We start from the raw sequence: 230,686 nt of genomic DNA, 5'->3' as shown, positions 1-230,686 counted from the left end.
TATATTTTAATAGATCCTGTTTATTTTCACATTCTGTAATTGAAATATATTCTCCTGAATTGTAAAAAATTGAATGCTGGTCAAATTCTTTTGCAATATTAATCGCATCTTTTTTCTCTATATCATAAACAATAAAAGAATATTCACTATGATGAAATAATTCTCCTATACTGGAATAATATTCATATCCGAAACTTTTTATAATAACTTCCAATTCTGTGTTTTTCAAAAAATTTAAAAAATCATTTAAAATCAAATCCTTCGGATTATGTGCTGTAATGATTGCAAATTTTCTTTTTAATAAATCATAATCATCCGGGATAAACTGAAAAGATATCCATTTCCTGCCTTCTATTGAATTAATTAAAAACTTAGTGTATTTAAGGTAATCTTTATATTTTCTTTTAAAATCAAGTACAATTTCATCATCTACCATTAATGCGTCCTCGGCTTCATCATAAATACATTTCCCTTTATAATCTCCTATCCCTATTACATTAAAACGCATTTTAACCTTTCATAGTTTTTTTTCATTTTACTCAATTTTTTTTATTTTATCAATATGATATAATTCATAACAATAATTCATAAACGGAGTTAATAATGAAAAAGATATTGTTTGTATTAATGATAATTTTATTCAGCGGTTGTTCAATAAAGTCGGCTTTTAAACATGATCCTTTTTATGAAAAAACATTAAAATATACGCAAAAAGGACAAATAATTAATTCACTCGAAACAAAAGCATTAATTGATTCAGTTTATTTAAACAATCTGTATAAAAACAAATTTTCAAATCCAACATTTTTAATAGGTGTATATAATGACTTTGACAATCAATTAACAAACAATGAATTTTCAATAACTTTAAACCAGCAAAAACCTATTAAGATTTCTAAAAAAATACCTGATTTTATCTTATATAAAAATTTTCCGTTTTATAACTCCTGGATGACATATTATATTGTTGAATTTCCAAAAACAAACAAACCTTATACTTTGGAATATAAAAGTAAGCACTGGGGAGAAACAAAACTTATCTTTTAAAAAGTTTATGTAAAGATATGTTTTTATCTCCAAAAATATGGGAATAAATTATATAATTGGTAATAACTTTTTTTCCGTATTCCCTTGACTCATCATAAGGCACAAGCTCCATACTTAAAAACGGTTCATACTCTCCCTCATATGTAAAATTTGGCATTACTTTTCTTTTTACAAAGCCTATTCCCCCGTTATAAGCATAAGCGACCATTAATGGATTGTTTAATTTTGAAAAAAGCCATTTTAAATGTTTAACCCCAAGTCTTATATTTTCATTATAATCAAACTGGTTAAAAACATTCCCTTCCATTGACCTGATTAAAAACGGCATTATTTGCATAGTCCCCAGTGCATAGCTTCTGCTGACAACTGCCGGAATAAATCTGCTCTCCTGCCTTGCGATTGAATAAACAAAAGATTTAAAACTGGTATTTTTATCATTATAAATATCAGGGGTTATAAAAATGTTGACTTTATAATGAAAAGCTTTATCCAAAACAAGTGCTTTCAGGGCAACTTCATTTTTATTGTCGAGTTTTTTTGCAAATTTAAACAAATCCTTTTGTTTTTTCAAATCATCAAAAAACCTTAATACATCCCATGGATTGGATTCATTATATTCAATTATTTTTGCTGAATTATAAATTATTTTATTTTTTATAAAAAATTTTTTATTTACCATCTCATATACCCAAAGAGTGTAAAAATCAATTCTATTCCTTTTAAGCAAGGCATTTAAATATTTTTTCTCTTTTGTTAAAAGCCAAAGCCAAAAATCTGTTTTAGAAGTTTTTTTCATATTTTCTAAAATATTAACTGCAAGTTTTACTCGGTTTTGTTTTATAGCATTTAAAAACAGCCACCATTTGGTTTTGTCATCAAATTTTTTATAATCGATATTTAAAAGAGACTTTGAAATTTTTCGTAAATTGTTTAATACAGCCTGTTTTACAAACAGGTAAAAATATCTGTCTTCAAAAATAGAAAAATCTTTAATTTTTTGATCAATTCTTTTATCGGGAAATTGCAAAATAAAATAATATCCCAAATCCCTGTTTTTAAAAACAGTTGAAAAATCATTGTCAATAAAACATTTTATCGCTTCTTTTATTTTTCCGTTAGGTAATTTTGTATATAAATTTATTAATCTCTTTTTATCAAGTTTTGAAATAGTTTTAAGCGACAGACCACCGTCTTGAATACAGGAAATATCAACCTCGTTTAAATATTCTTTTTTTACATTTATGCATTTATAAATGTTTTCAAACATTGAATTTTTTTTGGCTAATATTTTTAAATGCAAAAAAGGTTTTGGTTTATACAAAGAATTATATGCTTTATAGGCTAAAACAGTGGAATTTGTTTCTTTCATAAATTCTGTCAGATAAAAATCTCTTACATAACTTTTGGGATGGGTTAAAATAGTTGAAAGATTTAAGGAAAAAAGAAAAAGGGGAACAATTAAAAAAATCATAAGCTTATAATTATATTATTTATGAGAATTTGCAAAAATTCCAAAGCTAATATTAAAATAATAGGGGCAATATCAAACCCTCCGAAGCGGGTTGGTATATAGCGTCTTATCCATCTGTATACAGGTTCTGTCACATTCCATAAAAACTGAACTATGGGATTATACGGATTTGGCTGAACCCATGTAATAAGTGCAGCTATAATAACAACCCAAATATAAATACTGATTATTAGATTAATGAATTGTAAAATAGATATCAAAATTGCATTCAAATTATCTCCTTTTTATTATCTCTTTAAGATACGGCTTCATTGTGTCATATAAATCTTTAATTTCAGGGCCATGCTTTTCATTTATTAATAATTCCCTAAGTGGCATAAACAATTTTTTACCTTTTAGAGAAGTGTTTTTCATAAGGCGTTTTTTAAAATCATCATAATTTTCTTCCAATTCAGAATTTAAAATTTCTTCTTTTAAAATATCTCTTTCATTTTTAAATTCTTCATCTCCGCTTCTTTGAAAGATTTTATCAAATTTTTCTTTTATCTCTTTTAAAGTGGAACTTTCATCTCTTAAAATTTTAAGCAAATCTTCATAAATCTCATTTACTCCTAAAATTTTTGATAAATTATTTATTTTTTTCAAATGCTCTTTGTTTATAAATTTAAGCTTTTCTATATCAAATTTGGCAGGGGCCTTTGAAATTTTAGTCAAATCAAAAAAATCAATTGCTTCTTCTAAAGTAAAAATTTCTTTTTCAAAACTGTTTCCAAGAAGTATTAAGTAATTTGCAATTGCCTCAGGTAAAAAACCCTCATTAAGCAACCATTTGACACTGCTTGCATTATCCCTTTTACTCATTTTTTTACCCTCTTCATTTAAAATAATAGGCAAATGGGCATACTCTATTTCTTTATCATAACCAAGTAATTTTCTGATATGAATTTGTTTTGGGGTATTACTTAAATGGTCTTCACCTCTTATAACCAAAGAAATATCATAAATCATATCATCAATTGCACAAGCAAAATTATATGTCGGAGTTTTATCAGCTCTTAAAATTATAAAACTGTCAACTTCAAACGGAGAAAATTCCATTTCACCTTTTATTAAATCATTAAATTTTATATTATTTTCCGGTTTTTTTATTCTAACTACATATTCTTTATTTTCAGCAATATATTTTCTTAAGGTTTTTTCATCCAAATATTCACATTTTCCGGAATATCTATATGGTCTTTTTTCTATTTTCGCTTTTTCTCTTTCAAATTTTATATCTTCTTCACTGCAAAAACATGCAAAAGCTTTTTTTTCTTTTAAAAGCTTATTTGCCATTTCCCTATGCAAATGAAAATTATTTGACTGATAAACCACCTCATCATATTCGATTCCAAAAAGATTCAAAATTTCAAGTATTTCTTTATCTTTGCCTTCAATATTCCTCTGCTTATCGGTATCTTCTATTCTGATTAAATATTTTTCGCCTTTTTGTTTTGCAACTATATAATTAAATATTGCAACTCTTAAATTTCCTATATGCATATCTCCTGTCGGACTTGGCGCAAATCTTAACATAAATCTCCTTAATCTAAAATTTCTTCGCTAAAAATCAATATTTCTTTTACTTCTTTGTTTTCTATGATACATTCAGCCAATTTATTAAATTCTTCAAACAGTTTTCTGGCATTTTGCTCAACATTTAATAATTTATTATAATACCAATCGCTATTTTCTTTTGTAACGCCTTCTTTTTCAATTTTTTCAACCACTTTTTCACCCAATTCATGCATTTTTTGGTGATATTCAATAATTGCTTTGTAATTTTTGCATTTTTCAATTACTGATTTAATTTTAGAATTATCAAGCCATTTACCTAAAATACAATTATGTGCATTTATATTTTTTAAACCGTCTAAGATTTTTTCTCTTGTAACAGACGCATACAAATTTGATTTATATACAATATGGTGAATTACAAAAGAAATAAACAAAATTTTAAGAGCGTTTTCTTCTGAAATCAGATCGACTTCATTTAAATCTTTTTGCAATATATTAATTAATTCTTCAAATTTTACTAAAGTTTCGTGAGATTTAGATGAAATATTAACAACCTGCTCAGTATTTTCTGAAATATTCATAAACTGCTGTTGAAGTGTCTGGATTGTAATGGCAATCTCATTTGTGGCTTTTTGAGTTTTTTCCGCAAGTTCTCTAACATTATCGGCAACAACGGCAAAACCTCTGCCGTGCTCCCCTGCCCTTGCAGCTTCTATTGCTGCATTCAGAGCTAATAAATTAGTCTGATCCGCAATATCTTTAATAAGTTCTACAATATTTGAAATCGAGCTTATATGTTCAGACATCTCCCTAATTTCCCTGCTTGTTTCTTCAACTTTTACAGAAAGCTCATCAAAATCACCCCTTGTTTTCTGCATAATTTGATAAGTTTCATTGGCATTATTTGTAGATTGCTGGACTTTATCTGCTATTTCTTTAAATGCCTTATCAATTGTTAACACATTATTTGCAACTCTTTGCAAATTGGCAGGAACACCGCCGTCGATTTTCGTAAATTTTTCCCCCAGACTCGCCACCATTTCCACTTTTTTGGATATTTTAAGAGATTCTATAGCTTTTTCAAATTCAAGTGCAACTTTTTTAAATTCTCCATGAAGGCCGTTTGGCATTACATATCTATAATCATCCCCGTTTATAATTGCTTTTATTGTATTTTCTGATTCTCTGAGCAAATCTTCAATCTGGTCCAACATTTCGTTTATATTCCAACCGATTTTTTCTTCCAAAGTTTTATCATCTTCCAAAATTATCCTGTGATAAAGCTCTCCATTATATGCTTTTTCGACAATATTATTTATTTTCTCAAGTTCTTCATTAGAATGGCTTTTTTCCTGTTTTGGCAGCCAAAAAAACATACTTACAATAACAGCTACAACAGATGCGATATATTCCCCTCTATATGCTAAATAAACGGCTAATAAAACTGATACAATTGTCGCGGTTATTTCTTTTATTTTATTCATTATTTAATCCTTTTGCAATTCAAAAACTAATTTATGATATTTTTCTATTACATTCTCATCATCAGCATTTAATATTTCTTTTAACAACTCATAACTTGCAGCCATACCTCCGCTTTTCTCGGCTTCTACCAGTTGCAGATAGATTGGTTCTAAAAATTCAATTCCCCTTCTGCTAGGCTTTTTTCTAAAAGATGTATATCCCACAATTCTTCCATTTAAATCAAAATCAGGGGTAATATATGCAAGCACCCAGTAAAATCCACCGTCTTTTCTCAAATTTTTTACAAATCCGAAAAATTCTTTTCCACTTTGAATTAAATCCCAGAGTATTTTAAAAGCAATTTTTGGCATATGGGGATGTCTGATAATATTATGATTGGCTCCAATCAGTTCAAATCTGTTCCAGCCTGCCGCTTCCACGAAAATTCTGTTACAGTAGGTAATATAACCTTTTGTATCGGTTTTACTTACAATAAAATCATCATCTTTTAACACATATTCTTTATTGATCAGATTTTTGGGCGCATCTAATTTGCTGAGCCTTTTACCGGCATTTAGCTTCTCTTTTATTCTCTCTTCACTCATTTTTTATTCCTTCTTAAAACGGTTTAAATACTGCTAGTACAATCATAATTATAAACAAAATATAATTTAAAAAATACAAAATTTCATAAAATTTTAATGAAAATCTTTTTTTTGTAAAAATTAAATAAACATTTTCAAGCATTACAAATATAAAAACAGAAAGTTTTACATGAAGCCAAACACCGCTTTTTGCGACAACAGGATTTAATAATATAAGTTTGGTACCGTCAATTAAAAGGAGCAGCATAAAAACAATACTCAAAATTGCAAATAATTTTGTTTGAAAATTCGACTGTAAAGATTTAATAAATTGCAGAAAAAATACTCCGTAACTGAAGAATAATACAATGTGTAGCCCGTATAAAAAATAGTACATTTTCCAAGCCTTTTTTAAGGTTATATTAACAAAAATAACACCAAAAGTAAACATTTATTCATTTCAAGAAAAAGAATGAAAAAACAGAGGAAAATTTACAAAAAATTAACTATTTCATATACCCCGCAGAGGGGTTAAAATTATTTGTGGTATCTTCCTACTTCCTGACCATTTGATTTAACTACTACGAAATCTCCGTCTATATCAAATTCTATTTTATCTCCGTCTTTAACTTTTCCTTCAAGAATAAGTTCTGCCAATGTATCTTCAATAACTTCAGCCATTGCTCTTTTTAATGGTCTTGCACCAAATACCGGGTCAAATCCGACTTCTGCGATAAAATCTTTTGCATTTTCGCTTAATTCTAAATCAATATCTCTTTCAGCAAGTCTTGCTTTAATTTTTCTAAGTAATATTTCAACAATTTCTTTAACCTGTTCTTTTCCTAGTGGATTAAATACAACTACATCATCAAGTCTGTTTAAGAATTCTGGTTTCATTCTTCTTTTAAGTTCTGCCCAAACAGCTTCTTTTCTTGCTTCTGGATCTTTGATTTCCATAATAATATCGCTTGCAATGTTACTTGTTAAGATAATAATAGTATTTTTAAAATCGACTGTTACACCTTTATTATCTGTAAGTCTTCCGTCATCAAGCACCTGTAATAATATGTTAAATACATCAGGGTGTGCTTTTTCAATTTCGTCAAATAAAATAACGCTGTAAGGTCTTCTTCTCACAGCTTCTGTTAACTGTCCGCCTTCTTCATATCCTACATATCCAGGAGCAGCACCGATTAATTTTGATACACTTATTTTATCCATATATTCACTCATATCAAATCTTATCATTGCTTTTTCATCATCAAATAAAAATCTTGCTAATGTTTTTGCTGTCTCAGTCTTACCAACCCCAGTTGGTCCTAAGAACATAAAGCTACCAATTGGTCTGTTTGGATCTCCAAGACCTGCTTTGTTTCTCTTAATTGCTCTAGCAACAGCTTTAATAGCCTCATCCTGACCAACAACCCATTTTTTAAGCTCATCTTCAATATGAAGTATTTTTTCAAGTTCGCTTTGTAACATCTTACTAACAGGAATTCCTGTCCATTTACTAACAACATCGGCAACCGCTTCTTCATCAACCGCATTTTTAAGAAGTGTTCCCTCTTTTTGCATTTCTTCCCATTTTTTCTCAAGCTCTTCCACTTTTTTTCTGAGTTCTACGATTTTTCCGTATTCAATTTCGGCAGCTTTTGTAAAGTCGCCTTCTCTTTTTGCAATTTCAGCCTGAGTTTTAAGCTTTTCAATTTCTTCTTTGGTTTCTGCTATTGATTTTAATACTCTTTTTTCCTCTTCAAATTTGCTTTCAAGTTTTCTTTTTTCTTCTTCAAGATTTGCAAGTTCTTTCTCTATCTCTTGTAATCTCTTTTGAATTTTTTCTTTATTGCTACTGCTTTCAATTTCAAGTTGAAGCGCTTCTTTTTCAACCATTAACTGTTCTATTTCTCTTTTAATTTTTGCAAGTTCAAATGGCTCAGATTCAATCTGCATTCTAATTTCTGCCGCAGCTTCATCAATTGCATCAATTGCTTTGTCCGGTAAAAATCTATCAGAAATATATCTGTCTGTTAATTTCGCAGCAGCAACCAGTGCTTCATCTTTAATCAACACCTGATGGTGTGCTTCTAGCCTTTCTTTAAGACCTCTTAAGATTCTGATTGCTTCATTTACACTTGGTTCATTTACCATTACTGGCTGGAATCTTCTTTGAAGAGCTGCATCTTTTTCAAAATATTTTCTATATTCTTTAAGTGTTGTAGCACCGATAGTTCTAAGCTCTCCTCTTGCAAGTGCTGGTTTTAAAATATTTGCCGCATCCATGCTACCTTCACTAGCCCCTGCCCCTACAATGGTATGAATTTCATCTATGAATAAAATTACATCCGGATTTGCTTTTACCTCATCCACAACAGCTTTAAGTCTATCTTCAAATTCACCTCTGTATTTTGCCCCGGCAATTAATGCAGTCATGTCAAGTGCAATAATCCTTCTGTTTTGTAAACTTGTCGGCACTTCTTTTTTTACAATTCTTTGAGCCAAACCTTCTACAAGAGCTGTTTTACCAACACCAGGTTCTCCGAGCAAAATCGGATTGTTTTTGGTTTTTCTAATTAAAATTTGAGTCATTCTGTTTATTTCTTCATCTCTACCGATTACTGGGTCAAGTTCACCTGCTCTTGCTTTTGCAGTCAAATCAATTCCGTATTTGTTAAGTGCATCAAGATTTTCATCCGCACTTTTACTTTCAATTTTTTTATCCCCTCTTATAGCTTCAAGTGTTTTTTTAAGCTCAAATATGTCTACGTATTTTCCAATTGTGTCTTTGAAACTGTCTAGGTTTGCAATTAACCAAGTATCAACAGCTATATATTTATCTCCAAATCTTGTAGCAAGTGCTTCTGCATTTTGTAAACTTTGAATAAGTTCTCTTCCGATTCTTATCGATTCTTTTGTAATATTGTCTACTTTTGGCAAATTATCAACAGCACTTTTTATTTCAAGTTCTATTGCGGTTTTATCTACACCCATCTTATTAAACGCTTGGTTTAAAACTGTATTTGTATTTGTAATAAGTCCCCAAACCACATGTAATGGGTGTACCTCCGGGTTTTTATTATGAAGTGCTAGACTTAGCCCGCTCTCAATTGCCTCCATCATTTGATTTGTTAATTTTTCGAATAGTTTTTCCATATTCTCCTCCTTAAAAGTTTTAGTTACTGTTATTATATCAAATTGAGTGTCTTTGTGTCAAGTTTTTTAATTAAAAAATTTTTATTTTTTTAACTTTTTTTTTATTAATAAAATCATGATTGAGTGCTTTTTATTTTTAAATTTTATTTTTAATTGAAATTTATTAACAAATATAATAGAATTCCAATAAAAAGGAATTTAATGAAAAAATTTTTACTATCTGTTTTTATGATAGTTTCCTTATTTGCTGAAACTAAAGAAACCCGTCTTGCAGCTTATGAAAAATTTGTAAAAGTAGTAAATATTATTGAAGCTTATTATGTAGATGAATTAAATACTACTACTATTATAAATAAAGCTCTAAAAGGTCTTCTGCCAAATCTTGACCCTCATTCAAGCTATTTGGACAAAAAAGCTTATGAAGATTTAAAAGTTCAAACAACAGGTGAATTTGGAGGACTGGGAGTTGTAATAGGGATAAGAAATGGTGTTTTAACCGTTATTTCACCTATTGATGACACTCCTGCATACAAAGCTGGTTTAAAAGCCGGAGATATTATTTTAAAAATAAATGGAAAAGCCACACTTGATTTAACATTGGATGAAGATGTTAACTTAATGAGGGGAAAACCTGGAACAAAAGTAACACTTACAATCGTAAGGGGCGGTAAAACATTTGATGTAACCATTACAAGGGCTATCATAAAAATAAAATCAGTAAAAACCTATGCTTTACAAAATTATCCAGAAATTGAATATATCAGAATAAGCAGTTTTGATAAAAATGTAGTAAGTTCATTAAAAAAAGCACTTAAAAATCTTAAAAAATATCATAAAAAAGGTATTATAATTGACCTTAGAAACAATCCGGGAGGTCTTTTAAACCAGGCAGTTGGAACTCTTGATCTATTTATCGATAAAGGTGTTTTAGTTTCTCAAAAAGGAAGAGTTTCAAGCGAAAATCAGGTGTTTTATGCACATTCAAGCGGAACTTATAAGAATATACCTATTGTAGTATTAGTAAATGGCGGAAGTGCGAGTGCTAGTGAAATAGTAAGCGGAGCACTGCAGGATCATAAAAGGGCTGTAATCGTAGGTGAAACAACCTTTGGAAAAGGAAGTGTTCAGGCGATTTTACCTATAAATAAAAATGAAGCGGTTAGGCTCACTGTCGCAAGATATTATCTTCCTAGCGGCAGAACAATTCAGGCAAAAGGTGTTGTTCCCGATATAATAGTTCATCCTGCAAAAATTGAAAAAGAAAAAAATGAAAATGCTTTAATTAAAGAATCTGAACTTAAAAATCATTTAAGAGCTGAACTTAACAAAAATAAAAAAACTAAAAAAACAAAATATAATCAAAAAATTAAAAAATTGGACAATGATTTACAACTTTTAACCGGTGCTAATATTTTAAAAGCATTAATAATAGCCAAACAAGGAGAATAAATGAAACTTTTATATGAAGGAAAAGCAAAAAAAATTTATGAAGCTGATAATCCAAATGAAGTAATATGCGAATTTAAAGATTCACTTACGGCTTTTAACGGAGAAAAAGCGGCAAGTGAAAGCGGAAAAGGCGAATTAAACTGTGCAATTACCACTCTTATTTTCAAAGCTCTTGAAAAAGAAGGAATCCCGACACATTTAATTAAACAGATAGATAGTACTAAATTGCTTGTTAAAAAAGTCGATATAATTCCTATAGAAGTGGTCGTAAGAAATATTGCGGCGGGAAGTTTATCAAAAAGATTGGGACTTAAAGAAGGGGAGAAATTACCATTTACAATTGTTGAATTTTATTATAAAAATGATGATTTAAACGATCCTTTAATTAATGATGACCATGCAATGATACTTAATTTAGTAAATGACAGAAAAGAACTTGATATTCTAAGAGAATATGGAAGAAAAATAAATGAATTTTTAACTAAATTTTTTGATAAAATTGGACTTACATTAGTAGATTTCAAAGTGGAATTTGGAAAAGATAAAGACGGGCATATAATTTTAGCTGATGAAATTACACCTGATAGTTGCAGATTATGGGACAAAAAAACAGGAAAAAAAATGGATAAAGACCTTTTTAGATTTGATTTAGGTGATATAAAAGAAGCGTATACCGAAATATTAAAAAGATTAAAGGAAGTAAAATGAAAATAGCTGTAAATGTTCATTTAAAAAAGGGAGTTTTGGATCCTCAGGGAAAAGCGGTATTACATGCACTTGAAACTCTCGGATTTACAGATGTAAAAGATGTAAGGGTTGGAAAACAGATTATAATAGATATTGATACCGCAGACAAAAAAAAAGCAATTGAAGAAGCAAAAAAAATGGCAGACGAATTACTTGCAAACCCAGTAATTGAAAATTATGAAATTGAGGTAAAATAATGTTAGTAGGAGTTGTTGTTTTTCCAGGAACAAACTGCGACAGAGACACAAAATGGGCATTTGAAAGAATCGGGGCCAAAGCAGAATTTATATGGCATACAGATAAATTAAAAGATTATGATTTAGTGGTGCTCCCTGGCGGTTTCAGTTATGGGGATTATTTAAGAAGTGGAGCGATTGCGAGATTTTCTCCCATTATGCAGGATGTTACAGAATATGCAAAAAAAGGTGGATACGTTTTAGGAATTTGTAACGGGTTTCAAATTTTACTTGAGTCACACTTACTTCCAGGCGCAATGACAAGAAATGAAAATTTGCATTTTATATCAAAATTTCATCATTTAAAAGTAATTGATAATAACAATAAATTTTTACAAAATTTTGAAGTGGGGGATATTATAAATATTCCTATAGCCCATGCCGAGGGAAATTATAAAGTAGATGAAGAGACTCTTAAAAAAATGTATGACAATGGACAGGTTTTACTTAAATACTGTGATAAAAACGGAAACGAACTAAATCCAAACGGAAGTATTGACTCAATTGCCGGAATCTGTAATGAAAATAAAAATGTATTCGGTCTGATGCCCCATCCAGAAAGAGCAATGGAAAGTATATTGGGCGGAGTTGACGGAATAAAAATGCTTGAAGGATTTTTAAAGTGAAAAAATTTTTTATTCTTTTATTCATTCCTTTTATACTTTTTGCTTATAAAGTGGATATACAAAAATGGAAAAGTTATAAAACCTTTTATAATTTCTTAAAACAAAACAATCTTCCGCTGTCAATATATTATAATCTACCTATAAATCTGAAAAGATACGTAAGATTTATTCCACAAAATGAAACAATTTTCTTATTAAAAGAAAACAACGATTTTAAAGAAGCCCTTATTCCTATAAACAGTGAAAAACAGCTTCAGATAATAAAAACAGACAATAAATATAATACAAAAATTATTCCTATAATTTATAATGAAGAAAGAAAAGAAGTTCAGGTTACAATAGATAACTATTTAAGTTATGATTTATACAAAGCAACTCATCTTAGTATTTTAACCAATAAAATAATTGATATTTTTAATGACAGAGTTAATTTCAGAACTCTTCCTAAAGGTACAACCATTACAGTTGTATATAATGCCAAAAAAAGATTTTCAGAAATTAAAGATGTAAAAATATTATATGCCCAGATAAAAAATAATTTTTATACAATTAATGCTTTTTTAAATCCTTATGACGGAAGATATTATGATGAAAAAGGAAAAAGTCTAAAAGGAATGTTTTTAAAAGCACCTCTGAGATATAAAAGGATTTCATCAAAATTTGGAATGAGGTTTCATCCTATTTTACACAAATGGAGAATGCATGACGGAGTAGATTTTGTAAACAAAATAGGAACCCCGATTCATGCAGTGGCTGATGGAAAAATAATATATAAAGGCTGGATCAGAGGATATGGAAGAAGTGTTAAAATAAGACACAAAAACGGTTATATTACATTATATGCACATCTTCACGGATGGCCAAGAGGAATTTATGTGGGTAAATGGGTAAAACAAGGAACAGTTATAGGATATCTTGGCAATAGTGGACTTTCAACCGGACCGCATCTTCATTTTGGAGTTATGCATAACGGAAAATGGATAAACCCTTTAAAATTAAAACATAACGTTAAAATCACTCTTTATGGTAAGCAAAGAAAAAAATTTTTAGCATATATCAATAAATTTTCCAAAGAAAACAACATCGCTTTAAAATGAGATTTCTTCTTTTTTTAATTTTTTTTATAAACCTTTGGGCTAACAATTTAATAATTACATATCCAAATTTAAAAAAATATTATTATAAAAATCAGATCGTAAACTTACAAATAAAAATACTTACACCTAAAAATGATGAAATAAATTTTTCTTTAAATAAAGGGGAATTAAATATAACCAAACAGCCTTATATTTATTTATTAAACATAAAATTTAAAAATGATTTAAATAATTCATTAACTCTGTTATCCAGAGATTTCAATAAAACAATAAAATTAAATAATCTGTTTCAAACAAAAACAATCGATAAAATTCCAAATTTTTGTAATGTAATTGCAGACAAATTAAAAATTTATAATCCAATTTCGACTTTAACCGATAACAGAATTTTATTATCTTTTACAATCAAAACTGTAAATGGCAATTTAAAAGATTTTAAAATAAATAATGATGAAAATTTAACCGTTATAAATAATGATGAAGCAACTTATTATACATATTTGCCAATAAACACTAAAAAATTTACTTTTTATTATTTTAATACACTAGATGAAAATTACAAAAAAATAACTGTTCCGATCGTTTTAAAAGAAGAAACAATAAGCACTCAAACAGATATAAATCCTGAAGAAAAAACTTTTTTTACACCGTTTAATATATTAATATTAGTTATAATTGCTTTTTTTATAATAATATTTTTAATTTATCAAAATATTTTAATATTAATAATACCTATTATTCTATCGGCTTATTTAATATTAACTGTTTTACCAAAAGGTGAAAAAATTTTAAAAAAAGATTCGCCAGTTAAAATTTTACCTACACAAAATTCGACAATATTCTATAGACCGATAGTAGATACCAAAGTTAAAATTTTAAATAAAACCAAAAATTACACGAAAATAAAAATCGATGGGAAAATAGGATGGGTAAAAAATGAAAATCTTGAATAGTTTAGTTTCTTATTTTAAATTATTAAAGGGGGCTATTTGCATTTTTATAACAGGTGCATTATGCGGAATAGACCCGAAAAATGAATTAAAATACAGAAAAAAATGCTCGCATATTCTAACAGATATGATCGCAAAAGAAATAATCATAGAAGGTGAAATAGATAAAAATGCAAATATATTTTTAGGCAATCATACAAATAACCTTGATATTGCATTACTTGAATCTGTTATAGATGAAAAAATTATTTGGATTGCAAAAGCAGAACTTGGTAAAATTCCGGTTGTAAAATATATGGTTACAAAAACAGATATGATTTTAGTAGACAGGACAAATAAAGCTTCTACTATCAAAATGATAAGGGAAATAAAAGAGAGGATAAAAAGAAATTTAAAAATTGCCGCTTTTCCTGAAGGTACAAGAAATAAAAAAGACCCGACAAAACTGTTACCTTTTAAAAAAGGATTAAAAGGCGTAGTTGAAAAATTAAATTTAAAAGTTCAGCCGTTTGTTATAATAAATTTACCTTTTGCATTTAAAAACAAACCTTTTAGAATAGAAAAACAAACCATAAAAGTAATATTTTTACCGTCTTTTTATCCAAAAGACAATCCAAACTGGTATGAAGATATGAGAAAAAAAATGCAGGAAATTTTAGATAAAGAATATAATAATACAAAAGGATAAAAATGAAATTTGACACAATGCTTGCTATTGGTATCGGTGGTTTTATAGGTGCAATACTCAGAGCTTACACAGCTGGTCTTGTAAATAATGCTTTTAAACATGACATCCCTTTTGGAACACTGAGCGTCAATCTTATAGGAAGTTTTTTGCTTGGAATTTTTATTGGTCTTATCCAATACGGTATAATTCAAAACGCTCATATAAAATCACTTCTTACAACTGGAATGATGGGAGCTTTTACGACCTTTTCAACATTTGCGGTTGAGAGTTTTTTCCTTATAAAAAATGGACTCATTTTTGAATCACTTTCATATATATTACTTAATGTCATAGGAAGTATTTTACTTGCGGCTGCAGGTTTCAAAGGAATAGAGGCTATCTTTAAATAATGGATAAATTTGCTTTATTTTTAGCCTTTTTATGGTTCTTATTTTTTATTTTTTTATTCATTCAACTAGTAGAATATATTAAATATAAAAATTGGTTAAAAGAAATAGAAAAAAAGCCTCCCCCAAAAAAAATTCTAGATATTTTAAACAATATTAAATATTACACCCTTTTACCTAAAAATCTTAAAAAAGTTATGAATTTTAAAATTCAAATATTTTTAAATGAAAAAAAATTTATTGGGATAAAAATAAACATTACTGATGAAATAAAAATAAATATTGCATTTTATGCATGCCTTTTAACACTGTATGCTAAATATTTCTGTTATCCAAATGTAGAATATATTTTTGTATATCCGAGTACAATTGTAAAAAAAGAAATAGAAAAATATTTTGCCAACCAGGAAATATTAATTGAAGGAGAAGCAACTTATGACACTGTCTTAATTGCCTGGAATGATGCAAAAAAAGAAATAAAGTCTTGTAGAGGAAATGTGATAGTTCATGAATTTGCACATGAAATTGATTATTCAGATGGTAATATAGATGGTTTACCTCCTCTTGATAGTGAAAAATCAAAAGAATTTGCAAAAATAATGTTCAGAGAATACGAAAAATTTAAAGAAAAGACAATTAAAGGCAGATTTTTAGGAAAATATCACCTGATAAACAAATATGCAACAACAAACAAAGCAGAATTTTTTGCCGTTATGAGTGAATATTTTTTTATAAGACCTGCACTTCTAAAAAAACATTTTCCTGATATTTATAAAGAATTAAAAACTTTTTATAAAATAGATACTTATAAAATTTTAGGGGAAAATAATGTATGTTAATATTAAACATTTAAAAAATTTAAAATTTAACAACTGCCAAAACTGCACCAAATGCTGTGAAAACAAAATGTTTGCCCCTTTAATTTTAGAAGATATTAAAAAAGTATATAAATTTTTTCCAATTTTTATAATATTTATACCAAACCCAAAACTGGTAATTCCGCTTTCACTAAATAAAAACTGCCCTTATCTTAAAGACAATAAATGCTCACTTTATGAACATAGACCTCCGGCATGCAAAATATATCCTTTCAGTCCATGGTACGGAGAAGTTATTTTAGATTTATCCTGTGACGGAATTGGAATTAAAGGGGAAAATCTGCCTCTTAGCATTAAAGAATTTAAAAATTCAAAATTTTATGATAAAAGAATAGTAAACATAGAAGAAAAATTAGAAAAAACAAATAATTGGATTAAAAATCAAAAATTAACATATTTGACAAAAATAAACAATATTAAAATATATAAAATTAAATATCAAAATGAATTTTATAATAACTTAATTCAATCTTCTTATAAAAATTTAAAAATTTTTAATTTGTAAAATATAAAAAAGCAAAAACTTAATAGCAGAGGTTTGTATTTAAGTGTCAGTCGCTTATTTTTTAAAATTTATATTTTATATTAATAAATGGCGGAGCCGACGGGACTCGAACCCGCGACCTCCGGCGTGACAGGCCGGCATTCTAACCAGCTAAACTACGGCTCCATTTTTAAATGGTGGTCGCTGCAGGGCTCGAACCTGCGACCCCCAGCTTGTAAGGCTGGTGCTCTCCCAACTGAGCTAAGCGACCATATTAATGGCATCCCCAACGGGAGTCGAACCCGTGTCGCCGCCGTGAAAGGGCGGTGTCCTAGACCTCTAGACGATGGGGACTTGATGGTGACCCGTGCTGGATTCGAACCAGCGGCCCTCTGCTTAAAAGGCAGATGCTCTACCGACTGAGCTAACGGGTCATCACAACTTGTTGTTGTGGACTGAAATTATAAGAAAAAAAGTAAGTAATGTCAATAGAAATTAAAGAAATTGAAGAGTTTTTTTAAATTTATTTTTTAAAAATAAAATTATTATCTTCATTTAAAATATCATTTACACTCTCTTTATGACATTTAGTACAGGTCTTTAATTTTTGATGCTCAGGTATTGGGGTATTGGTTAATTTTTCCCTACTGTGACAGTCAAAACAGTCAGCCCCGCATTTGTCCATGCCTTTTTCAGGATGATTAGGATGACATTTAGTACATGTTTTTAAAAAATGATGTTCTTTATAATATCTGTTTTTTGGATTATTTTCCATATTTTTAAGTTTCGGGTGACACTGCAGACAATCACTGCTGCATGCAAATAAAATAGCCCCTATAAAAAGGATTGTCTTTTTCATTTGCACTCCTTATAATCCTTTTTACATTCTTCTTTTAAACAAAATCTCGGTGTTTTACCATTTAAAAAGTCAATTAAATTATCAAGACTTATTTGCATTATTCTAAAAAGAGCCTCTTTTGTATAATAAGCCATATGAGGAGTTGCAATAATATTTTCTTTTTTTGCCAAATTCCAATCAGGCAATACATCGGCAGCAATTATTCCTTTAAAATTTTCATAAACTTCTTTTTGAATAATCTCAGCCCTTGCGGGATTTATTATTACATTTCCTCTAAATTGCTTTATATTATTTTTATTAATCAAATTTTTAGTCTGGGGAGTTAGAGGCAGGGCAATAAAAAGATAATCACTCTTTTTTAAAACATATTCCAATGAGCAAAAATTAATACCAAGCTCACCATAAATATCTTTTTTTGTCCTTGAAAATCCGTAAATTTTGGCACCAAAACCTTTTGCTATTTTAGCAATCTGAAGCCCTATTGTCCCAAGTCCCAAAATCCCTATATTTTTACCCTCAATCTCCATACCTTTTAAATCTTTATAATATGTATTTCCCTTTTTTAATCTTTCAATTGCTGCATAAATTTTTCTAATTGCTTCAAGCAAAAGCCCATAAGCAAACTCCCCAACGGCAGGCCCTGCATACCCCCTTACATTGCTGACTTTAATCCCCCTTTTATAACATTCCACCAAATCAATATGGTCATATCCGGTTGAGCGTGTCTGAATATATTTTAAATTCTGAAATTTATCCAAAACATTTTTATCTATTTTTGAATTAATAAAAATACTTATAACATCAAAATCATTTTCATTAATTTCATTTACTGTTTCTGTATAAAAATGCAGTTCAACATTGTAATTTTTTAGATTTTTCTCAAAAAACTCTTTTTCCTCCTCTTTTATTTCAAAAAACCCGATTTTCATATCCCCTCCTTATGAATAGGTATTCATATTATAACTCTAAAAATAATCTGTGTCAATAAAAAAAATTGACACTGATTAAATAACTGAAAAGTAAAAATATTGACACTCTGGAATTTAATAAAATTTTTTATTAAAAAAAATGCACCAAATTCTAAGAACTATGGGCAGTTTGCAATTTTTAGCAAAATTAGAAGAATATGTTAGTAAAATGACTCTTGTATGTAATTTTTTTATCTTTGAAATATTTTTTTATTTTATCAATGTTAATTAATATTAAAAAAAAAAGAAATTAAGAAGAAGGTTCCTGTTTTTTTGCAGCCTGTTTTTTTAATCTCTGCTGTTTTTTATATTCAGCTAATTTTTCTCTTGACTCTTTTGCCCTGATTTCAAGTTCCCCCCATTTTTTTTCAAGTTCTTTTGGATTGTTTATTTCGTTAATAAAATATCCAAGTCCTTTTTCTTTATAAATACTTCTTCCAAGCGGCGGCATTCTTTTTTCAGACTGAGCCAAAGCCTCCTCGGCCTTTGGACAGACACTCACACAAGCCCCACAGTAAATACACAAATAAGGATTATAGTTATACTGTTTTTTTCCGCTTTCAACATCAACCACCTCAAATTTAATTGCACCGGGAGGACAGATATTTTCGCATTTGTCGCAAAAAATACAAAATTCCTCATTATAAATAATTAATCCCCTGTATCCTTTCGGTTCAGGCGAAGGCTCAAAAGGATATTTTATAGTTTCAGGCTCTGAAACAAGATTTTTCACAGATTCAATAAACATTTTAACCATTACAGCTCCTTTATCTTGCGGTGCAGCTCATACAAGGGTCAAAACTTAAAACTATTGCCTGAGCATCTGAATATTTAGCCCCTAAAAACAATTCTTTTAAAATAGGAATATTGGCGTATGTAGGTACCCTTATTCTTACCCTATCCATTAATTTTTTATTGCTGCCTTTTAGATAATAAAAACATTCACCCCTTGGAGCTTCAACCCTTACAACAGTTTCACCGTTTGGTCTGCCTTTTACTTTTACCTTATGTTCACCCTCAGGCAGATTATCCAAAATATTTTCACACATTTCAATTGAATTTAAAACCTCATCAAACCTTACCATATTTCTGGCCCATACATCACCTTCAGTTCTTAATTGCATTTTATACCCTATTTCTTCAAAAGGCAGATAATCAAATTCAGCCCTTGCGTCAGTTTCAAGACCGCTTGCCCTGGCAATTGGTCCAGCCACATTATATTTAGCAGCCATCTCTTTTGAAATAGTCCCTACCCCTTTTGTTTTAAGACCGAAAGTATAGTCACTGTCGTGAAATTCCATCACTTTTAATACATTATCTTTTAATTTTTTCAATTTTTTCTTGGCAAATTCAACTGTTTCAGTGTCAATATCCCTGCTGACTCCCCCTATTACCTGATAATCATACTGAACCCTGTTTCCTGTAATTCTCTCAAGAATATCCATTACATCTTCTCTTGCCCTGAATGTCTGCATAAAAAGATTTTCATATCCGACAACTTCAGCCACGTGTCCGTTTGCTAACATATGTGAATGAATCCTGTCAAGTTCAACTACCAGCATTCTTAAATAATCAATTCTTTTGTTAACCTCAATTCCCATTAGTTTTTCAAGCCCGTGTACCACAGCCCCGGCATGGGTTATAGAACAAAGTCCGCAAACCCTCGCGGTAAGATATGGTAATTGATTATATTCAAATTTTGTAACGGCAGCTTTCTCTATACCTCTGTGAACATATCCTATATGGGTTTCCACTTTTGTAATTATTTCATTTTGAGTTTCAAATAAAAAACTCACAGGCTCCGGCAAAGCCACATGTTGCGAACCAAACGGCACTACTATTTTTCCCATGAACCATCCTTTCTAAGAGGAGCTTTAGGTGCATCAGGCGCAATAAACACTCCTGTTGCAGCATTTTCAACATCAAGTCCGAATAAATCTGCAAGTTCCCATTCACTAAGCCACGCTGATGGTATCATACCTACAATACTAGGAATTTTTGCATCGTAGTTGACTTCCGGAATTCTGAAGATCTGGATGATATTTTTATCTTTATATTTTGAAAAAAGCCAGTCTATCTGAAGTTTTCCACCTAAATCCGTAGCATTTACCGTTATATAATGCCAGCTATTTTCATCATAAAAATTTTTAATTTCCTCTACAACATTATCAAGCGTTACTTCTTTTATGTTAATTTGTGGATTAATTGTCATCTTTTACTCCTAATCTCTCATAATTTTCCTCATGATTTCTCATATATTCTTTTTCTTTTGATTTTTGCTGCCAAATTTCAATAGCCTCCACTATCCCGTCAATCAATGCTTCAACCCTCGGGGCACATCCAGGAATCCAGACATCTACTGGAATTACATTATCCACGCCGTTTTCCACATGGTAAAAATTTCTGAAAATTCCGCCTCCATGTGCACAAGCACCCATTGCAACCACAACTTTTGGTTCTGGCATTTCAAGATAAAGTCTTCTTAAGACATCTTTACAATTTTTGGTAACAGGACCGGTAACAAGCAAAATATCAGCCTGCTTTGGATTTCCTTTATTAAGCGCACCAAATCTTTCAATATCATATTTCGGAGCGAGTGCAGCCAAAATTTCTATATCACACCCGTTACACCCTCCGGTATTGTAATGCAATATCCAAGGGGATTTTTTTCTGAATTTACTAAATATACCCATAATTACCTCCATAAAGCTAGTAATATAATATTCAATGCCGCAAGCGGAATTAAAAATATCCATGAAAATTTAACCATTTTCCTAAAATCAAGTCTTGCTGTGGCATTATCAAGCAGATTTACAAAGAAAAATGCAAAAATTACTAAAATAACTCCTAAAATGTAATTTCTTCCACCAAATAAAAACATAAAGAAAAACACATAAATATATTCAATCCATTTACCTGTATAAACGGCCTCATAAAAAGGTCCGCTGTATTCAATTTCAGGTCCCCCAATTATTTCCTGATGGGCTTCTGCAACGTCAAAAGGAGATTTTTGAAGCATCATAGGGATGATAAATAAAAACGCCATAAACACCAAAGGCAGTTTATAAATTAAAGGCTCGCTTTGTAAAATATCATTAATACTAAAACTGCCGCTAACCAAATAAAAACCTACAACCATTAAAACCATAAAAGGCTCATAACTTATCATATGCATAAGTTCTCTCAATGCCCCAAGCACCGAATAAGGGCTTCTCACACTGCTAGCCCCTATTACCAAGGCTAAAACTGCTAATACATGAAAAAATACCGCTATTAAAACATCATGACCTAAAAATAATACAAACAGTGAAAACCATTCAGCCACAAAATACATAATACCCATTAAAGCATGCAAAGAATGAATCATTAAAGGTCGTTTATCCATAAGTTTTGCAAAATCATAAAATGGCTGCATAACAGGCGGCCCCATTCTTCCCTGCATTCTGGCTTTAACCACCCTTTCTATTCCGTAAATTAATCCACCTAAAATCGGAGCCAAAAAAGCAAAAATTATCCAATTTATCATAATAAACCTCCTCCAAGAACTACAACTAAAATAAATAAAGCTATAGAAAATGCAATAAGTATATTTTCATATCTTTTTACACATTCAAAATTAAAAGTACCCATATATTTTGGAAACACTTCACCGCAGTTATACGGATGAACTGTATCAACTTTAAATTTAACAAAATACGGAAGTGCGTGAATTAAACTTAAAATTATTAAAGCACCTAATATTTCCCAAAAATAAAGAGGAGAATTACCAACATATAAACTTAAATGATTTGAAACAATATTTGCACTCTCACCAGTGATTCCATTTGCGATAGGCACTACAAAATCAGCAATAAAAGGAGCTATAAATAGTGTTAAAGCCAAAAGCCACACATAATACCAGATGGATACAAAATTAAATCTTTTAGGTAAAGGAAAAAATTTAATATTTGAAATTCCGTGTGCTTTTCTTACACTAACACCCAAAACTTTCATATATAAAACACTTAAAAATGCACTGCCGGCACCTACATATAAAATCAGAATTATATAACTGCCGTGACTCAAAAATTTGCTTGCCTCTTCAATCATCATCCATTTACCAATAAATGTTCCAAACGGCACAAAAGTCATATTTAAAAATCCAAAGAAAATAAACATAAGTGTAAGAGGTGCCTTTTCAATTAATCTTCTCATCTGTTCGATGTATTTAACATGAAAAACTTTTTCAAGCACACCCGCTTCAACAAATAAAAATCCTTTTGCAAATGCATGGAAAATTATAAGCACAATACTAGCAACAACCGCCACAGGAGTTCCTACTGCGGCTGAAAGCATCATAAGACCAAGAAGTGAAATAGTGGAATATGCAAGTATCCTTTTAAAATTACTTTGAGTCAGTGCAATAATAGCCGCAACCACAAAAACATAACCTGTGGTAATTATTAAAAGTTTTGCAAGAAGTGTTCCCTTAATTACAGGAGAAATTCTAAGAATTAAAAACGGGGCTATTTTTACCATTGTTGCTGAGTGAAGTATTGCACTTACGGGAGTTGGAGCAACCATTGCACCAAGAAGCCATTTATGAAACGGCATCTGGGCACCTTTTACAAGCGCACTTAAAGACAAAAATCCAAGCCCTGCCAAAGAAACTTCCAAAGGATGGTTTAGAAGTTCTGTAAAATGATAAAATCCGTTTATATGGATAAACACCATTAAAGCTATTAAAATAGCAACTCCTCCGATTTGATTCATCCATAAAGCCAAAACCGCATTATTTGTAGCCTCTTCATCTTTTCTAAAACCGATTAATACAAAAGATGCAAGCGTAGTTGTTTCAAATAAAGCAAAAAACCATTCTATATTATTAACACTTACGGCAAAATTCATAACACCTAAAAACCAGATAACAATCGCCACAAATTTATGTTTGCCTCTTTCATCAAATTCCATATATTTTGTTGCAAAAATAGCAATAGGCACACCTACAAGCGCCACAATAAAATAAAAAAGAATTGTTAAATTATCTACATAAATATTCGGTATATCTGAATGAATCTTCATTAATAAAACAATTATTAAAAAAAGAATTTGTATTATTGCTAAAGAAGTAACCAATGTGGATTTTTTAACAATCCCCTGATATAAAAAATAGCCTAAAAGTCCGAAATCATAGATGGTAATCAAATAATCAACAATTTCCGGTGTTTGAATCAAAGAGGTTGTATGGTTAATATAAATCAAATAAGAAAAAACCAATAATATCGGCAAAGCTGAAAATGCAGTTATATTTGTAACTCTGTCATTTTTGGCATAATAGATTAAAGCTGCCAAAACCCAGGGAGTTACAATATTTAAAAAGACTAATAACCCCATAAAAGCTCCTTAAAAATTAAATTTACCTTAATTATACATAAATGAATATTTATTTACAATAATTATAAAAAAAATTTATAACCCATATTTCCTTTTGTAACGTTTAATCATTGTAACATTGCCTTTTAAGCCTCCCTGATGAATATATAAAATATTTTTTAATCCATAATAAAACACCGTATCCCATCCAATAGGATCATATAACAAATCAAATTCGATTCCCGCATTTTTAAGTTCACTCCATAATTCAAACAGATTTTTATAAAGTTTTCCAAAATGATATTTTTTTCTAGGTTTTAGTATTGTTGGAATTTTTCCACCTCCTAAAAGCTCAAACTGCTTTTTTAAATATTTTTCATCTCCCACACAGGGAACAGTCAAGACCTCCGTATTCAAATGTTTGGCCAAAAAATAAGCGGTTGTACCTGTACCGCTTGGCAAAAAAATTTTTAAATTATTTTTTTTAACATAATCTTTTATTTCATCTGCCAACATTTTAATTCCGTATTCCGATTCTTTAATTCTCCCACCCTCTTCTATTATTAAAGTTTTTTCATTTTGCAAACTTAAAACATATTCTCTTAATTCGTCTCCGTTTAAATTAATTTCAACTATTTCAGCACCGTTTTTTAAAGCATCTAAATAATTACCCTGCGGATTTTTTTTCAATAATTCAGGAACATGGTTTGTATAATATACAAATTCCCAGCCTTTTAATTTGCATAATTCACTCAAAGCATACATTGCATTTGACTGATTACTTCCAAAAGAAACAACTGTTTGTACACTTGGAAAATCATTTTTGTAAAAATAATAAAATTTTCTTGCCTTATTACCCTCAAAAGGCCTAAGTAAATCATCTCTTTTAATATGAAAAAATTCGCTTTTAAATTCAAAAGGAGTAATTGGAGAATTTTGCATAAATAACCCTTTTTGATACAATTTTACAAAAAGAAAACAATGAAACCAAGAATAGCAATATTTGGAAGCAACGGATATATTGGAAGAAAATTAACCCGTACCTTATATAATTTAGATTATCAGTTAGTTTTATTTGCAAGAAACAAAAGAAGACTTGAATATATAAAAAACTCCCCTCTTTTTAACGGTTACAAACCAAATATTTGCATTGTCGAACAGGAAATCGCAGCTGCTTATTACAAAGAACTTGTAGAAAATTTAAAAGGTGTGGATGTTGCATATTATCTAATCCACTCGCTCAGTGAAACTAAACAGGATTACAGAAAAAAAGACAACGACCTGGCTTCAATCGTGGCATGCGCATGCAAAGACGCGGGTGTTAAACAGATAATTTATCTTGGAGGTTTTGGAGACAGAACCGACCCCACCATTTCAAAACACCTTATTTCAAGACAGGATACAGGGGATTTTTTAAGAAAATACCATCCAAATGTTACGGAAATAAGAGCGGGCATAATTATAGGAGCCGGGTCAATGAGTTTTGAGCTTATAAGAACGGCTGCTGAAATTTTACCTGTAATTCCCCATTTTAGAAATGAGGGAAAATGTCAGATAACTTTTGCTGATGATGTAATTAAAGCTTTAATTAAAGTTTTAGATAATCCAAAATATTACAATAAAATAATCGAAATTGCTTCAGACGAAGTCCTCAGTTATTCTGAAATGGTAAAAAGATATGCAAAAGAAATTTTAAATAAAAACATAAAAACAATAAGACTTCCAAAATTTTTAGAAGATAAATTACTGAAAAACTATAATCTAATATCTTTTATCCTATCAAGAATCAGTGGAATTGAAAAACATTTTATAAAACCTTTGGTTGAAAGCCTGTATTCAAACGCTTTGGTAAGAAACAAATCGGATATTATTGAAAAACCGACCGATTTTTCAACCGCAATTAAAATTGCCAGCGAAAGAAGAAACAAAGGCGAGCTTGAATGTATGTGGAACACACCTTATGAATATTCAGTATTTAATCTATTCAAAATGAAACAATTCTCCACCGCACTTAGAAATGATAAATTATTAAAAGAAATAGTTAGCAACATTATTTCAAAAGAAGAAGTCGATAAAGTGTTTTATAACCTAAAAAGCCTAAATTATAAAAACTGTGGCTATTTTTCTCCTAACTGGATGTGGAAAATAAGGGCTTTCATAGACAGACTGCTTGGCGGCAGGGGACTTGGAGCCAGAATAATAAAACCTGAAAGGTTAAAAGTGGGTGATAAATTTGATTTTTGGGTTGTAACGGCTCTTAAAGACACACCAAACCATAAATTAATAAGATTCAAATCAACCATGAAAATGCCGGGAGTAGGTTGGTTACAGGGAGAAATTAAAAAAATCGATGAAACCCATTTTCAATTTTCCCTTACTGCATATTTCCTGCCAATTAATGTTTTTTCATATATTTACTGGTACTTTTTCTTTTTTACACATAAATATATATTCGATGAAATGTATAAAAACATAATTCAAAAAGATTGTAGAAAAGAAAATAATTAATCCGCAGAAACAGCGGATTTTTATTGAAGATTTCTATTTAATAGCTTTTAAATCTTTGTAAGCTTTAATGACTCTTTCTTTCATAGATTTTTCACCCTCTCTTAGCCATTTTCTAGGATCATAATATTTTTTATTTGGTTTGTCTTCACCTTCAGGGTTACCTATTTGAGACTGCAGATAATCATGATATTTTTCAATATAAGATTTCACACCTGACCAGAATGCCCATTGAGTATCTGTATCAATATTCATTTTAACAACACCGTAATCAATTGCTTCGTGAATTTTAGACAGTTCGCTTCCACTTCCTCCGTGGAATACAAATCTGATAGGTTTATCCACATTAAGATTAAATTTTTCTTTTACATATTCTTGAGAGTTTTTAAGAATAATCGGTTCAAGTTTTACTTTACCCGGTTTATAAACACCGTGAACATTACCAAAACTTGCTGCAATTGTAAACAAATCGCTCACTTCGCTGAGTTCCTTATATGCATAAGCAACATCTTCTGGCTGGGTATAAAGTCTTGCATTGTCAATTCCGGTATTGTCAACCCCGTCTTCTTCCCCGCCTGTCACACCAAGTTCGATTTCAAGCATAATATCAAGAGCACTTAATTTTTTAAGATATTCTTTACAAGTTGCTACATTTTCTTCAAGCGGCTCTTCGCTTAAATCCAACATATGAGATGAAAACAACGGTCTGCCGTATTTCTCTTTATGTTTTGCATTAGCTTCAATTAACCCGTCAATCCAAGGTAAAAGTTTTCTTGCGGCGTGGTCTGTATGAAGAATTACACTGATACCATAAGCTTCTGCAAGAGTATGGATATGTTTAGCTCCCGCTATTGCACCTAAAATTGCAGCTTTTTGCCCTTCATTATCAAGTCCTTTTCCAGCCCAGAAATGTGCTCCCCCATTGCTGAATTGAATAATTATCGGCATATTTACATCTCGTGCAGCTTCCATTACTGCATTTACAGAGTTTGTCCCTACAACATTTATAGCAGGAAGAGCAAATCCCTTTTCTTTACATATATCAAGAAGTTTTGCAGCTTCTCTACCGGTTAATACACCTTTTGGAAATTCACTAAACATAACCCCTCCTTTTATTTTTGTGGGATTGAATATTTAACTTTATATTGTGATTTTAATTTTTGAAGTTCTTTTTGTAATTTAACTCTTTTTAAATATCCAATAATTTGAGGTTTAACTTTATCAAATGGAATATAAGCGTTTTCATTTTTATCTTCAACTAAAATTACATGCCAACCGAATCTTGTTTTAACAGGTTTAGTTGTAATTTGCCCTGGTTTCATATTCTTTACAGCTTCAGCAAAAGGTGCCACCATCTGTTTTGGATCAAACCAGCCAAGCTCTCCGCCATTTACTTTTGTAGGACCAGTTGAGTATTTTTTAGCAAGTTCGGCAAATTTTTCCTCGAGTGCTTTACCTTTTAGGCCTTTTAATTCATTTATTAATTTTTCAGCAGTTTTTTCATCTTTTACCAAAATATGTCTTGCTTTAACTTTTGGTGTAGTTTTAAAATAAATATCTTTGTTTTTTTCATAAAATTTTTTTGCTTCTGCCTCTGTTACTTTTATTGAATCAAGTTTATTTTTAAGCCAAGCTTCAACAGCCATTTTTTTCTCAAGCGCTTTAAACTGAGGAGTTTTTTCAATTTCTTTTGCTTTTGGATAAAGTTCAATTGTTTCAATATATTGATCAACAAACTGTTTAACATGCTGTGCGGGTAGATCCTGAAGTCTTATTCTTTTATCTCCTGTAATTCCCTGAAGATAAATATTTACATCTTTTACTGTTATTTTCTTATTGTTAACTGTTGCCAAAACTGTTGAATCTTTAAGCCCCTTAATAGGAGCACCCGCAAGGCCAGCTCCCATCATACCTTTTCCACCCATTCCCGGGAATGCCATTAATGCACCTGCAACTAAACCTAAACTAATTAATTTTTTCATAATTTCTCCTTAATTTTATATTTTATGCCATATTATGAATAACGTTTTGAACATCATCAAGTTCTTCTAAAGCTTCTATAAGTCTTTCTACTTTTTCCGCTGTTTCATCATCAACATCACTTTCATTTGTAGCAACCAACTGAACGTTACTTTCAAGTATTTCAATTCCATCAATTCCATTTACCGCTTCTAAAACTGCATTGAAATCCTCCGGTGCTGTTTCAATTACCAAAACTTCATCTAATTCTTTTATATCTTCAGCCCCGGCTTCAATTGCTTTTTCCATTACCTCATCATCCTTGTCGCTTCTGTTTACAACAATTACACCTTTTTTCTCAAACATCCAGGCAACGCTTCCACTTGTTCCAAGATTTCCACCAGCTTTTGTGAATGCATGTCTTACCGCTGCTACAGTTCTGTTTTTATTATCTGTCAAACATTCAACCATAATAGCCACACCGCCCGGTCCGTAACCTTCATAAGTAACTTCACTTAAAGTCACTCCATCAAGATTACCTGTGGCTTTATCAATAGCCCTTTGAATATTGCTCATAGGCATTGCATCTGCCCTAGCTCTATCAATTGCTAAACGCAATGCAGGATTGTTATCAGGATTACCGCCACCCTGTCTTGCCGCTGTCATAATAGCCCTGACGTGTTTTGTAAAAATTTTACTTTTTTTAGCATCTTCTTTTGCTTTTATATGTTTTACTTTTGACCATTTATTATGTCCAGCCATTCTACTCCTTTACTAAAATATTTGTTATTATACTATAAAAAAAGGACTTATAAAATGGTATTAAGGACACCTGAAGAACTGGAGGAAATTAAAAAAAGATTTCTGGCAAGATACAAAGGTAGCAAAACAGAACTTGTTTATCATAATGATTATGAACTTCTGGTAGATATCATACTTTCAGCACAGTGTACCGATAAAAGGGTAAATATGATAACCCCTGCCCTTTTTAAAAAATACCCTGACGTTCAAAGTCTTGCCAAAGCGGATATTAATGATGTAAAAGAGCTTATCAAATCCTGTTCTTTTTATAATAATAAAGCAAAAAACATAATTGAAATGGCAAAAAAAGTAGTAAACGAATATGGAGGGAAAATTCCAAGAGACCATAAAGAACTTATCAAACTTCCGGGAGTCGGAAACAAAACCGCAAATGTATTTTTAATAGAACTGGAAAATGAAAACAGAATGGCTGTTGATACGCATGTTTTTAGAGTAGTCCACCGCCTTGGAATTACAGATGCTAAAACGGTAAAAGAAACTGAAAAAGATTTAATCAAAGCATTTAAAACAGACTTAAACGAACTGCATCAGGCATTTGTTTTATTTGGAAGATATATATGCACTGCAAAAAATCCAAAATGTGAAAAATGCTTTGTTACCGATTTTTGCATTACAAAAGAAAATTTTAAAGCAAGATAAAACTATTTTTCAAAGACCAAAATCAGTTTTTCCGCTTCTTCACTTCCATAAAGAGAAATCGGAATAATCTCTTTTAATTTCAAAGATGTGTTTTTTTCCAAATCCTCCACACTGTAATAATATTGAACAATTTTTTTCTGATATTTTTTATAACAATCATCTTTTTCTTTTTCAAACAATGTTATTTCTGTTATAAGTGTATGATTCTCAAATTCAGAATATAAAACAGAAAATTTATCATTTGATTCCGCTTTCAGGGTTCCAATTGCCAAATCCTCCATGGCATAATAGGTATTTATATCGAAAATAAAATATTTTTCAATTCTTTTCTCAACACATCCAAAAAATCTTTTTAACTCTTTTTCATTTAAATAATTAATAACATCAAAAACGGCTGATGCTGAATGATAAATTTTATCCAATTTACATACATCCACAGCCTCGCAGTCACAACCTTTTTTTATTGCCTTTTTAACCTGGGCTTTACTTAAATCAATACCTTTAATATCAATTCCGTTTTTTTTAGAGAGCAGACAGAAATCTCCGTTTCCGCATCCAATATCTAAAACTTCTTTTATTCCCAAATCTTTAAAAATTTCAACAAATTTATTCCATAAAATTTCCGCCGCTTCCCTGTCTAAAAACAGTTCTTCCACTTTTGAATAAAGTTCTAATGCCATTTTAAATCCTTTTATTCTTCCAATTTATCAATATCAATAACACATACATTTGGGTCATCTATATTAGATTCGAAAACATGACCGCTGCATTCTTCATTATATTTAAAATACTGCTTAAGTCTTTTATTGGTATTAAAAATAATATCTCTAAATTTTGAAGTAATAACATCATGTTTTAAAGCAAATTTAATAAATTGATATCCATTAAGCCTCAATTTTTTTGCTTTTTTAGATTCAAAGTATGTTTGACAATCTATTGCATTATCCAAATATTTACTATTCTCATATGTAGGATTTTTAATAATTATCTGGGCTGCTTTAGCATACTGCAGAGCAATTGCAATTTTGACTTTAGAATATTTCGCTTTTGAATAATTTTTAACTACCCACCTTTCAATATCATCCCTAATACCGTTATTATTTACATCAATTCCAAGCAGTGTCTGATTATTTATTTTTTCATTCACTCTAGGAGGTAAGGTATTGCATACAACAAGTTTATACATATCTTTTGGTTTTATATATTTTATTTTTACTTTATCATTAATAAATTTTCCATCAATATGAATTGCTCCTTTTACTAAACTATTCGGATTTGCTTTTAAATAAAAATCCTTATACCCGTAAAAATAAAAATTTCCTAACAACTGTCCTTTTATATCTATTTTAAAATTGTTTAAACTGTAAAGCAATAAAGCATTTGGATAATTATTTTTATTTAAAGCAACATTAAAAGAAGTATTTTTATAATTTTTTATTTCACAATTTTTTACAAATATTCTGCTGTTATTTGGAGTTTTTATTTTAAAAGTTGTTTTTAAAGAATTTTGTTTATCATAGTCATTTACAATTAAATTTTCAATATAATAATCCCCACCTTTAAATATTAAAGTAACGCTTCCCGTTTTATCCTCAATTTTTTTTATTTTTTGAATGTTTGTCAGAGAATTTTTTGTAAAAGGAAATTTAAAAGTAATTTTAACATTTGATTTAGTTACTATAATCTCACCTATATTTGATGAATTAATTTGTGTATTTTTATCTATATATAAAATTTTTTTATTATCTGATGTTTTTAAATTAATTAAAAATAACTTTTTTGAATCAACACTTACAGCAGAAGGAAAATAGATATTACAGCTTATACTTATAATTGTTGATATTAAAATTAATGCTATTTTTTTCATTTCTTTCTAGTTTTATAAACTTCCTTTATCCTATCAAGCAAATCCAAAATTTCTTTTTTCTTTTCAATAAAAGAATTTTTATTAGCAATAAGTCTTGCGGATGAATACATAATAACTTCTTTTTCCTCCATTCCGTTTTCCCTTAAAGTTCCGCCAGTTTGGACAATATCTACAATCACATCGCTGAGTCCCACAAGAGGGGCTAATTCAATAGAACCGTTAAGCTTAATAATTTTAGCAGGAATTCCTTTTTGATTAAAATAATTTTTAGCAATATTAACAAGCTTTGTGGCTACAACTATCTGGGTTTTGTTTTTATAAGAATCATCACCTTTTATCCCGGCAACTGAAACCCTGCATTTTCCAAGCCCCAGATCAAAAAGTTCAAGCACATCAGAATTAAGCTCAGTTATTACATCAAAACCTACAACTCCAATATCAGCAGCCTGTTTTTCAACATATGTAGCAACATCCCAGTTTCTGACATTCATAAATTTAAATCCGCTTTTTTCAAATACCAGTTTTCTGCTTTCAAATTCAAACTTTTCATTAAATATCTGTTCAAATATTTCCAAAACCTCTTCGGCAATCCTGCCTTTTGGCAATGCTATTTTCATATGATTCCTTTATTTTTCATTATACATTCTCCATTTTCCATTTTCAATTAAAGTCTGTTTCATTCCTTTAAAAACCAAATCCTCAATATAAATTCCGTCGATAAACTGATTTAAATATTTACCGTCTCCGCCTGTGAGATAAACAGGTTTAATGCCGTATTTTTCAATCATACAAATTATACTACCAATACTCCCGCTCCACAGGGCTTCCTCAGTTGAAATTGGAAAATCATCAGGTTTTCTGAAATCTTTATTTAATTTATCTGAAATTGTAGCAAAAGCCTTTTTATATGCAAAAATTCCCGGAAATATAATTCCTCCTAGGTGCTTACCTTTTTTCATAAAATCTACTGTTACTGCACTTCCTGCATCAATTACTGTTCCGATTTCAACTGTTTTACAGGCCATTATTCTGTCAATTCCCAGTTTTTTATAATCTGTATCAAACTTTACATATTCTTTTAAATTAACCGCATCAGGATTTAAACTTAAAAATTCTTTTTCTTTTTTTTCATTTACGCTTATATAAAATACCCTGCCTTCTAATTTGTCAGCCTGTTTTAAGTCATAAATATATCCATTTTCCCATATATGAAAATTGGTATTGCCTATATCCACAAGTATTAATTTTTCATTATTCATTATATATTATCCGTTAAAATGATTTTCCACTCTTTCATTTTTTCTTTAACCCTGCTGCAAATCGGGGAATGTAAAATTAAAATCTTTTTTTTATATCTGAAATTAACATCTGGTAAAAATTTTAAAAGTTCCTCATAATCTTTATTTAAAAATCTGCTTTTTTTTAATATTTCAAAAACGATACAATATTCATTTTTTATATTAACCCCCATATATGCATTTATTTTTTTCCTGGTGTTTAATTCAATTTTTTGTAACTTTTTACAGACTATATTATTTTTTCTTAAAATATCCACACACTTTTTCATTTTACATTATCCATCATCAATTTTCCGTTAATTCAAAGTTCTTCAAGAGGATGATATTTAAGTACCGTTTCTTTAAGATTTTCTTTTTGTATATGTGTATATATTTGAGTAGTATTCAGCGAAGCATGACCTAAAAGTTCCTGAACCACCCTTAAATCAGCACCGCCCAGAACAAGTGCAGTTGCAAAAGAATGTCTGAGTACATGCGGAGATACATTAAGATATTTTTTGGTTATATTAAAAGCGGAAATACGACTAAGTTTATCGCAGTTTTTATTTACAAAAATTATTTCAGTGCTGCATGGTCTTTTATGCAGATATTCTTTCAAGGCATTTAATGCTATATCGGCAATTGGCACGATTCTCTGCTTTTCGCCTTTTGCCATTTCAACTTTCACCCATCCGTTTTCTATATCACCTGTTTTTGTATTCAACGCTTCACTTATTCTAAGACCTGTGGCATATAAAAACAAAATCAATGCCCTGTCTCTTAATTCAAACCATGAGGCATTTGAATCTATATGCGATATTGCATTTAAAATTTCTTCTTTTGTTAAATATTTTGGAAGTGTCTTTGGTATTTTTGCCTGTTTAATTTTAAATTTTTCACCGACAAAATTCCTTTTATATGCAAAATCAAAAAATGAATTAATTGCGCTTAATTTTCTGTTTAGACTTCTTTTATTCTCAATACTTGAAAGAAATTTAATTACATCCTGAGAATCTGCTTCAATAATCGGCTTTTCAATAAATTTTTCAAACTGGACCAGATCCCTTTTATATGCCTCATATGTATTTTGGCTTACGCCTTTGTTTATCAGCAGATATTCTAAAAAAGCCTCTAAATACCTACTCAATAACAAACACCTTGTTATCATTATAAATTTTACAATTTTGAATTTTTAAAGGTTCGTCCGTATCAAAATCACCCTCATACACTTTGTAATTTAAATTTTTATCAATTTCTATTAAATAGTCTTCATATTCAACAGTATATATTTTGCCATTGCACACGCTCGGAAGTGAAAAAGATGCATAGGGCAATTTTATTTCTTTTATTTTTTTCAAATCAGTATCAAGTTTTACAACTCTTCCGTCAATTGTAAAAATATACAGATAACTGCCGTTATTTATTACATATTTTATATCATCATCATAATGTATTAAAAAATTAGGGTTAAATAAAACCAAAGCATGTGGCGTAGCCATAAACAATCTGTCATTTACTATTTTTAGAAAAATAACATTATCGTTTATATTTTTTTCAGAAATAATTAAATTTCTGATAAATTGTTTTTTATTCAAATCAACAACGGCAACATTTCCCGTTAATAATGGAAATAAAACCAAATCATTATAAAAGATAGGACTTGCATGAATATATCTTCCTTCAATCATTCCGTCATCTGAATTTTTGAATACAAGAGTCTTTTTTTCTAAATCGTAAATACCGTATTCGTTATCTTCAAACACCACCGCTATATAATTGCCCTTTTTTGTTGCAGAATAAACAAGATTAGGAAGTTTAACTACTTTTTTTTGTGAAATTATTAAAAGTTTATCACCGTTTGCAGCCAAATCATCATTAATCTTTATAAATTCGCCCAAACTTTTACCGTTTTCATCAAAATATTCTTTTTTCTCTTTAAAAAAACCTTTTGTTTTTACAAAAGTTAAATGCTTATATGTATAATCACTTAGTTTTTTATTTTGAGTCGTTTCATTTAAATTTTTCTCATATACCTTTTCAGGTTCGAAATGTTTAGTTGAACAACCTGCAAAAATCAACGCTAAAATTAATAAATATTTTTTCATTTTGCTATCCCGTAATGAAGTAAATATTTTGCAATATCTGCAAATTTTGAATTAGGTTCCATATCTTTGAATATTTCAAGGGCCTTTTTCCTGTTTCCTTTTCTTAAATAAGCTCTTATTAAAGCAACTCTTACAGGGTCTTTTAAAACTTTATATTCAGGATTTAATAAATAATTATCAAGTGATTTTATATCCCCTTTTTGCATAGCCAGTTTATATGCGGCAAATTCTTTAAGCTCGGGTGAAGTTATTGCATTTAAATTTTTACCTTCTCTTAACAGATAAAGTTCATACAGTTTTTTATTTTCTTTTACGATATCAAGTGCTTTTTTATCATTCGGATTAGCCAGTAGTTCATCAAAAGCGTTATTGGTCTTAATAAGTTCCTGGGTTTTTATATAATCATATGTTGTTTTACCTATCATGTAAACAATCAGAATTATAGCTGCCACTATTAATTGAATTCTGTATTTTTTTATAAACTTTTCCAATTTAAAAACTTGGACTAATAACTGCTCGTCTTGCTTAAGTTGTTCTTTGATCTCCATTATTTACCTTTTTTATGAAATTTTAACATATTCATCAATTTTATCTAAAATTTCTTTGTTTATTTCCAAATCCATTTCAATAACTTTTAAATTAAGACCGAATTGTTTTAATTTTACATAATCTTTTTCGGTTGTCACTATAGTTTTATTTCTGTAAGCTTTTATATCTTTTTTCTTAAAAAAATAATGATCCGGAAAAAATTTATATTCTTTCACATCAGCATATTTTAAAAGCCTTTTTGGATTTGATATGGCACTTATTAAAACATCGCCCTTTGTTTTTTTGACATTCCTTTTAAAATCCACATTTTCCCTTAAAATAATATCCGCAAATCTAAGTGCAAGTCTTGGGTATCTGTAACCGCCTGCAGGCAAAACAAAAGGGTTTTTAAGTTTTTTATCAATAACTATATTTAATTTTTTAAACGGTTTATCGAACCCGTCATCTAAAATAACAACCTCACAACCCAGTTCTTTTGCTTTTTCAATTCCTTTTTTTCTGTCTTCGCTGACTATTACAGCGGCGTTTGAAGAGAGAGCAATTTCCATCGCCTCATCACCGCTTATTTCAACAGGAACCAATATTTCATTAAAATCTTTAACTACAACAAGTCCCTGACTTAATCTTTTATACCCTCTTAAAACAACCGCAATTTTTTTATCTTTTAAATGTTTTGCAATAGCAATTGCCAAAGGAGTCTTCCCGCTTCCGCCAGTTATTATATTCCCAATGGAAATAATAGGAATTTTCATATCTTCATAATTTCTTGGAAATTTAAAATGAGCAATAATGAGATAAATAAAAGAAAAAGGAAGTAATGCTAAAATAACTGGATAATGGTACCATTTTGGGGAATAATACATTTCTTCGAAAAATCTGAAAATTTTTTCTTTTATTTCCCCATTTTTCATTATCTATTTTCCATTTTAAAGTTTAATATCTCTTTCGTATAAGAAATCATGGCCGACTGTTCTTGATTTTAATTTGGCAATTATAGGCATTTTTCTTTTAAACTGATTTTGATAAATTTTCTTTAAAACAAATTCTACTAAATTTTTATCAAACTTTTCTAATAACTCTTCTTTTGTTGCTCTGTTATCGACAAATTCAATTAAAACTGGGTCAATCTGGGAATAAGAGTAGCCGAGTTCTTTTTCATCACTTTGGCCTTTCCACAAATCAGCACTTGGCGGTTTATTAATAATAGATTCAGGCACTCCCAGATATTTTGCAAATTCAAATATTTCTGTTTTATATAAATCTCCTATCGGATTCAGGGCACTTGCCAAATCTCCCCACAATGTTCCGTATCCAAGCATTAATTCGCTTTTGTTACTTGTCCCGATTACTAAAGCGTTAAGTTCAGCACTTTTGTCATAAAGAACAGCCATACGTAATCTTGCAGAAAAATTACCAAGTCTTACTTTATCATTAATAGGATAAGCTTCAAGAAGCGGGGCAATCGAGATAATATCATAATCGATGTCAAATTTTTTACACAATTCTTTTGCATCTTCTATACTCGAAGGAGAAGAAAACTGGCTAGGGAGCATAAAAGCTTTAAAATTATCACCTAAGGCTTTTTTGGCCAAAACTGCAACCACAGCTGAATCAATTCCGCCGCTAAGTCCGCAAATACCTTTTTTTATGCCAGTTTTTGTAATTTCCTCATAAATAAATTTAATTAAAAACTTCTCAATCAATTCCCATTGTTTATTTTCCACTTTTAACTTTTCACTTTTCACTAAAAATTACCCTTCAATATAATTTTTAAGAAGTTTACCGATATTTGGATGTCTAAGTTTTTTAATAGCACTGCTTTCAATCTGTCTGACTCTCTCCCTTGTTACATTGAGAGCTTTTCCTATCTCTTCAAGGGTTCTCTCACTTTTATCGGGCATTAAACCAAATCTCATTTTAATAACTTCTCTTTCCCTTTCGTTAAGCTGGGAGAGTATTTCTTCAATATGTTTTCTCAAATCTTCCTGAACCACCTCTTCATATGGGTTTGTAAAACTTTTATCTTCAATAAAATCTCCAAATTTTCCATCTTCCTCTTCTCCGACAGGCGCTTCTAGGGAAATAGGCTCTTTTGAAATTTTAAGAATCTGTTTTACCTTTTCAATAGGCATTTTCATCTCTTTTGCAATTATTTCAAGTGTCGGTTCTTTTCCGTTTTCCTGAACATATTTTCTGATAATTTTATTGATTTGGTTTATATTTTCAATCATATGGATAGGAATTCTAACTGTTCTGGCCTGATCCGCAATTGCACGTGATATTGCCTGCCTAATCCACCACGTAGCATAAGTTGAAAATTTATAACCTTTTTCAAATTCAAATTTATCAATTGCTTTCATAAGTCCTATATTTCCCTCTTGAATCAAATCAAGAAAAGGTAAGCCTCTGTTTGTATATTTTTTGGCAATACTTACAACAAGTCTTAAATTCGCCCTTGCCATTTTTTCTTTTGCTTCAGTTACTATTTTTTTACCTCTTTTTAATTGTTCTAAAATAACTTCAAGTTTTTCAGGTTCCATGCCGAAAGTATTGTCACTTGCTTTTTTGGCTTCAACCAATTTTTTAATGTCCATATAGATATTTACCATTGTATGTTCTGGCACCATTGCGGCAATATCCTCTTTTGAGAGTTCTGTAATTTTGCTTAAAATTTCCTGATGTAATTTTCTTAATTGTTCATTAAACAATGGAAGTCTATATTCTTTTTTCTTAAGTTCTTTTTCAAAATCTTTATCACCTTTTAGAGCAGTTTCAACGGTTTTTACTATTTCATTTATAAGTTTTGAAGTATATCCGAGTTCATTAAGCGCTTCTTTTACTTTTTTCTTTTTAAATGTTAAAGTTAAAATTTTATGAAGTCTCTCAAGTTCATCCATATTTTTGGCATTTAAAACTTCATCATATTCATCAAGGACTTTTTCCCATTCTTTTTTTGCTTTTTCCAAATTTTTAAAAAGCTCATTAATTCTTTTTTCTCTTAAAGATATTTTTTTATTTCTCTTACCCTCTTTTGTATCTTCATCCTCAACCTCTTCCTCATCAACAAAATTTTTGAAAAGTTCTTTTACCCTTCTTTCTCTGTTAAGTAAAGGTTCTTTATATTTTAAAACCAAATCAATTAAAAATGGAATTGAACAAATTGCATCAAGGATAATTTCTTCCCCAAGCTGTATTCTTCTAAATATTTCAACTTCTTCATCTTTATCCAAAAGAGGGATATGTCCCATTTCCCTCAAATACATCCTAACCGGGGAATCAGACCTTGACCATTCAAGAAGTTCCTTATCTTTTAAAATATCTTCCGCCAGTTCCTCTCTTTTTCTTTCTCTTTCTTCCTCACTTTTAACAACATCTTCAAGATTTTTAAGTTTGGCAACTTCTGCTGCTGTCATTAATTTAATATTATTTTCTTTAACTTTTTGTAAAATTTCTTTAGTTTGCGATTTTGTAGGAACTTTTGGTAAAATATTTACGATTTTTTCATATGTAATAATTCCGTTTTTATTTTCTTTAAATAACTTTTCAAGTTCTTTTGGTAATGCCATAAATTTTCTCCTTATAAATTATCTGCAATTATATAATATGTGAATGGAATACTATTTGCTTTTATTGTAACAAAAAAAGGTTAATAAATGATTAATGGCTACTACTCAGCAACTGGTGGTATGGTTACCCAGTTTAACCGTTTAAATGTAATTTCAAACAACCTTGCAAATGTTAATACAGCAGGCTATAAACAGGACGATATAATAATCGGCGATTATGAAAGAATATTTAGTGAAAAAAGAGACAATTTGCCGCTTGAAAACAATACAAAAGAAGCGGCAAAATTTGTAAACAGGGCACTTAATAAAGTTCCAATAATAGTGGAAGAATATACAAAATTTGATATAGGCAATCTTCAAAAAACAGGAAATCCACTTGATTTGGCCCTGAAACAAAAAAACGCCTTTTTTTCTATTAAAACTCCTGATGGTGAAAAATTGACACGTGCAGGTAATTTTTCGCTTGATTCAAATGGTTTTCTCGTCACAAAAGACGGATTTCAGGTATTGGATGACAAAAATAAACCGATTGTACTTAATCCATCATACCCAGTAACAATTAATCAAAATGGAAATATTTATCAAAACAACACTTTAATTGCTACATTAAAAATTATAAAAATTGACAATTTAAACACTCTCAAAAAAATAGGGAACAGCTTATTTGATTTTGTTCCGGGAAGTGAAATTATTGATTCTAAAAACTCTGTTTTACAGGGATTTTTAGAAAAATCAAATGTAAATCCAATAGAAGAAATGACAAATTTAATCGAAACAAACAGACTGGTAGAAGCATACCAAAAAGTAATGACTACATTTATGGATGATTTAAACCGTAATGCTATTGAAAAACTTGCAAATATAAGGGGTTAAAATTTGGAACACTTTTTGCTTTTAAATAAAAAACGTTAAGGATTTTAAATGTTAAGAAGTCTTTATTCAGCTGCAACAGGGATGATTGCTCAGCAAACCCAAATTGACGTGGTTTCAAATAACATTTCAAATGTAAATACTATAGGATACAAAAAACAGCGTGCTGAATTTGCGGATTTGTTTTATCAAACTATGGAATATGCAGGAACAGCCACTTCTGCAGACACCCAGTCTCCGACTGGAATAAATGTAGGACTTGGTGTCAGACCTACAGCCGTTAGCAAAATTTTCACTCAGGGAAATTTTAAAGAAACAGGAAATAATTTAGATTTGGCAATCCAAGGAGATGGTTTCTTCCAGATTCAACTGCCTGATGGAAGAATTGCATATACAAGAGACGGTGCTTTCAAACTGGATAAAGACGGAAATATTGTTACAAGTGACGGGTATAAATTAATCCCCGGTATTACCCTTCCGGCAGATACCGTTCAGGTTTCAGTCGGGACTGACGGGACTGTAAGCATTCTTGAAGCCGGACAAACAGAGATGCAGCAAATTGGACAGATTCAGCTTGCAAAATTTATTAATCCTGCAGGACTTCATTCTCTTGGGAGCAATTTATATATCAACACTTCTGCTTCAGGAGACCCAATCGTTACAACCCCGGGAGAAGACGGAACGGGTGAAATCAGACAGGGATTTTTAGAAATGAGCAATGTTCAACTGGTAGATGAAATGACAGATTTGATTACGGGACAAAGAGCATATGATGCTGCAAGTAAAGCAATAATTACAAGTGATGAAATGCTACAAACAGTAAATAATCTAAAAAGATAATAACTAAATTTTCTCCCCTCCCGTAACAATAGCCGAGAGACCAAATTTACTCCTTAATTTATAAATAGCTTTATTTAAACTTTCAAGTTTTTTATCCACTTTATAATCAAACAAATTGCTTACTTTTTTAAATCTAGCTACACTGAGTGACAAAGATATAATATAATCATCTTCACTGTCAGCCCTATAAAAAAGCATAACCATAATCTCTTTTAATAAAAATTCGTTAAAAATCCTCTCAACCCTTACATGGGCTTTTTGGGATTTTGAATATTTGTATTTTATTTTTAAATAATACAAAGTCGGATTTAATCTGTTTTTTGTAATTAAAAAAGCTAAATATCTGCACAAAATCTCCACCCTTCTTACAGCTTCGCTCCTGTCATAAATCGGATCAAACCTTCTTGAAATACCTATACTTTTTCTTGTTTCTTTTTCTTTTACCTCCTCATTGTCCCTACCGCAAACCCTGTTATATAAAACAACTCCGTTTTTTCCCCATGAATAAAAATATTCTTTACTCTTCTTAACATCACCCAAAGTAATAATTCCTTTTTCTTTAAGCCTTTTTTCTATCTTTTTACCAATCCCGGGAAATTTTTCTATAGGAATATTTTCAATAAATTCATCAATATTTCTTACTATCTTTATTCCGTAAGGTTTAGCGTAATTTGTGGCAAGTTTTGCTATCCATTTACTTTTTGCAGCCCCTATTGAAATAGGAAGCCTAAATTTTTCATAAATATCTTTTTGTAAATTTTTTAAAAACTTTTCCATATCATTTTTTTCCACCCAGCCTTCCAAATCCCCAAAAAATTCATCAATACTGTATTGTTCAACCACAGGGATTTTTCTTTTTAAAAACAGTTTTAATTTATATGAAAGCAGATGATACAGTTTATAATCAGGCAAAATTACTTCAAGATCCGGATAAATACTGAGTGCTTCTTTTAAAGTCATCCCCGTTTTTATTCCAAACTTTCTGGCTTCATAACTTGCCGTTACTATAATTCCCCTTATTCTCCCATTCTCTAAAAAGTAACTTTTATCAGGCTTTTTTTCACTCACTATTATTTCCGAAGTAAAAGCACCTTTATTTAAATTGTAAATTTTGGCTTTTTCACTAAAAATTTCTTTATCATTTCTTTTTACCACAACACACGGTTTATTTAATAAAGATGAATCAACACTTCTGTGAGCCGCTACAAAAAATGCATCTAAATCAAGATGTATTTTCACCCTTAATCCTTTAATTTATTTACAAAATATTAACATTTTGATAAAATGTTATTTGATAAATTAACAAATTGTTAAGGAAAGTATTAATGGATTTTGAAAAAATAATAGAAAAAATTAAAGATATCATCTCTAATGAAATAGGCGACAGAAAAGTATTAAACAAAGATGTTGCAAATGCCCTGAATCTTACACCTGAGAATTTATCTATACTAAAAAAAAGAAATAAAATTCCTTTCAAAGAAATAGCATTCTTTTGCGCAAAAAGAAAAATATCAATAAATTGGCTTCTATTTGACCAGACTATCGATTCGATAGCAGATGAAACCGAAAAATTTTCTCAAATCAGATATTTTAAAGACATAAATGCAAGCGCCGGAGGTGGAGCTATTAATTTTGATGAAAATTATGAAATTTTATATATTGATAAAAAAATAATAGACAAAAATCTAGATGCCATTAATGTAATAGGCGATTCAATGGAACCAACATTAAAAGACGGAAATATAATTTTCATAGACAGAAATGACAAAAACATAATAAACGGAGGAATTTTTGTAATTTCCACAAATGCGGGTGTGTTCGTAAAAAGATTAAATCTAAAAAGCAATGGGGAAATTGAAATAATTTCAGATAATTCAATATACCCAAAAGAGAGGGTAAAACCGGAAGAAATAAATGTTATAGGAAAAGTAGTGGGAAAACTGGAGATTTAAAAATTAACAATTTTTTTAGTCTTTAAAAACTACTCTGTTACGTCCGCTTTTTTTTGCTGCATAAAGTGCCTCGTCAGCTTTTTTAAGCAAATTATCAATATTAAAATTTTCTTTATCTGCAGTTGCAATGCCTATACTGACAGTAAAATGAGGTAAATTTTTTTGATGATATTGTTCAATTGCTAAACGTAATTTTTCTGCTATTTTTTCAGCGGTTTCTTTATCTGTGTTTGCAAGAATAACAATAAATTCTTCCCCGCCCCATCTTGCAATCAAATCTGATTTACGCAAATTTGATTTTAAAATATTTGCCAGTTCGGATAATACTTTGTCTCCTATGTCATGTCCATATTTATCGTTAATTTTTTTAAAATGGTCAATATCTATAAAAAGAATACTAAAAGGTAATTTATTACGTTTATGAATTTCTTCCAAAGCAGCAACAGATGTATCAAATCCTCTTCTGTTAAGAAGCTTTGTAAGTGAATCATGATTAGAATAAAAAGACAAATTTTCTTTTATTATTCTTTCCTGTTTTAAAAAAAGAAAAAATAAAATTGATATAAAAAATGTAATAATTATAAAAATACTGATAGTCAAAATATAATCTTTTTTCAATTGTGCATAAAAATCATTTTTTTGAATAGATACAATATAACCAACAAATTTCCCCTCTATATTTTGTAACGGATGAAAAATTGCAATAAAATATTTATGTTTTAAATAAAAAGGAATTATAAACGCATGGTGGTTAAATAATTTATTACCAAGATTTCTTCTTATAATTTTTTCAATTTGTTCAAATTCTTTCAGATATTCTGAATTTTTAGCATATATGGAATTTAATGCCTTTTGATCCCAGAAATAGTCAGGATTTATAATTGATCTCCTGTAATTTTTCAAATGTTCTTTCCAGACTTTTTTATCAATAATTTTTTTATTCAACAATATCCCGTAAAAATTGCTCTTATTTCTTTGTAAAATTTCCGCGATAGCCTTTATAGAATATGATATTTCTACAGTACCCACAAATTTTTTATGATAAAAAAGAGGGTAAATATTACGAAATCCGTTAAAAACTCTTCCTTCTTCAAATCCTCTTAAAATCTTTTTTGTTTTATTTACCAAATCAACAGAATAACGAATACCATGTAACAAATCTCCAAATTTATCAGGTTTGTGAAAACGCAAAAAACTTATATTCCCAACGAGATGAAAATGAAGCTGTCTGATTCCATATTTTTTAAGCAATTTATATGCGGGCGCCAGTTTTTTAAAAAGATTTTTTCTAAGAGCGTCTCGCTTTTTGGAATTTTCATTAGCCTCTGCCATAATGGATAAAATTTCAGGATTATTGATTTTTAAAAGAAAAATAATATCTGCAGTTTGATTTAACATTTTAATAGCTGTATGTAATAAATTGGAATTATAGGTAAAAACATTTTTTTCAAAAGTTTGAATTTTTTTATGGTTTTGATAAGAAAAATACATAATACCCGTTATCATTAAAATAACGTAAAGCAAAACCGCATTTATTAATTCTTTTTTATATTTTTTTATCTGCATTTCTTTCTTTTAATAAAAATTTAATTATTGTATTATATCACAAAATTTAGAACATGTTAACCAAAAATTAAATTTATTAAACTTTCGACATAATTTTGTTTAAAATATCTTTAATTTTTTAATCTTTCAAAACACCGCTCGCTTTTTGAATCATTGGAATAAAATCTTTTTTTTCATATATTTTTGCACCCATTCTTTGAAGATGTGCGCTTGGAACCTGACAGTCAATAAACTCAATTCCGTTTTCTTTTAAAACATTGCAAAAATAAATTAAAGCGAGTTTACTTGCATCCGGTTTTATATGAAACATACTCTCACCGCTGAAATATTTATTAATCGCCACTCCGTAAAATCCGCCGACTAATTCCCCTTCATAATAACTCTCAACGGACATGGCAAATCCAAGCTCATAGAGTTTTGTATAAGCCTCTTTAAAAGCGTCATTTATCCAGGTACCGCTGTCTTTTCTTTTTATATTTGAGCAGTAGTTTATTACATCGTTAAAACGGGTGTTTATTTTAAATTCCCATTTGGAGCTTCTTAGTTTTTGGGCAAGTTTTTTTGTAACCTTTACCTCATCAACTTTTAAAATAAGTCTTCTATCAAGTACAAACCAGTGAAAAAGCCCGTCATCATCCTGATACCACGGAAAAAATCCCCTTGAATATCCTTCAAGCAGTCTTTTTGGATGCAAATCATAACTGGCACCTACAAATCCGTCATCGAATTCTTCATATGGACTTGGAAATTCAAAATCATCAAGAAGATAAAGCGGAGGGGTTTCTCTGACCTTTATCATTTTTTAACTTTAAAATTAAATTTATCTTTAGTGTAATCAAACCTTACTTCTCCTCCGTTTTTAAGTTCTCCGAATAAAATTTCATCACTGAGTGGCTCTACGATATTTTCTTCAATCACCCTGGCAAGTGGTCTTGCTCCCATTTTAGGAGAATATCCTTTTTTAGCAAGGGCAACTTTAGCTCTTTTAGTAAGGCTTAATTTTACTCTCTTAGCATTTAATTTATCCTGAAGTTCATTTATAAATTTATCCACAACCATTACCACATTTTCTTTGCTTAATGGTTTAAATCTAACCACTGCATCAAGTCTGTTTAAAAATTCAGGTGCAAAAAATCTGCTGATTGCCTCTTCTTTAAATTCGCTGAATTCCTGCATAAATCCAAGATTGTTTCCTTCACCAACCCCGAGGTTACTTGTCATAATCAAAATCACATTTCTAAAATCGGCTTTTCTTCCGTCATTGTCTGTTAAAGTTGCACTGTCCATTACTTGCAAAAGTATTTGCACAATGTCAGGATGCGCTTTTTCTATTTCATCAAGTAACAACACACTGTGAGGATGTTTTCTGATTGTCTCAGTCAACATCCCTCCTTTTTCATATCCCACATATCCGGGAGGCGAACCGATAAGTTTTGCAACTGAGTGTTTTTCCTGATATTCACTCATATCAAATCTTATGAAATTTACTCCCAAAACATTTGCCAGCTGTTTTGCAACTTCTGTTTTACCCACACCTGTAGGTCCCACAAATAAAAAGCTTCCTATCGGTTTATCTTCACGGGTTAATCCCGCTTTTTTTCTTTTTATAACTTTTACAAGCTCTTTTATAGCCTTATCCTGACCAAAAACTTTTGATTTTAGATTATCTTCAAGGTTTTTTAATTTTTCTATTTCGTTATTGCTTGCACTCTCTTTTGGAATGTTTGCAATAGATGCCACAATTGTTTCTATATCACTTTTTGTGATAAGTTTTTTACCTTTTAGTTTATATTTAGCCCCTGCTTCATCTATTAAGTCAATTGCACTGTCAGGCAAAAATTTTTCCCTTAAATATTTTTTAGCTAAATTTGCCGCTGATTTTAGAGCCTCTTTTGAATATCTTACTTTATGAAACTCTTCATATTTAGGTTTTAACCCTTCAAGGATTTTAATAGTATCTTCAATGCTTGGTTCTTTTATATCAATTTTTTGAAATCTTCTATTTAGGGCTCTGTCTTTTTCAAAATAGTTTTTATATTCTTCATAAGTTGTGGCACCTATACATCTGATTTCACCCCTAGCAAGGGCCGGTTTTAATAGGTTTGCCACATCCATATTACTGCCGCCCGCGGCACCGGCTCCCACAATCATATGAATTTCATCTATAAATAAAATAGGCTCATCTTCTTTTTTAAGCTCTTTAAGTATTGCTTTCATTCTTTTTTCAAATTCACCCCTGTATTTGGTACCTGCAATCAGACTTCCCATATCAAGAGAATAAATTTTTTTGCCTTTCAGTTCTTTTGGCACCTCATTTAGGGCAATTTTTTTGGCTAGCCCTTCAACTATCGCACTTTTTCCAACTCCAGGTTCTCCTACTAAAACAGGATTATTTTTTTTGCGTCTGACAAGAATTTGCATAATTCTGTTAATTTCTTTTTCACGTCCTATAACATCGTCAAATTCTTTTGCAATGGAAGTAAGTTCCGTTGTAAATTCTTCTAAAACTTTTGATTTTTCTTCTTTAGCTTCTTCTTTATTTTCTGTCACATATTCGACAATTTCCACTTTTTCAATTCCGAATTCTTTAAGAAGCTGAGCTGCATAGCTTGTCTCATCTTCCAAAAGAGCTATAAAAAAGTCAATTTCATCAGCTACATTTTTTCTGATTCCCTGAATATGTTTTATCATTCTTTCAGTTGCTTTGTGAAAAGACAGTGTTTCTGTAGGAGTTACGCTTACAGGGACTTTTTCTATATATCTGTCAAGATAATAATCAAGCCCCCTTCTTATATAATCTACATCAACCCCCACATCTTCAAGTAAATTGCGTATGTTTTGGTCTTTCAATAAAATATAAAAAGCATGGTCTACTGTAATATATTCATTATGTCTTCTTTTAGCTTCATTAATTATTTCATTTAATATATTTCTTAAATTTTCAGTTATCTGCATTTATACCTCCTCTATTCTAGCCCTCAGCGGATAGCCGGCAGTACGTGCAAGGGAGTGTGTTTTATCTACTTTCATCTGTGCTATTTCATATGGATACACACCCACAACGGCACTGCCTTCTCTATCCACTTTGAGCGTAATATTTATAGCTTCTTCTTCGCTTTTGTGAAACACAGAGCGAAGAATTTCAATAACAAAATCAAAAGTTGTATAGTCATCATTTAAAAGGATGACTTTAAAAAGTTTCGGTGTGATAATTTCTAAATCATTTTCAGTAATTACCTTAGTTGGCATTTGCCTCTCCTATCATTTTCCACATTTCATCTTCTGGAAGAAGCAGCACACCAAGTTTTTTTGCTTTTTCATATTTGCTTCCAGGCTCTTCACCGTAAAATACATAATCGGTTTTTTTACTTACACTGTTTGTTACATGTGCCCCGAGAGATTCAAGAAGTTCTTTTATTTCTTCCCTTGGTCTTTTCATAGCACCGGTTAAAACCACTGTTTTGCCGGCCAGTGGTGAATTTTGAACCTCTTTTTTCTCAGGGTTTTTAGGATGAATTAAATGTATGAGTTCTTCGATTTTGTCTTTATTAACTTTTATGTATTCTTCCAGTGATTTTACTATCTCTGGTCCGAAACCTTCAATGGATAAAAATTCTTTTGGATCATGTTTATAAAAATCAACTCCGAATTTCTCACATATTTTTTTACTTGCAACTTCCCCTACATGCTCAATTCCTAGGGAGTTTACAAATCTCCAGCATTCAGTCCCTTTTGATTTTTCTATGGCTTTTATTAAATTTTCCGCTTTTTTTCTTGCAAATCCAGGTAACCTCTCAAGGTCTTCTACTGTTAATTTATATAAATCCCTTACATCTTTTACCAAACCTTTTTCATATAAAAGTTTTGCAACGCTTTCCCCTAGCCCCTCAATATCCATACAATTCTTACTTGCAAAATAAATTATTGTGTTTACAACCCTTGCAGGACATGAAAGGTTTTGGCATTTAATAATAGCCCCTTCATCCAACACCTCAGCCCCGCATACGGGACAATGGGTCGGACGAGGGATTTTTTTCTCAGTGCCTGTTCTTTTCCATTTAAGTACTTTTGTAATTTTAGGGATTACATCCCCGCTTCTTATTACTATTACATGGTCTCCTATTCTTATATCCATTCTCTCAATTTCATCAAAATTATGTAAAGTCGCCCTCTCTACTATAACCCCGCCTATTTCTACAGGCTCTAAAATTGCCACAGGTGTTAAAACTCCAGTTCTACCAACCTGCACTACCACATCTTTTAAAATGGTCTCCTTTTCAACAGCCGGAAATTTAAATGCAACCATCCATCTCGGATATTTTTGAGTATAGCCCAGTTTATCAAGCAAATGTAATTCATTTACTTTTACAACCATTCCATCCAGCATTACAGGCAGATTATCTCTTATTTCAACAAAATTATTGTATTTTTTCAATATACACTCAACATCGTCTTTTTTACATTCCCCTCTTTTCGGAGGTTCCCTAAATCCAAGTGAATATACAAAATCCATCAAATTTTTATACGTTTTGAATTTTTCTATAAATTCCTGTTTATCTTTTTCATACTGATTTACTGAAATTTCGTCACTGTTTAAAACCTCCATCGGATAACCTATACCCCAAGGCTGAAAAAGCAGATGCCTGCTTGCGGTAATTTTAGGGTCAAGCTGTCTTAAACTTCCAGCCGCCGCATTTCTCGGATTCGCGAAAGTCGGCTCACCTTTTTGCACCCTTTCCTCATTTAGCTTATCAAAATCATCTTTTCTTATTAAAACTTCACCTCTTATTTCAATAAGCCCCTTATAATCAATGCTAAGAGGAATTGATTTTATTGTTTTTGCATTAAGAGTTACATCTTCTCCTATTATTCCGTCTCCCCTTGTTTCTGCCCTGACTAATTCCCCGTTATTATAAACAAGATTTAAACTCGCCCCGTCAAATTTTGGTTCTATATATAACGTATAGTTTTCATTTATTAATCTGTCAACCCTGTTTAACCACTCCTTAAATTCATTTTCGTTAAAAACATCTTCCATAGACCACATTCTCGTAAGATGTCTTGCTTTCTCAAATCCTTCAAGTACCACATCCCCAACCCTTTGGGTTGGAGAAGTCGGGTCTATTTCATTCGGATGTGCTTTTTCATATTCTTCAACTTCTCTGTATAATTTATCATATTCTTCATCTGTAACCAAAGGATTATCCAATACATAATAATAATATGCCCATTTTTTTAAAGTCTCAACAGCTTTTTTATATTCGGCATTATTTCTTATCATTTCACCTCTTTTTTGATTTATTATAACATATATTTTAATGTGTATTCATTATAGCAAAATTTATTTTATTTTTCAAGTTTCTTTAGTCTATTTAACTAAACTTGAAATATGATATAATTTTTAAAAAGGATTTATATGAAAAAAATAACTGCTTTTATTATAGCACTGTTTATCATTACAGGCTGCACTCAGGAACAGCAAAACAAAATAGGACATTCACTTCAAAACATCACAGGGGTAAACGGGGTTGTGGATATATATTCCGGCGGAAAACTTGTGATGAGATTTTTAAAAGTTGATAAACTGACAACTGCACACGGGACTGATGATAACAAACCAAGACCTTACAGATACGGATACGGGTATATAGATAAAAACTTTAATTATAAAGTGGATAAAGACGAAAAAAAAGTATATTTTGAAGTTACAAATTATGAAACATATATTTTTTATGAAAATCCTTTAAAATGAGACTTATCTATATTCACGGGTTTGGAAGCTGTGGAAAAGGTAACAAATATAATATATTAAAAAATCTCTATATTCCCATTTTAGCTCCAGACCTTCCCCCATCCCCAAAAGATGCTATAAACACACTTGATGCAGTAATAAAACCAGATGATATTGTAATAGGCAGTTCCCTTGGAGGATATTATGCCATTTATTTAGCTGAGAGATATTTTTTAAAAGCCATCTTAATCAACCCTTCGCTAAAACCATATAAAACATTAAAACAATACACTGGACTTCAATTCAGATTTTGTGATAAAAAACCTTTTTACTGGCAAAAAGAGTATTTAAAAGAACTGAAAAATTTCAAAACAAAACCAAAAAGAGCAAAATATTTGGTCTTGCTTCAAAGCAAGGATGAAATATTGAATTATAAAAAAACCCTTAAAAAATTTAAAAATAAACCAAATGCAAAAGTAATAGTTGAATACGGCGGCAATCACCGGTTTGAAAATTTATATGATTATCTCAGTCTAATTAATAATTTTATAAAATAATTGTATGTCGAAAATTTTTTGAATCTTACAAATTTCAAATTTTTATAATAATTTAGGTTTTAAGAGGATTTTTTACATTTAGCTTCTTTTTTTTCAACTGTATCGCAGCTTCGGCTTTGGCAATACTTTTATCTAAATTTCAGTCATAATTTTTTCTTAATACCCTTTTTTTGTCTTTTAGGATAATTTTTGTAAGTTTTTTGCAGTAATCGCTAAAACAGACATTTAATCTCTCTTCTATTTTATGCCTGTTTTCAAACTGAAGCCTCAGATAATCCATTCCGTCATATCTGTATAATAAAAGTCCGCTGTAAAAAAATCCTTTTTTATTTGCAAATTCTACCAATTCCGGTGCATAATGGGATTCAAGATTAATATCAAGATATATCATATCTGCTTTGATTTTTGCTTTTGAAAAAAGCATATTAAACCTGTTTTTAAAATTTTTTATTTTACTGTCGCTTCTTATTATTGCAATTTTTAAAGTATTTTTTAATACCAATTCCAGCTTTGGTTTTATTCTTTTTATCTTGGTATTTGTTAAAGGAATTTTTAATTTTTTAACCCTGTCTAAAATTATTTTTTTATAAATTTCTGGTATATGATAATTTTTCTTTTCCTTCTTAAAAACAAGATAAGAAATCAAAACACCGCTTCTTTTTTCAAACTTTATATCTTTCTGATTTATCCAGTGGGCTACTTCCCCCAATTGCAGTGCAGTTTCCACCATTCCGTGAGTTAGATTCGCTTTTTGCGAAAACGGATGAAACATTATGGCTTCACCATATATAGCATATAATCCTAAATTCTTGGCTTTTTCTATAAGATAATCAAACATTTGATTCATTATCCCTCTTCCTTTGAAATCCGGGTGAACCACCGCTATACCAATTTCCGCATTATATTTATCATTGATAATCAAAGAAAACTGACCTACAATTTTTCCTTCATATTCAGCAATTATTGGCACTATCTTTTTTTCCCTGTTTGCTTTTATCCACATGTTTGGATTATAAAAATCCTTTCTGTAATATGTATCCCCGTAATTTGCTTCTATCAAATTTATAATACCTGTAGCATCACTCTCTTTAAAATCCCTTACATTTACTTTAAATTTCTCCTTTTTAACTATTAAAGGAGAAAAAATATTACTAACCCTCATTTTTAAACTCTTTAACTAAATTTGCCATAACTTTTGCTCCTATTACCAATGAATTTTCATCTATATCAAATTTTGGATTATGTTGGGCAATGCAGCCTATTTCTTTTTTTCTGTTACAGCTGCCAAGTCTGAAAAATGCCCCCTTTACCAGTTTTAAATAATTTGCAAAATCTTCTCCGCCCATTACGGGAAGTTTTAAATCAACGGGTTTTGCTCCCACTTCTTTTGCAGATTTTATAACAAGCTTTAACATTTCATCGTCATTTACAAGCTCTGGATTCCCAAAAAAATAATGAAATTTATATTCAGCCCCCATTGTATGACAAATCCCTTTCATTGCATCTTCCATCATTTCTTTAATTCTTTTTCTGACTTTATCATTAAGTGTTCTTACAGTTCCTGTCATTTTCACATGATCACATATTACATTAGGGGCTTTACCTCCCTCAACCGTTCCCATTGTAATAACAGCAGGGTGAAGCGGATCTATTCTTCTTGAGATGATATGATTTATTGAATTAATTACAAGAGCACCCGTTAAAAGAGCATCAACCCCTTCATGAGGTCTTGCACCGTGAGAACTTTTCCCAAAAATTTCTATCTCAAACGTATCCGCACTTGCCATCATTTCTCCGAATTTATATCCAATCTCACCTATATTTAAATACGGATACATATGAAGTCCAAAAATAGCCACTACATTTTCCAGTGCTCCGTCTTTTATTAAATCTTCACTTCCACCTTCTGTATCTTCTTCGCTGTGTTGGAAAATCCCTCTAATATTTACCGCAAGTTTATCTTTGTGTCTATTTAAAGCAATTAAAAGCCCTGTTAAAATCGCAGTATGCGCATCATGTCCGCAGGCATGCATAATCCCTTTTTTTCTTGATTTATACTCTACATCATTTTCTTCTTGTATAGGAAGTGCGTCCATATCTGCCCTAAATGCCAAAAAAGGTTTGTTTTCATCTACTACAATATCACATACCATTCCATAATGATTTTTAAAAGTTTTGCATTTAATACCCTCTTTTTCTAAAATATTTTTCACATAATCTCTGGTCGGTTTTTCTTCATGTGAAAGATCCGGATACATATGAATATGACGTCTTATTTCAATAATCTTGTCTTTTAAGGAATCAATTTCATTTAAAACAGACTGCATGAGGAGCTCCTTTTTTAATATTCTATTAATATATTATAACATTTTTTTAAACTTTTATAAATTATTTTACTAAAAATCCTTTATTAAAATAATTTAGTTTTATTTTTATCTAAAATTTGCTATTATTAAAACAAAAAGGAAAAATGTGGATTTAATAAATCTTTTTAAAAAACTGCTCAGTTTTAAATCCATAACACCTAATGATGATGGGGCTATGGAATTTATAAAAAATTATTTAAATGATTTTAAAGTAATAGAAATTGAAAAAGAAGGGGTTAAAAATCTTTTTTTATATAAAAAGTTCGCAGATGGAGATCATTTATGTTTTGCTGGTCATATAGATGTTGTCCCACCAGGGGACGGCTGGAAAACAGACCCGTTTACCCCCACTGAAAAAGACGGGTTTATTTATGCAAGAGGCGCTCAGGATATGAAAAGCGGTGTTGCTGCATTTTTATATGCCCTTAAAAATGCCAAAAATTTCAACGGAACCCTTAGTACGCTTATCACAAGCGATGAAGAAGGTGATGCAATATATGGAACCAAATATATGCTTGAAATTTTAAAAGAAAAAAATATGCTGCCAGATTTTGCAATAGTGGCAGAACCAACATGTGAAAAAGAATTCGGTGATACCATAAAAATAGGAAGGCGTGGAAGTATAAACGGAGTACTTAAAAAAATTGGACTTCAAGGACATGCCGCATATCCAGAAAAATCCATCAATCCGATTCATAAAGTTGCCCAGGTTCTTCATAAAATTGCAGGGGTTGATTTAGACAGCGGCGATGAATATTTTGCGCCGAGCAAATTTGTGGTGACTGATATCCGCGCCGGTATGGAGGTTACGAATGTAACGCCGGGTGAGCTTAAAATGATGTTTAATGTAAGAAACAACACCCACACAACAAAAGAAGACATAGAAAAATTTATTCATAAATATTTTAAAGATATGAATTATACACTCGAACTCAAACAGAGTGCAAAACCTTTTATCACATCCCCAAATACAAAAGTAGTTAAAAATTTAGATAAATCCATTCAAAAAATAACCGGCCTAATTCCAAAACATTCCACAGCAGGAGGCACAAGCGATGCCAGATTTTTTGCGGAATACGGGGTGAAGGTGGTAGAATTTGGAGTTAAAAACGATACAATTCACGCTCCAAATGAAAGAACAAGCAAAGATGAGGTTATTAAACTTTCTCAAGTTTTTGAAAATGTAATCAAGGAATGGAATTGAGAAAAGTTTATGAACTTAAAAAAGGCTCACTTATAAAACTTGAAAACGGGGATATTATTGAATTTGAGGAAATCAGGGGAGATAAAGCTATTTTTTATAACGAATGGGGAATAGAAATTGAATACCCCGATTTTATCGACATTGATGAAATTGGAGAATTAATCAATCAAAAAAACTCTGATTCTTATAATTATTCTTCCCCTACTCTTTTTTAAATTCTACATCTACAATATCTCCAAATTTCAAACCGTTTCCAGTCAATTCCACTTTGTAACTTGTAATATATTGTTCATCGGAAATTTTCCAAATTTTTGATATTTTAAAATTACTTAGTTTATTGTTAATATATATTTTTTTATTCTTGATAGTTTCAATTTTATCAATCGGTACATAAACATAAAGTTTCTGTTTTGAAACATCATAAACTTTGGCAATCAGTCTTCCGGGAGTTGCATAATCACCTTTGTTAATATAAATCTTATAAAGATATCCGCTTATTTTTATATTTTTTTTATTTACAATATCTTTTAATTTTTTTAAACTGCTTATTGAATTAGATAACTGCTGTTTTAAATTCAAAAGCTGATTGTAAGAATTCATATAATCATAAAATTTCAAATCTTTTTCAATTTGTGATTTTGTTTTTAAATTTTTATATTTTAAATATGTCTCTTTTTTTCTTTTAACTGTTTTTTCCTGATTTAAAATTTCCTGTTTTAAAAAATCAATTTGAGTTATAGTATTATTAATATCCGCTTTTTCCTGATAATCATCTAATTTTACAATGGTTCTATTTTTTAAAGTTTTAGCTTCTAAATTTTTATTTGCATATATTACTTTACCGCTTACCGCTGCTTTTACATCATATTCATCAAACGGAACAACTTTCGCATCATATGCAAAAAGTAAAGCGGATATAAAAATTATTATCTTTTTCATTTTTCTCCTTATATACCATCAGCTAATTTTTCATATTTTTCTGCGTTTCCTTCAATAAATGCCCTGACTATGGGATTTTGGGAATTTTTAAAGCTTTCAACATCTCCATACTCAATGATTTTCCCGTTAAAAAGTAATGCAACGAAATCAGCACTTTTAAATGTTTCTTTCAAATCATGGGAAATTACAACGCTTGTCATATTGTAATTTTTATTTAATTGCATTATCATTCTTGTAATTTTATCACTGATAATCGGGTCAAGCCCGCTTGTAGGTTCATCATAAAGAATGTATTTGGGTGTCATTATAATAGACCTGGCGGTTGCAGCCCTTTTTCTCATACCTCCGCTTAATTCATGCGGATAAAGATATGCCACCCTTTTTGCCTCGAGCCCCACCATTTCAAGTGTTTCAAAAACTTTTTTCTCTATCTCTTTTTTTGATAAGTTTGTATGCTCTACGAGTGGAAATGCAACGTTGTCAAATATGGTCATACTGTCAAAAAGGGCACCTTCCTGAAAGGTAAAACCCACTTTTTTTCTAATTTCATAAAGAGTTTTTATATCTGCTTTTGCAACATCAACACCGTCAACTAAAACATTCCCGCTTGTAGGTTTGAGAAGTCCGACTATATGTTTTATAATAGTTGATTTACCCTGCCCCGACATTCCTAAAATATATGTTATTTTTTTATCAACAATATCCAAATTTATATCTTTTAAAACCTCTTTTTTTCCAAAAACTTTTCTTAAATGCCTGATCTGGATCATTTCCATCCTTTAAAATTATTCAACATTTTATCAAAATTATGATATAATTTATCAAATAAAGGAGGGGAAAATGAAAGTTCAAAACCTCACACAAAACCACATAAACAACCATTTACAAAAAATCCAAAAAGACATAGACAAAATCGCAAATCCAAAAACTGAGGAATTAGTTAATCAGTTTGTAAATGATGTACTGCAAAATGATATTGACACAAATTTACAGGAAATCAATAATTATAATGATGCAATAGGTTTTACCCAAATTGCAAATAGCGCCTTAAATTCAATAAGGGATAATTTACATAATATAAAAACACTTCAGGTAGCGTCAAATAACGCCGCATTAAGCAATGATAATTTAAATGCAATTAACTCCCAAATTCAAAAATACGCCGAGAATATAAATAAAACACTTGAAAATACAACATATAACAATAAAAACGTATTTGGAAATTTTCAGTTTAATGATATTAATATAAATACCTCTATGCCGGATTTTAATATTGATAACATGGATAATTTTGAAAAATCTTTAAATGAAGCGTTCTCAAATATTGGGGCGGCACAAAACACATTGACAAACAAAGTTGACACATTATCTCAAAATATAGTTGCCAAATCAGCGGCAAAGTCCCAAAACGAACCTGATATGGCAAAAAAAATTATTGATATGCAAAATGAAAAAATAAAACTCAATTCTTCACTTCTAGCCCATGCCCATCAAACCAGCTTAAATATAGAATATATCACTTCCCTTCTTAGGGACTGATTTTACTTTTTTCTTTCTATTAAAATATCTTTAAAAAATCTATTTGATTTTATTATTTTTTTGTTATAATCGAAATTGAAAAAAAATAAAGGAGTAAAAAATGAAAAAACTGTTTGCACTGTTTATCCTTTTAGGAGTTCTTTTCAGCGGTTTAAATGCAGATCTTCTTCAGGATGTGCAAAAAAGAGGTGTATTAAAGGCAGGGGTAAAATATGATTTTCCTCCGTTTGGATTTGTAAACGAAAAAGGTCAGGTTGTAGGTTTTGATATTGATTTAGTTAAATATATTGCCAAAAAACTTGGTGTAAAACCTGTATTTACTCAGGTTACTTCAAAAACAAGAATCCCTATGGTTCAAAGCGGTACTGTTGATATTGCGGCAGCAAGTATGACTCATAAAGTTCAAAGAGATTTACCAATTGACTTTACAATCAGTTATTATTTTGACGGTCAGTCAATTTTAGTTAGAAAAGATTCTACCGTTAAAAATTATCATGATTTAAGCGGTAAAAAAGTTGGTGTAATCCAAGGTGCCACAAGCGGACAAAACTTATTAAAAGTAAATCCAAAAGTTAAATTAGTATATTTCCAAGAATATCCACAGGCAATAATGGCTCTTAAAAGAGGGAAAATTGATGCTGTTTCAACTGATTATACTTGGTGTGTAACTCAGGCAAAAAATTCTCATGGAGCATTTAAAGTTGTAGGCGGTACATTTACTTTTGAACCTTACGGTATGGGCGTTAGAGAAAACGAATCCAATTTTAGGGATGCGGTTAACTTTGCAATTCAAGATGCTGTAAGAGACGGTACTTATGAAAAATTGTATATAAAATGGTTCGGTACTAAACCAAACAGACTTCCTGAAGTTTGGCCTAAATAATTTCTCCCCTTTTGGGGACAAAGGTAAATAATGGGTTATGAATTTGACTGGCATGTGCTGATAGAGTATAAACAACTGCTAATAGATGGTTTCATTACTACAATAAAGCTTTCGGTTTTGGGAATATTTTTCAGTTTTATAATTGGCTCAATTGTAGGAATAGGAAGGGCTTCAAAAAATTTTTGGATAAGCCTTTTTGCAAGTTATTATGTTGAAAGTTTTAGAAACATTCCACTAATTGTTCAGATGTTTTTTATTTATTTTACTTTTACATTATCCCAAATATTTCCGTTTTTAAATTCATGGGGAGAATTTTTACATATAAATGATGTTGATGCATTTTTTTCGGCTCTTTTAGCACTTATACTCTATACTGGTGCATATATTGGAGAAGTTGTAAAAGCAGGAATTCGCTCAATTCCAAAAGGACAGTTTGAAGCGGCAATGTCACTTGGAATGAATAAATTTCAAGTAATGTGGTATATAATTTATCCCCAGGCAGTAAGAATTATCATTCCTCCGCTTACAAGCCAGTTTTTAAATCTTATTAAAAACTCTTCACTGGCAATGACAATAGGTGTGGCAGAACTGACTTTTGCAACTCAGCAAATTGATGCACTTACATTTAGAGGTTTTGAGGCGGCAACAGCAGTTACAATACTTTATATAATTTTAACACTTACAACATCTTTTATTATGAATTTAATTGAAATTAAGTTTTCAAAAGGCGTAAAAAATGCTTAAAAAAATTGAAAATTATTTTAAAACACACAAATTAATATTTTGGATTTTTAATATTGTTGTAATTGCTGTTTTATTAAAAATATTTCAGATGATTGCATATCCCGAAACCCATTATGAAGAACTGTTTACTAAAGACAATTTAAGGTTTTTATTCTTTGGAAGACCGGGGGAAATCGGAGGGCTCGCTTTAACTTTTATTTTGGCCATTGTTTCAATAATCTTAAGTTTTGTACTTGGATCAATTTTAGGAATTGCAAGATGGTCGAGTGTAAAAATAATTAAAATACCTGCAATTTTATATATAGAAATTGTAAGGGCAACCCCGTTACTAATGGTGATATTCTGGGTATTTTTTGCAATACCGGTTTTTTCAATGAGTTTTTTTCACACCCAGGCGCATGTATCCCCTACCGTTGCGGCAATAATAGCTTTTACCATTTTTACAAGCGCTTATGTTGCCGAAATTGTAAGAGCCGGAATAAATTCCATTCCAAAAGGACAGTTTGAAGCGGCAAAATCACTGGGAATGAATAATTTTAAAACATTTTTTTATATAATTCTGCCTCAGGCATATAGAAAAATGATTCCGGCTTTTGTTTCACAGTTTGTTGCTTTGTTTAAAGACACATCTCTTGCTTATACAATAGGTGTAATTGAATTTTTCAGGGCAGCAACAATTATCAATAACAGGCTTTATATCAGTTTTGAAGTATTTTCTTTTGTAGCTTTGGTATATTTCAGTATAGCATTTAGTATGAGTAAATTTTCTCATACATTGGAAAAAAAAGTAGAAAAACAGCTTAACGCATAGGAGCTTAGATGGCAAACGACAAAATTATTCAAATGAAAGATATTCAAAAATATTACGGCAACTTTCATGCCTTAAAAGGTGTGAATTTTGATGTAAATAAAGGGGAAGTTGTAGTGGTCTGCGGACCAAGCGGAAGTGGGAAATCTACTCTTATCAGATGTATAAACAGACTTGAAGATATAGACAGCGGAAAATTGATTGTTGACGGGAAAGATTTATATGATAAAAAAACAAACATAAACAAACTACGCCAAGAAGTTGGGATGGTGTTTCAGCATTTTAACCTTTTCCCGCATCTGACAATCTTGGAAAATATTACATTAGCTCCAATTAAAGTAAAAAAAATGCCCAAAAAAGAGGCTGAGGAGCTTGCAATGAACCTGCTTGAGAGGGTTAAAATCCCGCATCAGGCAAATAAATATCCAAGCGAACTGAGTGGGGGACAAAAACAGAGAGTTGCAATTGCCAGAACACTTGCAATGAAACCGAAAATCATTCTTTTTGACGAACCTACAAGTGCATTGGATCCTGAAATGATAGGTGAAGTACTTGATGTTATGAAAGAATTGGCAAGGGAAAATTACACAATCGTATGTGTTACCCACGAAATGGGATTTGCAAGAGAAGTTAGTGACAGAATTGTATTTATGGATGCTGGTCAGATAGTTGAAGAAAACACACCTGAAGAATTTTTTAATAATCCTAAAACAGACAGGGCTAAAAAATTCTTAAGCGAAATCTTACATCATTAAAAGGAGAAGAAAATGAAAAAATTACTATTTACCGTTTTAGCTTTAGTTTCAATGCTTTTTGCTGCAGATTTTAATCTTTGGCAAAAATCAACATTAAATCAGGTTCTTAAAAAAGGTGAACTAAGAGTTTGTTTAGAACCGGGTTACGTGCCGTTTGAAATGAGGGACAAACATGGAAGAATAATCGGATTTGATGTTGACATAGCCAAAAAAATGTCAAAAGATATGGGAGTTAAATTAAAACTGGTCCCTACTGCATGGGACGGAATCATCTCGGCACTCATTACAAACAAATGTGATATTATCATTTCAGGTATGACAATAACTCAAAAAAGAAACCTAAAAGTTGCATTTACAAATCCTTATTTCTTGGTTGGTCAAACACTTCTAGTAAACAAAAAGCACAAAGGTGTAAAAAGTTATAAAGATTTAGATAAAAAAGGAATGGTAATTACCACTAAACTTGGAGTAACAGGAGAAATAGCTGCAAGAAGAATGTTTAAACATGCTACTATAAAAACATTTGATTCAGAAAGTGCGGCAGTTCAGGAAGTATTAAACAACAGAGCTGATGCGTTTATATACGATAAACCATACAACGAACTATTTATGGCTGGAAAAGGTAAAGGTAAATTGATTTTTCTAAACCAAGATTTAACTTATGAACCTCTCGGATTTGCTATAAATCACGGCGATCCTGATTTTCTAAACTGGCTTAACAATTTCCTAAGACAAATTAAACACGACGGGACTTATGAAAAATTGTATAATAAATGGTTTAGAAATACTGACTGGTTGAAAAGAGTTCAATGAAAAAGTCATTATTAAAAAAAAAGGAAATAGGCTTACTTTTAGCCTCCCTTTTTTATATTTTTTTAGGGTATTTTCTATATAACGCTGCAAGCAAAATAAATTATGCCTGGAAATGGGACATGATCCCGAAATATTTTGTTTATAAAGCAAAAATTCCTCTTACCTCACCTTGTGACGGAAAATTAGAAATAAAAAACAACAAAGCCGTAATAATCTGTGAAAATAAAAAAACATATCAATTTGATATAAACGGATACAAACTTGAATTTAAAAACGGGGAATACTTATATCAGGATGATGAATTTGCATATAAAGAACAATTAAAACCGGGGCCTTTCATTATGGGGCTTTGGGTAACAATTAAAATTTCGGTTATTTCCATGTTTTTTGCATTTTTAATTGGACTTATTATTGCAATTATCAGGCTTAGCGGCATACCGGCCCTCGATTATATCGGAAGTTTTTATGTAACTGTAATCCGCGGTACGCCTCTGCTTGTACAGTTATTTATTTTTTATTTTATTGTTGCAACAATTTTTGCACTCCCTAGATTTTGGGCCGGAGTTATGAGTTTGTCAATATTTTACGGCGCTTATATTGCTGAAATTTTAAGAGGCGCCATTCAGGCAGTTGATAAAGGTCAACATGAAGCGGCAATGTCTCTTGGATTCACACCAATACAAAAAATGTATCTAATTATTTTGCCTCAGGCTCTTAGAAAAGCTCTTCCAGCCTTAGTGGGCGAGCTTATTTCATTAATAAAAGACAGTTCACTTGTATCTATTATTTCTATAACAGACCTTACAAAAGTTGGTAGAGAAATTGTTGCGAATACATTTTCGCCGTTTGAAACATGGCTTACAGTCGCAGCCCTATATTTAATGCTTACATCTATATTAAGTTTTATAGGTCATAAACTTGAAAAAAGAATGAAAGCTCAAGGCGGAATTTAGTGGATAGGATATTTAAAAAATATTCTGATGTTTTATTAATTTTAACAGCCATTTTTTGGGGCTCCACTTTTATTTTAATGAAAAAGGCAATAGAAGATCTGCCAACTTTTTCTTTTCTTTTTGCAAGATTTTTTTTGGCTTTTTTATTAATGCTTTTGATTTTTTACAAAAAAATTTCTTTTCAAAAAGAAGATATTATAGCTGCTACAATTTTAGGAAGTATAAATTTTGTAGCATACGCAACACAAACATATTCTTTAAATTATGTCCCATCAAACATAGTAGCTTTTATAACGGCACTTTTTGTTGTATTTACTCCTATGTTTTCTTATATTCTTTTTAAAAGAAAAATTAAAACAAATTCAATAATAGGTGTGTTTATTGCTGTAATTGGATTATATTTATTAACACTAAGCGGAAAACTGGTTTTTAATGTGTATGAAATTTATCCGCTTTTGTGTGCAATATTTTGTGGTCTGCATGTAAGTGTTACAGATGCTTTCTCTAAAAAATATAATATTTATACACTTGTTACTTTTCAATTTTTAATGGTTGCACTGTTAAGTATTTTATTTGTACCGTTTGAATCACATAATATAAGAATTACCCCTGTTGTGATTTTTGCACTTTTTATTACCTCATTTTTTGCCACAGTGTTTGCTTTTTTTGTTCAGACTTATGCACAAAAATACACATCCCCTACCAAAACAGCGATTATTTTCGCACTTGAACCGGTTACAGCAGCGCTTTTTGGAATAATATACGGAGAAAGATTAACATTTCTCCAAATTATTGGCGGTCTTTTAGTTATAACGGCAACAATAATAAGTGAGATAGGAGATAAAATTATTAAATTTTTCAGCCCAAAAAATTAATAAATTTTCGGTGCTATTTTAATTTCAAATAAATTTCTTTTAATATATAAATTACCGCTAAATGGGTCAAATTCAATTTCTTCAGGTAAAAATTCATTTATTTCTTCTTCCAAATCAAAATGAATTTTTCTGTCAAAAAATCTATCTATAAAAACTTTTGAATCAAAAAATTTTCTTTCATTTCCGAAAACATATTCAATCATTGCATCGAATTCATCATATTCGTCAAATTCTCTAAGTTTAGCCTGCCAGCTTTCAAGAAAATATTCTAATGCTTCAATTCCCCTCATCTTTAGCTCCTTAACAAAAATCAGCCAACAACCCTGCTTTTAACTGTTTATAAATTTCCTCTCCCGCAAATTTTCTGACAATTTCAAGTCCAAAACAGATTGCAGTTCCAGGACCTTTACTTGTTAAAACATTTTTATCTTCAACCACTTTCGCATCACTTACATACCCTTCTTTTCTAATATTACCTTCCCATCCAGGATATGCAGTGTATTTATCTTTTAATACCCCTGCGGTTTGTAATGCGTAAGGAGCTGCACAGATTGCCCCTACATATTTACCTTTTTCATCCATTTCTTTAAGCAGTTTTTGAACATGCTCGTCATTTGCCAAGTTTATAGCCCCAGGAAGTCCTCCTGGAAGAACAATCAAATCCAGTTCATCTGCATTAACTAGTTCAATTTTTGTATCTGGAATTACCCTGATATTGTGAGCTCCATATATTACATCTCCCCCTACACCGGCAACGATTACATCAAGACCCCCTCTTCTCATAACATCTATTAAAGAAGTCGCTTCAATTTCTTCAAAACCATTTGCCAAAGGAACACATACTTTTGCCATTTCGCCCTCCTTTAAATTTAATGTATAATGAATAATGGAAAATTAATAACATCTTATAAAATTTAAATACCTATATTCTCCATTTTACATTTTTCATTATCAATTTAATATATTATACCAAATTTTTAATATTGACCCTCAAAAACGGATAAACATCCACTTTTTTATAAATTATTCCAAAAGTTCCTTTAAGTTCGGGAAGTTTTTTAATTTCTTTAATTTCTCCTTCCACCTCAACTTTTAAAGATTTGATTTTATTAGCAATTATAAATTGTTGTGAGCACAATAACTCATTTGCCCTAACAACCCAGTTATCATCACATGCATATACGACACTCCCGTCAAAACTAGGCAGTTCATCAATTTCTTCTAAATTACATTCAAACGTTTTTTCCGTCTCTACAATTTCTTCTAAAATAGGATCACTTGGTTCAAAATAATTAGGAAGATTTATTCCGTTTATTTTAAATCCTCCAAAATCCCTTAAAATTACCAAAAATTTTTTAATATTTTCCAGTTTCGGATGAAGCAAAATATCCTTTCCTATAATTATTTCGCCAATTTCAAGTTTTTCTAAATCAAATTCATCAAAATTACTTTCACTAAATAAATATCCGTCATCCATATCATCAAAATAATCTTTAACCTCTTCGGGCACCTTATCATAAGTAAAATGTTTAGCAATTAAGGCAATTACTGCTTCTTCTGCCATTGGCTCGTAAGTAATTGAATCTTTGTATTTAATTGGATGCAAAAAAACATCGGCTTTAATATTTTTTAAAGGCAGGTTTCCTATTGAAATTTTCATATTTTTTCCTTATACAGATTTTGAAAAAACTTTTTGATTTTTCATTTTCTTAAAATATTCATCAAAAGGAAGCACTATATTTCTAATTAATAAACTTCCCGTTCTGTTCACTTTTATTTTCTCAGGTGTGATTTCAACAAGTCCCGCATCCACAAATTCCTGAAGTTCTTTCATTTCATTTTCAAATTTTTCAAAAAAGTTAATATCAAATTTTTCTTCAAATCTTTTAATATCAAAACTGAAATTTGCCATCATTTCCATTATTACATATTTTCTGATTTTATCTTCTTCATTTAATATCACACCCCTGAATACCGGAAGTTTTCCTTCATCTATGGCTTTTTCATAATTTTTTAAATCTTTATAATTTTGAAAATATGCGTTTTCAGTCTCACTGATAGAAGTAAGCCCTATACCTATTAAATCAGCTCCGCCTTTTGTGGTATATCCCTGAAAGTTTCTGTGAAGTTCGCCTTTTTCTATAGCTTTAAAAAGTTCATCTTCAGGTTTTGCAAAATGGTCCATTCCAACCATTATATACCCGTTGTTTTCAAAAAAATCTATTGTATATTTAAAAATTTTAAGATTCTCCTCCGGGCTTGGAAGAGTGGTCTCATCAATTTTTCTCATACCTTTTTTAAGCCAAGGCACATGTGCGTAATTGAACACCGCAAGTCTGTCAGGATTTAATTTTATTACTTTTTCAAGCGTTTTTTTAAATGTATCCAAACTTTGATAAGGTAGGCCGTAAATCAAATCTATGTTTATAGATTTAATTCCAGCATCTCTTGCAATATCTACGGCTTCTTTTGTTATTTCAAAAGGCTGGATTCTGTTTACCGCTTTTTGTGTTTCTTCATTAAAATCCTGAACTCCGAAACTGATCCTGTTTATACCGTATTTTTTCATAACATCCATATGAGCTTTACTAAAAAATCTAGGATCAATCTCTACACTTATTTCTGCATCATTTTCAAAATTTTTAAAATAGGTATAAATTAGCTCATAAACTTCTTCAAGTTCTTCCGGGGTAAAAAATGTTGGAGTCCCTCCACCGAAATGAAGCTGTCTTACCATTCTATTTGTATCAAGATATTTGCTTAAAATTTTAAGTTCTTTTGCTAAATATTCTATATAACGCTTTCTTTTATCAGCTTTGCTTGTATAAACCACATTACAGCCGCAAAAATAACAAGCACTCCTGCAAAAAGGCAAATGAAAATATAGACTGAGCGGTTTATCGCTTTTAAATTCATCTATTATATCCTCAGGTGCCAAATCTTTAAACTCAACTGCAGTAGGATAAGAAGTATATCTTGGAGCGTGTCTTGAATATTTGGCAAGTTTTTCAAAATCTATTTTTTCATTAATCATTTTCTACCTTTTAATTATCCATTTTTCCACTTTACATTATCCGTTTTTATAAAAATTCTCTGGCAAATTCCTTACCTGCTTCTTTCCATTCATCAAAAGCAATAACAACTTCTTTTTTAATAAGTTCATCATCTCTTTGAAGCACAGCTTTAATTTTAATAGAATCATCAGGCATTATTTTTGCATTTACACCAACCGGTGCATGACATCCAAGATTTAAGGTGTCTACAAAATCCCTTTCAATACTGACTTCTACAAAAGTTCTTAAATCATTAAGAGGTTTTACGGCCTCAATAATTTTTTCATCATTAATAGTTTCAATCCCTAAAGCCCCTTGACCCATAGCAGGAATTATCACATCTGTATCAATTATTTCAAGATATTTTACCGCTTTTTTAAGTCCCAGTCTTTTAACTCCTGCATGAGCTAAAATAATTGCGTCATATTCACCGTTTTTTAATTTATTAATTCTTGTATCAACATTTCCTCTTAAATCCGCAATTATCAAATCATTCCTAAACGCTTTAATCTGCATTGCACGTCTTATAGAACTTGTTCCGACAACTGCATTAAAAGGAAGATCCGCCAGTGTTTCAAATGTTTCAGATAGAAACACATCTTCTACCGATTCCCTTTTTGGAACTGCTGCAAGAGTAAAATGTTCTGTGTCATACTGAGTTGGAAAATCTTTAAGTGAATGCACTGCAATTTGGGCTTCGCCGTTTAAAAGAGCCTCTTCAACCTCTTTAATAAAAAGCCCTTTTCCACCAATTTCAATTAAAGGTTTATCTAAAATTTTATCTCCTGTTGTAGTTACAATTTTAAGTTCTACTTCATGCCCTAAACTTTCAAGTCTTGCTTTTACCCATTCCGCTTGCCAAAGAGCAAGTTTACTACCACGAGTTGCTATTGTTAACTTCATTCTTATCCTTTAAATTTTTTGCAAATTATACATTAATTTTTCATTTTACACTTTTAATTTTTAACCTAATATTTTTGCCGCGTCTTTGCTGTGGTAACTGATTATCATATCAGCTCCCGCTCTTTTAAAACTTGTTAAGATTTCCATCATCAAAGAATCATAATCCATCCAACCATTCATACTTGCCGCTTTTACCATAGAATACTCTCCGCTTACATTATATACACAAAGAGGTTTTAAAGTGTTTTCTTTTACTTCTTTTATTATATCCATAAAAGCAAGTGCCGGTTTTACCATTAATATATCAGCACCCTGTGCTTCATCTATAAGACTCTCTAAGAGAGCCTCTCTTGAATTTGCTATGTCCATCTGATATGTTTTTCTGTCTTTTGGCAGATATTCATTTGCCACAGGCGCACTCTCTGCCGCATCCCTGAAAGGTCCGTAAAAAGCACTTGCAAATTTTGTAGAATAACTCATAATAGGAATATGAGAAAATCCGTTATTATCAAGGGCTTCTCTGAGAGTCTCAATAATATTATCCATCATTCCGCTTGGTGCTATCATATCAGCCCCGGCCTCGGCATGAATTAAAGCCTGCTTTGCACTGATTTCAAGGGTTGCGTCATTATCAACAGTTTTTAGTTTAGGATTTATTATTCCGCAGTGACCGTGTTCTGTAAATTCACAAAAGCATAAATCTGTAATAATTGCTATTTTATCTCCAAAAGTCTCTTTAGCTTTTCTTACACTTCTGGCAATCAAACCTTCTTCATCCAATGCATCACTTCCAACTGAATCTTTTAATTTTGGAATTCCAAAAAGTATAACCGCTTTTATTCCTAGATCTATACATTCAGCAATTTCATCTAAAAAAGCATTCTCTCCGTTTTGATAAATTCCCGGCATTGAAGGAATTTCATTTTTACCATCAAGTCCCTCTTTTATAAAAACAGGCATAATTAAATCATTTTTTGTTACAAAATTTTCCCTGACCAAATCCCTTATATTAGAATTAAGTCTAAGTCTTCTTAAATTCATAAACACTCCTTACATTTTCCATTATCCATTTTCAATTATACATTATTTAGCAGTTATTTCTTTACACAAATCAACAAAATATTTTGCATTTTCAACCGGTACATCAGGCAGAATTCCATGTCCTAAATTAAAAATATGCCTGTGTCCTTTCATAACAGAAGCTATTTTTTCAACAGCTTCTTTTGTTGCACTTTTTGAATATAGTCTTGTGGGTTCCATATTCCCCTGAAGAGTATAATTGTCTTTAAATATTCCCAAAGCATAATCTATTGGTGTATTCCAGTCAACCCCTAATACATCAAATTCCCCGTCCATATCGCTCATATAAAGTCCAACGCCTTTACTGAATAAAATTACAGGTACATCAGGATATTTTTCTTTTATCTCTTTTGCTATTGTTTTCATATAATTCCAGGAAAATTCAAAAAATTTATCTCTCTCAAGTGCACCACCCCAGCTGTCAAACACCATTACGGCATTTGCACCGGCTTCTATTTGACTAGACAAATACTCAATTGTCTCTTTTGTATTAAATGCTAATAGTCTGTGGAGCATCATAGGATTTGTATAAACAATTTTTTTTATTTTTGCATATTGTTTACTTCCTCTTCCTTCAACCATATAAGTGGCAATAGTCCAAGGACTTCCGGCAAAGCCTATTAACGCTTTTTCCCTGTCTAGTTCTGCTCTTATTAATTTTACAGCTTCATAAACATATGAAATCTTTTTATCTGCATTGCTGTCTAGTTTTTCAATATCCTCTTCATTATCTATTGTTTTTTCAAAAACAGGGCCTACACCTTTTTCAAATCTTAAAGGAAGACCCATTTCCATTGGAAGATTGAGAATATCACTGAATAAAATGGCGGCATCCACGTTAAGGCGTCTTACCGGCTGAATTGTGACTTCCGCTGCAATCTCAGGATTTTTTGTCATATCCAAAAAATTTCCAACTTTTTTTCTTATTTCCATATATTCAGGCAGATACCTTCCAGCTTGTCTCATCATCCAAACAGGAGTATAAGGAGTTTTTTTCCCAAAACATGCATCAATAAAAATCATATTTTTCCTTTCATTTTTCATTTATAACTTTTTCTATTAATTGTCAATTTTACGTTTTTCAATATTAACTATTTGAGTATTCCCTTATCCATATGATATTCACATTTATTAATATCTAAGATATCACCTTTTATTCCAAAAAGTCTTTTTAAAGATGATACTAAAATATCGACTTCTGGTGAATCGGCCATTTTTCTAAGAGTCAAATTCGGATTGTGTAAAAATCTTTTAAATGCATTATGAAGTATTTTTTCAACATCTTCTTCATATTCAGCTGGAATATATTTTTTCTTCACCGCATTTTTTAAAGACATAGTAGCACATTCTTTCGCTTTGTCTTGCAAAAATTTTATTACCGGCTCTATTGATACAGACTGAAGATATTTGTAAAATTCTACAACACATTTTTCTATTAAATCATTAGCAAAAACAAGCTCTTTTTTTCTTTTTCTGAGGTTTTCCTCAGAAATATTTTTTAAATCATCAACTTTGATTATTTCTACATTCGTACATTCGACATTTTCTATATCACAAGGGATTGCCAAATCAAACCATATTCTTTTATAAGAGGTGTCTTTAATAAATTCATTTTTAATAATCGGTTCTTTTGAAGCTGTTGCTGAAAAAAGAAGTCTGTAATTATTTATAAGTTTTGGAAGCTTTTCCAAAGGATGAACATCAATATTAACTTCATCCCCTAATTCTTCTTTCAGGGCAAATGCATTTTCAACCGTTCTGTTTACCAATATTATATTAACACCCTCTTTTATTAAATTTTTGCAAACAATTTTTGCCGTATCACCGACACCTACAACAACCGCTGAATATCCGCTTAGATCATTCAATTTTTCTTTTGCTTTTTTTACAGCGATGGAAGCTACTGAGACAGGTTCGCTTGAAATCTGTGTTTGGTTTCTTACTTTCTTAGCACATTTAAAAGAAAAATGAATAAGTCTTGTCAAATCCTGAGCCATATAATGTTTTTCATAACTTTCCATAAAAGCCTCTTTTAGCTGCCCTGTAATCTGAGCCTCACCCACCACCATTGAATCAAGACTTGCAGCAACCCTGAAAGTATGCCTTATCGCATCTTTTCCTTCATAAATTTCTGCTTTTTTAAATTCTTCTTCATCTATAACTTTAGAAAAAATATTTTTATACAGTTCGTTTAAATCATATTTTTTATCAAAATAAACTTCAAATCTGTTACATGTACTTAAAACCATAACCTCTTTATAATTTTTAAAATCTTCTAATTTAAGTTTTGCTAACTTTCCCCTAAGAGTTATATCTGAATTTCTATAGTTAAAACTAATTATAAAATACATTTTAAGCCTTTGGTGAATATTCGTTTTGTTTAATTTCTATAGGCTTATTAATTTTTTGATAAAAATATGAAACAAGACCCGCAATAACAACAGCAAACCAGGCACCCATTCCGGCAAAAATAATATTAATCCAGCCGTATCCCTCAGTTACACCCTGACCATAACTGTGAAGACCCTGGGCAATATAGAAATTTACTCCAAAATATGTCATTAATATAAAAAAGAAACTTAAAAATGCCAACAGTGAAAAGATAAATTCACTTCTTAATTTTGGCATCATTTTAGCATGAATCACTACTGCATAAACTACCATTGAAATTAAACTCCAAGTCTCTTTCGGGTCCCAAGACCAATATCTACCCCAGCTTTCATTTGCCCAAACTCCACCTAAAAATGTACCAATACTAAGAAGTGCGAGTCCTATATATAAGGCAATATAAATAATATTGTTAAATTCAATAATTTGTTTGTGTAATTTTTCTTTATTTACAGCAAATAAAATTAAATTAAGAAAACCTAACATCGCACCGACAGCCAAAAATCCGTAACTTGATGTAATTACTGCAACATGAACCAAAAGCCAGTAAGATTTAAGCACCGGTACCAAATTGGTAATCTGAGGATCAATGTTGTTTAAGTGCGCAACCATCATAAACATACCGGCCACAAATAACCCGGCACCAAGGGCAAGCATTGATTTTCTGAAAAATACAAGCGATGCAAAAGCGGCACCCCACGCTATAAATATAATGGATTCATAAGCATCAGACCAAGGGGCATGACCAGCAACATACCATCTAAGACCCATGTTAAATGTATGAAGTAATAAAGCCAGAGCTCCTAAAATAACAAAAACTGTTTCAATTTTTGGATATTTTTTCAGTCTTAAAACTTCAATAAATCCTAAAATAATAACTAAAAGTCCAAGAGTAGAATATATCCCTATCAGTTTAGGGAAAATTTGCCAGTGATTATATTTTATTTCCCATTCAATTTTATTTTTGCTAGGCAGTATTTCCGGAGTATAAGTTTTCTGAAAATCATATATTTCATTTGCAGCTTTTTTTAATTTTTCAAGATTATATGTTTTAATTGAATCAACCAATAAATTAAAACTGTTTAAATATGCCCTAGCACTGAATGGGTCTATCATTCCTTTTGTTACACTCTCCTGAATCTGATAAGGGGAAAACCACATATAATTCATTTTTTTAGAACTTGGTGTCGGATAAATTTTAAAAATCTGGGCGGTATAAATCATAAATGAAACATAAACCCTTTCATTAAGTTTTATCCATTCCCTATCTATCTGAGACTTCTCGGCATCAGGTTTATTAAATGCTGCATCTACTTCTTTTGAAAATTTAAAATCACCGTTTTCATTAAAAAATGCAGTGTACGGAGCATATTTTCCTCTTAAATTTAATTTTTTTCTGATTAACGGGTGTCCCACATAAATTAAAGGAAGTTTTTGAAATTCCGCCGGAAATGCTAGCATACCCATAACAATTTGATTATAATCCATTCCAAGTAGTTTATATTTCTTGGTTATTTTATGTATTAAATCCAAATCAAGTGTGTCAACAGGCTCCACTCTTCCGCTTTTTTGCACTAAAATTCTTTCAAATGCATTTTCAAGAGGTTTTGATTTTTGAGCAAAAGTATTAATATCAAAAGCCTTTAAATTATAAGGCAACATTATAAATAAAAACAAAGCAAAAAGCCCGCTTGTTTTTAGTTTTTTAACCGTAATCATAAATCTGCTTTTTTTATAAAACATACTTGCAAAAAATCCTATTGCCATTAACAAATATCCGAGATACGTAACATACATTCCGGGATCGTGGTTTACAGCCAGAATACTTCCCTGACCATCCGGATCGTAACTTGCCTGATAAAACCTATAGCCTTTATAAACCAAAATATGATTCATATAAATATGATATTTGAATTTTTTATCTCCGTCTATAATTGTTACGTAACTGTCATAACTGCTTGGCTGCATACTGCCTGGATAATGTTTAAGTACAAATTTATCAAGTCTTACCGTAAAACCTAAATTTTTCACTTCTATATCCGTAGGTCTGGCTCTGTTTTTAATTACAGTAATCTTATTTGCACTCTCTCCGTTTCTTAAATGTAAATTTCCCTCATACCCGAAATATCTTGTAATTGCAGCACCAAGCAAAATAATAATTACTGAGAGATGAAGAAGAAAAACAGGTGCTTTTTTATATGTTTTATATCTAAACATAACACCAACTAAATTAATACCCAAAAGCCACATAATAAATTCAAACCATTTTGTTCCATAAACATATTGCCAAGCCTGTAAATCAGTTTTTAATAAAGTTGCAGTTCCCATTGCAATTATAAAAAATAAAGAAAGAATTAAAGCAAGTTCCAAAGAGAAGAAAAAATTATATATTTTCTTTATCATTTACCAGCCTTATAATTTTGGTTTACTTCTTGCAGAATTTTTAAAAATGTTTGGGGAGGTCTGGCTCCGATCATTCTAAAATAAAGTTCACCATTAGGTTTTACAAATAAAATTGTGGGAGTAAATCCTGTAAAATAATTTTGAATTATTAAAGGCAAATTATCTTGATCCGCTAAATAAAATACCGATATGAAATTTTTATTAATATATCCTGCTATTTTATCATCTGTGTAAACTTTTGTTGCCAAATATTGACACGGGGGACAATGTGAGAGAGAAATATCCACCATTATCAGTTTGTTTTCTTTTGCAGCCAGATTCTGTGCCGTGTTAAAACCCATCGCCCAATTGATTTTACCACTCCAATCAATTGCAAATGCAAATACAGCTATCATTATAAAAAGCAATTTTTTCATACTTGACCTTTTTTTGGTATTGTAACAAAAAAAAATGAAAGAAAAAAGAAAAATCTATTATATTATTTTTCTTCGGAAGAAAGTGTTTCTAAAAGATTTGGATGCGCAAAACTCGGCATTGTATAATCATTATGACATTTTGTACAGCTTACTTTTTCACCTTTTTCTTTAGGTTCCCAATAATACTGTTTATGTAATTTTTGGATATTTTCATCAAGTCCTAAAACATGATCTTTGTCTTTAAGCTCTTCAATTCCTTTATGACAATGTAAACACGCATTATCATATACATAATGTTTCATTTCCCAGAAATTTTCTTTAAAATCCACTCTTTTAATAAGACCGATATGAGCCATTGCATCTCTTGTACCACTTATTCCTTTGGTTATCAAATATGAAATCAAGCTTGAATGGTCTAAATGACAATCAGTACAATGATGCGCTGCAAATCCGTGAGGATTGTTTCCACCATGTACACTGAATTCAAAACTCTCAACCATCGGTTTCATTTCATGACAGCTTCCACAAAACTGAGGTTTACCTGTAACATCTACCATTACCGCTGCAAAATAAGAAATTCCAAGACCTATAATCGCACCTATAATTAATGCACCAAGTGTTGTTTTTTTCATAAAAATCCTTTTTTATTTGAATTATATTTTTTTTATGTGCTAAAAAAGTGCTTTTTAAACTTTTATTACAAAAACAGCTCCATTTTTTGAATTATAGGCATACAAATTACCGTTAAAATGTTTTGTAATAATAATTTTGCTCATATAAAGACCGATTCCCGTTCCTTGAGATTGAAATTTAGTTGTAAAATACGGTTCAAATATTTTATCAATAATTTCTTTTCTAATACCTCCGGCATTATCTTCTATTTCAATAACATTACCGATTTTAATCCAGATTTTTTTATTTTTTATATTTCTTTCATTCAAAACATCAATTGCATTGTTTATTATATTCATAATTACTTGCAAAAATTCGTTCTTAAAACCATAAATGGTCTTCTCCCCCTCTTCAATTATTTCAACATCAATATTATAATTTTTAAGTCGTCCGTCAAGTAAAAATAATACCTCTTTTACAGATTCATTTACGATGAAATCCGTTTTTTCTTTGTCCTCTTTAAAAAAATTCCTAAAATCATCTATTGTTTTAGACATATACTCTATCTGTTTCATTGCTTTATGTTTAAAATTTTCAATATATTTTTCATCAATTCTGTTTTTTTTATATGCAATTTCAAGATTTTGTATAAGCAAGGATAAATGTGTTAAAGGATGTCTCCATTGATGAGCGATGTTTCCAAGCATTTCTCCAAGTGCAGCCAGTTTTGATTGTTGCATTAAAAGTTGTTCGTTTTCTTTTACTTTTTGAACTTCTTCATTAATTTTTTTATCAAGTTCACTGTAATAATTATACAATGGCTTTGAGAAAAAAACACCAAGAGGGACTGCAACAAAAACCGATAGAATTATCATTATAATTGCCAATTTTTTAGAAATGTTACTTGTTTCTTTAATCAATTTTTTATTTTGTAAAAATACAATTTTATAATTATTGTTAATATTCATAACATAAATGTCATCACTGATAAATCCGTGGTCTTTTTTTATTAAATCAACAACAGGATAGCCGTAAATGTCATAAATTGTTTTTGCCTGACTGAAATCACTGTATAATATTTTGCCGTTTGTATCGATTACCAAAATATTAAACATATCACTGTATTTTTCAAAAAAATTAGGATATTTATATATAATATGTAGTATTTTATTACTTTTAATAGGTAAAAAAACATTAAAAATTAAACTGTTTTTTTCAATTTTTTCTTTAATTAAGATATTTTTAATTTTCTTCAATTTAGATGTATTTATGTTACAGGTTATTTCATTGTTTGTTTTTTTACAATAAATATTTCGTCTATTTTTGGTCAAAGAAATTTTTTTAATACTGTCTTCACTTGAAAGTATTAATTTAAACACAGAAAAAATTAAATTTTCATTTACATTAAATTCACTTGAGATTAAAGGACTTTTGGAAATTGAAACAGTTTTTTGTAAAACCTGGTTTTTCTTCTTATTGTAATCTTTAATTAAATTTTTAGAATATAAAATAATATTTTGTTGGAAATTCTGAGTTGCAATATTATTAAAGAAAAAAATACTAACATATATTACAATTACAATAATTAAGAAAGCAAATAAAAAAAATGCTATGATTAAATCAAATTTAAATTCACTGTTTCTTTTCAATTTTATATCCACACCCTCTTACATTTTTTATAAAGTTTTCTTTTAATTTATTCCTAAGTTTCTTTACCTGAGTCCTTAATGTATTATCACAGATTGATTTTTCCTCCCATACATAATTTTTAATCGTTTCACTGTCTACTACATTGTTTATGTTTTTAACTAAAATTTCCAAAAAATATTTCTCATTAGGAGTCAATTCCACTTCTTCATTTTTATAAAAAAGTTTTAATTTTTTAATATCAAAAGAATAATCATCTGTTATTTTTATTCTGTCAGTTTTTTTAAAAACTAGTCTTTTAACCCTGAGTTCAAGTTCTTTAAGTTCAAATGGTTTTTTTATGTAATCGGCAGCTCCTATATTAAAAGCCTTTTCAACATGGTCTACATCCGAATAAGCCGTAATAAATATTACAGGTGAAGAAGAGTAATTTTTTAATTCATTATAAAACTCATACCCGTTCATTTCAGGCATATTGATATCTATTAAAAAAATATCGTAATGATCCGGATAAATTTCTTCAAGTGCCTTTTTCGGTGAAGAATAATAATCAACTTTACTTCCGTTCATTTCAAAATATTCTTTGATACTCTCACCTATAAATTCATCATCTTCCACAAGCAATATTTTCATAAATAACCTTTTTTTAAAAAAAATTGTACCATAAAAGTGCCTTTAAAGTGCTTAAAATATTAATTTTTGTTTAAAAATTGCCACATTTTTATTTTAAAGTAGTATCATAATAGTGTTAAAAAGCAAAAAAGGAGTGCTTATGTCAATGACAAGAAGAGATTTTTTAAAAACAACTGCAGCCGTAGCAGCAGCAAGCGCAGCTGGAATAACTGTTCCAGAAGAAGCTAAAGCGGCAGCAGAAGCTGGTGAAGCTGGATGGCAATGGGATAAAGCTGTTTGCCGTTTCTGTGGTACTGGATGCGGTATTATGGTTGCTACAAAAAACGGAAAAATCGTAGCGGTAAAAGGGGATCCTGAAGCTCCTGTAAACAGAGGAATTAACTGTATTAAAGGTTATTTTAATGCAAAAATTATGTACGGAGCTGACAGATTAACACAACCTCTTTTAAGACTTAATGAAAATGGTGAATTTGATAAAAATGCACCATTTAGACCGGTAAGCTGGAAAAGAGCTTTTGATGAAATGGAGAAACAATTTAAAAAATATTATAATGAATTAGGACCAACTGGTGTAGCAATATTCGGTTCAGGTCAATATACAATTCAAGAAGGTTATGCAGCAGTAAAACTTATTAAAGCTGGTTGGAGAAGTAATAATATCGACCCAAATGCAAGACACTGTATGGCAAGTGCCGTTGTTGGATTTTATCAAACATTCGGTATTGACGAGCCGGCAGGTTGTTATGACGATATAGAACTTACTGACACTGTTATAACATGGGGTGCCAATATGGCGGAAATGCACCCAATTCTTTGGTCAAGGGTATCTGATGCAAAACTAAACAATCCTGATAAATATGTAGTTGTTAACCTTTCAACTTACAGAAATAGATGTTCAAACTTAGCTGATATGGAAATAATCTTTAGACCAAATACAGACCTTGCTATTATGAACTATATTGGTAGAGAAATTTTAAAAAGAAATGCGGTAAACTGGGATTTTGTTAAAAAACATACAATTTTTGCAACAGGTACAGTAGATACCGGTTACGGTATGAGGGAACCAAGTGTTGCTAAAAAACTTGGATATTCTGAAAAAGAAATGCAAACAATTAAAAAACAGGCCGCAAAAGTAGTAACTGATGAAGAAGCAAAAGCATTAAGTGCAATCGGTAAATGGAAAGCCGGTGACACAATGGAAATGACCCATAGAAAAGGTCATGCACCGTTCTTCCACTGGGAAATCAGTTTTGAAGATTTCAAAAAAGCGGTTGAGCCTTATACACTTGATTATGTGGCAAGTGTTGCAAAAGGTGACCCAGATGAAAGTATTGAAAGCTTTAAAGCAAAACTTAAAAAATTAGCTGATTTATACTGCGATCCAAACAGAAAAGTAGTATCTTTCTGGACAATGGGATTCAACCAACATGTAAGAGGTAGCTGGATTAACGAAATAGTTTATATGGTACATTTACTTCTTGGAAAACAATCAGTACCAGGAAGCGGAGCATTTTCACTAACAGGACAACCAAGTGCTTGTGGTACAGCAAGGGAAGTTGGTACATTTGCACACAGACTTCCAGCAGATATGCTTGTAGCCAATCCAAAACATAGAAAAATTACTGAAAAACTTTGGAAAATTCCACATGGAACTCTTAATCCAAAAGTTGGAAGCCATTTTGTAAAAATTATGAGAGATTTGGAACAAGGTAAAATTAAATGGGCTTGGGTTCATGTAAATAACCCTTGGCAAAATACAGCTAACGCTAACCACTGGCTAAAAGCTGCAAGAAAAATGGATAACTTTATCGTTGTAAATGAATGTTATCCAGGAATTAGTGCAAGAGTAGCAGACTTAATTTTACCAGTAGCTATGATTTATGAAAAATGGGGTGCTTATGGTAATGCGGAAAGAAGAACCCAACATTGGAGACAACAAGTTGTAGCCCCAGGTGAAGCAATGACTGATATCTGGACAATAGTAGAATTTTCAAAAAGATTTAAACTAAAAGAAGTATGGAAAGAATGGCCAAAACAAAAACTTCCAAATGTATTAGAAGAAGCAAAAAAAATGGGATATTCACCTGATGACACATTATTTGATGTATTATTCAACAGACCAGAATATCGCAAAAATTTCCCATGGCCAGATCCAATTGCTAAAAATCCTCAAACAGGAAAACTTCATCCAAACACTGAAGCAGCTGGAGACGGCAGAGAAATTATAGGAAGTGACGGTAAACCATTTAAAGGTTACGGATTCTTTATCCAAAAAGCATTATGGGAAGAATATAGAAAATTCGGTGTTGGTCACGGTCACGACTTAGCAGACTTTGATACTTATCATAAAGTAAGAGGACTTAGATGGCCAGTAGTTAACGGAAAAGAAACTAAATGGAGATTTAACACTGAATATGATCCATATGCAAGAAAATTTGCAAAACCTGGTGAAAAATTTGCATTCTACGGACCGCTTTTAAAAACAATTAAAAGAGGTAACTTAGCTCATCCTATTAAATCAATGGGTAAAGTTCATTTGGCAAATAAAGCAAAAATATTCTTCAGACCATTTATGGTTCACCCAGAAGATCCTAAATATGATAAAGACGGATACAACTTCTGGCTATGTACTGGTAGGGTTCTTGAACATTGGCACAGTGGTACAATGACTATGAGAGTACCTGAACTTTACAGAGCAATGCCAGAAGCTCTATGTTATATGAATCCAAAAGACGCTAAAGCTCTTGGACTTAACAGATTTGATTTAGTAGTAATTGAAAGCAGACGTGGTAAAGTTAAAGCAAGAGTTGAAACAAGAGGTAGAAACAAACCACCAAGAGGATTAGTATTCGTACCATGGTTTGATGAAAAAGTATTAATTAATAAAGTGACTCTTGATGCAACATGTCCAATGAGTAAAGAGACTGACTATAAAAAAGCGGCAGTCAAAATTTATAAAGCGTAAAGGTAATATATATTGGATAGAAGACATTTTTTAACTCAAATGGCCCAGGCAGCAGCTGCGTCTGCTGTCGCCGGTACTGTTGTCGGAGCATTTGTGGAAGAAAACAAAGCAAAACAATTAACTCTAAGGCCTCCTGGGGCATTAGATGAAAAAGAGTTTATAAAAACATGCATAAGATGCGGTCAATGCGTTGAAGCATGTAAAAACAGAGAAAATAAAGTGATTGTTGATGGAAAAGAAATTGATACATTAAAACTGGCGGCACCTGGAGATAATGCTCCAATCGGAACACCTTTTTTCATAGCAAGAACGGGGCCTTGTTTTATGTGTGATGACATTCCTTGTATGTATGCATGTCCAACCGGTGCATTAACACCAGAAAAATGCAAAAATGACAAAGGTGAAGTAACAATAGACTCGGCCAAAATGGGTGTTGCGGTAATAGACCCTAGTAGCTGTATAGCTTTTTGGGGTCTTCAATGTACCGCGTGTTACAGAGCATGTCCGGAAATTGATAAAGCTATAACAATTGAATGGAAGCAAAATAAAAGAACAGGAAAACATGCTTATAGAATTCCTGTGGTTCATGAAGAATACTGCACAGGTTGCGGAATGTGTGAAATGGCATGTGTAACTGAAAAAGCAGCCATTAAAATCTTCCCAAGGGAAGTATTCCTTGGAAAAGCTGGTGATAGATATGTTAAAGGCTGGGATATTAAAGATCAACAAAGAGTTAAAAACGCTTCTACTAAAACAACAACTAAAACAGGTAGAAGCAAATTAAATCCTGTTCAAAATCTTAATCAAGGCGTACAATGGGATCAATAATTAAAAATAAATATTTAATTTTAAGACGTATATCCCAGCTTACCATTTTATTTTTGTATTTTGGTGCAAATGCTTACGGTTGGAAAATACTCGTTGGAAATTTAAGCTTATCTAAAATTTTTGATAAGATTCCTTTGACTGACCCATTTGCATTTTTACAGATGCTGTTTGCAGGTGCAGTTATCAGTACAGATATGTTAGTAGGATTTATAATTATTGTTTTATTTTATGGACTAATTGGAGGAAGAGCATTTTGTAGCTGGGTTTGCCCTGTAAATATGATTACTGATTTGGCTGCATGGCTTAGAAGAAAAACTCATCATGAAAAAGACAATTTAATCAGTGCTATGAAAATTAAGCAATTTAGATATTGGTTTGCAGGAATTTTACTTATTATTTCTGCTTTAACAGGTGCAGCTGCATTTGAATTTATAAGCCCTATCGGGATTTTTACAAGAGGTATTGCATTTGGACTCGGATTTGGATGGGTATGGCTGCTTGCAATATTTTTATTTGATACGTTTGTTTTAAAAAACGGATGGTGCGGGCATGTTTGTCCATTAGGAGCAACCTATTCTATAATCGGGGCTAAAAACTTAATCAGAGTAAAACACAATAAAGATAATTGTACAAATTGTGGTAATTGTTTAATGATTTGTCCGGAACCGCAAGTTTTAACTCAAATTATAAATAAAAAAAGTGATTTCATTTCAGGAATCGAATGCACAAATTGCGGAAGATGTATTGAAGTATGTAATGACAATGCTTTAAATTTTTCTATCAGAAATTATATAAAAGGAGAAAAAAATGAAAAAGCTAATAATTAGTACATTAGCGGTAGCTGCAATTTTTACAGGTTGTAATCAAGCTACTACAACAAATAATTCTGTTTCTAAAACAGTAGAAGTAACCGGAGTTAGAAAAAGCAATGTAAATGCTGGAAGCGAAAATTTACCGGTTGTGAAATATACTAACCAAGCACCGGTACCGGGGCAAGTTAAACCTTTTAAAAAATCATTTGTAACAGCACCTCCTATGATCCCTCATAGTGTTGAAGGAATGGTACCTATTACAATAAAAAGCAATATGTGTCTAAACTGCCATATGCCGGCAAGTGCAAAAGCAATGGGCGTGACACCTATGCCAAAAGATCACTTTGTTGATAATTTTGAAGGCGGAAAACATATACAAAGAGTAGCGGGAAGCAGATTCAACTGTACATTATGCCATGCTCCTCAAGCAAAAGTAAATCCGGTTATTGAAAACAAATTCGAAAGTTTAAGAGGAAAATGACAGATAAATCAAAAAGAAATTTTTTTAGGAGAATTTCTTCTCCTAAATCGTTTATTTATCCTCCCTATTATAAAAAAAAAGAAGATTTTATAAACTGCCTGGAATGCAATGACAAAGCATGTATCACAGCATGTCCTGAAAAAATAATTCAAATAATAGACAATATACCTACACTTAATTTTGAAATTAGTGGATGTACTTTTTGCGACGAATGTGCAAAAGTGTGTGACAAAGTTTTAAAATTAGAAAATAAAAAAGATAAATTAAATGCAGAATTTTTAATAAATTATAAAAAATGTCTTGCCTGGAATAATACAATATGTTATTCTTGTCAAGATATTTGTGAGGAAAATGCTGTTAATTTTAAAGGAATGTTTAATCCAATAATAGACCTGGAAAAATGTACAGCATGCGGATTTTGCATAAGTGTTTGCCCAAATGATTCAATAGAAATTATAATTAAGTAAAATATTTTCCAAAAAATTTATTTAAAGGAAAAAAATGAAAAAATTAATAATATTGTTTGTATTAATAATAAATTTACTTGCTTATCAAAAAATTATCTATCCAAGTTATATTTCAAAACTTACTTTTAATCAAAATTTTTTAATTGCCGGACTTGAAAATGGAGATATTATTATCAAAAATTTTCACACATTAAAAGATATTGATAAAATTACTCTTCCTAAAATACATGATTTTATGGACGAACTAACCCCAATGCCAATTTTTTCTCTGGATATTTCACCTGATAATAAAAATTTATTAATTTTGGGACAGGGGGAAAATAATGTAAAAATCATTTATTTGTATAATTTAACATCAAAAAAATTAAAAATAATTTATAAAACAAATGAGAATTTAATAAAAGCCAATTATATCACTAATGATAAAATATTAATTGCAACTCTTGCAGATGAAGCAGTTTTATTCGATTTAAAATCAAAAAAAGAAATTTATCATAAACAAATAGGAAATTATGTTTTTTCAACTTTTGAATTAAATAACAATAAAACCCTGGCAGCTTTCGGAGATGAAAGCGGTAAAATAAATATTATCGAAATTAAATCAGGAAACAAAATAAAAACTATTCAAGGATTTAATAAAGGAAAAACTTTAAGTCTGGATTTTAAAAAATATTTAATTTTAAATGCAAGTGAAGACAGGAAAGTAAGTATTTATAATTTAAAATTTGATTCATTTTCCATTAAAAATGAAGTTAAATTTTTACCTTATGCAGCAGGAATATCTCCTGATTTGAAACTTTTTGCAATTCAATACGACGAAAAAAATGATATAGCAGTATTTGATATGAATAATAAATTAATAAAATTACTAAAAGGTCATACAATGGCTTTAAATGGGTTAAAATTTATAAGTAATCAAGAAATTATAAGTTTTTCACCGGCAGAAGTAATAATTTGGAATTTAAAGGAGAATAAATGAATATTTCAAGCGTAATAGTAAAAACTAAACCTGAACATTATGATGCAGTATACATGAATTTATTGGAAAGTGATTTGTGCGATGTTCATTTTGGTGAGAAAGAAAAAGGAATTATCATAGTCACAATTGAAGGAGAGAGTGTAGAAGAAGAAATTAAAAAAGTTACAGCAATTGAAGATATGCCGTATATTATAAGCGCTAATATGCATATGAGCTACAACGAAGAGGAACTTGATAAATTAAGAGAAGGAATTGATTTAAATAAAACAGTAGAGGAACTAAATACTGAAAAAAAAGCAGAAGAAATAGACTATAAAGGCTCACTTAAAAAGAAATATTAATAAAGTATTAATATTGGCACTTTTTAGACACTTTAATTTCTTACAATTATAAAGAGTAAAAAACTCAAAGGAGATAACATGAAAAAAATACTAAGTGCGGGAGTTAGCATTGCAGCATTAACTAGTGCGGCATTTGCGGCTAATAGTTTGGATTCAAATCCAAATTATGTAAAACTTAAAAATTTCAAACCTAATCCAGCGGTAACAAATGAACAGTGTTTAATGTGTCACAAAGCTCAAGATCCTGGAATTGTAGCTGATTGGCAACATTCAAAACACGCAAAAGCCGGAGTTGGATGTGTGCAATGTCACGTGGTTCCAAAAAATTATCCAACAGCATTCAAAGCTCACCCAATGCAAGGGAACAATTGGACTGTTCAAATTGCAGTATCATCTGTAACTTGTGCAAAATGTCACGCAAAAGAAGTTACTGAATATCTAAATTCTGGACACGCAAGAGGTGCAGCTCAATGGTTAGCATCTAACATGAGCAAACATGGTTTCTTAATGAGTAAATTGGCATACAATTATGAAAACATGAAAGGAAAACATCCTTCATTAAACGGATACAGTGCTAAAAAAATGGCAGCAGGTATCAGAACAGACGGTGCTGTATTTACTTCTAATGAAAAAAATCCAAGACAAGCAGACTTAGGTGTTGCAAATATTTGTATCCAATGTCACGGTACTACAGTAAAACTTGACGCTCAAGGTAGACCTGATGCTGCAACTTGGCCAAGTGACGGTATAGCTGCGCTTTATCCAGACGGTGGTGTTGGAAACTGTTTAGCATGTCACAGCAGACATAAATTCTCAGCAGCAGAAGCAAGACACCCTGCAGCATGTACAAACTGTCACTTGGGACCAGACCATCCTGATAAAGAAGTATTTGAATCAAGTGTTCACGGACATATTTTCGATACAAATGAAGAAGATTACAATTTCGAAACAGGCAAAGTTAGAGCAGGTACATGTTTTACTTGTCATATGGGTGCAATTAACGGTGTTAAAGCAACTCACAACGTATCATTAAGACTTAAATGGAATCTATGGGCACCAAAAAGTATGCTAAGAACAGGTGGGGCTGAAACAGCCGGTTGGGCATTCTGGAAAGGTGCAGGAAAAGTTGAAGCTGGTAAAACTATTTTAAGAGGAAACGCAAAAGCTGGTAACCCAGCAGGAGCCGAAGCAGGTAGAGCTCAAATGAAACAAGTTTGTGCAGCATGTCACGAAGCAACATTTGTAAACAACTACTTCCAAAGAGTAGATGCACAAGTTAAAAATTACAATAATTATTTCAATGCAGCAAACAAAATGTTAAAAGACCTTAAAGCAAAAGGACTTATCAAATCTGATGTATGGAGTGATCCATTCTTCAAATTATATTACTACCTATGGCATCATGAAGGTAGAAGAATGAGACAAGGTGCTGCAATGGGTAGCCCAGATTACGCTCACTGGCATGGTGTTTTCCAAGTAATGCAAGATATCAGAGAAATGAAAGATATTTATAATTACAGAATGAAAATGTACAATAAATATCATAATGCTAAAAAAGTTCTTGAAAACGAACCTCCAATGCCAGTTGTTACTCACGAATAATATTCTTGCCCTTTTTGGGCTTTTATTCAAAAGATAGTAATAGGTGTCTGTCACTAATTGGTAAATTAAAATTTTTATTTACTTATCCCAAAACAAAAAAATAATTTGTTTTGGGATTTTATAATGTTTTATTTTTTACCAAATTCTTTTGCAACTCTTTTAATGTCTGCGTCACTTAAGCCTTTTGCAACATTAACCATCATAGAATTACCTTTTCCTGCTTTAAATTCTTTCATAGCAGCTTCAATTTGAGCAGGAGTGAAATTATCAAGTTTTTTAGCCATACCTCCGTTATGACACATTGCACAGTTATCACCTGCAAATAAAAATCCTGCAATTCCAGCAATTATTAATAATTTTTTCATATTTTCTCCTTTTTTATAATATTATATCATTTTCCATAATATTTTAAAATACTTTTTATATCTTTTTTTGTCAATTTTTTTGCAATTGAAGACATTAACCCTTTATTTTGATGTTTAAAATAAAATAATTTTTCTTTTATTTCCTTTTTTGTCAAACTGTTTAAATTTATTTCTTTTTTTCCGTTATGACACATCATACAGTATGAAAAAGAATTTGCGTTTAAAAACAAAACAACAAAAAAATTAATGAGAAGTCGCACTTTTTTTATCTATTTTATAAATTACATACATCATTAATAAAATTCCGATTACCTCAATTAATACGGCAGGCGTCACAACACCGATTGCGCCTAAAATTGTTCCTATTACACAAAAAAACATTCCAAGCAAAAATGTTTTATCACTCCAATATTCTTTTACTGCATCCATAAATGCTCCTTATATACCTTTAAATATAAAATAAACTCCTACTAATATTAACAAAATTCCGCTAAATTTTTCAATTATATACATGTATTTTTTAGCTTTTTGTATAAATTTGATACTCCACACTGTAAAAATCGCCATTAATAAAAAAGGAAATGCCAGCCCCAGTGAATAAATTATCATCATAATAACTGATTTTGCAGGTTCAGTCGCCGCCATCCCTACAATTGTGCCAAATATCGGTCCTATACAAGGTGTCCATCCAAATGCAAAAGAAACTCCCAGCAAAAAACTTCCGGCATTTTGTAAATTAAGTCTTTTTTCATATTGAAAAATTTTAAATTTGATAAACCCTCCTATATTTAAACCAAAAATAACAATTATTATGCCGGCAATTATATTTAACCATTTGTTTGCAAAGATATTTCCTATTAAATTAGCAGCGGCAGCACCGATGAGTACAAAAACAATCCCAAAACCTAAAATAAAAAGTAAAGAATTTATTAATATTTTAATTCTCTCTTTTTTATCTAAATTTCTTTCTTCAAGTTCTTTTGCACTAATTCCTGTTATATAAAAAAAATAAATAGGCACAAGTGGCAATACACATGGAGATAAAAAAGAAAGAATACCTGCAATAAAACTTACAATAAAAGGCATTTTGTCAAAATAATCAAACAAAGAATAAACTAAGTTTTCCATTATATCCCTTTTTGATATTTTTCATTATACTGTTTTAAAATCTGAAGAAACACTTTCGCAGGTCTAGAACCAAAAATTCTATAATAAAGCTTATCATCAGGAGTAATCAACAATACATTAGGAGCTTCACCTGTAAAATAAATAGAAAATTCAATAGGAACTTTATCTGTATCTGCATATATAAAAATAGGAACAAAATTTCTATTTACATAATCAATTACAGGTTTATATTTATATACAATATTTGCCATATACCAGCATGGAGGACAATGGTGAACAGAAATGTCAACCATCAGAAGTTTATGTTCTTTTTTAGCTATTTCAAAAGCTTTTTTATAATCTTTAATCCAGTGAATACCATCTGAAAAAAGTGAAGTCAAAAATAAAAAAATTAAAAAAAATCTTTTCATTTTTTCAACCTTTGAGCAAGTTCATAAGAATTTTTAATACAGTCATTGAAACTAACCCCATTATATGCATTACCTACTAAATAAATATCATTTTTTTCAGCTTCATTGAAAATATCTTCAACTAATTTTTGGTGACCTAATGAATAATTCGGAATAGCGTTTTTATGAAGTTTTATCCAGGTTATTTTAGGATTTGTATTTTTAATTATTTCGTATACATCTTTAAGGGCAATATCAATAATATCTTTTTCATCCATATCTTTAATTTCAGGATATCTGGCTCCTCCCACCATTACTCTTATTCCGTTTCTGTTTGGGAAGATATATTTATCCATTAAAATACCAAGTGTTTTATTTCTTATTGTTAAAATACCGAAAGATTTAGGGGTAATACTGTCAAAATCCAACCCTACAATCGCCACAGGATTATATTTGATTTGTTTAAGGAGATTAGAGAGTTTTTCATATTTTTTTAATATTTCAGCAGCAACAAAAGCCTCAGTGGCAATTACTACTTTATCAAAATCTTTAAGTTCGTCTATATCTTTAATTTCTCTATTTATAAATTTAGCTTTTGTTTTTTCTTTTAGTTTATTTATAAATTCGCTCATTCCATATTCAAATGAATGAAGCTCTCCTGTAGGTTCTCCCCCTCTTTTTAATTTAATCATTCCTTTAAAAAGGCTTCCATATTCACATTCTACTTTTTTAAGTTTAGGAAAAGCAGCATTCATTGAAGTAATTTCAGGAGTTGAAGCGTATATGCCAGCCAGCATCGGTATCATCATTTTTTCATAAAACTCATATCCTAATCTTCTAATTGCAAATTCTTTTACACTCTCCTCCTTCTCACAGACAGGTTTTACAAAAAATTCCTTTAAAATTCTTATTTTACCTTTCAAACTCATTATATCGCTTGTTAAAAATTCAATAGGGGATGATGGAAGTTTAATTAACTTATCATCATAAATATACCTTATTTTTGCATTTTCGTTTGCTTTTAAAGGCTTTATCCCTATCTCATCACATAATTCCAATGTTTTAGGGGAATTGCTTAAAAATCCATTTACCCCCTCTTCAAAAAGATAGTTATCCACCTTTTGAGTATAAGCTTTTCCACCCCATTTATCTTTTTCAAAGACAGTAATTTCATAATCATTTTGCAAATAATAAGCTAAACTTAATCCACTTATTCCTCCACCTACTATTGCTAATTTCTGCATTTTTTCCTCCTATAATAAAATAATCCAATACCCCCTATTATTAAAAATAGACTGAGTATTTGTCCCATTGTAAAATTACTTATAATAAATCCAAGCTGAGGATCAGGCTCGCGCCAAAGTTCACATATACTTCTAAAAATACCATAAGTTATAAGATATAATGAAATCAACTCACCCCTGCACTTGTAAAATTTTTTATAATAAAAATAAATAATTAAAAAACTAACAAACCCTTCAAAAAAAGCTTCATAAAGTCCTATAGGATGCCTTAAAGCCCCGTCAATGTACACTCCCCAAGGAATATCGGTAATTCTACCCACAATTCTCTCATTTAAAAAATTACCGATTCTTCCAAAAACATACGCAAGAGGAACTGCCAATGCCACCACATCAACCAGTTTCCACAAATCAACTTTTTTAATTTTATAAAAAAGAAGGGTAGCTATAATAAATCCTATTACAGCTCCATGATAACTCATACCTGCAATACCTACAAATTTACCGTTTACAAAAGGATTGAAAGCTTCCCATGGATGGGATAAATAATAACTGTTATTTGGCATATAAAAAAGGATATATCCAAACCTGGCCCCAAGAATTATTCCAATCTCAGTCCATATAAAATATTCATCTATAATTTTTTTGCTAAATCCGAATTTTTCTCCAAATTTAACCCCCAAATAATACCCCAATACCAATGCAGTGATATACATAATGGCATACCAGTGTATATGAAAAGGGCCTAAATTTATGGCTACAGGATTTATATGAGAATAAACATGCTGCCAAAAATTAATTAAATTATCCATTTTCCCTATTTTCAATTGAATCAATCGCTTTTGCAATCAGTTCAAGCGGGTGCATAAATTTTTTATTATCCCCTACTTTATCAAGATGTTCGGTTATCTGCATTCTGCAGGCGCTGCATTCCGCACTTACAATTTCAGCATCCACTTTTTTAATCATTTCAGCTTTTATTAACCCTTCTTTTCTTGCCAAATGAAATTTTTCGCTTTGAATTGTAATTCCGCCAAACCCACAGCACATATCAGGGTCTTCCATTTCATTTATTTGGTAATTTTGGGTTATCAGACTTCTTGGCTCTTTTCTAATATTAAACACTTTTCCAAAATGGCAGGCATCGTGATATGTTATTCTTTCTTTTTGTCTTGGCAAGTTTGCAAGTCTTTCTTTTAGATCTGTATATTTATAAAGCCATTCGGTTGTTCCAAATATTTTTGATTTAATTTTTTTATGTCTTTCAAGCCACTCGGGCATATGATATGTTATAAATTCTTCATAATCTTTTTTAAGCATTGCAGTACAAGTCGCCTCAGGTACTATAATTGCATCAACCTCATCAATAAAACTTTCAAAATATGTGATATTATATTCCACAAGCTCTCTTACTGTTTTAAAATCTCCCGTAAAATAAGCCGGTGCTCCGCAGCATAGCTGTTTTTTCGGAATAAAAATATCAATATCTAAAAATTTAAGGACTTTAATTAATGCATCCCCAACCTCGGTATAGTTATAATTAGCCATACAGCCGATAAATATCGCAACTCTTTTTTGTGGATTTTTAGCTTCAATCCTTTGGGGATATTTTTTTAAAAATGTTTTTTGTCTAAAATAAGGAAGTAGTCTTCCTTTATGAAGCATTGGAAGTGAAAAACGACTGCGCATAGCTTTTTTTTCTTCTTCTATTTTAAATCCGCATGTTTGAAAATAAAATCCTAGTTTACTTACCAAATCATATGCCCATCTGTGTTTAAGCAGATAAAAAAATGCTCTTTTCCACCATGCAATACCATATTTTTTAGCAATTTCCGCTCTTATATTTTCTATCATAAAATCTGTAGGCAGGGAATTAGGACAAATTTCAACACACTGATTGCATAAAAAACAGCTTTCAAATATATCTTTTGCATTTTTATCAAGAGGAATATCGCCCTCTTCAACACCTTTTAATAAATCCAAAAATCCCCTTGGAGATGTAGCTTCATCAGGATTTACCCTGTGAATTGTACATCCCGGAATACACTTACCGCATTTAATACACATATCAGAAAATTCATTAAATTTAAACACTGTATTCCTTTTTTTATTCGCAAAATATCAAAACAAAATGATTTTGTCAATTTAAAAATATACAAATATTTATTTTTTAAGGGTATTCAGCCTCTCTTCTTTGGTTCCGATTGAGGTAATTTGAATTCCAAAGTTTCCATCTACAATAACAACTTCACCTTCACCTATTTTTTTATCGTCAATTAAAATTTCAAGAGGCTCATTGGCAAGTTGGTTAAGTTCTATAATAGAACCTATATCCATAGAAACAACATCTTTTAAAAGCATAACTTTGGTACCGATTCTAACTCTTAACTGAAGTTTTATGTCAAGCAGCATTTCCAAATTTTTAACTTCAGGCAGCTCCTTACTCTCTTTATGCATTGTTTCATTTGAAGCTGGTAATAATCCGCCGCTGATTAAAGAATATAAATTATTATCCAAAAGTATATGACAATCTTTTTTTTGTTCTTTAATTGAACATTCCAAAACAATATCATCAGCATAATTTAACTGTTCTTTTTCCTGAATAAAAATAACATTTTTTATCTGAAATTTAAGTTTTGGCAAATCTTCCTGAGCTTCAAGAGTCGTTGAAAGCGAACCGAAAACATTGGACACTATTTCTTTTATGGCATCTAAGTCGTCTTCATTCATTTCACTTTTGGCCTCACCCTCACCAGCCAGCATCAAATCACCAAGCGCTGTGGCAAGTTCCGGAGGAATTATAACCGCTGCTTCGCCTTGATCTGCAGTTAATTCTATTTTAGCATAAGGAGGTTCTATATCAATAATTTGCTTTTCCTCTTTAAAACTCACTTCCGGTGCTAAACCAATTAAACCTTCTATTACAGATTTTATTTCATTTATTAAAATATTTACAAAATTATTCACTTTTACTCTCCTCAGATCCTTCAGAAGTTATTTTTTCTATTCTTTCTTTCCTTGCCTGTTCTAGTTTTTCCAAAATTTCTTTAACTTCATCATGTTCAGTTCTTAATATTTCTTTAATTTTTATACTTCTTCTGTATCTTTTAACACCAAAATCCGCTATAAATTTTTCACGTCCGTCAACTTTTACAAGCACAGTATCATCTGCGGGTCTGTCTAATTTTATTATATCTCCCACTTCTAAATCTATAATTTCTTTCATACTCATTTGTGCATATCCAAGAACCGCTTCAAGCTCTATTTTAGCTCCTCTGATAAGGGCCCTTAATTCTTTATTTCTACTTTTTCTGCCGCTTGTACCGCTTAACATTAAATCCCGGTTTGCAAGTTTAGGCAGAAGTGATTCAATGGAAATTACAGGATAACAGATATTCATCATTCCACTTGTGTGTCCTATTACAATCTCCATAACAACCATTACTACTATCTCATTCTGTGCAACAATCTGAACAACATTAGGACTTGATTCTTTTGCTTCAATAACGGGAAAAAGCTCCATTATAGGAGACCATGCTTCTTTCATATTTTGAGTAATAACTTTTAAAATTTGATCTAAAAGATTTAATTCAATATCTGTAAACTCCCTGTTTGTTTCATATGGTGCGCCTTCCCCTCCTAACAGTCTGTCTATCATTGGAAATACTATTGAAGGGTTAATTTCTATTACACCTTTTCCATCAAGAGGTTTTAGTGAAAATACATTAAATGAAGTAGGGCTTGGCAGTGACATTAAAAATTCACCGTATGTCATCTGGTCAACTGAATGCAGCTGGATTTCTACAATACTTCTCATAAGGGCCGAAATATCACTAGCAAGACCCCTTGCCATTTTATCGTGAATTGCCCTGAGTGAACGCAACTGCTCTTTACTTACCCTGTTTGGTCTTTTAAAATCATAAAGAGTAATTTGGCGTTGTTCTAATATATCGGGAGCTTTTTCAAGCTCCTCAGGTGCTACATTTTCTTCCTGAACAACCTCAAGCAGTGCGTCTATTTCTTCTTGAGACAGTAATTCAGCCATTTAACATTTTCCTTATTTTTCTTATTGCATTCGAATGAATTTGAGATATTCTACTTTCACTCACATTTAAAATTTCACTAATTTCCTTTAAAGAAAGTTCTTCAAAATAATATAGTTGAATAACTAACTGCTCTTTTTCGTTCATTTGTTTTAAAACTTTTTTAATTATATCAATTAATTCTTCCATTTCCACTTTTTTAGAAATATTTTCAAAATAATTCATTTGATCTTCAATTGGCATAACATTATATATTTCTCCCGCAGTTTTTGCTTTTTTTATTTTTTCAATATCTTCATCCAGCATTTTAGCTAAATATTCATCACTAGGAGCAACCCCGTTTGTTACCATATATTCTTCTGTTATTTTATCTATTTCTTTTACAAGTTTTCTATCTGCCCTGCTTATTGTATCAAGGCTCCTTAAGAAATCTAACATTGCCCCGTATACTCTTTTTTGGGCATATCCCCAAAAATTATCATTTTGTTTTGGATCGTATCTTTTGGAAAGTTTTACAAGTTCTTCTAATCCAATTGAGACTAAGTCATTAAAATCTATACTGCTAGGAAGTCTTTCTTTGAGCCTTGCAGCCATTGCTTTGACTGCCGGCATATAATCAACAGCTAAAGAATTTCTATATTCTTTTAAAGTTTGCTCATATGGATTACACATTTTTATTCTTTATTATTTTTAATTCTTCTTCTTCAAATTGTTTGATAAATTCATAATTTTCATAAATAACATTTTCTTTTTTTTCAAGCTCTTTTATCTGAGAATCAGCTATTTCTTCAATTTCATGTTTATTTAATAATATAAATTTAGAAATAGAAGAATATTTTATAAAAAAAGCGACACTGCCAAGAGATATAATATAAAAGATAGAAGTGATTATAAAAACGAACCACAGAAAATTAAAAGCATCAAATCCTTTTAAAATTCCAAAAATTATTGAAATAAAAAAACCGCTAACAGTGGAAAAATAAATAAAATTTTCTGCCCTCATTCAATTCCCTTTAAAAACCTGAAAATATTTTTTTGAAAAATCTGCTAATTCCTCTATTTTCAGGTTCAAGCACTTTTCGTTCCGAAATTTTTGCCAGTTTTTTTGCAATATTGAAAATTTGCTCCGCAGAAGCTGAATAAGGGTCTTTTTTTACAAACAATTCCCTATTTATCGAAGAATTTGTAATTAATCTGTCTTTTTTCAAAAATCCTATCATTTGAAGTCTGAATTCATTCTTTAAGTTTTGTCTTGCTACATTGTTAATTTTGGAAAATATATTTAAAGCCTCTTTTTCAGAATTTACTTCATTTAAAACCATAAAAGCTTTATCTTTTTTTTCACTTATTAATTTAACCATTGCATATGCATCAGTTATTGCTGCAGGTTCCGGGACCGTTACCACTACAATATCATCACTTGCTTCAAGAAACAGTTGAACCCTTTTATCTATTCCGGCACCTGTATCTATAATAAAAAAATCATAATCTTCCAAAATATCGAATTCTGAAAAAAATTTACTAAGAGCCACTTCATCGGCAAAATCAATTATTTCATCACCGCTTTTACCGGGTATTAAAACAAAATCTTTTTCTATCTCCACTAAAATATCTTTCAAACTACATTCGTTTTTTAATACATTATAAATATTTTTATCTGTTTTTACTTTTAATATTACATCAAGATTGGCAAGACCGATATCAGCATCAAAAAGCGCTACCTTAAAACCGAGTTTATGGAGGGCATACCCTAAATTGGCCGTTATTGTCGTTTTACCAACTCCACCTTTACCGCTGGTAATAGCAATAAAATGGATGTTTTTTGATTTAGTTGTTTCAGTTTTAACGAGTTCCTTTAATTTATCTGCCTGGGTTTTCAATGAATCTCCTTGTGTAGGATACCTTTTAATAAATAATCCGCCCCCGCCTCTATTAAATCATCCGGAACTTCCTGGCCTATTGAAAAATAACTGACAGGCTTTTTAGTCTCAAGCAGTAAAGAAAATATATTACCGTAATTTTTAGTTTCATCAAGTTTAGTAAACACAAACGTATCAATAGGTAAAATGGAAAAATTTTTATAAATATCCATTAAATCTTCATATTTTGTTACAGCTGAGAGAACCAGATTTATATTAATTTCTGCAAATGTGTCAACTTTTAAAAACTGTGAAAGTTTTTCAATTTTTTCCTTATCATGCTGAGAGCTTCCTACAGTATCAATCAATATGTATTCATTATGCCTTAGGCTGTTAAGAGCAACAGAAAAATCACTGGGATCCACCACTGTTTCTATTGGAAGTCTCATCATTTTAGCATACGTCATCAACTGTTCAACAGCTCCAATCCTATAAGTATCGAGAGTAATAATGCCTACTTTATGTCTGCGAGAAAGTTTATAGGCATAACGGGCGGCAAGTTTTGCAATCGTTGTAGTTTTTCCTACCCCCGTAGGCCCTACAAACATCATTATTTTTTTATGCGGTGAGGTAATTTCACGCTCAATCCTAATAGGTATCATTTTTTTAAGAAGGGTATAAAAATATCTTTTTATCGTCTGTGAATTTTTTCTCATTTTAAGAGGCATATATTTAATGGTCAGTTTCATAATTTCATCCAAATGTTTCTCATCCATTCCACTCGCACGTGAAAGAGCATATATTTCACTAAATTCAGGAGGCAGTTCCAATTCATTTTTATTGGCTATCTCCCACATGCTAGCCTGCAAAAATTTTAAGGTGTCACTTATTTTTGCTATTTCTTTTTTTAATTCAACAATTTCATCATTTTTTGCAGGATTTAAATTATTTTTATTAATTATCTCCTTTTTGGGTTCTATTGTGGAAGAAATCTCTTTTGCCGCATTTGAAAGTTTAAGCATTACCTCTTCAACATGTTTTTTATCACTCATAGGTTTTCTGGGTTTTATATTTTCTTCCTCCACAGCAACTACAATTTCATACAATCCCGGAGAAGTGAGTGTTTTTTTCTTTATTTCTTTACTTGATACAATTACAGCATCATCTCCGACTTCTTCTTTTACTTTATTCAGCGCTTCTGTATAACTTTCAGCCGTATATGTTTTTAATTTCAATTTAATAATCCTTTAATATTAATGGAATCAAAACTGAATCTCTTTCTTTAAAAAATGGATGCGGCAAAATTAACCTTTTTAAATTCATTTTTACTTCATTAAATATAATTATATCTAAATCTAAGGTTCTTGGTGCATTTTTAAAACTTCTCTTTCTGCCAAATTGTTTTTCTGTAAAAAGTAAAAAATTAAGAAGTTCCATTGGTGAAAAATCTGTTTTTATAATCATTATGGTATTATAAAAATCATTTTGATTTAAATAACCAAAAGGGGGATTTTTATAAATTATTGAAGTTTTAACAATATCTATTTTGGGATGAGATGATAAAAAAAGATAAAGTTTTTTAAATCTTCTTATACAGTTACCTATATTACAGCCTATACCTATTAAAGCAATATTTTTCTTATCACTATTTTTATAAGTATCCGGGTAAAATGTAGTTTTTATTATTTTTCTGGTATCTTTAAATTTAAATCTTACTTTTGCGGTTATCACTTTTAATTTTCCATTTTATATTTTCCATTATTCATTATTTAGGCATTCCCCTGCCTGTGATATATCCGTATATTCTTCTGATTATCCTTTTTAAAATAGGAGTAAAATCTCCTTTCTTTATTGCCCTTTTAACTGCATTAATATCACCCAAATATTTGGCAATTTTATAAAGAATGGTCCTTATTTTACCTATACTCATTAAATCTCCTCGCTTAATACATGTACTTGTCCATCATAATCAATCAACACCATATCCTCAATCCTGACACCAAAAACTCCTGGTAGATAAATTCCGGGCTCAACAGTAAAGACCATACCTTCTTGAATTAATATATCATTTTTTGAATTTACATACGGCCATTCATGAATATCAAGCCCTACCCCATGACCCAATGAATGGACAAAATATTTACCGTATCCGGCTTTTTCTATTATTTCCCTTGCTGTTTTATCTAAAGTGGAAATTTTTTCTCCTATTTTTATTTTTTTAATGGCTTCAAGCTGGGCTTTTAATACAATATCATAAATTTTTTGCATTTCTTTATTTTTAAATTTTTGAAATTTACTCATAGAAATATTCTCATTTATAGCAACGGTCCTTGTTCTGTCAGAGCAATATCTTTTATATTTAATTCCTGCATCAAGTAATAGCAAATCATTTTTATGAAGAATTTTATCAGTAAGTTTTGCATGAGGTTTTGCAGCATTTTCATTAATTGCCACAATCGGTTCGAAACTGAGCTCTCTTCTACACCTCATTGTAAGTTTCTCTTTAAATCTGTAGGATAACTCGTATTCGTCAATACCTGTTTCAATATTTTTTGCAAATTTATTAAATGCCTCGGCCCCAAGCTTTGCAGCCTCTTTTATAATTTCCAGCTCATTTTCTTTTTTAATCATTCTTTTTTTATGGGAATAATTTTTAACATCTTTAAGTGTTACTGCTTTTTTTAAAAAATCATATTCTTCTTTTGACCAGTTAAGAGGATCAATAATTAATTTTTTAACCCTTTTTTTTAAAATAATTTCCCTTGCTTTTTTCAATATGTTTTTTTCTTCAACAACCTCGGCATTAGCCTCTTCTTTAGCCTCAAGAGTATAGCGGCCATCTGTTATTAAATATTTTTCACCATCAATTGAAAGGAAAATGCAGTTATCATTTGAATAACCGCATTCATAATAAACTTCGTTTTCTCTATTTAAAATAAAACAATTCATTGTTTTTGTTGATTATTCTGAGCTTCTTTTGCCATTTTAAATTCATTTAAAATTTGCATCATAGATAAAAGTCCCAAATGGTAACTAAAAGGTCCAAAACCGCTGATTGTACCGGCCACAACGGGTGAAATTAAAGATTTTTGTCTAAATTCCTCTCTTGCCGCAATATTGCTCATATGAACTTCAACGACAGGAATAGGAATATTTCTCAGAGCCGCTATAGCATCTCTTATGGCAATTGAATAATGTGTTAAGGCCGCCGGATTTATGATTATTCCGTCAGTTTTATCAGTGATTGATTCCTGAATTGCATCAACAATATCACCTTCATGATTTGACTGATAAAATTCAATTTCAAATCCATTTTGTTTAGCTACCACTTCCATATTTTTATTAACATCTTCAAGTTTCATAGGTCCGTAAATATTTACTTCCCTAATTCCTAACATATTCATGTTTGGTCCGTGTATTACTTTAATTTTCACAATTTCTCCTTTTTTATTGTAATTATAGTAAATTTTGGCATATTATTTGCTTTCTTTTTAGAAAAAGGAATAATTTTGAAACTAAAAGCCGATTATATCGTAACTATGAATGAAAAAAACGAAATTCTTTTAAATGCTGAAGTGATTTTTGATAAAAAAATATTAAAAGTGGGTTATAATTTAGATGATTCCCCTGCTGTTTATTTAGGCAAAAATTCTGTCTTAATGCCGGCCCTTATTAATAATCACACTCATTTAGAATTTTCGGCAAACACAACGACTTTAAATTACGGTGATTTTATATCTTGGCTAAATAGTGTACTGGAAAACAGGGAAGATCTGTTTTTAGAATGCAGTGGAAAATGTTTTAAAAATGCCGTTGATGAAATGAAAAAAAGCGGCATTTGTGCTTTTGGAGAAATAAGTTCAAGCGGAAATGACTTAAAATATTTAACAAAACAACCTTTAAAAGTAATATATTTTAATGAAATAATCGGCTCAAACCCTGCAGTTGTTGATATGTTATATCAGGATTTTCTTGCAAGAATTGAAGAAAGTAAAAAATATGAAAATGAAAAATTCAAAGTAGCTATTTCTATACATTCTCCATATTCAGTCCATCCTATATTAATGGATAAAGTAATTGAAATTGCAAAAAAAGAAAATTATATAATTCAGACTCATTTTATGGAAAGCAAAGCCGAGAGGAAATGGTTGGATGAAGGCAAAGGTGAGTTTAAACTGTTTTTTGAACAAAACTTTAAATTATCCAAACCTTTGATAAAACCTGTTGAATTCATCCGAAAATTTAAAGACACAAAAACTACATTTGTCCACTGCGTACATGCCAATGAAAAAGAATTGGAAGAAATAAGTAAAATAAACGGATATATATCTCATTGCCCTGTTTCAAACAGACTTCTAAATACCGGGCTTCTCAATCTTGAAAAAGTAAAAAATAAATATATAGACTATACTGTTGCAACAGATGGAAAAAGTTCAAATTATTCCCTCAATTTATTTAAAGAAATAAGAGCGGCTTTGCTTATGCAAACTGAACTCCATCCAAAATATCTGGCAAAAGATTTGTTAAAATCCGTAACAATAAATGCAGCAAAATCATTAGGACTTAATAACGGCAGTATCGAAACCGGAAAAGATGCAGACTTAATAAGTTTTAAATTGCCTGATAAAATTAAAGATATAGAAAATCTACCTCTTCAAATAATTTTACATACAAATGAAGTAAATTATTTATATATAAACGGAGAAGAGATTAATTTGTAATATTAATAATTTCAACTCTTCTGTTTAATGCTCTGTTTGTTAATGTGGTATTTGGTACTAACGGATAATCCTCTCCATAACCTTTTATTACAATCATTTTAGGATTAACCCCAAATTTAATTAATAAATCTGCTACTGCTTTTGCTCTTTTTAAAGACAATTTTTTATTATATTCTTTGCTACCTATGTTGTCAGTATGTCCTGCAACTTCAATTTTTTTAATATTTGGATTGGATTTTATTGCGAGAGCCACTTTTTGTATATCATTGTAATATATTTTTTTAACATCTGCCTTATTAAAATCAAAATTTATTCTTAATGTGGCTATTATCGGACATCCGTTATGATCTACCGGCATTCCCTTAGGAGTATTCGGACACTTGTCTAATTTATCTATAACTCCGTCTCCGTCAGTGTCTTTTACTTTTTCTTCTACTTTTTTATAAATAACTTTTTCTTTACAGACTGTTTTTACTTTTTCAGTGCTGTTTTTATCTTTCCATCCGGCTATTTGTTGATTACCAGCTAAATCTACCACACTTGTTGCTATCGGTTTTTCTGCACATCCGATACATAAAAATACCAAACTTCCTAATACCAATAATTTCTTCATATTAAACCCCTTACATTAATATTTCTCTTTGACCTTTTGAGTTAGGTTTTGAAAGAATCCCCATTCTTTCCATCTGTTCAATAATATTGGCTGCTCTATTATATCCAATATTTAACCTTCTTTGAAGATAACTGATACTTGTTCTTTTTTCAGTCAAAATAATTTTTTTAGCTTCTTCAAACAATTCATCCAAATCTTCATCAATTTTTTCTAAATTTTGAGTTTCCTCATCAAGAGTATTTAAAAAAATTAAATCATAAGAAGGGGATCTTTCTTTTTTTAAAAATTCAACCACTTTTTCTATTTCCTCTTCAGAGGTATATGGTGCATGAAGTCTTATAAGTCCGGTAATTCCGGGAGGTGTAAAAAGCATATCCCCCCGTCCCAAAAGACTTTCTGCACCGAATTGATCTAAAATAACTTTGCTGTCAATTTTTTGACCCACTTTAAAACTAATCCTACTTGGAAGATTAGCTTTAATAAGACCTGTAACCACATCCACACTCGGCCTTTGTGTTGCCACTATTAAATGAATACCGCTTGCCCTTGCCATTTGTGCAAGTCTTGCAATTGAATATTCAACATCTTTACCGCTTGTCATCATTAAATCGGCCAATTCATCAATTATTATAACAATATAAGGTAATTTTTCATCAACTTTTTGATTATACCCTTCTATATTCTTAACCCTCATTTTTGCCATTAGTTTGTAGCGTCTCTCCATCTCTTTTACCATTGCATTAAGAGCGACAATAGCTTTTTTGGGTTCAGTAATTACAGGAGTGAGTAAATGTGGAATATCATTGTAAATAGAAAATTCAAGCATTTTTGGATCTATCATTACAAATTTAAGCTGATCCGGAGAATTTCTATACAATAATGAAAGAATCATTGCATTTATACCGACACTTTTACCACTTCCGGTGGTCCCGGCAATTAATAAATGAGGAAGTTTTTTTAAATCAGTGACAAAGGGGGCTCCGACGATATCTTTACCAATAGCAATGGTTAAAGGGGATTTGGCCTTTTTAAAAATATCACTTTCTAAAATTTCTCTTAAATATATTGTCTGCATTTTTTCATTCGGTATTTCAATTCCAACGACATCTTTTCCGGGAATTGGAGCCTGAATCCTGATCGACTGGGCTTTCAGCGCCATTGCCAAATCATCTTGAAGCGATAAAATTTTACTTACCTTTATATGCGGAAGAGGTTTAAATTCAAAAGTGGTGACAACGGGACCCACATAATATCTTACAACATCTCCCTCAATTTTAAACTGTTTTAATTTTTCAAGCAATATTTTAATTTTTTTATCAATTTCAGCCTCATTCACTATTTTTTTCTCATTTTTAGGTTTAGTTAAAAATTCAATAGGAGGAAATTTCCAGTTTTTTGGTAAATCTCTTTTTCCGGTTTCAATCTGTGAGAGAAGTTTTTTTGTATCTTCTAAAACTTCAACTTTTTCTATATTATGTTCATTTGAATTATCAATATTTTTATCTTTTTTTGTAAATATTTTTAAGTTTTCATTTTTTTTATTACCGTTTTTTTCACTGTTTTCATTTTCATTATTATAATTTTCTTCATTAAAATCTCGGTGATTATAACTTTCTTTATTTTTATCTGTTTCAATTATATTTTCTTTATTTTCATTTATCTCTCCATCCAGTAAACCGTTTTCTGTTTTTATTTCATCATTTTTTTTATTTGAATTTTCAGTGTTATCAATTTCATTATAATTTTTAGTCTTACCAAACAAATTGAACAATTTTTCTTCAAAAATTAAAAAACATGACCATGTTAACAAAAGCAATATAAAAATCCAAACACCTAAAACACCTATATATTTTTTTAAAAACTCCGCAAAAAGTTTTGCAATAACACCTTCGTGAAAGATTTCATATTGTATCAGAAGAAATGCAAAAAAAGCAAAAACACCGCCCAATATTTTAACAGAAAAATCAAAATCAAATTTTTCTTTGTAAAAAAAATAAATCAAACACATTAATAAAAACGGAAAAACATAACCTAAATATCCAAATAATAATAAATTTGTTTTTCCCAAAAACGTCCCGAATCTACCTACATAGGAAAATGAAGGCAATATAGTGGAAATAAAAAAATAAATTGACAAAGCAAAAAGAAAAATATAAAAGCTTTTACGCAAAACAGACCTTTTTTTAATGCAATTTTACCTTAAATAGTTAAGAAGCGTCAAATCGTTAACTTTTGCAATAGATGCTAAAAGAGCCTGATATGAAGTTTTTAAAGAATTAAGCCTCATAGTAGCTTCTCCGATATCTGTGTCAATATTTTCTGATTGAAGGGTTTTTGTATGAATTGTAAGTGTTTCAACCCTTTCAATACTCATTTCAAATTCATTACTAACAGCTCCGATTTTTGCGTGCATTTTTCTTACATGGTCATTCAAATGATCAATGGATTCAATCGCCCCTTGAATGCCAAAATTTCTTGGATTATCAGAATTTCCATTTGGAAAGTTATTTCCACTTTTTACAGCCTCAATCGATTTTTCCAAAATTCTAAAAAAATCTACTTTAGCGCTATCTATTGTAACAGCATTATTTTCTTCAAATGAAATGTGATTATTATTTTTATTATAAATAGCAATGTCTATTTTGGACGGATTATTATTTAAATCTTTTAAATAAAAATGTCCATTGTCCATTCCGGTTTTCACTTCTTTTTTGGCATTTTCCAATGCATTTTTATAATCTTTTTCAGAATTAGTCGCAGGTATGTTATTACTAACAATCATTGCAATAACATCTCCAAGCTGTCTGAATGTAAGACCTTTTGTTTTTTCTTCTTTCTGACATATTTTGCATGTTGTTTCATCTATTTGAGAAATTGTTTTAATAACATCGTGAGCAGGCGTTTTATTACCTTTACTATCATAAATATCATATTTATTTCCATTTATTTTAAAATAACATAAATGTCCGTCACTGTCTTCTTCATCCTGTAATACAATTTTGGCTACATTAAAATTTCCATCTTTGTCTTTAAACCTTATCTTTAAAGTTTGTGGCATAGAATCAGTACCCATAACATCAGTTAAATTAATATTATCCGTTGCAATTTTTTGAGAGTCAGGGTTTTTAATTGTGTATGTTTTTCCGTCTTTTATATATGTTTTATAATCTTTTATAATTTGAGTAACATTGCTTTGAATTAAGTTTCCTTTTTTGTCCATAAAAAGTCTATCAAAATTAATTGAATCTTTACTTTTAAATGCTAATAATTTATTTCCGTTTATATCTTCGGCATCTATTGAAATTGAAAGTTTTGAAGTATCAGTTTTATCTGACAAAGAATTATCTATGATTTTTAATTCACCGTTTTCTAATTTTACATTCACATCCCCGAAGTCGCTTTTTATTTTATCAATCAGATCTTGCATTGTCGTGTTTGGACCAACAGATAATGTAACATTTACATTATTGCCGTCAGTATCAGTCCCCGATAATGTTAAATGGTCTATTAATATGAAATTTCCATAGCCATTAAGAGCTTTTTTACCTATTACATCTTGGATTTTATCGCTTGGCAAAGCATCTCTGCTGTTATCCATTAATCTGAAAATACTGCCAAATGTATAAATCCTGTTATCAAAATATCCGTTATTTGCTTTGATAGTATCAAGATTTCTGACTGAATTAAAATTACTTTTTTGAAATTCAACTATATAATCCCCGTTTTTAATTACATCTTCTAAAGAATTTTCATTCTTATCGCTTGCAACTATATAAAAATCCGTAATTAATTTTCCACTCTCCACATCTTTTATCTGAATTTCACCCATATCATTGATACTTACATTTACCTTTTTAGCCGTTAGAGTATTTCCATAAAGTTCTCCGATTTTATCTAAAAGAGCAGAAACCTTTTCACTGTTTTTTAAAGATATTTTAGTATTAATTGTAATACCATTTGAAGTTTTACCTTTTATATAAAAATAACTTGTACCATCTGAATATGTATCCGTATTAGAATCATAAATATCTTCAACACCTGTTAACATTCTGATTTCACTATCAGGGGTAACAGGTTCATTTTTTGGTACATCATTGGAATCCGGTATTTTATTATGATCTTTTAAATGCTTATCGATATAAAGTTTCCCATCACTTCCTCTAACTACATATTCTGGATTTGCTTTCATTTTATCAAACTGCGGAATATTTAAACTCAAATGTTTTTTATAATCATTATCCCTGCCTAAAAAAAGACTCTTTCCGTCGATATTATATTCCCTCTCAACACCTGCACCCAAAAATGCTTTAACTGTTTCCCCGTTTCCCTGATATTTAAGTTCATTATTAATAGGTTTTGTATTAAACATACTTCCGCTAAAAATATATTTTCCACCAATAGAAGTATTTGCCAAATCTTTTAAATGATTAAGTTCTCCTTCTAATTCTTTAGCAATAGCCTCTCGGCTTGTTTTATTATTTGTATCGTTTGCTGCATTCAATAATTTTGTTTTAAAAGAATTAAGGGTGGTAACAATATCATTTAAAGTGGTATCAGTTTCATTCGCAAATATTTTTGCAAAATTGGCAGAATTTTTTATCTGGGTAAATGTATTTATCTTTTCCTGAAACTTCAAATCATTTACAAAAACGGTGGGGCTATCATACATATTTTGAATTTTTTTACCGGTAGAGAGTTCCGTTGTGGTTTTATTAAGTTCATTTAAAGTTCGCTGTTGATTTATTAAAAAATTATTATACATTGTAAATTGAGTAATTCTCATTGCCAACCTTCCATGGTTTTAAATATCAAGCAATATTTATTCCATATCGGCAAAAATAAAAAAATGTATAATGGATAATGTTAAATGTAAAATCAGTAAAAAATTAATTATGCATTATCAATTCTCAATTTTCCATTACTTTAAGCGCTTTTGAAAGAATGGAAATGGTAGCATTTTCTACAAAAAATTCATCTCCAATTTTTATATCATTTAAAGAAACTTTTTTATCTTTTATTCTAAGTTGTGCAAATCCTTCTTTTTCTCTGTTTTTTGGATTCATTCTTTTAAATGCCTCTTTTAAAGAATTGAGCTCTTTTTCCTTAAAATAAATTATTTCATTTATTTTTCTTGTAAATTGATTTTTTAATAAATCTATCTCTTTTTCATATTCTTCAATTTTTCTAAGAGGAGAGGCGAGTTCTATACTTTTTTTAATATTTGTAAAATCATTTTCTTTTTTTCTTAAGATTCCGTCCATTAAAATATAAAAATTCTTTTTTAAAACGTTAATTTCATCAAGTTTCATATCAAGTTTTTTAACAGGGGAATGCGAAACAAAAAGTTCTTTTAAATGGATTAAATTTTTTTCTTTTTTTTGAAGTATGTTTAAGAATTTAAATCTAAAGTTTTCAATCATATCATCGATGGTCAAAAGTATTTCATTTTTATCAGGCAGGGCGATTTCCATTGCATTTGACGGGGTGGCAGCACGTCTGTCCGCTACAAAATCACTTATTAAATAATCTATTTCATGGCCTACCGCAGAAATTATTGGAGTTTTTGCCTGATATATTGCATCCGCTACTACCCTTTCATTAAAAGCCCACAAATCCTCTTTGCTTCCGCCTCCGCGTCCTACAATTATTAAATCAAAACCTTTTCCATCTTCAAAAACATATTCATCAGCCAACTTTATCTTTAAAGCAATATCATCGGCAGCATTTTCCCCTTGCACTAACGCATTAAATAAATAAAATTCAGCTAAAAGCCATCTTTTTTTTGCAATTCTTAACATATCCTGCAAGGCTGCTGCCGTTCTTGAAGTTATAATTGCAATTCTTTTAGGGAATTTTGGAAGAGGTTTTTTATTTTTTTCATCAAAATATCCAAGTTTTGAAAGCTCTTCTTTTAACTGCTCATAAGCTTTTTGCAATGCACCTATTCCGCTTGGGGTAATGGTCTGGGCGATAAGCTTGTATTCACCTCTTGGAGTGTAGACATTTACAGCCCCGTAAACCAAAACTTTTTCACCCTCACGCAGCTTAAATTTCATTTTTGCAAGATTGCTTCTCCACATAGCACAGCTTATAGATGAACTTTCATCTTTTAAGGTAAAATAAAGATGTCCGGAATTATGATAAACTACTTTACTAACTTCCCCCTCTACATAAACTATTTCAAAATGGGAATCAACAATTGATTTTATTTGATTATTAAGCTGGGTTACTGTTATTGCCTTCATAAATTTTTAACTTTACCTTTTAATTTTACATTTTACATTTTTCATTTTCAATTTATTATCCTTTTTATTTTAGGAGACATTTTTACTAAAATATCATAAGTTATGGTGTTAAAATTTTTAACAAACTCCTTTACATCATCAAAAATGATAACTTCATCAAAATCGCCCTCAACTATCATTGAATCCATAGAAATTTTACCAAGAGCCTGAGTTTCTTTTAATTCGCAGCCGTTTGTAAAATAAGGGATTCCATCACCGTATCCCACATCAACAGTTGAAACGGTCATATCTTTGCTACTTATAAATTTTTTGTTATATCCAACTCCCTGAAGAGAAGTTATTTTTCTTTTTGAAATGGTTTTTGCCACAAGTTTCATAACAGGCTTAAATCCGTCAATTCCACCGTACATTGCAATACCTGGGCGCACATAATCAAAAGTTTTTGGAAGCTTAAGAAGGGCTTCGGAATTTGCTAAATGAAAATAAGGAATATTTAAATTATTTTTTTTGCAAAATTCAATAACTCTATTTCTAACTTCTTCAAATCTTTTATATTGAATAAAAGTATCTGGAGTAGTTTCATCAGCACAACAAAAATGAGAAAAAACACCTCTGAGTTCTAATTCTTTTTTCTTAATAATTTCTAAAGCTTCTTCCAATTCTTCCATTAAAATACCGTTTCTGTGCATTCCGGTATCTATTTTTAAATGAATATAAGGGTGTCGGTTTTTTTTAAGTTGAATCAGTGAATTTATAGAATAAGATATGTTTTTGGCATTTCTGTTAGTTCCTGGATAAAAAATTATTACTTCTTCAAAAATGTCTTTTACCAGTTCGGCTTCAAAATTATTTCTGAGACATACTTTTTTAATTCCGTATTCCCTTAACATTTTTGAAAAAGTAATTATTCCATGTCCGTAAGCGTTGTCTTTAATTACTGCAAGTATATTCGGATTAACTTGTGAAATTTTATCTAGATTATAAAAAAGATTTTTTTTATTAAGATAAATTGTAGCCATAAATTAGCCCCATAAAAAGGGGAGAATTATTTAGATTTAAGAGGTTTAATAGCCTCAAAAGGATTTTCAACAACTCTTTTTCTGTCTACTACATAAGGGATTAATGCCACCTGTCTTGCTCTTTTAATAGCTTTTTGAACCATATCTTGGTGTTTTTTACAAGTACCAGTTAATCTTCTTGGCATAATTTTATATCTTTCAGACAATGAATATTTAATAAGATCAATATCTTTGTATCCGATATAATCAACTTTCATTTCACAATATTTACATCTTTTTTTTCCGTATTTTTTCTTTGGATCTTGTGCCATTATCTATCCTTTAAAATGGTATTTCGTCTTCATCAATATCAATTGATGGAATTTCATTATTTTGTTTAGGTTGTGTTTGTCCTCTAGGTGCTTGAGATTGAGGCTGAGGTGCTTCATAAGAATTTTCATAACTTCTGTTTCTTTCAGCCTCAGCTTTTGTTTCCATAAACTGCACTTTTTCAGCTACAACTGAATGCTTGCTTCTTTTCTGACCACTGCTGTCTACCCATTGGTCTAATACTAATCTACCCTCAACTAAAACTTTTGAGCCTTTTCTTAAATACTGATTGGCAATTTCCGCGCTTCTACCAAAAACTGTTACATCTATAAACATAACTTCCTGTTTATTTTCACCTGTAACTGTATCTTTATACGTTCTGTTTGTAGCAATTCCAAATTTTGCAATAGCTGTCCCTGCAGGCGAATATCTTAATTCTACGTCTCTTGTTAAATTTCCTACAAGGATAATTTTATTGTACATTTTTTGCCATCTCTTCCCAGCGTTTGATTTCTTTTTTATTTTCGTATTTTACTGTCATAAATCTTAATAAATCTTCGTTGTATCTCATCTGTCTTTCAAGTTCTAACATTGCATTTGACGGAGCTTTGTAATAAATTATATAGTAATCTCCTCTCTCAAATTTTTTAATAGGATATGCTAGTTCTCTAATACCTATTTTATCAAGCGCAACTACTTCACCACCTTCTTTTGCAATAAGTTCTTGCATGTTTTGAAGGTTTTTTTCCTTTTCTTCATCCGTTAATGTCGGTTTTAAAATAAACATTGTTTCATAATGTCTAATCATTAGATCTCTCCTTATGGCTGTTTTTATAGCCCCATGCCGGAGCAAGGAGGCATTGAAGTGGAATTATACTAAAAAAATCTTTTTATTTCAAATAAAACGAATTGTAAGTTATAGACAAATCTTTTACAAGAGATCTCAAATCTATAAACCCCAAATAATTTCCTTTTTCATCTGTATATGGTACAAATCTGTTTTCAATAAGACCAATCGCCCTTATTATATCCTCCAAAGAGGAATTGGTTTTTATTACAAAAGGATTTTTCGTCATAATATCTTTTATTTCTAAATGTTTTTTATTTAGTAAAAAGCTTTTTCTTATATCGGTAAGTGTAATTAGTCCGATTAATTTTCCGTTATCATCAACAACAGCTAAAATATTAAATTTATTTTTTTTAATTAAAAGCGAAGCCCTGTAAACTGAAAATTTTTCTTTTATTGCCGGAATTTTTACCAAATATTTTTCTAAATTACAGTTTTTTAAAAATTTGTAAATTTCTTTATTTTCAATATCAATACCCTTTTGAAGAAGAGAACGTTTAAAAAATGTATCCCTTTTTATTAAAGAAATTAAAAAAACGGTTAAACTTGAAGCCACTAAAATAGGTAAAACCAACTGATAAGAATGTGTGAGCTCTGTAATAATAACTGAACTTCTAAGAGGTGTTTTTGTAATTCCCGCAAGCATTGATGCAGCCCCTACAACCGCAAACACCCTCGGATCTATTCCTAAAAAATCAAAAACACTTCCAAACCAGTATCCTCCAAACGAGCCTATAAAAATACTAGGAGACATAATTCCTCCAAAAAGCCCGCTTCCAATACTTAAAATCAAACCGATGATTTTAGCCGCCAAAATTATAAAAATATATGATACAGAATAAGAATTGTCATTTAAAATAGTTGTAATATGTTCATATCCGATCCCGGCACTTTCAGGTACCAATGAAATTATTACACCAGCGAATAATCCCAAAATAACAATATATTTATGCCAATAATGACGGTTTTTTACTTTTAAAACTCTTAAATATTCCAATCCTTCTATTACAATCAGACAAAGAACGGAAATAAACAATGCCTCAAAAGGTATAAAAAAAACATATTCCTCGTTCCAGCTCAGATGCGGCACAATGAATGCAGCAAAATTACCGATAAATTCTCTTGATATAAATGTTGCCGTGACTATAGAAATAATTAAAGGGATAATTATATAAGAATTTATTTTACCAATTATTATTTCAAGTCCCAGTATTGCCCCGGCAACCGGTGCGTTAAAGGTGGCTGCAATTGCAGATGCAATACCAGCACCAAGATAAATTGGAAAATTTATTTTTTCTATTTTTAATTTTTCTAAAAAAATCTCACTTAAAAGCCCCCCTAGTTTAGCAATCGGACCTTCCCTACCCACAGGAATACCAAAACCAATGCTAAGACTCGTTAAAAACAGAACCAAAAATCCTTTAATTTTAGAAAATTTTCCCTTTAATAAAATAACTTTTTTTGCTATTAAATCAAGTGTCACATTTTCAGATGAAATTTTTAATTTTTTTATCAGCCAGTCTGATAATAAAAAAATAACAGGAATTGAAATTAAATAAAAATAATTTGATTGGAAAATATTTAATTTTTCATTAAACATAGTGAAAATTTTTATAAGCCATCTGAATATAATGGCAGAAAATCCACCTATTACACCTAAAAAAAAAGGTATTATAAAAAAATGAACAATATTTTTAATCATTTTTATTTTTCATATGTGAATGAAGGGATTTTAAATCGCCTCTAAAAGGATTTTCAAGTCCAAGATAGAGGCTGTATCCAAAACTTGTAAGATAGCTGGTAATAACAGCGGCGGTCATAGGAATCACCACATCGTCATGGCTCATTTCAGTAATCATGACTATTGCCGCAAGAGGAGTTTTTGCAGCCGCACTCAAAGCCGCTCCCATCCCGGCTAATGTAAACATTGCAATTTCGTCAGGAAAATAATTTCCAAAAATATTACCGACAGCCGCCCCGATTATCAAAACGGGTAAAACAAGACCTCCCGGAATACCGAAAGCCAAAGTAAAAGATGTAATTACTATTGTATATAAAATAAAAGCAATATCCATTTCTATACTAAACTGATGCTGGGCTAAATTTGAAAGTATTTCCATGTTCGCCGGAGCTGATAAAATATCAATATTGTGAGTTGTATAATAAATCCCGATTAAAAAAGGAATTGAAATAATTGTACCTATTACAGGTCGTCTGTTTACCGGAATAATTCTTGAAGATTTCTGAAGAAAATGAAAAGTTATAGTATAAATATATATAATTACTGAAATAACTATACCCATTAAAATAATATACGGAATATCATTCAAATACCAAACAGGCTTTTTTACCAAATTAATAAAGGCGTGGTTTCCCCTAAAAAATGAAAAAGTCAAATAACTGGTAATAGATGCAACAATCATAGGCACAAAAGGTCTGTAATCAAAATCATAAGTATTTTCAAGTTCCATTGCAAAAATAGAACTTCCAAGAGGGGCTTTAAGCAAAGCACCTGTAAAAGCGCCACCGCCTATAAGACCCAGCATATTTTTAAACTTTCTTGAAAATCCATATGCCTTGCCAAGCCATTCACCAAGACCGACTCCCAAGAAAAAAGACGGTCCTTCCCTTCCCGCTATGAATCCTCCTGAAAGTACAAAAATAGAAATTATTAATTTAAATAAAAGTGTTTTAGCTTTTAAAAAAAAGGGGGTTTTTAAATGTAAAACCGCAAAACCGATTCCCGGACCTCCGATTTTTGCATCCTGTTTTAAAGCAAAACCCGTAATAACGGAAATTAACAAAGGATAAATAAATAAATAAATTATATTGGAATTTAAATGTTTATTTATATGGACAATTAATAAATCCATTAAAGAGGCAATCACCCCCGTGGTAATTCCAATGGCAACGGCAAAAGGAAGCCATTTGCCTATAAAAAAGAAAATTGAAAGTAAATCTACTTTCATAACCTGGGAATGTATTATATATCTAAACGTTTTTTTAATATAATCGATAACATCTAAGTGTTCATTTTTCCCAAGAATAAGCCGTGCAAAAAAATTTTCCAATTTTTCTTTCATTTTATCCCCTTGGGATATTATACAACAAATTTAAAATAAATTTAATATTTAAACAAAAATAATTTAAAAATTTATTTACACTGATAAAAAATTACCATTTGCTGAGATGGTATTTTAACAGCCACCTGTGATACATTTTTATCTAAAAAGACTATAACTTGTCTATCTCTTGTAACATATACGTCTAATTTGTTTTTTATAGTCTGAATGTAAGGCAATGTGTCATTTTTATCGCCGACAGTTAATTTAATTGCATTTTTTACCGGTATAAAACTGATTTTGTATAATTTTCCCAAATCTTTTTGCAACTGTTTATTCGTTTTTACATCATTTGGCACATTGTAAATTTTCCCGTCTTTTTTAAAAGAAAAACCAAGTGTTTCACACTTATAATTTTGATTTAAATTAAATGCAAATAAATAAATTGAAATTAAAACAAGTAACAATTTTTTCATTTTTTACCTTTATAAATATTTTTGAATTTCTTTTAATGCCTCATATGCTCCAAGTTTTATTTGAATATCGGCTCCAAAACTCTCAAGTGGATTAATTCTAATAAGAGTGCTTCCAAAAGAATTCCTGATTCTTTCACTCATATTTCTGACAGTCGGTACCGCAGTGCCGGCTCCTATTTCAATAATCACTAGATTATCCACTCTTTGAAGCCAGTATTCAAAGCGAGCAAGCTGAAGCTTAACCCTTTTGTCCACAAACCTAAAATCACTAAACATCAAAATATTAGGTCTTGCAATTATGCCACAATTTTTGCATTTAGGAAAATTTAAAGCCTTAAATTTTTTCTCGTCAATTTCAATATTTTCCCTATTTTCCCAAATATCGCCACTACAGGGCTTGGTACATTGCAAATAATGGATACTTCCGTGAATTTCCACAATTTTTAATTCACTAAAACCGGCTTTTTGAAAATGTCCGTCAACATTTGAGGTAAAAACAAATTTATCCTGGGGTAAATTAAGCAAAATATTAAAACCCCCATGAGGGGTGGTCTCCCTATATATTTTCAACCTGTGGCCGTAAAATGCCCATGCAAGTCCAGGATTAATTTCAAACCATTTCGGATTTGCCAAGGCCTCAAAAGAAAGTCCAAGTTTTTTTGCAACCGGATATGCCCTCCAAAACCCATCTCTTCCCCTGAAATCGGGAAGTCCACTATCAACACCAATCCCGGCCCCGGCAGTTATTAAAATATGACTGGCTTTTTTTATCGCTTCAGCCGCCTTTCTTATATTCTCCATTTTTTCACCTATTTAATTTTTCACTTTTAACTTTTAATTTTACATTATCCATTTTCCATTATACATTAAAATTATCCCCCAGTCTCCCAAAAAGCCCTATCACTTATTTTCTCTTCCTGCCAGTCGTTTTTTTCAGGTTTATTTTTTACAACATCCCTTAAAATTTCAGCGGCTTTTTGTATATTACCCTCTCTTATAGCCTCTTTTATATTATAACTTTCCGTAAAAAACAAACAAGGTATCAAATACCCTTCAGCCGTCAACCTTATTCTATTACAACTTTTGCAAAACTCTTCATTGTGAGGTTCTATAATACCAAAAACACTGCCGTCATCCAATACAAAATTTTTACTTGCCTCATTTTTCTTAGGTAGTTCTTTAAAAGAATATCTGCTGCCTATTTTTTCCAAAACTTCTTTGGAATCGACCCTTTTAATTCCGGGATATGCCCTTTCATTTTCCATAAATTCAATAAATCTTATCTGAACACCTTTATTTTTTGCAAATTCCAGTAAATCCAAAATTTCATTATCGTTTATTCCTCTCATAACAACAGTATTTAATTTTACCCTAAATCCGACCTTTATAGCCTCATCAATCCCTTCTAATACATTATCCAGACAGTCCCTTTGGGCAATTTTTTTAGCCACATCTTTTTTAAGTGAATCCAGAGAGATATTCACCCTTTTAAGCCCTGCATCTCTTAACTTTTTGGCATATTTTTTTAAATAATAACCATTTGTGGTAAGTGCCAAATCAAGTTCCGGTTTATAATCATGCAGCATTTTTACAAACTTGTCCAAATCTTTCCTGACTAACGGTTCTCCGCCTGTCAATCTTATTTTTTTAATTCCCTCATCAATTGCCAAACGTAAAAATTCAAACATCTCCTCATAACTTAACACGTTTTCTTTAGGTTCCCACTCAAACGGAGTATTTGGCATACAATATAAACACCTGAAATTACATCTGCTTGTAACAGAAACCCTAATATAATCTATCACCCTGTTAAACGGATCAACTAACATTTTTCTACCTTATATAAATTTTTATATAACGGATTGTAGCATAAAAAAAGAAAAATGTTATAATTAAATAAAAAGGTTTTTTATGTATGAACTTTTAGAAAAAGCCATAAATTCCACTGATGTGAATGAAAAAGAAAACATAATCAAAAAAATTAAAATCATCCCTGCTACAGACAAAAAAGCAAAATTTTTTGAAAAACCAAGCTATACATCTTTTTGCAAAATTGTCCCGCCTGCAAAAGTTCCGAGACGCAGGGGCTTTGAAACAAATGAAAAAAAAGCCGTTTTACTTCACGCTATAGTTCATATTGAATATTCAGCAATAGATTTAGCACTTGATGCTGCATATCGTTTTAGAAATATGCCGGTTGAATTTTACAAAGACTGGCTGGAAGTAGCAGAAGATGAAATAAGACATTTTAAACTGATAAATAATCTTCTTGAAAAAACAGGATACAAACATGGGGATTTTCCTGTTCATAATTCACTTTTTGAAGCGAGCCAGAAAACTCAGGATTTACTTTCCCGTATGGCAATAATTCCAAGATGGTATGAGGCAAACGGACTTGATGCAAACGAAAAGATAATAAACAGACTGCAAAAATATAACGACCCTTTTGCAAATGAAGTTATCAATACACTTGAAATTATTTTAAAAGAGGAAATTCCTCACGTAAAAAAAGGTGATAAATGGTTTAAATGGGCTTGTGAAAAAGAAAATTTAAATCCAATTGAAACATATTTTCAAATAGTTGACAATTTCTTTAAAGACTGGAAAAAGAAAGATTTAAATGTGGCGGCAAGATTAAAAGCAGGTTTTAGCTGTGATGAACTGAATATACTCAGCGGAAAAAAGGTATGTTAAAAAATTCCGCACTCAACCCTTCCGCCATCAGCCAGATCAGCCCTGATTACTTCAAAAATTACTTTTAAATTTTCAGATTTTTCATTTGCCAGCTCTTTTTCCATATCGCTTGTTACTGTATGGACCTTTTTAATTGTAACACTTTGGCCAGGAGCTAAATCCACATCCCTGTCTATATAATCCTGCAGTATTTTAACTTCATCTTTATCCTCAACAATCAAATCGCCTTTTAAATGAACAATTTTTTTAGGATATTTATTTGTCAATGTATAAGTTAATGTATAATAAGGGATTACATCATCATGATATTTATAAGAAAAATTGCTTACTCCTATATTTTTACAACTGCTAAGTATCAATTTATTTTCAATTTCTTTTTTTTGAGTTTCCTGCTGTTTTTTTACCTGTAATTGAATTTTCTTTTGTTCCTGTTTCAATTCTTTTTTTAATTCTTTAATCTGCTCGTCTCTTTGTTCAACTTTTTTTTCAAGTTCGTTCATTTTTTGAAGTATTAAATCAAGCTTTTTATTTAATTCATCGTTATTGTTAGTGTTTGCCGCAAACATTATTGAAGAAATTGCAATTATAGAAATTAATTTTTTCATTTCTTTCCTTTTTTTATTGACATTTTAACAAAAAAATTTTATAATTCAATCTACCTACTGATAAGTAAGGATAAAAATGAAACAAAAAATCATTAAAACAGCTTTAAAACATTTTGCAATCGAAGGATACAAAAACACAAGTTTAGAAAAAATTGCAAAAGAACTAAATATTACAAAACCGGCGCTTTATTATCATTTCAAAAACAAAAATGATTTATACAATGCCATTTTCATCAATTATTTTATCTCACTTGAATTTAAAATTTCAGGAAATATTTTTAAAGATTTGGAAAATTATATCGATTCTTTGCACGCTTTTTTTACAAAAGAACCCTTGCTATCAAAACTGCTTTCAAAAGAAATTTCATGTGAATTTAGAAATTTAAATGAAGAGGCAGTTTCAATAATTACCAAAATGATCCAGACTCTAAACAAAATATTAAAAAAAACAAATATAAACCCATTCTTTATTCAAAATATGATAATTTCATCTTTTACAACATATTTAAATACAATGGAAATAAGAAAAAAAATAACATCTCTTATTACATGCTGCAAAATTTCAAGCGAATTTAATTTAAAGGAAGAATTGATGTTGACAATAACAAATTACATAAAGGCGAAACAATGAAAAAACTATCTATTGCACTAATAGCGGCAATCTCACTAAACGCTGCAAATTTAAGCGAGCTGTTTAATGCCATTAAAAAAACACCTGATACGCAAATTGATTCGGTACTAATTAAAAAAACCAAAACAATAAAAAAAGAGATAGTAAACAGTTTATATCCTAGCATTTCTCTTTTTGCAAGTGCAGAGCATTTTTCAACCCCAACCAATCTAAGACCGCTTCCTCCTACAGTGTCAGCAAAAATAGGAATGGAACACGGAGGTTATCCGTTTTCCCAAAATATTGAAAAAATCGGCTTTTCCGCATCAATGCCTGTTTTTGTAAAAAATATTTACGATACCAAAAATAAAATGTCCCATTTACTTAAAGCAACTGAATATAAGGCAAAAATCAATCTTTTAAAAAGGGAAAGTTTATTAATAACGCTTCTTAGCAAATACAATTATTTAATAAAATTAAAAGAAGCTTTAATTAAAGAAAGAAAATCAATCAGCACTACATTAAAAGCAATAGAAGTTGGTGTAAAAGTCGGAAGAATTCCTGAATTTAACGCTTTAAGGCTTAAAGACGCCCTAAACCAGATAGATATAAAAATATCTAATATTAATACACAAATAGATTCTGTCGTTTCGGAAATTTACAAACTTACAAAAATAAAATTATCTTCTCCTGTTCAAATCACTGCAAATTCAAATATTGAAAAAAAAGAATTTTTAGCCGTTAAACCACTGAAAGAAAATTTAACGGCAAGTAATTATGACGTAAAAATTGCAAAAGATTCATTCTGGCCAAAATTAACACTTCAGATAAAAGGATACAGAGCCTTTGCAAATGCATACAATAATGACGACAAACTGGCATTAAATTATGCAAGTGCCGGTATTTATTTAAACTGGAATATATTTAACAGAAAAAACAGCGCAGAAATTCAAAAAGCTAAAATAGAAAAACTTCAAAATTCCCTAGAAATTCAGAAAACAATAAAGGATTTAAACGCAGAAGTTATGAAAATAACAGATACTTTAAAAGAACTTAAAAAATCAATAGTTTTAGCTCAAAATTCAATTGAAATAAAACAAGAACTGCTAAAAGGAGCAAAAGTGGCATTTAAATTAAACAGAATGACAGTGGATGATTATTTAAAATATGAAGATGATTTAGCACTTGCCAAAGCAAATTTGGCAAATTTAATTGCTAGTAAAAATTCATTAATCGCAAATCTTGCATTTATTTATGGAAATAACTTAGAAAGGATATTCAAATGAAAAAATTAATCGCTTGGAGTATTGTAATACTGATTGCCATAGGTTTAGTAATAGGTGGAGTAAAATTGGTTAAAAAAAGAAAAGCAGAAGAGGCAAAATTAGCAGCAGCAAAAATATATCCGATTGTTGTAAAAACTATACAGCCAAAAACACAGGCGACTTTAACATATCCGTATTTAGCGCTTGTTAAAAACGATTCCCAAATTACAGTTACAACAAAATTTACAGGTAAAGTTACATGTATTGTAAATGCGGGAGAAGTGGTACATAAAGGCGTTATAGTTGCAAAAATTGACGATACAAATTTAAAAGCAAACCTCAAAGCAACAAATGAAAAAATTAAATCTCTTAGAGAAAAACTTAATGCAGAAAACATTACACTAAAAAATTTAATCGCAACCCACAAAAGAACCGCTGCTCTTTTAAAAGTAAAAATGGCAAGTATCGAGCAGTATCAGGCAGAAGAGAGTAAACTTGCTAGTCTAAAAGCACAAATTCAAGCCGATAAAAATACCCTGCATTCTTTAAAAGCTCAAAAAACAGCTATCTTAAATGATTTGAAATATACAGAAATCAAATCTCCGATTGACGGAGTAATTGCTCAAAAATTTGTAAACAAAGGAGATAATGCATTTCCTGGAAAACCTCTTTTAACTATTGCAACAAATAAAGGAAATTATCTGTTTGTAGCAGTGCCTGATAATTTTAAAAAGGCTATTTACAAAAACAAAATGTATAATTTAATTGCTCTAAATTCCACATTTAACGGCATACCTAGCTATAAAATAAATGTAAATGACAAAAATTTAATCTTAGGAGAAAAAGTAAAAATTAAATTAGTAAGTTTTAATGGTAATGCCACAATCTTACCTTATAATTCAATTCTAACAATAAATGGTAAAAACTATGTATTTATTCCAAACGGAAAGCATGCTCAAATTAAAGAAGTTCATATTTTGGCAAAAGGAACCGAAGGTGTAGCGGTAAAAGAAAAAATAAATTCCCCTGTAATAATTTCTAAACCTGATATTTTACTTAGAATTAAAGCAGGATATCCTATAAAAATAATGGAAAATTGAAAATGGAAAATGAAAAATTGAAATTTAAAAGGACAGGAAATGTTTGAATTTTTTTATAAAAGAGGTTATTTATTAACCGCAATTATTATTGGTATGTTTGTATTTGGAGTGCTTGGACTTATTAAAATGCCAAAAAATCTTTTTCCTGATGCAAACAGACCTGAAGTTGTAATATTTACCACTGTGCCGGGGGCTACACCGAGTGTAGTTGCTTCAATGGTATCAAAACCTATTGAAGAAGAAATGGGAACTCTTAGCAATGTATATGAGATAAAATCTACAAATGTTCCAAACTTTTCAATAGTCCATGTGGTTTTTGATTATAAAAAAGGACTTCAGGCGGCAGCGGTTGATGTTAATAATGCCCTAAACCGTATTAAAGATAAACTTCCGGCAAACGCAATACCTGCAATTTATTTAGTGGGTGATTTTACTTTACCTGTTGATGTTTTTTCGCTTTATCCAAAAAATAATTCAATCAATTTGGCCGAAATAAGAAAAATTGCAGAAAGTTATATAAAACCGAAACTTTTATCTTCTCCTGATATTGGAAACGTGGAAATTTTCGGAGGATACCAGAGTGCGGTAATGGTTAAAATAGACCCTAAAAAATTAAAAAAATACAATTTATCTCTTGATTCGTTTATAAATATAATAAGAGCATCGAATAAAGATTTACCAATTGGATTTATCAAAAGTAAAGACGGATTTTTGACACTCAGTTTTTACGGTGAAAAAGATGACGTTAAAAAACTTAAAGAGAGTTTTATTCTGCCAAATGTAAAACTAAAAGATATAGCAGATATAAAATGGATTTATCAGACAAACAACAGTGGTTATATCGGAGACAATAAATCATCAATTGCCGTATCCGTTCAGAGGGCTCCAGGAGGCAGCGTCCTTGATACAGCAAAAGCTGCAAGAGCTATTATGAAAGTTATTCAAAAAGAATATCCGAATATCGGAGTAAAAATTGCAGACACCCAGGTAGAACTTGTAGAAACAGCGAATACTAATATGTTGGAAGCTTTGCGTGACGCTATTATTTATACACTTTTAGTATTGCTCTTTTTCCTTGGAAACTTTAGGGCAATCGTTGCTGCGGCAGTTTCTATTCCTATGGTGTTTTTTGGAACAATCGCTTTTCTTTATCTTACAGGACAAGGTTTAAATATCGTAATTTATACAGCCATTATTTTAGCTCTTGGAATGCTCACAGATGATGCTGTCGTAGTGCTTGAAAACATTGAAAGACACCTGGAAGAAAACGAAAATTTAAAAGATGCCATTTATAACGGGACAAAAGAAGTATTAAGCCCAATTTTTGCAGGTACTATTTCAACCATAGCAATTACATTTCCATTAATGTTTGTAGGAGGATTCCCGCAGAAAATATTCAGACCTCTAATTGAAACACTGATTATTGCACTGCTTATAAGCTGGTTTTTATCTATTACATTTATTCCAAAACTTTCACTTTTGCTTTATAAAAACGGCTTTTCAAAAACAAAAATAGAAAAATTTTTTGAAGCACTTTATCAAAAAACTATAGGAAAATTAATTATTCCTTATCTTGGAATTATTAAATTTTCAAATGGAAAATTTTATCCTTTAAGAAGAATGCTGATTATGGCTGCTGCAATATTAACTTTAATGTTAAGTCTAAAAAATATTATGCCGACAATCGGAAGGGATGTAATGCCTCCAATGGATACAGGTATTATGAAAGTCAGTTTGGAATTTTCTAACAATATCAATGCAGACGAAACAAAAAAAAGACTTGCACCATTTTTTGCATGGTTGGATAAGCAGCCGTGGCTTGAGAGAAGTTCTGTTTCAATCGGAACTGAAAAAGGTGTTTTATCTCTGGGCGGTGGAGGTGCCGGAAATAGTGTGACCATGACAATTACCGCTGTAAACAGATTTAAAAGAAATAAAACAATCTGGCAGCTTGAAAACGAAGTTAGAAATCATTTAGCAAACCTACAGGGTGTTAAAAAACTTGCAGTGTTTGATTTTGGTGCAACAGCCTTATCCACTATCAGCGCACCGCTTGATATTGAAATAAGAGATGAAAATTATGAGCATTTACCAGATATTGCCCATAAAATTGAAAAACTTTTATATCACATAAAAGGGCTTACAACTATAAAAATAAGCTGGGATAAAGATATGCAGGAGGCTGTCATCAAAATAGACAAAAACAAAGCCCTAAGTTACGGAATAACTCCTTTTCAAGTAATATCTCAAATTGCATTAAATGATAAAGTAGTTACAATTAATTCAGACCTTAGCAGCATGAATGTTCAGTTTGTGAGAGTAAGATTCAATAAAAAATACGAAAATCCCGAAAGTTTAAAATATATACTTATCAACACTCCAAAAGGCGTAATTCCGTTAAAAGAAATTGCGAACATTAAACCAAATTTAACTTACAATAAAATTACAAGGGACGGACTGCTTTATTCAATCGATGTAGAAGGATACAGGGCAACTAGACCTGTCAGCAAAATCACAGCAGATGCTGAAAAATTATTGCATAAAACCGGTATAACAAATTACGACCAGGCAGGGGATATTTCTGAAATGAAAGATTCGTTTTCAAGAATGTTAAAAGCAATTGCAATAGGAATTGTTGTATTGATTTTAACATTAAGCGTTGTTTATGAATCTTTCAGACTTGCTTTTATTATGATTTTGGTATTACCGCTTTCTATGATTGGAGCAGCCTGGGGAATGCTTATTATGCACAAACCTTCATGTATGCCAAGCCTTGTTGGTATTTTACTACTTTTCGGTATCATTATTAAAAATGCGGTACTGCTTATTGACTTTTATAAAGAATATAAAAAAGAAGGCAACAGACCATTTGATGCGGCACTTCAGGCTATTAAAGTCAGGTTCAGGCCTGTTATGATGACAGCATTTGGTACAATTGCTGGTATGATTCCTATCGCACTTGAACAGGCAGTAGGGCTTGAGAGACTCTCACCTCTTGCAGATGTTGCAATCGGAGGCCTTTTAATCGGTACACTTCTAACCCTTGTGTATGTTCCAATGATTGCTTATGCAACTGACCCGGACAATAAAAAAACAAATATTTTTGAAAAAATGGAAGAAGAATTAGAAAAATAATTCTTCTTCTCTTGACACAAAAAAAACTGTGTGGTATAATTTACTTACTAAACGTTAAGTAAGGAGGAAATCATGACTTATGACGAATTTGTAAAAAACACCACATTAAAAGATATGGGAGAAAGTAAAATATCTCCTAAAGAGGCAGTAGAACTGCTTTTAAATGATAAAGCGATAATGATTGATGTGAGGGAAGATTTTGAAAATGATTTGGTTGAATTTAAAATTGCAATTCATATACCTTTTAATAAATTGCCTGAGAATTTAGACAAACTCGATAAAAATAAAATTATAATATGTGCATGTCCAGCCGGTTTTAGAAGCAACAAAGCAACTGAATATTTAAGATATAAAGGCTTTAAAGCTAAAAATTTAACAGGTGGATTTAAAGAATTATTATTTGAAATAAGCGGAGGGGAAGCAAAAAAATTTAAAGAAAAAAAGGAGAATAAATGATTAAATACGCAACACCAAAAGGCAACAATGAATTAAAAATATCTTTAGAAGAATTTACCAAAAAATTTAATGCAGGTGAAGCTGTTTTACTTGATATCAGAATGGCTTTTGAAAAAAAAGTATGGAATCTGCCTTTTGCGATTGACATCCCGGCAAATGAACTTGAAAACAGATTTAACGAACTGCCAAAAGATAAACTGATTGTAACCGCATGTCCGGGTAATAGCCGATCTTCATTTGCAGCGGCTTTTTTAGTGGATAAAGGTTTTAATGCAAAATTTTTAACAGAAGGACTTCTTGAACTTATGAAAGCTTTTAAAGGCGGAAAAGCAAAAGAACTTAAAGTAGATTAAATGTATGATGCATGTCATCCGCTTAAAGAAGGTGAAATATTAAATGGAAGCCACCCTGAGTGGCCTTTATTTGTTTTATATATTTACGGCAGTAAACTGGAATGTTTAAAAATTTCAAAAAGAATTATGTGCACTTTAAAACATTTGCCCTTAAGAATAAAGGTTTTTTATAACCATGACACACTTAAAGCAATAGATGAAGGATGTGGGAAAGACCCATGTATTAAAATGAATGGAAAAATCTTATTTGAAGGGCTTATCCAGGCTGAAGAAATAAAAGAAATTTTTGAAAAACTGTTAAAGGAAAAAAATGAATGAAATCACTTTTGATGAATATTTGAAAAATTTTGATTATAATGAAAGAAAAAAAATGAAAATCCAAATTCCAGAAATGCTTGAATTATACGAAAAAGATGAATGTGAAATAATTGACATCAGATTTAAAGAAGAATATAAAGCATGGCATATTGGGTTTATAAAAAACATTCCTTTAAATGAATTACCTAACAGATTAAATGAACTTGATAAAAATAAAACAATTGTTACAGTATGCCCTCATTATGACAGATCTGAAATGGCAAGGTTATTTTTAACACTAAAAGGATATAAAGCCAGATATTTAACCGACGGATTACTTAAACTTGTTGATTACTTAAGAGGAAATAAAGCCAGAGATTATTTATTAAAAATAGGAGAAGCCGAATGAATGAATTGCTCTATTATGGAGAATTTTTTGTCTTAACCCTAATTTTTTCAACAATATTTGCAATGGGAGGAGTCGGTTCGGCCATAGTCCTGGTCCCTCTTTTCAACTCCCTGGGATTACCTTTAAATGTGGCAAAAGCATTTGGACTTTTTATCAATTCAATGAGCACAATTACTGCAAGTATTATGAACTTTTTAAGAGGGGTTCTTGATATAAGGGCAACTCTTCCGCTTGCAATTTCCTCAATTATAGGAGCACCTCTCGGGGCTTATTCAAGTAAGTTTATCCCACCGGTTTATGTAAAAATACTTTTGGCTATGTTCATCATATTAGCCGTATTTTTAATGTTTAAAAAGAAAAAAGAGGCCAAATTTCACTACACAAAACAGTGGGTAATGGTGGCATTAGGACTCGGTGTCGGTTTTTTATCAGGACTAATGGGAGTGGGCGGTGGAAGTTTGATTTTACCGGCTTTGATTCTGCTTGGATTCGACGCAAAAACATCTGCCTATATGGTAAGTTTTGTATTGCCGTTTTCAACACTCAGTGGATTTTTTACATATTTAACCATCACCAAAATAGATTATTTAATGCTTTTAGATGTAAGTATTGCAGCAATTCTTGGAGGATATTTGGGAGATAAAATAATGCATTACCGCTTAACCCCACAGCAGGTCAAAAAATTTATCGCCGTTATTTTAATCTTGCTTGATATTAAAATTATTTATTCTATTTTGCATTATTATCATTTGATTTAAGGAGAAAGTATGCATAGAATTTTGTCAAAACTTGCAGACTGGTTAATAGAAAAGGAAGAAAAAGAAGCAGAACGTTGCGATATTCCGGATGAAGTGATAGATGAATGGCTTGATATTTTAAAAACAAGAAGAGAACATCTTAAAAAAGAAGGAGACACCGATTCTGAGGAATATGAAATGCTTAATGATTTAATTAAAAAAGTTACCCATATCAAAGAAATCCGGGCCAAAAAATGTGAAATAAAAAAATAAATATACTATAATTCTCAAAAAGGCTGATATGAAAGATTTATTACCTCTTATAATATCTTTATTGATAACATTAATAATTTTAAATATTTTAAAACTTTCTTTTCTTCCCGGTTTTATTTTAGGCAGTATAATTTGGTCAATTTTACATTATAATATTAAAAAATTTTTAAAAGGCTAGTTATGAAACTGACTCATATAAATGAAAAACACAATCCTAAAATGGTGGATGTAGGAGAAAAAGCTGTTACAAAAAGAATTGCAGTGGCAAGTGGTGAAATTCATATGCAAAAAAGCACAAAAAAAGCTATTTTAGAAGAAAAAACAAAAAAAGGTGCGGTTTTACAAACAGCAATAGTTGCAGCGATAATGGGAGGCAAAAAAACAAGCGAATTAATTCCAATGTGTCACAATATTTTAATAGACGGAATAGATGTGGATGTTGAAGAAATTGAAAACGGATTTAAGTTAATAGTTACAGCAAAAACAACTTCAAAAACAGGTATTGAAATGGAAGCATTAACCGCCGTAAGTATCGGTCTTCTTACTATTTACGATATGGCAAAAGCAATAGACAGAAGTATGGAAATAACAAATATACATTTGGATTACAAAGCGGGTGGAAAATCAGGAGAATTTAGAAGAGATGGAAAATAAAATTCCCTGTTTTATTCTTGTAGGTGGTAAATCTAGCAGATTTGGAGACGATAAATCAAAACTGTTTTATAAAATCCAATTTGACAAATGCAAAAAAATATTTAAAAATGTATTTTTTGTGGCAAAAGAAAAAAAATTCAAAAAATATCCTTTTTTTATTGAAAAATCTAAAATTTTTGCTCCCATTTTTGCTTTGGAAGAAATTATAAAAAAAGAAAAAAAAATTTTTGTCTTAAGCGTGGATACACCTTTAATTTCCGAAAAATCTATAAAAAAACTTTTAAATAATAAAGCCACCGCCTCTAAAAATCCTTTAATCGGTTATTATGATTACACAATGCTTAAAAAAATAAAAGAATCGACAAAAACTGATTTAAGACTTTTTCACATAAATCCTAAAAAAATCAGAATCAACAACAAAGAACTAATTAACATAAATAAAAAAGAGGATTTAAAACTTATCCGTAAATTTTAACAGGTAATTTTCTGTTAAGCAGATTAGCAATATTTCCTTCACTGATATTTTCTAAATTAATATTCACTTTTAATTTTTTGGCTTTTTCAATTAAATCCCCGATTTCCAAATCAAATCCGAATAAATTGATATAGTTTTTAATACCCTTTTGAATTAATGCATCGGTTTTTTCACCTTTTATTTTTTTACCTAAAAGTGAAATAATCTGTTGCAGATAAGCACTTTTAATTAAATTTGCTATTCTTATTGAATATTCTTTTATTTTCACCAAATCCCCCACACTTTTCAATATTCCCTCAATATCCCCTTTCGCAGCGTATTTTTCAGCTTTTATTAATTTAGCGTTTATTTCCTGCTGAAATAATTTATAATCACTCGTTTCTTCTAAAAACGGGTACATTTTTACATTTTCAAAAACAGCATGATAATCTTTCATAGCAAGCAATCTTTGAAAATCCATTAAGACTCGAGCCTGTTCTTTATATTCCTTTGCTTTTTCTTCATATCCGGGAAACTGTTCAAGAATTTTGGCATATTCAATTACTTTTTTATAATCTCCTTTTTTTAATAAAAGTTGGATTTTATTATCAAGTATTTTTGCAAAATTTATTGCTGTTTTGTATTCTTCTGTTTCGGCTAAAAACGGAAACCTTTTTACCAAAATAAAAAATTCTTTAAAATCTTTTTTTGCTAATTTTTCTTTTAATAAATTGTATAATTGCTTTTCATTAAAAAGTGCTTGCATAAGAGGGGTCTTTTGCGGAACTCCTCTAAACGGTTTAAGAATTTCTCTGGCTTTTTCTATATTGTCTTCTTTTAAAACAGCTTCTTTTGCCAAATTAAACACTTTTTTCCAGTCTTCTTCCATTTTTTTATAATAAATCGTATCTTTAAAAGAAGGGTATTGATTAGCTAAAGAATATGCAAGAGGATATTTTAAATTAAGCACGGCATTTTTAAATTTATCAAATTCTTTAAAATCTTTTAATAAATTTTGTATTATTATTCTTTTTACAGAAACATCCATAAAAGGTTTCAAAACTTCTTTTGCATTTTCTATATCTCCTTTTTCCAAAAATTTATGAGCGACATTTAATGTTTTGTTCCATTCATTTTCTAAAATTTTATAAGCTTCTGTAGCCTGCAAAAACGGATTTTTATTTAAAAGTTCATAAGCTAAAGTATATTTTTTTGATTTTATTAAAGCTTTTAATTCCCTTTCATCCGAAAGTAAATCATATATACAAATATCTCCATCGAGAGTACCAACAATTAAATAATGCTTGTCAACTATATACTCCAAAGAACTTGGATTTGAAACAAGTTTTATGAATTCATCTGTTATCTGCTCATAATTTTCTAATGAATATAACACCACTTTTGAATAAGTTGAAATTACAAATAAAAATTTACTATTTTCATCAACACATACATCTACAATTTGATCTATCATATTAGGAAGTCTTTTTAAAACACTCCCTTTTGCATAATTCCAAACAATAAGTTCACCTGTTTTATCTCCGCTTATCATTCTTTGATTTGATATGAATTTCAATTTTGTAACCGCGCCTCTATGCGATTTTTTTCTATATGAAAAATCCAATGAAGTAATATTAGTAATTGTAATAGACCTGTCATAACTACCGGTAGCAGCCCAAAGGGAATTCAAACTAAAATCTGTCGAAAGGATATAATCAGCATTAGGAGGCAATGCTCCAATCATTTTACCGGTAGCAAGTGACCATAAATATGCCCTGCCGTCCTCACCTCCTGTTAAAATATATTTTTCCTCTTTATCAAAACTTACACTTAAAACATTCCCTTTATGCCATCCGAGAGTAAAAATATGTTTTTTATTTTCAATATCCCAAACAGATGTTTTTTTCTTTCCGTCAACGGCAACTGCCAAATATTTACCTCTTTGTGATATATCTACTCCGTTTTCTAAAGGCCTGTTTTTAGGAAGTTTAACTCTAAATCCGTCTATTAATTTATAATCTTTTAATGAATATATCCTTAATGTATTTTCTTCATCAACTACACAAAATTTATTATTTCCAATATATTTAATTTTACTTATAGGTGTTTTTATTGTTATACGCTTTATAGGCTCCACTTTCCATCCTTTAAAAATATGTTAATATTTTAACAAAAAAGGTTTTTAATGGCTACTCTTACGATAATTGACACTTTTGGATTTTTATTTAGAAATTTCTATGCCCTGCCACCTCTAAAAAGTAAAAAAGGAATTCCCACAGGAATGATTACAGGATTTATGAATTTTATAGTTTCACTTGGCCGTGATTTTCCAACCGATTATGTGGTATTTACATTGGACAGCAAAGAAAAAGAGACTTTTAGAAAAGAAATATATAAAGATTATAAGGCAAACCGTCCCGAAGCCCCCGAAGATTTAAAAACCCAACTTCCAATTGCTATTGATTTAATCAAAGAAATGGGATTTAAAATGCTTGAAAGTCCGGGGTTTGAAAGTGATGATTTAATAGCAAGCCTTGCCACTGTAGCTTCTGAAAACGGTATAAAAGTAAAAATAGTAAGCCATGACAAAGATATGTATCAGTTAATTGACGATGATAAAATAGTAATATTCGACCCTATAAAAAAAATAGAAATAAATGAAGAAGAGTGTTTTAAAAAATTTGGTGTCCATCCTAAAGATTTCAGGGATTTTCAGGCATTAGTGGGGGATTCAAGCGATAATATCCCGGGAGTTAGGGGAATCGGTGTAAAAACGGCAGCAAAACTTATAAATCAATATCACACCCTTGAAAATATATACGCTCATATTGATGAAATAAAAGGGGCTGTAAAAAAAAGACTCCTTGAAGGCAGGGAAAATGCATTTTTAAGCAGAAAACTTGTAACTTTAAAAACAGATTTGTTTGATAGTATAAACTTGGAAGAGTTTAAATATCCTGAAATAAACCCTGTTTTAAAAGTAGCTGATAAATTAATTGATTTGGATATAAAAAGTATAGTTGACAGAGTCAAAAAAGACGGGCTTTTTATAAAAACAAAAGAGCCTGAAAGTAAAAATATAGAATTTGACGCCGTTTTATTAGATAATGAAAAAGAGTTGTTTGAGACAATAGATAAAATTGGTGATAAAATTGTGGCTTTTGATACAGAAACAGACAGTATTGAAAATCCAAACATTGTGGGATTTAGTTTCTGTTTTGAAGAGAAAAGGGCTTATTATGTACCTATAAACCATAATTATCTGGGAGTAGAAAAACAAATACCGCAAGATGCAGCACTAAAAGCCATAGAAAAAATTTTGCAAAAAAAAGTTATTGGACACAATCTAAAATTTGATTTTAAAATGTTAAGAAAATACGGAATCAACACCCCTATTCCATTTGCCGATACGATGATACTTGCATGGATAACAGATCCTGATTCCGCAGTAGGGCTTGACAGTGTGGCCAAAAGATATTTAAACCATGAAAATATAAAATTTAGAGAAATTGTAGGAAAAAATCAAAATTTCTCAAATATTGATTTAATTACAGCCGCAAAATATGCAGCCGAAGATGCTTTTATTACTTTAAAACTTTATGAAAAATTAAAAGAAAAAATATGGGATGAGGTTAAATGGGATTTGGAAAACATCGAATGGCCTTTTATAAATCTGTTAATCGATATGGAAAACGAAGGTATAAAAGTGGATATTGAATATTTGGAGAAACTTGAAATAAAAATATCCCAAAAACTTCAAAACCTAACACAAGAAATTTATAATTTAGCCGGAAATGAATTCAATATAAAAAGTCCTAAACAACTTGGATACATACTTTTTGAAGTGCTTAAACTACCTGCAAAAAGAAAAACAAAAACAGGATATTCAACAGATGAAAAAGTTTTAAATTCACTAAAAAATGCCCATCCCATTATTGAAAAACTGCTTGAATACAGAAAACTTGATAAACTTTTTTCAACTTATATAATCCCTTTAAAAGAACGTGCAAAAAAAGATAAAAACCACAAAATTTATACAAACTTTCTACAAACCGGTACAGCTACAGGTAGACTTTCAAGTAAAAATCCAAATTTACAAAATATTCCAACATCAACAGAAATTAATATAAGAAACGCATTTATTGCCGAAAAACTTTTTGTAAGTTTGGATTATTCCCAAATAGAACTTCGCTTACTTGCTCACTTCAGTCAAGACCCGGAACTTGTAAAAGCATTTCTTGAAAACAGTGACATTCACCAAAAAACTGCGGATATTATAGGAACAACAAGAAGTATCGCAAAATCTATAAATTTTGGTCTGATTTATGGAATGGGGCCTAAAAAACTAAGTGAGACAATCAATATTTCCATGAAAGAAGCAAAAGAATTTATAAAAAGATATTTTGATTCATTTCCTACTGTTAAAAATTTCCTGGAAAAAACAAAAGCCGAAGCAAGAGAGAGAGGCTATGTTGAAACTCTATTTAAAAGAAGAAGATTTTTTGATTTTGCAGCTGCAAATGCCAGAAATATTGCTGCATTCGAAAGGGAAGCTGTAAATACTATTTTTCAGGGAAGTGCGGCAGATATTATAAAAAAAGCAATGATTGATATCAAAAATTATAATCCTAAAGTCAAAATGATACTCCAAATTCATGATGAACTTATTTTTGAAATAGAAAATGAAAAAGAAGCCAAAGAATACAAAAAAATAATGGAAAACGTTGTAAAATTAAATGTACCTTTAAAAGTTGGAATTAGCTTTGGAAAAAGATGGGGGGAGCTTAAATGAATAGAAAATGGATAATGGAAAATGGAAAATTAGTAATTATTTTATTTTTTATAATATTTTTTACAGGCTGTAGTAATAAGGAAATAAATATTTATACTGTAGAAAAACCAAAAGAAATACAAAATGAAAAAATAAAATTCATAAAAATAGACAATATTCAAAATGATAAAGCTAATCTAAAAGAAAAAATTATTCAAAAAATGAAAGAAGTAAATAATATTATTCCAAATTATTTTCACATAAATCCCAAAAATTATCAATCTGTCTTAAGTGGAACTGAAAAAATAAATAAAAAAGACACTTTTTATCACAAAAAAGCAAAAATTATTTATAAAAAACCAAGATGTATGGTAACTCTTTATCCATGTAAAGAAGTAGGAGGAATGTTCTTTTGTAATTTTTCAAATCCCATCCATTATTCTTTAAAAGATTTTAATTTACTTCAAAAAAAGAGTTATCAAAATGGGAATTACATTTTAATAAACAATCAGATTTATAAAAAAAACATATCTTGTAAACCGGAATTTGCAACTATTACATGTGAAAAAAAAGAAATTTCACTAAAAGCCAAACTAAATATAAAAGATAAAAATAACAATCTACTTTTTTCAAAAACTTATAAAAAACTCTCTATTGATGACCCCTGCGCAGATATAAAAGAAATTTATCCAAATGACCCAAAAAAATATAAAGCTTATTTAAACTTTAACCAAAAAGCAGATGAACTTGCATATCTTATTGCTTCTGAATTTATAGAAGATATAGCGCCTCATAATATTACATTTAATGCAAAACTTTTTGATGATTTGGATGTAAAAGCTGATTTTAAAGACAAAAAAAGATTTGAAAATATAATTAATGAAATAACAAAAAATCCTCAAAATTCAAAAAATTTAATCGATGAAATGCAACAATTAGCAAATAAATATCCAAACAGCTGCATAATAAAATATGATTTAGCAGTAATGTATATGAAAATTAAAAATTACCAAAAAGCTAAAAATTTACTTTTGCAGCTTAACAATTGTAACGAGAATATTCAAAAAGAAAGAGAGAGATTAATTAATATTTTAGAGAGAATTTATTTTTAAAATTAATAAAAAAACATATTAAATTCTTTTTCTTCAATAACTTTCTTTAAATTACTTAATTTATTTCTTTCAATAATATCAATTGTTTTTATTATATTTTTTAACTTTCCAGATAACCATTCTATATTCCAAATATCATATTCTGGATTTTCTACTTTTTTACATAATTTATCATTAAATTTATTGTATAAATCATTAACTCCAAAGGGAACAATTAATCTTTGTAACCAAATTTCTAATAAACCTATATTAGGAATAGTAGAAAATTTATTTATAATATTTTCAAAAATTTCTTTTTGTTTATTCTCAGATAAATCTTTAACAAAAATACTTATAATAGCAATACAAGCAGAAATAACTTTAGGATTTTTATACATAATTTCTACTAAAATTGAAATTAATACAATCTTATCTGATTTTTTTAGATTATATTCATCATTAACTAATTTTTCATATATCATCTCTAACCATTTTGCTAAAGTACCACTATTCGGATAATCTATAGAAAATTTATATAACATTAATAACTCATCCTGAATTGATAATGAAAATATATTTAATTCAATAAATTGTAATTTATCTTTTTTTAAAGATGAAAGAATTAAATCATTTTCAACAAAAGTTTTTTTATCATTTAATTTAAAATTAAATTCAAGAAGTATCTCTGATAATAATTTTAAAATTTTTTCTCCTGTACTTAATTCCTTTGTGAAAATTCTATAATCATCTCTGTATCGCAAAATTTCATAATCTTTAATATTATTTTTTTCTATAGCTTCATACAATTTTAAATCAGTATATCCCAAAATTATTTCTGCTATAAAATCCGATAAAATATTTCCTTGAGGAATACCATTAGTTTGCCCATAATTCATATTTTGAAAATTTTTATCTAACTTATTCCCCAATAAATTTTTATTTCCACGCTCAATTTTTGCTATTTCTTTTCCATGTAATGCCCATGAAATAGTATGAGTATATATATTGCCATAACAATTAGTAATATCAGTATGAATTACATAGTTATATTTTAAAGCTGATTTCAAAGATTCTTGTTCAATTTTTTTCCACCATGCTAATATCTGTACGGCTTTATCTTTTTTCTTGGATGTACTTTGTACAGGTATACTCATACATTTTATATTTATTGGACTTTGAAAATCTTGAAATTTACTTTTAATATATTCCCAATTATCATTGTCTGCTATTATATTTACCATCTCTACATATATAGCTGGATTAACAATTTGAAAGGGTCTCCAAGAATATTTTCCATCTTTATTACTGAATAAATGATAATTTATATCATCATAATTCCAAGGTTTTTCTTTAAAAAAATCAGATAAATTAGAATTAGACAAGACATCATTAATTTTACTTAATAAATTATTAAAATTAAAATATGGAGGTAAATCCACATTAAAATAAGATTCGGATTTTAAAAAAAATTCTTTAACTTCATTAGCTGATAATTCTAATATATTTTTCATTCTTTTCCTTTTAAAAAATTATTTATCCTTTATAGCCTCAATCCCCTCTCTTAAACATTTAAAGGAAAATTTAAATGGAGGTGTAGTGGTTATATATTTGCAATAATCATTTCCAAATTTTTTAATAGCTTCGCTCTCTTCAACAAATAAAATAAACATAGCCCCTAAAAACACCAGCCAGCCTGAAAATAAAATGGCAATTATTTTTGAACTTAAAAAAGCAATTCCTACAAGGAAAAACATATTCCCAAACTGCCCAGGATGTCTCATACAGCTAAAAATACCGATATTTACAAATTTATCGGGAGGTGAGAATTTATCTTTTTTTTCTCTATGTCCATAAAGTTTAAGTGTTCTTCCTGCAATGGAATTTAAAACTATTGCATAAACTATAAATAAAACACCCAAAATTTCTAAAAAAATATTTTGATTAGTAAGTCTTGGTGCAAAAATAGCTACCAAAATATCAACTAAAAACAAAGCTATCCAATAAGCAAATCTTTTTTTCATTCTTCAGCCTTTGCAATTTCCACAAGTTCGTTTGGAAGTTCTTTTTTAGGTTTTATGCCTGATTTATCTTTTAGTTTGCTGATTTGAGAAATAACATTCCCTCTGCCTGTAATTAATTTATTCTTAGCCCCTTCGTATGATTTTTGAGCTTTAGCAAGATTATCGCCTACTTTTTCAAAATCATCCACAAATCCCCTGACTTTATCATAAAGGTTTTCAGCCATTTTTACAATTTCAGCAATATTTTTTGCCTGTTTTTCATATCTCCATGAAACTTCTATACTTCTTAAAGTTGCTAAAAGTGTAGTTGGGGAAGTTAGAATAATTCTTTTTTTAAATGCATATTCAAAAAGTCCCGGGTCACTTTCAAGCGCCAGCATCAAAGCACCTTCAATCGGTACGAACATTAAAACAAAATCAAGGGAATTATGGACCAATGCCTCATATTTTTTCTCTGCCAGTTTATCAATATGGCTTTTAATTGATAAAAGATGATTTTTAAGGGCATCTTCATTGCCTGAAACATATTCATCATAAGCATTGAGAGAAACTTTTGAATCAATTATTACAATCCTATCATTTGGCATATATACAACCACATCTGGCCTGTATGTTTTTTCTCCCTTAAAAACAACTTCTCTTTTAAATTCTTCTCCCTCTCTTAGCCCACTCATTTCAAGAATCCTCTCAAGCACCACTTCCCCCCAGTTTCCTACTTTTTTAACATCACCTTTTAGGGCTTTTGTAAGATTATTTGCTTCTTGGCTTAGTTGCTGATTTAACTCTTTTAAATTTTTAAGTTCGTTAAAAAGAGAAGAGATATTTTTAATCTCACTTTCATACAATTTATCCACTTTTTGTTTAAATTCATTAAGGTTATTATTAAGAGGCATTAAAATATTTTCAAAATTTTTAATTCCTTCATTTGATAGTTTTTTGGCATTTTCTTCTAAAATTTTATTTGCTACATTTTCAAATGCTGTTTTTAGCTCTTCCTCACTTTTTTTAATAATAGAGAGTTTTTCTTCAAAAGATTTTTGTTCTTCTTCAATCTTTGTCTGAAGTTCTTTTATCAAAGCTTTGTCTTTTTGATTTTCTTCTAATAAATTTTGATATTTTTCTTCAATTTTTTCTAAAAATGAAAGTTTCTCTTTTAATGCTGAATTTTCATTTAAAATATTATTTTTTTCATTATTCAGATTTTCATATTCTTTTTTTAATTCTTCATAATCTGTAATTTTTTCATTCAAATTTTCAATTTCTTTTTGCATAACAGCTTCCTGAGCCATATGATACTGAAACTTATTTTTAGTTTCTTCGTAAATTTTATTTAATTCTTCAAATTCTGATTTTAATTTTTCACTCTCTAATTTTGTTTTCTTCATTAAATAATACATAAACCCCGCAATAACTACAGCCAATAAAACTGCCAAAATTACAACCAAATAAATTTCTTTCATTTTTTCTCCTTAAATAACTTTTTCAAATTTTCTTAAATTTTTGCGTCTTTCTCTTACATCCGGCAAATACTCTTCCACCAAAGCCCAAAAATCCTTACCGTGATTTTTATGTTTAATGTGGGCTAGTTCATGCACCACAACATATTCAATCAACTCAACCGGCAGTTTTGCAAGATAGTAATTAAAACTGATAGAATTTTTGTAACTGCAGCTTCCCCATCTTGTTTTATTGAATCTAAAAGATATTTTACTGGGATGCAGATTCATTTTATTTGAATACTTATAAAGTATCGGCAAAATAACCTCGGGGAGTTTATTTTTATAAATATCTTTTTCGTCAATTCCGTTTTTTATATATTTTTTTCCGAAAAGATAGTAATAATTTACGCTCTTTTGTCTTTCAATTATATGGTCAATATGCTTTAAAATAAACTTTTTTATATAATCATTTGATACAAACCTATTTGCACTAACCTCTACATGAGAATCATAAATTCTTAGATAAATATGTTTTATTGGCTTTTTAATTATTTTGTATTTTATTTCAATTCCATTAAAAAATATCTTATCCATGTTTCATAAACTCCACTATTTTCCCGTGAAATCTTGCATAACACAAATTTAAATCATTTTCATAAAATTCAGCCACCCTGTCCCAGTTTTCCTCCACTCCCCGCTCAAACCAATCTTTCATATCATCATAACTTTCAAATTCATACCCCTTCTTCTTAAGAAGCCTTTTTGTATATGCATCCATTACCATAGTATCTCTAAAACATGCATAACACAAAATACTGTCAGCCGTTTCAAATCCTATTCCTTTTTGAGCTAAAAGCCACTCACGGCTAACATTTTCTTTAAAGTTTTCAAAATCTCCAAAATCCCTTAAAATATTACGGGAAAGTGCAATAAGTCTTTTTGCCTTTTGATTATAAAACCCGGCTGGTTTTATTATTTCAGCTAAAAAAGATGGCTCAAATGTAGCAACCTCCTCTAACCTCCACTCTTTATTTTCACTTTTCCAGTTATTCAGTGCTTTTTCTACATTGTCCCATTTAGTATTTTGCGTAAGAATTGCTCCCATTACTACTTCAAAAGTTCCAACATTTGGCCACCAATATTTTGGCCTATTTTTTAATAAATCCTTTTTTCTAAGTTCTAACAACAATTCACAAGAATTACTAAATTCCATTACTCTCCTTCAAAAAATTTTCTCACAATCAGTCCCTGAATTAGTGAAGCTACCATAATATAAATTATTAAGCCCACAGTAAAACCGGTGCCAAAATATGCAATCATCATAGGAATCCAAGGGATTTTTATACTTCTTGCATACAAAAATGTAATAATCAAACTATCTTTCACTCCTTTTTCTCTAAGAGACTGCAAAATTGGATACCATACATAAGAAGAACCGTGAGATAAAACACCTGCAATCATTGCAATTAAATATGCTTTAATTCCTTTTGCACTATCAAAATATTTAGCTATTTTTTTATCATTTACAAACATATCAATCAAAAACATCATAACAAATACCATTATAAAAACAAAAGATAATTTTTTTAAAGATTTAAAACTATAATTCAATGCCAAAAATACAGTATCCGAACCTGATAAATATAAACCTATATAAATTAAAATTACAAGTATTAACATTATAATTCCGCTTTTCATACAAGCCCCAAAATTTTCAATGTCCAGACTGTAACAATAGACACAATAATAGTAAAAATAAAACTCAACACATTAAAAAGAATTGTAAATCTTTTGCCGAAAATTTCTATTTGAAGAGGAAGCTGTACAACTCCAAGAGTTACAAAAGAAAGAATAAAAGCTGTAACTGCATATAAACTGACTCCCTCTTTTAAAAGCTCGCCCCCTATAATATAACTTAAAAAAGGCTGACCAACAGACACACCCCCTGCAATTACTCCCATCAATACATCGTGAATTACATTACCGTTAAAAAACTTTTGCAATATTTGTGGAGTTATATATGCTTTAAAAAGCCCCACAAGACCGACAACTGCCAAAATCATAGGAATAATTCTACATAAGTTTACAAATGAATTTTTTAAAGAATTTTTTATTTTTTCTTTCATTTGATTTCCTCTATTTTATAAAAAATTCAATCATAAAATATTTTCCTTTTGCAAAAAGATATATAATTATCGCCATAATTACTACAGCAGCATTTATACTTAATATTATAATCAATTGTATAAATTTATTTTTATGTCTTATTTTTTCATTTTCATCTATATCTTTTAAAATAAAAATTTCCTTAGCAACATATCCGACAGAAAAGGTAGCCAAACTATCAATTATAAATCCTATAATACCTGAAATAAAAGGAATAAATCTACTTACACTAAACGTAATTTTTTTAGTAACATCTTCTGCTAACCGAAACTCCATCTTAGAACTAATTTTTGAAATCATTACAATTGTAAGTTTTTCCAAAACTTCTTTTGCTATAACTTCGCTTTCTTTTATCGTAAATTTTTTCAAAATTTCTTTTATTGTATCTCCAAGTATGCAACTCTTTACCAATATTACCACATGTTCATTATTTAAATCATATTTTCCGATTATAGCAATGGCACTTATCATTCTAAGCTGTATAAACAAAACAGCAATAATATTTAAAGGAAGAGTAACAGGAAGTAAAACAATTCCCCCAAAGCCGGTAATAAATCCCCATACTCCAGCTTTTAAAGATTCGTTTCTGATTAATCTGTCTAATGTATTTATATTATATTTTTTAGCAAGCTCATGACTGCTTTTAAAAAACAAAAAAACCATTTATTGCTTTTAAATAAATTTTATTAATGATATTGTTAATATCTTTTTCAAATTTCATTATTAAATGTTGCATTTTGAGTAATTTCTAATTCCGAGTCATCAAAAGCTTTATATTTTTTAGCTTCAATTGATTTTATACCATCTGTTTTAATAACTATAGCCTGAAAAACAGTCTTACATTTTTTTGGCACGTCAAAATTATGTTTAAGTCCTGTAAGTGAATTCATAATAGGTGCATTTTCATCAATTCCGATTACATTGTCCCTGCAACCTGTAAGTCCGATATCTGTAAGATAACATGTTCCCTCATCTATTTCCAAATCATCAGTACCTATATGAGTATGAGTCCCTATAATTGCCCCCGCTTTTCCTTTTAGTAAATGAAAAAGTGTTCTTTTCTCAGCTGTGGCTTCAGCATGAAAATCTATAAATATAAATTTATTACTTTTTTCTTCAACAAAATTTTTAATTTCAATAAAAGGATTTTTTCCATAAGGCATTGTAAAATTTCCCATTGCACTGATTACAATTATATTTTCATCTTCATAATACCATCTGCCCGGGGCTTCAAAATAATTAAGAGGCCTTAAAATTTTTTCTTCACTAAGAAGCGCTATTGCATCTTTTTTCTTATCAAATGTGTGATTTCCACCGGTAAAAATATCCACCCCTGCATTTTTCATTTCTTCATATGTTTTAACAGTTATACCAAAACCATGGGCAATATTCTCATAATTTGCTATTACATAATCTATATTTTCCTTTTTTTTTAAAACAGGCAGATATTTTTTTACCATTTTCCTACCGGGTTTTCCTACAATATCACCTATAAAAAGTATATTCATTAAATTCCTTTGATATAATTTGCTTATGAAAAAATTTATATTATTTGTAATTATAATCAATTTATTTGCCGGAAGTATTGATGATACCAATTCAACCCACAGAATGATAGTTGGTTACAAAAAATCTTTTATTGACAAAGTAAATTATTTTATTCCAAATTTTTTAAAAATATCCACAGAAACTTCATTTATAAATATAAAACTGTATGAAGATACATTATTTCAAAAAAATCCATCAGCATCCGTTAATATAAATATTAAATTACCCGAACTTTTTGTAAAAAAAATTAAAAGCAAACCTAAAAAAATAAATAACAAACAAACAATTGAAAACTCATATTTTACATTTAAATTAAGACCGTTTATTAGACTTAAAAAAAACAGAATTTTCTTTTTACAAAATATAATTGAATACAAAAAAACTTATTTAAATAATGAATTTGGAATTTCTAACAATTTAAATTTTTATCCATTTGACAATTATTACAATGAATCTATTAATTTTGCATTTTTTAAACATTTAAAACATACATTCGGAATTAATCTAAATATTTCTATAAATAAAAAAAACCTACCCATAAAATATTATTCACTTAATTTTTCTATTTCTAATTTATTTAAAAAATTTATCCGTTCTTTTGGATATACACTGGGAGGAAATACAGGTGATAAGCCTTTTATCTATTATCATAAAATTTATTTTAATTTTAGACACGCTTTATTTAACAGAAAATATATCTTTTTAGAAGTCACTCCTTACATTTTAATATCCAAAGACTACAACTATAAAATAAAACCTGCCATATCTTCCTCTATAAATATAAAATTTTAGATAAAATTTCAATAAAAAGGCTATAAATGATTAAAGCTTTAAGAGGTATGAAAGATATTATCGAAGATAAAAGATTTTTAAAAATTTACGACATCGCAAGAAAAGTAGCTGAAAATTACGGATACAATTATATTGAAACCCCTATTTTGGAAGAAACAAGACTATTTAAAAGAAGTGTGGGCGAGAGCAGTGATATTGTAAATAAAGAAATGTATGAATTTATCGACAAAGGCGGAAATGATGTATGCTTAAGACCCGAAGGAACTGCTGGAGTTGTCAGAAGTTTTATAGAACATAAATTTGATAGACAAGGGACTCCAAAAAGATTTTGGTATTTTGGCCCAATGTTCAGGTATGAAAGACCCCAAAAAGGAAGACTTAGAGAATTTCACCAGTTTGGAATTGAGAGTTTCGGGGAAGAAAGTGTATGGGAAGATGTTTTGATTATAGCTATTGCAAGCGATATTTTTAAAAAATTAAATATTGACTATACCCTAAAAATAAATTCTCTTGGGTGTGAAAAATGTATGCCAGAATATAAAGAAAAATTAGTAACATTTCTTGAAAAAAATAAAGAAGCATTATGTGAAGACTGTCAAAGAAGAATTACCCAAAACCCTATAAGAACACTTGACTGTAAAAATCAAAACTGCCAGGCAATTTTAAAAGATGCCCCTAAAATTACAGATAATTTATGCCAAACTTGTCAAAAAGATTTTGAAAAACTACAGGAGGGATTAAAAGCATTAAATATTCCTTTTGAAATAGATAAACACTTAGTAAGGGGACTTGATTATTATACAAAAACAACTTTTGAATTTATAAGCAATGAAATAGGAGCACAAAGCGCAATATGCGGAGGCGGAAGATATGACAGACTTGTAGAAATGCTTGGAGGAAAACCAACACCCGGAGTCGGATTTGCAATTGGAATTGAAAGAATTATTGATTTAGTAAAAGTTGAAAATGAAAGAGAGGGTATTTATATGGGGGCACTGGTTGAAGAAGCGATTCCGTTTATATTAAAAAAAGCGAATGAAATAAGAACCCAAAAAGTTTATGTAGAACCAAAAATAAAATCCCTCAAAGCACATTTAAAAGCTGCTGATAAAGGAAATTTTAAAAAAGCATTGATTGTAGGTGAAGATGAATTAAAAGAGGGAAGATTTTTTGAAAAGAACCTTTAAAACAATGGATAATTAAAAATGGAAAATGGAAAATTAAAAAGCTTTAATTTATTATCCATTCTCCATTATACATTCTACATTAAAGGAATATTATGGATTATGGAATAAATATCTGGGGAGAAAACAACTTTTTTATAGATAACGACAGATTAAGAATAAACTACGCCAACCAACCCGCCCTTATAGATATAATAAAAGATCTTGAGGATCAGGGCATAAAAGGCCCTTTACTTCTTCGTTTCCCTCATTTAATAAGAAAACAGATAAATTCACTTTATTCCAATTTCAAACAGGCAATAAAAGAATTTGATTACAAAGGAGAATTTAAAGCGGTATTTCCATTAAAAGTCAATCAGTTTCCAACCTTTGTAAAACCTTTAATAAAAATAGCCAAAAATTTCAATTACGGTCTTGAAGCGGGAAGTAAAGCAGAGCTTATTTTAGCTATGACTTATAACAATAAAAATGCCCCTATTACAATAAACGGATTTAAAGACAAAGATATGATACGCCTTGCATTTATTGCAGGGTTTATGGGATATAATGTAACCATAACCATTGAAGGATTAAATGAACTAAATTCAATTATAGAAGTCAGCCGTGAATATGACAAATTCCCGGTATTCATAGGAATCAGAATAAGACTTCATACCAGCGGCGTGGGAGTTTGGGCAAAATCAGGCGGATATGAATCAAAATTTGGTCTTAACTCTACGGAAATTATAGAAGCTATTGAAATATTAAAAAAAGAAAATATACTCGATAAATTAAAAATGATTCATTTTCATATAGGAAGCCAGATAAATGATATAGGACCTCTTAAAAAAGCTATAAGAGAAGCCGGGAATATATACGCAGACCTTAGAAAACTCGGTGCTAAAAATTTAAGTGCGATTAATATCGGAGGCGGACTTGCAATAGAATATTCACAATGGGAAAATAAAAGGGACAGAAACTATTCAATCAGGGAATTCAGTAATGATGTTGTATATCTGTTAAAAGAAATTGCCATTAAAAAAAATGTCCCAATGCCGGATATTTTTACAGAAAGCGGGCGTTTTATAGCATCACCGTCAACTATTTTAATAGCACCTGTAATTGAACTGTTTTCTCAGGAATATAATGCAAAAGCTCTACGTCTTAAAGAAAAAAATCCGGATTTAATAGAAGAGCTTTTCGATTTATATAATTTAATAAATGAAACAAATTATATAGAATATTTTCATGATGCACTTGATCATTTTGAAAGTTTGCTAACTCTATTTGATCTTGGTATGATTGATTTGATAGACAGAAGCAATGCGGAAATTTTAGTTAATTTAATAATAAAAAAAGCTATTATTTTTGCAACATATAAAGGATTTAAAAATAAAGAACTAAAAGCAATAAATGAAAAAACCCAGGAAAAATATTTGGCAAATTTTTCCATTTTTCAAAGTCTTCCTGATTTTTGGGGATTAAAACAACGTTTTCCAATAATGCCAATTACCAAATTAAACATGTCTCCAAACAGAAGTGCGACTATTTGGGATATAACATGTGATAGTGACGGCGAAATTCCATTTAATAAAGAAACACCTTTATACCTTCATGAAGTAGATTTAAGCAAAGAAAGTTATTATCTGGCTTTCTTTTTGGTAGGGGCTTATCAGGAAATTCTGGGCATGAAACACAATCTTTTCAGTTATACAAATGAAGCAATCATTACATTTGATGAAAATGGTGACTATAAAATAGAATTTTTAGAAAGAACTCAAAAAATAAGGGATATTTTAATAGATTTGGATTATGAAATAGATGAAATAGAAAATCTTTTAAAAGAAAATCTTCAAAACACTAAATTAGATGAAGAAGAAAAAAAAGAATTACTTGGGGAACTTTTTCTTTTATTGAATGATATGGTTTATCTAAAAGATTAATTTCCTACTATTTCTTCTCTTTTTATTAAATTATCGACTTTTAAGATTGTAATAATTCTACCGTCATCCATTCTTCCAATACCTTCAATCATATCATCTTCGTTTTCATAAGTACTTGGCGGAGGAGTTATGTTTTTTTTAGGTATTCTAAGGGCTGAAGTCAATTTATCAATAATGAATGCTACATTTTCTTCTTTTATTTTCATTACAATAAATCTTGTAGTGTCAGGGTCAATTTCCGGTTCGGTTGCAGTATTGAATTTAATTCTTAAATCAATCAATGGCAATACATTCCCCCTTAAATTAAAAACTCCTAAAACATACGGAGGAGTAAAAGGTACCCTTGTCCATTCAATAGGTTTAATAATTTCCTGAATAGACAATATAGGTACTGCAAATTCCTCATCTCCTACAATAAATCCTACAACCTGTACATAATCATCTATAATATTATCTTCCTCATCTTTATTTAGCAGTTCTTTTTGCTGTTTTAAAACTTCATTTAATTTACCCATTTTTTATCCTTATAACCCTAAATTTCTTTTGACTACGTTTTGTAAATATTCAGGGGTATACGGTTTAGTTATATATTCATTCATACCTACTTCAACCCCTCTGACTCTATCCGCTTTTGTGGTTCTGCTTGTAACAGCAATTAACGGAAGTTTTCTGTATTTATTATATTTTCTAATTTCCTGAGCCAGTGTATACCCGTCCATTCTAGGCATCTCAATATCTATAAGCATTGCATCTACAGCATTCTTTTTAAGCATTTCTAAAGCTTCTACTCCGTCTTTTGCTTCAATAACCTGAACACCTAACGGTTCAAGCGCCTGTCTCATAATCTTCCTGTCCATATTTGAATCATCTACTATAAGTACCACATAATCTTCTGGTTTTTCTTTTTTCTTTTTGTTTTCTTGGACTGATTCAATAGCATTTACTTTATTATGAGTTTCTTTTGCCAATTTCATTAAACTTGCAACATCCACAATTAATGTCACTCTACCGTCTCCTCTGATTGTAGCGCCTGCAATACCGGGAATTCCTTTCAAAAATTCTCCAAGAGATTTAATAACAATCTCTTCCTGACCTATAAAACTGTCAACTATTAAACCAATTTTGGTAGCACCTAATCCTAAAATAACAACATAGAGATATTTATCCGGTTCTAAAACCTTTTCTATTTTAAATACGTCCGCCATATTAACAAGCGGTAAAATTTCATCTCTGAGTTTCAATACACTTTTACCTTCAATTGTGTAAATATCTTCTTCCACAATTCTGACGGTTTCAATTACATTTGAAAGAGGCACAGCAAAAAGTTCTTCCTGACTCGCCACAAGAAGTGCCTGAATAATTGCAAGCGTTAAAGGAATTTTTAATTTAAAAGTAGTCCCCTGTCCGGGTACAGAATCAACCTCAATTATACCGTTTAATTTTTCAATATTGGTTTTAACAACATCCATTCCGACGCCACGGCCTGAAACGGAAGTTACTTTATCAGCGGTTGAAAACCCTGGTTTGAAAATCAGCATAAACGCTTCTTTATCACTCATGTTTTCAGCTTCTGCAGGGGTAATAATCCCTTTTTCTATTGCTTTTTGTTTTAATTTTTCCGGATCCATTCCGGCACCGTCATCTTTTATTTCAATTACAATCATATTACCTTCATTATAAGCCCTAAGCCATACAGTACCTTCTTCCGGTTTTCCTTTAGCTTTTCTTACATCAGGAGGTTCAATCCCGTGGTCTATTGAATTTCTAATCATATGAACTAACGGATCGCCTATTTCCTCGATTATTGATTTGTCAAGTTCAGTATCCTCACCTTCAATTATAAGTTTAACTTTTTTACCAAGTTCACGTGATAAATCTCTAACAAGTCTTGGAAATTTATTAAACACTTTCCCAATAGGAAGCATTCTTGTCTTCATTACGGCAATCTGTAAATCAGTTGTTACAATTGAAATACTTGAAACAACCTGATTAAGTTCTTCTAAAAATTTTTCACCCTCATATCTTTCTTCCACATCATTATATATTTTTATAAGTCTGTTTTTTGCAAGAACAAGTTCTCCGATTAAATTCATAAGCTGATCAAGTCTTTTGACATCAACCCTGATAGTCTGCTCCGCTGCACTGATTTTTCTAATTTCAGTTTTTTTAGCTGCTGCAGGTTTGGTTTCCTGCTTTTTAACAGGTGTGCTTTCCTGTGATTTTTCAGGTATCTGTTTTTCTTCTTTAGATTCTTCTTTATTTTCTTTCTTTGCAGTTTCTTCTTTTTTTTCACCTTCATTTCTGAGTTTTACTAAATGTTCAAGCACTGCATCAAGTTCCTCAGGTGTTAATGAATCCAAATCAAGTTCATCGGCATTTTCAAGTGTTATTTCATCTAAATTTATTCTTCCAACAACATTTCCTTCTTTTTCTTCTGATTTTTCCTCTTTATTCCCTTTTTCATCACCCGGAATTTCACCGTTGGCTATTGCATCAAGTTTTTTTACAATATCATCTATGTTTACATCCGGAGAACTGTCATCTCCGTTGTCCCTAATATATTCTAAAATTGCTTTCATTAAATCCACTGATTCCAAAATTACATCCATAATCTCAGGTGTGATTTTAAGCTCACCTTTTCTGGCTTTATCAAGAACCGCTTCCATATGATGAGTGAGATGGGCTAATTTTTCAAAATTTAAAAATCCGCTGCTACCTTTAATAGTATGTGCAACCCTGAATATTTTATTTAAAAGATCCAAATCATCGGGGTTATTTTCAAGTTCGATCAAATCCTGGTCCATCTCCTCAATCATTTCAAATGCTTCAACTAAAAAATCCTCTAATAATTCTTGAATTTCATCCATTTTTATTCCTTATTTGATTTTTTAATTACTTCAGCTATAGCCTGATAAAATTTTTGCGGGTTAAATTTCACAAGATACCCTTCCGCTCCAACCTCTTTGCCTCTTTCATCTGAAAAAGCATCTGAAATAGAAGAAGAGAAAATTAAAGGAATATCTTTAAATCTCGGGTCATTATGAATTTTGGCAGCCATATGATACCCATCCATTTTTGGCATTTCAACATCGCTTAGGATAAGCTTTAATTTATCATTTAAATTATTTCCATATATTGAATACAGTTCTTCAAGTTTTTGAAGCCCCTCTTCTCCGTTTTTAGCTTCAATCACCTCAAATCCCATTTTTTCTAAAGCGTCTTTTTCTATTTTTCTGGCAGTTGCTGAATCATCCACCAATAAAACTAGTCCTGAAAATTTTTCTATTTCATTTTCTTCAATATCAAGATTAGACTCAAAAAGTCCCATTTCTTCAACTATACTTTCTAAATCTAAAATCAGCATTATTTCACCGTTTTCAAGTTTTGTAATACCTGTTATTTTACTTCTGTCAAGCTTGCCCTGTCCTACACCAAAACTAGCCGGTTCAATATCTGCCCATGAGATTCTTCTGATTCTCTTTGCATCGTGTACGATAAATCCTATAAGCATATTGTTAAATTCAGCAATAATAACTCTTTTTTTAATAGGGGCTTCGTCTTCACTTGGAACCTGAATTTTCATCCATTTAGCCAAATCTATAACCGGAACAACAACCCCCCTTAAATCAAATATTCCCTCTACAAAATCCTCACTTCCTGGAAGTTCTGTAAGTTCAGGCATTTTAATAATTTCCCTTACCTTTGCCACGTTAATACCATAAATACCTTCATATATACTTCCATCTGGTTCTTTTTTAAATAATCTAAAATCAACAAGCTCTAGTTCATTAGACCCAACTTTTAGCGTTTTATCATCGGCCATAATTTATTTCCTTAAAATTAATTTTTTTATCTATTTGTATTATATAATAATTTTTACTGCAATAAAAAGAAGAAAGTATTAAAACATTATTAATTATTTTAAAATTGTGATAATGTCCGATAATTACATGTTTAAACGGTTTATTTATCTGTATGTTTGAAATATGATAATTACATTTGATTTTTTTATTTAACAGTTTTTTAAAAAGATAATTATTAATAAAATTAAAAGTAATAAAATTTAAAAAATTAAGTGTAAATCTATTTCTGATAAAAAAAGAATACAATCTGTAAAACAGATTTTCAGTATCTAAATCTCCGTGTGATAAATAAATAGAATTCTTTTTATCAACAAACGCATCTGCAAAGTTAATTTTAGGAAAAAACTCATCAATGCAAAAATCATGATTACCATAAATATAATAAATTTCGGTTTTTGCGGATAATTCATTAATAAGTTCAATCGCACTTTTATTATATTCGTATAAAAATTCAAAAGGCAAAAGAAGATGAAAAATATCACCTAAAAAGAAAATCTGAGGTGGGGGATTTTTTATAAAATTTTTTAATAAATTTAAAAATTTTTCGTCTTCTTTTTTATAATGAACATCTGTTACAAAAACAGCACCGTTTTTAACTTCAACTTCTTTTATTAACATTTTATGGAACATAAGCAATTTTTGGAAGAGCCAAGCTTTCATCTAAATTAAAAAGTAAATTTGCATTTGCTACCGCCTGAGAAGAAGCGCCTCTGAGTAAATTGTCTATTACACTGTTTATAAAAAGCATATTGCCGTTTTTCATTGCAAAAATATCGCAAAAATGAGTCCCTGCCACATTTTTAATTTCTACAGGATTTTCTTTTATTCTTATAAATTTTTCATTTTTATATTTTTCTTTCAGCACTTCAACAGGGTCAATATCTTTTTTTAGCTTTGCATAAATACTTATCTGCATTCCCCTGGTAATGGGTAAAAGCTGTGGTACAAACGTTACATTAAGTCCCGTTTTTTCAGCTATTTCAATACTGTGGCGGTGTTTTACAGGATTATATGCAAAAAAGTTTTCATTGTCTTTTACAAAATGAGTTGTGGCTTTTAGCCCTTTTCCGGCTCCGCTTACCCCGCTTTTTGCATCTACAAAAACATCTTTTTCGATATATTCCAAAAACGGATAAAGTCCTAATATTGTGGCTGTAGGATAGCAACCTGGATTTGCAACCAAACTCACTCTTTTAATAAAATCCCTAAAAATTTCAGGAAGTCCGTATGCTGAATTTTCCAAATTTTCAGGATTAATATGAGGGCAGTAAAAATCTTCATAATTTTTTTGATTAAGCCTGTAATCCGCTGAAAAATCAACTATTTTTGTATATCCATATATTTCTTTTACAACCGCCATTGCGGTTTTATGGGGTACTGCCAAAAACACTAAATCAAAACTCTTTAACTTATTAGTATCTAATTTTTCAATTTCTGCTTCAAATACACCTTTCAAGGCAGGATAAATATTTTCAATCCTCTCACCCCCCTCACTTCCAAAAAGACCTTTTATTTCAAAATAAGGGTGATTCAATAAAATTTTTATAAGTTCAAGTCCCGTATATCCGCTTGCACCTACAATTGCAGTTTTAATCATTCATTTCCTTTAATTTCCAATTTTGCATTATCCATTATTTTCCTGTGCTTCCAAATCCGCCGCCGCCCCTTTTTGTATCACTGAGTTCTTCTACTTCTGCAAATTTGGCCTGAACTACAGGTGCAACTACAGCCTGAGCAATCCTTTCGCCTTTTTTAACTTCAAAATTTTCACTTCCTAAATTTATGAGCAATACTTTTATTTCTCCCCTGTAATCACTGTCAATTGTTCCGGGAGTATTTAGCACAGTAATTCCGTGCTTATATGCAAGTCCGCTTCTTGGCCTAATTTGTATTTCATAACCTTTTTCAATCTCAAATGCCAAACCTGTGCCTATTAATTTTCTCTCTCCAGGTTTAATAACCACATTTTCAATCGAATGCAAATCAAATCCGGCGGCCTCTTCACTCTGATAAGCCGGAATTATTGCCTCTTTATTTAATTTTTTAACTTTTAAAACCATATCATTCCTTATTTTCCATTATCCATTTTTCATTAAGTAAAACATATATCTTCATAACAGATTTTATCTATTTCATAAACTTTCTCACCTCCTGGCAGATTAACCTCAACCTCATCTCCGACTTCTTTTCCGATTAAAGCCTTCGCAAGCGGAGAATTATAAGAAATCAGCCCTTTTTCAGGATTTGCTTCAGGTCCTCCAACGATTGTATATTTAATCTCTTCATCACTGTCCAAATCAATCAAATACACAGTGCTCCCAAATGCCACCCTGTTATGAGCATGTTCAGTCGGGTCTACCACTACGGCTCTGCTTAATATATCGCTAAGTTCCGCTATTCTTCTTTCAATATGAGCCTGTTTTTCCCTTGCCGCATGATATTCTGCATTTTCTTTTAAATCCCCAAGTTCCCTTGCTGCATCAATTTCTTTTGCAACTTCGGGTCTCGCCACTGTTTTTAAGTATTCAAGTTCCTTTGATAACTTTTCATATCCATATTTGGTCATCGGTTCTTTCATCTACACCCTTTTTTGTAAAAATTATATCAAATTTCCCCATTTAACAGTTTTACAATATTTTCGCTGCTACCGTATTTCAAAATTTCTCTTAATTTTTTAGATTTTTCTCTAAATTCGCTTAAAGTTGCTTTTTTATAATCATTTAAAAGTAAATTTATATCAAATTTTTGCAAATATTCCTTATGAAACTCCCCTAAATTTTCCCTCTCAAATATTATATTCGCAAGTCCAACATAATTTAATTTAACCAGCATTTTGGCTATCAGATACTCTATTTCTCTCGCCTTATACATTAAAACAAAAGGAATGCCAATAATTGCAGCTTCAAGTGTTGCGGTACCGGAACAGATATAGGCAAAATCACTTTTAAGTAAAACCTCTTTTGTATGAAATTCTATTTCAAAATCTCTGACATCTCCGTAAATTTCTTCGATTCTATCCTTATATACAGGATGAACAACCAATATTTTCCTCTTATTTATTTTTTTTGCAAGTTCCCTGAAAATTGGCATAAGAGATTTGATTTCACTCTTCCTGCTGCCCGGCAGAAAAGCCACATTTCCTTTTTCTTCGCTGTCTCTAAATTCTTTTATTTCATCAAGTAAGGGATTTCCCACATATATTCCATCCTTCCAATACTCTTTTTCAAAAGGAAAAATATAAGCCTTTTTATCTATATATTTATTGACATCTTTAATTCTTCCTTTTTTCCATGCCCAAACTTTTGGCAGAATATAATAAATTATTTCTTTATTCGGACAGTGCTTCTTAATTGATCTGGCAAGTCTTAAATTAAAAGAAGGTGCATCAATAAGTAAAATTTTATCTGCATCTTTGCTCATTTCAGTTAATTTTTCAATAGTGTTTTTTGCAAGTTTAATTTTAGGCAACACATCAAAAAATCCCATTACATTAAATTCATTACTGTCAATTATGGGCTCTCCTAAATTTTTATCAAAAATTCCCTCAATTTCCCATTTTCCATTATTCATTTTCAATTTATTCAAAACTTCTTTTAAATGCAGGTTTGCACTCGGTTCAATCGCGCTTATAAGTATCTTCATTTTCAAATTCCACACTTGCCTGGTTTATATATTTTTTATTGAACTTTTTATTATCACATTGGTTTTTTCTATTTTTTTTATTCTCAACTTTTCCATCAACGAGTTTTTTCCCGCAAAAAATTCTCGGCATACACATTTTATACCTTTTCTTTTTTTTGAATATCTATATAAAACAGATATCCTTTTGCTTTTTTGGCGGTTAAATTTTCCACAACCTCAATATAATGCCTTACCTGTTTTTCATATCCTCTTATATCATTAGGTTTTGTAGATTTATAATCAATTATGATAAATCCGTCATCTTCTTCCACAAGTAAATCTATCCTACCCACTTTTTTGTTATAAATAAAAGGAACTTCTTTTTTACCGTTTGGCAGTTTATTTTTTGATTTTTTATAAAGTTTTTTAACTTCTTCTATATTACAAAAATCACCGTAAATATTTCTAACCGCCTCTAAATCTTCGCATTCAAAAGAATAATGAAGTGCATTTCCTAAAAATATGGCTTCATAATCATTTGGCTTGTATTCTTCCTCATCAACTTTAACTTCCTGTTTTCCGTAATTTCTTAGTTTAACTTTTATTTTTTCTAAAATAACATTATATTTATTACCGCTTGAGGGGATAACCTCTCCAATTTGGATTTTTTCAAGATCTGTTAAAAATATGCTTTTATCATTTCTTTTTAAAATAATCAAAGAATTTTTAGCTCTTGTAAAAGCCACATATTCCACATTTTTTTTATCTTCAAGAACTAATTTTTCTTCATTCTGTTTTATTATCCTGTATTCAGGATCTATTATTTCCCTGTTTGGAATCTTAAGTTTTATCTCTTTTAATCTGGCATTTTCATAATAAAACAGAATATTACCCCTATCCGACATTTCTTTTGTAAGCCTGTCAAGCACTATTACATTATCAAACTCAAGCCCTTTGCTTTTATGAATGGTAATAATAGTAATCCCGTCAAACTCTTTATATGGAAGTTCCTCACTGAAATTTTCTATATCATTTACAAAATCTTCTAAAGTATCATATCTGCTTGAATAATATAATAGTTTAAGACTTGCTTCATCCACTAAATCATTTTTATCCATTATCTCTTTTATCATTTTAACAGGACGCTGAATTTTTATATCAAACTCTTCTTCGTTCCATTTTTTACCTATTAATGATAAAAAATTTAATTTTTCAATTTTTAACTTTTTGTTATGCAGATATTTCATAAGCGAAATAATTGCTTTTGCACTTGGCTGGGTTTTAACCTCGGCTTTTTTAGCCGTTACCACTTTTTTACCTTTGTTTTCCAAAAATTCGGCTAAATTTAAGATATCATCGTTTGTAAAAACTAAAACAGCAATATCTTTATCTTTTACCCCGTTTTTATTTAAAAATTCAATTTTTTCATACACCTTCTCAAATGCATTCTCTTTTTCTATTTCGTCCACTTCTACATAGCCGTTCTTATCAGAATGTGCTTTTTCATTAAGACCAAATTTTTCATTTACAAAATTTACTATATTTTTTGCACTTCTGAAATTTGTATCAAGCTTTTCAACTTCAAGCCCAAAGGGTTTATACCTGTTCGCAACTTCGCTGAAAAGCTCTTTATTCCCTCCTCTGAATCTGTAAATAGCCTGTTTTACATCACCCACATAAAAAAAACTCCTCTCTTCACTCCTACCAACTCCGCTTGCAATCTCATCCACCAAAGGCTCAAATATTTCCCACTGGGTAATGGAAGTATCCTGAAACTCATCCATTAAAATATGATTTATTTTTGAATCGAGTCTGAAATATAAAAAATCTTTATCTATTTTATTTTCCCGCAAGAGATAATAAACCAAATGTTCAATATCCTTAAAAGAAAAAATATTTTCCTCATTTTTTATTTTCCATTTTAAATTTTTATATTTTTCATAAAAATAAAACAGGTTTTTAAAAAATATTTTTTCTTTGAAATTAAAATAAATTTTTATATATTCAATAAGTTTTTCAAATTCTCTATCCATCCAGGGTTCATAACATTTTTTAAATCCCCTCACTTTTTCCAAAGACCCGTTTTCCAAAAAAGAAGGAATTGTTTTAACTTTCAGCATTTCATATATGTTTTTTTTAAAAAAATTATTAACCTGTTTACATTCGGCCGTAGCCAAAATAAAACTATTTTTAATTTTCTCTATCTCTTCCATTACATTATTTTCATTTTTTATTCTCCATTTTACATTTTCCATTATTTTTTTAATTTCTTTATCTTTTTCATACAAATTTTCAAAAAACTCTAAAAGAGATGTAAATTTTTCCTCTTTTTTTGCAATTTCAATCAATTTATTGAATTCATAAGTATCTAAACTTTTCAAAAACTCGTTAAAAACATTATCTATATTTATATCTCCAACATCAAAATTACTCCTGATTCCGGCATAAAAACTAAATTTTCTCAAAATTTTATTAATAAATGAATCGATTGTTTGAATATTATTATCGTTTGTCAAAAATAATTTAATCAAATAATCAATTTTATATAATAATTCTTTTTTATTTATTCCTAATTCATTACAAACCATATTGATAATATTATTTTTTTCATTCCTTTCTTTTTCGTCTAACTCTTCATCATTTTTTTTTAACAGAAATAAAAATTTAACAATTCTCTCTTTCATTTCATTTGCGGCTTTATTTGTAAAAGTAATGGCAACAATATTTACAGGATTATCCAAATTTAAAAGTGAAATGTATCTGTTTGCAAGCCTGAATGTTTTTCCGCTCCCCGCACTTGCCTCAACGCTTAATAATTTCTTCATCATATTCCTTTTTTCATCTATCAGTTTTTCACTCTTCATTTTTCATTATCCATTTTACATTAACTCAGTCTCTCCCACATGCAGTTTTATAATCACACCACCTGCAAATATCACTGGCTTTTTTTATTAATTTATCATCCATCATTATATCTTCTGCCATTTTTATTTTTTTAGGCAAATTATTTAATATTTCTTTTAAGCCTTCAACTTTCAAAACACCGGGAATTTTTTTAGCATTTGCTATATCCCAAATAAAAGTTTTTATATTTTTTTCAGGAAATTTTTCTTTAGCCCATAAATAATAAAAAGTTGTTTGAAAATCATAAATATACTCTTCTGTTTTCTTAGCATTTTTAGATGTTTTATAATCAATCAATACCACTTCATTATCTTTGATATCTATCCTATCAGCTCTTGCCGCAAGCTCTTTTATTTCAAAAACAAACTTTATATTTTCTTCTACCAAATTATCACTGTATTTCATCTCTTCAAAATCGCTCTCACAAAAAACTTTAATTTTATCTTCCCACTCTACCAATACATCAAAAAGAAGCTTTTTATTACTTATTCTTTTGGTTGTTTCTTCCATTAAAAACTTAAAATACCCATCGGAACTGTCTATTTTATCTTTATTTTTTACAGCCTCGGCCACCGCTTCGTGAAAAATATTTCCAAAAAATTCATCTTCACTTTCAATTTCATTTTCAATTTTTAAAATTTTAGAAAAATAGTATTTTTTAGGGCATTCAAGCAGTGTTTTTAAAGTGGTTGGATAAAGAGGATATTTTATTTCAAATTCATCATCATATTTTGCTACTTCTTTTTCTCGAGAATATTTATAAACCACTTCCTTATATATTTCGTCTGAACTTTTTCCCAGATCAAATCCTAGTTCGTATAAAAATCTGCTTGGAGCTTTTTCTTCATTTTTTACATAACTAAGTGCTACTTTTTTGGCATTGTATATAAGCTGGTAATAATAATGCTTTTGGAGATTTTCCCTATCAAACCTTGTTGGAAGTTTTGCCGTTTTTCTAATAAATGTATTCAAAAACAAATCACTCTCACTTACCCTTGGGACTATATCCTCATTAAAATCAATAATAATTACCCCGTCAAACTCCATTCCTCTGCTTTCAAGCACACCCATACAGGTAACTTTTCCGCTGTAAACATCATCAAAAGTTAAATTTTTAAACCTCTCAAGCACAAAATATAAAAACTCTTTTTTATCATTAAATAAATTTTCAAATTTTTTAAGTTTAAAAAGCTCTTCATCTATAACTTTTCTCTCTTTATTGCTGGCTGTTTTTTCAATAAAACCGATTAAATCATAATTTTTAAAATCTTCAATCACATCTTCACATTTTTTGTACGACATTTCATCATTGCTTATCAGATAATCATAAATTGCTTTTAATTTGATAAAAAGATTGCTTTTTATAAAACTTTCCCCCATTGCAAAATTTAAGTTTTCGTATTTATCAAAAAGTCCTAAAAATTCACTAAATTCCTCTTCAGGCAGAATTACCGCTATTTTCTCAGGGCTTATTCCTTCATCCACCATTTTCGCAATCTGCCCAAAAACAAAATTTACCTGATTTATCCTGTCACTAAAATACGCTATTTCAATATCCGGCTTGTTTTTAATTTCTTTAATTTTTTCTAGTTTTTGATTTTTAAAATCATATTTATATTTATATCCTTCATCCACGGCAACTTTTAAAGATTTCTCAATAAGCGATTTATTAAATTTATCCACACTGAAAGTTATTTCAATTGGTTTATCTATTTTTTCAAGCACTTTTAAATCAAACTTGCTCAAATATCCGTCTAACACCATCTCAATCTTATCAATTCCATCAAGCAATCCGTCATTAATCCTGAAATCTTTAATTAAAAATTTATCAATATAACCGTCAACGTCCAGCAATTTTTCATAATTTTTTCTAATTTCTTTTAAAATTTCCAAGTGTTTTTCATAATCCAGATAAACATCACTCAAAATTACATCATCAATATCCACATCTTCTAAAAAAAGTTCATTAAAAAAAGAAAAAATAAAATTAGAATCATTAAAAAAATTTACAAAATCCCTGCTGATTCCAAGCTTCTCAACATCTATATTTTTAATGGCATCAAAAAGATACTTTTTCCTTAAATCCTCGTCAATAAACTTTTTACCATCAACCACAACAATTTTTCCTAAAAACTCCCCTAACGTATAAAATTTATCAAGAAACTGATTATCCTTATTCTCCAACCATTTTTTTATCTGACGTGATGTGGTGAAAATTTTTAAATTCATTAATAATTCCTTACAAAATCAAGCAAATCCCTGTTTTTCCTGAACTTTCCACCAAAATATTCCGTTGTAAATCCATCGCTCTCACTCAAAGCACCTCTTAGAAACTCACACGAATGCTTAATGTTTTTAAGTTTTACATATACATCATCGGTTTCTGCGGTTTTTGAAATTTCTTTATAAATAGCCTTTGTCAAATCTTCCTGAAGCCATCCGCGCTGGGCGATAAATCTAACCACCCTTTGAAGTTTTGAAATACCCAAAACATAATCTTTGGGAATATAAGCGATTACAATTTTTGCTTTATCAGAAAATTTTGTGGAAAAAGGTGCAAAATGGTGAGAACAAACCGCCGTTAAATCGACTTCTTTTATTATCGGATTATCAAAATCCCTGCTTATTTCATTTGGAAATTTTGCAAGTCTTACAGGTTTATTAAACCTGCCCCCCATAAGTTCCCTGTCATCTTTTGTATCTCTCCCGCTCCACATTTTTACAATCCTGCCGGCGGTTCCGATATTCCCCTCTTCTAAATTTTCAGCAACATTAGGATCGTCCATATCAATTTTAAGAGCTTTAAAAACTTTTTTCATTTTTTCTGTTGCAATAAGACGCATTAGAAAATGCACATCATCATTCCAGTTTGGATTTTTATCATAAACATTTTCATTTATTTTAAAACAAGGCGTAGAATTATAAATCTCAAGTGCTTTTTCAAAAGGAGTTGTTAAATTTTTAGATTCATATATTTTTCTGATTTTTTCAAGCATTTAAAGCCTTTTTTTATTAATATAGCATATTTTTAAAAATATAAAAAGAAGAAAAAAGAAGAGTTATCTGTTTACGCTGCAAGCACTAGGAGCGCCGTTTACCCCATAAATTGGCTGAATCATCTCATTTCCGGCCAAATCTTCAGCCAACACATAATCAATAAATTCAATCAACTCTTTTGCGGCTTTAGAAAATCTTTTTGCACTCTCACTCTCGGGTCTTGATACAACAATAGGTTTTCCTGTATCTCCGCCTTCTCTGATTTCCGGTTCAATTGGAATTTGTGCAAGTACTTTTGTATCATAATCTTTTGCCAACTTCGCAGCAGCACCTTTTCCAAAAATATCATACTCCATTCCGCAATTTGGACAGATAAATCCGCTCATATTTTCAATAACACCTGCAATCGGAATGTGAAGCTGTTTAAACATATCAAAACTTCTTTTTGCGTCGTCTACTGCCACTGTTTGAGGGGTAGTTACCGCCACCCCTGCAGTCACCGGTACCTGCTGTGCCATTGTCATTTGAGCATCCCCGGTTCCTGGAGGCATATCTATAACTAAAATATCAAGTTCTCCCCAGTCCACATCTTCCATAAATTGTTGAAGCGCTTTTACAAGCATAGCACCTCTCCACATAAGCGCTTTACCCTCAGGCAGCAAATTTGCCATAGACATAAATTTAATTCCCATAACTTCAAACGCTTTTACTTTATTTCCCACAACTTCCGGTTTTCTATCCTGCATTCCAAGCATTCTGGCAACATTCGGTCCGTAAATGTCTCCGTCTAAAATTCCCACTTTTTTACCTTCTTTTGCAAGAGCTAGCGCTAAATTAACGGCGGTTGTAGTTTTACCAACCCCGCCTTTTCCGGAAGATACCATTACAAAACTTTTAACGCTTGGCATTTTATTAACACCTCTGCTTGAAGTCTCTCTTGGTTTTTTAGGTCTTATTATTTGAGTAGTTGCTTCAATTCCAGCTTCTTTTAAAGTTTCTACGGTAGTATCGTTTAATCTTTGAGCCACCTCATCATCGCTTGATGGGATTTGATAAGTTATAATTGTTTTTTTACCATCTTCGCTTACCTCAATATCTTTTACAAATCCAAAATCAACCACTGATTTTTTAAATCCAGGATATACAACTTTTTGCAAAAGTTCTTTAATTTTTTCTTTCACTTCAACTCCTTAAATTAATTTTTAAATAGGTTATATTACTTTTTTTTGTTTTTGTCAATATATTAATTCTCATTTTTCATCTTCTCCATTGCTTCTTTTTTAAATTCATCCCAGTTAAACTGTTTCATAGCATCCTGAGTTACTTTATAAGAACAGAATTTCGGTCCGCACATAGAGCAAAATTCAGCTTCTTTAAATACTTCCTGAGGAAGTGTTTCATCATGAAATTCCCTTGCCCTCTCAGGGTCAAGTGCCAGTTCAAACTGCCTGTTCCAGTCAAAATGATATCTTGCATCACTCATTGCATCGTCCCTGTCTCTTGCATGAGGGATTTTTCTTGCAATATCAGCAGAGTGAGCCGCAATTTTATATGCCATCATTCCCTCACGTACATCTTTTTCATTCGGAAGCCCAAGATGTTCTTTTGGTGTAACATAGCATAGCATACTGACGCCATACCACGCCGCCATAGCCGCGCCTATTGCGCTGCCTATATGGTCATACCCTGCCCCTATATCAAGTACAAGAGGTCCCAATACATAAAAAGGCGCTTCATGGCAGTAAATCTGTTCTAACCTTACATTTCTTTCAATCTCATTAATAGGCACATGCCCCGGTCCTTCTATCATAACCTGAACGTCTTTATCCCATGCTTTTAGTGTCAGTTCCCCAAGAGTTTTAAGTTCTTCAAGCTGAGCCTCATCACTTGCATCATACAGACATCCTGGTCTTAAACTATCTCCAAGTGAAAGTGAAACATCATAACGTCTACATATATCCAAAATTTCATCAAAAATCGTATAAAAAGGATTTTCCTTGTGGTGTTTTAACATCCAGGAAGCCGTTAAACTACCACCCCTGCTTACAATTCCCATTTTTCTTTTTGCAACAAGCGGCATATGGCGAAGCAATAGCCCCGCATGAATTGTAAAATAACTGACCCCCTGCTTTGCCTGTTTTTCAAGCACTCTTAAAATATCATCGTAAGTTAATTTCTCGACATCTTTAATTTCATCAATAATCTGATACATAGGCACTGTACCGATTGGCACAGGAGATGCCGCAATAATAGCCTCTCTTATTTCATCCATATTTTTAGCCCCGGCACTTAAATCCATAACAGTATCGGCACCGTATTTTACAGAAGTCTTAAGTTTTTTTACTTCCTCTTCGATATCACTGGCCAAAGCACTAGCCCCTATATTTGAATTTACTTTTGTTTTGGTAACCCTGCCTATTGCCATAGGTTCAAGGTGAGTATGGTTAATATTTGCCGGAATTATAAGTCTTCCCCTTGCCACTTCGCTTCTTATAAGCTCAGCAGAAAGATTTTCTTTTTTTGCAATATATTCCATCTCTTCGGTAATTATCCCCTGCTTTGCATAATACATTTGGGTACGTGTTTTACCGCTTCTTTTTTTAATCCACTCTTTTCTCATAAATTTCCTTTTATTTAATTTGTTACTTTTTACAAAAAAAACCTTAAAACAAACTTAAATTTTAAATACCATTTATTTTAAAACACTGACTAAATAAAACGAAACAATTGTAAATTTTAGCGAAAAAAAAACATTAAAAAAAGTACACTTAACCCGTAGGGTGCTTGCGTTTGCACTTTTTAACTTTTTTGCAGCGTTTAAAAATTTACACTCTTGTTGAGTACATTTAGTCAGTGTCGATTTTTTACATTTTTTACAATTCGTAACATTTTTTTGTATAATATCGTAACATATTTACAAAAGGAAACAATTGAGTGTTACTTTAATAGTACTTAGTGCCGGAAATTCTAGCAGATTTAATTATATCGTAAAAAAACAGTGGCTAAGAATTGAAAATAAACCCCTGTGGCAGTTTGTAGCTGATAGATTAAACAGCTTTTACAATTTTAAAAAAACAATAATTACCGCAAATCCTGAAGAAGTAAGGATTTATAAAAAAATAAGCGATTATACAATAGTCCCGGGAGAGAGAGAAAGACAATTCAGTCTAAAAAATGCGCTTGAAAAAGTTAAAACTCCTTACGTAATGGTTATAGACGTTGCAAGGGCGTGCATTCCCGAAAAAATTATTTTAGATTTAATTGAAAACAAAGATAAGGCTGAGTGCATTGTGCCTTTTTTAAAACCTGTTGATACAGTGGTTTATAAAAATTCCACCATTGACAGAGACGATGTAAAACTAATCCAAACACCACAGTTAAGCAAAACTGAAACACTCAAAAAAGCAATAAATACAGATAAACTTTTTACAGATGAAAGAGCTCTGATTGAAAATATTGGAGGCAAAATTCTATACATTGAAGGAAGTGAAGAGAGCAGAAAAATTACATATTTTAAAGATTTAAACCTCCCATGCCTAAAACCTCCAAAAAAAACATTCCTAACCGGCAGCGGTTATGATACGCATAAATTTGAGGAAAATAAAAAAATGATACTAGGAGGAGTGGAAATAGACGTTCCTTACGGTTTAAAAGCACACAGCGACGGAGATGTGGTAATTCATTCACTAATAGACGCACTGCTTGGAGGGGCAGGATACGGGGACATTGGAGAATTTTTCCCGGATACCGATGAAAAATACAAAAACATCTCTTCAATAAAACTTTTAAAAGAAGTTATCAATATTTTAGAAAAAACAGGTTTGGAAATAATAAATGCAGATATTTCAATAATAGCCGAAAAACCAAAACTGAAAAACTATAAAACAAAAATAGCCAAAAACCTCACAAAACTCATAAATGCTCCTGTAAATGTAAAAGCCACCACAAATGAAAAAATGGGATTTATCGGAAGGGGCGAGGGAATTGCGGTTATATCTAGCGCAACACTAACTTATAAGGACTGGTATGAAGATTACAATAGTAGAAAATGAATTATATTTAGCCCAGAGTATTCAAAACAACTTAAGCGAAAAACTGAATGCCAAATGCGAAATTTACGCATCATATGACGAAGCGGCAAAATCAAATGCGGATATCTTTCTTGTAAATACAAACCTGCAGGGAAATTTAAAAAATTTCATACTTTCAAACAAAGATAAAATAATTATTCTTTTGGCACCATACGTAACACATTCAAACGTAACCCAGCCGATAGAACTTGGAGCGGATGATTATATTCAAAAACCTTTTTCTATAGAAGAATTAATCAGAAAAATTTTACACTTAAGGGAATTTTATACCCTTAAAAACAAAACACATTGTTTTAAAAATTTCATAGAATATCTGCTTGAGGATATCGAAGTGGAAATACCAAAAAATATACGCTTTCCGCTTTTAATAAAAACAAATTTAAAAAAAGCTGCAGATAAAATTGTTTTTGAAATAGCAAAAAAAGAAAACATACCTGTAAAAATAATTAATTTAAACAATTTCAGTGAAAATGATTTAAGAGATGAAAAACAGATATATTACTGCTTTAATATAGAAAAAAATTTGGAACATATTCCATTAATTCTTTTTAAGAGAAAAACAGTGTTTTTAGCAGACAAAGATTTTCAAAATATATTTAATGAATTTATTGAAATTGAAATAAATTCCCCTAAAAAAATAATTTTAGAAGATGAAATACTGTCAATTGAAGAATATATTAAATTCATAATCACAACCCATCAACATAAATTCCCGGATACGGAACTTAGTAAAAAATTAGGTATCAGCAGAAAAAGTTTGTGGGAAAAAAGGAAAAAATATGGCATTTTCAAACAAAAATAAAATATTTATTGATAAAGAAGCATATTATACCCTTGCAATGGTTCAGGCGGGATTATTAAATCCTATTGATAAACTGATGAATAAAAAAGAAGCTCAAACTGCCGACAGGGAAAAAAAATATAAAGGAAAATCTATTCCCTTTTCTTTTATTCTTGCACCGGCTGGGAGGAGAAATGAAGAAGTAATAAAGAGCAATCCAAAAAAAATAGAACTTTTTTACAATAATAGAAAAATAGGAGAAGTCGAGGTAGAAGAAATTTATGAAATTGACCCTTTAAAAAGAGTGGAAACAATTTATGGAAGCAAAGATACCAAAACCTATCCTCAAATTGCAAAAACACTTAAAAGACTTGGAAAATATGCAATTGCCGGGAATTTTTGGGTAGAAGACTACGGAATAAAGAAAAAAATAGATTATGTAAGAGAAATAATTAAAAATAAAAAAGATGTTGTCGGAATGACAATGCATGCAAAACCTATACACAGGGTCCATGAAAAAATAATGCGTCAGGCGATTGAAAGAAACGATTTATTAATAGTGTTTTTAATTAAAAATATTGAAGAAGAGGATGTACCATATAAACTGAGATTTGAAACATTGAAATATTTAGTAGATACTTATTTTCCTAAAGAAAAAATCATTATTATTCCTCTTATTAATACTTACATCTTTTCAGGAGTAAATGAGGCTATACTTGATGCAATGATTGCCAAAAACTTCGGATGCAACAAATTTATAATGGGGCAAACACATAAAGGCTTGGGAATTTATTATCAGGCGGACCATTTAAAAAGTATTTTTGATTCAATGAATCTTGAAATAGAGGCAAAAACAATAAATGAATATGTATATTGCAATATATGCAAAACAATCGTCAGTGTTAATTCATGCCCTCATGGAAGCCATCATCACATAAGTTATCACAGCGATTCTATTTTAGAACTGCTTAAAACCGGCCTTATGCCTCCTACAATTTTAATGAGAAAAGAAATAAGCGCAAAATTTTTAGCCCATATGTTTCCAAACAGGTTTAAAAATCTTGAAAAACTGTTTTACGACATTTCACCAAATAAAGGTCTTATTGAAGAGAGTACCGATGAGGATTTTTATATTGCACTGATGAAACTTTATCAGACAAGTTCACTTACATAAAGGAAAAAAATGATATTTAAAGACAGATTTGATGCTGGAAAAAAATTAAGTGAAATTTATAAACTCCCCAAAAACAGTGTTTTATTTGCTATCCCGAGAGGCGGGGTTCCGGTGGCATATGCCATAAGCAAATCCCAACAAATCCCGATGGATATAGTGGTTGTAAGAAAACTGCCTATTCCTTTTAACCCGGAAGCCGGATTTGGAGCAATAACAATAGACGGAAAAGTTATATTAAATCCAAAATTTGAATATCTTTTCTCAGAAATACCCGTGGAAGAAATTGCAAAAGAAGTGTTGCAGGAAGTTAAAAGAAGAGATTTAAAATACAGAAATAATAATCCTTATTCAGATTTAGAAGGTAAAACAGCAATTATAGTAGATGACGGATTTGCAAGTGGATACAGTGCCGTTGCGGCATATGAAATGATAAAAAAATTAAATCCACAAAAAATTATAGCATTAGCCCCTGTATGCCCGGAGGATACAAAAGAATTATTGAAAAAATATTTTGATGAAGTGTATTGTCTCATAACTTCTCCACTAAAACCTTTTGCAGTGGCTTCTTTTTATGAAGATTTTCACGATTTAAGTGATGAAGAGGTGCTCGCTTTAATTAATGATTTAAAAAACAACAATTTATGGATGAACAATGAATAGATTTAATAAATTTAAATGGTTTATAATTACCGGTTTTTTTAGCGGACTTTTACCAAAAGCCCCTGGGACTTGGGGAAGTTTGGTTGCCACTATTTTGGCATATTTAATAATTGTTTATTTTCCAAATCCTTATACAACTATTTGGCTTTTAATAATACTTTTCAGTGTAACAGGATATAAATTTGTAAATGAATATGAAAACTCTGGCGGTATTCACGATGATAAAAGAATCGTGATAGACGAATTTGCAGGGGTTTTAATTTCAATCGGGGTTCTTGGAAATTTAAAAGAAGACACTTTAATAAAATTAGTTTTCGCTTTTATTTGTTTTAGGTTTTTTGATATTTATAAACCGTCCATCATAGGCAAAATTGACAAAAAAGCCCCTGGAGGCCTGGGGGTTATGGGAGATGATATTGTTGCCGGAATTTTTGGTGGAATAATGGCCGGAATTTTATATATAATTTATTTAAAAATTAAGGCAGTGCTATAATTCCTCTTTGACACTGCTTTTTATGCATCTCTTTTGCACTGTCAATTAATTCATATAAGTCTTTTTTAACAGGGTCCCCTTTTAGATTAATCCTGATTTCTGTAATATATCCGTCTTCACAAACAAGTTGAAATTTTCTTGAATTACCTTTGCCAAAAACATCCCTGAAAATCATTCTAAGTCTCTGAAGGCTTACACTCTGCCCCATATGCATTACAAAAAACTGTCTAAAAAGTGATTCATTAAATTGCTGAGTTAATTTTATAGATGTTAAAAAATATGTTTTAGCATCAGTTCCAAAACATACCCCGTGTTTTTTCCATTCATGTTTAGCAAGACCAAATTTTGCAGCCGGCATAAATTTTTCTAAAATTTTCATAAATCTCTTATCCAAATTCATCGGTTTATAAGCACAATATTCTTTTTTTGGCCAAAGTCCGTGGAGTGTAAAATTGGTAAGTGAATAATCCCCCCTGTGTCTGTTTAAACACGCCGGATTTCTGGGATGCACCTTACAAAAACCGTTTTGCCAGGATAGCGCCAAAATATTTTCTGTAGATATGGCATATAACAGACTTCCTAAAATTAAAAAAAGCGTTAGTAATTTTTTCATATTGTTCCTTTTTTTAGGAATTATATCATTAAATTTAAAGCTTTTCTTTTATCAAATTAATTTTTTCCAAATCATCACGGATAGTATATTCAATACCCTCGCATCCAAAAGCCCTCTCTATTACCAAAATATTGTATTTTTTTATTAAATATTCAATTTCACGAGTTTTATCATAATCCACATCAAAACTAAACTCAAAAATATCTTTGTATTCTGTCGGTTTGGCATTTTTAATAGCTTCTTTTACGACATCGCTGTAAGCCCTCACAAGCCCTCCGACTCCAAGAAGAATTCCTCCAAAATACCTGATAGTTATAACTCCGACATTTATTAAATCCTCACCCTGTAAAACTTTGAGTGTGGGTCTTCCGGCACTTCCCCTGGGTTCTCCGTCATCGGATGAGCCTTCAACTATTTGATTATTCTCATTAAGGTATCTGTAAGCCGTTACAAAATGATTTGCTTTTGGATGAAGACGCTTTAATTCACTGAGTTTTTTTTCAAATTCAGAAAAAGGAAGCAAGAAAGAGTGAAATTTAGAATTTTTAACTTCTATGCTTGCTGCGCTAAGTTTTTTAACAGTTTTCATTAAGCAAAAAGTTTATTAATGCTTTCGTTGTACACTATTCTTCTGATAACCTCTGCAAAAAGTTTTCCTGTTTTTAAAACTTTAATTTTTTTACAATCTTTTTTTAGAGGAATTGTATCACTGATGATTAACTCTTCCAAAACAGAATTTTTAATCCTTTCAATTGCCGGACCGCTTAATACCCCGTGGGTTGCATAAGCTCTGACAGTTATAGCCCCTCTTTCTTTAAGAGCAGCGGCAGCTTTTACCATGGTCCCGGCAGTATCCACCATATCATCAATTAAAATTACATCTTTTCCTTTAACATCACCGATAATATTCATAACTTCACTGACATTTGCCCTCTCTCTTCTCTTATCAACAATCACCATATCAAGACCAAGTTTACTTGCAAAATATCTTGCCCTTGCAACTCCTCCGATATCAGGCGATGCAATAATCGGATTTTTAAGATGCAGTTCTTTAAAATAATCAAAAAACAGAATACTTCCATAAAGATTATCAACCGGAATATCAAAAAATCCCTGAATCTGCCCTGCATGCAAATCAAGTGTTACAACCCTGTCAATTCCCGCTTTTTCCATCATATTTGCAACAAGTTTTGCAGAAATTGGAACTCTTGGAGCCGCTTTTCTGTCCTGTCTTGCATATCCAAAATAAGGTATAATCGCAGTTATGCTGTTTGCACTTGCCCTTCTCATTGCATCCGTAATAATCAAAAGTTCCATTAAATTATCATTTGCAGGCGCACATGTCGGCTGAACGATAAAACAGTCAATCCCCCTTACACTCTCTCCGATTTGAACATTAATCTCTCCGTCGCTGAATCTGTTAACTGTAATTTTACTAAGAGGTCTGTCAAGAAATTCCGAAATATCTTTTGCAACTTCCGGATTGGCAGTTCCACTGAAAAGTTTAAATTTCATTTTTTTTCTCCTTAGTTTTGTTATTGAAATGTTATCAAAATTAAATTAAATTTTCATTTTTTAATTTTATATTATTCTTCTTACATTTTTTTATATTTTTAATTTTTCATTATCCATTATCCATTATTTTTTCGCCCCCCTTATCCATCCCCCTCCAAGGAGTTTTTCACCGTCATAAAATACACATGCCTGGCCTTTTGCCACTCCCACAGCCGGTTCTAAAAACTTAACGACGGCTTTAGTTTTACTCTCCATTTTTACAACAGATGGCAGTTTAGGAGCACGGTATCTTACTTTTGAAAGCGCTGCAAATTCATTCTTATCAATAAATAAATTTACCCCTTTTAGAAAAACCGTCCTTTTTTCCAGATCTTTTTTTTCTCCGACAATCAGTTTATTGGCTTTAGCATCAATTCCAATTACATAATGGGGTTTATGGGCTTTAAAAAGATTAAATCCTTTTCTCTGACCTATCGTATAAAACGCATATCCTTTATGGTAACCTATTTTTTTACCACTTTTATCTACCACTATACCTTTTTTTTGGGGATTAAAATGATTTTTAAGCACCTCAATATAATTTGTGTCTATAAAACAGATATCCTGGGATTCTTTCTGGTTTGCAAATTCATCAAGCCCGATTTTTTTGGCAATTTCTTTAATTTCATCTTTTGTATAATCCCCCAGCGGAAAAATAACTTTGGGTAAAATTTCTTTTTTTATTCCAAACAAAAAATAACTCTGGTCTTTGTTTTTATCCTTGGCCTCATATAAAAATTCTCCGTCATTTCTTACATAATGCCCGGTTGCAGCTTTTTGGCAGTTGTATTTTTCCAAAAAATTCATAAAAATTCCAAATTTTATTTTTCTGTTACACATTGCACACGGATTCGGGGTCGCCCCAACTTCATAACTTTTTACAAAATATTCATATACTTCTTTTTGAAATTCTTCTTCAACATCTTCAACAACATATTCAAAACCTATTTTTTTACTGATTTTTTCTATTTTTTCCAAATTTTCCTTATGATTTACACCTCTGTGCATTTTAAGATAAATTCCAATTACTTCATAACCTTTTTGTTTTAAAAGATAAGTAGCGACTGCACTGTCAACCCCTCCGCTAACTCCCATTAACACTCTCACTTCAAAAACTCCTTCATAAAAAACGTATCGCAGTCTATATGTGAAAATGCACTCTCAAGCCTTTGAAAAAATTTTGGATTTTCTTTTTCCATTTCTTTTAGCCAATTCTTTACTTTTTCCCTGGCATACGGTTCTTTTCCGTCACTGGCCCTGTAAGCCAAGCAGCTTTCTTCTCCACTGATTATCGGAAAACTGTTTTTACCTGCCATATATTCAATCCATTTTTCCCTGACCTTGATCATAGGTCTTATTACTTCAAGACCTGTATAGGCCGTATATTTAGGAGGCATTGAACGCATTATTCCATTATAAAAAAGTCCCATAAAAAAAGTTTCCACCGCATCGTCAAAATGATGTCCTAATGCTAATTTATTATATTCAAGCTCTTTTGCTTTTGTATAAAGCGCCCCCCTTCTCATTCTTGCACAAAAACTGCATGGACTGCTCCCGGGTCGCTTTTTTTCTTCCAATATTTCAAAAATAGGTGTCTTATACCAAATATACTCTATCCCGAATTTTTCACAATGCTCTTTTAAAGGAGTATAATCAATTCCTGTCTGAGAATCAATGGTAATTGCGGCAAGTTCAAAAGAAAAAGGGGCGATAAGCTGCATTCTTTTTAATACATGAAGCAAAACAAAACTGTCTTTTCCACCACTGAAGGCCACCAAAACCCTGTCACCAGGTTTTATCAGTTCAAATTCACCCTGAACCCGTCCTACAAATTTAGTCACTTTTTTTGAAAAAAATATATCTTTTATCGGATTCACTTAACTTCTTCCCCGTTAATCAATAATTTTGAATTTTTTAAAGATATATCTAAAATAACTTTTCCATTTGTTTTTTTAGCTAAAGCAAACAAAAATGCACTTTTTGGAAAAAGATTCATAAATAATGTTGCAATTTCAGGAGTGCTTTCATAATGTATGGTTGAATCTAAAAATTTTAAATTATTGGTTTTAATATCTTCTTGCAAATTAGGATCCGGCAATACTTTTAAATTTGCATCAACTAAATAAAAACCAAGACTTTTATTCATAACTTCAATTTTTTCAGCCTGTGATTGTAAATTTATTTCTAAACCTTTTTTAAGTAAATTTAATGTAAGTAAATCCCTTTTTTGCGGGTCTATTTCATTTGCAACTGCAATTAATGCAGGAGTATCAAGATTCAAAACATTTATATTAAACATAAAATTATCCATATTTAAAAAATTACTTATAAACTTATCAAAAGATATTTTGGAAATAACGGAAGTTTTTTTATCAATCAGTGAATTAGTGGAAATTTTAACATTATTAATTTGAATATTGTTATTTGCCACTTTTAAATAAAAATCAAAACTGTTTTCATTTTTTATGTTATTTTTTTTATAAAAAGAATTGTTTCTTATATTTTTCATTTCAATTAAGAGATTATCTGTTATAAAAGAAATATCATCAATTGAGAGTTTATTGTTTTTTATATCACTGTATTCAAAAATTCCTTTAATCCCTTTTATGTTAACTTCAGCATTTCCTACAGGTAAATTTATATCTTCAAGTTTATAATCATATACCTTAAAATTAGGTGTTACGGCGGTAAATTTTATTTTTTTATCAAAAAGTGAATTTATCTCATCATTATATTCTTTTGCCGTCAAATCAATTTTTTCCAAAACACCTTTAAAATCAACTTTTGTTACAGGCAGATTGTTAAAAGTGGTTTCTATTTTAAATTTAAGATTATCAACTAACTGGTTATTGAGTTTATCTCCGGGTATATCAACCAAAAAAACTTTGTCAGTTTTTAAATAAGAACTTTTATCTTTAATTAATTTAACGCTGTAACCTTCTTTATTTAAGTTTTCCACCATTTTATTAAGTTTTGCATTCATAAGTTTTGAAAAAACAAAAGGTGTTATGGCTATTAAAATTAAAAAAGTTATTCCCATTATCAAATATTTTTGTTTATTCATCTATTTCCTTTAACATTTCAATTAAAAATTTGGCACTCACACGTGAAGATTCCTCTAAAAATTCATCAAAATCAATTCCGGCACCTTCTTCCGCCGCATCACTTATAGCCCTCAACATAAAAAAAGGCACACTTTCATTATCACATACACATCCTACAGCCCCGCCTTCCATCTCAATGGCACTCGCTCCAAAAGTTTTGGCAATCCATTCTTTTTTCTCTTTTGAATGGATAAACTGGTCTCCGCTTGCAATAATACCTTCTTTTAATTTTATACCAAGTTTACCGGCTACTTTTTTTGCAATATGATTTAAATTTTCATCACATTCAAAAAATACTTTACTCTCAGGTATAAAACCGGGCTCATATCCAAATACCGTCAAATCTATATCATGCTGACAGGTTTTTGTAGCAATTATCAAATCCCCTATTTTCAAATCTCTCTCAATCGCTCCGGCAACACCGCTAAAAAGCAGTTTTTTAGCATTAAATTTTTCAATAAGTATAGCAGCACTCAAAGCAGCATTCACTTTTCCTATTTTTGAATAGGCTAAAACCAAGTCCAAATTATTAAATTTTGCCAAATAATATTTATTATTAGCATATTCCACTGTTTCTTTTAATTTCAGATATTCTAAAATAGGTTCAAGCTCTTCCCTCATTGCACACATTATAGCTATCATTAAGATTTCCTTAAAAAATATTTCTGGGTAAAAGTTAGTTTATGACTCAGCTCACTCTCAATCAGTTCCTCTTCAAAGTAAGAGGCTTTTACTTCAACCTCCCCTTTTGGGTTAATTACCCTGCTGCCTCCCCAAAATCCAAGTCCGTCTTCAAACCCCACCCTATTGCAAAATGCCACATATCCGCCGCTTAAAATAGCCATTGTTTTTAATACACTCTCCCACTGCTCTTCTATTAACAGCTTATTATCCTTAAATTCTCTTGCAGGAGAAGCGGAAATTACAATAATTAAATCGGGCTTTTCTTTTGCAACAAAATCAATGGCCTCACCACTAAATACATCTTCGCATATAAACATACTGGTTTTCCCGAATTTTGTATTAAAACTTTTAAATTCACTCCCTGCAAAAAAGAATCTTCCCTCTTCAAACACGCCGTAAGTCGGTAGATGTTTTTTATGATGAATTATCAATTCTTCCCCCAGATATAAAGCCGAATTAAAAATCTTATTGTCAATTTTTAATGCAGCCCCCAACACAACATCTTTATTGAATTTTATTTTTTCAAAAAAAACAACATTGAAAGCATCTTCAAGCAAGGCATCTTTTATTTTATATCCATTTAGACTCAGTTCCGGAAAAATAATTAAATCTGCATCGGTTTTATCTATAAATTCAATATGTTTACTGAGATTATCAGGACTTAATTTTGGTCTTATCTGTGCTAGAGCTATTTTCATAAATTTATAACCTTTTCCAAACTTGCCATATCAGTTACAGGATATGTTTTTTTCTTGGTTATTTTTCTGTTTATTCCCATTAAAACTTTTCCTCCAAACTCAATAAAAAAGTCCGCCTCATTTTCATAATTTTTGATTGACTGTTTATAAAGAACAGGTTTTGTAAGCTGAATCGGTAAAAGTTCCAATGCTTCTTTTTTAGTATTATATGCTTTTGCAGTTACATTGCTTACAACATTTTTAAATTCATCTTTCAAATATTCATCAAGCAGTTCCTTCAAAGGTTTAACCGCACTTTCAAGCAAAGGACAGTGACTTGCAACGCTCATATTAAGAAGCATTACCCTTTTTGCACCTTTCTCTTTTAAAACAGGTTCCAATTTAACCAAATCATCTCTGATTCCGGCAATTACAATCTGTCCGTCACTATTATAATTTGCAGGCCAAACTTTTAAATTTGAATCTTTGCACACTTCCTCTACAATATTATCATCAAGTCCTAAAACCACCATCATACTTCCCACTTTGTCTTTAAAAGCTAAATTCATAAGTTTTCCTCTCTCATGTACCAATCTGATAGCATCAGCAAGTTCCATTGCCCCGGCAGAATACAGGGCACTAAATTCACCAAGAGAATGCCCAAGTGAAAAATTATATGTAAAGTTTTTATTTTGCTCAAAAAGTTTATAGGCTATTGCGGAATAAAGCAAAATTGCCGGTTGAGTATATTCTGTTTTATTAATATCGTCATTTTCTTCAAACATAAGTTTTTTAAAATCAATTTTGATTGCCTCACTTGCAATTTCAAACATTTCTCGTGCAAGTTCTGAATTTTCATAAAAATCTTTTCCCATACCAATAAACTGAGAACCCTGTCCCGGAAATAAAAGACCAAGTTTCATTTATATCCTTTTTTTATAAAATTATACAATAATTCTTAAAATGAAAAATTGAAAATGGATAATGTAAAATTGGGATATTATATTAATTATATTTAAAATAAACTATTTTATGAGTAAATTTTAAGTGTCAGTCACCAATTAATTCCAATAAAAAAAGCGGGCCATTAATGGCACCCGCATCCTTCACCACATTCGCAGGCATTACCGCCAATTTGACCAGTTAAAGCCTCCTCTGGTGTGGCTTCTCTTTTTGATACAACTTTTACATCAAAATATAAATCTTCCCCCGCTAACGGATGATTATAATCTATTGTAACTTCTTTATCATTAAAATCTTTAACAGTTACTGCAATTGTTTGTCCATCAGGAGACTGACCGTAAAGTGTCATTCCTTTTTGAAGTTCAATTCCTTCAAACTGCTCTCTTGGAAGAGTTTGAACCGCTTCTTCATTTCTTTCACCATATGCCTCAGCAGCAGGTACTACAACGCTTTTTTCCTCTCCGGCATTCATTTTCACAATTTCTTTTTCAAGACCAGGGATAATCTGTCCTTTTCCTGCAACAAATTCAAGCGGAGCCTGTCCTTTATTAGTATCAACTACTTCACCTTCTTTATTTTTTACTGTATATTCTATTGAATAAACTTCAGCCATAATTTTCCTTTATAATTTTTCACAGTATAACATATTATTTCAGTTTTTCCAACTCTTTTTTAGCTAAATTCGCGTATTTTGAATTTTTAAAATCATGAATTAATTTTTCAAACGTTAATTTTGCATTTTCACTCATGCCCAGTTTTTCAAATGACATTCCTGTATGATAAAGAAGTTTATCAGTAAAAGAAGTTTTTTTCGGATATAAACTTATGCTTTTTTTATAATACGCCAAAGCTTCTTTATATTTTTTTTGCTTATAAGCAATTTCACCCAAATAAAAACTGCTAGTAGCCGGTAAATAATTATTATTTAGTGATATTAAAAATAAATTTTTTGCCTCATTTAATTTACCTGAAAAATATAATTTTTTTGCTTTTAAAAATGCGGATTTCGGCGATGTGTTTTGATTTTTTATTTGAATCAGTATATTTTGGATAGAAGTTGTCAAATATTTAAAATTTTCATTTTGGACTTTTACAATTTGATTAATACTTTCTTTTAACGTATCATATTTTTTGTTTAAAGCGGTGATATTGTTTTCTAAATTTGAAAGATTGTTTTCAATAATGCTTATTTTTTGATTCAAATTGTCTATTTCACTGATAATAGTATTGATTGAAGAAGTTTTATCTTTTAAATCGTTAATAGTTTCATCATACATTACCAGTTTACTGGCTATATCATTTTTTATTTTTTTTATTTCATTTTCCAATTTTAAAATTGTTTTTTTATTTTTATTTATTTCATTCTTATTTTTTAAAATAGCTTTCTCATCCGGAGTCAGACCATACGGGTTAGGAGAATTCAAATTACCTGCATTAAAAGGGTCAACATCAGCAAATAATAATAAGGGAAGTAAAAAAAGAAGTTTTTTCATACAATTCCTTTTTTAGGAATTGTACCTGATTATGGAAGATATGTAAAATTATCTCTTCTGTTTAATCTCCAGCACCATTTAGCATGAGCAGTACATACCGGATTTAATTCACCATAACTGATAACTGTAAGTTTTTTAGGATCTACACCAAGTTTTATTAAAGCATTTTTTACAGAATTTGCCCTTTTTAAACCCAAAGCATAATTGTATTCTTCAGTTCCCCACTCATCACAGTTACCTTCAATTCTTATTGTGTAATTGCTTGGATTGCTTTTTATAAGTTCAGCAAGTTTTTCAACTTTTGGCCATTGGTCCGGTCTGATATTATATTTATCAAAATCAAAATATATAACTATATTTGAAAGTTTTTTTGCAAACTCCTGATTCGCATTTTCAGCACTGACTTTTGCTCCACCGAGTGTCTCTTCCTCAACATTTGCATTTTCAGTACTTACACTCTCATTTTGATTTGTTGCATTTTCATTTGTTTGTGCAGTCTGTTCTGTCTGTGTTTGATTAGCATTTACATTTTGAGCATTTTCCAAACTCGGCTGTTTAGAACATCCTGCTAAAAATAGAACTGCCGCTGCAATACCTACTAATAATTTTCTTTTCATTTTTTTCTCCTTTACCAATCAAATGATTGTAATATTTTTGGCAACTTATAATAAAACACCTTGTTTTCCTTTAAACGTATTATACCAATTTTACTAAAAAAATGCTCTCTTTTTATAAACATTATCGAATTTCCGTCCACTGAAAAATTTGCATACATATTTTGTCCGCCAAAAGTGAGCCTTTTTAAGCTGTCGTCATTTTTATTTATCAAAAAAAGATTAAAAGTATTTTCACCAAATTCCTTATTTGTTTCTCTTACACTCACTACAAGTAAATTTTTAAAAGTATCCACACCTATTTGATTTTTACCCTGATAGAGCACTCTTATTGTTTTGCCTGTATTTAAATCTTTTGAAAATACAAACGGAATTCCATATCTGTCACTTACAAATGCAATTTTATTCCCCCAAAATTTACCGCTTACATCTATTCCAGAATATTTTGTAAGTCTTATTAGTTTTTTTGTAACTGTATCATATTCGTAAATATCAGGTAATCCCTGTGGGGCCAGTGTGATTAATATTTTATTTTCATGAACATCAGATACAATAGCAAGTCCGGGTGAACTTAATATTTTTTCTTTTTTTCCGGTATAAATATTATATTTATAAATCGTTGCATATTTTCCAAGTTTTGTATAATAAATTTCCCTTTGCTTTTCATCAGCCCATTTCGGAAAAATATTAAGCCCTCCGCTTATTAATCTTTTTTTATATGAAAGAGTATAGTCGGAAATATAAATATTTGCCTGTTTTGGCGCCACTAACATTGAATATATGACTTTTCTAATTAAAAATTTAGCATCCGGTAAATTAAAATATTTATTTAAATCATACACCGCTTTATGAACCAAAAAAGGGAAAAAGGCATAAGTGTTGGATTTGTAAATATGTGTTTGCAATAAATTGTTACCACTGAAATATCTAACGGTTAAGTTATTGTTTTTATATTCAAAATCTACTTTAAAAGAAGCATTTTCATCATTGTATTTGTAATTAAAATGATCTAATACTTTTAAATCCATATCCAAAATTTTTAATACATTTTTATCTCCGTTAAATTGAACTGATATTTTAGGTTTGTTTTCAAGATATTTAGTTATCACAAGTTCATTCGCAAATAAACCTGCAATGAAAAAAAGTATTATTAAAATTTTTCTCATTTATTAGCCTTTGTTATAAATTTTACTGTTATATTAAAATTTTTATCAAATTTTAAATCTTTTATTTTTTCTATTAACAGATTTTGCTTATCATCAGGTAAATTACTTTCTATTATATTTACATTCACAGTACCATTAAAAATAATATTTATTTTAGCATATTCACCGGCAATATTTGAAATTGAATCCCAGATAGGAGATAATTTTTTTGCAATTATATTTTCAATATCCTTATCACTGACGCTGCCTCCACTATTAGTATATGAAATATCAAAATTTATCAATTTTACTTTTTTTAAGTTTTTTTCTATTCCTTTAAATCTACTCATTTCAAGTTGCTTTTTTTGATGTAGTTTTTTACTATCAACATTATATTTTACATTCTTGAATATATCGTTAAAATTCACTTCACCGCCTTTGGTAAAAGCGGATTTGGAACCTTTTTTTACTTTTTTAACGGTTTTTACCGTTTTTTTAACAGACTTTTTTTTAGGAATTTCCGTTTTTTTAGCATGATTATTAATTACAGATTTAGTTTTATTCTGCAGTACAATTGCAGTATGAATTAACACTTCCTGTTTCGGTTTTGGTTTATTAAATATTAAGAAAAAGAAGTAAACAATAAGAGAATAAAAAAAAAGAGTTAAAATCAGTGAAACAAAAACCCTCATTTAGTAAGTAATCCTATCTGGGTAAATCCAGTTTTAACAACCGCAGCATATACTTTCATAAAATATTCATATCTGATATTCTTATCAGCCGCAATATATACCAATGCGTTTTTGTTAAAATTTCCATATTTCAAATTAAAATTTTCTAAAAAATCATTTAAAGAAAACTCCTGTTTATTTACAAAAACTTTTAAATCTTTGGTAATTACAATGTTTATAGAAGCTTTTTTAACTGCAGGAGTTGTTTTACTTCCTTCTGGAAGATTTACACTTTTTTCCTGATAGGTGCTCATTGTTACAGACACCATTAAAATGGCTAATAAAACCAGCATAATATCTACAAAAGGGGTTATATTAAGTTCAGGCTTTTTCATCAGCTAAATACACATCCCTTTGAATTTTGAGTATTGTTATTAAATCATCCACTTTCTTTGAAAGTATCTGATGAAAACTGTATGCGGGTACCGCGGTTACTATACCTATAGCCGTTGCAATCAGAGCATCTGCAATTGAGGGTGCAATCATATTAATAGTAGTTACTTTTTCCATGGAATTAAAAGCTTGTAAAATTCCTATAACAGTACCGAATAATCCGATAAAAGGTGCGGTTGAGGCAACAATACTTAAAAATATAATAAAATTATTTGCCTTTTTCTTGGCAGCTTCAATACAGGCATTAAAAGAATATTTATTAATGATTTTATTTTCAATACATGTTTTTAAAGAGGACTTTATAGAAAAATTTTTACTCATAAGCAATGTATTTAGCGATTCTTCTTCGTTCTTTATCCAAGAGGCAAGTGTTAAATACTTATAAAAAAAAATAAAAAAAACAAAAAAAAGATAAATTCCGAGCCATCCTAAAACAACAATGTTTATAGGATTAGCCAGAATATTATCTAATTGCACTTTCTATCTTTGCTTCAACATTAGCATATAATGTATCACTTGAAATTGCATCTCTTAGAAGTTTTTTTGCTTCTTCTAGTTTTTTGGCAATTTCGCTTTCATCAGGACCACTGACTGGTACTGCTGTAGAAATTAACACATTAACCTTATTTGGTGTAACTTCTACATAACCTTTATCAATAGCAATAATTTCCTTTTTACCATCAGGTTTTATTAAAGTAATAACCCCAGGTGCTAAAGAAGTAACCAAAGGGGCATGGTTTTCCAATACCCCGAATTCCCCTTCTATACCAGGAAAATAAGCTTCTTTAATTTCACCTTCAAAAACTTTTCCAAGAGGTGTAACGATTTCTGCTGTCATTTTTTACCTTTATTTAGCCTTCATTTTCTCAGCTTTTTCCTTAGCCTCATCTAAATCACCAACCATATAGAATGCATTTTCAGGTAAATCATCAACTTTACCTTCAAGAATTTCTTTGAAACCTTCAATTGTTTTATTAAGTTCGACATATCTACCGTCAGCACCTGTAAATACTTTTGCAACGAAGAATGGTTGTGATAAGAATTTTTCAATTTTTCTTGCTCTTGCAACAATTAATTTATCTTCTTCACTTAATTCATCCATACCTAAAATTGCAATAATATCTTGAAGGTCTTTATATTTTTGTAATACTTCCTGAACTCCTCTTGCAACATTATAATGTTCTTCACCAACAACTTGAGGGTCAAGAATTCTACTTGTTGAATCAAGAGGGTCAACTGCCGGATAAATACCTTTTTCTGCAATCTTTCTGTTCAAAACTGTTGTTGCATCTAAGTGAGCAAATACACTTGCCGGGGCTGGGTCTGTTAAGTCGTCAGCCGGCACATAAACTGCCTGAATAGATGTAATTGAACCATTTTTTGTTGATGTAATTCTCTCTTGCAGTTTACCCATTTCAGTTGCCAAAGTTGGTTGATAACCAACTGCACTAGGAATTCTTCCAAGTAATGCCGACATTTCAGCACCAGCTTGAGCAAATCTGAATATGTTGTCGATAAACATTAACACATCTCTGTGTTCAACATCCCTGAAATATTCTGCCATTGTAAGTCCAGTCATTGCTACTCTGTTTCTACATCCCGGAGGTTCATTCATTTGCCCGTAGCAGAGTGCAACTTTATCAAGAACCCCACTTTCTTTCATTTCATGATAAAGGTCGTTTCCTTCCCTTGTTCTTTCACCAACACCTGCAAATACAGAATATCCACTGTGTTTGTATGCAACATTGTGAATCAATTCCATAATAATAACTGTTTTACCAACACCTGCACCACCGAATAAACCAGTTTTTCCACCTTTCATATATGGACATAAAAGGTCTACAACTTTTATACCTGTTTCAAAAACTTCCATTTTTGTTGATTGTTCTTCAAAAGCAGGTGCATCTCTGTGAATTGACCATCTTGGAGCATCAGCTGGAATTGGTTCACCTTCATCAATTACATCACCTGTAACATTAAAAATTCTTCCAAGTACCACTTCTCCAACCGGAACTGAAATAGGTTTTCCAGTCGCTACTACTTTTGTACCTCTAACAAGTCCGTCAGTTAAATCCATTGCGATTGTTCTTACAATATTATCACCGATTTGTGCGGCAACTTCTAAAACAACTTTTTTATTTTTACCCTCTACTTCAAACTCTACGTATAAAGCCTCGTTAATTGCAGGTAGATAATCTGTAAATTCTACGTCTACAACAGGACCTAATATTTGTAAAACTTTACCTTCCATATTACTCCTTTATTTTTTCATTGCTTCAATAGCGGTTACTATTTCAATTAATTCTCTTGTAACACTCTCTTGTCTTACTTTGTTAAATTCAAGAGTTAGTTGATGAACCATCTCTTTTGCATTATTTGTTGCAGCATCCATTGCTTGCATTCTTGCACTGTGTTCTGCGGCGAGTGAATCAAGTAATGCAAAATACAATGAATATTCTAAATATTGTTTAACTAAAGTTTCAAGAATAACTTCGTAATCCTGATCTGGTTCTACTTCAAGATAAACATCATTTTCTTCTTCTTCAACTTCAATTGGTAAAAGTTCCTTAATATGAACTTTTTGTGTAAGTTTATTTACATAACCGTTATAAATTAAAATTATATTGTCTATATCTTCATTTACATAATCATGATAACTCTCTTCAATAATTTCTTTTGCTCTGTCATAATTTGGAGCAGAAGAAAGGCCAATAATTTCTTCATTCATTTCTATACCGACAAATTTAAAATATTCAACCGCTTTTTTACCAATTACTTTTAGTCTTATTTTAACTTTTTTATCTTTAAGCTCTTTTATTAAATTAAGAGTCGATTTAATTGTATGAATATTAAATCCACCACATAAACCTTTATCAGCGGTAATAACTATTAAATCTACTTTTTTAATATCCACTTTAGCAAAAGCTCTTAAATCTATAACATCTTTTACCGCTGATAATTTTGCTGAAATATCATGCAATACTTCATCAATTTTTCTTGCATAATCCCTAGAGCGAATCAAGGCTTCTTCTGCTCTTTTTAATTTGGCAGTAGAAACCAGTTTCATTGCTCTAGTTGTTTTTTGTGTGTTTTTTACACTGCTTATTTTTTGTTTTAACTCTTTTAAAGTTGCCATTTAAAATCCCTTCTTATCCCTCAAACTGAGTTTTAAATTCTTCTAGGGCTTTTTTAAGTAATTCTTCGGTTTCACTGTCAATTTGTTTTTTACTTCTAATATTTTCAAAAATTTGAGGATATTTTGCTTCAATGAATGGATATAGTTCATCTTCAAATTTTCTTACACTTTTAACAGATATATCATCTAAATAACCTCTAGTACCTGCATAAATGATAACCACCTGTTTTTCTACCGGTAACGGTTGATTTGCCGGTTGTTTTAGAACTTCTACTAATCTTTGACCACGTTCAAGCTGTTTTCTACTTGCTTCGTCAAGGTCACTTGCAAACTGGGCAAATGCTTCTAGTTCTCTGTATTGAGCAAGATCAAGTCTTAGTGTACCGGCAACTTGTTTCATAGCTTTAATTTGAGCCGCACCACCAACCCTTGAAACAGATAAACCAACATTAATAGCAGGTCTTATACCTTTGTTGAATAAATTAGTTTCAAGGAAAATTTGTCCATCTGTAATTGAAATTACGTTTGTTGGAATATATGCGGCTACATCACCACCTTTTGTTTCAATAATTGGAAGTGCTGTAAGGCTTCCAGCTCCTAATTTATCATTAAGTTTAGCCGCTCTTTCAAGTAATCTACTATGCAAGTAGAATACATCCCCTGGATATGCTTCTCTTCCTGGAGGTCTTCTTAAAAGAAGTGACATTTCTCTGTAAGCATCAGCATGTTTACTTAAATCATCATATACGATTAATGCATGTTTTCCGTTATCTCTGAAATATTCACCCATTGTTACACCAGCGTACGGTGCTAAAAATTTAAGTGAAGCAGCTTCAGATGCACTGGCGTTTACAACAATTGTATATTCCATTGCTCCGTGTTCTTCAAGTGTTCTTACAATATTTGCAACAGTTGATTGTTTTTGACCTACTGCAACATAAATACAGATTACATCCTGACCTTTTTGGTTGATAATTGTATCAATTGCAACAGTAGTTTTACCAGTTTGTCTATCCCCAATAATTAATTCCCTTTGACCTCTTCCGATTGGAACTAATGCATCAATTGCTTTAAGACCTGTTTGAAGTGGTTCATGAACAGATTTTCTAGCCATAATTCCTGGCGCTTTTTCTTCAACATATCTGTATTCAGCCGCTTCTATAGCCCCTTTACCATCGATTGGCTCACCTAAAGCATTTACAACCCTACCTATTAAAGCTTCCCCAACAGGCACTGAAATAAGTCTTCCAAGTCTTTTTACAGAGCTTCCTTCTGTAATGTCTGTACCTTTTCCAAGTACAACAACACCAACATTGTCGGCTTCTAAGTTAAACACCAAACCTTTTTCACCTGTTTCGAATTCTACCATTTCACCAGCCATTGCATTTGTTAAACCGTAAACTTTAGCAATACCATCAGCAGAATAAATTACTTTACCTACTTCTTCAACGTCAACTTTTAAATCGAAATTTTCGATTCTCTCTTTTATGATTGAAGTGATTTCTTGTACCACATATACTCCTTTCTTTTAGATTGCTTTTAAGATATCTGTAATTATATCTTGTTTAATTCTATTTTCATCAATTGCAACTTCAACATTTAAAACGTCAACAAAAACTTTAATCCCATTTATGTCTTTCTTTTCTAAATTCAGTTTAATTATAGCATTAAATTTAGATGAAAGTTTTTCTTCTAAAGCTTTTAATGTATCTTCACTAATTTCACCCTCTACTACACCTTCAAACGTATTGTTTAAAAACGCTAATTTGGCATAATAATTTTTAAAAATATCTTTTAATAAATCAATTCTTTTATTTTCAAGTAGAATATGAATAAAATTAACAAATTTTTGATTTGAACAATTCGTTAACTCTTTAACAAAATTGATTTTTTCTTCTTGAGATAAAAGCGGAGATTTCAATATCAAAATAAATTTCTGATTTTTACTTAAAAGTGCTAATTTTTTTAAAGCTTCAAATATTTCTTTTTGCTCATCTTTATTTAAAGAACTAATTAATGCCTTTGTATATTTTTCTATTACCATTATGCAGCCTTTAATATAAGTTTTGCAGCTTCTTCACTGCTGATATGAATGTCTTTCAATACATCCTCAAGGAATTTTTTAACAATTGCTTTTTTAGCTTTTCTTAATTCATTTTCTTTATATGATTCAAACAATTTATCCATTGCGGAAAGTTCTAATTTCCCATCTTCCATAATTTTATTATAAATTACGGTTGCTTCATTTTTTGAATCTTCAATTATATTTTTAGCTGTAACTTTTGCTTCTTCAAGTTTAGCTTCCAATTCTTCTTTTTTAGCTTTCGCCTCTCTTAACTTATTTTCAACCTCCTGAAATTTTGCAGCAATATTTTCTTTTCTTTTTCTAAAAAACTCCACTGCCTTGTTACCAACCAAATACCAAAGAATAGCAACAAAAATTAAAAAGTTAATAGTCCTTGGCACAATATCCGTTCCGCTAATTGATGATTCACCTGCAAATAAAACTGCACTGAAAATAAGCGATAAAACTGCTATTTTTTTCATGCCACATTCCTTAATTTATTTTCAATCATAGATTTAATTTCACTGCTTTCTTTACTTAACTCATTTAGAATTCTCTGTTTTTCTTTTTCAATTTCTTCTGCTAATTTAACCTTAGCTTCTTCTATTTCAGCCTGTTTTTTATCTTTTAGCTCCTGCAGTTCTTCTAAAGCTTTTACCCTTGCCTCTTCCCTAATTTTAGCAGCTTCTTTTTTAGCGTTGTTTAAAATTTCTTCAATTTCTTTTTCCAATTTCTCCGTATCTTCCGAATTGGAATTAATCATTTTCATTTGTTCTTGAAGTTTTACTTCCCTCTCTTCCATAAAAGAAACTAATGGCTTAAACAACCACTGATTCAAAAAAAACATTGTAACTAAAAAAATCACAGCTACACTTAACATCAGCCATATATTAATTTCAAGCATAAATTCTCCTTTTTTGAAATTTTACATAATTTTAACTTATTAAATCAATCAATTTTTTTAATTTTTCTCTATCTTTTTCATTTTTCCATAATATTTTAATATATTTATTGCCTATTTCCACTTTTAAACCTAAATTTTTTAATTTTTCAGATAAAACTGTAACTTCTGGTATTATCTCTTTATTTTCTTTTTTATTTTTTATTTTGTTAATTAAATTTTCAGTTTCTCTTACATTTAATTTTTTATTATTAATTTCACTTATAACATGTTTTATTTCATTTTCATCTAAATTGGCCATTATTTTTGCATGTCCTACACTTATTTCATTATTTTTAACTTTTTCCTGTACATACTCAGGTAAACTAAGCAATCTCAACAGATTGGTTACATAACTTCTGCTTTTAGAAATTATTTTAGCAAGCTCTTCATGGGTGTAATTATGTTCTTCAATAAGGCTTTTTAATGATTTTGCAATTTCTATAGGATTTAAATTTTCTCTTTGAATATTTTCAATTAATGCAAATTCCCTAAGTTCATTTAAATCGATATCAAGAACTATTGCTTTAATATCCTTTTTACCTAATTTCTTAACTGCCCTTAATCTTCTCTCCCCCGCCACTAATATATAATTTCCACTATCTTTTATAACAACTATCGGCTGTAAGAGTCCGTATCTATCTATTGAAGTAGCCAACTCTTCAATAGATTTTTCATCAAATTCTTTTCTTGGCTGAAAAGGATTAGGTTTTATTTTTTCAATTTCAATTTGATTTAAACCTTCTTCAGGTAAATCTTTTAAATATCCGGCTTCCACATCAGCCAAAATTGCTCCCAAACCTTTACCAAGCCTTTTCATTTATTATTCTCCAAAATAGTTTTTGCTAAAAGTTCGTAAGCAATAGCTCCTGAACTTTTAACATCATAAGAAATTACAGGCATTCCAAAGCTAGGGGCTTCTGCGAGGCGGACATTTCTTGGTATTACTATAAATTTATCATCTGTTTTAAACATATTATCCCTAAAATGTTTTATAATATCATGAAGTACTTGCTTTGAGAGATTGTTAGATTTCGTATACATCGTAGGAAGAATTCCTTTAATTTTAAGCTTAGGGTTTTTAGTACGTCTAAGAAGCTTTATAGTCTGAAGAAGCTGCCCTAGCCCTTCAAGAGCAAAATATTCGGTTTGAACAGGTATAATCACACTGTCACTAGCACTTAAAGCATTAATAGTAATAATCCCGAGAGTCGGAGGAGTATCAATTATAATATAATCATAATCTGTATTTAATTCTTTTAATTTTTTCTTAAGTACAAGCTCTTTATCCTCAAGTTCATCAAATTCTCTTTCAATTCCTACAAGCCCGATATTGGAAGGCACTAGATCGAGAGTCGGTATTTTAGTATTTAATATAACCTCATTTATGGATTTAGAACCAATTAATACATGATAAAGATTAAATTCATAATCACTTTTATAAAATCCTAAAGATGAAGTGGTGTTTGCCTGAGGGTCCGCATCAATTAAAAGCACTTTTTTTTCATTTATTGCAATAGAAGCTGCTAAATTTACAGCCGTTGTAGTTTTTCCCACACCGCCCTTTTGATTTGCTACAGATATTATTTCTATCATCTTTTTGAATAAACCTTTTCATTTTTGATTTTTAAACTGCCATCGTTTTGCAAATCACCATAAATATCAAATAAACTTTTAGTTTTATCAAATTCTTTTTTATATTCTTCTATAATGTCTTTCCAAGAATATTTATAGACATTTTCTAAAAAGCTTTTTAGAATTTTATCATTTTTTATTTTTAAATCCAACCCGTCAAAATTTTTTAAAGGTGATTTTTTAGTATTAAGCCCTATTCCTACTACCAAAACATTTTTTTTTAAATTAGTCAAAACACCGCATACTTTTTTTAAATTTTTAGTATATAAGTCGTTTGGCCATTTCATTAACAGCTTGATATTATATTTTTCAAGATTTTTTTTCATAATATATGCAAAAAATATGGAAAAACTCTGAAGCGGTACATCAAAATTGTTTTTTATAGCAAACGAAAAAAAAAGATTTCCCCTCTCTCCTAGCCATTTATTTCCCCTGCTTCCAATCCCGTCTGTCTGAAATTCGCTCCAAACACAAACAGGTAAATTAAATTTATTTAAATTATTAAGCAAATATTTTTGAGTTGAGCTAATTTCATCAAAATAAATTATATTCCAAATTTCATTTTTAATTTTTAATTTTTCACTTTTCATTTTGCGTTAATATATTGTCTCCAATTTTTAGTCTTTTACCGTTTATATAATCAATTGCTCTTATTTCTTTTTTACCCGGTACCTGAATTTTTATAAGTTTTACCATTCCTTTTTTACACCCTACAACAACCCCTTCATTATCAATATCAATTATTTGTCCTTTTATATTAGTTGAATCGGTATCAACTAATTTCATTTTATTGATTTTAAATTTGTCACAAAAAATCCCGGGCCAAGGCTGAAAAGCTCTATATTTTCTATCCATAATAAGTGCTGAGATGAAATCAACAAACCCATCTTCTTTTTTAATTTTAGGGGCATAAGAGCTTAAAGCATCTATTTGAGGAAGAGGCTTAATATTATCAAAATTTTTTATCGTATAAACAATTTGCTTAGCGGCAATATCAGCTAATTCATTAAATAAATCCATACTTGTTTTGTTATCCACCTCTGTATAATCCCAAACCAAAATATCTCCTGTATCAAGCCCCTCATCCATAAGCATGGAAGTTACACCTGTATATTTATCCCCGTTTAAAATAGCACTCTGAATAGGACTTGCTCCTCTGTATTTTGGCAAAAGCGAGGCATGAAGATTAATACACGGGGCAATCTCCAACACATCTTTTTTTAAAATTATCCCATAAGCCGCTACAACAATAAAATCGGGATTAAAATTTTTAATCTCATCTACATTAAGTTTTGTAGGTGTAAAAACAGGAATTCCTTTTTCAAGAACATATTTTTTAACAGGTGTTGGGGTTAATATTTTTTTTCTGCCAACCGGTTTATCCGGCTGAGTATAAACCGCAACAACTTCAAAATTTTCAACTAAACCATCAAGTATTTTTACCGCATAATCAGGGCTTCCCATAAAAACAATTTTCATTTATATCCTTTTTTATTTTAATCTACCCCATCATACCTTTAATCATAAAAAACAGCATTGCAGAAAGAACTCCGGCAACAGGAACGGTAATAATCCAGGCTGCCACTATTTTCCAGAGTAAATTTCTTTCCACATATTTTGCTTTTATTTCTTTTTTTAGAATTTTTTTAAGTTTTTTTATTTTTTCATTTAATACATCTTCTTTTTCCATTAAAGTAACTATTCTTTTGTAATCTTCTTTTTGTTTATTTTCTTTACTTTTTAAAACTTCCAACTCATTTAAAACATTTTTCAATTCTTTCTCAGCTATTTTTAACTCATTTTCTGTCTCTTTATCTTCTTTTTTTACAATTTGCAGCCATTCTCTTAAAAATCCCACACCAAAAACAGCACCTACCGCAATATGGGTGGAACTTACCGGAAGTCCTAGTTGAGAGGCAATAATTACGGTAATTGCAGCGGCAAGAGCTATACAAAAACCTCTTATCGGATCTATTTTTGTAATCTCTTTACCAACTGTTTTAATAAGTCTTGGCCCATAAAGCGCAAGCCCAAAAGATATACCAACTCCCCCTATTACCATTACCCAAAAAGGAATTTCAGCTTTTGCACTAATACCGCCATTTATTACTGCATCGGCAATTGCTGCAAGAGGACCCACTGCATTTGCAACATCGTTGGCTCCATGTGCGAAACTAAGAAGTGCTGCTGAAAAAATAAGAGGAACTATAAAATATTTATTAATTCCCTTTCTTGTATTTTCAATTTCTTCTTTATTTAATTTAGCTTTTAACCAAAAATAAGAAATTATCGCAAAAATTAAGCCAATAACAGCCGCTTCCCAAAAAAGTGGTTTTTTAGAATAAGGAAAAGGTAAAAAAGCAACAACATCGCCCCAAATATGTTTAAACCCTTTCATAATGATATAAGTAATAAATGCCCATGTCATAACTGAAATATAAAAAGGCACCCATTTTTTGGCTGCATTTACTTTATCATCTTTAAAAACTATACTTTTTTTAATCGCATATAAAAATAAAGCGGCAATAATTCCTCCAATTATTGGAGAAATCACCCATGAAGCAGCAATTTTCCCCATTGTAATCCAATGAACCACATTAAAACCGCCAGCAGCAATACCGGCTCCCATTACCCCACCTACAATTGAATGTGTAGTGGAAACAGGGGCTTTTAAATAAGTGGCAAGATTAAGCCAGAGGGCTGCCGCAAGAAGTGCTGCCATCATAGCCCAGATAAAAATTTCAACATTACCAAAAGTATGCAGATCTATAATACCTTTTCTAATTGTGTTTGTAACATCGGCCCCAGCAATCAAAGCTCCGCTTGCCTCAAAAATAGCGGCAATTATTATTGCCCCTGTCAGACTCAAAGCCCCGCTTCCGACAGTAGGTCCGACATTATTTGCAACATCATTAGCACCAATATTCATAGCCATATAAGCACCAAATACAACTGCAATGAGTAAATAAACATCATTAGGAACATTGCCGGTATTTGTATAGGCATAAATAACCGCAACTGCAATAAAAAACAACGCTATACCGATTTTGACAATAGATGAAGGAGATTTTTTTTGAATTTTCTTTTCTATTTTAGAAAGTGTCTGAAGCTCTTGCATAAAACTTCCTTTTTTTAAAATTGTACTAAATAAAAAAAAGGAAGTAAAATAATTTTATCCAAATTTACCGGCAATATAATCTGCTGTATGTTTTTTCTTAGGAGAAAGGAAAATCTGCTCAGTTGTTCCAAATTCAATAAGTTCCCCTAAATACATATAAGCAGTATAATCACTAACACGGCTTGCCTGCTGCATATTGTGAGTTACTATTACAATTGTTACTTTATCTTTTAGTTTTGTAACAAGCTCTTCAATAGCAACAGTAGAGATTGGGTCAAGCGCACTTGTAGGCTCATCCATCAAAAGTACTTCCGGTTCAACAGCAATTGCCCTTGCAATACAAAGTCTTTGCTGCTGACCTCCGCTAAGACCCCTTGCATCGTCTTTTAGTCTGTCTTTTACCTCATCCCAGAGTGCTGCACCACGCAGTGCTTCTTCTACTTTTTCATCAAGATTTTGTTTTTTTCCCATAAGTCTAAGCCCGTAAGCAATATTGTCATAAATACTCATAGGGAAAGGGGTCGGTTTTTGAAAAATCATTCCAACTCTCTGGCGAAGATTAATTAATTCATTTTCTTTTTTAAATTCCAAAATATTTTCCATTTCACTGTTTTCGGGATTTTTGAGTAAAATTTCACCTTCATATTTATTCCCCGGATATAAATCGTGAATTCTATTAAGACTTCTAAGAAGAGTTGATTTACCACAACCGCTTGGTCCAATTAAAGCAGTCACTTTTTTTTCATAAATAGACATATTTATATTCTTTAGACTCGGTTTTTCAGCCCCTGCATAAGTAAAAGAAAAATTTTTTATATCCATAACTTTCTGCATTATTTTTTCCTTTCTCTAATTACATATCTTCCAAGTAAATTTATTAATAAAATAATAATTGTAAGCAAAAACGCTCCAGCCCATGCAATATCAACCAAATGTTTATCAGGCATTGTGGCCAAATCGTAAATTGCAACAGTTAAACTTGGAAATTCGTTATTTAAATTAAGCGTAAAGTACGCACTGTTTCCACTGGTAAAAAGTAGAGGTGCAGTCTCTCCTGCTATTCTTGCAAAAGCAAGTAAAAGCCCCGTCATAATACCGGTTTTTGCAGCTTTTATAACTATATCAAAAATTACTTTATATTTAGGAGCGCCTATTGCAACTCCGGCTTCTCTGAGCTCTTTTGGTACAAGCCCCAACATATCGTCAGTCGTTCTTACAATAATAGGCAGCATCAAAATAGCAAGAGCAACAGCCCCAGCCCATCCGTTCATATGACCGATGGGATTTACCATAACGGCATATACAAATACACCTATTACAATTGACGGGGCACTCATCATAACGTCGCTTAAATTTCTGATAAACTGGGCATATTTATTTCCAAAAGAGTATTCCTGCAGATAAATTCCGGCAACCATTCCAATAGGAACTCCTATAATAACGGCAATAAATGCCATAATAAACTGCCCGATAAACAAGTTTCTAAGCCCGTTATCAACCAAATCGTGAGTTAAAATATATAAATCCAAAGCTTTAACACCTTTTATGGTCAATGTAATAAGTATCCAAAATAAAAAAACAAGACCCAATATGGCTGCTAAAGTTGAAAGGGTTAAAATTATTTTATTTATTAAAAGCCTCATTTCTTATTCCTTAAAAAATAAAATTTGGCAGTCACAATTACAATAAAAGATATTACAAATAAAACAAGTGCCAAATAAAACAGTGCCGCCATACTCATTCCACTGCTTTCTGCAAAATTATTTGCAAGAACGACAGGAATTGAAACGGTCGGGTCTGTTAAATGTTTTGGAAGTTTAAATACTCCGCCGATTACAAATGCAACCGCCATTGTCTCCCCGAGTGCCCGTCCCAAAGCCAAGATAATACTACCTATAATCCCGCTTTTTGCATAAGGGAAAATCACATCTTTAATTACTTCAAATTTGGTAGCACCCAAAGCATAAGCCGATTCTTTCAGTACATTTGGGGTTGTATTCATACTGTCCCTGGTTAAAGAGGCCATAAATGGAATTATCATAACACCAAGCACAAGCCCGGCAACAAGAAGATTGACACTAGGTCCTCCTACAATTTTAGAAACAAAAGGCCCAAAATAAAAAAGCCCCCACATACCGTAAATTATACTTGGAATTGCAGCAAGAAGCTCTATTGCAATACCGACAGGTTTAGATAAAAACGGTGGTGCTATTTCACTTAAAAATATGGCAATTCCCATTGCAATGGGAACGGCAAAAAGCAAAGCTATTATTGTTGAAAGAATTGTACCGACAATGGGAATAAGACCGCCGTATATTTCTTTAGTAACATAATTCGAATTTGCTTCATTATCATTTCCCATTAAATCACTATCATCATCGCTATCGCTATTCAATAAATTATCATCATTATCACTGTCATTATTCAAAGAAGAATCATTATTACTATTATCACTGTCGTCATTCAATAAATTATTATCATTATCGCTATCATCATTTAATAAACTATTATCATCTTCATTATCACTTTTAGTACCTAATTTTTCTTGTGATAAATTACCAGAAACGGCAGTTTTTTTATCAGATATAGATAAATTACTCGGATTGCTTTTAGGTATTTTAATTGTTACACCCCATCTTGGATCAATTAAAAACTTCAGACCATATTCTTTTATCGCAGGTTTTGAATAAATAAACAAAACTATAAAAATAGCGGAAAGTATTATTAAAATAAAAGTAGCGCTTATAGAAGTTAATTTTTTAAAAACAAATTCCATATATGGCCTTTTTTGTTGAAATTATAAGAAAAAAGAAAAAGGATTTGAAGTACCTTTATTATTTTTCAGGAGAAATTCCTTTTTCTTCCCAGTATTTTCTAACCATTGCTTTTACATTGCTTGGAAGAGGGATATATCCTAGTTTGCTTGCCATTTCATCATGGTCAAAAGCATAATTGAAGAATGCTGTAACTTTCTTAGCATTTCTATCATCAGTATGTACCAAATCAAATGACGGTGCTAGAATTGGATAACCTTTTTTAGGATATGCAATTAATTTAAAGAAATCATTTTTAGCTGAAAATCCGCCATATGCCGCACCTTTAGCAAAATTTGCAGGGTTTGGTTCATAAAAAGCCCCGTCTCTTCCCTGAACAACAGCCAAATTTAACCCGTTTGTAACAGCATCGGCGTAATCCACATATCCGATTGAATAAGCGTTTGTTTTAATTGCGGCACTAACACCTGCATTTCCTTTACCAGCCACACCTCTGCCTTGGGCGTCTGTTGGCCAGTTTAGAGCTTTTTTAACTCCATAATGATGTCTCCAAACTGTACTCATTTTAGCTAAATAATATGTAAAGTTAAAAGTAGTTCCTGATTTATCGCTTCTATGAACAAAAATAATTTTTTTATGAGGCAGTTTTTCATTTGGATTATATTTTACTATTACAGGGTTATCCCAATACTGAATAGTTCCAAGTGCAATACCTTCAATTGCAACTTCACTAAGTTTTAACTTGTGAACCCCCGGAATATTGTATGCCAATGTAATTCCCCCAATAATTATAGGAAACTGAGCCAAATGATTTTTTCTAAGTTCTTTTGGTGAAAGAGGTTTGTCAGTCCCGCCAAAGTCAACGTGTCTTGCGATAATTTCTTTAATACCTGTACCGCTACCTGTTGCAGTATAATTTACCCTGTTTCCGGTTTCAGAGTAAAATCCTTTTATCCATGTTTTATTTACCGGATATTGAAAAGATGAACCTGTCCCGTTAATTGTCCATGCAAATGTACTTACGCTAATTAATGCTCCAAAAGCTAATTTTTTTAACATTCTCTCTCCTTAATTTTTAGTCCCGGAATTATAAAAAAAGAAAATAACATTTTGATAACAAATATTTTTTAAACATTATTATATAATTTTATAAAAAAAGGAAATAAATGCTTTCAAGATTTGAAAAAGAAATAAATAAAATAGAAAAAGACTTTGAAAAAAGCGTTGAAATTTTAGCGAATACCCTTAAAAACAGAAAAATAGATGATGACTTTTTCTTAATCGACCTAAAAGAATTGGATGAAGAAGTTATCAAGTTTATTGCCCTTTTGCATCCTCAGGGAGAATATTTAAGAGAAGCGATTGCAATACTGAAAATCACCCCTTTTTTAAATAAAATAAAACGCTCAATCAAATATTTTATTAAAAAATATAATTTTAAAAACGAAAAAATTGACGCACTTTATCAAGTAGCCCTTACTTCCCTTGAAACACTCAAACTTGCAATAAAAGGCGATACAATCGAAGATGCATATTCAACAATCATATCTCAGGAAAAAATAGCTGATGAAATTTATAAAGAACTGTTTACGGAACTTAAGACTAAAGAAAATATTGAAGAAATATTTCAAATTATAAATGTGGCAAAAAGACTTGAGAGGATTACAGACAGTGTAAAAACAATTACAAAATATCTTTTGTTTGCAAAAGAAGGAATGGAATTTTGATAAAAATTGCAATAATTGAAGATGAAGAGGATTTACTAGATTTACTTGAATTCAATTTAATAAATGCAGGATTTGATGCGGTCGGATTTTTAAATACCAAAAAAGTTAAGGATTTTATAATAGAGGAAAATCCCGACCTGTTAATAGTAGATAGAAACCTGCCTGGTATTGAAGGCAGCGAATTTGTAAAAGAACTTAAAAATGAGGGGTTTAACATCCCTGTTATTTTTTTGACCGCAAAAGTAGGTGAAGAAGATATTTTAGACGGGTTTGAAAAAGGAGCGGATGATTATATTAAAAAACCTTTTTCAATAAAAGAACTGATTGCAAGAATAAAAGCGGTTTTAAAAAGATATAATAAAAAAATCAATTTTTTAACATATAAAAATTATAAACTTGATTTACTTAATAAAAATCTTTTAATAGGTAACGATACAATAGATTTGACAAAATCTGAATTTAATCTTTTAAATATCTTTTTTGAAAATCCGAAAAGAATAATTACAAAAGAAGAAATAGCTGATATTTTAGAAATCAGTGAAAAAAGCGTAAATGTTGCAATAAACAGGCTCAATCATAAAATCAATTTAATAGATGCCAAAAGAGGAATTGGTTATACATTAAAATAATGGATAATTGAAAATGGAAAATGGAGAATGAAAAACAAAATTAAAAACTTATTTTGTAAAAATAAAAAAAAAGAGATAGAAAAATTAAAAAAACAGATTAAAAAACTGGAATTAGAAAACAAAAAACTTGCAAAAATAAATGAATTTAAAGACGATGTAATTTCCGCCATTTCCCATGAATTTAAAAATCCTATTTCCATAATCAACGGTTATATTGAAACAATCCTTGTAAATAGGCTAGATGAAAAAACCAATCAAAAATTTCTTGAAAAAATACATAAAAATTCGGCTAGACTCTCCGAACTCATCGACAGACTCTATTTAGTCACAAAACTTGAAAATCAAAAATTAAAACCTGATTTTCAAAATATCGGATTAGATTCTCTGATAAAAGAACTTATAAAATCATTTGATGAAGAAAGAATTATTTTAAATTTAAAGCCTGTAACAATAACTGCAGACAGGAATTTAATAGAAATAGCAATTTCAAACCTTATATCAAACGCATTAAAATATTCAAAAGATAAAGTAACAATAAACTTAAATGAAAATAAATTAGAAGTTATTGATAAAGGTATAGGAATAGAAAAAGAAAAGTTGGATTTAATTACAAAAAAATTTTACAGGATTGCAAAAAACGACTGGGATAATTCTCTAGGACTTGGACTTTATATTACAAAAAAAATTCTTGATATGCACAATTTCTCTTTAAACATAGAAAGCCAAAAGAAAAAAGGAAGCAGATTTTCTATTATTTTGAAAGAAGATAAGGAATCCCTACCACAATAGAAGTTAAAACCAAAAGCCCTATAAACATTCCTCCCATAAAAAGCCAAAAATTAAACGGTTTTTCATTATTATTCATTACATATCTCCTTGACATTATTAAAACTGGCTTTAACTATTGTATTATCTTCAGGTGTGCATAAATAAATAACATCATCCTGAGTGCAGGCATTTAAAACATCAATAACGGCATCCACATTCATGGCTTTAAAACCGTATTTTTCTTTTAAATAAACAATACTTTCAATATCATTTACCCCAAATACAAAATCCTCTAAATTTTTTGCCACATCCGCCATTTTATCAAGTCTATCGAATTTTTTATCATCAGCGGTGTAAACATATAAATAATTCATTTTTTTCTCCTCATATTTATATACATATGCAAAATATCAATTGCTGCAGGTGTCACACCGCTAATTTCACTTGCCTGAAATAAAGTTGTAGGTCTATATTTTTCAAGTTTTTCTACAATTTCACGGCTAAGTCCCGGAATCCCTCTATATTCAAAATCCTCTGGAATTTTAACGCTTAGCATCTCTTTCATTTTATCGACCTGGGCTTTTTGTCTTTCAATATAGTGATGATATCTTGCTTCTATTAAAATCTGCTCCAGGGCTTCATCACTGAATTCTTTAAATTCAGGGAACATTTCTAATAATTTTTCTTTATTAAATGTATGTCTTCCTGCAATTTTTCTAATTTCCATTTTATTTTGGATTTTCTCTTCCCCAAGACTTTCAAGCTTAGCATTAACTTCTTTATTTGGAGTTACAAAAGTGGAATTTAGAATTTTAAGGCCTTTTTCTATTTCTTCTCTTAGTTTCAATACCCTCCCATATGTCTGTTTATCAAGAAGTCCAAGTTCATATCCGTAATCTGCAAGCCTTAAAATTGCATTATCTTCTCTAAGAAGCAGTCTGTATTCACTTCTGCTTGTAAACATTCTGTAAGGTTCGTTTGTTCCTTTTGTAACTAAATCATCAATTAAAACACCGATATAGGCCTGGTCCCTTCTAAAAATCACAGGCTCTTTTCCTTCAACTTTAAGCGCCGCATTAATCCCGGCCATTATACCCTGAGCTGCCGCTTCTTCATATCCGGTGGTCCCGTTAATCTGACCTGCGAAAAACAAACCTTCAATCTCTTTTGTTTCAAGTGAATGTTTAAGGTTTGTAGGCTGGATAAAATCATATTCAATTGCATATCCGTATCTTACTATTTTTGCATTTTCAAGTCCCGGAATTGAATGGATGAATGCATCCTGCACATCCATCGGAAGCGAAGTTGAAAGCCCGTTTAAATAATATTCAGTCGCCTCTTTTGTCTGAGGCTCAACAAATACGTGATGTCTTTCTTTATCCGGAAATTTATTGAGTTTATCTTCAATACTCGGGCAGTATCTCGGCCCTATTCCCTCAATCTGTCCGGTAAATAGAGGTGCCCTGTGAAAATTGCTTTTAATAATATCGTGAGTCGTCTCGTTTGTATATGTTATGTAACATGGAAGCTGCTCGGGATTGAATGTGTTTTTATCGGTTCTAAATGAAAAAGGCTTTGGATTTTCATCTCCCGGCTGCAAATCCATTTTTGAAAAATCAATACTTCTTGCATCAATTCTGGCAGTCGTTCCTGTTTTTAGTCTCTCAAGCTTAAATCCAAGATTTTCCAGTGATTTTGAAATTTTTTTGGCCGGAAGTTCGTGAAATCTACCACCTTCAAGTTTAACAGGTCCAAAATGCATAAGCCCCCTCATAAATGTACCGGTGGTTAGAATTAATGTTTTTGTTTTGTATTCATTCAAAAGATTTGTCTTAACACCTACAACTTTTCCGTTTTTTACCAAAATTTCATCTACAATCTCCTGGGCCATTTCAAGATTTGGAGTATTAAGAAGAGCCGTCCTCATCCATATTCTGTATCTGTCCATATCAATCTGAGCCCTGCTTCCTCTTACAGCCGGTCCCCTGTTTTCATTAAGAACTCTAAATTGAATTCCCGCATTATCGGTAGCCAATGCCATAAGCCCTCCAAGAGCGTCAATTTCTTTTACCAAATGCCCTTTAGCAAGCCCTCCGATTGCGGGGTTACAGCTTGGGGCTCCGATTTGTTCTACAAGCATAGTAAGTAAAAGCGTTCTTTTTCCCATTCTTGCCGCAGCGTTGGCCGCTTCTATTCCTGCATGACCGCCGCCAACCACTATAACATCAAATTCTTTCATCTAACTCCTTTATATTATCAGCTTTTTGAATATATTTTTCTATTTCATCTATTTTACTATTGAGTTTTAACATTTCATCAAATTCAATTTCATTTTTCGGTGGTTTAAAATTTTCATCAAAAACATCCAAAAGAAGATTTGTATTACCTATTAACATTAAATATTTTTTGTTTTGATATTCAAATAAAACTACTTTATTTTTTGCATCTATAAATTTTTGGGATAAAACTTTCATATCTTTTTTCAAAGCAGGAAGTTTTGCATTTAAACCTCTTCTTTTTATAAAAAGAAGGATTATAGCCAAAATAATTAAAATTGCAACTACAATAAAATATCTAGTATAAGAAAATTTCTCTTTGGGCATAGGTGGCAGGGAATTTTTAATTATTTCATCAGATTTTACCCTCACCCTTATACCATAGCCATCAGGGGTAAGGGCAATTGAAACAGAATATTTTCTATTTGAAATAATTTCCAATAAAACTCCGTCTTTCTCAGGGGCAATAATTACGGAATGAATAAAAAAATTATTAAAATTTTTTTCTATTTCCTTGTCACATTTTATATTTCTGATCAGATATTTATTATTATTTATTTTTATTATTTTTCCATTAAATTTATTGTCCAATGAAAAAAGAATATCAAGTTTATTTTTACTTTCAAAAAAATTTACATCAATTAAATTGGCGGCGTAAATTAAACACACTAAAAATAAAAAAACTAATTTTTTCACTATTTTTCCTTTGTCAAGTAATATACTAAAGAATTTGCATCAAGTATTTCATTAATTCTTATAGCCAAATTCTTTTCATACACCATTACTTCACCTTTTCCTATAATTCTGCCGTTTATATAAACTTCCGCACTCTCACCTGCTGGTTTATTTAAATCAATCACACTTCCCTTTTGCAAATTTAAAATATCCCTGAGAGTCATTTCAACCCTGCCCAGATCACTTTCAAACACTACTTCCGTATCTAATAAATGCCTATAATCAGGTATTAACTCATCAATTCTTTCTTCATTTAAATTTTCCATTATTTTTCCTTAAACAAAATATAAAAACAGACATCTTTATACTTAAAGGATAAAACATCGTCAAAATCAATATTATTTTTATATTCACCTAAAAATTCCGGGGTAGAAATATTAAAATTCACATTTTCCCTACTACCCACAATTTTGGCATTTCCTATAATCAGATTTGCAATTTCATTTGTCAAATCTTTTTCATTAAAATTTTTATCGCCAAACCAATACTCAGATATATATTCTAACTTTTTTCTTGGAACCACAATATAAATATCAGCCTTTTTATCACCTTTAATTTCAATTTTACTGACATATCCGTTTATATTTTCATCCCGACACTCGCTAAAATCTGCTTCAAGTGATGAAAGATAGTTTTCAACACTCTTCTTTATAATTTCAATCATAGTGCGCCCCTTTTAGATATAATTTTATCAAAAAAAGGAATATTTTGATAAGTGCGATAATAGCTGGAATTTTTACAGGCTTTGCAAGCGGATTTTTTGGGATTGGTGGCGGGACTATACTTGTACCAACCCTTTTGTTTTTAGGATTTCCATTAAAAGAAGCCATAGGAATCAGTGTAACACAAATGATGATGAGCTCTATTTATGGAAGCTATTTAAATTACAAAAGAGGCCTTCTTAAAATAAAAAACGGCCTCTCTCTTGGTATAGGAGGAGCCCTCGGGGCAATGCTAAGCGGACTTATTGTAAAATATACACCAAAAGAAATTTTGGGATTAATTTTCTTAACTTTAGTATTTATAGCAATAGTGAGATTTTTTATAACGGTGGAAGAACCGCAATACGAACCACCAATTGATAATAAAAAACTGTTTTTCATAGGTATGTTTGTAGGAATGATTGCAATCAGTGTGGGAGTGGGAGGAGCTATTTTAATAACCCCTATTTTAGTAGGTTTTTTAAAATACAAATTAAAAACAACCGTGAGTCTTAGTCTGTTTTTTGTGGTATTTTCTTCTGTTTCGGGTTTTATTTCCCAAAGTCTGGCGGGTCATATAAATTATACAATAGGATTTACTATAGGAATTGCAAGTCTGATTGGGACATATTTCGGGATAAGGGCATATCATAAATTACACCCGAAACATCATAAAAAACTTTTACTTATCTGGTATATCGGGGTGTTTCTTTCAATGGTATATAAATTATATTTTTAAGGAATTTTATGGATTTAAAATTAATAACCGAAATAATCGTTTTTTTACTTATAGCTTTCAGAATTTACATACTTGAGAGTTTTAAAATTAAAAGTGCTGCTGATAAACTGTTTGCACTTTATTATTTAAGAAACCATCATCCAATACTGGCTTACATTATAATATTTTATATAGTTGAAATAATTATAATCCAAATTGGTTTGCTTCATATTGTTGATATTGCACTTATTATACTTGCAACAATTGAAATGTTTATAATATACAGACATATCTTTATAACCTTAAAAACTGACGACAAAGATGATTACATTGATACAGTTATAAAAAGAATGTTTTCGACTCTTACTTATTCTGAATATATAGAAATTAAAGGGGAACTTTACAAACCCCAGCCAAAATGGAAACTGTATGCCACTGAAATGTTTGTATTTTTATTTGCCATATGGAATATAGAACTGGGATAAAAAAATGGAAAAATTAAAGGAGTTGAATGGATAAAATTAAAATAATTGGTGCAAGGGAAAACAATTTAAAAAATATAAATTTGGAAATACCAAAAAACAAGCTTATAGTCTTCACGGGTCTTTCAGGAAGCGGAAAATCCACCCTCGCATTTGATACATTATACGCAGAAGGACAAAGAAGATACATTGAAAGTTTGAGTTCATACGCAAGACAGTTTCTAAACCAGGCTCAAAAACCTGATGTCGATAAAATTGAAGGTTTGACACCCGCAATTGCAATAGACCAGAAAACAACTTCAAAAAACCCGCGCTCCACTGTCGGAACTGTAACCGAGATATATGACTATTTAAGACTTTTATATGCAAGAATAGGCATACAGCACTGTCATATTTGTGGAGATAAAATAACTCAAATGACTCCTCAGGATATCATAAATGAAATTTTAAAATTGCCTCAGGGGGCAAAAATTATAATTTATGCCCCTATTGTAAAAGAAAAAAAGGGAGAATTTAACGATTTATTAGAAAAACTAAGAAAAGAGGGGATAATCAGGGCATATATTGACGGAGTGCTGGTAAGACTTGATGAAGAGATTGAACTTAAAAAAACAAAAAAACACACAATAAAAGCGGTCATTGACAGGGTGATCGTAAAAGAGGAAAACAAAACAAGAATAGCGGAAGCTGTGGAAAAAGCCCTTAATAAAAGCTACGGTGAAGTTGAAGTGGAAATATTAAACGCAAAAGAATTAAACCTTGAGAGAGATTTTATACATTACAGCGAACATAAAGCATGTTTCAGATGTAAGGTGAGTTTTGAAGAACTAGAACCCACCTCTTTTTCATTCAACTCCCCCAAAGGCGCATGTCCTAAATGTGACGGACTTGGGGTTGTATATTCACTTGACATTGAAAAAGTTATAAAAGACAAACCCCTAAATAAAGGAGGAATCCCTCTTATTTGGGGATTTAATAAAAAATATTATCAGGAATTTTTTAAAGCCTTATGTGCGGAAGTCGGCATTGATATGAATAAAAGTTTTTACGAACTTGACGAACTTCAAAAGAAAATTATTTTAAACGGTACCGCTTATGATATAACTTTTATGTATGGAAAACATAAAATTTCAAAACCATGGCCGGGGCTTAAACAGATAGCCCTTGATTTGTATAAAGACGATATAAGCGACATTATGAGCGAAAGCACATGTCCTGTGTGTCTTGGATACAGACTAAAACCAGAAAGCCTGGCAGTTAAAGTTGCCCAAAAAACTATTGCCGAAATTATTTCAATGCCTATAGAAGATGCTTATAAATTTTTCAATAATGAAAAAAATTTTGAGTATTTAAGCAATCAGGATAAAATGATTGCAGCCCCTATTATTAAAGAAATAAAAGAAAGACTGTTTTTCCTTGTGGATGTGGGGCTTGGATACCTTACACTTCACAGGGACGCAAGGACAATAAGCGGGGGTGAGAGCCAAAGAATCAGAATAGCAAGCCAGATTGGAAGCGGACTCACAGGCGTTATGTATGTACTCGATGAGCCAAGTATCGGACTGCACGAGAGAGATACAATGAAACTCATAAATACCCTCAAAAATCTAAGAGACAGAGGAAACACCGTAATTGTAGTAGAACACGACAGGGAAACAATCCTAAATGCAGATTATATTGTGGATATAGGACCAAAAGCCGGAAAAGAAGGAGGAAGAGTCGTATTTAGCGGAAATGTAGAAGAGCTTCTTAAAAGTGATACTGAAACCGCTAAATATCTTCGTTATGAAAAAGATATAAATTATCAAAAAAACCGCCCTCAAAATGAATGGATAGAAGCTAAGAATGTAAATATCCATAATATTAAAAACCTGAATGTCAAAATCCCTCTGAGAAACCTTGTATGTGTAACGGGTGTAAGCGGTAGTGGAAAAAGCTCACTTATTCTTCAAACACTGCTTCCGGTAGCAAGGGAAATACTAAATCACGCAAAAAAAATAAACAAAGTAAAAGGCGTAGAAATTAACGGCCTTGAAAAACTTGATAAAGTAATCTATCTTGACCAAAGCCCGATTGGAAGAACACCAAGAAGCAATCCTGCAACCTATACAGGCGTATTTGATGATATAAGAAGTCTTTTTGCATCAACCCCGGAAGCCCAGCTTAGAGGATATACTCCGGGAAGATTCAGTTTTAACGTAAAGGGAGGAAGATGTGAGGTGTGTAAAGGTGAGGGTCAGATAAAAATAGAAATGCACTTCCTGCCTGATGTAATGGTAACATGTGAGGCATGTGGCGGGAAAAGATACAACGAACAGACCCTTGAAATTAAATACAGGGGCAAATCAATTGCAGACGTTCTTGAAATGAGCGTGGATGAAGCGTATGAATTTTTTGAAAAAATTCCAAAAATAAAACAGAAACTGCAAACCTTAAAAGATGTGGGACTTGGATATATAACACTTGGACAAAACGCCACAACCCTAAGCGGCGGAGAAGCCCAAAGAATAAAACTTGCAAAAGAACTCTCTAGACGCGATACAGGAAACACTCTTTATATTTTAGACGAACCTACAACCGGACTTCATTTTGCAGATATAGACAATTTAATGAAAGTATTATCCCATCTTGTGGATTTGGGAAACAGTGTAATTGTAATTGAACATAATTTAGATTTTATAAAAAATGCCGATTATATTATCGATATGGGGCCTGAAGGCGGAAGTAAGGGGGGAAGAGTAATTGCAGCAGGGGCGATTGCAGATATAATCAAAAAATATAAAGATATAAGTTATACTGCCAAATACCTGGCAAATGAATTGGAAAGGATAAAAGGGGTTAATGAAAATAGCAGTAATTGAGGATGAAACTTTTTTAAATGATGCCATTTCAACACTGCTTGAGATGGAAGGATATAAAATATATTCTTTTTATAATTTAAAAGATTTTTTAAAAGACGATAATACGTATAATGTAATAATAGCTGACATAGCACTAGGTGACGGAAATTTTTTAGAAGAAATGAAAAAAAGAAATTTAATTGACAAAGGTAAAATTATTATAATATCCTCTCACAGTGATATAAAAAACATAAAAACGGCTTATAATTTAGGTGCTGATGACTTTATTAAAAAACCTTTCGAACCTGAAGAAATTTTAATAAGAATCAAAAAATTATATAATTTAAATCGTATTAAAATTGATTCTGGTATTTTTTATGACAAAAACACCAAAGAGCTTATAATTAACAATGAGAATATTGAATTAACACATAAAGAATCTATGCTTTTAGAAGTATTATTAAAAAATAAACACAGATTTTTATCTACTGCAGAAATCGCACTTCATATATGGAATGAATATGTACCGGATAATACGATAGCGGCTTTGGTTAAAAGACTAAGAAAAAAATTGGGGAAAAAAGATTTAATAATATCAAAAAGAGAAATAGGCTATAAATTAAATATAACTTAAATATCATTTAAATATCATAAATTTATATTATAATATTTTTGAAAAAGCCCTAAAGGATAATTTTGTTTAAGGTAAAAAAAGATTCATTAGCTAAAGTATTTTTTCATGATTTAAAAAACAAATTATTCAGTATAAAATTTAATCTTTTTTTACTTTTAAACAAAAAACTCTCTCCCGAAAAAGAAAAAGACATCCTTCAAAAAATTTCCATTACAACAGAAGAATCAATTGATTTGGTATTAGATTATCTTGAATTAGATCAATACAAAAAAGAAAGATTTTTAAATTATAAAAATATAAACTTAGGTGATTTAATAGAAAAAGTTATAAACGAGCTGCAAACAGAAACTGAAAAAAAGAATATAACCATTTATTTTACAAAAAAAGACGCTTGTATAAAAGCAGATGAAAAATGGTTAAAAAAAGCAATATACAATATTCTTCATAATGCAATAAAATATAATAAACAAAACGGAAAAATTATTATTCTCATAGACGAGAATGAAAAAAATTTTTTAATTACCATAAAAGATACCGGCATAGGTATATCAAAAGAAGAACAAAAAGAAATATTTAAAAGATATTTTACAACAGATAAAACAGGAAGCGGAATTGGACTTAATTTTGTAAAAGCCGTAATTAAAACATTAGGTGGAAAAATATATTTTGAAAGTGAAAAAAACAAAGGCACTTCTTTTTATATTCTACTGCCCAAAATTGCTAAAAAAATAAAAATACAACAATTGACATTAGCCATGAGTTCATTTATACTCATATCTTCTCTTATCATAAATTATTTTTTTTGCTTTTTCCCTCAAAATATTAAATATAAAACTAATGGCAATATAAAAATTGCAATGCTTGAAAACGGAGTTTTTATAAAAAGTTATATAAATGATAAATATAAAATTAAAGCATATAAAAATCTTTTTTCTAATAAATTTAAAACAAAAATTATCATATCAAGAGCTGATACATATATCAAAACAAACGGAAATAAAATAAAAGTTATCTCTCCTTATATAAGTTTAAAAAATTTAGGAACAGAATTTGAAACAAATGTAAAAAAAGAAACTAGCGTAAGTGTATTTAACGGAAAAATAAAGGCGAAAAATTTTATAATTCCTAAAAACAAAGGTTTAGTTGTTTCAAATAAATTAAAAATAGTACCTCTTCCAAAAAAAGTTGAAAAAATTTTTATAAAATCTGGCAAAATTGTCAAAATAGCCTGGCAGTCTATATATAAAAACTTTAGAATTTACTTGCTAAAAAATAATAATATTTCAACTATTAAAGAAATTGATACCGATAAAAAAATAATTACATTAGATAATTTACCTGATGGCAGATGGTATGGTAAAATTCAAGCCATTAAAGACAATTTATATTCTCCTTTTAAAAAATTTACCTTTATTTCTTTAATAAATTATTACAAGGCTTTAGAAGCATATAAACAAAATGATATTCTCACTGCTAAAAGATATTTGCAAAAATCCATTAAAACTATAAACAATATCTCTTATAAACCATATTATTTATACGGAACGATTTTATTGAAAGAAAATAACAACAATGGAATTTTATATGCAAAAAAAGCGTGTGAAATTGCAAAAAACAATGAAACTTTATATTTATTAGCAGAATTTTATTTCAAATCAAAAAATTATAAAAAAATAATAAATATTTTGCCTAAAAATACAGATAATTATAAAATTAACCTCTTACTTGCTAAAACATATATAAAATTAAACGATATTCAAAAGGCTAAAAACTATCTCTACAAAATATTGGAAAATAAAAATGATAAAATAGCAGAAAAATTACTTCTCAAATTAAAACCGGAATTATTAATACAAGGAAAATAAATGCAGTTGATAGAAGCGATTAAAAAATCGGATTTTTCACTTATAGAAGGTAATAGCAAATCAGGAAAACTTACTTTTTCACTTTTTATGCTAAATAAATTAAATATAAACAATCCGTTATTAATATCCACTATAAATAAATCCATAATTCAAAAACGATTAGATAATTTAAAAAACACACAAAATAATAATTTTCAAAAAATATTCCAAAACATTCAATTATATTCTTTAAAAAGCAATTGGGAAAATATAAAAACATCTTACGGTTTTGATTTACTGACAGAGGATTTAAACAAATTAATCAATGATAAAAAACCCGATACTTTAATTTTTCACAGACCTGATTTAATGTTTAGCGAAATAGAATTTGAATATGCAAAAACTTTTATAGAAAATTTAATTAATTTAAAAAACACTCTTAATTTTAAACTTTTTATCACTACAGATATTGATTCGGTTATTAGTAAATTCAGTGAAAATTATACTGATATCACTTTCTTAATAAAAAACGAAAACAATTTGAGAAAAATAATTATTAAAAATTCAATATATCCTCTGGAAAGTTATGAATATTTTTTTTCACTAAAAAATTTCAGTTTAGAAAAATTAAAAGACAATACACAAAGAAATGAAAATATAACAATAAAAACAAAACCGAAAATGCTGATAATTTCCAAAGATGAATATTTTATAAAATTACACAAATATCTTTTTGAAAAATATTTTGATTTATTATTTGCCAAAACTATTGGAGAAGTATTAAGTAAAATTATGCAAAATCCCGATCTTATCATATATCAGACTGGAGAAGAAAGACCTGATAGAACAGTTTGTAATTTGGTAAAAGAAAACAAATTTAATTCTAAAATTATTTACTTTATAAACAAAGATTTTATAAGAACAGAAGACAAAATGGAAATCAACTATTTAGGATGTTATGAAATAATACCTAAAATTTTTAATTTAGAAGAATATATTTTTATATTGGAAAAAGCAACAAACAATTATTTTTATACAAAAATTATACAAAAACTGCCTGCGTTAAAACAGATAATGTCATCAAAAAATTTAAATGAAATCATTAAAAATTTATACAACGAAAAGATATATTTTTCAATCATTAAATTAAACAAAAAAATCAATAATATCGAAAAAAAACTAAGAATGCATGATTTTATTTTTAAATCTGAAAAATTTACCTGTATAATTCTAATTGATGTAACAAAAATATTTTTTGAAAACAGATTAAAAAACAAATTCAATCTCAACAAAAACGAATATGAAATAATTGAAGCAATAGAATGGCCGGAAAAAAAGGATATATGCAAATGAAAAGAATTATTTTATTAATAGGAACTTTTTTATTTGCCATTGATATAAACATTTCATCTTTGGAAAAAGAAGTTACTTCCAATCCTGATGATATTAATAACAGGTTGGTATTAATAAAATATTATATAGACAAAAATGAAACAAAAGCTTTAAAGTACATAAATGATGTATTAAAAAAAGACAAAAACAACAAATATGCAAAACAATTTCTTTATATCATAAAATTTAAAACCACCAATGCAAATCAAAAAATTAAAGACCTTTATGATAAACAAAAATATAAAGAACTTCTAAATTTTTTTGAAGCTTATAAAAGCTATAAAAAAATTGATACTTTAAAAGATGAAAGTTTGTTAAAAATTGCTAGAGTATATATGTGGGAAGGTAAATATAATGATTCATTATACTTATTAAATTTTGTAAAAGATAAAAAAAATGTAGATGTTTATGAAATAAAAGCATATGACTACTATTATATGGGGAAATTAAAAGAAGCCGAAAAATATTTTAAAATTTTATATTATTCTACCGGTAAATTAGAATATGCAAAAAAACTTTTAGATATATATTTAATCAATAAAGATATAGAAAATGCAAAAAAATTACTCTTTTATCTGAAAAGAAACGGAAATAATCCAATAGTTAAAGAATATGAAGAAAAACTTAATAAACTAAAAGAAGAATACATTAAAAAATTATATGAAAATTACAAAAAAGAACCTACCTTTAAAAATTTACAACCTCTTTTTTATGCATTATACAATGAAGACAAAGAAAAAGCCTACAAATTAATGGAAGAATACATAAAAAACAATCCTACAGATGACAATGCAAAAATCTTTTTTGCAAAAGTTCTTACCTGGAACGGTGATACAAAACAGGCTCTAAAATATTTAAGAAATTTAAATTCAGTTAAAGCAAAACTGCTTATTGGTAAAATATTTGCATGGGATGGAAATTATGATAAAGCAATAGTTTATTTAAGCGATGTATATGACAATGGTAATATTCAAGAAAAATATGAAGCTTTAAAAATGCTTGGATTTATAGCCATGTGGCAAGACAAAAAAGAAAAAGCTAAAAAAATTTTTGAAAAACTTTTAAAACAAAACCCTGATGATGAAGAAGTAAAAGAAGCTTTAATGATTTTAAGCGGAAATGTCAAACCCCTAATAAAAAAATATGAAAAAATTTATTTAAAAAATCCTAGTGAAGAAGTTATTTTAAAATTGGCCGATTTATATTATCAAGACAAAAATTATAAAAAAGCTGCACAATTTTATGAAAAATATTTGAAACTTCATCCTGAAAAAATAGAAACATATAAAACATTGGGAGATATTTACCTAGCACTTAAAAACTATTATAAAGCTTTCGGATATTTAGAATATTATGCAAATATGAAAAATACAAAAGAAGCATATTTGGATTTGGCTAAAAGATATTACTGGTATGGATTCAACAGGGAAGCTCTTTCAGTTGTTGATGATATATTAAAAAAATATCCTAATTATGAAGATGCTGTTATTTTAAAAGCAAAAATTTTAAAAATAAACCCTAGATTTGTAAATTCATCTTCCGCTGCAACAATTGATGAATACTTTAACAACAAGTCAAAAGAACTTCTTGTATTTGGAGACAGGGCATATTTTAACGGTTTTTATGCAACTGCGGGCGATTATTACAAAAATTATTTGATATTAAACCCAAATGATTATAATGTCAGGGAAAAATATGCTTATACATTGGAATATAATAAAGAGTATAAAAAAGCAGCAGGTGAATTTTTTCTTTTAATGTGGTATAAAAATGATAATTTAACAAAATATCACTATGCTTATAACTTACAACAATCCGGACAAATTGATAAAGCAAAAAAAATATACAAAGAAATTTTATCTTCTTTACCAAAACCTTTGCCAAACTTCTTAAAAAACTTTTTAGAACAATGGAAAAAAGCCTGGGAGAGTATGAATTTTGAAAAATACTCCTCTTTTTATGACAAAAAAATAAAAAACAATATTTATTGGAAATTAAGAAAACAAAATATATTTAAAAATGCATGGTTTATAAGCGTTGGTATTTATGATCCTGTTTTAATTAAAAAAGAAAAAAATATTTATATTGTAAAATTTTTTCAGACATATGCATCAAAAAACAAAAAAGACAAAGGTTACAAAACTTTATGGATCAAATGTAACAATAAAACAAATTGCAAAATTATAAAAGAACAATGGAAAGCCGGAAAATATATCCCTTATAATAAAAATGACTCATTAGAAAAATATATATATGAAAATTTAAAAAATTTAAAAAAAAAACCTTTTAATCCCCAAAAAGTAATTAATGAAAATATTAACAACTTTAACAATACACAAAATATTCAAACAATCGAAGAAAATATATCAAAATATTTAAACGAATCCAATTTGAGTTCTCCGATTAAATTAACTTCAAAAAAAAAGCTGGTAGAAGAAAATCAAACTTTAAATTATCAATATATAAAATTAAAAAGCATCAATAAAGCGAAAATAAACAAAATTCTTTCTTCAGATTTGTTAAATTACAGTTATTATAAAAATCATCTGATTTATAATTTAGATTATTTTAAAGACAATCAACAAACAAAAATGCTGACTCATTATTTACAATATAAAAGAAGTTTTAAAAATTTTGACATTTTTTTATTTCACAGGTGGTATAAAATTTATGAAAAAAACGCTCAAAAAAGTGGAAATGATACAGGAATGGGATTTACAAAAAACAGATTGACAATGGATGTTTTTAAAGATAACAGCGGAACAAACTCCATCGGATGGGATTTAAGTTATAGATTTCCTTATTTTTTATTTAATTTAAATAAACGTAATCTCGTATATTCAAGAAAAACGATATGTGCCTCAAAACATAAAAGATTAAAAGCAGAAATTACCAATTACAATTACTCTAACCATAAAGAATTATGGTATTCAATAGCTTATGAAAAAATTGACGATGGAAACAGTGTGTTTACTCCCCAAATAGACACTGACATATTATATTTAAAACCGATTAACATATATTTTTCAGGATGGTATCAGTTTAACTCAAAACAGTCTGAGTGTTATTATTCCCCTAATAAAATTGATAACAACATAATAGGTATAAAATACAATAATAATATCTCAAAATATTTACATTTAGTTGCAAAAGCCGGAATAGGTTATAGTTTTTGGGACAGAATAAAACTATATGAAATAGGCGGATGGATTGATACAATAAATTTTGATTCTTTTTACAGTAGATTGGGTTGTAAATACAGTAACTCTTCTAAAAATTTCTCTTCTAATAATTATAATTTTTATGAATGTATATTTACCATAGGGAAAGACTGGTGAAAGATTTTACTGTTTTTTTAATAACTATTTTATTAATTGTACTGCTTGGAATAATAATGTATTTTTTTTACAGGGATTTTTATTTAATAAACAATATTTTTGCAAAAATAGGTTATGGAATAATTTTGTTTTTTACTTCTTTGGTATTGCTCAGATATATGATAATGCTATTTTTTTCAATGTTAAAAACAATATTTAAAACAGCTGATGAAGGAGAATTTGAAAATATTATCAATCATAAAGTTTCTGTAATTATACCTGCATATAATGAAGAAGCGGTAATTGCTTCATCTATCGAATCACTCCTAAAACAAACCTACCCATATATGGAAATAATTGTTGTAGATGATGGTAGCACAGATAATACATATAAAATTGCTTCAAAATTTATACACAATAAATACAATAAACCGGTAATACCTATAAAAAAACCTAACGGAGGCAAAGCCAGTGCTATTAATATGGGAATAAAAAATTCCACTGGCGAAATAATAATGGTAGTTGATGCGGATTCAAAGCTTGAAAAAAATGCAGTCGAACTTATGCAAAAATATTTTACAGATCCAGATATAGCTGCTGTTGCGGGCAGTGTATTTGTGGCAAATAAAGTAAATCTAATAACTAAATTACAGGCCCTTGAATATATTGAGGGACTTAATATGATAAGAAACGGTCAGGCATTAGTTAAACTTGTAAATATAATCCCCGGCCCCATCGGAATGTTTAGAAAAGAAGCTTTGTATGAAGTTGGACTTTATGATGACGATACATTTGCAGAAGATTGTGATGTTACATTAAAACTTATCGCTAAAGGATATAAAATTGATTTTGAAAGCGATGCAGTAGCTTATACTGAAGCACCTGAAAATTTACTTGATTTAATAAAACAGAGATATAGATGGACAAGAGGGATTTTACAATCCATAAAAAAACACAAACACTTATTATGGCATTTTAAAATTAATCCCGCAGCTTCAATAACGTTATGGTATATGCTTTTTGAAGGTATTTTCTGGCCATTTATCGATGTATGGACAAATATATTTATAATTTATTTAGCTCTAACATCAGGAGTCAGTATTTTAATTTTTTACTGGTGGTTAATGTTTACAATCGTAGATATGGCGGGAGCGTTTTATTGTCTGCTTGTAACGGGAGAAGATTTAAGTTTAATGTTTTATGCGGTATTTTACAGATTATTTTTTATTACAATAATAAATATTGCTAAAATTTTAGCTACAATAGAAGAATGGTTTGGAATTGAAATGAGTTGGGGAAAATTGGAGAGGAAAGGGAGAATATGAATCTTTTGGCTTTTTTATCAATGTTAATTTTAGTAATAACAATACTAACTTTGGTTTTTGGTGTACTTGCATATTTTTTATATAAAAAAAGAGAGGCAAGTAAAAAAAATATAAACAAAAAAAAATTATATGAAGAAATTTTAGATGAAATCGGAGGAGAATATGTATTCTTTGAATAGACTGAAATATGATGTGATGATAATATTTTTTCTTCTTTTAATGGTAATTTTCATGGGATATTTCTTTTATCAAGTATTTCCTAAAAACAAATTAAACTTTTCATTTTTCAATAACAAAGAAAAAACTGATATATATATAATTAATTCAAATACAAACAATGATTATTTTTTGGATATTGGGATTTTAGACAATTATAAAGACAATATAATAAAACTTCAAAACAAATTCCTAACGGCAAATATAAAAAGCAAAATAATCAATATTGAAGATATAAAAAATATTCCTGAAAACTCTATAATAATATTACCTGATATTATTTCAATCAGTAAAAAAGAGTTTAATATAATAAAACAATTTTTAGCAAACGGAGGAAATATTATTTTTAATTATCATTTTGGATATATGGATAACAATAAATTAGTAAAAGCCAAAAGAATAGAGGAAATTACAAAATTAAAATACATTAAGGAAGGTATTTCAAAAAAAAATTCACCTTTCTTGGTACCCAAAGTTTTATCTCCTTTTATACTTTCATCTACAAAAGCTCATAGAATTGATTCGGCATTATACGGAGGGGATATAATACCTGTTTTTAGGTCATCAAAAATTCCAGATTTTGTATATACAAACTGGGCAATCACTTCCACCTTAATGGATTTAGACACAAACAAACTTTTAGATTTTTATGAAGATGGAGCGGTATGGCATGGGAAATATATGAAGGGAAACTGGCTATATTTTAATTTTCCCCTTTATGTATTGTTAGATTTGAATAATAACGATTTTAACTTTATATTAAATAATATTATTAATTATTTCAAAAATCCTATTACAGTATCCATTTATCCGTATATAGACTATAAAAAGGCCGTATTCATTTCAGAAGACACAGAATATGAATATCCTTACGGACTTAACTTTGCAACTCTTGCGAACAAATATGACATTAACGTTACAATGTTTTGTGTAGCAAAACTTGCTGAAGAATATCCAGAAATCACAAAAAAGGAAAGTAAATTTTCCAATGTTGAAATAGGCTCCCACAGTTATTCACATACTAAAATAGTAGGAACTACATTAGAAAAATATAAACAAGAAACTATTGGTTCCAAACAGATTTTAGAAAAAATTATAAACAAAAAAATTTACGGATTCAGACCACCAAGAGAAGAAATCGACAAAACAATGATAAATTTATTAATAAAAGGGGGATATAAGTATGTTATGGAAAAAGAAAAACCTTATTTACTGCCAAAAGAAGAATATAAAGGAATTGTAACTATTCCAAGACACGGTACAGACGATTATCTTTATTTGGTACAGCTTGACTGGGATAAAACCAAAATCTTAAAAAGAATAATATATGAAACAGATTTTTTAACCAAAATAAATACTATTTATACCCTAAGTGTTCATACCCACCTTTTAAGTTATAAATCCAATATTGCTATTGAAAAAGCATACTTTGATTATTTAAAAACAAAAAAAGACATTATGCCTTTAAAGGGTATGGATTTAATTAAAAGATATTACTGGAAAAAAAACATTCATATATCCACAGCTTTTTATAATAATAAAGCTGTTATCAATATTAACAATAAAAATAAAATTTCAATAAAAAATCTAAAAATAAGAATTTACACCCCTGATATAAAAATAAAATCAATAGTTACAGAAATTGTAAATTCCAAAATAAAAATAATTAAAAAAACCAAGGAATATATGGATGTTGAAATTTCAGAAATTAATCCATTATCTAACATTGCCATTTTTGTTTATTACTAATGTCTATTCTTTTTATATAGGAGTCGGAGGATTTAGTGTATGCGAATATCATAATAAGACAATAAGCACATACAGTAAAAAATGTCTGTTTAAAAAAAGAAAAAACATAAGTTACTTTTTAAAAAAAGAACTCCCTAATGTAAATGCAATTTCAATATGGATTACAAAAGATTGGAAAGAATACTGGTATCCGGCTAAAACAATAAACAATTTTATAAAAAAAGGTTACACTCCAATTTTTATATTTTACTGGTTTGGAGATGATATATCACCTGAATTTGTCAAAAAAAATAAAAACAACTATTTAAATGCAATAAAAAAATTTTCAAAATTTCTCCAAAAAATAAATGGAGAAAAAATAATCATTTTTAATCCTGAATTCAATGAAAATAACATTTCAGAATATAAAAAATTTGATTACCTGCAAGCCAAATCTATATTAGACATAAAAGAAAAAGTAAAAAATACCAAGATAGGTATATGCTTCGGAGATTTTGGAATATATGACAGAATATGGGATAATGAAAATTGGGATTATGATACCAAAAATATTGATTACAGCGTAAGAGTAAGTGATTTTGTTGCATTTCAGGAAATGAGAGCTGTTACAAAAAACAAAAAAAAAGAAATTTTAAACACACCTGAAAGGGCTCTGGCTTTTTCAATATATCTCTATCAAAAATATAAAAAACCTACATTTTTAGCTTATTTGGCAATATCAAGTTATAAAAATGATAAAATCCAAACACAAGTAATTAAAAAATTAAATTCACTCTTACCTCTTTTCAAAAAAAGTGCTCATTTAATCGGAATAAATTATTTTAATTATATAGACAATCCTTTACATAAAGGTTATTTTAATATAGCAGAAAAATATTGGGGCCTAAAAACAAAAGACGGAAAAGAAAAACCTGCTTTTTTTGAATTTAAAAAAATCAAATAACCTTATCTTGACATATGTTCAAAAAATTATTATAATTCCTTTGAACATATGTTCAAAGGATAAGCAATGCCAAAAAGAATCAGAAGACGAATACAGGGTAGGTTTCATCATAACTGTTTTAAACCATGTGGAATGCCTGGTCATAAATTAGAACATATAACTCTTACAAAAGATGAAATAGAAGCCATAAGACTTGCTGATTTTAAAGGGATGTACCAAGAAGATGCTGCAAAAGAAATGGAAATTTCAAGACCTACATTTAGCAGAATATTAAATAATGCAAGAAAAAAAATTGCCACTGCTTTGATTGAAGGCAGGGCAATAGAAATAGAAAACTTTTAAGGAGGAGAAAATGAAAATTGCATTTCCAACAAACAATAAAGAAACAATAGCAGGTCATATAGGACTTTGCAAAGGATTATTGATTATAGATACCGAAACAGGAGAAAAATTTTATATTGAAAATCCTATAATGAAACAAATTCAAGAAGAACACATTGATTTAAAAGGCACAAAAGAAGGTGAGAGAGGGCTTGGGACTGGTAGGGTAATACCTCCACTTTTGGCAGAAGCGGGGGTAAACGTATTGGTGTCAAGGGAATTTGGGGAAGGTATAGCTTTTAATCTTGAAAGAGAGGGAATTATTCCTTATCAAACAGATGAAAAAAATATTGAAAATGTACTAAATCAAATTAAGGAGGAAGATATGAGAGGATTTGGTAGAGGTTTCGGATATGGTAGAAGATATGGCTACGGAAGAGGTTTTGGTTATAGAAGAGACATTGACTATGACAGAGATTTTGAAAGAGATGAATTAGATAGAGAATATGGATATGGAAGAGGTTTTGGATACGGTAGAGGTTTAGGACGCGGCTATGGCAGAGGTTTTGGTTTTGGCCGTGGATTTGGTAGAGGTTACGGAAGAGGATTTGGTAGAGGATTCGGATGGAGAAGATGGGAAGATTAATTCTTCTCCTTTTTCAAAAATTTTTTAAAATTAAATTAAAGGAAAAAAATGAGAGGATTTTGTAGAGGATATAGAAGAGGTTTTGGACATGACAGAGGTTTCAGTTATGGAAGGAATATTGACTATGATAGAAATTTTGAAAAAGGCTACGGATACGGTAGAGATTTAGGAAGACGCTTATTTAACAGATGTCTCGGGTGGGGACGTGCATTTAGAAGATTTTTTAGAGGAGGATTTGGTTTTAGAAGATGTGGAAGATAATTAATTTCCTTCTTCAAAACTTCCATAATTTAAATATTTTTCAAATCTTCTTTGAAGTAAATCATTAACGGACAGTTCTTTTAATTCTTTTATATTTTTAAGAAAATAATCTTTTATATTTTTTGCAGTTGTTTCATAATCCCTGTGGGCACCTTCAATCGGTTCATCGATAATATCATCTATTAATCCCAGTTCTTTGAGTTCTTCTGCAGAAATTTTAAGGGCTTTTGTAGCATCTTCAGCCTTACTTCCATCACCCCATAAGATTGCCGCACAACCTTCAGGAGAAATTACACTAAACACAGAATATTTAAGCATAGCAAATTTATCTGCAACCCCTATAGCAAGTGCACCACCGCTTCCGCCTTCTCCTATAACAACAGAAACAGTTGGTGTTTTTATACGTGAGAGTTCAAACAGATTTTTTGCAATCGCTTCACTCTGACCTCTCTCTTCCGCACCTATTCCAGGAAATGCACCCGGAGTATCTACTAAAAAAAGAATTGGTAAATTAAATTTTTCAGCAAGCTTTGCTATACGCAAAGCTTTTCTATAACCTTCAGGATGAGGCATTCCAAAATTTCTTGTTATTTTTTCTTTTGTGTTTCTACCTTTTTCCTCTCCTATCACAACACATTCAACATCACCTATTTTACCGATAAAACACACAATTGCAGGATCATCTCTGAATTCCCTATCTCCATGCAATTCATATTTTTCATCCATTATTAAATTAATAATATCTATGGAATGAGGCCTGTCAGGATGACGAGCTAGTTGAAGTTTTTGATAAGGAGATAAATTTTTAAAGGTTTTTTCTATTTCTTTTTTAAGTTCTTTCTCAAGAGTTTCAGCAGCATGAATATCGCCTTTGATTTTAGCGATATCTACTTGTGATTTAATTTCTTCAATTTTTTTCTCAAAATCAAGTACCGCCAAATTATACCTTTTTAAAAATTACAACGCCGTTGGTTCCACCAAAACCAAAAGAATTGCTCATAGCTACATTAATTTCGGCTTCCCTTGCCTCATTTGGCACATAATCCAAATCACATTCTGGATCCGGTTCTTCATAATTAATAGTAGGAGGTAATATATTTTTTTGCATAGCCATTAATGTAATTACCGCTTCTATTGTACCAGCAGCTCCCAGACAATGCCCTGTCGCACCTTTTGTTGAACTTACAGGAGGACATTTTTCTTTTGAGCCAAAAAGTTTTTTAATAGCCATAGTTTCATATAAATCATTATATTTTGTAGAAGTTCCATGTGCGTTGATATAATCAATTTTAGGACACCCAGCCATTTCATATGCCATTTTCATAGCCCTGTATGCTCCCTCACCTCCTGGTGCTGGGGTAGTAATATGGTTGGCATCACCGCTTTCACCTACTCCTATGATTTCAGCATAAATTTTTGCGCCTCTTTCAAGTGCATCTTCATATTTTTCCAATATAAGACACGCACCGCCTTCTCCCATTACAAAACCATCTCTTTTTGCATCAAACGGTCTAGAAGCCTTCTGAGGTTCATCATTTCTGGTAGAAAGAGCTTTCATAGCTGAAAATCCTCCAACTCCTACAGGACATATACAAGCTTCACCTGCTACTACCATCATTTTATCTGCCATTCCGGCTTTTATTGTTTTATATGCTTCAGTTATTGCGTGGGTTCCGGCAGCACAAGCAGTTACACTTGCAAGATTCGGTCCTTTTAACTTATATTCAATTGATACAAAACCTCCAAGCATATTTACTAATGCACTTGGAATAAAAAACGGTGAAATTCTTCTTGGACCTCTTGTTTCAACAATTACACTTGCCTTTTCAATTACAGGAAGACCGCCGATTCCACTTGCAGCAGAAATACCAAATCTGTCACTGTCATATTCGCTAAGTCCGCTATCAGCCATTGCCTCTTTTGCAGCTGCAAGTCCAAATTGAATAAATCTATCAGCTTTTTTTACATCTTTCGGATTCATTATTGTTGTTGGATCAAATCCTTTTACTTCTCCTGCAACCTGAGAAGCAAAACCTTCAGGATCAAAATGGGTTATTCTATCAACACCGGTTTTTCCAGCTATAATATTATTAAAACTTTCAACTCTATTTAATCCTACAGAATTTATCATTCCTATACCAGTTACAACTATTCTCATAAACATCCTTTTAAAGTAGTAGGTAATAAATAAATCTTTTTATTCATTACTTACTACTCTCAAAAAAGAGAGTAAAAAATTAAGCTTTTGCTTTTTCTATATAATCAACAACGTCTTGAACTGTTTTGATTTTTTCAGCTTCACTGTCTGGAATTTCAATTTCAAATTTTTCCTCAAGCGCCATAATCATTTCTACCACATCCAAACTGTCAGCACCTAAGTCTTCTACAAATCTTGATTCAGGTTTTACTTCATCAGGGCTTACATTTAACTGCTCAACGATAACTTCTTTTACTTCATCAAATAATGCCATTATAATCTCCTTTTAATTTTTTAGCATTTTACCAAAAAATAACTCTATTTTACAAATTCCATTTAAATTACTTAATTATTGAATAATATAATTTAATATTTTTTAAAAACAATAATAAAAAATGTACAAATATGTGCCAGACACTTAATTTATAAATTATTAAAAAGGAGAAAAATTATTCTCCTCTTGGAGCTCTTGGTCTAGCTTCGTTTACTCTAAGTCTTCTTCCTTGGAAATCTTTACCGTCTAGCTCTTCTATAGCTGTATCAGCACCGCTTTCCATTTCAACGAATCCAAATCCTTTGCTTCTACCTGTTTCTCTATCATTTATAATTTTTACTGAAATTACTTCCCCATATTCTGCGAATAATGGTTTTAAATCTTCTTCAGTTGCTTGATAGTTAATGTTTCCTACGTAAAGTGTTTTCATGTGATCTTCCTAAAATTAAATTTGCACTGACAGTATAACACCTTTTTAACAAAATTGCAAATAAAATGATAAAATTTTAAAAAAAAGGAAAAGTATGTCTGTAAAACAACATTATATAGAATTTAGAAATGCCCTAAGTAAAGGAGATACAGCCAAAGCGGAAGAGGAATTTGAAAAAGCTTTTAATGAAGCTTTTTTATATTATCAACAAAAATTAAGTGAAAATAAAAAATTTGATTTATCCAATGAAGACGAATTGTTTGCATTAGTAACATTATTTGATAACATAATCGGATACTACAAAGAAGGAATGTATGAAGAAGGAATAAGTTACTGCGAAAATCTGATAGAACTTGTAGATTCACCAAAACTTAAAGAAATGTTTAAAGGATTTTCTCTTGGAATGCAAAAAGGAATTGATATAAATACATTTTTTAAAGAATATGTAGATATAAGCAAAGTAGATGCTGAATTTCCAATGTTTTTATGTAATTTTAAAGAAAAAATAAAAGAATTAGTTGAGTGACGTTCTAAGATTTGTATTTATTTTTAAACTAAATCCAAAAGGAGTTTTAAGAAGGAGGTTTACTCTTTTATTTCCCGGATTTTTTATTATTTCATTATATATTTTTATTAAATCCTCTTCATAATTTTCACTTAATTCTCTTTCAATTAGACAAATTTCTTCTTTAATTGCAGCCTTTTCGTTCTGAGCTTCTTCAATAGACATTATTTTTTTACAGGTAATCCTTAAAAAATCTGCCACTTTATCCACATTTGCTTTTATAGCAATAGGTTCATCCAAATTAAATTGTTCTAAATTTTCCAAATCCCTCTCAAAAATCATAATATCAATTTTTCCATGAAAATCCATAAGTGTCGCTATTGCAAATTTATTTCCTTTTTTTGACATTCTCACTTTCATTGATTCAATCTTACCTACAAACAAAGCCTCTTTTCCCAAAATTTCTTCAATTTCACTTGAAAGGTTATATTCAAGTTTATCAATCTGTTCTTTAAATGGGTCAAGCGGATGGGCTGAAACATAAAATCCAAGCGTTTCAAATTCACCCTCAAGCAGGGTTTTTACATCAAATTCCACTAAATTTGGAATTTTAAGTTCTTCCACTTCTTCCTCTTCTTGTAAATCAGCAAACAAAGAGTTGGCATGATTTAGTGCATTTTTTCTATCTTCCACTCTTTTTTTGTATTCAAGCATATCTTCAATTGCGTTAAGCATTGCTTTTCTTGAATATCCAAAATCATCCATGGCCCCGGCTTTTATAAGCTGTTCCAAAACTTTTTTATTAACTTTAGTAGTATCCACATTTAAAATAAAATCATTTAAATCTTTAAACGGCCTGTTTTCCACAATTGATTCAATTGCTTTGCTACCTACCCCTTTAATCGCACTTAGTCCAAAAAGAATTTTTTCTCCAATTGGAGTAAATTCGGCATTAGATTTATTGACATTTGGAGACAGTACTTCTATTCCAAGAGATTTAGCTTCTTCAATATATTTTGCAATTTTATCTGTATTATCGGCTTCATAGGTCATTAAAGCTGCAAAAAATTCCGCTGGATAATATTTTTTTAAAAAAGAAGTCTGATAAGTAATAAGCGCATATGCAGCTGAATGGGATTTGTTAAATCCGTAACCTGCAAATTTTTCTATTAAATTAAATAAACTTTTGGCATTTTCATAAGAAAATCCCTTCTCAGCGGCACGGGTTGCAAACTCTTCAGCATATTTTGCCATCAAATCGGCTTTTTTCTTACCCATTGCCCTTCTGATAATATCGGCTTCTCCAAGAGAAAATCCGCCGATTGCCTGGACTATCTGCATAACCTGTTCCTGATAAACGATAACTCCGTAAGTCGGTTTTAAAATGGGTTCAAGCACTTCCGTAAATTCATCAAAAAAATAACTTATCTCTTTTCTGCCGTGTTTTCTTTCTATATAATCATCAAGCATTCCGCTTTCCATCGGTCCCGGACGGTAGAGGGCCAGCATCGCAATAATATCCTCAAAAGTGGAAGGTTTAAGCCTTCTTGCCAAATCCTGCATCCCTTGAGATTCTATTTGGAATAAGCCAAGGGTTTTACCTGATTGAATCAGATTAAAAACATTTTCATCATCTAAATTCAGATTGTCAATATCTACATCTTCGCCTCTGTTTGCTTTTACATTTTTAATAGCCCTGTCAATTACCGTTAATGTTTTAAGACCCAAAAAGTCAAATTTAATCAAATCCACAGGTTCCAGGTAATTCAGTGAATACTGTGTAACAATTGTATCATCATTTTCATCAGGTCTGTATAAAGGGGATTTTTTCCAAAGTTCCTCATCGCTTATTACAACCCCGGCAGCATGCATTCCGGTATTTCTTTTTAACCCTTCAAGATTTAAACCAAACGAATAAAGTCTGTTATATAAAGGCTCTTCCTCTATTATTTTTTTTATTTTCTCTTCCATTTCAAGAGCTTTTTGGAGGGTAATTCCAAGCTGGTCCGGAATCAGTTTTACAAATTTGTCGGCTTCGTCATATTTTATTCCAAAAATTCTTGCAACATCCCTTAAAACCCCTTTTGCAAGCAAAGAACCGAATGTAATAACCTGTGCCACGTTTACTTTACCGTATTTGTTTCTTACATATTCAATTATTTCCCCTCTTCGCTCCTGACAAAAGTCCATATCAATATCTGGCATTGAAACCCTCTCAGGGTTTAAAAACCTCTCAAATAGCAGATGATATCTTATGGGATCAAGGTTTGTAATTTTAAGAGAATATGCAACCAAACTTCCTGCTGCACTACCCCTTCCGGGTCCTACAGGAATTTTTCTTTTTTTTGCCTCCCTTACAAAATCCCAGACTATCAGCATATATCCTGGGAATTTCATTCTTTTTATAATATCTATTTCATATTCAAGTCTGTCCCAGTAAGTTTTATGCAAATCTTCCGGAATGTTTTTAAGCCTCTCTTTAAGCCCCTCACGGCATTTATATTCAAAATATTCCACATCGCTCTCAATTTCAAGCCCTTCAGCCGCCGCATACTCTTTTGTAAATTTAAAAGTAGGAGGAGTAGGGTTTCCAAGAGGAATTTCAAGATTCACACTTGCAGAGAGTTTATCCGTATTTGCAACAGCCTCGGGCAAATCGGCAAAAATTTCATTCATCTCATCAATTGATTTAAAATAATTTTTTCCAACTTCTATTTTTCTATGTAAATCATCAAAAAGTTTATTGTTTTCTATGCACTCAAGCGCTTCTTTATAAATATAATCGCCTTTTTCAAGATAAAAAACATTGCTGCTTGCAAGCAGAGGAATATCAAATTCATGGCTTAAGGCAATTAAATCATTTTCAATTAAAGTCTCTTTTTCATTATCCCTTCTTATCTCCAAAAAAAGTTCATTAAACTTTTTATAATCATTTAAAATTTCTTTTGCTCTTTCTATTCCCCCTGCACCTTTTAAAACATTTTCTTCATCAAATATATTTAAATGAAACCCGACTTCGCTCTCAAGCATAGGTAAAATCACAATTAATCCGTCCTGATTTTCAAGCAATTTTTCAAAAGGAATCTGAGGCACTTTTTTATAAAAATCCAGATAACTCACCGAACTTAAATACATTAAATTATCATAACCTTTTTTATTTTTAGCTAAGATTATCACTCTTGAGAGAAAATCATTTCTGTTTATGATAATTTCACTTCCGATAATCGGCTTAATTTCATTTTTCTTACATGTTTCATAAAATTCAATTGCACTAAACATATTATCAAGTTCGGTTATTCCAAGTGCATTATATCCGTATTCATTTGCCTTTTTTACCAGATCTTTTATTCTGATAGTTGAATGAAGCAGTGAATAATCACTGTGAATATGAAAAAGAACCATTTATCAAACCTTTTAATTTTTCTTTATCCAAAATTTTTATAGACTTTTCACAATAACAGATAATTTCTTCATTTTTTAACCTGCTTAAAATTCTGCTGAGGGTTTCCGGGCTCATACCCAGCTCTTTTGCTAGCATATATTTTTTTCTTTTTACAAATTTTTGAGGAAAATTTAAAAGAGTAAAAACAACCCTTTTTGTAGCATCATATTTTTGAAGTTTGTTAAATTCCATCTCCTGTAAAATCTGGTTACTGAGCATTTTTATAATTCTATCGCTAAACGGAGGATGTGAGATGTATTTTGCAAACTTATTATAATCAATCTCAATAATTTCCGATTCATTAATACTCACTGCACTAAGGCAGTAAGGCCTGTTTTGAATCTGAGAAATTAGTCCGAAAATATCACCGCATCCAAACTGGTTTTTTGGAATAATTTCACCTTTTTCGTCAGAATCATACATTAAAACATTACCTCTTACAATACCATAAAATTTATCTTTTTTTTCACCTTCATAAAAAATTATTTCATCTTTATGATAAGTTTTTAATTTAGAAAAAGAGGCAATTTCACTTAAAAGCTCATCTGAAATATTAAAAAAAAGAAAAATTCGTCTTAGTTTATCTATCATTCTTCTATTCTAATATAATTAATTGGCTTAATTACAAATTTTTCTTTTTCTATTTCTTTTATTGCATTTTTAACATTTTTTTCAATTGATTTATGGGTTGCAAAAAGAAGTTTTACAAATCCGTCTCTTGGTTTTTGCAGGAAACTTTCGATTGAAATATCATTTTTTGCCAAAATATGCGCAATTTTTTCAAGCACGCCAATTTCATCATTAACGGCAATTCTTAAATAATATTTTGTTTCAATTTCATCTGGAGTTTTTAAAGTCAGTTTTTCAATTTCAAGAGGTTTTTTATATCCTAGCATCGGTTTGTTTTGACCTCTTGCAATTTCGATAATATCACTTATTACAGCGCTGGCAGTTGCATCTCCCCCGGCCCCGGGTCCGTAATACATAGTCTCACCCACAACATCGCCGATAACACTTACGGCATTCATAACACCTTCAACTTTTGCAATCATTTTACTTTGTGGAATTAATGTAGGATGTACACGAAGTTCTATTTTATTGTTATCTTTTTTGGCAATTCCGAGAAGTTTAATTTCATAACCAAACTCTTTTGCAAACTCAATATCTACCAAATTAATATTTTCAATTCCCTCAATTAAAATATCCTCTGGCTTTGCATCAATATTATACGCAATACTTGCCAAAATAAGCAGTTTGTGGGCAGCATCAAATCCCCCCACATCAAAAGTCGGGTCAGCTTCCGCATATCCAAGAACCTGTGCTTCTTTCAAAACGTCAGAATAATCTCTTCCCTTTTTCATTTCGCTTAAAATATAATTACACGTTCCGTTTATAATCCCCTGAATTTCTTCAATGTGATTTGCACTTAGCCCATCTCTCAGTGCCTTAATTACAGGAATACCCCCTGCAACGCTAGCTTCGTATTCAAAAGGGGTTTTTGCCAGTTTTTGAAGTTCGAATCTATGATATGCAAGAAGGGCCTTATTTGCTGTAACTACGGCTTTTCCATGTTTGAGCGCATCACTTACAACCTTATACGCTTCTTCAACCCCTCCCATAAGTTCTACTACTATATCAATTTCACTGTCTCTTGTTACTTTTTTATAATCATCGGTAAGTTCTATATCAACATCTCTTTTTTTATTTAAGTTTTTAACAACAGCCCTAACAGGCATTATTTCCTTTCCGGCCCTTGAAGTAATTATGTCTCTGTTTTTCTGTAAAACTTTTACAACGCTTGTGCCAACCGTGCCAAGACCCACTATTCCAATCTTAACCATTATTTTCCTTTAAACTCTTAAGAAAATATTTTACATTTTTAGCAGCCTGACGGATTCTTTTTTCATTTTCAATTAAAGCAATTCTTACATAATCATCCCCGTATGCACCAAATCCAATTCCAGGACTTACCGCAATATGAGCTTCCGTAAGCAGCCTTTTTGAAAATTCCAAACTTCCAAGATGTCTTGCGACTTCAGGAATTTTTGCCCATACAAACATTGTGGCTTTCGGTTTTTCTATTTCCCAGCCGGCATTTGCAAAACTTTCAATCAAAACATCCCTTCTTTTTTCATAAGTTTCAACAACATCTTTTACCAAATGGGTATAATCCCTAAGCGCCACTGTTGCGGCTACCTGAATAGGGGTAAACATTCCGTAATCTATCCAGGATTTATATTTTTGAAGAGCTCCGATTAATACAGGATTTCCTACCATAAATCCGACTCTCCAACCTGCCATATTATAACTTTTGGATAATGTAAAACTCTCAACCGCAACTTCTTTAGCCCCTTTAGCTTCAAAAATGGACGGTGTTTTGTATCCGTCAAATGTAATATCAGCATACGCAATATCACTTATAATATAAAGCCCCTCTTCCTTTGCAAAATCAACCGCTTTTTGCCAAAAATCTTTATTAACAGTAACAGTTGTAGGATTATGTGGGAAATTTAAAACCAAAAATTTCGGTTTTGGCACTGATTCAATCATAGCAAGTTTCAACTGAGCGAAAAAATCATCTTCATCCAATTCATATTGTTCATTATATGTAAGTTTAATCTTTCTGACACTAGCTCCGGCCAGCATAAAAGCGTATGAATGGATTGGATATGTAGGATCCGGAACAATTGCCACATCCCCTACATTTGTAATAGCCTGTGTTAAATGAACATATCCTTCTTTGCTACCCATTGTTACAACAGCTTCTGTTTCCGGATTAAGGGAGACGTTATATCTTCTTGCATACCAGTTGCAAATCGCTTCTCTAAGCTTATAAATACCCTTACTGACTGAATATCTGTGATTTTTTGGTTTTCTTGCAGCTTCTATCAATTTATCAACTATCGGTTTTGGAGTAGGACCGTCCGGATTTCCCATAGAAAAATCTATAATATCTTCACCAGCCCTTCTTGCCTGAAGTTTAAGCTCATTTATTACTGCAAAAATATAATTGGGAAGTCTTTCTATTCTTTCAAAATGATTCATTTTAGTCCTTTAATTAAAATACCTCTTTTAAAATTTATTTTTGAAAAATTGTCTTTTATTTTTATATATACAGTGTATTCCGGAATATTTAAACTTAAAAATCTACACACTTTTTTATATGCAATTATATTCAAAATATTTAAATTTTTATCATAAAAAACAATATAAGGATACCAATTGTCAAGTTTCGAAGAAACAATACTCATTTTTTTGAATCCATTAGGTGTCACCCAATATTCACCTTTAGCATTAATATATTTTTTTTCTTCCTTATTTAACTTAATTGCGGGAAGTTTAGCGTTTTGAGCGTCTATAAAATAATAATACTTATCTTTTTTTATTATATTTACAACTCTGCAACCGTAATTTTCAATTGTATTTATCAAAATTAAAGGATTTATATAATGATTTGTTTTCATTTCAATATCTACCGTATATTTATTGTTTTGATAAATTAATTTTGAAGGATAAAAATAATAATATCCCATTAAATTCAAAGTTTTGTATAAAATTTTAGCTTCAAGTATTGGGTTGTTATTTTCAAAAACAAATTCGGTGTTTATAATTTGCGGTTTATCAAAAAAAAGATTTATAAGACCTAAATTTTCTAATTTTTTTACACTTTCTTTAAGAGTTAAATTGTTATCAAATTTCAATAACGGAGCATAATTTTCATATTCTTGTTTACCGATTAGATTAATAACATAGTTGTTTGCAAAAAGAAATATTCCCAAAAATATTATTAATTTTTTCATTTTTCATACTCGTTCGGTTTTTTTAAATATTCGTATTTTCCGTTTTTAAACAGTATTCTTACAATTTTTTTTGTATTTGGAGTAATGTTTTTATCATCATATAAAACAGTAATATTTCCGTGACCAAATTTTATATAATAATTTCCTTTTAATATTTTGGGTTTACTTGTTAGATATTCAACCGATTTGTTATTATCTATATTTAACGCCCTAAACCACACCATTTCATTTGGTAATATTGTTATATTGTATTCTTTTATAATATTTTTTTCTATTTTAACTGAAGATGTATTATACTTTATAGTATTAGAAATATTTGTCTCATTATTTACAATGGAACTGTTAATACCGCCTACAATATTTTCATTTGTTTTATTATTATTTTCACTGTTGTTTTTTTCTGATCCATTTTCAGTCACGTTATTTACAACCGTTGTTTTATTTGCTTCAACAATTAATTCATCTTTTGTATTATTTTTGTTAAAAAATTTAAAATACAAAAATGAAGTCAAAACAAATATAATTAAAATTAAAATCCATAAACAACTTCTTTTTTCTTTTATTTTATCACTTTTATTTTTTTGAATGTTGTCTGATTTTTTATTGTTTTTGTCATCGCTATGATGAAAATACCCTTCATATTCCTTAATTAATTCATTTAAATCAACTTTATATTTTTTTTCTATAAGTCTGATAAATCCGACAAATTTTACCCTTGGTAATTTATCAAATTCTTTGTTTTTAATAAATCTGAGTGATATAGGTGAAATTTTCGTTTTTTTATTTATTTCTTCTATTGAATGTAGTTCAAAAAAATCATCTGCATTCATTTGTAATCCTATCTATTAAAATTGCAGCGGCACTTGATACATTCAGCGAATCAAAATCTCTTTTCATTTCAATTGTAATTATATCATCTAATTTTTCTTTTACCCTTTTATTTAACCCTTCACCTTCGCTTCCCAAAATCAATGCTGTTTTAAAAGTAGTATCCACTTTGCATTTACCGTTCATATCAGCACCGATTAATTTATATCCTTTTGTTTTTAAAATATTGACAAGTTCAAGAATGTTAAAAAAAGAAATTATTTTCATATCAATGGCAGCCCCTGCACTTGTGCGGATTAATTGAGGCCATTTAAGTTCTTTTATGCCTGTTACAATAATTAAATCTATACCTAAAGCATAAGAAGTACGAACTATATTTCCAATATTTCCCATATCTGTTATATTATCTAAAACAATAATTTTTTCACCGATTATTTCATATTCTACAGGGGTAAAATCAATTTTTGCAAAATAACCCTGATGGTTTTGATTATGGGAGATTTTTTGAGCTGTTTTATTGTCTATAAAATTAACTTTAAAATTTTTTAATTTTTTTAATTCAAATTTACTTAATTTTTTACTTATTAAAATTTCTTTTACAATTTCAGGATGTTTATTTATTATATATTCAACCACCCTTTTTCCATATACCGTCACGATTACTCTTTTTTATTGAATTGTAACAAAATAAGTAAAATATTTCAATGTGTCTGGCACTATATTAATGAGCATATAAAATAACAATGAAAAATTAAAACCAATAAAATTATAAATTTGAAATCAGATACACTGTTTTTCATCATTTTTACTAAAAACTTACTGATACTCTTAAATATAAAAGAGGAAAAAAATTAAAAATTGTATAAAAACTCAGCTTTTATTTTTTCTTCATCATTGCTTGTATCATTATTATAATTTAAATAAGCATAATATGCCGTAAAACTGAATTTTTTATTAAATTTACATTTCCCAGTAACGGTATATTCTTGTGAATCATTATCACCGCTGTTTTTGTCTTGGTCAATTTTGGCATAAGACACATAAAATTTGGTTTTTTTATCAATTTTATAACCCAGTTTACCATAATAGATATCGGAATCAGTTAAATTAGCCACATTCTTTTTTATATGAACAGGAATATGCCCAATCTTCGCATCAATACTTGTAGAAATTATCCCTGGGTTACTATCGGTTTTGGCATATCCGAGTTCTGTATCAATATTATAAACATCTGCACTTAACTCTAAGTTATAAAAATTATGATTATCGGCATTTGACATTACGGAATCATTAAGTTTTGAAGTGGCAAAATCAGCATTAATACCTATTCCATAATTTTTTAAGAAATTAAGATTTGTCATAATTATAAATGCATTATCAATTAAATCTGTTATTTGATAATCCAACATTTTAACCGAACCAAAATAACTATCTGAATAATTTAACCCTAAAATATATAAATCATTAGAAATATCTTTATTAGATTTGACATTATCAGGTTTTGCATGATCGATATTAAATAAATGATCAATCCATCCGCCTGTTATTTTTAATTTATCGTTTATATTATATCTACCCATAACACCAGTACCATAACCATAAGTAAATTTTTCACTAGAAATAAAAGGCAATGAATCAAGAGGCATAGTACCTACATTAACTACGAATTTATCATCTGCATAATTTAAATAAAATAAATCATTTTCCAAATTTCCACCATTATTTGCAGGAATTTTAGGATTATTACTTGTGGCTTTATCATATATATTTCTTTCAGAATTAACACTCCAAATAATTTTCATATTTTCAGCAACAGGTACTTTAAAAATCAATTTAGCGTCTGTTCTCCATCTGTTATAAGAAATATCACCTTTTGTTTTATTAGCATTATCATCAAAATCAAAATAATAATATCTGATTCTCAAAGCACCGTTAACATTTATACATTTAATTGCTTCTGTTAAAGGAGTAGCGTTTGCAACATTTATAATTCCCATTGACAACAGTATTGCAAAAGAAAATCTTTTAAAAAACATCGTCTTCCTTTTAACTTTTAAAAATTATTCGTTATTATATATAATATATTAAATAAAAAATCATTATTGTAATAACAAAAATCTTAACAATAAAGTATCTGACACTTTTTATTTAAAATAAAGCCCGAAAGGGCAAAGAAGAAATTAGAAGTTATATCTTAATTCTGCTCTCACTTCTTGAGTATCTTGATTTCCTGCATTTTCTGCATCGTTATTGTAATCTAAGCTTGCATAGTAGATATTAGCACCGAATTTTTTGTTAAATTTATATCCAGCACCGATATCAAATTCATCACTGTCAATATTGTTAGTAGCGTTTATTGTTCCTGCGTTTTTACCACTGCTTTGGTCAATGCTTGCATAAGAAGCCCAAATGTTTGTTTTTTCGTCAATGTTGTATCCAAGTTTTCCATACCATACATCAACATCAGTCATATTTGCAACATTATATCTCAATTCCATAGGAATTTGACCAATTACTGCATCATCACTTGTAGCAATCACACCCGCTTTATCGTTAGTTCCCGCATATCCAAGTTCCGCATCAACACCAGCAACATTTGCAGTAAGTGCTACTCTGTAATAATTATGATTGTCTACATCAGTTAATCCTAACGCTTTATCATCAAGTTTTGAAGTAGCAAAATCAGCTTTAATTCCTACTCCATAGTCTTTTAAAAGATTTAAATTCGCCATAACCATAAACGCATTTTTAACTGCATCTGTTACATGGTAATCCCAAGCCTGAACACTTCCAAATGCATCATTTGAATAAATAACACCTGCAGTATAAACATCTTTTGCACCGCCATTAATTGCTGCAGAAACAGGATAATCTAAATTTCCTTGATCAAGTGTTCCGTCAGCATTAAACAAATGATCAACCCATCCACCAGCTACAGTTAATCCGTTACCTGCATTATACATAGCAACTACACCTGCACCGTGACCAGTTGTAAATGGATCACTTGAAGCAAATGGCAATTTACCAAGAGGAACAACACCAACATTAACAATTAATCCATTATTTGCATAATTTAAGAAAAATAAGCTATCACTTAGTCCAGTTTTTGCTACATTTGTTTTTTTACCAGTTAATGTATTAGTTCCTGCATCAACTCCAGTAATTACATATGATCCATTGCTTACACCAGTTGTAGCTTTATCATATACATTGGTTTGAGCATGAACTCTCCAAACTATTTTCATATTTTCAGCAACCGGAACACCAAATACCAATTTAGCATTTGTTCTCCATCTGTTATAGCTTAAATCACCACTATCTTGATTTGCATCAAATTTATCATAATAATATCTGATTCTCAAAAATCCGTTAAGACTTACACCTTTAATTGCGTCTGTTAGAGGAGTTGCACTTGCAACACTCATTGAACCCATTGCTACTAAAGCCGCTAAAGATAATTTTTTTAGCATCTTCTCTCTCCTTTGTTTAAATTTAATTTTGTCTCACAATTATATCGTCAAATTCAAAAAAAATCAAATGTTTTTTATAATTTTTTGCAAAATTTTCCAAAGTTGTTAATAATTTATTAATAATTTTCTCGTTCATTCTCAATTTTCCATATATTCATTATATATTTTTACCTTATTTATCATACCTTGGCATACCCATTATATTATATCCGCTGTCTACAAAATGCACTTCACCAGTTACTCCGCTTGAAAGATCACTTAATAAATACATTCCCGAATTTCCAACCTCGTCAATAGTCACGTTTTTCATAAGTGGGGAATTTTTTTCATTATATTTAAGTATTTCACTAAAATCACCTATTCCGCTTGCCGCAAGTGTTTTAATAGGACCTGCACTAAGGGCGTTTATTCTAATTTTTCTCTCACCAAGATCCACCGCCAAATATCTTACACTCGCTTCCAAAGCCGCTTTTGCCACACCCATTACATTATAATGAGGGATATATCTTGTACTTCCAAGATAAGTAAGTGTCAATATACTCGCCCCGTCATTCATAATAGGTTCAAGTTTTTGGACAAGTTCTATTAATGAATAGACACTGATTTCCATTGCAGTATTGAAAGCCTCTTTTTTAGTATCAATAAATTTTCCATCAAGCGCTTCTCTTGGCGCAAAAGCAACAGAATGAACAAGAAAATCAATCTTTCCATAATCTTTTTCTATATTTTCTCTCAAAGCAATTAATTCTTCTTCCTTACTTACGTCTAAAGGATAAATATGTTTTACTCCAAGTTCGTTCGCAACTTTTTCTACACGTGGCTTTAATTTATCATTTTGATAAGTAAGAATAACTTCAGCTCCTTCCCTTTTGCAAGCTTTTGCAATTCCGTAAGCAATTGAACGGTTATTTGCCACACCTACAACCAAACCTATTTTTCCTTCCATTACACTCATTTATTCTCCTTTGCTTTTTTTATCATTTGTTTAAACACATTTACATCCAAACTGGCACTTCCTACCAAAACCCCGTCTACATTTTTTATTTTTATAATATCTTCTATATTATTAAGCTTAACACTTCCGCCGTAAAGTATAGGTTTAGAGGTAAATTTTCTAATTTCTGCATGAGTTGCTCTAATTTCATCTATACTTGCACTAACTCCAGTCCCAATTGCCCAGACAGGTTCGTATGCGACAATCAATTTTTCATATTCTAAATCAATCCCCCTGAACTGATTTTTTAAATATTCAATTACCGCATCAATTCCTTTTTTCCTAATTTCAAGCGGCTCGCCGATACAGTAAAATATTTCAAATCCGTTTTCTTTAAAAAAATTAAATTTTTCAGCGATAAATTCCTGTGTTTCACCTAATATGTGTCTTCTCTCACTGTGGCCTATCAAAATTCTTTTTATATTAAATTCATTAAGCTGCTCAAGTCCGATTTCCCCGGTATATGCACCGTTAACAGTGGGATATGCGTTTTGAGCCCCGATTAAATCATCTTCAGTTAAAGCGGTCTGCGGAGGAAAAACAGCGACTTTAACATTTTCAAAATCAATAGTTTTAAGCTCTTTTAAATATTCTACTGTTTCTTTTCTTGTTTTATTTGTTTTAAAATTTGCCGCTACTATCATTTTATCTCCAATGCCGCAATTGCAGGAAGTTTTTTACCTTCAAGCAGTTCCAGGCTTGCACCGCCGCCGGTTGATATGAATGTCATCTCTTCGTCATCCCCGGCTCTTTGAACCGCATCGGCCGTATCTCCCCCGCCTACCACTTTAATTCCGTGGCTTCTTGCAATTTCATGGGAAATTTTAAATGTCCCCCTGCTAAACTTATCCATTTCATAAACCCCCATTGGGCCGTTCCAAAGAATTGTCTGCGCATCCCATAAAACTTCCCCAAAAAGCCTAACACTTGCAGGTCCTATATCAAGCCCCATCCAATCATCCGGAATTTCTTGGGACGGTACATATTTTACCATTGCATCTTCTGCAAACCTGTCAGCAACCACTATATCAACCGGCAGATAAAATTTAACACCAAGCCTCTTAGCCTCGGCCATAATTTTTAATGCCTCATCAATCAAATCATCTTCCACCAGACTTTTACCTACATTATACCCCATAGCCTTTAAAAATGTAAAAGCCATACCGCCGCCGATAATCATTTTATCCACTTTATCAAGCAGATTCATTAATGCCTGAAGTTTTCCGCTTACCTTACTGCCGCCGACAACAGCCACAAAAGGTCTAACCGGTTTTTGAAGAAGTTTATAAAAGAAATTTATTTCCTTAAGCAGTAAAAATCCAGCCGCTTTGTGTCTGTCATCGTAAAATCTTGTAATTGCCTCCACACTTGCATGAGCCCTGTGGCTTACTCCAAAAGCGTCATTTATATAAAACTCCCCATAATCAGATAATTCTTTTGCAAATCCCTCATCGTTTTTTGTCTCTCTCGGGTCAAATCTTAAATTTTCAAGCAGTAAAACTTCCCCGTTTTGTAAATTAACCGCTTTGCTTTTTGCATCAGGACCGACAACATCATCTGCCATAATCACATCCTGATTTAAAAGTTTTGAAAGTCTTTTTGCAACAGGTTTTAGTGAATATTTTTCATTAAATTCCCCTTTTGGTCTTCCTAAGTGAGAGCCTATTACAATTTTACACCCGTGGTCTATTAAATACCTGATGGTAGGAAGCGCCATTCTGATTCTTCTGTCATCCGTAATATTTCCAAACTCATCCAAAGGCACATTAAAATCACATCTTAAAAATACACTGTTTCCCTCTTTAAGTTCCAAATCTTTCGGCGAGTTTAAATTCATATCACTCCTTTCATTTAATTTAATTATTTATTTTTCATTTTACATTTTATAAATATATTCCGCCATTTCAATCATTCTGTTTGAATAACCCCACTCGTTATCATACCAGCTGAAAATTTTAACAAGATTTTTATTTACTTTTGTAAGATCAGGCGCAACTATGCTACTTGCGGGATTTGAATTAATATCACTGCTTACTTTAAATTCTTCATCAACTTCTAAAATACCTTTTAAATCAGTCATTGAATGAAATTTAATCAGCTCATTTATCTCTTCTTTTGTAGTATCTTTTTCAAGTTCAAGTGTTAAATCCATAAGGGAAACATTTGCAACAGGCACTCTTATACTTACACCGTCAAGCCTTCCTTTTAAATTAGGAAGCACCTTATAAATTGCTTTTGCAGCCCCGGTAAAAGTCGGTATTATATTTTCAGCCGCCGCACGGGAACGCCTTATATCCCTATTATTTGGAGCATCAAGAAGTTTTTGGTCCATTGTATATGAATGAATTGTGCTCATAAAACCTTTTACAATTCCAAATTTTTCATCAATTATTTTTGCCACAGGTCCAAGACAGTTTGTGGTACATGATGCATTTGAAATTATGCTCTCACCTTTATAATCTTTATGATTAACACCAAGTACATATGTAGGAGTATCATCATTTGCGGGAGCAGAGAGAATAACTTTTTTTACATTTCCTTTTAAATGTCCTTTGGCTAAATCGCTGCTTAAAAACTTACCGGTACACTCAAGAACTATATCAGCTTCACCAAAAGGTATTTCGGCAGGAATGGTTTTTTGAGAATAATTAATAAAATTTTCTCCCACTTTTAAAGTATTTTTATCAATTATTTCAACTTCTTCGTTTAAAATTCCGCGGGTTGTGTCATATTTAATTAAATATGCGGCGCTTTTTATATCCATTAAATCATTTATTGCCACTATTTCTATATTTTTTTTAAGCGCCACCCTTAAAATACTTCTTCCAATTCTTCCTATTCCATTAATAGCAATCTTCATTTACGGCCTTATTCTTGATTTTATTTCTTCAAGAAACTTATCCATTTGATATTTTGCCCTGTATTCTTCGCTCATTAAATGTATTAGAATATCACCCAAATCTATTACAATCCAGTCTTCACTTTCATCAATTCCCAAAAAAGTCTCACCCATCGGTTTTAATGTTTTTTTCAGATGATCAAGCAGTGCCGCACCGTGTTTATCGGCCATAGTGGTTGCCACTATTACGTAATCCACAAAATAATCTTTATCCCTTAAATCATAATCCATTATATCAAGAGCTTTTTTTTCATCGAGAAGCTCTTTAATTTTTGCAATTCTGTCCATAAAACTCCTTTATTTCTTTTTCTATTTGTTTTGGTAAATATTTAAAATTACAATTTCTGATTTCTGTGGAACTAATGGGAATATTAACTCTCAAAACTTTTTTAATATTATACTTCTTAAGCAAATCTAAATCAACTTGTCCTCTTGTTGCCACTACAAGTTCTGTCAATTTTAAAATCTCATCAATATTTTTCCATTTGTCAAGCGTTTTTAAATTGTCACTTCCGATAATAAAATATTTCGGTCTAAATTTTTTAATAGTCTCTATTGAATAAACGGGTCTGTTTTGTTTTATTTCAAAATCACTTACTTCAACTTTTGGATTATCTTTAAAAATTTTTTTTAACCACTTAAGCCTAAGTTCAGCCGGGGCGTGAAATGTTTTTTTTAGAGGATTTAAGTAATTTGGCATTATTATCAGTTTATCTATATCAAGCTGTTCAAGAGCTTTATTTACAATTTCCACATGTCCTAAATGGGGAGGGTCAAAACTGCCTCCGAAAATCGCTATATTTCCCATTCGCTGATAAGCTTTAGTCCATTTTCTTTTAAAATTTTACTTGTAAGCCCGAATGCATCACACTTACACTCACAACCGTTTATATAAGCACTTGTTTTTTTAATTCCGCAGCTAGGGGATTTTTCTTTACCTATAAAAATTTTAATCCCTTCTTCCTTGCAAATCCTGAGAGCCTCTTTTGCCCCTTTCAAAAATGCATCTGTTTTATCAACCCCGTTTATATCAATAATTCTATCCCCTATAAATCTGGCAGCCGGTCTTGGGGTCGGAAGAGCAAAAGCCTCGGGACAAAAAGGGATAAGTTCATATTCTTTTTTTAATTTATCAAGTTTCTCTTTTTCAAGCGGCTTTGATTTTCCGTCATACCTGCAGGGAAATCCCAGCATACATTTGCTAATCATTGCCTTTTTTTTCATATTACATTTTTTCTTTTGCATTTATTCCAAGTAAATTTAGTCCAAGTTTTATAATTATTCCGACAACCGCCAAAATTTTAAGTCTGACTTCTTCCCTCTCACTTCCGATAACTTTATTTTTATTGTAAAACCTATGAAATTCACTTGCCAAATCTATCAGATAGTTTGTAAGCCTGTGAGGTTCCCTGTTTATAAATGCATCTTCTAATACATATGGAAGTGTGAGTGCAAAAAACAATAACTCTTTTTCATCATCTTCCAAATTTTTAAGTTCCACATTTTTTACATCATCATAA

246 protein-coding genes and 4 tRNA genes (2 of these 250 cut by a window edge) are annotated in these 230,686 nt (G+C 30.4%); 78 read left to right on the top strand and 172 right to left on the bottom strand.

What is annotated here, in order from left to right; translation table 11 throughout:
- On the bottom strand, positions 1–508 hold the 5' portion of the coding sequence (locus LNAT_RS06575; RefSeq protein ID WP_096259620.1) for a DUF3293 domain-containing protein. 29 nt of this gene lie to the left of the window's left edge; only the first 508 of its 537 coding nucleotides appear in the window; its start codon is at positions 506–508; its stop codon lies off the left edge, out of view.
- 95 nt (positions 509–603) lie between these two features.
- Between LNAT_RS06575 and LNAT_RS06570 the strand changes: the two genes are divergently transcribed.
- Entirely contained in the window at positions 604–1,047 is a 444-nt protein-coding gene (locus tag LNAT_RS06570) for a hypothetical protein (protein ID WP_096259618.1), read from the top strand.
- Here the strand turns inward: LNAT_RS06570 and LNAT_RS06565 are convergent.
- The 7 genes from LNAT_RS06565 to LNAT_RS08950 form a co-directional block, all read right to left on the bottom strand.
- Entirely contained in the window at positions 1,037–2,518 is a 1,482-nt protein-coding gene (locus LNAT_RS06565) for a lytic transglycosylase domain-containing protein (protein WP_096259616.1), read from the bottom strand. The two genes, LNAT_RS06570 and LNAT_RS06565, sit on opposite strands and share 11 nt — an antisense overlap.
- Positions 2,515–2,790, bottom strand: coding sequence for a YggT family protein (locus LNAT_RS06560; protein ID WP_096259614.1), 276 nt, complete (start codon positions 2,788–2,790; stop codon positions 2,515–2,517). Before LNAT_RS06560 ends, LNAT_RS06565 begins: the two co-directional genes overlap by 4 nt.
- Position 2,791: 1 nt before the next feature.
- Entirely contained in the window at positions 2,792–4,093 is a 1,302-nt protein-coding gene (gene gltX, locus LNAT_RS06555; RefSeq protein WP_096259612.1) for a glutamate--tRNA ligase, read from the bottom strand.
- Between the two features lie 8 nt (positions 4,094–4,101).
- The gene (locus tag LNAT_RS08955) at positions 4,102–5,559 is read right to left on the bottom strand and encodes a methyl-accepting chemotaxis protein (protein WP_096259609.1); all 1,458 of its coding nucleotides are present in this window, start codon (positions 5,557–5,559) and stop codon (positions 4,102–4,104) included.
- Positions 5,560–5,562: 3 nt separating this feature from the next.
- Positions 5,563–6,144, bottom strand: coding sequence for a PAS domain-containing protein (locus LNAT_RS06545; RefSeq protein WP_096259607.1), 582 nt, complete (start codon positions 6,142–6,144; stop codon positions 5,563–5,565).
- A 13-nt stretch (positions 6,145–6,157) separates the two neighbouring features.
- Entirely contained in the window at positions 6,158–6,520 is a 363-nt protein-coding gene (locus LNAT_RS06540; protein ID WP_096259605.1) for a hypothetical protein, read from the bottom strand.
- A 140-nt stretch (positions 6,521–6,660) separates the two neighbouring features.
- A complete protein-coding gene (locus LNAT_RS08950; protein WP_096259603.1) occupies positions 6,661–9,273 on the bottom strand; it encodes an ATP-dependent Clp protease ATP-binding subunit in 2,613 nt (870 codons plus the stop codon).
- A 201-nt stretch (positions 9,274–9,474) separates the two neighbouring features.
- Here LNAT_RS08950 and LNAT_RS06530 point away from each other — a divergent pair, with 201 nt between their 5' ends.
- Genes LNAT_RS06530 through LNAT_RS06485 form a run of 10 tightly spaced genes read left to right on the top strand, consistent with a single transcriptional unit; the run spans position 9,475 to position 16,835 of the window.
- A complete protein-coding gene (locus LNAT_RS06530) occupies positions 9,475–10,722 on the top strand; it encodes a S41 family peptidase (protein ID WP_096259601.1) in 1,248 nt (415 codons plus the stop codon).
- Entirely contained in the window at positions 10,723–11,430 is a 708-nt protein-coding gene (gene purC, locus LNAT_RS06525; RefSeq protein WP_096259599.1) for a phosphoribosylaminoimidazolesuccinocarboxamide synthase, read from the top strand. It begins immediately after the preceding gene.
- The gene (gene purS / locus LNAT_RS06520) at positions 11,427–11,666 is read left to right on the top strand and encodes a phosphoribosylformylglycinamidine synthase subunit PurS (RefSeq protein WP_096259597.1); all 240 of its coding nucleotides are present in this window, start codon (positions 11,427–11,429) and stop codon (positions 11,664–11,666) included. Before purC ends, purS begins: the two co-directional genes overlap by 4 nt.
- Positions 11,666–12,331, top strand: coding sequence for a phosphoribosylformylglycinamidine synthase subunit PurQ (gene purQ, locus LNAT_RS06515; RefSeq protein WP_096259595.1), 666 nt, complete (start codon positions 11,666–11,668; stop codon positions 12,329–12,331). The genes purS and purQ overlap by 1 nt, the downstream gene beginning before the upstream one ends.
- Positions 12,328–13,428: a peptidoglycan DD-metalloendopeptidase family protein gene (locus LNAT_RS06510; protein WP_096259593.1), complete on the top strand. Its 1,101-nt coding sequence runs from the start codon at positions 12,328–12,330 to the stop codon at positions 13,426–13,428. The genes purQ and LNAT_RS06510 overlap by 4 nt, the downstream gene beginning before the upstream one ends.
- Positions 13,425–14,381, top strand: coding sequence for a hypothetical protein (locus tag LNAT_RS06505; protein ID WP_096259592.1), 957 nt, complete (start codon positions 13,425–13,427; stop codon positions 14,379–14,381). The genes LNAT_RS06510 and LNAT_RS06505 overlap by 4 nt, the downstream gene beginning before the upstream one ends.
- Complete coding sequence (locus LNAT_RS06500; RefSeq protein WP_096259590.1) at positions 14,365–15,066, top strand: lysophospholipid acyltransferase family protein; 702 nt, start codon at positions 14,365–14,367, stop codon at positions 15,064–15,066. Before LNAT_RS06505 ends, LNAT_RS06500 begins: the two co-directional genes overlap by 17 nt.
- A gap of 2 nt (positions 15,067–15,068) precedes the next feature.
- Positions 15,069–15,455: a fluoride efflux transporter CrcB gene (gene crcB / locus LNAT_RS06495; protein ID WP_096259588.1), complete on the top strand. Its 387-nt coding sequence runs from the start codon at positions 15,069–15,071 to the stop codon at positions 15,453–15,455.
- Entirely contained in the window at positions 15,455–16,291 is an 837-nt protein-coding gene (locus LNAT_RS06490) for a M90 family metallopeptidase (protein WP_096259586.1), read from the top strand. The genes crcB and LNAT_RS06490 overlap by 1 nt, the downstream gene beginning before the upstream one ends.
- Positions 16,281–16,835, top strand: a complete 555-nt coding sequence (locus LNAT_RS06485) for a YkgJ family cysteine cluster protein (protein ID WP_096259584.1) — start codon at positions 16,281–16,283, stop codon at positions 16,833–16,835. Before LNAT_RS06490 ends, LNAT_RS06485 begins: the two co-directional genes overlap by 11 nt.
- An 88-nt stretch (positions 16,836–16,923) precedes the next feature.
- Here LNAT_RS06485 and LNAT_RS06480 read toward each other — a convergent pair.
- The 13 genes from LNAT_RS06480 to LNAT_RS06420 form a co-directional block, all read right to left on the bottom strand.
- Positions 16,924–17,000 (bottom strand) — tRNA-Asp (locus tag LNAT_RS06480).
- 9 nt (positions 17,001–17,009) lie between these two features.
- Positions 17,010–17,085 (bottom strand) — tRNA-Val (locus tag LNAT_RS06475).
- A gap of 7 nt (positions 17,086–17,092) precedes the next feature.
- Positions 17,093–17,168 (bottom strand) — tRNA-Glu (locus LNAT_RS06470).
- 4 nt (positions 17,169–17,172) lie between these two features.
- Positions 17,173–17,248: transfer RNA gene (locus LNAT_RS06465), tRNA-Lys, on the bottom strand.
- A gap of 89 nt (positions 17,249–17,337) precedes the next feature.
- Positions 17,338–17,673 (bottom strand): hypothetical protein, encoded by a 336-nt coding sequence (locus LNAT_RS06460; RefSeq protein ID WP_096259582.1) that lies wholly within the window; start codon positions 17,671–17,673, stop codon positions 17,338–17,340.
- A complete protein-coding gene (locus LNAT_RS06455; RefSeq protein ID WP_096259580.1) occupies positions 17,670–18,602 on the bottom strand; it encodes an NAD(P)-dependent oxidoreductase in 933 nt (310 codons plus the stop codon). Before LNAT_RS06455 ends, LNAT_RS06460 begins: the two co-directional genes overlap by 4 nt.
- Positions 18,603–18,891: 289 nt before the next feature.
- The gene (locus LNAT_RS06450) at positions 18,892–19,398 is read right to left on the bottom strand and encodes a 4Fe-4S dicluster domain-containing protein (protein WP_096259578.1); all 507 of its coding nucleotides are present in this window, start codon (positions 19,396–19,398) and stop codon (positions 18,892–18,894) included.
- A gap of 10 nt (positions 19,399–19,408) precedes the next feature.
- Positions 19,409–20,491, bottom strand: coding sequence for a hydrogenase large subunit (locus LNAT_RS06445; protein ID WP_096259576.1), 1,083 nt, complete (start codon positions 20,489–20,491; stop codon positions 19,409–19,411).
- On the bottom strand, positions 20,479–20,853 hold the full coding sequence (locus tag LNAT_RS06440; protein WP_096259574.1) for an NADH-quinone oxidoreductase subunit C: 375 nt from the start codon (positions 20,851–20,853) through the stop codon (positions 20,479–20,481). Before LNAT_RS06440 ends, LNAT_RS06445 begins: the two co-directional genes overlap by 13 nt.
- Positions 20,843–21,334 (bottom strand): NADH-quinone oxidoreductase subunit B family protein, encoded by a 492-nt coding sequence (locus tag LNAT_RS06435; RefSeq protein ID WP_096259571.1) that lies wholly within the window; start codon positions 21,332–21,334, stop codon positions 20,843–20,845. The genes LNAT_RS06440 and LNAT_RS06435 overlap by 11 nt, the downstream gene beginning before the upstream one ends.
- Before the next feature lie 2 nt (positions 21,335–21,336).
- Entirely contained in the window at positions 21,337–22,167 is an 831-nt protein-coding gene (locus tag LNAT_RS06430; protein ID WP_096259569.1) for a respiratory chain complex I subunit 1 family protein, read from the bottom strand.
- Positions 22,164–24,014 carry a proton-conducting transporter transmembrane domain-containing protein gene (locus tag LNAT_RS06425; RefSeq protein WP_096259567.1) on the bottom strand — a complete coding sequence of 617 codons (1,851 nt, stop codon included), beginning with the start codon at positions 24,012–24,014 and terminating at the stop codon, positions 22,164–22,166. Before LNAT_RS06425 ends, LNAT_RS06430 begins: the two co-directional genes overlap by 4 nt.
- Before the next feature lie 75 nt (positions 24,015–24,089).
- Entirely contained in the window at positions 24,090–24,935 is an 846-nt protein-coding gene (locus LNAT_RS06420; protein WP_096259565.1) for a pyridoxal-phosphate dependent enzyme, read from the bottom strand.
- A gap of 39 nt (positions 24,936–24,974) precedes the next feature.
- Here LNAT_RS06420 and LNAT_RS06415 point away from each other — a divergent pair, with 39 nt between their 5' ends.
- On the top strand, positions 24,975–26,501 hold the full coding sequence (locus LNAT_RS06415; protein WP_096259563.1) for a DUF2867 domain-containing protein: 1,527 nt from the start codon (positions 24,975–24,977) through the stop codon (positions 26,499–26,501).
- A gap of 33 nt (positions 26,502–26,534) precedes the next feature.
- On the opposite strand, the gene fbaA is transcribed toward LNAT_RS06415, so the two are convergent.
- Genes fbaA through LNAT_RS06400 form a run of 3 tightly spaced genes read right to left on the bottom strand, consistent with a single transcriptional unit; the run spans position 26,535 to position 29,219 of the window.
- Positions 26,535–27,599: a class II fructose-bisphosphate aldolase gene (gene fbaA / locus LNAT_RS06410; RefSeq protein WP_096259561.1), complete on the bottom strand. Its 1,065-nt coding sequence runs from the start codon at positions 27,597–27,599 to the stop codon at positions 26,535–26,537.
- Between the two features lie 11 nt (positions 27,600–27,610).
- Entirely contained in the window at positions 27,611–28,480 is an 870-nt protein-coding gene (locus LNAT_RS06405) for a peptidylprolyl isomerase (RefSeq protein ID WP_096259560.1), read from the bottom strand.
- Positions 28,481–28,502: 22 nt separating this feature from the next.
- Positions 28,503–29,219, bottom strand: coding sequence for a YebC/PmpR family DNA-binding transcriptional regulator (locus tag LNAT_RS06400; RefSeq protein ID WP_096259558.1), 717 nt, complete (start codon positions 29,217–29,219; stop codon positions 28,503–28,505).
- A 54-nt stretch (positions 29,220–29,273) separates the two neighbouring features.
- Here LNAT_RS06400 and nth point away from each other — a divergent pair, with 54 nt between their 5' ends.
- Complete coding sequence (nth, locus tag LNAT_RS06395; RefSeq protein ID WP_096259556.1) at positions 29,274–29,918, top strand: endonuclease III; 645 nt, start codon at positions 29,274–29,276, stop codon at positions 29,916–29,918.
- Between the two features lie 2 nt (positions 29,919–29,920).
- Here nth and LNAT_RS06390 read toward each other — a convergent pair whose 3' ends face one another.
- From LNAT_RS06390 to rpoD, 11 genes are read right to left on the bottom strand one after another with little or no spacing between them, the layout of a single operon-like run.
- Positions 29,921–30,598 (bottom strand): class I SAM-dependent methyltransferase, encoded by a 678-nt coding sequence (locus LNAT_RS06390; protein WP_096259554.1) that lies wholly within the window; start codon positions 30,596–30,598, stop codon positions 29,921–29,923.
- Between the two features lie 11 nt (positions 30,599–30,609).
- Positions 30,610–31,785, bottom strand: a complete 1,176-nt coding sequence (locus LNAT_RS06385) for a hypothetical protein (RefSeq protein ID WP_096259552.1) — start codon at positions 31,783–31,785, stop codon at positions 30,610–30,612.
- On the bottom strand, positions 31,782–32,402 hold the full coding sequence (hisG, locus tag LNAT_RS06380) for an ATP phosphoribosyltransferase (RefSeq protein ID WP_096259550.1): 621 nt from the start codon (positions 32,400–32,402) through the stop codon (positions 31,782–31,784). Before hisG ends, LNAT_RS06385 begins: the two co-directional genes overlap by 4 nt.
- Before the next feature lie 9 nt (positions 32,403–32,411).
- A complete protein-coding gene (locus LNAT_RS06375; RefSeq protein ID WP_096259548.1) occupies positions 32,412–33,044 on the bottom strand; it encodes a type III pantothenate kinase in 633 nt (210 codons plus the stop codon).
- Complete coding sequence (locus LNAT_RS06370; RefSeq protein ID WP_096259546.1) at positions 33,044–33,352, bottom strand: hypothetical protein; 309 nt, start codon at positions 33,350–33,352, stop codon at positions 33,044–33,046. The genes LNAT_RS06375 and LNAT_RS06370 overlap by 1 nt, the downstream gene beginning before the upstream one ends.
- A 32-nt stretch (positions 33,353–33,384) precedes the next feature.
- Positions 33,385–34,209, bottom strand: coding sequence for a tyrosine-type recombinase/integrase (locus LNAT_RS06365; protein WP_096259544.1), 825 nt, complete (start codon positions 34,207–34,209; stop codon positions 33,385–33,387).
- A complete protein-coding gene (locus LNAT_RS06360) occupies positions 34,202–35,167 on the bottom strand; it encodes a hypothetical protein (protein ID WP_096259542.1) in 966 nt (321 codons plus the stop codon). The genes LNAT_RS06365 and LNAT_RS06360 overlap by 8 nt, the downstream gene beginning before the upstream one ends.
- Positions 35,164–35,715 carry a tetratricopeptide repeat protein gene (locus LNAT_RS06355; RefSeq protein WP_096259540.1) on the bottom strand — a complete coding sequence of 184 codons (552 nt, stop codon included), beginning with the start codon at positions 35,713–35,715 and terminating at the stop codon, positions 35,164–35,166. The genes LNAT_RS06360 and LNAT_RS06355 overlap by 4 nt, the downstream gene beginning before the upstream one ends.
- A gap of 12 nt (positions 35,716–35,727) precedes the next feature.
- The gene (locus LNAT_RS06350; protein WP_096259538.1) at positions 35,728–36,627 is read right to left on the bottom strand and encodes a tetraacyldisaccharide 4'-kinase; all 900 of its coding nucleotides are present in this window, start codon (positions 36,625–36,627) and stop codon (positions 35,728–35,730) included.
- A gap of 15 nt (positions 36,628–36,642) precedes the next feature.
- A complete protein-coding gene (locus LNAT_RS06345) occupies positions 36,643–37,461 on the bottom strand; it encodes an NAD+ synthase (RefSeq protein WP_096259536.1) in 819 nt (272 codons plus the stop codon).
- A 6-nt stretch (positions 37,462–37,467) separates the two neighbouring features.
- Positions 37,468–39,282: an RNA polymerase sigma factor RpoD gene (rpoD, locus tag LNAT_RS06340; RefSeq protein ID WP_096259534.1), complete on the bottom strand. Its 1,815-nt coding sequence runs from the start codon at positions 39,280–39,282 to the stop codon at positions 37,468–37,470.
- Between the two features lie 87 nt (positions 39,283–39,369).
- Here rpoD and flgF point away from each other — a divergent pair, with 87 nt between their 5' ends.
- Both flgF and flgG read left to right on the top strand, forming a co-directional pair.
- The gene (gene flgF / locus LNAT_RS06335; protein WP_096259533.1) at positions 39,370–40,155 is read left to right on the top strand and encodes a flagellar basal-body rod protein FlgF; all 786 of its coding nucleotides are present in this window, start codon (positions 39,370–39,372) and stop codon (positions 40,153–40,155) included.
- 48 nt (positions 40,156–40,203) lie between these two features.
- Positions 40,204–40,992, top strand: coding sequence for a flagellar basal-body rod protein FlgG (gene flgG / locus LNAT_RS06330; RefSeq protein WP_096259531.1), 789 nt, complete (start codon positions 40,204–40,206; stop codon positions 40,990–40,992).
- A 3-nt stretch (positions 40,993–40,995) separates the two neighbouring features.
- Here the strand turns inward: flgG and LNAT_RS06325 are convergent, their stop codons facing one another.
- Complete coding sequence (locus LNAT_RS06325; protein WP_096259529.1) at positions 40,996–42,231, bottom strand: DNA polymerase Y family protein; 1,236 nt, start codon at positions 42,229–42,231, stop codon at positions 40,996–40,998.
- 86 nt (positions 42,232–42,317) lie between these two features.
- Here LNAT_RS06325 and LNAT_RS06320 point away from each other — a divergent pair, with 86 nt between their 5' ends.
- A complete protein-coding gene (locus LNAT_RS06320; protein WP_096259528.1) occupies positions 42,318–42,944 on the top strand; it encodes a S24 family peptidase in 627 nt (208 codons plus the stop codon).
- Positions 42,945–42,959: 15 nt separating this feature from the next.
- Here LNAT_RS06320 and LNAT_RS06315 read toward each other — a convergent pair whose 3' ends face one another.
- From LNAT_RS06315 to ligA, 5 genes are all read right to left on the bottom strand, one after another.
- Positions 42,960–44,510, bottom strand: coding sequence for a sensor domain-containing diguanylate cyclase (locus LNAT_RS06315; protein ID WP_096259527.1), 1,551 nt, complete (start codon positions 44,508–44,510; stop codon positions 42,960–42,962).
- Positions 44,511–44,628: 118 nt separating this feature from the next.
- Positions 44,629–45,309 carry a leucyl/phenylalanyl-tRNA--protein transferase gene (gene aat / locus LNAT_RS06310; RefSeq protein WP_096259525.1) on the bottom strand — a complete coding sequence of 227 codons (681 nt, stop codon included), beginning with the start codon at positions 45,307–45,309 and terminating at the stop codon, positions 44,629–44,631.
- The gene (gene clpA / locus LNAT_RS06305) at positions 45,306–47,465 is read right to left on the bottom strand and encodes an ATP-dependent Clp protease ATP-binding subunit ClpA (protein ID WP_096259523.1); all 2,160 of its coding nucleotides are present in this window, start codon (positions 47,463–47,465) and stop codon (positions 45,306–45,308) included. Before clpA ends, aat begins: the two co-directional genes overlap by 4 nt.
- A complete protein-coding gene (locus LNAT_RS06300) occupies positions 47,466–47,759 on the bottom strand; it encodes an ATP-dependent Clp protease adaptor ClpS (RefSeq protein ID WP_096259521.1) in 294 nt (97 codons plus the stop codon).
- The gene (ligA, locus tag LNAT_RS06295) at positions 47,749–49,791 is read right to left on the bottom strand and encodes an NAD-dependent DNA ligase LigA (RefSeq protein WP_096259519.1); all 2,043 of its coding nucleotides are present in this window, start codon (positions 49,789–49,791) and stop codon (positions 47,749–47,751) included. The genes LNAT_RS06300 and ligA overlap by 11 nt, the downstream gene beginning before the upstream one ends.
- 135 nt (positions 49,792–49,926) lie before the next feature.
- Between ligA and LNAT_RS06290 the strand changes: the two genes are divergently transcribed.
- Positions 49,927–50,262: a hypothetical protein gene (locus LNAT_RS06290; RefSeq protein WP_096259517.1), complete on the top strand. Its 336-nt coding sequence runs from the start codon at positions 49,927–49,929 to the stop codon at positions 50,260–50,262.
- Positions 50,259–50,798 (top strand): YqiA/YcfP family alpha/beta fold hydrolase, encoded by a 540-nt coding sequence (locus LNAT_RS06285; protein WP_096259515.1) that lies wholly within the window; start codon positions 50,259–50,261, stop codon positions 50,796–50,798. The genes LNAT_RS06290 and LNAT_RS06285 overlap by 4 nt, the downstream gene beginning before the upstream one ends.
- 139 nt (positions 50,799–50,937) lie before the next feature.
- Here the strand turns inward: LNAT_RS06285 and LNAT_RS06280 are convergent, their stop codons facing one another.
- Entirely contained in the window at positions 50,938–51,960 is a 1,023-nt protein-coding gene (locus tag LNAT_RS06280; protein ID WP_096259513.1) for a GNAT family N-acetyltransferase, read from the bottom strand.
- Positions 51,950–53,125, bottom strand: a complete 1,176-nt coding sequence (locus tag LNAT_RS06275; RefSeq protein WP_096259512.1) for an amidohydrolase — start codon at positions 53,123–53,125, stop codon at positions 51,950–51,952. Before LNAT_RS06275 ends, LNAT_RS06280 begins: the two co-directional genes overlap by 11 nt.
- Positions 53,126–53,270: 145 nt before the next feature.
- Between LNAT_RS06275 and dapE the strand changes: the two genes are divergently transcribed.
- Both dapE and LNAT_RS06265 read left to right on the top strand, forming a co-directional pair.
- Positions 53,271–54,368 carry a succinyl-diaminopimelate desuccinylase gene (gene dapE / locus LNAT_RS06270; protein ID WP_096259510.1) on the top strand — a complete coding sequence of 366 codons (1,098 nt, stop codon included), beginning with the start codon at positions 53,271–53,273 and terminating at the stop codon, positions 54,366–54,368.
- Positions 54,365–54,583, top strand: a complete 219-nt coding sequence (locus tag LNAT_RS06265; RefSeq protein ID WP_096259508.1) for a succinyl-diaminopimelate desuccinylase — start codon at positions 54,365–54,367, stop codon at positions 54,581–54,583. Before dapE ends, LNAT_RS06265 begins: the two co-directional genes overlap by 4 nt.
- Here the strand turns inward: LNAT_RS06265 and LNAT_RS06260 are convergent.
- Both LNAT_RS06260 and LNAT_RS06255 read right to left on the bottom strand, forming a co-directional pair.
- Positions 54,570–55,307 (bottom strand): efflux RND transporter periplasmic adaptor subunit, encoded by a 738-nt coding sequence (locus LNAT_RS06260; protein WP_096259506.1) that lies wholly within the window; start codon positions 55,305–55,307, stop codon positions 54,570–54,572. The genes LNAT_RS06265 and LNAT_RS06260 overlap by 14 nt on opposite strands.
- Before the next feature lie 8 nt (positions 55,308–55,315).
- On the bottom strand, positions 55,316–56,077 hold the full coding sequence (locus LNAT_RS06255) for an ABC transporter ATP-binding protein (RefSeq protein WP_096259504.1): 762 nt from the start codon (positions 56,075–56,077) through the stop codon (positions 55,316–55,318).
- 70 nt (positions 56,078–56,147) lie between these two features.
- Here LNAT_RS06255 and LNAT_RS06250 point away from each other — a divergent pair, with 70 nt between their 5' ends.
- The 8 genes from LNAT_RS06250 to LNAT_RS06215 all read left to right on the top strand — a co-directional run bounded on the left by LNAT_RS06250 (position 56,148) and on the right by LNAT_RS06215 (position 62,677).
- Entirely contained in the window at positions 56,148–56,846 is a 699-nt protein-coding gene (locus tag LNAT_RS06250) for a flagellin (protein WP_096259502.1), read from the top strand.
- Positions 56,847–56,946: 100 nt separating this feature from the next.
- Entirely contained in the window at positions 56,947–57,729 is a 783-nt protein-coding gene (locus tag LNAT_RS06245; protein WP_096259500.1) for a transporter substrate-binding domain-containing protein, read from the top strand.
- A 30-nt stretch (positions 57,730–57,759) separates the two neighbouring features.
- Positions 57,760–58,473: an amino acid ABC transporter permease gene (locus LNAT_RS06240; protein WP_096259498.1), complete on the top strand. Its 714-nt coding sequence runs from the start codon at positions 57,760–57,762 to the stop codon at positions 58,471–58,473.
- Positions 58,466–59,284 carry an amino acid ABC transporter permease gene (locus LNAT_RS06235; protein ID WP_096259496.1) on the top strand — a complete coding sequence of 273 codons (819 nt, stop codon included), beginning with the start codon at positions 58,466–58,468 and terminating at the stop codon, positions 59,282–59,284. The genes LNAT_RS06240 and LNAT_RS06235 overlap by 8 nt, the downstream gene beginning before the upstream one ends.
- Before the next feature lie 8 nt (positions 59,285–59,292).
- Positions 59,293–60,036, top strand: a complete 744-nt coding sequence (locus tag LNAT_RS06230; RefSeq protein ID WP_096259494.1) for an amino acid ABC transporter ATP-binding protein — start codon at positions 59,293–59,295, stop codon at positions 60,034–60,036.
- A 12-nt stretch (positions 60,037–60,048) separates the two neighbouring features.
- Positions 60,049–60,849, top strand: a complete 801-nt coding sequence (locus tag LNAT_RS06225; protein WP_096259492.1) for a transporter substrate-binding domain-containing protein — start codon at positions 60,049–60,051, stop codon at positions 60,847–60,849.
- Entirely contained in the window at positions 60,846–61,802 is a 957-nt protein-coding gene (locus LNAT_RS06220; RefSeq protein WP_096259490.1) for an amino acid ABC transporter permease, read from the top strand. Before LNAT_RS06225 ends, LNAT_RS06220 begins: the two co-directional genes overlap by 4 nt.
- Complete coding sequence (locus LNAT_RS06215) at positions 61,802–62,677, top strand: DMT family transporter (RefSeq protein ID WP_096259488.1); 876 nt, start codon at positions 61,802–61,804, stop codon at positions 62,675–62,677. The genes LNAT_RS06220 and LNAT_RS06215 overlap by 1 nt, the downstream gene beginning before the upstream one ends.
- Here the strand turns inward: LNAT_RS06215 and LNAT_RS06210 are convergent.
- The 13 genes from LNAT_RS06210 to LNAT_RS06150 form a co-directional block, all read right to left on the bottom strand.
- A complete protein-coding gene (locus tag LNAT_RS06210) occupies positions 62,674–62,967 on the bottom strand; it encodes a hypothetical protein (protein ID WP_096259486.1) in 294 nt (97 codons plus the stop codon). The two genes, LNAT_RS06215 and LNAT_RS06210, sit on opposite strands and share 4 nt — an antisense overlap.
- Positions 62,968–62,977: 10 nt before the next feature.
- Positions 62,978–63,529, bottom strand: coding sequence for a DJ-1 family glyoxalase III (locus tag LNAT_RS06205; RefSeq protein ID WP_096259484.1), 552 nt, complete (start codon positions 63,527–63,529; stop codon positions 62,978–62,980).
- Between the two features lie 112 nt (positions 63,530–63,641).
- Complete coding sequence (locus LNAT_RS06200) at positions 63,642–64,337, bottom strand: hypothetical protein (RefSeq protein ID WP_096259482.1); 696 nt, start codon at positions 64,335–64,337, stop codon at positions 63,642–63,644.
- Positions 64,338–64,346: 9 nt separating this feature from the next.
- Positions 64,347–65,711 (bottom strand): oxygen-independent coproporphyrinogen III oxidase, encoded by a 1,365-nt coding sequence (hemN, locus tag LNAT_RS06195; RefSeq protein ID WP_096259480.1) that lies wholly within the window; start codon positions 65,709–65,711, stop codon positions 64,347–64,349.
- Positions 65,712–65,757: 46 nt separating this feature from the next.
- Positions 65,758–66,633 carry a hydroxymethylbilane synthase gene (gene hemC / locus LNAT_RS06190; RefSeq protein WP_096259478.1) on the bottom strand — a complete coding sequence of 292 codons (876 nt, stop codon included), beginning with the start codon at positions 66,631–66,633 and terminating at the stop codon, positions 65,758–65,760.
- A gap of 60 nt (positions 66,634–66,693) precedes the next feature.
- The gene (gene hemB / locus LNAT_RS06185) at positions 66,694–67,680 is read right to left on the bottom strand and encodes a porphobilinogen synthase (protein ID WP_172413513.1); all 987 of its coding nucleotides are present in this window, start codon (positions 67,678–67,680) and stop codon (positions 66,694–66,696) included.
- A 36-nt stretch (positions 67,681–67,716) separates the two neighbouring features.
- Positions 67,717–68,736, bottom strand: a complete 1,020-nt coding sequence (gene hemE / locus LNAT_RS06180) for a uroporphyrinogen decarboxylase (protein ID WP_096259474.1) — start codon at positions 68,734–68,736, stop codon at positions 67,717–67,719.
- 68 nt (positions 68,737–68,804) lie between these two features.
- The gene (hemA, locus tag LNAT_RS06175) at positions 68,805–70,064 is read right to left on the bottom strand and encodes a glutamyl-tRNA reductase (protein ID WP_096259472.1); all 1,260 of its coding nucleotides are present in this window, start codon (positions 70,062–70,064) and stop codon (positions 68,805–68,807) included.
- Between the two features lies 1 nt (position 70,065).
- Positions 70,066–72,504: a cytochrome c biogenesis protein CcsA gene (locus tag LNAT_RS06170; RefSeq protein ID WP_096259470.1), complete on the bottom strand. Its 2,439-nt coding sequence runs from the start codon at positions 72,502–72,504 to the stop codon at positions 70,066–70,068.
- A complete protein-coding gene (locus LNAT_RS06165; RefSeq protein ID WP_096259468.1) occupies positions 72,501–72,920 on the bottom strand; it encodes a thioredoxin family protein in 420 nt (139 codons plus the stop codon). Before LNAT_RS06165 ends, LNAT_RS06170 begins: the two co-directional genes overlap by 4 nt.
- Positions 72,921–72,982: 62 nt before the next feature.
- On the bottom strand, positions 72,983–73,552 hold the full coding sequence (locus tag LNAT_RS06160) for a cytochrome c3 family protein (RefSeq protein ID WP_096259466.1): 570 nt from the start codon (positions 73,550–73,552) through the stop codon (positions 72,983–72,985).
- 54 nt (positions 73,553–73,606) lie between these two features.
- The gene (locus LNAT_RS06155) at positions 73,607–75,181 is read right to left on the bottom strand and encodes a sensor histidine kinase (protein ID WP_096259793.1); all 1,575 of its coding nucleotides are present in this window, start codon (positions 75,179–75,181) and stop codon (positions 73,607–73,609) included.
- Positions 75,165–75,812, bottom strand: a complete 648-nt coding sequence (locus tag LNAT_RS06150) for a response regulator transcription factor (RefSeq protein WP_096259464.1) — start codon at positions 75,810–75,812, stop codon at positions 75,165–75,167. The genes LNAT_RS06155 and LNAT_RS06150 overlap by 17 nt, the downstream gene beginning before the upstream one ends.
- A gap of 139 nt (positions 75,813–75,951) precedes the next feature.
- Between LNAT_RS06150 and napA the strand changes: the two genes are divergently transcribed.
- The 8 genes from napA to LNAT_RS06110 all read left to right on the top strand — a co-directional run bounded on the left by napA (position 75,952) and on the right by LNAT_RS06110 (position 84,287).
- The gene (gene napA, locus LNAT_RS06145) at positions 75,952–78,777 is read left to right on the top strand and encodes a nitrate reductase catalytic subunit NapA (protein ID WP_096259462.1); all 2,826 of its coding nucleotides are present in this window, start codon (positions 75,952–75,954) and stop codon (positions 78,775–78,777) included.
- 12 nt (positions 78,778–78,789) lie between these two features.
- Entirely contained in the window at positions 78,790–79,605 is an 816-nt protein-coding gene (gene napG / locus LNAT_RS06140) for a ferredoxin-type protein NapG (protein ID WP_096259460.1), read from the top strand.
- On the top strand, positions 79,593–80,432 hold the full coding sequence (gene napH / locus LNAT_RS06135) for a quinol dehydrogenase ferredoxin subunit NapH (RefSeq protein ID WP_096259458.1): 840 nt from the start codon (positions 79,593–79,595) through the stop codon (positions 80,430–80,432). The genes napG and napH overlap by 13 nt, the downstream gene beginning before the upstream one ends.
- Positions 80,413–80,898: a nitrate reductase cytochrome c-type subunit gene (locus LNAT_RS06130; RefSeq protein ID WP_096259456.1), complete on the top strand. Its 486-nt coding sequence runs from the start codon at positions 80,413–80,415 to the stop codon at positions 80,896–80,898. Before napH ends, LNAT_RS06130 begins: the two co-directional genes overlap by 20 nt.
- Entirely contained in the window at positions 80,895–81,365 is a 471-nt protein-coding gene (locus LNAT_RS06125; RefSeq protein ID WP_096259454.1) for a 4Fe-4S dicluster domain-containing protein, read from the top strand. Before LNAT_RS06130 ends, LNAT_RS06125 begins: the two co-directional genes overlap by 4 nt.
- A 34-nt stretch (positions 81,366–81,399) precedes the next feature.
- Positions 81,400–82,344 (top strand): WD40 repeat domain-containing protein, encoded by a 945-nt coding sequence (locus LNAT_RS06120; RefSeq protein ID WP_096259452.1) that lies wholly within the window; start codon positions 81,400–81,402, stop codon positions 82,342–82,344.
- The gene (locus LNAT_RS06115; protein ID WP_096259450.1) at positions 82,341–82,685 is read left to right on the top strand and encodes a chaperone NapD; all 345 of its coding nucleotides are present in this window, start codon (positions 82,341–82,343) and stop codon (positions 82,683–82,685) included. The genes LNAT_RS06120 and LNAT_RS06115 overlap by 4 nt, the downstream gene beginning before the upstream one ends.
- A 78-nt stretch (positions 82,686–82,763) precedes the next feature.
- Positions 82,764–84,287: a multiheme c-type cytochrome gene (locus LNAT_RS06110; protein ID WP_096259448.1), complete on the top strand. Its 1,524-nt coding sequence runs from the start codon at positions 82,764–82,766 to the stop codon at positions 84,285–84,287.
- Between the two features lie 128 nt (positions 84,288–84,415).
- Here the strand turns inward: LNAT_RS06110 and LNAT_RS06105 are convergent, their stop codons facing one another.
- The 17 genes from LNAT_RS06105 to aroQ form a co-directional block, all read right to left on the bottom strand.
- A complete protein-coding gene (locus LNAT_RS06105) occupies positions 84,416–84,652 on the bottom strand; it encodes a c-type cytochrome (protein WP_096259446.1) in 237 nt (78 codons plus the stop codon).
- Between the two features lie 243 nt (positions 84,653–84,895).
- The gene (locus tag LNAT_RS06095; protein ID WP_096259442.1) at positions 84,896–85,081 is read right to left on the bottom strand and encodes a hypothetical protein; all 186 of its coding nucleotides are present in this window, start codon (positions 85,079–85,081) and stop codon (positions 84,896–84,898) included.
- A gap of 9 nt (positions 85,082–85,090) precedes the next feature.
- On the bottom strand, positions 85,091–85,780 hold the full coding sequence (locus tag LNAT_RS06090; protein WP_096259441.1) for a cytochrome c biogenesis CcdA family protein: 690 nt from the start codon (positions 85,778–85,780) through the stop codon (positions 85,091–85,093).
- A complete protein-coding gene (locus LNAT_RS06085) occupies positions 85,780–86,190 on the bottom strand; it encodes a thioredoxin family protein (RefSeq protein WP_096259439.1) in 411 nt (136 codons plus the stop codon). Before LNAT_RS06085 ends, LNAT_RS06090 begins: the two co-directional genes overlap by 1 nt.
- Entirely contained in the window at positions 86,187–87,413 is a 1,227-nt protein-coding gene (gene hemG / locus LNAT_RS06080; protein ID WP_096259437.1) for a protoporphyrinogen oxidase, read from the bottom strand. Before hemG ends, LNAT_RS06085 begins: the two co-directional genes overlap by 4 nt.
- Entirely contained in the window at positions 87,401–88,222 is an 822-nt protein-coding gene (gene lgt / locus LNAT_RS06075; protein WP_202970433.1) for a prolipoprotein diacylglyceryl transferase, read from the bottom strand. The genes hemG and lgt overlap by 13 nt, the downstream gene beginning before the upstream one ends.
- Complete coding sequence (locus tag LNAT_RS06070; protein WP_202970432.1) at positions 88,215–89,504, bottom strand: (Fe-S)-binding protein; 1,290 nt, start codon at positions 89,502–89,504, stop codon at positions 88,215–88,217. The genes lgt and LNAT_RS06070 overlap by 8 nt, the downstream gene beginning before the upstream one ends.
- A 69-nt stretch (positions 89,505–89,573) precedes the next feature.
- Positions 89,574–90,377: a flagellar motor switch protein FliY gene (fliY, locus tag LNAT_RS06065; protein WP_096259435.1), complete on the bottom strand. Its 804-nt coding sequence runs from the start codon at positions 90,375–90,377 to the stop codon at positions 89,574–89,576.
- Positions 90,370–91,455 carry a flagellar motor switch protein FliM gene (fliM, locus tag LNAT_RS06060; protein ID WP_096259433.1) on the bottom strand — a complete coding sequence of 362 codons (1,086 nt, stop codon included), beginning with the start codon at positions 91,453–91,455 and terminating at the stop codon, positions 90,370–90,372. Before fliM ends, fliY begins: the two co-directional genes overlap by 8 nt.
- Positions 91,448–92,125 (bottom strand): RNA polymerase sigma factor FliA, encoded by a 678-nt coding sequence (locus LNAT_RS06055; protein WP_096259431.1) that lies wholly within the window; start codon positions 92,123–92,125, stop codon positions 91,448–91,450. The genes fliM and LNAT_RS06055 overlap by 8 nt, the downstream gene beginning before the upstream one ends.
- Positions 92,118–92,456, bottom strand: coding sequence for a hypothetical protein (locus tag LNAT_RS06050; RefSeq protein ID WP_096259429.1), 339 nt, complete (start codon positions 92,454–92,456; stop codon positions 92,118–92,120). Before LNAT_RS06050 ends, LNAT_RS06055 begins: the two co-directional genes overlap by 8 nt.
- Before the next feature lie 10 nt (positions 92,457–92,466).
- Entirely contained in the window at positions 92,467–93,333 is an 867-nt protein-coding gene (locus tag LNAT_RS06045; protein ID WP_096259427.1) for a P-loop NTPase, read from the bottom strand.
- A complete protein-coding gene (gene flhF, locus LNAT_RS06040; RefSeq protein WP_096259425.1) occupies positions 93,330–94,547 on the bottom strand; it encodes a flagellar biosynthesis GTPase FlhF in 1,218 nt (405 codons plus the stop codon). The genes LNAT_RS06045 and flhF overlap by 4 nt, the downstream gene beginning before the upstream one ends.
- 1 nt (position 94,548) lies before the next feature.
- On the bottom strand, positions 94,549–95,043 hold the full coding sequence (gene folK / locus LNAT_RS06035; protein WP_238594010.1) for a 2-amino-4-hydroxy-6-hydroxymethyldihydropteridine diphosphokinase: 495 nt from the start codon (positions 95,041–95,043) through the stop codon (positions 94,549–94,551).
- Positions 95,044–95,077: 34 nt separating this feature from the next.
- The gene (locus LNAT_RS08755) at positions 95,078–95,242 is read right to left on the bottom strand and encodes a hypothetical protein (protein ID WP_172413512.1); all 165 of its coding nucleotides are present in this window, start codon (positions 95,240–95,242) and stop codon (positions 95,078–95,080) included.
- Positions 95,242–96,261, bottom strand: a complete 1,020-nt coding sequence (locus LNAT_RS06030; protein WP_096259423.1) for a M24 family metallopeptidase — start codon at positions 96,259–96,261, stop codon at positions 95,242–95,244. The genes LNAT_RS08755 and LNAT_RS06030 overlap by 1 nt, the downstream gene beginning before the upstream one ends.
- Positions 96,258–96,746, bottom strand: a complete 489-nt coding sequence (gene aroQ, locus LNAT_RS06025) for a type II 3-dehydroquinate dehydratase (protein WP_096259421.1) — start codon at positions 96,744–96,746, stop codon at positions 96,258–96,260. The genes LNAT_RS06030 and aroQ overlap by 4 nt, the downstream gene beginning before the upstream one ends.
- Before the next feature lie 75 nt (positions 96,747–96,821).
- Here aroQ and mqnF point away from each other — a divergent pair, with 75 nt between their 5' ends.
- The gene (gene mqnF, locus LNAT_RS06020) at positions 96,822–98,033 is read left to right on the top strand and encodes an aminofutalosine deaminase family hydrolase (protein WP_238594009.1); all 1,212 of its coding nucleotides are present in this window, start codon (positions 96,822–96,824) and stop codon (positions 98,031–98,033) included.
- Here mqnF and LNAT_RS06015 read toward each other — a convergent pair.
- The 13 genes from LNAT_RS06015 to moaA all read right to left on the bottom strand — a co-directional run bounded on the left by LNAT_RS06015 (position 98,023) and on the right by moaA (position 112,433).
- A complete protein-coding gene (locus LNAT_RS06015) occupies positions 98,023–98,646 on the bottom strand; it encodes an OmpA family protein (protein WP_096259419.1) in 624 nt (207 codons plus the stop codon). The two genes, mqnF and LNAT_RS06015, sit on opposite strands and share 11 nt — an antisense overlap.
- Before the next feature lie 10 nt (positions 98,647–98,656).
- Positions 98,657–100,816 (bottom strand): FtsK/SpoIIIE family DNA translocase, encoded by a 2,160-nt coding sequence (locus LNAT_RS06010; RefSeq protein ID WP_238594008.1) that lies wholly within the window; start codon positions 100,814–100,816, stop codon positions 98,657–98,659.
- Positions 100,817–100,840: 24 nt separating this feature from the next.
- A complete protein-coding gene (gene flgL / locus LNAT_RS06005) occupies positions 100,841–103,429 on the bottom strand; it encodes a flagellar hook-associated protein FlgL (protein ID WP_096259417.1) in 2,589 nt (862 codons plus the stop codon).
- A 124-nt stretch (positions 103,430–103,553) separates the two neighbouring features.
- The gene (xseA, locus tag LNAT_RS06000; RefSeq protein ID WP_096259415.1) at positions 103,554–104,891 is read right to left on the bottom strand and encodes an exodeoxyribonuclease VII large subunit; all 1,338 of its coding nucleotides are present in this window, start codon (positions 104,889–104,891) and stop codon (positions 103,554–103,556) included.
- A gap of 47 nt (positions 104,892–104,938) precedes the next feature.
- Positions 104,939–105,910 (bottom strand): alanine racemase, encoded by a 972-nt coding sequence (locus tag LNAT_RS05995; RefSeq protein ID WP_096259413.1) that lies wholly within the window; start codon positions 105,908–105,910, stop codon positions 104,939–104,941.
- A gap of 26 nt (positions 105,911–105,936) precedes the next feature.
- Complete coding sequence (rpsR, locus tag LNAT_RS05990) at positions 105,937–106,221, bottom strand: 30S ribosomal protein S18 (protein WP_096259411.1); 285 nt, start codon at positions 106,219–106,221, stop codon at positions 105,937–105,939.
- A 10-nt stretch (positions 106,222–106,231) separates the two neighbouring features.
- Positions 106,232–106,702 carry a single-stranded DNA-binding protein gene (gene ssb, locus LNAT_RS05985; protein WP_096259409.1) on the bottom strand — a complete coding sequence of 157 codons (471 nt, stop codon included), beginning with the start codon at positions 106,700–106,702 and terminating at the stop codon, positions 106,232–106,234.
- Positions 106,692–107,024 (bottom strand): 30S ribosomal protein S6, encoded by a 333-nt coding sequence (gene rpsF / locus LNAT_RS05980; RefSeq protein WP_420795369.1) that lies wholly within the window; start codon positions 107,022–107,024, stop codon positions 106,692–106,694. The genes ssb and rpsF overlap by 11 nt, the downstream gene beginning before the upstream one ends.
- A gap of 85 nt (positions 107,025–107,109) precedes the next feature.
- Entirely contained in the window at positions 107,110–108,768 is a 1,659-nt protein-coding gene (locus LNAT_RS05975; protein ID WP_096259406.1) for a chloride channel protein, read from the bottom strand.
- Entirely contained in the window at positions 108,761–110,149 is a 1,389-nt protein-coding gene (locus LNAT_RS05970; RefSeq protein ID WP_096259404.1) for a chloride channel protein, read from the bottom strand. The genes LNAT_RS05975 and LNAT_RS05970 overlap by 8 nt, the downstream gene beginning before the upstream one ends.
- A gap of 71 nt (positions 110,150–110,220) precedes the next feature.
- Positions 110,221–110,604, bottom strand: coding sequence for a hypothetical protein (locus LNAT_RS05965; RefSeq protein ID WP_096259402.1), 384 nt, complete (start codon positions 110,602–110,604; stop codon positions 110,221–110,223).
- A gap of 9 nt (positions 110,605–110,613) precedes the next feature.
- The gene (locus tag LNAT_RS05960) at positions 110,614–111,405 is read right to left on the bottom strand and encodes an SIR2 family NAD-dependent protein deacylase (RefSeq protein ID WP_096259400.1); all 792 of its coding nucleotides are present in this window, start codon (positions 111,403–111,405) and stop codon (positions 110,614–110,616) included.
- Between the two features lie 71 nt (positions 111,406–111,476).
- Positions 111,477–112,433 carry a GTP 3',8-cyclase MoaA gene (gene moaA / locus LNAT_RS05955; protein ID WP_096259398.1) on the bottom strand — a complete coding sequence of 319 codons (957 nt, stop codon included), beginning with the start codon at positions 112,431–112,433 and terminating at the stop codon, positions 111,477–111,479.
- 82 nt (positions 112,434–112,515) lie between these two features.
- Here moaA and LNAT_RS05950 point away from each other — a divergent pair, with 82 nt between their 5' ends.
- Positions 112,516–113,298, top strand: coding sequence for a ferritin-like domain-containing protein (locus tag LNAT_RS05950; RefSeq protein WP_096259396.1), 783 nt, complete (start codon positions 112,516–112,518; stop codon positions 113,296–113,298).
- Here LNAT_RS05950 and LNAT_RS05945 read toward each other — a convergent pair.
- On the bottom strand, positions 113,295–113,903 hold the full coding sequence (locus LNAT_RS05945; RefSeq protein WP_096259394.1) for a hypothetical protein: 609 nt from the start codon (positions 113,901–113,903) through the stop codon (positions 113,295–113,297). The genes LNAT_RS05950 and LNAT_RS05945 overlap by 4 nt on opposite strands.
- Positions 113,904–113,979: 76 nt before the next feature.
- On the opposite strand from LNAT_RS05945, the gene LNAT_RS05940 reads away from it, so the two are divergent.
- The 12 genes from LNAT_RS05940 (at position 113,980) to LNAT_RS05885 (ending at position 123,667) form a co-directional block, all read left to right on the top strand.
- Positions 113,980–114,534, top strand: coding sequence for a TetR/AcrR family transcriptional regulator (locus tag LNAT_RS05940; protein ID WP_096259392.1), 555 nt, complete (start codon positions 113,980–113,982; stop codon positions 114,532–114,534).
- Positions 114,531–115,799, top strand: coding sequence for a TolC family protein (locus LNAT_RS05935; RefSeq protein ID WP_096259390.1), 1,269 nt, complete (start codon positions 114,531–114,533; stop codon positions 115,797–115,799). Before LNAT_RS05940 ends, LNAT_RS05935 begins: the two co-directional genes overlap by 4 nt.
- On the top strand, positions 115,796–116,878 hold the full coding sequence (locus LNAT_RS05930; RefSeq protein WP_096259388.1) for an efflux RND transporter periplasmic adaptor subunit: 1,083 nt from the start codon (positions 115,796–115,798) through the stop codon (positions 116,876–116,878). The genes LNAT_RS05935 and LNAT_RS05930 overlap by 4 nt, the downstream gene beginning before the upstream one ends.
- Before the next feature lie 39 nt (positions 116,879–116,917).
- A complete protein-coding gene (locus tag LNAT_RS05925) occupies positions 116,918–120,013 on the top strand; it encodes an efflux RND transporter permease subunit (RefSeq protein ID WP_096259386.1) in 3,096 nt (1,031 codons plus the stop codon).
- 72 nt (positions 120,014–120,085) lie between these two features.
- On the top strand, positions 120,086–120,469 hold the full coding sequence (locus LNAT_RS05920; RefSeq protein ID WP_096259384.1) for a rhodanese-like domain-containing protein: 384 nt from the start codon (positions 120,086–120,088) through the stop codon (positions 120,467–120,469).
- Positions 120,466–120,822 carry a rhodanese-like domain-containing protein gene (locus tag LNAT_RS05915; protein ID WP_096259383.1) on the top strand — a complete coding sequence of 119 codons (357 nt, stop codon included), beginning with the start codon at positions 120,466–120,468 and terminating at the stop codon, positions 120,820–120,822. Before LNAT_RS05920 ends, LNAT_RS05915 begins: the two co-directional genes overlap by 4 nt.
- Positions 120,823–121,140: a hypothetical protein gene (locus LNAT_RS05910; RefSeq protein WP_096259381.1), complete on the top strand. Its 318-nt coding sequence runs from the start codon at positions 120,823–120,825 to the stop codon at positions 121,138–121,140.
- The gene (locus tag LNAT_RS05905; protein ID WP_096259379.1) at positions 121,133–121,528 is read left to right on the top strand and encodes a rhodanese-like domain-containing protein; all 396 of its coding nucleotides are present in this window, start codon (positions 121,133–121,135) and stop codon (positions 121,526–121,528) included. The genes LNAT_RS05910 and LNAT_RS05905 overlap by 8 nt, the downstream gene beginning before the upstream one ends.
- Entirely contained in the window at positions 121,525–122,286 is a 762-nt protein-coding gene (locus LNAT_RS05900) for a sulfite exporter TauE/SafE family protein (protein WP_096259377.1), read from the top strand. Before LNAT_RS05905 ends, LNAT_RS05900 begins: the two co-directional genes overlap by 4 nt.
- 9 nt (positions 122,287–122,295) lie before the next feature.
- On the top strand, positions 122,296–122,538 hold the full coding sequence (locus LNAT_RS05895; protein WP_096259375.1) for a hypothetical protein: 243 nt from the start codon (positions 122,296–122,298) through the stop codon (positions 122,536–122,538).
- Positions 122,539–122,718: 180 nt separating this feature from the next.
- Positions 122,719–123,192: a cyclic pyranopterin monophosphate synthase MoaC gene (gene moaC, locus LNAT_RS05890; protein ID WP_096259373.1), complete on the top strand. Its 474-nt coding sequence runs from the start codon at positions 122,719–122,721 to the stop codon at positions 123,190–123,192.
- Positions 123,182–123,667 carry an NTP transferase domain-containing protein gene (locus LNAT_RS05885; RefSeq protein WP_096259371.1) on the top strand — a complete coding sequence of 162 codons (486 nt, stop codon included), beginning with the start codon at positions 123,182–123,184 and terminating at the stop codon, positions 123,665–123,667. Before moaC ends, LNAT_RS05885 begins: the two co-directional genes overlap by 11 nt.
- Here the strand turns inward: LNAT_RS05885 and LNAT_RS05880 are convergent.
- Positions 123,651–125,783: a WD40 repeat domain-containing protein gene (locus tag LNAT_RS05880; protein ID WP_096259369.1), complete on the bottom strand. Its 2,133-nt coding sequence runs from the start codon at positions 125,781–125,783 to the stop codon at positions 123,651–123,653. The two genes, LNAT_RS05885 and LNAT_RS05880, sit on opposite strands and share 17 nt — an antisense overlap.
- Before the next feature lie 48 nt (positions 125,784–125,831).
- Between LNAT_RS05880 and polA the strand changes: the two genes are divergently transcribed.
- Together polA and LNAT_RS05870 are read left to right on the top strand one after the other, a co-directional pair.
- Positions 125,832–128,438, top strand: a complete 2,607-nt coding sequence (polA, locus tag LNAT_RS05875; protein ID WP_096259367.1) for a DNA polymerase I — start codon at positions 125,832–125,834, stop codon at positions 128,436–128,438.
- Positions 128,435–129,529 carry a hypothetical protein gene (locus LNAT_RS05870; RefSeq protein ID WP_096259365.1) on the top strand — a complete coding sequence of 365 codons (1,095 nt, stop codon included), beginning with the start codon at positions 128,435–128,437 and terminating at the stop codon, positions 129,527–129,529. Before polA ends, LNAT_RS05870 begins: the two co-directional genes overlap by 4 nt.
- A 2-nt stretch (positions 129,530–129,531) precedes the next feature.
- Here LNAT_RS05870 and LNAT_RS05865 read toward each other — a convergent pair whose 3' ends face one another.
- Genes LNAT_RS05865 through LNAT_RS05825 form a run of 9 tightly spaced genes read right to left on the bottom strand, consistent with a single transcriptional unit; the run spans position 129,532 to position 136,642 of the window.
- Complete coding sequence (locus tag LNAT_RS05865) at positions 129,532–131,019, bottom strand: RNA-directed DNA polymerase (RefSeq protein ID WP_096259363.1); 1,488 nt, start codon at positions 131,017–131,019, stop codon at positions 129,532–129,534.
- A gap of 18 nt (positions 131,020–131,037) precedes the next feature.
- On the bottom strand, positions 131,038–131,529 hold the full coding sequence (locus tag LNAT_RS05860; RefSeq protein ID WP_096259361.1) for a methyltransferase family protein: 492 nt from the start codon (positions 131,527–131,529) through the stop codon (positions 131,038–131,040).
- Complete coding sequence (locus LNAT_RS05855; protein WP_096259359.1) at positions 131,526–132,989, bottom strand: DNA recombination protein RmuC; 1,464 nt, start codon at positions 132,987–132,989, stop codon at positions 131,526–131,528. The genes LNAT_RS05860 and LNAT_RS05855 overlap by 4 nt, the downstream gene beginning before the upstream one ends.
- Before the next feature lie 9 nt (positions 132,990–132,998).
- Entirely contained in the window at positions 132,999–133,562 is a 564-nt protein-coding gene (locus LNAT_RS05850; RefSeq protein WP_096259357.1) for a M48 family metallopeptidase, read from the bottom strand.
- On the bottom strand, positions 133,555–134,181 hold the full coding sequence (locus LNAT_RS05845; RefSeq protein WP_096259355.1) for a 3-methyladenine DNA glycosylase: 627 nt from the start codon (positions 134,179–134,181) through the stop codon (positions 133,555–133,557). Before LNAT_RS05845 ends, LNAT_RS05850 begins: the two co-directional genes overlap by 8 nt.
- Positions 134,181–134,666: a permease gene (locus LNAT_RS05840; protein WP_096259353.1), complete on the bottom strand. Its 486-nt coding sequence runs from the start codon at positions 134,664–134,666 to the stop codon at positions 134,181–134,183. Before LNAT_RS05840 ends, LNAT_RS05845 begins: the two co-directional genes overlap by 1 nt.
- The gene (locus LNAT_RS05835; RefSeq protein ID WP_096259351.1) at positions 134,663–135,094 is read right to left on the bottom strand and encodes a permease; all 432 of its coding nucleotides are present in this window, start codon (positions 135,092–135,094) and stop codon (positions 134,663–134,665) included. The genes LNAT_RS05840 and LNAT_RS05835 overlap by 4 nt, the downstream gene beginning before the upstream one ends.
- Before the next feature lie 10 nt (positions 135,095–135,104).
- Entirely contained in the window at positions 135,105–135,797 is a 693-nt protein-coding gene (locus tag LNAT_RS05830; protein ID WP_096259348.1) for an EcsC family protein, read from the bottom strand.
- Between the two features lie 47 nt (positions 135,798–135,844).
- Positions 135,845–136,642, bottom strand: coding sequence for a TIGR00282 family metallophosphoesterase (locus LNAT_RS05825; protein WP_096259346.1), 798 nt, complete (start codon positions 136,640–136,642; stop codon positions 135,845–135,847).
- A 25-nt stretch (positions 136,643–136,667) separates the two neighbouring features.
- On the opposite strand from LNAT_RS05825, the gene LNAT_RS05820 reads away from it, so the two are divergent.
- From LNAT_RS05820 to speA, 3 genes are all read left to right on the top strand, one after another.
- Entirely contained in the window at positions 136,668–137,474 is an 807-nt protein-coding gene (locus LNAT_RS05820; RefSeq protein WP_096259345.1) for a hypothetical protein, read from the top strand.
- A gap of 26 nt (positions 137,475–137,500) precedes the next feature.
- Entirely contained in the window at positions 137,501–138,661 is a 1,161-nt protein-coding gene (hisS, locus tag LNAT_RS05815; protein ID WP_096259344.1) for a histidine--tRNA ligase, read from the top strand.
- A gap of 92 nt (positions 138,662–138,753) precedes the next feature.
- The gene (gene speA, locus LNAT_RS05810) at positions 138,754–140,580 is read left to right on the top strand and encodes a biosynthetic arginine decarboxylase (RefSeq protein ID WP_096259343.1); all 1,827 of its coding nucleotides are present in this window, start codon (positions 138,754–138,756) and stop codon (positions 140,578–140,580) included.
- Here the strand turns inward: speA and LNAT_RS05805 are convergent.
- From LNAT_RS05805 to thiC, 14 genes are all read right to left on the bottom strand, one after another.
- The gene (locus LNAT_RS05805) at positions 140,577–141,095 is read right to left on the bottom strand and encodes a chemotaxis protein CheW (protein ID WP_096259342.1); all 519 of its coding nucleotides are present in this window, start codon (positions 141,093–141,095) and stop codon (positions 140,577–140,579) included. The genes speA and LNAT_RS05805 overlap by 4 nt on opposite strands.
- Before the next feature lie 9 nt (positions 141,096–141,104).
- Entirely contained in the window at positions 141,105–143,447 is a 2,343-nt protein-coding gene (locus tag LNAT_RS05800; protein ID WP_096259340.1) for a hybrid sensor histidine kinase/response regulator, read from the bottom strand.
- Between the two features lie 2 nt (positions 143,448–143,449).
- Positions 143,450–144,403: a chemotaxis protein CheV gene (locus LNAT_RS05795; RefSeq protein WP_096259338.1), complete on the bottom strand. Its 954-nt coding sequence runs from the start codon at positions 144,401–144,403 to the stop codon at positions 143,450–143,452.
- A complete protein-coding gene (locus LNAT_RS05790; RefSeq protein ID WP_238594007.1) occupies positions 144,393–145,073 on the bottom strand; it encodes a metallophosphoesterase in 681 nt (226 codons plus the stop codon). Before LNAT_RS05790 ends, LNAT_RS05795 begins: the two co-directional genes overlap by 11 nt.
- Complete coding sequence (argC, locus tag LNAT_RS05785) at positions 145,063–146,040, bottom strand: N-acetyl-gamma-glutamyl-phosphate reductase (RefSeq protein ID WP_096259334.1); 978 nt, start codon at positions 146,038–146,040, stop codon at positions 145,063–145,065. The genes LNAT_RS05790 and argC overlap by 11 nt, the downstream gene beginning before the upstream one ends.
- A gap of 34 nt (positions 146,041–146,074) precedes the next feature.
- Positions 146,075–146,503, bottom strand: coding sequence for a dUTP diphosphatase (gene dut / locus LNAT_RS05780; protein WP_096259332.1), 429 nt, complete (start codon positions 146,501–146,503; stop codon positions 146,075–146,077).
- Between the two features lie 32 nt (positions 146,504–146,535).
- Entirely contained in the window at positions 146,536–147,021 is a 486-nt protein-coding gene (greA, locus tag LNAT_RS05775) for a transcription elongation factor GreA (protein WP_096259330.1), read from the bottom strand.
- Between the two features lie 26 nt (positions 147,022–147,047).
- Positions 147,048–148,085: a lipid-A-disaccharide synthase gene (gene lpxB, locus LNAT_RS05770; protein WP_096259328.1), complete on the bottom strand. Its 1,038-nt coding sequence runs from the start codon at positions 148,083–148,085 to the stop codon at positions 147,048–147,050.
- The gene (locus tag LNAT_RS08750; RefSeq protein WP_172413511.1) at positions 148,060–148,221 is read right to left on the bottom strand and encodes a hypothetical protein; all 162 of its coding nucleotides are present in this window, start codon (positions 148,219–148,221) and stop codon (positions 148,060–148,062) included. Before LNAT_RS08750 ends, lpxB begins: the two co-directional genes overlap by 26 nt.
- Position 148,222: 1 nt before the next feature.
- Complete coding sequence (locus LNAT_RS05765; RefSeq protein WP_096259326.1) at positions 148,223–150,889, bottom strand: RecB-like helicase; 2,667 nt, start codon at positions 150,887–150,889, stop codon at positions 148,223–148,225.
- Between the two features lie 64 nt (positions 150,890–150,953).
- Positions 150,954–153,197 carry a PD-(D/E)XK nuclease family protein gene (locus tag LNAT_RS05760; protein WP_096259324.1) on the bottom strand — a complete coding sequence of 748 codons (2,244 nt, stop codon included), beginning with the start codon at positions 153,195–153,197 and terminating at the stop codon, positions 150,954–150,956.
- Positions 153,197–153,964, bottom strand: coding sequence for a GTP cyclohydrolase I (locus LNAT_RS05755; protein ID WP_096259322.1), 768 nt, complete (start codon positions 153,962–153,964; stop codon positions 153,197–153,199). Before LNAT_RS05755 ends, LNAT_RS05760 begins: the two co-directional genes overlap by 1 nt.
- Before the next feature lie 63 nt (positions 153,965–154,027).
- Positions 154,028–155,146 carry an Mrp/NBP35 family ATP-binding protein gene (locus LNAT_RS05750; protein ID WP_096259321.1) on the bottom strand — a complete coding sequence of 373 codons (1,119 nt, stop codon included), beginning with the start codon at positions 155,144–155,146 and terminating at the stop codon, positions 154,028–154,030.
- 62 nt (positions 155,147–155,208) lie between these two features.
- Positions 155,209–156,585, bottom strand: coding sequence for a phosphomethylpyrimidine synthase ThiC (gene thiC, locus LNAT_RS05745; RefSeq protein WP_096259319.1), 1,377 nt, complete (start codon positions 156,583–156,585; stop codon positions 155,209–155,211).
- A 310-nt stretch (positions 156,586–156,895) separates the two neighbouring features.
- Here thiC and LNAT_RS05740 point away from each other — a divergent pair, with 310 nt between their 5' ends.
- The 5 genes from LNAT_RS05740 to LNAT_RS05720 are packed head-to-tail and all read left to right on the top strand — an operon-like array spanning position 156,896 to position 161,164.
- On the top strand, positions 156,896–158,017 hold the full coding sequence (locus tag LNAT_RS05740) for a bifunctional 2-C-methyl-D-erythritol 4-phosphate cytidylyltransferase/2-C-methyl-D-erythritol 2,4-cyclodiphosphate synthase (RefSeq protein WP_096259317.1): 1,122 nt from the start codon (positions 156,896–156,898) through the stop codon (positions 158,015–158,017).
- A complete protein-coding gene (locus LNAT_RS05735; protein ID WP_096259315.1) occupies positions 157,992–158,858 on the top strand; it encodes a response regulator transcription factor in 867 nt (288 codons plus the stop codon). Before LNAT_RS05740 ends, LNAT_RS05735 begins: the two co-directional genes overlap by 26 nt.
- Positions 158,836–160,011: a sulfate adenylyltransferase gene (locus LNAT_RS05730; RefSeq protein ID WP_096259313.1), complete on the top strand. Its 1,176-nt coding sequence runs from the start codon at positions 158,836–158,838 to the stop codon at positions 160,009–160,011. The genes LNAT_RS05735 and LNAT_RS05730 overlap by 23 nt, the downstream gene beginning before the upstream one ends.
- Before the next feature lie 9 nt (positions 160,012–160,020).
- Positions 160,021–160,671 carry a phosphoribosyltransferase gene (locus tag LNAT_RS05725; protein ID WP_096259311.1) on the top strand — a complete coding sequence of 217 codons (651 nt, stop codon included), beginning with the start codon at positions 160,021–160,023 and terminating at the stop codon, positions 160,669–160,671.
- Positions 160,664–161,164: a phosphatidylglycerophosphatase A family protein gene (locus tag LNAT_RS05720; protein WP_096259309.1), complete on the top strand. Its 501-nt coding sequence runs from the start codon at positions 160,664–160,666 to the stop codon at positions 161,162–161,164. The genes LNAT_RS05725 and LNAT_RS05720 overlap by 8 nt, the downstream gene beginning before the upstream one ends.
- Here LNAT_RS05720 and LNAT_RS05715 read toward each other — a convergent pair.
- The 32 genes from LNAT_RS05715 to pstS all read right to left on the bottom strand — a co-directional run bounded on the left by LNAT_RS05715 (position 161,148) and on the right by pstS (position 187,862).
- Positions 161,148–161,777 (bottom strand): ribonuclease T2 family protein, encoded by a 630-nt coding sequence (locus LNAT_RS05715; protein ID WP_096259307.1) that lies wholly within the window; start codon positions 161,775–161,777, stop codon positions 161,148–161,150. The two genes, LNAT_RS05720 and LNAT_RS05715, sit on opposite strands and share 17 nt — an antisense overlap.
- Positions 161,778–161,811: 34 nt before the next feature.
- Positions 161,812–162,366 (bottom strand): IMPACT family protein, encoded by a 555-nt coding sequence (locus tag LNAT_RS05710; RefSeq protein WP_096259305.1) that lies wholly within the window; start codon positions 162,364–162,366, stop codon positions 161,812–161,814.
- Entirely contained in the window at positions 162,366–163,292 is a 927-nt protein-coding gene (locus LNAT_RS05705; RefSeq protein WP_096259303.1) for a ribose-phosphate pyrophosphokinase, read from the bottom strand. Before LNAT_RS05705 ends, LNAT_RS05710 begins: the two co-directional genes overlap by 1 nt.
- A gap of 123 nt (positions 163,293–163,415) precedes the next feature.
- The gene (gene mnmA / locus LNAT_RS05700; RefSeq protein ID WP_096259301.1) at positions 163,416–164,438 is read right to left on the bottom strand and encodes a tRNA 2-thiouridine(34) synthase MnmA; all 1,023 of its coding nucleotides are present in this window, start codon (positions 164,436–164,438) and stop codon (positions 163,416–163,418) included.
- Complete coding sequence (locus LNAT_RS05695; protein WP_238594006.1) at positions 164,435–165,208, bottom strand: tRNA 2-thiocytidine biosynthesis TtcA family protein; 774 nt, start codon at positions 165,206–165,208, stop codon at positions 164,435–164,437. The genes mnmA and LNAT_RS05695 overlap by 4 nt, the downstream gene beginning before the upstream one ends.
- Positions 165,205–166,395: a YdgA family protein gene (locus LNAT_RS05690; protein WP_096259299.1), complete on the bottom strand. Its 1,191-nt coding sequence runs from the start codon at positions 166,393–166,395 to the stop codon at positions 165,205–165,207. Before LNAT_RS05690 ends, LNAT_RS05695 begins: the two co-directional genes overlap by 4 nt.
- The gene (locus LNAT_RS05685) at positions 166,388–167,077 is read right to left on the bottom strand and encodes a 5'-methylthioadenosine/adenosylhomocysteine nucleosidase (protein ID WP_238594005.1); all 690 of its coding nucleotides are present in this window, start codon (positions 167,075–167,077) and stop codon (positions 166,388–166,390) included. The genes LNAT_RS05690 and LNAT_RS05685 overlap by 8 nt, the downstream gene beginning before the upstream one ends.
- Positions 167,077–167,817 carry a nitrilase-related carbon-nitrogen hydrolase gene (locus tag LNAT_RS05680; protein ID WP_096259294.1) on the bottom strand — a complete coding sequence of 247 codons (741 nt, stop codon included), beginning with the start codon at positions 167,815–167,817 and terminating at the stop codon, positions 167,077–167,079. Before LNAT_RS05680 ends, LNAT_RS05685 begins: the two co-directional genes overlap by 1 nt.
- Positions 167,814–168,719 carry an ACP S-malonyltransferase gene (gene fabD, locus LNAT_RS05675; RefSeq protein ID WP_096259292.1) on the bottom strand — a complete coding sequence of 302 codons (906 nt, stop codon included), beginning with the start codon at positions 168,717–168,719 and terminating at the stop codon, positions 167,814–167,816. The genes LNAT_RS05680 and fabD overlap by 4 nt, the downstream gene beginning before the upstream one ends.
- A 164-nt stretch (positions 168,720–168,883) precedes the next feature.
- Positions 168,884–169,372, bottom strand: a complete 489-nt coding sequence (locus LNAT_RS05670; RefSeq protein ID WP_172413510.1) for an FKBP-type peptidyl-prolyl cis-trans isomerase — start codon at positions 169,370–169,372, stop codon at positions 168,884–168,886.
- Between the two features lie 34 nt (positions 169,373–169,406).
- A complete protein-coding gene (locus LNAT_RS05665) occupies positions 169,407–170,252 on the bottom strand; it encodes a tetratricopeptide repeat protein (protein ID WP_096259288.1) in 846 nt (281 codons plus the stop codon).
- 29 nt (positions 170,253–170,281) lie between these two features.
- Positions 170,282–170,869 (bottom strand): OmpA family protein, encoded by a 588-nt coding sequence (locus LNAT_RS05660; RefSeq protein WP_096259286.1) that lies wholly within the window; start codon positions 170,867–170,869, stop codon positions 170,282–170,284.
- 11 nt (positions 170,870–170,880) lie between these two features.
- Positions 170,881–172,032, bottom strand: a complete 1,152-nt coding sequence (locus LNAT_RS05655; RefSeq protein WP_096259284.1) for a translocation protein TolB — start codon at positions 172,030–172,032, stop codon at positions 170,881–170,883.
- Entirely contained in the window at positions 172,029–172,703 is a 675-nt protein-coding gene (locus LNAT_RS05650) for a hypothetical protein (protein ID WP_096259282.1), read from the bottom strand. The genes LNAT_RS05655 and LNAT_RS05650 overlap by 4 nt, the downstream gene beginning before the upstream one ends.
- On the bottom strand, positions 172,700–173,077 hold the full coding sequence (locus LNAT_RS05645; protein WP_096259280.1) for an ExbD/TolR family protein: 378 nt from the start codon (positions 173,075–173,077) through the stop codon (positions 172,700–172,702). Before LNAT_RS05645 ends, LNAT_RS05650 begins: the two co-directional genes overlap by 4 nt.
- On the bottom strand, positions 173,064–173,612 hold the full coding sequence (locus LNAT_RS05640) for a MotA/TolQ/ExbB proton channel family protein (protein ID WP_096259278.1): 549 nt from the start codon (positions 173,610–173,612) through the stop codon (positions 173,064–173,066). The genes LNAT_RS05645 and LNAT_RS05640 overlap by 14 nt, the downstream gene beginning before the upstream one ends.
- Entirely contained in the window at positions 173,599–173,973 is a 375-nt protein-coding gene (gene atpC, locus LNAT_RS05635; protein ID WP_096259276.1) for an ATP synthase F1 subunit epsilon, read from the bottom strand. Before atpC ends, LNAT_RS05640 begins: the two co-directional genes overlap by 14 nt.
- A gap of 9 nt (positions 173,974–173,982) precedes the next feature.
- Positions 173,983–175,386 carry a F0F1 ATP synthase subunit beta gene (gene atpD / locus LNAT_RS05630; RefSeq protein ID WP_096259274.1) on the bottom strand — a complete coding sequence of 468 codons (1,404 nt, stop codon included), beginning with the start codon at positions 175,384–175,386 and terminating at the stop codon, positions 173,983–173,985.
- Between the two features lie 9 nt (positions 175,387–175,395).
- Positions 175,396–176,271, bottom strand: a complete 876-nt coding sequence (atpG, locus tag LNAT_RS05625; protein WP_096259272.1) for an ATP synthase F1 subunit gamma — start codon at positions 176,269–176,271, stop codon at positions 175,396–175,398.
- 13 nt (positions 176,272–176,284) lie between these two features.
- Positions 176,285–177,784: a F0F1 ATP synthase subunit alpha gene (gene atpA / locus LNAT_RS05620; protein ID WP_096259270.1), complete on the bottom strand. Its 1,500-nt coding sequence runs from the start codon at positions 177,782–177,784 to the stop codon at positions 176,285–176,287.
- A gap of 15 nt (positions 177,785–177,799) precedes the next feature.
- The gene (locus LNAT_RS05615) at positions 177,800–178,315 is read right to left on the bottom strand and encodes a F0F1 ATP synthase subunit delta (RefSeq protein WP_096259268.1); all 516 of its coding nucleotides are present in this window, start codon (positions 178,313–178,315) and stop codon (positions 177,800–177,802) included.
- Entirely contained in the window at positions 178,315–178,818 is a 504-nt protein-coding gene (locus tag LNAT_RS05610; RefSeq protein WP_096259266.1) for a F0F1 ATP synthase subunit B family protein, read from the bottom strand. The genes LNAT_RS05615 and LNAT_RS05610 overlap by 1 nt, the downstream gene beginning before the upstream one ends.
- Complete coding sequence (locus LNAT_RS05605) at positions 178,815–179,240, bottom strand: F0F1 ATP synthase subunit B family protein (protein ID WP_096259264.1); 426 nt, start codon at positions 179,238–179,240, stop codon at positions 178,815–178,817. Before LNAT_RS05605 ends, LNAT_RS05610 begins: the two co-directional genes overlap by 4 nt.
- A 31-nt stretch (positions 179,241–179,271) precedes the next feature.
- Positions 179,272–180,096, bottom strand: coding sequence for a ParB/RepB/Spo0J family partition protein (locus LNAT_RS05600; protein WP_096259262.1), 825 nt, complete (start codon positions 180,094–180,096; stop codon positions 179,272–179,274).
- Positions 180,093–180,872, bottom strand: coding sequence for a ParA family protein (locus tag LNAT_RS05595; protein ID WP_096259260.1), 780 nt, complete (start codon positions 180,870–180,872; stop codon positions 180,093–180,095). Before LNAT_RS05595 ends, LNAT_RS05600 begins: the two co-directional genes overlap by 4 nt.
- On the bottom strand, positions 180,869–181,501 hold the full coding sequence (locus tag LNAT_RS05590; protein ID WP_096259258.1) for a biotin--[acetyl-CoA-carboxylase] ligase: 633 nt from the start codon (positions 181,499–181,501) through the stop codon (positions 180,869–180,871). Before LNAT_RS05590 ends, LNAT_RS05595 begins: the two co-directional genes overlap by 4 nt.
- A complete protein-coding gene (fmt, locus tag LNAT_RS05585; RefSeq protein WP_096259256.1) occupies positions 181,491–182,390 on the bottom strand; it encodes a methionyl-tRNA formyltransferase in 900 nt (299 codons plus the stop codon). Before fmt ends, LNAT_RS05590 begins: the two co-directional genes overlap by 11 nt.
- Before the next feature lie 22 nt (positions 182,391–182,412).
- A complete protein-coding gene (locus LNAT_RS05580) occupies positions 182,413–184,029 on the bottom strand; it encodes an inorganic phosphate transporter (protein WP_096259254.1) in 1,617 nt (538 codons plus the stop codon).
- A 54-nt stretch (positions 184,030–184,083) separates the two neighbouring features.
- On the bottom strand, positions 184,084–184,863 hold the full coding sequence (gene pstB, locus LNAT_RS05575) for a phosphate ABC transporter ATP-binding protein PstB (RefSeq protein WP_096259252.1): 780 nt from the start codon (positions 184,861–184,863) through the stop codon (positions 184,084–184,086).
- The gene (gene pstA / locus LNAT_RS05570; protein ID WP_096259250.1) at positions 184,863–185,672 is read right to left on the bottom strand and encodes a phosphate ABC transporter permease PstA; all 810 of its coding nucleotides are present in this window, start codon (positions 185,670–185,672) and stop codon (positions 184,863–184,865) included. The genes pstB and pstA overlap by 1 nt, the downstream gene beginning before the upstream one ends.
- The gene (gene pstC / locus LNAT_RS08800; RefSeq protein WP_202970431.1) at positions 185,669–186,805 is read right to left on the bottom strand and encodes a phosphate ABC transporter permease subunit PstC; all 1,137 of its coding nucleotides are present in this window, start codon (positions 186,803–186,805) and stop codon (positions 185,669–185,671) included. Before pstC ends, pstA begins: the two co-directional genes overlap by 4 nt.
- A gap of 58 nt (positions 186,806–186,863) precedes the next feature.
- On the bottom strand, positions 186,864–187,862 hold the full coding sequence (gene pstS, locus LNAT_RS05560; RefSeq protein WP_096259248.1) for a phosphate ABC transporter substrate-binding protein PstS: 999 nt from the start codon (positions 187,860–187,862) through the stop codon (positions 186,864–186,866).
- 107 nt (positions 187,863–187,969) lie between these two features.
- On the opposite strand from pstS, the gene LNAT_RS05555 reads away from it, so the two are divergent.
- Genes LNAT_RS05555 through LNAT_RS05545 form a run of 3 tightly spaced genes read left to right on the top strand, consistent with a single transcriptional unit; the run spans position 187,970 to position 189,948 of the window.
- On the top strand, positions 187,970–188,530 hold the full coding sequence (locus LNAT_RS05555) for a PhoU domain-containing protein (RefSeq protein ID WP_096259246.1): 561 nt from the start codon (positions 187,970–187,972) through the stop codon (positions 188,528–188,530).
- Positions 188,527–189,159, top strand: coding sequence for a response regulator transcription factor (locus LNAT_RS05550; protein WP_238594004.1), 633 nt, complete (start codon positions 188,527–188,529; stop codon positions 189,157–189,159). The genes LNAT_RS05555 and LNAT_RS05550 overlap by 4 nt, the downstream gene beginning before the upstream one ends.
- Positions 189,160–189,186: 27 nt before the next feature.
- A complete protein-coding gene (locus tag LNAT_RS05545) occupies positions 189,187–189,948 on the top strand; it encodes a sensor histidine kinase (protein WP_096259242.1) in 762 nt (253 codons plus the stop codon).
- On the opposite strand, the gene LNAT_RS05540 is transcribed toward LNAT_RS05545, so the two are convergent.
- The 6 genes from LNAT_RS05540 to LNAT_RS05515 are packed head-to-tail and all read right to left on the bottom strand — an operon-like array spanning position 189,911 to position 193,602.
- The gene (locus LNAT_RS05540) at positions 189,911–190,024 is read right to left on the bottom strand and encodes a tRNA uridine 5-carboxymethylaminomethyl modification protein (RefSeq protein ID WP_096259239.1); all 114 of its coding nucleotides are present in this window, start codon (positions 190,022–190,024) and stop codon (positions 189,911–189,913) included. The two genes, LNAT_RS05545 and LNAT_RS05540, sit on opposite strands and share 38 nt — an antisense overlap.
- On the bottom strand, positions 190,017–190,301 hold the full coding sequence (locus LNAT_RS05535) for a hypothetical protein (RefSeq protein ID WP_096259237.1): 285 nt from the start codon (positions 190,299–190,301) through the stop codon (positions 190,017–190,019). The genes LNAT_RS05540 and LNAT_RS05535 overlap by 8 nt, the downstream gene beginning before the upstream one ends.
- Complete coding sequence (gene mnmG / locus LNAT_RS05530; protein ID WP_096259235.1) at positions 190,298–192,166, bottom strand: tRNA uridine-5-carboxymethylaminomethyl(34) synthesis enzyme MnmG; 1,869 nt, start codon at positions 192,164–192,166, stop codon at positions 190,298–190,300. The genes LNAT_RS05535 and mnmG overlap by 4 nt, the downstream gene beginning before the upstream one ends.
- Positions 192,153–192,899, bottom strand: a complete 747-nt coding sequence (locus LNAT_RS05525) for a flagellar biosynthetic protein FliO (protein WP_096259233.1) — start codon at positions 192,897–192,899, stop codon at positions 192,153–192,155. Before LNAT_RS05525 ends, mnmG begins: the two co-directional genes overlap by 14 nt.
- On the bottom strand, positions 192,899–193,204 hold the full coding sequence (gene fliN, locus LNAT_RS05520) for a flagellar motor switch protein FliN (RefSeq protein WP_096259231.1): 306 nt from the start codon (positions 193,202–193,204) through the stop codon (positions 192,899–192,901). Before fliN ends, LNAT_RS05525 begins: the two co-directional genes overlap by 1 nt.
- A complete protein-coding gene (locus tag LNAT_RS05515; protein ID WP_096259229.1) occupies positions 193,204–193,602 on the bottom strand; it encodes a hypothetical protein in 399 nt (132 codons plus the stop codon). Before LNAT_RS05515 ends, fliN begins: the two co-directional genes overlap by 1 nt.
- 44 nt (positions 193,603–193,646) lie before the next feature.
- Here LNAT_RS05515 and LNAT_RS05510 point away from each other — a divergent pair, with 44 nt between their 5' ends.
- The 14 genes from LNAT_RS05510 to LNAT_RS05445 all read left to right on the top strand — a co-directional run bounded on the left by LNAT_RS05510 (position 193,647) and on the right by LNAT_RS05445 (position 210,327).
- Positions 193,647–194,378 (top strand): sulfite exporter TauE/SafE family protein, encoded by a 732-nt coding sequence (locus tag LNAT_RS05510; protein WP_096259226.1) that lies wholly within the window; start codon positions 193,647–193,649, stop codon positions 194,376–194,378.
- 8 nt (positions 194,379–194,386) lie between these two features.
- On the top strand, positions 194,387–194,842 hold the full coding sequence (locus LNAT_RS05505; protein ID WP_096259223.1) for an excinuclease ABC subunit A: 456 nt from the start codon (positions 194,387–194,389) through the stop codon (positions 194,840–194,842).
- A gap of 26 nt (positions 194,843–194,868) precedes the next feature.
- Entirely contained in the window at positions 194,869–197,700 is a 2,832-nt protein-coding gene (uvrA, locus tag LNAT_RS05500; protein ID WP_096259219.1) for an excinuclease ABC subunit UvrA, read from the top strand.
- Positions 197,681–198,313, top strand: coding sequence for a response regulator transcription factor (locus LNAT_RS05495; RefSeq protein ID WP_096259216.1), 633 nt, complete (start codon positions 197,681–197,683; stop codon positions 198,311–198,313). The genes uvrA and LNAT_RS05495 overlap by 20 nt, the downstream gene beginning before the upstream one ends.
- A gap of 62 nt (positions 198,314–198,375) precedes the next feature.
- A complete protein-coding gene (locus LNAT_RS05490; RefSeq protein ID WP_096259213.1) occupies positions 198,376–200,178 on the top strand; it encodes a sensor histidine kinase in 1,803 nt (600 codons plus the stop codon).
- Positions 200,179–201,510, top strand: a complete 1,332-nt coding sequence (locus LNAT_RS05485; protein WP_096259210.1) for a hypothetical protein — start codon at positions 200,179–200,181, stop codon at positions 201,508–201,510.
- Positions 201,507–204,887, top strand: a complete 3,381-nt coding sequence (locus tag LNAT_RS05480) for a tetratricopeptide repeat protein (RefSeq protein ID WP_172413509.1) — start codon at positions 201,507–201,509, stop codon at positions 204,885–204,887. Before LNAT_RS05485 ends, LNAT_RS05480 begins: the two co-directional genes overlap by 4 nt.
- Positions 204,884–206,191 (top strand): glycosyltransferase family 2 protein, encoded by a 1,308-nt coding sequence (locus tag LNAT_RS05475; RefSeq protein ID WP_172413508.1) that lies wholly within the window; start codon positions 204,884–204,886, stop codon positions 206,189–206,191. Before LNAT_RS05480 ends, LNAT_RS05475 begins: the two co-directional genes overlap by 4 nt.
- The gene (locus LNAT_RS05470) at positions 206,188–206,370 is read left to right on the top strand and encodes a hypothetical protein (RefSeq protein WP_096259201.1); all 183 of its coding nucleotides are present in this window, start codon (positions 206,188–206,190) and stop codon (positions 206,368–206,370) included. The genes LNAT_RS05475 and LNAT_RS05470 overlap by 4 nt, the downstream gene beginning before the upstream one ends.
- Positions 206,363–208,156, top strand: coding sequence for a polysaccharide deacetylase family protein (locus LNAT_RS05465; protein ID WP_172413507.1), 1,794 nt, complete (start codon positions 206,363–206,365; stop codon positions 208,154–208,156). Before LNAT_RS05470 ends, LNAT_RS05465 begins: the two co-directional genes overlap by 8 nt.
- Positions 208,098–209,099, top strand: coding sequence for a D-aminoacyl-tRNA deacylase (locus tag LNAT_RS05460; protein WP_096259195.1), 1,002 nt, complete (start codon positions 208,098–208,100; stop codon positions 209,097–209,099). Before LNAT_RS05465 ends, LNAT_RS05460 begins: the two co-directional genes overlap by 59 nt.
- Positions 209,100–209,165: 66 nt before the next feature.
- A complete protein-coding gene (locus LNAT_RS05455) occupies positions 209,166–209,441 on the top strand; it encodes a DUF134 domain-containing protein (RefSeq protein WP_096259192.1) in 276 nt (91 codons plus the stop codon).
- A 10-nt stretch (positions 209,442–209,451) separates the two neighbouring features.
- Positions 209,452–210,066 (top strand): NifB/NifX family molybdenum-iron cluster-binding protein, encoded by a 615-nt coding sequence (locus LNAT_RS05450; protein ID WP_096259189.1) that lies wholly within the window; start codon positions 209,452–209,454, stop codon positions 210,064–210,066.
- 48 nt (positions 210,067–210,114) lie between these two features.
- Positions 210,115–210,327 (top strand): hypothetical protein, encoded by a 213-nt coding sequence (locus LNAT_RS05445; protein WP_096259185.1) that lies wholly within the window; start codon positions 210,115–210,117, stop codon positions 210,325–210,327.
- On the opposite strand, the gene accA is transcribed toward LNAT_RS05445, so the two are convergent.
- The 4 genes from accA to LNAT_RS05425 all read right to left on the bottom strand — a co-directional run bounded on the left by accA (position 210,328) and on the right by LNAT_RS05425 (position 213,228).
- Entirely contained in the window at positions 210,328–211,266 is a 939-nt protein-coding gene (accA, locus tag LNAT_RS05440) for an acetyl-CoA carboxylase carboxyl transferase subunit alpha (RefSeq protein ID WP_096259182.1), read from the bottom strand.
- 1 nt (position 211,267) lies between these two features.
- Complete coding sequence (locus LNAT_RS05435; RefSeq protein WP_096259179.1) at positions 211,268–212,485, bottom strand: beta-ketoacyl-ACP synthase II; 1,218 nt, start codon at positions 212,483–212,485, stop codon at positions 211,268–211,270.
- 79 nt (positions 212,486–212,564) lie between these two features.
- The gene (acpP, locus tag LNAT_RS05430; RefSeq protein WP_096259176.1) at positions 212,565–212,798 is read right to left on the bottom strand and encodes an acyl carrier protein; all 234 of its coding nucleotides are present in this window, start codon (positions 212,796–212,798) and stop codon (positions 212,565–212,567) included.
- A gap of 175 nt (positions 212,799–212,973) precedes the next feature.
- Positions 212,974–213,228 carry an RNA recognition motif domain-containing protein gene (locus LNAT_RS05425; protein WP_096259173.1) on the bottom strand — a complete coding sequence of 85 codons (255 nt, stop codon included), beginning with the start codon at positions 213,226–213,228 and terminating at the stop codon, positions 212,974–212,976.
- Positions 213,229–213,322: 94 nt separating this feature from the next.
- On the opposite strand from LNAT_RS05425, the gene LNAT_RS05420 reads away from it, so the two are divergent.
- The gene (locus LNAT_RS05420) at positions 213,323–213,754 is read left to right on the top strand and encodes a DNA polymerase III subunit alpha (RefSeq protein ID WP_096259170.1); all 432 of its coding nucleotides are present in this window, start codon (positions 213,323–213,325) and stop codon (positions 213,752–213,754) included.
- On the opposite strand, the gene dnaE is transcribed toward LNAT_RS05420, so the two are convergent.
- The 17 genes from dnaE to argS all read right to left on the bottom strand — a co-directional run.
- A complete protein-coding gene (dnaE, locus tag LNAT_RS05415) occupies positions 213,743–217,135 on the bottom strand; it encodes a DNA polymerase III subunit alpha (RefSeq protein ID WP_096259167.1) in 3,393 nt (1,130 codons plus the stop codon). The two genes, LNAT_RS05420 and dnaE, sit on opposite strands and share 12 nt — an antisense overlap.
- A complete protein-coding gene (locus tag LNAT_RS05410; RefSeq protein ID WP_096259164.1) occupies positions 217,110–217,766 on the bottom strand; it encodes a Crp/Fnr family transcriptional regulator in 657 nt (218 codons plus the stop codon). Before LNAT_RS05410 ends, dnaE begins: the two co-directional genes overlap by 26 nt.
- On the bottom strand, positions 217,763–219,016 hold the full coding sequence (locus LNAT_RS05405) for a homoserine dehydrogenase (protein WP_096259161.1): 1,254 nt from the start codon (positions 219,014–219,016) through the stop codon (positions 217,763–217,765). Before LNAT_RS05405 ends, LNAT_RS05410 begins: the two co-directional genes overlap by 4 nt.
- Positions 219,009–220,220 (bottom strand): LL-diaminopimelate aminotransferase, encoded by a 1,212-nt coding sequence (locus tag LNAT_RS05400; protein ID WP_096259157.1) that lies wholly within the window; start codon positions 220,218–220,220, stop codon positions 219,009–219,011. The genes LNAT_RS05405 and LNAT_RS05400 overlap by 8 nt, the downstream gene beginning before the upstream one ends.
- Entirely contained in the window at positions 220,217–220,975 is a 759-nt protein-coding gene (locus tag LNAT_RS05395) for a hypothetical protein (RefSeq protein WP_096259154.1), read from the bottom strand. Before LNAT_RS05395 ends, LNAT_RS05400 begins: the two co-directional genes overlap by 4 nt.
- Complete coding sequence (locus LNAT_RS05390; RefSeq protein WP_096259151.1) at positions 220,972–221,805, bottom strand: helix-turn-helix domain-containing protein; 834 nt, start codon at positions 221,803–221,805, stop codon at positions 220,972–220,974. Before LNAT_RS05390 ends, LNAT_RS05395 begins: the two co-directional genes overlap by 4 nt.
- On the bottom strand, positions 221,792–222,460 hold the full coding sequence (locus LNAT_RS05385; protein WP_096259148.1) for a TrmH family RNA methyltransferase: 669 nt from the start codon (positions 222,458–222,460) through the stop codon (positions 221,792–221,794). The genes LNAT_RS05390 and LNAT_RS05385 overlap by 14 nt, the downstream gene beginning before the upstream one ends.
- A 194-nt stretch (positions 222,461–222,654) precedes the next feature.
- Positions 222,655–223,839 (bottom strand): major outer membrane protein, encoded by a 1,185-nt coding sequence (locus tag LNAT_RS05380; RefSeq protein WP_096259145.1) that lies wholly within the window; start codon positions 223,837–223,839, stop codon positions 222,655–222,657.
- Between the two features lie 144 nt (positions 223,840–223,983).
- Entirely contained in the window at positions 223,984–225,273 is a 1,290-nt protein-coding gene (locus LNAT_RS05375; RefSeq protein WP_096259142.1) for a major outer membrane protein, read from the bottom strand.
- Between the two features lie 172 nt (positions 225,274–225,445).
- Positions 225,446–226,228, bottom strand: coding sequence for an enoyl-ACP reductase FabI (gene fabI, locus LNAT_RS05370; RefSeq protein ID WP_096259138.1), 783 nt, complete (start codon positions 226,226–226,228; stop codon positions 225,446–225,448).
- Entirely contained in the window at positions 226,225–226,911 is a 687-nt protein-coding gene (locus tag LNAT_RS05365) for a triose-phosphate isomerase (RefSeq protein WP_096259135.1), read from the bottom strand. Before LNAT_RS05365 ends, fabI begins: the two co-directional genes overlap by 4 nt.
- Positions 226,908–228,104 carry a phosphoglycerate kinase gene (locus LNAT_RS05360; protein WP_096259132.1) on the bottom strand — a complete coding sequence of 399 codons (1,197 nt, stop codon included), beginning with the start codon at positions 228,102–228,104 and terminating at the stop codon, positions 226,908–226,910. Before LNAT_RS05360 ends, LNAT_RS05365 begins: the two co-directional genes overlap by 4 nt.
- Positions 228,105–228,143: 39 nt before the next feature.
- Entirely contained in the window at positions 228,144–229,127 is a 984-nt protein-coding gene (gene gap / locus LNAT_RS05355; RefSeq protein ID WP_096259129.1) for a type I glyceraldehyde-3-phosphate dehydrogenase, read from the bottom strand.
- Positions 229,128–229,454 carry a ribosome silencing factor gene (rsfS, locus tag LNAT_RS05350; RefSeq protein WP_096259126.1) on the bottom strand — a complete coding sequence of 109 codons (327 nt, stop codon included), beginning with the start codon at positions 229,452–229,454 and terminating at the stop codon, positions 229,128–229,130.
- The gene (nadD, locus tag LNAT_RS05345) at positions 229,432–229,974 is read right to left on the bottom strand and encodes a nicotinate (nicotinamide) nucleotide adenylyltransferase (protein ID WP_096259124.1); all 543 of its coding nucleotides are present in this window, start codon (positions 229,972–229,974) and stop codon (positions 229,432–229,434) included. Before nadD ends, rsfS begins: the two co-directional genes overlap by 23 nt.
- A complete protein-coding gene (locus tag LNAT_RS05340; protein WP_238594003.1) occupies positions 229,962–230,411 on the bottom strand; it encodes a 2-thiouracil desulfurase family protein in 450 nt (149 codons plus the stop codon). Before LNAT_RS05340 ends, nadD begins: the two co-directional genes overlap by 13 nt.
- On the bottom strand, positions 230,392–230,686 hold the final stretch of the coding sequence (gene argS / locus LNAT_RS05335; protein ID WP_096259118.1) for an arginine--tRNA ligase. The gene runs 1,304 nt beyond the window's last position; only the last 295 of its 1,599 coding nucleotides appear in the window; the start codon falls outside the window, past its right edge — the gene reads right to left on this strand; the stop codon is at positions 230,392–230,394. Before argS ends, LNAT_RS05340 begins: the two co-directional genes overlap by 20 nt.

The organism is Lebetimonas natsushimae (assembly GCF_002335445.1).
Classification (GTDB): domain Bacteria; phylum Campylobacterota; class Campylobacteria; order Campylobacterales; family Nautiliaceae; genus Lebetimonas; species Lebetimonas natsushimae.
This window is presented reverse-complemented; position numbering and strand designations above follow the sequence as displayed.

Coding starts and splice junctions, on each gene's coding strand:
- LNAT_RS06160 (WP_096259466.1), bottom strand. CDS start 73,552: ATGAAAAAAACAACACTTGGTGCATTAATTATAGGTGCGATTATAGGT.
- LNAT_RS06315 (WP_096259527.1), bottom strand. CDS start 44,510: ATGCAGATAAAAAAATATAAAAAAGAATTAATAAATGCGGTTTTGCTT.
- LNAT_RS05765 (WP_096259326.1), bottom strand. CDS start 150,889: ATGAAGAAATTATTAAGCGTTGAGGCAAGTGCGGGGAGCGGAAAAACA.
- LNAT_RS05400 (WP_096259157.1), bottom strand. CDS start 220,220: ATGAATCATTTTGAAAGAATAGAAAGACTTCCCAATTATATTTTTGCA.
- LNAT_RS05970 (WP_096259404.1), bottom strand. CDS start 110,149: ATGAAAGAAAAATTGGAAAATTTTTTTGCACGGCTTATTCTTGGGAAA.
- LNAT_RS08950 (WP_096259603.1), bottom strand. CDS start 9,273: ATGGAAAAACTATTCGAAAAATTAACAAATCAAATGATGGAGGCAATT.
- speA (WP_096259343.1), top strand. CDS start 138,754: ATGGATTATGGAATAAATATCTGGGGAGAAAACAACTTTTTTATAGAT.
- LNAT_RS05395 (WP_096259154.1), bottom strand. CDS start 220,975: ATGAAAAAATTAATAATATTTTTGGGAATATTTCTTTTTGCAAACAAC.
- lpxB (WP_096259328.1), bottom strand. CDS start 148,085: ATGAAGATACTTATAAGCGCGATTGAACCGAGTGCAAACCTGCATTTA.
- LNAT_RS05915 (WP_096259383.1), top strand. CDS start 120,466: ATGATTAAATACGCAACACCAAAAGGCAACAATGAATTAAAAATATCT.
- LNAT_RS06385 (WP_096259552.1), bottom strand. CDS start 31,785: ATGAAAAAAATAGCATTAATTTTAATATCAACAATTATAAGTATAAGC.
- LNAT_RS06545 (WP_096259607.1), bottom strand. CDS start 6,144: ATGAGTGAAGAGAGAATAAAAGAGAAGCTAAATGCCGGTAAAAGGCTC.
- LNAT_RS06120 (WP_096259452.1), top strand. CDS start 81,400: ATGAAAAAATTAATAATATTGTTTGTATTAATAATAAATTTACTTGCT.
- LNAT_RS05885 (WP_096259371.1), top strand. CDS start 123,182: ATGGAAAATAAAATTCCCTGTTTTATTCTTGTAGGTGGTAAATCTAGC.
- LNAT_RS05540 (WP_096259239.1), bottom strand. CDS start 190,024: ATGAATAATAATGAAAAACCGTTTAATTTTTGGCTTTTTATGGGAGGA.
- LNAT_RS06435 (WP_096259571.1), bottom strand. CDS start 21,334: ATGGGTATATTTAGTAAATTCAGAAAAAAATCCCCTTGGATATTGCAT.
- LNAT_RS06115 (WP_096259450.1), top strand. CDS start 82,341: ATGAATATTTCAAGCGTAATAGTAAAAACTAAACCTGAACATTATGAT.
- LNAT_RS05660 (WP_096259286.1), bottom strand. CDS start 170,869: ATGAAAAGAAAATTATTAGTAGGTATTGCAGCGGCAGTTCTATTTTTA.
- LNAT_RS05950 (WP_096259396.1), top strand. CDS start 112,516: ATGTATGAACTTTTAGAAAAAGCCATAAATTCCACTGATGTGAATGAA.
- LNAT_RS05460 (WP_096259195.1), top strand. CDS start 208,098: ATGTTGAAATTTCAGAAATTAATCCATTATCTAACATTGCCATTTTTG.
- fbaA (WP_096259561.1), bottom strand. CDS start 27,599: ATGTTTAGTGAATTTCCAAAAGGTGTATTAACCGGTAGAGAAGCTGCA.
- LNAT_RS05720 (WP_096259309.1), top strand. CDS start 160,664: ATGAATAGATTTAATAAATTTAAATGGTTTATAATTACCGGTTTTTTT.
- LNAT_RS06430 (WP_096259569.1), bottom strand. CDS start 22,167: ATGATAAATTGGATAATTTTTGCTTTTTTGGCTCCGATTTTAGGTGGA.
- LNAT_RS06375 (WP_096259548.1), bottom strand. CDS start 33,044: ATGAATAATGAAAAATTAATACTTGTGGATATAGGCAATACCAATTTT.
- atpC (WP_096259276.1), bottom strand. CDS start 173,973: ATGACAGCAGAAATCGTTACACCTCTTGGAAAAGTTTTTGAAGGTGAA.
- LNAT_RS05870 (WP_096259365.1), top strand. CDS start 128,435: ATGAATAGAAAATGGATAATGGAAAATGGAAAATTAGTAATTATTTTA.
- LNAT_RS05730 (WP_096259313.1), top strand. CDS start 158,836: ATGGCATTTTCAAACAAAAATAAAATATTTATTGATAAAGAAGCATAT.
- LNAT_RS06570 (WP_096259618.1), top strand. CDS start 604: ATGAAAAAGATATTGTTTGTATTAATGATAATTTTATTCAGCGGTTGT.
- LNAT_RS06455 (WP_096259580.1), bottom strand. CDS start 18,602: ATGAAAATCGGGTTTTTTGAAATAAAAGAGGAGGAAAAAGAGTTTTTT.
- LNAT_RS06130 (WP_096259456.1), top strand. CDS start 80,413: ATGAAAAAGCTAATAATTAGTACATTAGCGGTAGCTGCAATTTTTACA.
- LNAT_RS06500 (WP_096259590.1), top strand. CDS start 14,365: ATGAAAATCTTGAATAGTTTAGTTTCTTATTTTAAATTATTAAAGGGG.
- LNAT_RS05995 (WP_096259413.1), bottom strand. CDS start 105,910: ATGGCTACAATTTATCTTAATAAAAAAAATCTTTTTTATAATCTAGAT.
- LNAT_RS06240 (WP_096259498.1), top strand. CDS start 57,760: ATGGGTTATGAATTTGACTGGCATGTGCTGATAGAGTATAAACAACTG.
- LNAT_RS05965 (WP_096259402.1), bottom strand. CDS start 110,604: ATGAAAAAATTGTTACTTGTTTTAATTTCAATTTATTTATTTGCATTT.
- flgL (WP_096259417.1), bottom strand. CDS start 103,429: ATGAGAATTACTCAATTTACAATGTATAATAATTTTTTAATAAATCAA.
- LNAT_RS05645 (WP_096259280.1), bottom strand. CDS start 173,077: ATGAAAAAGCCTGAACTTAATATAACCCCTTTTGTAGATATTATGCTG.
- LNAT_RS05845 (WP_096259355.1), bottom strand. CDS start 134,181: ATGGAATTTAGTAATTCTTGTGAATTGTTGTTAGAACTTAGAAAAAAG.
- LNAT_RS05375 (WP_096259142.1), bottom strand. CDS start 225,273: ATGCTAAAAAAATTATCTTTAGCGGCTTTAGTAGCAATGGGTTCAATG.
- lgt (WP_202970433.1), bottom strand. CDS start 88,222: ATGGATAATTTAATTAATTTTTGGCAGCATGTTTATTCTCATATAAAT.
- ssb (WP_096259409.1), bottom strand. CDS start 106,702: ATGTACAATAAAATTATCCTTGTAGGAAATTTAACAAGAGACGTAGAA.
- LNAT_RS05800 (WP_096259340.1), bottom strand. CDS start 143,447: ATGGATGAAATTCAAGAATTATTAGAGGATTTTTTAGTTGAAGCATTT.
- fabD (WP_096259292.1), bottom strand. CDS start 168,719: ATGAAACTTGGTCTTTTATTTCCGGGACAGGGTTCTCAGTTTATTGGT.
- LNAT_RS06090 (WP_096259441.1), bottom strand. CDS start 85,780: ATGGAAAACTTAGTTTATTCTTTGTTTGATTATTTTGACAAAATGCCT.
- LNAT_RS05555 (WP_096259246.1), top strand. CDS start 187,970: ATGCTTTCAAGATTTGAAAAAGAAATAAATAAAATAGAAAAAGACTTT.
- LNAT_RS05835 (WP_096259351.1), bottom strand. CDS start 135,094: ATGAAAGAAAAAATAAAAAATTCTTTAAAAAATTCATTTGTAAACTTA.
- hisG (WP_096259550.1), bottom strand. CDS start 32,402: ATGAAAATAGCATTGCCAAAAGGCAGGATTGCCGAAGAGGTTTTGGAA.
- LNAT_RS05610 (WP_096259266.1), bottom strand. CDS start 178,818: ATGAAAAAAATAGCAGTTTTATCGCTTATTTTCAGTGCAGTTTTATTT.
- LNAT_RS05595 (WP_096259260.1), bottom strand. CDS start 180,872: ATGATAGAAATAATATCTGTAGCAAATCAAAAGGGCGGTGTGGGAAAA.
- LNAT_RS05735 (WP_096259315.1), top strand. CDS start 157,992: ATGAAGATTACAATAGTAGAAAATGAATTATATTTAGCCCAGAGTATT.
- LNAT_RS06350 (WP_096259538.1), bottom strand. CDS start 36,627: ATGAAAAATGGGGAAATAAAAGAAAAAATTTTCAGATTTTTCGAAGAA.
- LNAT_RS06405 (WP_096259560.1), bottom strand. CDS start 28,480: ATGAAAAAATTAATTAGTTTAGGTTTAGTTGCAGGTGCATTAATGGCA.
- LNAT_RS08955 (WP_096259609.1), bottom strand. CDS start 5,559: ATGAATAAAATAAAAGAAATAACCGCGACAATTGTATCAGTTTTATTA.
- LNAT_RS06400 (WP_096259558.1), bottom strand. CDS start 29,219: ATGGCTGGACATAATAAATGGTCAAAAGTAAAACATATAAAAGCAAAA.
- LNAT_RS05825 (WP_096259346.1), bottom strand. CDS start 136,642: ATGAATATACTTTTTATAGGTGATATTGTAGGAAAACCCGGTAGGAAA.
- LNAT_RS05960 (WP_096259400.1), bottom strand. CDS start 111,405: ATGGAGAATATAAGAAAGGCGGCTGAAGCGATAAAAAAAGCCAGTCAT.
- pstS (WP_096259248.1), bottom strand. CDS start 187,862: ATGTTAAAAAAATTAGCTTTTGGAGCATTAATTAGCGTAAGTACATTT.
- LNAT_RS06085 (WP_096259439.1), bottom strand. CDS start 86,190: ATGAAAAGATTTTTTTTAATTTTTTTATTTTTGACTTCACTTTTTTCA.
- LNAT_RS05690 (WP_096259299.1), bottom strand. CDS start 166,395: ATGAATAAACAAAAATATTTGATAATGGGAATAACTTTTTTAATTTTA.
- LNAT_RS05590 (WP_096259258.1), bottom strand. CDS start 181,501: ATGAAAAGTGAAAAATTAAAAATTAAAAATGAAATTTGGAATATAATT.
- LNAT_RS05380 (WP_096259145.1), bottom strand. CDS start 223,839: ATGTTTTTTAAAAGATTTTCTTTTGCAATACTGTTGTCAATGGGAATT.
- LNAT_RS06445 (WP_096259576.1), bottom strand. CDS start 20,491: ATGGGAAAAATAGTAGTGCCGTTTGGTTCGCAACATGTGGCTTTGCCG.
- LNAT_RS06425 (WP_096259567.1), bottom strand. CDS start 24,014: ATGGGGTTATTAGTCTTTTTAAATATTGTAACTCCCTGGGTTTTGGCA.
- LNAT_RS05495 (WP_096259216.1), top strand. CDS start 197,681: ATGAAAATAGCAGTAATTGAGGATGAAACTTTTTTAAATGATGCCATT.
- LNAT_RS05755 (WP_096259322.1), bottom strand. CDS start 153,964: ATGCTTGAAAAAATCAGAAAAATATATGAATCTAAAAATTTAACAACT.
- LNAT_RS05820 (WP_096259345.1), top strand. CDS start 136,668: ATGAAAAAATTTATATTATTTGTAATTATAATCAATTTATTTGCCGGA.
- LNAT_RS06275 (WP_096259512.1), bottom strand. CDS start 53,125: ATGCAGTCTGTTTTAAATGAAATTGATTCCTTAAAAGACAAGATTATT.
- LNAT_RS05930 (WP_096259388.1), top strand. CDS start 115,796: ATGAAAAAATTAATCGCTTGGAGTATTGTAATACTGATTGCCATAGGT.
- uvrA (WP_096259219.1), top strand. CDS start 194,869: ATGGATAAAATTAAAATAATTGGTGCAAGGGAAAACAATTTAAAAAAT.
- LNAT_RS08750 (WP_172413511.1), bottom strand. CDS start 148,221: ATGTGTATGCCGAGAATTTTTTGCGGGAAAAAACTCGTTGATGGAAAA.
- LNAT_RS05410 (WP_096259164.1), bottom strand. CDS start 217,766: ATGATAGATAAACTAAGACGAATTTTTCTTTTTTTTAATATTTCAGAT.
- LNAT_RS05925 (WP_096259386.1), top strand. CDS start 116,918: ATGTTTGAATTTTTTTATAAAAGAGGTTATTTATTAACCGCAATTATT.
- LNAT_RS06105 (WP_096259446.1), bottom strand. CDS start 84,652: ATGAAAAAATTATTAATAATTGCTGGAATTGCAGGATTTTTATTTGCA.
- LNAT_RS05435 (WP_096259179.1), bottom strand. CDS start 212,485: ATGAGAATAGTTGTAACTGGTATAGGAATGATAAATTCTGTAGGATTA.
- LNAT_RS05515 (WP_096259229.1), bottom strand. CDS start 193,602: ATGATTGAAATTATAAAGAAGAGTGTTGAAAACTATCTTTCATCACTT.
- clpA (WP_096259523.1), bottom strand. CDS start 47,465: ATGCAGATAACTGAAAATTTAAGAAATATATTAAATGAAATAATTAAT.
- fliN (WP_096259231.1), bottom strand. CDS start 193,204: ATGGAAAATTTAAATGAAGAAAGAATTGATGAGTTAATACCTGATTAT.
- hemG (WP_096259437.1), bottom strand. CDS start 87,413: ATGCAGAAATTAGCAATAGTAGGTGGAGGAATAAGTGGATTAAGTTTA.
- LNAT_RS05935 (WP_096259390.1), top strand. CDS start 114,531: ATGAAAAAACTATCTATTGCACTAATAGCGGCAATCTCACTAAACGCT.
- hisS (WP_096259344.1), top strand. CDS start 137,501: ATGATTAAAGCTTTAAGAGGTATGAAAGATATTATCGAAGATAAAAGA.
- LNAT_RS05850 (WP_096259357.1), bottom strand. CDS start 133,562: ATGGATAAGATATTTTTTAATGGAATTGAAATAAAATACAAAATAATT.
- LNAT_RS06255 (WP_096259504.1), bottom strand. CDS start 56,077: ATGATCCAGATCAGGCATTTAAGAAAAGTTTTTGGAAAAAAAGAGGTT.
- gap (WP_096259129.1), bottom strand. CDS start 229,127: ATGAAGATTGCTATTAATGGAATAGGAAGAATTGGAAGAAGTATTTTA.
- LNAT_RS06205 (WP_096259484.1), bottom strand. CDS start 63,529: ATGGCAAAAGTATGTGTTCCTTTGGCAAATGGTTTTGAAGAAATTGAA.
- LNAT_RS06210 (WP_096259486.1), bottom strand. CDS start 62,967: ATGAGGGGAATTGAAGCATTAGAATATTTTCTTGAAAGCTGGCAGGCT.
- LNAT_RS05945 (WP_096259394.1), bottom strand. CDS start 113,903: ATGAAAAAATTAATTTCTATAATTGCAATTTCTTCAATAATGTTTGCG.
- pstA (WP_096259250.1), bottom strand. CDS start 185,672: ATGAGGCTTTTAATAAATAAAATAATTTTAACCCTTTCAACTTTAGCA.
- LNAT_RS06415 (WP_096259563.1), top strand. CDS start 24,975: ATGAAACCAAGAATAGCAATATTTGGAAGCAACGGATATATTGGAAGA.
- LNAT_RS06125 (WP_096259454.1), top strand. CDS start 80,895: ATGACAGATAAATCAAAAAGAAATTTTTTTAGGAGAATTTCTTCTCCT.
- aat (WP_096259525.1), bottom strand. CDS start 45,309: ATGATAAAGGTCAGAGAAACCCCTCCGCTTTATCTTCTTGATGATTTT.
- LNAT_RS06095 (WP_096259442.1), bottom strand. CDS start 85,081: ATGGATGCAGTAAAAGAATATTGGAGTGATAAAACATTTTTGCTTGGA.
- fliM (WP_096259433.1), bottom strand. CDS start 91,455: ATGGCTGAATTACTGTCTCAAGAAGAAATAGACGCACTGCTTGAGGTT.
- LNAT_RS05905 (WP_096259379.1), top strand. CDS start 121,133: ATGAATGAAATCACTTTTGATGAATATTTGAAAAATTTTGATTATAAT.
- polA (WP_096259367.1), top strand. CDS start 125,832: ATGGCTACTCTTACGATAATTGACACTTTTGGATTTTTATTTAGAAAT.
- argC (WP_096259334.1), bottom strand. CDS start 146,040: ATGATTAAAACTGCAATTGTAGGTGCAAGCGGATATACGGGACTTGAA.
- LNAT_RS06290 (WP_096259517.1), top strand. CDS start 49,927: ATGAAAAAAATAACTGCTTTTATTATAGCACTGTTTATCATTACAGGC.
- atpG (WP_096259272.1), bottom strand. CDS start 176,271: ATGGCAACTTTAAAAGAGTTAAAACAAAAAATAAGCAGTGTAAAAAAC.
- LNAT_RS05545 (WP_096259242.1), top strand. CDS start 189,187: ATGAAAAACAAAATTAAAAACTTATTTTGTAAAAATAAAAAAAAAGAG.
- napA (WP_096259462.1), top strand. CDS start 75,952: ATGTCAATGACAAGAAGAGATTTTTTAAAAACAACTGCAGCCGTAGCA.
- LNAT_RS05455 (WP_096259192.1), top strand. CDS start 209,166: ATGCCAAAAAGAATCAGAAGACGAATACAGGGTAGGTTTCATCATAAC.
- LNAT_RS06230 (WP_096259494.1), top strand. CDS start 59,293: ATGGCAAACGACAAAATTATTCAAATGAAAGATATTCAAAAATATTAC.
- LNAT_RS06450 (WP_096259578.1), bottom strand. CDS start 19,398: ATGGTTAAAATGTTTATTGAATCTGTGAAAAATCTTGTTTCAGAGCCT.
- crcB (WP_096259588.1), top strand. CDS start 15,069: ATGAAATTTGACACAATGCTTGCTATTGGTATCGGTGGTTTTATAGGT.
- hemN (WP_096259480.1), bottom strand. CDS start 65,711: ATGATTAATGAAAAAATAGATTTTGAAAAACTTGCCAAATATTCAAGA.
- LNAT_RS06165 (WP_096259468.1), bottom strand. CDS start 72,920: ATGAAAAAATTGCTTTTTATAATGATAGCTGTATTTGCATTTGCAATT.
- flgF (WP_096259533.1), top strand. CDS start 39,370: ATGATTAATGGCTACTACTCAGCAACTGGTGGTATGGTTACCCAGTTT.
- gltX (WP_096259612.1), bottom strand. CDS start 4,093: ATGTTAAGATTTGCGCCAAGTCCGACAGGAGATATGCATATAGGAAAT.
- LNAT_RS06110 (WP_096259448.1), top strand. CDS start 82,764: ATGAAAAAAATACTAAGTGCGGGAGTTAGCATTGCAGCATTAACTAGT.
- LNAT_RS05360 (WP_096259132.1), bottom strand. CDS start 228,104: ATGAATTTAAACTCGCCGAAAGATTTGGAACTTAAAGAGGGAAACAGT.
- LNAT_RS05910 (WP_096259381.1), top strand. CDS start 120,823: ATGTATGATGCATGTCATCCGCTTAAAGAAGGTGAAATATTAAATGGA.
- greA (WP_096259330.1), bottom strand. CDS start 147,021: ATGAAAGAACCGATGACCAAATATGGATATGAAAAGTTATCAAAGGAA.
- LNAT_RS05805 (WP_096259342.1), bottom strand. CDS start 141,095: ATGGGTAAATTAAATGAAGTTTTAAAACAGCAAAAAGAACTGCTAAAT.
- LNAT_RS05895 (WP_096259375.1), top strand. CDS start 122,296: ATGCATAGAATTTTGTCAAAACTTGCAGACTGGTTAATAGAAAAGGAA.
- LNAT_RS05420 (WP_096259170.1), top strand. CDS start 213,323: ATGTCTGTAAAACAACATTATATAGAATTTAGAAATGCCCTAAGTAAA.
- LNAT_RS06015 (WP_096259419.1), bottom strand. CDS start 98,646: ATGAAGAAATTATTGGTATTAGGAAGTTTGGTATTTTTATGTATCGGA.
- LNAT_RS06050 (WP_096259429.1), bottom strand. CDS start 92,456: ATGAGGGCAGAAAATTTTATTTATTTTTCCACTGTTAGCGGTTTTTTT.
- LNAT_RS05445 (WP_096259185.1), top strand. CDS start 210,115: ATGAGAGGATTTTGTAGAGGATATAGAAGAGGTTTTGGACATGACAGA.
- LNAT_RS05365 (WP_096259135.1), bottom strand. CDS start 226,911: ATGATAGTAGCGGCAAATTTTAAAACAAATAAAACAAGAAAAGAAACA.
- LNAT_RS06370 (WP_096259546.1), bottom strand. CDS start 33,352: ATGAAAAAGTGTGTGGATATTTTAAGAAAAAATAATATAGTCTGTAAA.
- napH (WP_096259458.1), top strand. CDS start 79,593: ATGGGATCAATAATTAAAAATAAATATTTAATTTTAAGACGTATATCC.
- LNAT_RS06200 (WP_096259482.1), bottom strand. CDS start 64,337: ATGAAAATTTCAATAGGAAACCTGCCTTTAAAAAATATTAAAGCCGAT.
- LNAT_RS05975 (WP_096259406.1), bottom strand. CDS start 108,768: ATGATTAAAAATATTGTTCATTTTTTTATAATACCTTTTTTTTTAGGT.
- pstC (WP_202970431.1), bottom strand. CDS start 186,805: ATGGAATTTGTTTTTAAAAAATTAACTTCTATAAGCGCTACTTTTATT.
- LNAT_RS05705 (WP_096259303.1), bottom strand. CDS start 163,292: ATGAAATTTAAACTTTTCAGTGGAACTGCCAATCCGGAAGTTGCAAAA.
- purS (WP_096259597.1), top strand. CDS start 11,427: ATGAAAATAGCTGTAAATGTTCATTTAAAAAAGGGAGTTTTGGATCCT.
- LNAT_RS06505 (WP_096259592.1), top strand. CDS start 13,425: ATGAGATTTCTTCTTTTTTTAATTTTTTTTATAAACCTTTGGGCTAAC.
- LNAT_RS05615 (WP_096259268.1), bottom strand. CDS start 178,315: ATGGTAATAGAAAAATATACAAAGGCATTAATTAGTTCTTTAAATAAA.
- LNAT_RS06530 (WP_096259601.1), top strand. CDS start 9,475: ATGAAAAAATTTTTACTATCTGTTTTTATGATAGTTTCCTTATTTGCT.
- LNAT_RS06280 (WP_096259513.1), bottom strand. CDS start 51,960: ATGAGGGTTAGTAATATTTTTTCTCCTTTAATAGTTAAAAAGGAGAAA.
- LNAT_RS05860 (WP_096259361.1), bottom strand. CDS start 131,529: ATGAAAAAAAGATTTGCTTATTGGATAGCTTTGTTTTTAGTTGATATT.
- LNAT_RS06150 (WP_096259464.1), bottom strand. CDS start 75,812: ATGAAAATATTGCTTGTGGAAGATGATGAATTTATAGGTGAGAGTATC.
- LNAT_RS05340 (WP_238594003.1), bottom strand. CDS start 230,411: ATGCAAAAGAAAAAATGTAATATGAAAAAAAAGGCAATGATTAGCAAA.
- LNAT_RS06300 (WP_096259521.1), bottom strand. CDS start 47,759: ATGCCAACTAAGGTAATTACTGAAAATGATTTAGAAATTATCACACCG.
- hemE (WP_096259474.1), bottom strand. CDS start 68,736: ATGATTTTTATTGATGCATGTTTTGGGAAAAAAACTCCTTATACTCCT.
- LNAT_RS05665 (WP_096259288.1), bottom strand. CDS start 170,252: ATGAAAAAACTTCTTTTTTTACTTCCCTTATTATTATTTGCTGATGTT.
- LNAT_RS05470 (WP_096259201.1), top strand. CDS start 206,188: ATGAATCTTTTGGCTTTTTTATCAATGTTAATTTTAGTAATAACAATA.
- LNAT_RS06030 (WP_096259423.1), bottom strand. CDS start 96,261: ATGAATTGTTTTATTTTAAATAGAGAAAACGAAGTTTATTATGAATGC.
- LNAT_RS05535 (WP_096259237.1), bottom strand. CDS start 190,301: ATGAATTATTTATATGTTTACACCGCTGATGATAAAAAATTCGATAGA.
- LNAT_RS05485 (WP_096259210.1), top strand. CDS start 200,179: ATGCAGTTGATAGAAGCGATTAAAAAATCGGATTTTTCACTTATAGAA.
- LNAT_RS06565 (WP_096259616.1), bottom strand. CDS start 2,518: ATGATTTTTTTAATTGTTCCCCTTTTTCTTTTTTCCTTAAATCTTTCA.
- fmt (WP_096259256.1), bottom strand. CDS start 182,390: ATGAAAATTGTTTTTATGGGAAGCCCTGATTATGCGGTAAAAATACTT.
- LNAT_RS05425 (WP_096259173.1), bottom strand. CDS start 213,228: ATGAAAACACTTTACGTAGGAAACATTAACTATCAAGCAACTGAAGAA.
- LNAT_RS05900 (WP_096259377.1), top strand. CDS start 121,525: ATGAATGAATTGCTCTATTATGGAGAATTTTTTGTCTTAACCCTAATT.
- LNAT_RS06390 (WP_096259554.1), bottom strand. CDS start 30,598: ATGGCATTAGAACTTTATTCAAAAGTGGAAGAACTGTTTTTAGACAGG.
- LNAT_RS05725 (WP_096259311.1), top strand. CDS start 160,021: ATGATATTTAAAGACAGATTTGATGCTGGAAAAAAATTAAGTGAAATT.
- LNAT_RS06490 (WP_096259586.1), top strand. CDS start 15,455: ATGGATAAATTTGCTTTATTTTTAGCCTTTTTATGGTTCTTATTTTTT.
- LNAT_RS06355 (WP_096259540.1), bottom strand. CDS start 35,715: ATGGAGATCAAAGAACAACTTAAGCAAGACGAGCAGTTATTAGTCCAA.
- ligA (WP_096259519.1), bottom strand. CDS start 49,791: ATGATAAGAAATAATGCCGAATATAAAAAAGCTGTTGAGACTTTAAAA.
- LNAT_RS06360 (WP_096259542.1), bottom strand. CDS start 35,167: ATGAAAAAATATTTATTAATTTTAGCGTTGATTTTTGCAGGTTGTTCA.
- moaA (WP_096259398.1), bottom strand. CDS start 112,433: ATGTTAGTTGATCCGTTTAACAGGGTGATAGATTATATTAGGGTTTCT.
- rpoD (WP_096259534.1), bottom strand. CDS start 39,282: ATGGCATTACCAAAAGAACTTGAAAAGTTATTTAAAGAAAATAAAAAC.
- dut (WP_096259332.1), bottom strand. CDS start 146,503: ATGGTTTTAAAAGTTAAAAAATTAAATAAAGAGGCAATAATTCCGGCT.
- LNAT_RS06225 (WP_096259492.1), top strand. CDS start 60,049: ATGAAAAAATTACTATTTACCGTTTTAGCTTTAGTTTCAATGCTTTTT.
- purQ (WP_096259595.1), top strand. CDS start 11,666: ATGTTAGTAGGAGTTGTTGTTTTTCCAGGAACAAACTGCGACAGAGAC.
- nth (WP_096259556.1), top strand. CDS start 29,274: ATGGTATTAAGGACACCTGAAGAACTGGAGGAAATTAAAAAAAGATTT.
- LNAT_RS05605 (WP_096259264.1), bottom strand. CDS start 179,240: ATGCTTGAAATTAATATATGGCTGATGTTAAGTGTAGCTGTGATTTTT.
- LNAT_RS06170 (WP_096259470.1), bottom strand. CDS start 72,504: ATGATAAAGAAAATATATAATTTTTTCTTCTCTTTGGAACTTGCTTTA.
- LNAT_RS06440 (WP_096259574.1), bottom strand. CDS start 20,853: ATGACAATTAATCCACAAATTAACATAAAAGAAGTAACGCTTGATAAT.
- moaC (WP_096259373.1), top strand. CDS start 122,719: ATGAAACTGACTCATATAAATGAAAAACACAATCCTAAAATGGTGGAT.
- nadD (WP_096259124.1), bottom strand. CDS start 229,974: ATGGGAAATATAGCGATTTTCGGAGGCAGTTTTGACCCTCCCCATTTA.
- LNAT_RS05650 (WP_096259282.1), bottom strand. CDS start 172,703: ATGAGGGTTTTTGTTTCACTGATTTTAACTCTTTTTTTTTATTCTCTT.
- rpsR (WP_096259411.1), bottom strand. CDS start 106,221: ATGGCACAAGATCCAAAGAAAAAATACGGAAAAAAAAGATGTAAATAT.
- LNAT_RS06250 (WP_096259502.1), top strand. CDS start 56,148: ATGAAAGTTCAAAACCTCACACAAAACCACATAAACAACCATTTACAA.
- LNAT_RS06260 (WP_096259506.1), bottom strand. CDS start 55,307: ATGAAAAAGATAATAATTTTTATATCCGCTTTACTTTTTGCATATGAT.
- xseA (WP_096259415.1), bottom strand. CDS start 104,891: ATGAAGGCAATAACAGTAACCCAGCTTAATAATCAAATAAAATCAATT.
- LNAT_RS05760 (WP_096259324.1), bottom strand. CDS start 153,197: ATGAATTTAAAAATTTTCACCACATCACGTCAGATAAAAAAATGGTTG.
- acpP (WP_096259176.1), bottom strand. CDS start 212,798: ATGGCATTATTTGATGAAGTAAAAGAAGTTATCGTTGAGCAGTTAAAT.
- LNAT_RS05710 (WP_096259305.1), bottom strand. CDS start 162,366: ATGAAAACTGTTAAAAAACTTAGCGCAGCAAGCATAGAAGTTAAAAAT.
- LNAT_RS05865 (WP_096259363.1), bottom strand. CDS start 131,019: ATGAAAAATATATTAGAATTATCAGCTAATGAAGTTAAAGAATTTTTT.
- LNAT_RS06485 (WP_096259584.1), top strand. CDS start 16,281: ATGTATGTTAATATTAAACATTTAAAAAATTTAAAATTTAACAACTGC.
- LNAT_RS06245 (WP_096259500.1), top strand. CDS start 56,947: ATGAAAAAACTGTTTGCACTGTTTATCCTTTTAGGAGTTCTTTTCAGC.
- LNAT_RS05790 (WP_238594007.1), bottom strand. CDS start 145,073: ATGTTCCATAAAATGTTAATAAAAGAAGTTGAAGTTAAAAACGGTGCT.
- LNAT_RS06235 (WP_096259496.1), top strand. CDS start 58,466: ATGCTTAAAAAAATTGAAAATTATTTTAAAACACACAAATTAATATTT.
- thiC (WP_096259319.1), bottom strand. CDS start 156,585: ATGAGAAAAGAGTGGATTAAAAAAAGAAGCGGTAAAACACGTACCCAA.
- purC (WP_096259599.1), top strand. CDS start 10,723: ATGAAACTTTTATATGAAGGAAAAGCAAAAAAAATTTATGAAGCTGAT.
- LNAT_RS05940 (WP_096259392.1), top strand. CDS start 113,980: ATGAAACAAAAAATCATTAAAACAGCTTTAAAACATTTTGCAATCGAA.
- LNAT_RS05655 (WP_096259284.1), bottom strand. CDS start 172,032: ATGAGAAAAATTTTAATAATACTTTTTTTCATTGCAGGTTTATTTGCG.
- LNAT_RS05920 (WP_096259384.1), top strand. CDS start 120,086: ATGACTTATGACGAATTTGTAAAAAACACCACATTAAAAGATATGGGA.
- flgG (WP_096259531.1), top strand. CDS start 40,204: ATGTTAAGAAGTCTTTATTCAGCTGCAACAGGGATGATTGCTCAGCAA.
- LNAT_RS05795 (WP_096259338.1), bottom strand. CDS start 144,403: ATGGCCGATGATAAAACGCTAAAAGTTGGGTCTAATGAACTAGAGCTT.
- LNAT_RS06420 (WP_096259565.1), bottom strand. CDS start 24,935: ATGCAAAATTCTCCAATTACTCCTTTTGAATTTAAAAGCGAATTTTTT.
- hemA (WP_096259472.1), bottom strand. CDS start 70,064: ATGTATTTTATAATTAGTTTTAACTATAGAAATTCAGATATAACTCTT.
- atpD (WP_096259274.1), bottom strand. CDS start 175,386: ATGGAAGGTAAAGTTTTACAAATATTAGGTCCTGTTGTAGACGTAGAA.
- LNAT_RS05670 (WP_172413510.1), bottom strand. CDS start 169,372: ATGGCTGAAGTTTATTCAATAGAATATACAGTAAAAAATAAAGAAGGT.
- LNAT_RS05600 (WP_096259262.1), bottom strand. CDS start 180,096: ATGAAAAGGCTTGGTAAAGGTTTGGGAGCAATTTTGGCTGATGTGGAA.
- LNAT_RS05390 (WP_096259151.1), bottom strand. CDS start 221,805: ATGAATGCAGATGATTTTTTTGAACTACATTCAATAGAAGAAATAAAT.
- pstB (WP_096259252.1), bottom strand. CDS start 184,863: ATGCAGAAAGTTATGGATATAAAAAATTTTTCTTTTACTTATGCAGGG.
- hemC (WP_096259478.1), bottom strand. CDS start 66,633: ATGAAGTTAACAATAGCAACTCGTGGTAGTAAACTTGCTCTTTGGCAA.
- LNAT_RS05405 (WP_096259161.1), bottom strand. CDS start 219,016: ATGGTTAAGATTGGAATAGTGGGTCTTGGCACGGTTGGCACAAGCGTT.
- LNAT_RS05715 (WP_096259307.1), bottom strand. CDS start 161,777: ATGAAAAAATTACTAACGCTTTTTTTAATTTTAGGAAGTCTGTTATAT.
- LNAT_RS06540 (WP_096259605.1), bottom strand. CDS start 6,520: ATGTACTATTTTTTATACGGGCTACACATTGTATTATTCTTCAGTTAC.
- LNAT_RS05680 (WP_096259294.1), bottom strand. CDS start 167,817: ATGAAAATAGCTCTAGCACAGATAAGACCAAAATTAAGTCCTGATAAT.
- LNAT_RS05855 (WP_096259359.1), bottom strand. CDS start 132,989: ATGAAAGAAATTTATTTGGTTGTAATTTTGGCAGTTTTATTGGCTGTA.
- LNAT_RS05580 (WP_096259254.1), bottom strand. CDS start 184,029: ATGCAAGAGCTTCAGACACTTTCTAAAATAGAAAAGAAAATTCAAAAA.
- LNAT_RS06460 (WP_096259582.1), bottom strand. CDS start 17,673: ATGAAAAAGACAATCCTTTTTATAGGGGCTATTTTATTTGCATGCAGC.
- LNAT_RS05450 (WP_096259189.1), top strand. CDS start 209,452: ATGAAAATTGCATTTCCAACAAACAATAAAGAAACAATAGCAGGTCAT.
- LNAT_RS05685 (WP_238594005.1), bottom strand. CDS start 167,077: ATGATAGCTATAATGTGTGCAATGAGGGAAGAGCTTGAACCTATTTTA.
- fabI (WP_096259138.1), bottom strand. CDS start 226,228: ATGAGTGTAATGGAAGGAAAAATAGGTTTGGTTGTAGGTGTGGCAAAT.
- LNAT_RS05840 (WP_096259353.1), bottom strand. CDS start 134,666: ATGAAAAGCGGAATTATAATGTTAATACTTGTAATTTTAATTTATATA.
- dnaE (WP_096259167.1), bottom strand. CDS start 217,135: ATGGTTCTTTTTCATATTCACAGTGATTATTCACTGCTTCATTCAACT.
- LNAT_RS08755 (WP_172413512.1), bottom strand. CDS start 95,242: ATGAGTATAGGTAAAATAAGGACCATTCTTTATAAAATTGCCAAATAT.
- LNAT_RS05480 (WP_172413509.1), top strand. CDS start 201,507: ATGAAAAGAATTATTTTATTAATAGGAACTTTTTTATTTGCCATTGAT.
- LNAT_RS05830 (WP_096259348.1), bottom strand. CDS start 135,797: ATGGTTTTTTTGTTTTTTAAAAGCAGTCATGAGCTTGCTAAAAAATAT.
- rsfS (WP_096259126.1), bottom strand. CDS start 229,454: ATGGACAGAATTGCAAAAATTAAAGAGCTTCTCGATGAAAAAAAAGCT.
- mnmG (WP_096259235.1), bottom strand. CDS start 192,166: ATGAAAGAATTTGATGTTATAGTGGTTGGCGGCGGTCATGCAGGAATA.
- LNAT_RS06220 (WP_096259490.1), top strand. CDS start 60,846: ATGAAAAAGTCATTATTAAAAAAAAAGGAAATAGGCTTACTTTTAGCC.
- LNAT_RS06285 (WP_096259515.1), top strand. CDS start 50,259: ATGAGACTTATCTATATTCACGGGTTTGGAAGCTGTGGAAAAGGTAAC.
- LNAT_RS06055 (WP_096259431.1), bottom strand. CDS start 92,125: ATGTGTAATCCATATGAGCAAACTTTAAAAGAATATAGAAATTCTTTA.
- LNAT_RS06320 (WP_096259528.1), top strand. CDS start 42,318: ATGGATTTTGAAAAAATAATAGAAAAAATTAAAGATATCATCTCTAAT.
- LNAT_RS05505 (WP_096259223.1), top strand. CDS start 194,387: ATGGATTTAAAATTAATAACCGAAATAATCGTTTTTTTACTTATAGCT.